This window comes from Bacillus cihuensis (assembly GCF_000504145.1).
In the GTDB taxonomy this organism is placed as follows: Bacteria; Bacillota; Bacilli; order Bacillales; family DSM-1321; genus Peribacillus; species Peribacillus huizhouensis.
Map to the genome: position 1 here is coordinate 1,785,965 of NZ_KI632495.1, position 230,686 is coordinate 2,016,650.

The window sequence follows — 230,686 nt, forward strand, 5'->3', positions numbered from 1 at the left end:
CGTGCCGGAACGGGGGTGTTACGTGCCGGAACGGGGGTGTTACGTGCCGGAACGGGGGTGTTACGTGCCGGAACGGGGGTGTTACGTGCCGGAACGGGGGTGTTACGTGCCGGAACGGGGGTGTTACGTGCCGGATTCACGATTTGCGTGCGAGATTCGCGAGTTGCGTGCCGGAGCCCAATTCAACGCTAAATTTTTTTGAAGCTTGCCTGCCTTTTCATTCGAGATCAGTCCTTTATGACGGATTTCATAGGCAATCTGTAGCTTATTTATGTGGTCGGGCTATGTTCTGTGGAAATACCAGACTTTGCGCGGACATCAGCTCCCCAGTTCAAGCATTACGTGCCAAAATTCAAATTTGCGTGCCAGAACGGGGGTGTTACGTGCCGGAACTTGTACTTTGCGAGCCGGATTCACGATTTGCGTGCGAGATTCGCGAGTTGCGTGCCGGAGCCCAATTCAACGCTAAAATTTTTGAAGCTAGCCTGCCTTTTCATTCGAGATCAGTCCTTTATGACCAGATTTCATATACACCCTGTAGCTTATTGATGTGGTCGGGCTATGTTCTGAGGAAATACCACACTTTGCGCGGACATCAGCTCCCCAGTTCAAGCATTACGTGCCAAAATTCAAATTTGCGTGCCAGAACGGGGGGGTTACGTGCCGGAACTTGTACTTTACGAGCCGGATTCACGATTTGCGTGCGAGATTTGCGATTTGCGTGCCGAAGCCACTTCAACGCTAAAATTTTTGAAGCTAGCCTGCCTTTTCATTCGAGATCAGTCCTTTATGACCAGATTTCATATACAACCTGTAGCTTATTGATGTGGTCGGGCTATGTTCTGAGGAAATACCAGACTTTGCGCGGACATCAGCTCCCCAGTTCAAGCATTACGAGCCAAAATTCAAATTTGCATGCCAGAACGGGGGGTTACGTGCCGGAACTTGTACTTTACGAGCCGGATTCACAATTTGCGTGCGAGATTTGCGATTTGCGTGCCGGAGTCCAAATCGTCACAATATTCTTGATTGCACCCCAGAACTTATCTTATCCAAAACAAAAAGGGCCAGACTCTACATCAACTATATCGTTTATTTGACACCATAAACTGGATATAGGATGTGAGGTCTGACCTTTTTATTACGAACCGGCAAATAATTTTTTTAATTTTGCCATTAAGCCTTTTGGTTCGTCTTCTATTGATGAAAGCGGCACTGATTCACCTAAAATTCTCCTGGCAATATTGCGGTAGGCGATAGATGCGCGGTTATTTGGATCCATGGCGATCGGTTCACCTTCGTTAGATGCTCTGATCACTTGTTCATCGTCGACAACAATGCCAATCAAGTCAATTGAGAGATGGGTCGTGACTTCATCAATATCCATCATTTCCCCATTCTTCAGCATATGATTGCGTATTCGATTAATGACAAGTTTTGGCGGTTCAATATTTTCTTCTTTTTCAAGCAAACCAATAATCCGATCGGCATCTCTGACTGCTGATTTTTCTGGAGTGGTTACGACAATCGCTTTATCAGCACCTGCTATTGCATTTTTAAATCCTTGTTCAATTCCAGCAGGACAGTCAATAATAATATAATCATAGTCTTGTTTTAATTCGTGAACAAGTTTATACATTTGTTCAGGAACGATCGCCGTCTTGTCGGACGTTTGAGCAGCTGGAAGAAGATAAAGCCTGTCTTCAAAGCGCTTATCTTTCACTAAAGCTTGATGTATTTTACAGCGTCCTTCAATTACATCAACCAAATCATAGATAATCCGATTTTCTAATCCCATAACAACATCTAAATTTCTAAGACCAATATCTGTATCAATCAAACATACTTTTTTGCCAAGAAGAGCTAATGATGTACCTAAATTAGCGGATGTTGTGGTCTTTCCCACCCCACCCTTTCCAGATGTAATAACTATTGCCTCTCCCACGATTAGAGTCCCCCTTCTAATCTATTAAAATTCGGTCTATGATTCTTAAAAGCTTTTATCTTTTCTACAATAATACGGCCATTTTCATTGATAAAAGCACACTCCATCATATGGCCATCTTCTATATATTTATCAGGTGCTTTCATGATCTTATCAGCAATTCTAATATGTGATGGTTTCATGACAGAAGCACTAACAAAACTTTCTTGGTTGCCGTTATGCCCTGCTTGTGCAATTCCTCTAAGCGTACCCATCACAAAAATATTCCCACCGGCTATAATCGTCCCGCCTGGATTCACATCACCGATCAACAATAAATCACCAACAACCTCTAAAATTTGCCCCGACCTAATGACTTTAGCAATGGTAGTCATTTGATGTTCGTCCTTCCATTGCTTGGCTTCTTCCTTCGTTATCACATTAGAAATGATTTCATCAATGACCAGTTTTTTTTTCTGGCTGATTAATTCTCGGATACGATTTTTCTGATCCTCAAGCAGATAACGATTTCCTGTATGTACCTTAACGGCAATGCCTGAATCATTTTCTTGGAATTGATAATTTGCAGAGAGCTTTGATTCTAGTTCTTTCAATAGCTCTGAAAAAGAACACGAATCATCCAGATGAAGTGTGAGCCCATCCTTTGTGCCTTTTATCATAACATTTTGCTGAATTCTTTTATTCATGACGCATGTTTCACCTCAATGAAAGTATAATTCGACATGACTAGAGATATTTCCTTTTTCTACGCGCATGAAAGTAGAAAAACCTGTCACCGATCCTTGACTACAAAAAGACTAGCCAAGGAGACACGCATACGACTTATGACCTAAGCATGCCAGTGTAAGGTTAAACTTCAAAACTTATTATCAAACTACTTGCCTTTATCATGTCTAAAAGCACGCGAAAGCGCTTTTCACCTTTTAGCAAACTATTTTTTACTCTCCGTCTGATTCAAGTTTCTGTTTCTCAATCATCCGCTTTAATGGATAAGAAAAAACAACAAGGAAAGCGAGATTTAACAGTAGAGTTGGTACAAGTCTACTTTTCCAAAACGTATTAAAGTCTATATGAGCAAATCCAATCAGGATATTAATTTGATAGACAATTACTTCTAAAAACGTAATAAATAAGAGCGAAGTAAGGATGGTCACTAGCAGATTAGATTGAAGGATTCTCATAATTTTCGCTATAAGGTAAGCAAAAAATGGAAGCATGAACATATATACGCCCAAGATTTCTGTATACACGACATCATACATTAGACCCAGTATGAAGCCGTATATCATACCGTTTCTTCGTGTTCCATATATAGTAATGAACGCGATTAAAATCATAATGAATCGTGGGACAATAATTTTGTCACCACCGAATATATCACCAGCAAGTAAATTTGAAAATGAACCTTCCATAATAAAGAAAAGCAGGGCAGTGAGGGGAAGTTTTAGTCGCTTCATTCTTGTGCCTCACTCTTCGCATCTTCACCAATCACTTCACGTTTAACGACCATGACATTTTTTATATCATAAAAATCTGTTGCTGGTTCTAAATATGCCGTCTGATTCAAGCCATTTTGATCAATTTTCACTTCGACAACTTTCCCAACAATTAGACGTGATGGAAAAATGCCGCCTAGTCCTGATGTCTCTACGATCGAACCAATTTTTATTTCTTTATCAAATGGTATTCGCTTCATTAGCAAATAGCCCTGCTTGTCATCATAGCCTTCGATGATTCCGTTGGCTGCATCTTCTTGTACAATGGAAGCTGAAATTTTATTATTCGGATCTGTCGAACTGACCAGCAGTACAGTTGCCGTGGTAGGTGTCGTACTCTTTACCTTGCCGATTAAGCCATCAGCTGTAATGACTGCCATATTCGCTTTTATCCCATTCATCTCACCTTTATTAATCGTAATTAACTCATTCCAACGATCTGGATTCCGACCGATTACAGTTGCTTGAATAGGCGAATACTTACTCAAATCATCTTCCTTACCAAGAATTTTCCGTAATTCGGCATTTTCCTTCTTCAATGCTTGGACTTCTGTTTTTATCTGTACATATTCACCTAAACGGGCTTTAAGCTTTGCATTTTCGTCATATGTATTTTGCAGGTCACTCAGATTTTCAAAAAGTCCGGTAACAGCAGAAACTGGTTTATCAAAGGCATTGGCAAACCATCCTGTTGTATCTTTTAAAAATTGTTCCGGCCATGACAATGTTTCGCGTTCTCTCAATGAAAACCCGATTAATGCCACAAGAACAATAATTCCTGCCAATAACAAGATTAACTTTTTGTTTAAAAACTGTGGCATGATCATCTACACCTCTATCTGGAAAAATGCCAGGCTTTTGCTAGAAAACACTGCTTTTTCTAGTCATTTGGATGATACCTGGCGCAGAACACTAATATTCCTTAAAACTTACGGTTACCTAAACGAAACAAACAGGGATTGTCCACTTAGGCTTTACGATCACAATTGGCCCAATGTGTTCAATCCCCATTATAGGCAGTTTATAAACGAGAAGAAAGAAATTTATCCTATAAAATTGAATTCTCTTCGTATTTATCTCGCATTTGAAGTTTCAATTTCTTTCACTCGATCCTCATTCCTATTATTATAAGAAGCTTTTAATTATCGTAAATCTTTTGTTTTATTTTTAAAATTATCGATATGATCCAATGCTTTACCTGTTCCAATCGCTACACAATCAAGTGGATTTTCAGCAATAAGAACTGGCATTTTCGTTTCTTCACTTATTACTTTATCCAGATTACGCAGCAAAGCTCCGCCTCCTGTTAGAACAATCCCACGATCCATAATATCTGCCGCAAGCTCAGGTGGTGTTTTCTCTAGCGTATTTTTCACGGAATCAACAATTGCATCGACCGTATCACGAAGTGCAACTGAAATTTCCTTAGCGGAGATTTCAATCGTTTTTGGCAAGCCCGTCAATAGATCACGGCCGCGAATGTCCATATTTTCAATGCCTTCTGTATCCCCTGCTGACCCGATTTCCATCTTAATGCTCTCTGAAGTACGTTCCCCGATCATTAAGTTGTAATTTTTACGGATATAGCTGACAATCGCGTCGTCCATTTCGTCACCAGCAATGCGAATCGACTTGCTTGTTACAATTCCGCCCAATGAAATGATTGCAACTTCAGTCGTACCGCCACCGATATCAACGATCATGCTGCCTGTCGGTTCCCATACAGGAAGATTTGCACCAATCGCTGCCGCAAAAGGTTCTTCAATCGGATACGCATCACGTGCACCAGCTTGTCTTGTCGCGTCAATAACTGCACGTTGCTCAACCGCAGTAATTCCTGATGGGACACAAATCATGACATATGGCTTACTTCCAAAAACACCTTTTTTCTGAGCTTCCTTCATATAATACTTCATCATCGTCGCTGTCGTTTCATAATCAGCAATTACGCCATCCTTCATCGGTCTTAATGCGACTACGTTACCAGGCGTACGCCCGATCATATTTTTTGCATCATTTCCGACTGCGACTATTTGTTTCGTATCTGTTTGCAGCGCAACAACTGACGGCTCACGGACAACAATCCCTTTGCCTTTTACATATACAAGCGTGTTTGCCGTTCCTAAATCGATTCCCAAATCTTTTGTGCCAATTCCAAACATATTGGTTTCTCCCTTTCATACACAAAATACTTTTTATAGTAAGATTTTAAATGGTCAATATTCAAAAATGCAAAGATTTATTATGTTACCCTTAAAAAATCATAAACACTATTATACCGCATCATTATCAATTTTAATAGTGTCACAAATACCCTTTTTCCTTTAAACTAACAAATTTATGTTCTCCAATAATAATATGATCCAAAAGTTCTATCCCTATTATTTTACCACACTCGACTAATCTCTTGGTAACTTCAATATCTTCTCTACTCGGTGAGGGGTCTCCAGAGGGGTGATTATGTAGACAAATAATAGAGGCTGCAGATCTTCTGAAGGCTTCTTTGTAGACCTCGCGCGGATGAACGATCGATGCATTTAAGCTGCCGATAAATATCGTTTGTTTGTGGAGTACTTGATTTTTTGTATTGAGGTAAAGTGTGATGAAATGCTCTTGTGTGAGAAAGCGCATTTCTTCCATGCAGTAGTTCGCTCCATCTTCAGGGGAACGGATTACGTATCGGTCGGGATAGTTCAACTGAGTAATTCTCTTGCCGAGTTCAACTGCGGCTAGGATTTGAATCGCCTTTGCTTCTCCAATTCCTTTAATGGCGGTGATTTCATCAATGGAGGCATCTATTAACATACGCAGCCCTTCAAACGTACTGATTAATCGATTGGCCAACTGCAGAACAGATTCTTCTTTCGTCCCTGTTCTGAGTAATATTGCTAGCAATTCCTGATTGGAGAGACTTTGAGGGCCGGTTTGGATAAAGCGTTCACGCGGCCTCTCATCTTTCGGAACATCGCGAATTAGCATTTTTTCTAACAAAATAACCACCCTCTCTTCATATAAATGAGATGGATCCCTGTCAGAATGCTGAATGGGTTACTCGTTTTCCTCTTGAAACGCCAGAAGTTCACGAGACAATCTTGAAACCGGAAGTCCCACAACTGAAAAATAATCGCCATGAATTTTTTTAACAAACAACGAACCATAGCCTTGAATTCCATAGCTTCCTGCTTTGTCAAATGGTTCTCCACTATCAAGATACCTTTCAATCTCTGCATCTGACAGGTCCCAAAACGTCACTTCTGTTTCTTCATAGAATACGCGACTCTTTTCTCCTTTTACAAGCGCGACACCTGTATAAACAAAGTGTGTGTTTCCAGCTAACAATTGCAACATTTTTTTTGCATCTGTTCGGTCAACTGGCTTTCCTAATATCTTGCCATCAAAAGCTACAACCGTATCAGAGCCAATCACACAGGATTCTGGATATTTTACAGCAACCGCTTTTGCCTTTCTGTGAGCAAGCTCTTTTACGGCAACAGATGGCTCTGTATTCGGTTCAATGCTTTCGTCAACATTCGCGTCTACTGATTGAAAAGGGATTTGAAGAACTTGTAGCAATTCCTTACGGCGTGGAGAAGCTGAGGCTAAAATCAATCGGTGCATACTAAACATCACATTCCTTACTATAAAAAATATCATTGCAGGCCAGGAGACCCACTGTAATCGTACCAAATAATGCCTCAACTAACAATCCTAAAAAGAGGCCAGACTCCATTTCGCGCAGTAATGCATGAAAGAAGCGCTGACCCATTATTTCCTGAGAAATAGTCGGATGTTGTCAGATTTAATAGGAATTCAAGAAATGTAGTAGTTTTTGTTGTGCTTGGAGCAAATGATCGGTTTCTTTCGTGCTTTGATATTGCTTTATTGAATCGAAAGCAGCATTCAAATCAGAATAGGCAGCTTTTAGTCCTGCTGGTGAATCGTCTTTCACCTGGGCTTTAAGGTCTTCAAGGTCTGTTTGCACAGGTTTCAGATCGGTGGTTGCTGTCGGATTTAATAGCTGTGCAGAAGAGGCCTTTGTTAAGGTTTGATAGGCTGTATTCATTTTCTTTATTATTGCTTCATTACTGCTTCCCACACTTTCAGACTTAAGCGTGAGCTCTTTCCAAAACACTTCCACATCGTAGCCTTTTAAAAAAACAGCAAGCTGCTTACTTTCCTCAAGGCTCGTAGCTGAACCTAAAAACAAATAATATTTCTCTCCTTGTTTCAATATTTCAGTCGGTACACCTTTAGCTGAAACTAGTTCCTGTGTTTGTTTGGCAGCATCTTCATTACTAAATACTCCACCTTGTACAAGATAAACCGATAATGGAGCGACAGCTGTAGCTGTAGGCGCTCCTTTATTACTATCACCCTTAATACTTGCACTAGGTTCCATCGGTTCGACAGGGACAGTAGCAACCTCTTTATCAGCCGTAATTGTCTTCAACACAATCAAACCTAAACCCGAACCGACAATCACAGCAAAAAGAATAGCGAAAAAGGGAATTTTAAATGAAAATCCCGATTTATTCCCTGGATTTTTTCGTTTACCGCCAAATGCAAGGATTATTGGATTTTTCTTTTTCGTAGAAGCCGGTGGTTGATAAAATATGCCCTCGTCTTTTGGAAATACCCAATCGAAGCTTTCATCCTCGGACTCGATTGCTGCTGAAGCTTGGTTTTTAGCCACTTTAACGCTATTGCTACTATCATCTTCAACTAAGGGCTTTTCCTCGCCATTAATTTTTATGGTGATTCCTTTTTTATTTTCTGGGTTGTCCATTTTTTCGCCCCCCACGCACATTTTTTTCCATCCTAACATAGGAGCAAAAAAAAATAACAAGACTTTTGTCGTCTTGTTATTAATAGCTTTCGTCAATTTTTGCCATCAACTGGAACAGGTATTTCAATCTTTGTATTCGCTTCAAGTTGTTGCAAATGATTCCAATCTTTTATCACTTTTTCACCGGATCTGCTATTATAATACAAAATAGCAAGTTGAAAGAGAGTATCCCCTGGTTTCACTTTATAGGTGTACACTTTATACGTTGTTTGATTCCGTTTTACAATCTTCCAATCGGCACCCGTTTCTTTCTCCGTTTCGACTTTCTTCTTTGGTAGTTGAAGTAGATTCGTTTCAAATAATGGGTTTATTTTATTTGCTGGTTTTGGCTCCTCATATTTGGGCAGCTGGGTTTTAAGTTCTTCTAGTTTAGGATAATAATAGGTAGAAACAGTTAAGTTAAAAGTCAGTGTTTCAGCTGTGTTCATGAACCGATTACTTTCTTTTATTCCGGTATATTGAAGACTCTCTACTTTTGTAAGGCGCTCTAAATCCTCAAGGCCTTTCACAAATGATTCCAATTCAAGATATGTTGGTGATTCAACCGTAATAACCGCTGTTAATTTCTTTACACCTTCAGGTAGCGATTTTGCATTTGATGCGTCTTCAGCTATCTCAAAATGTCCAGCTTCGAATTCATCTACCGAATCTCCTTGTTGTTTGGAATCGGCAAATACTAGATTCGTAATTAAACTACCGGATGCTACTTCAACTTCTTCAAGCATTATAATAAATTGATCGACTAGTTCACTTACCGGAAGTTTCCTTTGTAAAGCTGTCGTATTAATCGAAACACTTTTCTTCTCTTTTTGATCTAGTTTTTCTAGCTCATCTTTTTCCTTCGCAATCGATTGGGTATGAATGGAAATTTTTTCTTGTAATGGTTTATATTCAAGAAAATACGCTCCACATACAGCACTTATAAAAACAAGCAATAAAAGTGTGAGAATGAAGGACAGGACTTTTCGGGAAAGCATTATCGTCCCACCTCCCCTTGCATCTCTGTTTGAATAACTGACTTGTCCACTGTTATTTCATATTGTGCATTGTATCGAGGAAGGACAGGTTCCGTCGTATGATCGTCCTCAAGCTTCTCAGTTGAAAGAGTTAATAGTTTAGCGCCTGAAAAAAGTTTTGAGTTTATTAGACTTTTTAAAAAATAAGCAGCTTGCCTTGAAGAATCGAATTGAACCGTGAGCTGAACCATTCCATCTTCCTTATAAGTAAAATCTCCGATAAACCCCCGCTCGGGTAATAACGAAGATACAGTTCTCATGATGATAAATGTTGAACTTTGATGATCTTCAACCCACTGAATCGCCGTTTCCAAATCACGAACAGATTCGGATTCAGCACTCTGAGATTGTTCGTATTCCTTCGCCATTTTTAATTCCTTATTCAAGGCTAACTCTTTTTCTAGTTGTACCAATTGTGCCTTCTTTTCTTGATAAGTAGCCATGAAGAAGAAGCCACTAACCAATAACATGATAGCGATCAACAGAATCAATAGCCCAACAGTATGTCGATTTTTTTCTTTTTTAGGTAATAAATTAATATCTACGAGCATGTCAAACACCTACTTTAACGCTAGTCCAATACATTCAGCATATACAGGAGGGATGTTCCTGCCTTTTTTTGTTTGAAATAGCGGTTCAAGCAGCGGCTGAACAGATACTTCAATTGCAGTATGTATATCTTTATAAAAAGTTTCCATACAAGGATGATCTCCTGACAAAACGATCTTGGCTATATGATGTTTTCCTTTAGTGAGATTGAATCGGTAATAGGATAGGAAACGTTCAATTTCCATCGTAATATCCTGAGATTGACTTGTTAATTCGTCTACAACACCCATCCAAGCATAAAAATCAGAGCCGCTTCGGCTTTTAGAAAGTTCATAGTGTTCCTCATGAAATTCCAACGGATAGTGGCGCGAAAAAACAGGCTTATGTTCATAAAAAACAGATAAAACAAACGCATCTAAACCAATTTGCACGAATAAAACATGCTCATCCTGCTTGGCAAGGCCTAGATGATAATACATTCGATAAAGCGACAGCATGGAAAGATCGGCGATATCTGGTTTTAACGATGCGCCCTTTAATAATTCGGTCCATTCATTCAATACGGTTTCTCTAGAAGCAAATAACAACACGTCTCGGTTTTCAGCCGTTTGCTCTAAAGGCACTGCTTCAATTAAAGGATCTGAAAAAGGCAAATGGATGCTATGGCCCAATTCCATATATAAATAACCATTCAGTACATGATCTGGAACATCATTCGGAACATGTATAGTCCTAACGATTACTGTTGAATCAGGTACACAAAAAGAGACTTTTTTCCCTTTAAGCTTCCACTGATCAACCATTTCTTCCACAATCAGCTCAAGCGTTTCACGATCTTTTATTTGCCCTTCAACGATCACACCGTCTGGCAGACTCTTTTGCCCATAAGCTAGTAGGTTGTGCTTTTTTCCAGATTCCACAAAACGAATATACCGATCTTTAATAGATAGATGAACTCGATGCTTTCGGTTCAATATGTTCACGACAATCACCTGCTTATTCAAACATAGTAAAGTAATAGCTTAATATTTCGGCTCCATAGAAGTAGGAAAGCAAGGCACCAATCGCAATAAACGGACCAAATGGAATCGGCTGCCGTTTCTTATATTTCCCTCGAATCATGCCAGCTACCCCATACAGTGCTCCTAAAAAAGTTGCCAAAGCGAATGTCAGGATGGTCAGCCTTAAGCCGAGCACCAGCCCTAATACGAAAAATAGTTTAACATCTCCCCCGCCCATGCCACCTTTACTAATGACAGCAATGAAAAAAAGCAACCCGAAGCCAACTACCGCTCCGACAAACATATCCCACCACGGATCTAATGGTACGACTAATCGGGCAACTAAAACAATAGGTACAAAAAACAACAGCACTTTATTAGGAATAATCATATACACAATATCAGATACAAAGATAATGACTAACAACGAAATAAAAAGGAGGGCGATTACGAATTCTCCAGTCAAACCAAACTCGTAAAAAGCAAGCATAAACAATAAACCCGTTGAAAGCTCAATCAGTGGATAGAGCGGCGGTATTTTCGAATGACAGTTCCGGCATTTTCCTCTTAAAAAAACATAAGACAATACAGGCACGAGATCGGTAGCTGTCAAGGTTCTTTTGCAAGCTGGACATTGTGACCTTGGTCGGACGACTGATTGATTTTCCGGGATTCGCAGTCCAACGACATTGTAAAAAGAACCGAGAACTAAGCCTATAATACCTATATAGCTGTAAAAAAATAATGTCATGGATTTCTCCTTTATATTGGAGTTGGTTTCTCTTCTATTGGATGTAGTGTTTTTTTACGTCATGTTGTTTCTTTTATTATACAGGAAGTTGGATTGAATTGGAGATGATTATTTGGTGAAGATTAAATAGATAGGCCCTGTTAAACTTGCCTGATGATTTCCGCTTCAGGCGTTCACTTTCCGCGGGCGGTCCGGGAGTCTCCTCGGCGCTCTGCGACTGTGGGGTCTCCCTTTGACTCGCTTTTCCCGCAGGAGTCTTACGCCTCCGTTCCAATCAACAAAGTGCTAAGATCAACAATGACCTTTAACATAGCCAATAGATAAAAAAAACACTCCTGTGAAAAGGAGTGGTAAATATAGGTAACTAAACAATCAATTACTTCAGGTTGTAGTACTCGGTGTTGGAGCAACAACTGACTCTCTATTTAATTCAGATGCTTTCTTATTAGTTATACTTCTCTTTGAACCTATTAGTGTAACAGTGTATTCATATTTCCCATTCGTTTCTGTTATCTTAACTTGTGCAGTAGAATAAAGTTTCCCTTTATCATCAGGATCCGTAAGCTCAGCAAGGTAACCCGCTTTCTCTAGCTGTTCGTATGTTAAAGTTACCGGCCGGTTTTTCACAATATCATCATTCGCTGCAACCGCTAATTTCGCAGATGATATCAGTTGCTGTGCATTGGCAATATGTGCATCCTTTTTGCTGTTATCAATAATGTTGCCGATACTCGGTACTGCAATAGCAGCGATGATTCCTAAAATTACGATTACGGCCAAAAGTTCTACTAGCGTTAATCCTTTTTGGTTATTCATAAGGGCTTTTACTCGTTTCATCATGTACCTTCACTCCTCATTTGATTTTTTATGTAGTCTAGCGACGGGTGTACAACCTAAAAACCCGCCACGTTTATACTTAAATTCCAAAAATTGGATTTAAGCATAAATTAATTGGCGGGTTGCACTACTCACTCCTGATCATTTAAGTGCCCAGATAAAAATGATCCATCACAGTTTCCAATCCATTGATATATTGCTAGTATATAAGAAAAATTGACCAGCTGACAACTAGTTTTTCCACTAAATTGAACATATTTATTGGATTTTGTTAAATATAGTGAACATCGGAATGGCAATGGCTGCCACAATACCTCCAACAACGACTGCTAGAAAGATAATGAGAAATGGTTCTATTAGAGATTTCATTTGATTCGTAGCATGGTCGACTTCCATTTCGTAAAAATCAGCCACGCGATCTAGCATGACATCTAAAGTACCAGATTTTTCGCCGACTGCAATCATCTGTGTGACCATCGGAGGAAATGCCCAGTGTTTTTCCATCGGTATGGCCATGGACTCGCCTTTTTCAATGGAATGTCGCGACTGTTTCATAACCCTTATCAATACTTCATTTCCTAAAATCTTTTCCACCATTGTTAACGATTGAAGGATCGGTACAGAGCTCTTGATTAGCGAGCTTAAAGTTCTTGTCATTCTTGCAATCTCTGCTTTTTGAAGCAGCTGTCCAAAAATCGGCAAACGTAAAAGCCCATAATCCAGATAATATTTCGTGTCGTTCTTCGACTTTAGAGAACGAATAAGGATATATAAGCTAACCGCTACTAAAAGAAAAACCCACCAAAAACGTTCAAAAAATCCACTCAGATTGAGAACCAACTTTGTAAAGAAAGGCAGTTCACTGCCAAATGAAAGAAACATATTGGCGAAAGTTGGTACGACTTTCGCTAACATAAAAATGATAATAACAATACTTAAACAGCCAACCGTTACTGGGTACATCAACGCCGATTGTACTTTTTGCCTTGTTTGATACTGTTTCTCAAAATAAATCGCCATTCTTTCTAGAACCTCTTCTAGATTTCCACCAGCTTCACCCGCTCGCATCATATTTATGAAGAGTGGTGGAAACACATTCCGTTGCTTTTCAGCCCCTTCGGAATAAGGGTTCCCTTCTTCTAAACTTAATACGATATTTTCCAATGTTTTCCTCAACAATTTACTTGATGTTTGTTCCGCCAAAATCTTTGTCGATTCTACAACACTGATGCCTGCTTTAATTAACGTTGAAAACTGATGTAGATACATAATAAAATCGCGATTTTTCACTTTCTTGCTACCTAAAGAGATTTCTTTATATAATATTCCCTTTAGTTCATCTATACTTGTCACGGCGATTCCTGTTTCCCTAAGCCCTTCAACTGCTTCTTTTCGTGTGTCCGCAGTCACTTTCCCTTGTTTCTTTCTCCCTGCCCGATCTCTTCCTTGATAGTGAAAAACCGGCATTATAGGATTCCTTCTTCTAAATAAGGGAGTGCGGAAAATGCATCAATTTTCCCTTCTTCAATTAATTGTTTAATCGACATTTCAATCGTTTGCATGCCAGCCGATTTACTAGTCTGCATCACACTTGCAATTTGATGGATTTTTTCATTCCGAATTAAATTTTTGACTGCAGCATTATTCACCATGATCTCGATAGCTGCCACCCTTCCTCTTCGATCTTTTGACGGCAATAAACGCTGTGAAATAATGGCTGATAAGACAGAGGCAAGCTGAACACGAACTTGCGGTTGCTGATTGGGTGGGAACACATCTATGATCCGATCAATTGTTGCGGGTGCATCCGTTGTATGTAAGGTCCCCAGTACTAAATGGCCTGTTTCCGCTGCGGTAATCGCTGTAGAAATCGTTTCCAAATCGCGCATTTCGCCGACTAAAATAATATCAGGATCCTGTCGCAAGCAAGCGCGCAGGCCGTTTGAGAAATTCTGTGTATCAAAACCGACTTCCCGTTGATCAATAATACTCAATTGATGTTTGTGTAAATACTCGATTGGATCTTCAAGCGTAATAATATGTTTCTTCATGTTTTTATTAATATAATCAATCATCGCCGCAAGCGTCGTTGATTTCCCACTTCCAGTCGGGCCTGTCACTAATACAAGCCCTTGCGTTTTTTCAGATATCGTTTGTAAAACGAGGGGCAGCTTTAATTGTTCTAAAGTTGGCACTTCTGTTGGTACAACTCGAATCGCAAGACTAATACAAGAACGTTGATGATAAGCATTGACCCGGAATCGTGAAACCCCTGGGATTCCGTATGAAAGATCTAGCTCGCCTTTTTCTTTAAACGTCTTCCACATCGATTCAGGAATCATCACTTTCGCCATTAATTCTGTGTCCGCTGGCTTAAGGACATCTTTTCCGTACTGTTTTAAATCGCCGTGAAGTCTCATAATCGGTGGTACACCTACAGTCAAATGAATATCAGAAGTACCTAAATCAAAAGCAGCTTTTAAAATATAATCCAATTTCTCTTTCACAAGTATGGCCTCCTAATCATGTCGAGCTACCCGCAGTACTTCTTCTATCGTTGTCATTCCTTGTTTTGCTTTTAGGAGCCCATCATCAATGAGGAAAATCATTCCATTCAAAACCAAATATTGCTTGATTTCACTAAGCGGTTTATTATTCATCATCATCGTTTGAATCGTATCATCGATATTCAAGACTTCATGAATCGCAATCCTTCCATGGTAGCCACTGTTTTGACAGCTTGGACATCCTTCGCCACGATATAAAGATTGCACAGGTATGCCACGTTTTTGAAATAAATTTCTTTCCATGGCAGATGGTGTGTATTCTATTTTACAATCCGGACAAACTTTGCGAACTAGTCTTTGAGCAATGACGCCAATTAAAGAAGAAACGACCAAATACGGTTCGACATCCATATCTAATAGTCTCGGAATCGTCGAAAGTGCACTGTTTGTATGTAAAGTACTTAATACAAGATGGCCCGTTAAGGACGCTCGGACGGCTATTTCTGCTGTTTCACGATCTCGAATTTCACCAATCATGACAATGTTTGGATCTTGTCTTAAAATGGACCGCAATCCACTGGCAAACGTAAGACCAATCGATGGATTTACTTGCACCTGATTAATGCCTTTCATTTGATATTCCACAGGATCTTCCACGGTTATAATATTGACCTGTTCTGTGTTCAAATGATTCAAAGCCGCATATAAAGTGGATGTTTTCCCTGAACCAGTTGGACCCGTAATTAGTATCATCCCTGAAGGCCGTTCAATCATCTTAACAAAAGCTTGTCCATTTACTTTATTAAAACCAAGCTGTGAAAGATGAATCATAACATTAGATAAATCTAAAATTCGTATAACGATTTTTTCACCGTATATGGTGGGCAGTAAGGAAATTCGTAAATCAACAGGTGTTGCATTCACATCCAGTTTAATTCTTCCATCCTGCGGCAGCCTTGTTTCGGTAATATTCAAATTAGCCAAAATTTTAATTCTAGCAATTAACAAACTATAAATCTTCTTTGAAAGAATTCGTTCCGTTCGTAAAATCCCATCGACTCGATAGCGAATATGGATCTTTGACTCCTGAGGATCAATATGGATATCGCTCGCCTTCATCTGTACGCCCACTTCCAGAAGTTGATTGACAAGCTTAACAGCTGGTGCATCCTCACCAGCTAAATTTTCATCCGCAATCCTGTCCATGTCTAACTCTTCAAACGTCTCTGTTTTGCTAAAATATTTATAAAGTGAAGCAATGATTTCTTCCTTTTTCGCTATGACAGGTGAGATCACTAAACCAGTCGATAGCCCCATATCATCTAATGCGATATAATCCATCGGGTCATGCATCGCCACAATGAGTTGATTGCCATCTTTTCTGATTGGCATGACTAAATTTCTAAAGGCAAAATCTTTTGCAATCAAACTTATGACGGCAGTATCTATGGGATAACGAAATAAGCTGATCTGTGGTATACCTAGCTGAAACTCAAGCACTTCAATAAGTTGCTGCTCATTGATTAATCCTCGTTCCAATAAAGCATCTCCTATTTTTTGCCCTTCTTTTTTGTATGTTAATGTATCCTGTAAGTTTTCTTCGGTAATAATCCCTGCTTCAACAAGTAAATCGCCTAAACGCTTTCTATTACTTTTCATTCTATCACACCTATCTGGCAACCTTTGATCATCGTATGCTATCATTCAAAATAACATGAAATCTACCTAAATTATAGAGCGAATTAACCAATCTTTGTAGTACTATATGGATTATGATATTGAAATGTTCATTTTCTTTAGAAGAACATGCCCCTTTTATTTGTATTGATTGTGGGAAAAATAGATGAGGTACCTAACTTTGTTTTATCCGAATTTAGTTATGATTTGAAAGAGGGAGATGAAGATGAAGTTGTAGCAGTCTGCCCTTTTTGTCATAGAACCATGTAAAAATCGAGAAAGGTTCCCAAGTAAGTAAATCTACACTTGGGACGTAGGAAAGATAGCTTTAGAGATTTTGTTCTTGAATCTTTATATCAATGGTTTTTTCTCGTTCTGGATCTGCTTGAGCATACACGTTATTCAATGAAGGTATAATGGTATACGTGACCGTAAGAGTATTAACTATTCTTGTTATTTTAATATAATCTATTTTAAATCGATACGTATTATCAGATGATATAATTTCTTTATCTACTAATTTAACTCTAAATTCCTCTTCATATTTAGCAGCAATTTCAGCATTCGTAGGCATAGGAACAGTGGTTGGAAAATCATTAAGCCATCTTATGACTGCTTTTTTTGCTTCTTCATTTGCTGAGTTTATCTCCTTCTCAACATATGTTACGCCCATTCGTGATGATTGATCTAACTGTATATTTTTCTCTGATTTTTGATTCTGCATAGCACTGTTTAAAACATTGCTAATTAAAGTTACCGAAAAAATAAGGATTAATGTAATCGTTAATAATACAAGCACTAATGTGTAGCCTGCTTCATTTTTGTGTTTCATCTTTTATTCTCCTAATTGTTGAGGCTTACATCTACATATCCATATGCAATCGTTAATTCTTTATGGTCTTCTGATTCTATTCTTATCGAGATCGGAAGTAAGCCTAGTGAGCTTTCTTGTCTACTTTGTGATAAAGGTGTCACGGTTGAAAGATAGTTTTTTTGATTTAATGGAATGGACGGGCGAATATACTTATCTACTGGGATAGTTCGGCAATCGTTCGTTTTGCAATATGTTTCCAAGCTATTTGTTACCTCATAAAGTTCTTGTTCAGCTAGATTAATTGCTGTTAATTTATCTTCTGTTTTTGTAGAAAATGTCATTGCATTGGAGAAGAACGATAAAAAAATCGTTAATACAATACCTAGAATTGTGATGGAAGATAGAACTTCGATAAGAGTGAAGGCTTGATTATTTTTTAGAGTATTCACGAATTTCTACCACCTAATATCTTTTTATTCATTATATAACAAACTATAATAGGGAATGGATCAATTTTATCAAATGTGGTGAATTTTATGAAACAGGTAAACAAGGAATCTGGCATCACTTTAATAGAAGTGCTAGCCACTTTAGCAATTACAGGGATTATCGGGAGTGTTTTGTATGCTGTGTTTTTTCAAACGGTACACATTAAGGTGAAGACACAATCGCATAACGAATTGAGGCAAGAAGCAAATATTGTCATGACTCAGTTGCGCTCGATACATGAGAATGGAGATCGTATTTGGTATAGTTCTGGCATGTTATACACAGATAAAGAAAAGAAAAATCCATTAGCAACAGAAACAAATTATCTTTTTACAGAACTACTAATCAATGGAACTAAAATAGTTTCGGAGCAAAGTATACAGTTGTTGTCTACATCTACTTTCAAAGTAGCTTTTACTATGAAAGATCACGATCAAAACAAGTACGACTTGGAAACGGTGTTACCTGGGACAACGAATCAGCCTATTGCGGGTGAGATCGTGAAGCCCTCTCCTCCTAGTACAGCGCAAGATTTTTATACTTATCTAGTAAAGAATAATGTTTTTGTGTACGGTTCACAGTTTGAATTTCAAGGTAATCAAGTAAACGGACCTAATGCAGCAATTATTGTAAGAGGAAATTTGCTTGGCAGTCAATTAAACGGTGGTTCATTAAGTAATGTATCTAACATTGACATAAATGGACCCGTAAATATAGATGGAGGTAGTGCAAGTTTGGGTTCACGTATATCTCCAGGAACGATATATGTAAATGGAGATGTAACCTTATGGGGTGGAACACGTCATATATATGGAGATGTATATGTTAATGGCAATCTTAAGCTCAAAGATGCAATCATTCATGGTAATGTTTACGTTCAAGGGAATGTTGAATTGGATTGGACACCTACGATAGAAGGAAATGCAAGAATTTATTATAAAGGGACTATAAAACATCCTCCTAATTATCATCAATCTATTCTGGACAAAGTGATTCTTAAAGCTGATGTTCCAAAGTTAACTAAGAGTTATTCTGATATTCCACCATTAAAAGATTCTCAGTGGTACAGGGATCATGGATATACCCAAACGATAAAACCTGATAACATGAAATTATTTGGGAATAGTATAACTGTTCGAAGCTATAATGATAGTGGTTTAGGAAGATATGTAGATACTTTTACTAATGCAATAATTGTTAGTCAGGGAGATATTAATATCGATAGTGGGGACTTAAAAATGACAGGGGTGTTATTTGCCCCAAATGGCAAGGTAACTTTTAGTGGTAAATCATTTGAAGGTGTAGTAATTACTAGAGATGGTTTTTATGTAAAAAGTGGGGGAACTACTGTTACATTCAAGGGTATTGAACAGTATATAAGGGATCTTAAAGATTTCCCACTTAAAGACACTATGTAAGGTTTATTAACAATTACAAATGATTTCACAAAAAAGTCGGGTTTATCATTCACTAAAATAACTAGAATGGCTGCCAAAAGTATTTGGCAGCCATTTCTCAAATTTATCCCGCATTAACGGGCAGTAAGACCCCCATCTCAAGCTTATGAGGGACAAAAACTGCCCGTAAAAGCCCGATTGGTGAGATACAGTGAAACTTACCTTTGTGGTCTTCAATGGTAAAGTTTTCGCCCACAGGATGTGGGTCACACAGACGTTGCCGTAGGACGCGGCGCACTTAGTCTGTGATTCATTGAATCGGGTTCGTAGTGTCACTTTACCGTAGTGAATTGGAGGTATTAGCGACACTAGAACGGGACTAACCATCAGTGGGGAATGATGGAACCCCCCACTGATGGAAGTTTCACTTTATTCTAGAGAGTTTTCTTTTTCTCCACTAGTCTCTGGTGGTAGAACTACTTTATCTTTTCCAACCATTTGCTCCTCGTTCACTTCTTCGTCTAATTGAGCATCTTCCTCTATTTCAACTTCAGACTCAACAGGCATTTCTCTCAAAACCACTTCATTAACAGGTAAATAAAAATCTTTAGAAATCTGCACTGATTCTAGTTTTTCGTTTGTGGAATTATAGGTTTCCCGATAAACAGCTACCGAATGTCCTTGTTTCCCAGTTTGTTTAATCGTTTCACTACCATTAGGCAATAGAGCTGTATACTGTATTATTTTTCGATAATCCATCGTCTGCGAATCTTTTAATACGACCTTATATTGTCGATCTGACTCATAGCCACTAATTTCAACAGTAAGCACACTAGGTTGGGTGGCTTTGAAAACAACCGTCATGTCGAAATCATTGGGATTGGCTAATTTTAAATCCATTCCGTTCCGATTCACTTTCGCTTCATTGCCTACTGTAATCCCAACAGGCACTTCCTGACTTATATTTCTTTCAAGTATTTGCAGATTAGTTGAGAGGCTTGCTTTATATAATAGAGAAGCTACTTGAGTTAAGAAGTCATCCGTCCAATTGCCAGCATTTACGCTTAAATCGTTGATAAAAGAAAACTCGCCGAAAGCTGGTATTGTAATAGTAGGTGTACTTTGAACCCATGAAGCTAGTAATTTCACGTCCATTTGTTGCTTTTTTTCATGAGAAAGCACACTTGTAGACTGTGAATCATCAAAAAAATCCGTTAAACTTATTGCTTGCTCATTCACATCAAGCAAGCTAGCTTTACTCTGGATTTCTGCTTGCAATTTTTCAATTTTTACAGTAGCAATCACCTTTTCATCGACAATTTCTTTTAACAATCGTCTTAAATTTGTTTCCGTTATAGTGGCTAATAACGGATTGTTCATACCGCCTTTGGCATCTCGAACAGATTCATTTGGCGAAAAATGAATGAAATCCGCAGGGATCGTTGTTTTACGATCGGCAAAGGTTAATGAAAGGCGACTTTTATTTTGCCATTCATCGATAGAATGAAGAAGCTTTTCGGTTGCTTGTTTTTTCGATTCGCCACTAACCAAAACAGTGCCAATAGAAGTATTTGCAGCAAATAGCTGATCGGTCTGCGAGATTTTTTCATACGCAAAAGCGCCTAATTGTGAACAAGACATGATAAAAGCCGTTGAAAGAATCACAATGGTTAAAATCCGTAAGTAGGAAGAAGAGCGTTTCTCCATTTACTGTTCCCCCTCATGCTTTTTTTTCAAGTACATCTCTTCCAAATCATCAAATGCATGACTCAGACGTTCATTTGGTGCTACGTCTATTTCTTTATTATCATCTTGCTTAGGCTCGATGGCAGCTGCAACTTGAGCTTCAAGATTTTCAAAGATCTTCTTTCTCGCTTCTAAGACCTGCTCCTCATCACTTATACGGACTTTCCCTAATTCAGACGACGCCTCATGTAAGTCGAATATTTTCCGATTGGTAAAATCAATAAACTCCGATGAATCCACTTCAAAACCGAACGTCTGATGAACCGAGTCTGCTATTCTATCAAGTGAAGATGCTACTTCTAATCTTACATCCTCTTGAATGACCATTGGATCAGTCTCAAACAATTGGGCAGATTCTAAAGAAACACGTTCTACCGAAGAACGATAATACTCATCGACTGTTTCACTCATCTTCGCTCGTTTTTGTAACTCATCAAAAGAAAACAAAGGATTCATTTCGATTAAAACAGCGGCTTTCGTTTCGTTTTCATTCGATTGTAGCCAATTCATCATGAGATACGTCACGAGAATGGCTAATAGAAACTGCAGGCCAAATAGAACCCAAATGGAAAAACGATCATTCGCAATGATCTGTACTGATGCAATACAAACACTAGCTATAAAAATAGCTGTTCTTTTGGACCGCGATATTCGTAGAGGCATCATGTATAGAAGGAATGCTAGCAGAACGGCTGCAATCATAGTTGTATATAGGATTATCAAAATGCTTCACCTCATATTAAACATATCATAAACCTATGAATATTAATAAATAAAAAAAGAGTATGAAAACTAGTTTTAGCATATATGACTCAGGTGGTGCCTAAATTTCAAGTTCGGAACATAATTCCCGTAGCTTTATGATGCGTTCGGGAAAATATCGGCAGAAACTCTGAACTTAGTACCTGGAGATATCCCTGTTGCTTTGAAATAAAGTTTGATGAGAAACACCCTCGCAAGCCAGCTTTTTTCAGCAGATTTAAGTTTGGTTTTAATAAAAAAGTTTAATCATTTCCTACTTGTATTGCTCCACAATTGCGCCCAATTGCGGAATAAGGAAAAAATCCTGCGTTTTAATACAGGATTTTTGGTCCGACTTTTTAATAAAACAATGATCGAACTTAATTTCAAAGCCACAATTGCACTTCGTCGTTCAGTTGCTGGTTCTACCCCAAGAAGACCTCTTCTGCTGTCTGTACCTGTTTTGTCATGGTTTTCTTCCTCCTTTGATTTTGAGCATGCAAAAAGCTCATTCCTACTCATGGTTCAAGTTGGAATAAGCTTTTAAAAGTTTATCAAGTGTTTTGTCAAGTTGTTAAGTGTTTGGTTTCTTGGCTGTATTGTATGATCTTGTTGCTAGAGTTGTAAACCCGAAATATTTAATCGGCCAATCTAATAAGTTTTGGGTTTTTGTAACACCAATCAGGGTCATAGGGTAAAGATTTTAATTTTTGCATATCTTCCCAACTGTAAACCCAATCATAATCCGCAACCCAAAAATAGTCGTCAGGATTAGATTTGAGATAATGATATACAAAGCGAAATACTAACTCTTCAACACCATAAACGTCTTCGATAGTTCCTACTTGATATAGTTTATTATTGGAATCTAAACCCAAATCCTCATAATAAAAAAAATCAAGATGTGGATTATCCAATGCATCTACATAAAGTATAAACGAATCATTATTTTCTCGTACATTCTTATCGTTAATATTCAATGTCGTAGAAAGGAATTGTCCATTGCTGGCATAATTTTTACTGTTATGAAAGTTCAGCATAACATCCGCATGGAAAGCAGAAATGATGGAATCAGCTAAAAGTCGTTCTGGTGTATACTTTTTTTGGTTCATTAAGATAAAAGCAGAAGTCCCCATCCTATTATAAAACCCCCTTCAGATCCTCTAGTGAGTTAACAATCGTAACACCTTTAGATTTTATGGTTTCCAGCATGGCTTTTTGTTCGGGTCTTAAATTACTCAAAGACTTATCAATATACAAAATAACCTTTTTATTCTCTGGATTAAAGAATAAATCATGAGTTGGATCAGTAAATTTATTAAATTGATCTACTTTTACCGATCTAATAGATGTTTTGACTTCAATAATCGCATCTTTTGTAACGACGTCTAAATCACCGGCAAATTGACCGTCACTCTTCTCAACTTTTTGCGCATACGCTTTTACTTTTACCTCTGTTTTATTTCTTACAAAGTCCGCAACCTTAGCCTCAGTTGCTTTACCAACGTCTTTACTATTTAAAAATTGGTTAATAGCTATATTAATATTTTTCGGAGATTGATCAACCCAAGTAAGTTCATTTCCAGCTGGATTTGTATATTTCGTTTTATTTTTAACCTTAACCATGTTGCCAATGGTCTTATCTTGTTCCGTCCCCTCATCGGCTTTATCCTTATTCGGCGTATCGTCATCCGACTTCTTGGGATTGTCATCCGGCTTCTTGGGACCGTCATCTGGCTTCTTGGGATCGTCATCCGGCTTCTTGGGACCGTCATCTGGCTTTTTGGGATCGTCATCCGGCTTCTTGGGACCGTCATCTGGCTTCTTGGGACCGTCATCTGGCTTCTTGGGATCGTCATCCGGCTTCTTGGGACCGTCCTGATGCTTACCCGGACCGTCATTCTTCGGAGGTTTCGGATGAACCGGGACGTCGATATCCGGCTTCCGGGAACCCAGCTTATCCAGAAGCTTGCGCACATAGCGGTGTCCTTTCTTTCCCGCCCAGCTTAGCGCTTTACCGAATGGGATTCTGCTTAGTACAATGCCTATAGCGACGGAAAGCGCATTTTCGGGAGTAAACAGCTTCTTCGGATCGCGGATATAACCGGCAATCTCATGTCCGCTCCCGGCGATACTCGCCCCCGTCATCGCGATACCTAACGCCGGCCAGAATCCGACGAACAGCAGTGACAAGGCAAGGGCCCCCAGCACGATCGCGCCCTGTTCATACCACTCCAGCCGATCCCACCAGTTTTGCAGCGAATCGAACAAGCAGGCGAAACATGCCGTCTCTCCTCCACCCGTATGAGCCCCGATGTCTGCGAACAGACTGGCCACAAGCAGAATCACAGCGAGTCCAGTTAGCGCCTGGCAAAGAGTTTTTACCCGAGCCTGGACAGCCTCCTGTCTACCAGCCGCTTCTTCATTTCCATAAAGCAAATGAAATCCAAGCTCCCTGCGCTCCCGGTAAAAGCCAAGCCAATATATGAATTTTCCCCGGTCCAGACAAAAAGAGCGGGTTATATTCCACAGCTCGATAAACGGATTAAGAAGCGGCTCGTTCGGCAGCGACGGAAGGCGGTTTCGTATTTTGTTCAGCGACCAGTAATCGGCAAAAATCGATGCGACCAGCATCAGCAGGAATACCGGCTGAGTGTTATAACCGCTGCCGGTCCAATCATGAAGCCGGAACACCCAGTCCGGCAGCTTGAGCTGGCCGTTATTGGCCATATGATCCAGGATGGACCAAAGCAAAAGGATTGCTGGGAACAGAAAAACCCATTTCGTCAGTCTTTTCCGCAGCCGATAGGCAATTCCACACGCAAGCGCGACCATCGCAGTGTGCACGGGATGGCTGACGGTCATGAGCGTCGGCAGGAAGCTTGCTTCGAACCGCCCTGGGAATAGAGTCCAGAAATCCCAGTGGATCGTCTTTCCTCCAAACATCGTCGTGCTGTAATCGATCGCTCCGGGGTTCAGCCACCTGCGGCTCAGCTCCTCCATGAGCTGGAAACCGACGCCAGTCGCAGCACCGATGAGCGTGTAATCGCTTAAACTCATGGCGGAAGCTCGACGCGAGAATAACAGGAATATGCCGAGTGGAAGGAGCTTCCACAATTCTTCGAAAATTGGCGTGATCACGGCAATGGACCAAGTGTCGGAAGTTTTTCCGCCGAAAAGCACGTGGAAAGCATTGACTGTAAGCGTCGTGAACGGTACGACAAGAAAAACGCCTGCGAGAACGAACAGAACAACTTGCTTCCACGGCATCGTTTTGCTTCGGCACAGAAACCAAAATTGCAGCAGCACATAAAACGACCACAAATATTGAATCATCATGGTACGCGATTCTTTAACGAAGAACAAACTCAACACAAACGCAAGCAACGACAGCCAGGAAAAAATCGCATACGCCGTTTTAATAAACGGATATTTCGCAATCCATGATTGGCAAGTTCGATAGATGGCCTCAAGGAAATCCCGAATTCCGGTTCGAATGGACCAGATCGAATTCACTACGGTCGCCTCCTTTGTAAGCCGACCTCGTGCAAGCGGGACGTCCCCCTTTACGCTGGTCCAGCCCTAAGTAAATAAATGAATTCATGAAAACCATGGTCACCGATCGATCGGAGCGGAGGTTTAATAGAGTAATACCCGCAACATGTACCTAACCTATTTCTCGTGGGGTTACTAGTATTATTAATATTTTTATAAAATGTTGAAAAGGCGCTGGTCGCAAATCGATTTTTGCACGAAGCCTCGAAAAGGTGGATTAACAAAAAACAATCCTTGTTAAAATGTATACAAAGGTACAGTGAAAGACCGTCAAGGCCTACAGAATTTAATAATTGTAATTCGGATGAATTATGTTGTTGTTGTAGCTTTATAAAAAAAGTCTGATTAAAGATACCCAGCAAGTCTTCAGATGCTTGTTGTGATTTAAATGTATCAAAAACAATAACTTTATCACCTAGATCCACAAAGCCTGCATTTGCTGCAGCCCCGCCACCTTCTCTGGCTATTGCTTCATATAAACCTTTACTAACTTGTTCTAGCTAAAAACTTTTACTACAAAATTCACCGTTCATTTACCTCACCTCTTATTTATTTGATTAACCTATATTTTTTATATTCGATATTACTAAAATGATACCTCTAAATTGAGTAATATTAACAAACCTGTTCTTTATCTTAATAAAATGATTTAAAAGCATCTAAATTTGCACATTCAGTTATTCAACTAAATAGCCATTCGTATTATAAAGTCAGCCAGAACCGTACTCAACTATGTCGGGGTACACGTTCAGTTACTAGCATTTTAGTAGGTGGTACCTCGGTTACGTTAATATCAGATGATTACTAGTGGCAGGAATTCTCGCTATTCGCTGAAACATTAGTTATACAATAGATTATTATATACTCAGATATCTTCGGAATATCTGGTTAATCGTGACAATGGTGTAGCTTACAATTACGGAGTCTTATCTTTTAATTGCATTTAAAAGCTCCCTATCCCAACTCCCCAAGATCTTCTACATGTAAGCAAATACATCCACTACAACATTAGTAATAAGAAGATGCCAATGAATCATTAAAACGGAAGACTACGGAACTTACAAATTTTAACAATATTTATTTTCCGTAAATTTAATAAACTCCCTAGATTTAATAGAAATAAATGCTAGAATTCAATTGTTTGGAAACGCAAGATAAGACCTAATAATAAAAAACTTAATAATAAAGAATTAGCAGAATTTGAAGATGTTATTGGATATAAATTACCACAAGACTATATTGATTTTTTAATGGAATACAATGGAGGAGACCCCGAAAACAATATAATTGAACTTCCAAATGGCGAAATTCTTTCAATTTCAATATCCGATTTTTTTGGAATAGGTATAGAGAAAATTAATGATTTAAAGGCGAATTTCAAAGTTTTCAAAGAAAGAATACCAAAAGGTTACATACCTATTGCTAGAACAGAAGGCGGTAATTTGGTCTGTTTAGATGGTGACAACGGGCATTTATTCCTTTGGGACCACGAAAATGAATGTCAAAATGATTATATTGAAAATAAAAACCTCCTACCTATTGCTAATCATTTCGAGGACTTCCTTAAAATGATTAAATCCGATTCTGGCGAAGATTTGGAAGGCTACGAAGTAGAGGAAGTATGGGTTGACCCTGATTTTTTAGCCGAAATGAAAAAAATGGTTTATTGAAGTAAAGGGTGCGATTGTTCAATAAGTGGAGACGCTTTTTCGGTAACGAGTGTAAGAAGTATAGGTTGGAGGTGTGTAAAATGATTCAAGAGAATCCTTATATAACCTTTGGAGCTGATATTGGTGGTCCCAACGCAGGTAAAGTGATATCTCCCCATCTACAAGAGTTAAGGAATTTATTATATAAGTATTGTGACGATATTTACTGTGTTGAGATGGATAGTATTGATCCAGTTTTAAGAGTAGATGGTGAAATATCGTATTGGGAGTTTGAAGGCTGTGAAAAATTAAGACTTAGTAAAAAGAATCGATATATAACAATTGATGTAGGTATGCCCCGTTCAAGATGGGAAGGTGTCGATCCAGTAGATATTAGAAAATATCTTATAAATCAACTTAGGATTGCCTTAGAACTGATGTTAAAGCGATTAAAAAAAGAGAAGTACACTGTTAATGATACAGAATTATGGGCTGATTTTAGTAAAGTTGAAGAAGAATTCTTATTAAAGTAACTGGTGCTTTAGTAAAAGAAGAAAGGGTTCTACATATTAGTCATATCTAATATGTAGAACCCTTTAATTTTTCTATCTTTTTTAAAATTAGGTCTTGATAAATTACAAACATCGCATCTTTTTTACAAACATCGTGACTTTATTTCAAAGCCACAATCCCCTCTTCAATCTTTACGAGCGAGATTTACAACATTACGCGCCGGAAATCAAATTTACGCGCCAGTTTTGAGTTTAGCGGGCCGGAAGCAACACTTTGCGAGCGAGATTTACGATTTGCGCGCCGGAGACCATTTTACGCCCGAAATCCATAAAGGTGTTCATTCCGGCGCGAATATTTTCATTTCGTTCAGCTTGTTTTTCTAATATAAGGGCGTGCCAATGCCAGAAAATAGAGCGATCCTGTGACAATGACTAAATCATTGGGATTCTGTAGATTTCGTGCATAATCGATTGCTTCCTGCCAATTGATCATCGCCTTTTTCCGCTCCAGCTTACTCGTTTCTAACAATTCCTGTGCGGATGCTGCTCGCTTAAAGTCAATTTCCGTAAAGGTAACCGATGTCGCATGTTCATCTACCATTCTTAACACTTGTCGATAATCTTTATCTGTTAAGGCGGTAAAAACGAAATGATAATTGACATCTGGATATCTAGTTTGTAATGTTTCTAGCAAAACTTTCATGCCAGCAGGGTTATGAGCACCGTCTAAAATGATCTGACCAGGTAACACTTCAAATCTTCCAGCCCAATGTGCCTTTGCCAAACCAGCCCGAATACTTTTTTCAGAGATTTCTAGCTGATACTCTTCAACTAACAGCTTTACTGCAGCAATCGCTAAAGCCGCATTATTCACTTGGTGACGGCCGAGCATTTTAAGGTCGATTTGTTCAAGCGTTGTATTTCCCATTTTAAAAGAAAAACATTGACCGTCTTGAACTTGACTAGGCTCACTCAAGAGGATTTCTTTATTTAGGCAATAAAGGTTTGCGCCCTGTACTTTGGCATATTCCATTATAGCCGTAGCAGGTTCCTCTTCCGTTACACCGCTAATAACAGGCACACCGCGTTTAATAATTCCAGCCTTTTCAGATGCGATTTCAGCCAAGGTATTTCCAAGTATATTCGTATGCTCTAAAGAAATCGATGTGATAATAGATAGTAAAGGAGTGATGACATTGGTACAATCTAGCCTGCCACCTAATCCTGTTTCGATGAGTGCAATGTCCATCTCGTTCTTTTGGAAATAAAGAAAAGAAATAACCGTAATAATCTCAAAAAAAGTAGCCCGATATCCCACTTGACCTTCTTCTAAAAAAGGATAAATGGTATTCATATGTTCGATCATTTCTTCATCTGAGATCATCGTTTCATTAATCATCATTCTTTCGTTTACTTTTTCCAAATGCGGTGAAGTAAAACTACCCACTTTAAGTCCTTGGGCCATTAAGATTTCCTTCAAAGCATTCAAAGTCGAGCCTTTGCCATTTGATCCAGCAATATGGATCGATTGAAAGCTCTTTTCTGGGTTCCTAAGCTCTTTTAATAGATTCTCCATTCGCGCTAAGCCAAAGTCCATCCCAAGCTTCGATTCTCTACTATATAAATAATCCATGACTTCTTCCATTGATTGAAACAAACCGACCACTCCCTAAAACTGTTCTATTTCTCGATTTAATAAAGGATCACATTTAACCATAGCAAATTCTTAAAAAATAGACAAAAGGATTTTTTCATGCACAGCTGATCGTTTACTGATCATGTATTGGAGTTTACTAACCACATGAAGGTTTCCTCACAAAGTACTGAGGTTTTCTAACCAATTTTTGCTCAAGCCGGCAACTAATAAAAAAGGATGACCCATAAAGTCATCTGCTACCTGTTTGAGTCATCCTTTTTCGAGGAAAAGGGGCGGGGCTTCGCAAAATCAGCTCCGCAACCCCACCTTCATTAGATGATACAGTTTTTAGATCCTGAACCTTTTTCATCCTAGGGATGAGAACAGACGCTCATTGTTGTTTTTGTTTACAGCTGTTTCAATTCAATAATTCGTTGATTAACAGCGTCGCGTTTTTCAACGTAGTCTTTTTCTTTCGCTTTTTCTTCCTCAATTACTTGTGCAGGGGCTTTTTTCACGAAGCCTTCATTGCCTAGTTTCTTTTGCACACGTTCTACTTCTTTATTCAGTTTCTCTAGTTCTTTATCAAGACGCTTGATTTCGTCTTCGATATTAATTAAGCCTTGAAGTGGTAAAATAAGCTCCACACCTGTAACGACAGCTGTCATTGCTTGGCCTGGCTCATCCACTACTGTACCGATCGTTAATTCTTCTGGGTTACAGAATCGTTCAATATAGGCACGGTTATTCTGAAGTGTTGTTACAATGTTTTCATCTTTTGCTTTTAGGATCAATTTAATTTTCTTGCTTAGCGGTGTATTTACTTCACTGCGAATATTCCGTACAGAACGGATAATTTCCACAAGCAGTTTCATTTCCTCAGCGGCAATACCGTCAGAAAGCTCGGAACGTACTTCTGGCCAAGCAGCAACAGTGATTGATTCGCCACTATGCGGCAAGTTTTGCCAAATTTCTTCCGTGATAAATGGCATAAATGGATGTAATAAACGCATCGTATTGTCAAGTACATAGGCAAGAATTGAACGAGTCGTTTTCTTCGCTGCTTCATCTTCTCCGTAAAGTGGTAGCTTCGCCATTTCAATATACCAGTCACAGAAGTCATCCCAAATGAAGTTATAAAGTGCGCGGCCAACTTCACCGAATTCATATTTATCAGCTAGACGAGTAACGGTTTCAATCGTTTCATTTAGACGAGTTAAGATCCATTTATCCGCAACGGATTTTTCACCTGTCAAATCAATTTCTTCGTATTTCATTCCGTCCATATTCATCAACGCGAAACGAGATGCATTCCAAATTTTATTAGCGAAGTTCCATACAGCTTCAACTTTTTCTGTGCTGTAGCGCAGATCTTGACCTGGTGAACTTCCTGTTGATAAGAAGTAACGTAATGAATCGGCACCATATTGATCGATGACATCCATTGGATCGACTCCATTACCAAGGGATTTACTCATTTTACGACCTTGTTCATCACGTACTAGCCCATGAATTAATACATCTTTAAATGGACGTTCGCCAGTGAATTCAATCGCTTGGAAAATCATTCGAGACACCCAGAAGAAGATAATGTCATAGCCCGTAACGAGTGAACCAGTTGGATAATAGCGTTTGAAATCGGCGCTTTCACGATCCGGCCAGCCCATCGTTGAAAATGGCCATAATGCCGAGCTGAACCATGTATCAAGAACATCTGTATCTTGTTCCCAGTTTTCAATGTCACTAGGTTCTTCTTGACCTACATATACTTCGCCTGTTTCTTTATGATACCAAGCTGGAATGCGATGTCCCCACCAAAGCTGACGAGAAATACACCAATCACGAATATTCTCCATCCAACGTAAATACGTTTTCTCAAAACGATCCGGTACGAAGTGAACTTTTTCTTCGTCTGATCCTTGTTGAAGTTTAATCGCTTCATCTGCTAATGGCTGCATTTTAACGAACCACTGAGTAGAAAGATACGGTTCAACAACAGCGCCACTTCGCTCAGAATGACCGACAGAATGCATATGTTCTTCAATTTTGAAAAGAACACCTTGCTCTTGTAAGTCTTTGACAATTTGTTTACGGCATTCAAAACGATCCATACCCTTGTATGTGCCGGCATTGTCATTCATTGTCCCATCTTCGTTCATCACAAGGATGCGCTCTAAATTATGGCGATTGCCAATTTCAAAGTCATTTGGATCATGGGCTGGCGTAATCTTCACAGCACCTGAACCGAATTCCTTATCGACATAATCATCGGCAACAATTGGAATTTGACGGCCGGTAATCGGCAGGATAACATGCTTGCCAATTAAGTGCTTATAGCGGTCATCTTCTGGATGAACAGCAACTGCTGTATCCCCTAGCATCGTTTCTGGACGAGTTGTCGCAACTTCGATAGAACCTGATCCATCAGCTAATGGATAGTTCATATGATAAAACGCACCCTGAACATCCTGATGAATCACCTCGATATCAGATAGCGCCGTTTTTGTTGAAGGGTCCCAGTTAATAATGTATTCGCCGCGATAAATCAAACCTTTATTATATAGTTTAACGAATACTTCACGAACCGCTTTAGAAAGCCCTTCGTCCAATGTAAATCGCTCTCGGCTATAATCAAGACCTAAACCTAGCTTTGCCCATTGATCACGGATATGGCCTGCATACTCTTCCTTCCAGCTCCAAGTCTCTTCGACAAACTTCTCACGACCAAGGTCATAACGGCTGATTCCATCAGCACGAAGCTTTTGCTCAACCTTAGCTTGAGTTGCAATTCCAGCATGGTCCATTCCCGGAAGCCACAAAACATCATAGCCCTGCATCCGTTTCATTCTCGTAATAATATCTTGAAGCGTCGTATCCCATGCATGACCTAGATGCAATTTACCTGTAACGTTCGGTGGTGGGATCACAATCGTGTATGGCTCTTTCTTTTCATCACTTTCCGCTTTGAAATACTGCCCATCTAACCACCATTTATAGCGGCCCTTTTCAATGGACTGCGGATCATATTTTGTCGGCATCGTTAATTCTTCCATCTGAATTTCCTCCTTAAAAATGTGTTAAAGACACAAAAAAACTTCCTTCATCACAAAAGGACGAAGAAAGTTGTTCGCGGTGCCACCTTTTTTCCGAAAAAAGAGTATAATCCTTTTCTCGGCTCTTAAAGATTTGATAACGGCTTTTCGCCGGCTTCCGCTACTTTTATTGTTCACGGAAACTGCTCATGGACGACTTCTGATGGTACACACTTAGAAACCTTTCAGCATTTGGCTTCCTCTCTTAAAGCGGTCTTTCATCATACTACTTCCAATCATAGCGGTTGATATGTAATTATTCATTAACATTCATTTTACAAAAGAAATACACCTAACGTCAATCATCTTCTTATTTTTTTAAACGTTAAGAAATTATAAATTGTCAGCGAAGAAGTTGATCCGACATAGTTTCCAATTTAATACTCGCCAATAGTCGAGTTTTATGTTACACAGTATATCCGGAAATGTGAGCATTCATTCACAAAACTCCACGAGTAACCATATAATAGGGTACCTCTTAAAAAGAAAGGGTTGGGCAATTTTGAGACAACGTTATTCTCCCTATACGCTGCCGCCCTGGTTGAAAGGTATCCGTAATGTTTGTAGTCAGTTTATGTTACCGATATGTATTTTTCAGGGATTTCGCACACTTTTGTTTCCGACATTTTTAGATATTTTGATTCTATCAATCGTCGTCGTACTTTTGATTTCTTTTCGACAAAATTGGATATAAGGATAAAAATAATCCGAAGCGTAATGCCACCATTCTTTATTAGCATATGCTCCGGATTATTCTGGATTCGGTTCTTGTTGTTGTTGTTGCTGTGCTTCTACAGCCGCTTTCTTTGCTCTTTCGTTTTCCTCGATTTTCATCACCATATACTCAATATTTTTCACTAACCAATATTGCCGTTGAAAATGACGGACATATTGCAGTTCACTCCGGTTCCCCTTTTTTTCAACATATCCTTTTACTACAGCAATCGATGATTCTGGGTAAGCGAGATAGCTTTGAAATAGCAGGACTTCCTCAGGTTTTAAGGGGAAATAGCGCATATAGTTATAGAGAAGGTCGACACAGTCATCACAGGGAAACGGATACGTTCTCGCAGCCTCTACCAGATAGGGCAGCAAGTCAAAATGTGGCGGAGCTGTTCTTGAATTTTCGAAGTTGATAAAGTAGCCATAGCCTCGATCATCGTATACGTAGTGCTTCAATGAAACTTTGCCATGTGTCACAACTGTCCGGATCTTTTCATGATCCTTTGTTTTCTCATACCAGTCTTCTAGTTTTTTCGTTGAATATTCTAGAGCCTGTGATAAATCGGTATAGTACGTACAATACATCAACTCAAATGGCGACATATACCATTTCTTTTCACAGCTTTCAACAAATTCACGGAGAAATCCCAGCTGTTTCTTCCACTCTTCATTGGTCGATTGATAATGTTCTTCACGTTCCTCTGCCTCAACGGTAATCTCTCTGACAGACAAAGTGTGCATGCGGGCAAGCTCACGAAACATTTGCTTATTCCGTTCGGAACGCTCTCCAGTTTCCTGATCAGAAAGCCATGGCATCAAATAATACAAGCGATTATTGTGAAGCACCGCATAACGACCGTCCATCGTTTGATAGATGGGGACAATTCGATTATACCCACGCTGATATAGGCGTTGAATATTTCGGATAAAATCAATCCCAATATGAGGATCAATCGATTTTAGGGCAAAGACACCTTTATCACTGTACAGCTTTGTAATATTGCCAATAAATTCAATATGATACGTTTTTACCGAATAGTTAAGGAGAACCGCTTCGGTATCCTGCCTTCTTCTTTCATTATCCGCCATGGAATTCACTTCCATCAGTTAATTTCTAGATAAGGAGGCAGAACGAGGGAATGGCCCGTTCTACCTCCTTGTTTAATTTTGGCTGTTTTGTATCCTTTACTGCTTTTAATTATATTTACAATACTATCCTAGGTTGCTCATTTTCCATGAGCGCTCACTCAACTACAATCAACATCTGCTCGAATTTGCTATTTGCTAAAAACAACAATCTTTACGAAAAGAGTTTTAATTTTTAATCGCTCTCACCTTTGGAACGTATAATACTTGACCCTCATAAATATCTTGACTTGGTTCTAGTTCATTGCTGTTTAGAAGGGACTGTACACTGACTTCATAGCGTTCAGCTAAGCTGTCTAACGTTTCTCCTTGCTGAACAATGCACACTTTAATACCAATTAACTCTTCCTCTTGTTTTCGTCCTAAGAAAGACGTTAACGAAAGATGATCTTCTTTCGTTGCCTCTTTTTCTGACGTTTCTCTTTCTGAGACTTTTTCACGTTCAGACGGATCTTTCTTCGTTGATTTTTCTTCTTTCCTTCGGACAAAATCTAGTAATGGACCGTGTTCCTTCTCTATCTGAGAATGTTCGTGAACGTCCTCAGCAACCATTTCTGATGCTCGGAGTTCTTCTAAGTGTTGCTCCACTTTTGGCGGTTCAACCGCTTGTATTTCTTGTATTTCTTTTGTTTTATTGGCATAGATTGGCCGCGATTCTTCTGCATCTTCAATGTCTGGCAGTTTCCTAGCCTCTACAATAAACGGAGTAAATAACTCGTCCTCATCCTCTTTTTCCACTTCCATTTCTCGAGATAATGGAACTAGTTCGGTTTGTATTTCTTCTTGTTCATGATAAATAGAAACAGGATCTTGTTCTATTTTCTCTGGCGAATAATCGATTTCTTCAACTATATTTGCTGACTCTTCTAATTCTCGGAAAAGTGTGACTTGTTCTGATTCATTTTCCTCTAACATATCGTCCACTTCTTCCGTCTCGTTTACCATCTCTTCCTGATCCCTATAATAAGCAAGGGGCTCTTGGTCAAATGCCACATTTTCAGACTGAGAGGAAGTCTCCTCTTCAAATTCTACTTCAACCGTTTCTTCCCATGTTGAATTCGCTTCATCCCGCTCATTTTCTTCCTCTTCATATTCATCTAAAAAATCTGCTGGTTCTTCCTGTTTCCTTTCACTTCGCGAGTCTTCAATTCCACTTATGATAAGTTCTGCCTCAAGCTTCAGGCAATTTTTTTCAGGCATAAAATAATCAAAAGCATGGATATTTACATCAATATTATCCAAAGACTGTATGCGATTGTTCGGAATCGTAATATCGACTGGTATACGGTGAATAAATTCACTTAACCCGTCTGCTCTTAGATCGACGCTATGAATCGTCTTCGGATAAAAAGGCTGTGAGAATTCAAGATCAGAAGTGCCATCTTCCTCCCCTGTTTCCTTATACTCACCACTCAAATCCAAAGAACCCCTAATCACTACATATTGATCACTCTCTTGAATAGTCACATTCGGTTCAAGCGATAGGGAATAAAGCTCTTCTATCTCCTGCCCTTTCTGAAACCAGACAGATTCCTCTAAGGAAAATCGTAAAAACGATTGATTTTCGATTGACAATCAAACTCCTCCTTCCAAACTAAAAAAACAAGTAACGATGCCATTAACAATCTATGAAAAGTTCAACGATAATATGACGTCAAAATAACGCGAAGAAAACGAAGTCTACAGTTTTTCATGTTGACGTATAAAGTGATACTTCAATCAGTAGTGTTTTTCTGCCCGTGCAGGATAAAACTTGTATTTGACGCATATTTTTTATTTTTGACACATAAAATCTAGTTTTGATGCATATCTTCACAAAAAAAAGCAGATTCACCTAAAAGGCAAACCTGCTTGTTACTTACGCTTATTTTCTCAATTTAGCAAATGCTTGTTCAGCAGCTGCGATTGTTTTTTCGATGTCTTCGTCACTGTGGGCAGTTGATAGGAAAAGCCCTTCGAATTGAGATGGTGGTAAGTACACACCTTGCTCAGCCATTTCACGGTAGTACGTGCCGAAGAAATTCAAATCGGATTGTTTCGCTGTTTCGTAATTGATGACATCTTCGTTTGTAAAGAATAAGCCAATCATAGAACCAGCTCGATTAAACGTATGTGGGATATCATATTTCTTGGCAACTTGACCAATGCCCGCTTCCAACATATCCCCTTTACGGGTAAATTCTTGATACACTTCAGGTGTCAGTTGGCTCAGTGTTTCCAGCCCAGCAGTCATCGCAAGCGGATTACCTGAGAGCGTTCCTGCCTGATAAATCGTTCCACTTGGGGCAACTCGTTCTAGAATCTCTCGTTTACCGCCAAATGCACCGACTGGTAAACCACCGCCGATTACTTTTCCTAGACAAGTAATATCAGGTGTCACACCGTAATGTCCTTGGGCACAATTATAACCAACACGGAATCCTGTCATCACTTCATCAAAAATTAATAATGAGCCGTATTGTTCGGTAACAGATCGTAAGCCTTCTAGGAATCCAGGTTGAGGTGGGACAACTCCCATATTGCCGGCCACTGGTTCAACGATGATAGCAGCAATGTCTTCACCAAATTGTTCAAATGCATATTTAACGCTTGCTAAATCATTGTATGGAACTGTAATCGTATTTCTTGCGATGCCTTCGGGTACACCTGGGCTGTCCGGCAAACCAAGTGTTGCGACACCGGAACCTGCCTTAATTAATAATGAATCGCTATGACCATGGTAACAACCCTCAAATTTCAAAATTTTATCGCGACCGGTATATCCACGTGCAAGTCGTAATGCACTCAAAGTCGCTTCTGTGCCCGATGAAACCATTCGGACCATTTCAATCGAAGGTACTCTTTCAATAACTAGCTTTGCTAATTCATTTTCAAGGAGTGTAGATGCTCCAAAACTTGTCCCTGTTTCTGCGACTTTTTTTAAAGCTTCCACGACACGGTCGTTCGAATGACCTAAAATAAGCGGACCCCATGACAACACATAATCGATGTATTCATTGCCATCAATATCAAAAATTTTTGAGCCTTTTCCCCGTTCCATAAAAATCGGATCCATGTCTACTGACTTGAATGCGCGAACCGGACTATTAACGCCGCCTGGCATTAAGTTCTGTGCTTCAGCAAAAGCCTGTTTTGATTTTTCATATGAACGCATGATACTCCCCACTTTATCGTTTATTTTAGTACGTGTTCAAAAAGGAGGATAAAAAGAGCCGAAAAGTTCTGCGAGCGATCGTCTCAAACCTTTCACATATGCAGTCATACGTGCGGACCGGACTTTTTGAACATCCTCTTTTAGAAAACGTTTCTTACTTCATGTCATTAAGATAGCGCGCAGCGTCTTTCGCAAAGTATGTAATGATTAAATCCGCTCCTGCACGTTTCATGCCTGTTAGCATTTCTAAGACAATCGACTTTTCATCTACCCAGCCGTTTAATGCAGCTGCTTTGACCATCGAATATTCTCCACTTACATTATAAGCAACAACTGGTAAAGTTGTATAATTTTTCACATCTCGGATAATATCTTGATAGGAAAGCGCCGGCTTGACGATGAGGAAATCTGCTCCTTCATCTATATCCGATTCCGCTTCACGGAATGCTTCCATCCGGTTAGCAGGGTCCATTTGATAGGTTTTTCGATCGCCGAACTGCGGTGCGCCATTAGCTGCTTCTCGGAAAGGACCGTAATAGGATGATGCATATTTAACCGCATAGGACATGATTGGCACGTCTAAAAAGCCTGCTTCATCAAGTCCAGCACGGATCGCTGTAACGAAACCGTCCATCATATTGGAAGGGGCGATAATATCCGCTCCTGCTTCAGCTTGACTAATTGCGGTTTTGGTAAGTAAGTCAAGGGACGCGTCATTGAGGATTTTATCGCCTTCTACTACTCCACAATGACCATGGCTTGTATACTCACATAGACAAGTGTCAGCTACAACAATCAACTCAGGATACGTTTCCTTAATTAAACGTGTAGCGACTTGAACAAGCCCGTTATGGCTAAATGCGCCTGTACCTTCTTCATCTTTATCATACTCAAACGGCACACCGAATAAGATGACGGATTTAATTCCTAAGCTCACGACTTCATCCACTTCTGCTAACAAATGATCCATGGAAAGCTGATATATCCCTGGCATAGAAGCGATTTCGTTTTTGATATCCTCACCATCAATGACAAAGATAGGATAAATGAAGTCCTCTTTATGTAAATACGTTTCGCGAACGAGGGAACGAATGCCAGCACTTGAGCGCAGACGACGGTGTCTCGTAAATTGAATGTCTTTCATATAAATTCCTCCTTAGATTGATTTCTAATTGAATGACTTTCTAGTAGTGTTAGAAACCACTTTCAGTCTGATGTAGGACATGGGGAAGAGGCTTCAAGACTTACTCTCCTTAGTACCCAGAAATCCAGCTCCGCACCACCACCATTGTGATTAGGTGTATGTAAAGTACTACATGATTTAACTTTCATAGTAAGTGGTGGTGTTTTAACGCAATATTCAGTTTGTATATTGTCTTGTCATATAGTCTGCCAAACTATCGATCATTGCTTCTGCTGTATATACTTTTGGAGAAACAGCTACGGACAGACCATATGATTCGGCTGTCTTCAATGCGATGGGTCCGATACAAGCAAAAACAATTTTCTCCAAACTCGCTTGCAAATCATGTTTGTTTACGATTTTCATAAAGTGATGAACCGTTGACGAACTGGTGAATGTAACAATATTCAATCGCCCATTAGTGAGCAATTCTGCTAACTTAGGCTCACTTGCTTTTGGCAAAACTGTTTGATATATAATCATTTCTTGGCATTGTGCCCCTGCCTCTCGAATTTTATCGGCAATAACCGTACGCGCTAAATTCCCCTTCGCAATAAGGACACGTGAGTCCTGCTTTAGCATAGGAATAAATTCCGCTACAAAGGCTTCCGCTACAAAATGTAGGGGGACAAAATCCGTACTAAGCCCGCGACTCATAAGGTATTCTTCTGTTTTACTGCCGATTACAGCAATCCGTGGCAATTTTACCGGTGCCTGTTCTTCTAGAAGACGGAAAAAATAGTCGACTCCGTTTTGGCTCGTAAGAATTAACCAGTCATATTCATGAATATGGCGAATATAATGGTTGAGTTGGTCGATATTATCAGGCAGGATAAAATCAATAAGTGGCACGACGCAAGCGTTGCCGCCATAACTCTCCACTTTTTCTACTATGCTCGCTGCCTGACTTTTCCCTCTAGTAATAAGAACATGAGAACCTTTTAAAGGGGCAGACTTATTCATTACTGATTGAGCTCCTCTTTGACAGAATCAATTAATGCTTTTGCACCTTTTTCCGTTAAAATCCGCGCTGCTTCAACGCCAATTTCTTGAGGATTTTCTCCAGTAACCACTTCTTTAAAAATTGTTTTTCCATCAGGAGATGCTATAAGTGCTGTTAATTCAATATTTCCCGTTTCTTTTGTAATTGCATAACCTGCAATCGGCACTTGACAGCCTCCTTCCATCTTATCAAGAAAGACGCGCTCTGCTTCTACAGTTGCCTTCGTTTCTTTAGACGTCAGCTTCTCCAATTGTTCCATGAGTTCAACATCTGATTCTCTACATTCAATCGCAAGTGCTCCTTGTCCTACTGCTGGAAGGCAAAGGTCTGGCTCCAAGAATTCTGTTACGATATCTGATTTCCAACCCATTCGGGAAAGACCCGCAGCTGCAAGGATGATCGCATCATAATCCTCATTTCTTAGTTTTTCAAGACGCGTATCAATATTTCCACGAATCCACTTAATTTCAAGATCTGGACGCTCTGCCAAAATTTGAGCACTGCGACGTAAACTGCTCGTACCGACAATCGCACCAGGCTTTAAATCTGCAAGCTTAACATGGTCCTTAGAAATCAATGCATCACGGTGATCTTCTCTCGGCGGAATGCACCCAATGGTTAAACCATCTGGCAATACAGCTGGCATATCTTTCATACTATGTACAGCCATATCAATTTCTTTATCTAAAAGTGCTTGCTCAATCTCTTTAACAAACAAGCCTTTGCCGCCCACTTTAGATAAAGTCACATCAAGAATTCGATCTCCTTTTGTCACAATTTCCTTTAATTCAAATTCAAACGGGACACCGAGCTCCTTTAATTGATTAATCACCCAGTTAGTCTGCGTAACAGCTAGCTTACTTCGTCTTGAACCGACAATTATTTTTCTCATGATATCCTCCTATGTAGTCCATAAATGAAATGTGGAAAGACTTCCGAAAAGGAAAAAGTTAATAAGTACTATTAAAAATGAAATAAGGTTCAGATAGGCCAACGTTTTTCCATACATTTGCTTTCGGACTTTAAAATATAAATAGATACTGTACACAATGAGCACTAAAAATGAACCAAGAATTTTTGGATCAAACCAGGTGACTTCTGGCACTTTGATATAGGCCCACTGCAACCCTAGAATAAGCGATAGAATCAACATCGGCACACCAACGACCGCGAGCACATAAGACATATGCTCAAGCTTGGCTAAATCGCCAAGCCGTAATAGACGCTTACCCCATTTCTTTCTTTTTAATAAATCGTATTGTATTAAATACAATAACGAGAATACAAAAGACAATGAAAACGCCCCATAGGATAGGATTGCAAGGGTGATATGTATCAGCAAAAGTTCTGAAACGAGCTGCTCTGCCAGTACCTTCGACTGAATTTGAACCGGTGCAAATGTATGAATCGCCATCACGATGAACCCTAATACATTCGTAAAAAATACAGTAAAATCAACCGGTAGAAATTTATTGATCATCAACGATAACGTAATGAGCACCCATGCATAAAAATATAAGCCTTCAAAGATCGTCAGCACGGGGAATCTGCCCGTTTGCAACATATATAAAAATAGAAATATGGTTTGTAGAACCCAAACAATAGCAAGTAACCAGAAAGCTCCTTTGTTTGCCTTCTGGTTATTATGAAGAAAATCAATAAAATATAAGAGCACACTTGCTGCATAAATTAATACAGTTACTTCATGCAATCTTGTCATCATCAATTCCATATAATACTCCAACTACACTTGAACAGGGACTGGTTTGACCTGCACTACTTTTCTATTTGCCTGTTGTACAGGCACAGTAGAATCTTCCACTAAATCTTCCAATTGAAAAATCTTCACAAAACGATCCAAAGCTTCTTTCGCATTTGGCTCGACCGCTATTTCTTTCGCATAAAGAATTGGATCTTTCAGCATTTGGTTAATGATGCTCTTCGTATGCTTGCTAATTAGCTTTCGATCGCGATCGCTTAAATGAGGAAGCTTACGCTCAAGACTTACCATTGTCTCGGATTGGATCGACAGCGCCTTCTCCCTAAGTGCTGAAATAACCGGCACAACACCTAAGACGTTTACCCATTGATTAAATTCAACAATCTCGGATTCAATCATCATGTAAATACTCTCGGCAGCTTTTTTTCGTTCCTGCATGTTTGCTTCTACAATTCCTTCAAGATCGTCAATGTCATATAAGAAAACATTTTCATGTTCAGCGATTGCAGGATCTAAGTCACGTGGAACCGCAATATCAACCATCAAAATCGGTCGGCCTTTACGCATTTTGTTCACAAAGGTCATCATTTCTTTATTAATGACAAAATCCTTTGCACCAGTTGAACTAATGAGGATATCTGCTTCCACTAGCGCACATTGCAATTCTTGTAACTGTTTCGCTTTACCAGAAAAGCGATCAGCTAAAGCAACAGCTTTCTCATATGTGCGGTTAATGACTGTGATATCATCTGCGCCATTGCCGTGGAGATTTTGAATGGCCAGCTCTCCCATTTTCCCTGCACCTAGAATGAGCGTATTCTTTCCCTTTAATCCGCCAAATATTTTCTTAGCTAACTCGACAGCTGCATAGCTTACAGATACAGCATTTGTATTTATTTCTGTTTCAGAATGGGCTTTTTTTGCTAACGTTAATGATTGCTTAAAAAGATGATTGAACACAGTGCCAATTGTGGATTGTTTTTGGGCTTCCATATAGCTTGAACGAACTTGTCCAAGAATTTGTGTTTCACCAAGAACCATCGAATCTAAACCACAAGCCACTTTAAATAAATGTTCAATCGCTCCCTCGCCTTCATAGATTGTAAGATAGGAAGAAAACGCTTCTCTTTCGATATTGAACCACTCTGAAAGGAATTCTTTTATATAATATCTGCTTGTGTGCAATTGATCTGCCACCGCATAGATTTCGGTACGGTTACATGTCGAAATAATCACGTTTTCGAGAATACTTTTTTTATTTTTTAACGCTTTCATTGCTAAAGCAAGTTCAGCTTCGTTGAATGATAATTTCTCACGAATTTCGACAGGGGCAGATTTATAATTTAAGCCTACCGCTAATATATGCATCCTTCGTATTGCACCCCCAGTAAATTCAATCTTAACAAACCATATTATATCATTTATATTTTACTTAAAACGTCAAAATTATGAACAGTTCATGAAAACATATGCTAACATGGTACTGGTATGAAAAAATTACACCGTACATAGGTAGTTTTCGACAATTCATTTATATAAAATTACCATATCAAAAAACAAAACGAACTTCAAGTAAACAAATTAGGAGGGCATGATGAAAAATCAACGAATCTTTCCCGGCATTATTCTACTCGGCTTCGGGCTCTATTTCTTGCTTCAACAATATAACCTCGTCTTATTTAAAGACTTTTTCAATTGGCCCACAGTTCTATGTATCATCGGAGCTGCTTTTTTAGGTGAAGCATATGGTGGGAAACAGACTCATGCCATCCTTCCAGGTGTGATTCTGTTTGGAACCGGCCTGCACTTTCATCTAGTTGGCCATCTTACATTTTGGCCAAGTCACATCGGTGTTCTTCTTCTCATCGTTGCCATTGGCTTCCTAATGCAGGCAAGTAAAATGAAATCAAGCTCAATTCAAGGCATCTTATTGCTTATTATTGCCATTATAACGGTCTATTATGACCAACTCATTAGCAAATTTGGACTGAGCGAAACGGCACTCGCAAACTCAGCGCCTTATTGGCCATTCCTTGTCATGGGGCTTGGAATCTATATTCTTTTCCTTAAAAAGAAATAAAGAAGGGGTCGGACCTAATCATTTATATGACGTGTACATGTCAGTAAACAATGTGTAGAGTGTTAGGTCTGGCCCTTTTTGCGTTTATGCTCGAAAATCGTGCATATACTTCTTCAACATGAAAAGGGTCAGACCCCACATCTTTTTCTATCGTTTATTTGACGTGTACATGTCACTATAAACAATGTGTAGTGTGTGGTCTGACCCTATTCTTACATATACTTCTTCAACAATCCCCATGCTTCGTCTTTCCCTTGGCCCGTTTCACCAGAGAAAACGATGGTTTCGTCTTCTTTTTCCATATCCAATGTCTCACGAGTTACTTTTAAATGTTTTTGCCATTTCCCTTTTGGGATTTTGTCCGCTTTCGTTGCAACGACAATGACAGGCAAATCATAATGCTTAAAGAAATCATACATCATGATATCGTCTTTTGTCGGTGGGTGGCGCAAGTCAACGATGAGTAAAGCTGCTTTAAGCTGCTCACGGTTTGTAAAATACGTTTCAATCATTTTCCCCCACGCTGCCCGCTCCGTTTTAGACACTTTTGCGTAGCCATATCCAGGCACGTCAACAAAGTGCAACATGTCGTTAATGATATAAAAATTTAACGTTTGCGTCTTTCCTGGCTTTGAAGATGTCCGTGCAAGGTTTTTGCGATTAATCATCTTATTGATAAAGCTGGATTTGCCGACGTTTGATCTTCCTGCAAGGGCGAACTCCGGAATCGGTTCATTTGGATATTGTTCCGGCTTCACCGCACTGATGACGATATCGGCACTTGTTACTTTCATTCTGTTTCACCTACCAATGCATGTTCCAATACTTCATCAACATGAGAAACGAGAACAAATTCTAATTCTTGACGAACACTTTCCGGGATATCGTCAATGTCTTTTTCATTATTTTTTGGAATAATGATTTTCTTTAAACCTGCCCGGTGTGCGGCTAATGATTTTTCTTTTAAACCGCCAATCGGAAGCACACGGCCACGCAAGGTAATTTCCCCTGTCATCCCTACTTCTCGATGAACTGGTCGACCTGTTAAAGCAGAAATTAACGCTGTCGCAAGCGTAATCCCTGCTGAAGGTCCGTCTTTGGGAACAGCTCCTTCTGGTACGTGAATATGAATATCATGCTTTTCATGAAAATTTGCATCAATTCCAAGTTGTTCAGTTTTCGTACGAACAAAACTAAAGGCTGCCTGAGCAGATTCCTTCATGACATCACCCAGTTGTCCTGTCAGAACGAGCTTCCCTTTTCCAGGTGAAAGAGATACTTCAATTTGGAGAGTATCTCCACCTACCGTAGTATACGCAAGACCCGTTGCGACACCAACTTGATCCTCCGCTTCTGCTTGGCCGTAATGGAAAATGGTTTTGCCTAGGAAATCTTCTACGTTTTTCTCACTAACCACCACACGCTTTTTCTCACCGGAAACGATGATTTTCGCAGTTTTACGGCAAATGCTAGCTAATTGACGTTCTAGACTTCTGACACCAGCTTCTCTCGTGTAATAGCGAATGATATTGACTAATGCCTCTTCACGAACTTGAAGCTGTGTTTTTTGCAAACCGTGATTTTCCATTTGGCGAATGAGCAAATGATCTTTTGCAATATGAAGTTTCTCTATCTCGGTATACCCTGCAATTGAGATAATTTCCATCCGATCTCGTAATGGTCCTGGTATTGTCGCCAAATTATTAGCTGTTGCAATGAACATCACTTTTGAGAGGTCGTACGTTTCTTCAATATAATGATCACTGAAATGATTATTTTGTTCAGGATCCAATACTTCAAGCATAGCTGCTGAAGGATCGCCTCTAAAATCATTGGACATTTTATCGATTTCATCTAATAAAAACACTGGATTAATCGTTCCTGCTTTTTTCATGCCTTGAATGATTCGTCCTGGCATCGCACCAACATAAGTTCTTCTATGTCCACGTATTTCCGATTCGTCTCTGACACCACCAAGGGAAATCCGAACGAAATTACGATTCATCGAAGTTGCAATCGAACGTGCAAGAGAAGTTTTCCCTACTCCAGGCGGTCCGACAAGACAAAGAATTGGCCCTTTAAGCGACTGTGTTAATTGCTGAACAGCCAAATACTCAAGCACACGCTCTTTCACTTTTTCAAGACCATGATGTTCACGATTCAACACCTTTTCAGCTTTTTGAATATTTAAATCATCTTTCGTTGCCTTGGACCAAGGAAGCGTGATGAGCCATTCGATATAATTACGGATGACGGAGCTTTCCGCAGAGGAAGAAGGGACTTTCTCGTATCGATCTAATTCCTTCATGGCCGTTTCCTTTATATGCTCTGGCATCCCTACTTCATTAATTTTCTCAGTAAGGACAGCTATCTCTCCAGTTTTTCCTTCTTTATCTCCAAGTTCTTTTTGAATTGCCTTCATTTGTTCACGCAAATAATACTCTTTTTGCGTTCTTTCCATTGAACGTTTCACGCGCTGGCCAATTTTCTTTTCGAGGTTCAATACTTCTTTTTCATTATTGATGATTTCGATTATTTTGCTTAATCGTTCTTTCACATCAACCGTTTCTAAAATTTCCTGTTTTTCTTTCGGCTTTAAAGGCAAATGGGAAGCTATTACATCGGCAAGCCTACCGGGCTCCTCAATGTCTGCCGTTGCAGCAAATGTTTCAGGGGTAATTTTCTTTGACATCTTTATGTACTGTTCAAAGTATTCCAACAGAGTTCGCATCAATGCCTGATGTTCAATTCCCTTTTCATCACTGTCTTCATACACGATAACTTCTGCAGAAAATTGTGTCTCGTTATCATAGAATTCAGTAATCCGAGCCCTGTTCAGTCCCTCTACTAATACGCGAATGGTACCGTTCGGGAGTTTCAGCATTTGCTTCACTTTTGTTAAAGTTCCCATATGATAAATATCTTCTTCACCTGGTTCTTCTAGGGAAACATCTTTTTGTGTTGTTAAAAAGATTAGATGATCTTCCACCATTGCTTTTTCCAAAGCTTGAACCGATTTGTCTCGTCCAACATCTAAATGTAGCACCATAGTAGGATATACAAGTAAGCCTCTTAATGGCAGGAGGGGGACGATGAGTTTCTTATCAGCCATGCCTGACACCTCCAATAATTTATCGTATAGTTTTCAAGATTGACCAGTGTAACAATTCTAACGTATTTACATGAACGTGTCTATCTGACAAGCTTATTCCCCTTTTATTATCTCCAAAAACAAAACAATACGCACGAAAAACCTAAAATTTAACGTATAGTAAACGAATATCCGTCCCCAAAAACTAGTTATTTTTAACTATTAAAATGTCCTAACAAGCGGGAATGTACGAGATTGCTGAATAGCTTAGGTAGCTACAAAAAAAGAGCCAGATCTCGCAAAATCTTTTTTCAGCAAGAATTAAGTGCGTGTAACACCATATTCTCCTGAGTAAAGTACGAGAACTGACCCTTTTACTAGCTTTTTTCCGGTACAACTAACCATCAAGTGAAAAGTGCATTCACTGATGGATGTTTCACTTATACACTTTCACGCTTCGTTAAATCAAGCTTGTGCATGATTTGTTCGGGAATTATATCTTTTCTTAACGCTATTTCAAAGACTTCTTTCACTGTTTTTACCGGGATGATATCAATTCCATCTATTTCATTCAGCAACGGCTGCATGTTTTCGTGTGGGATAATCACTTTTTTTGCTCCCGCAAGCTTGGCTGCTTTAATTTTTGGAATGACCCCGCCAATTGGTTTTACATGGCCATGAATACTTATTTCCCCAGTCATCGCCACTGTATTTTCAGCAGGGATTTTGTAAATTGCGGAGTAAATTCCACACGCCATCGCAATTCCGGCAGAAGGCCCATCCACTGGACTGCCTCCCGGGAAGTTAACATGGATATCAAATTGGTCAGCAGGAACCCCCATCGATCGAAGGACGGTAATCACATTTTCAATGGAACCTTTCGCCATACTTTTTCTGCGAATGGATTTTCCACTACCACCGATGCTTTCTTCCTCCACAATCCCCGTTATATTAATCGTTCCCTTATCAAGTGCAGGCATGACGGTCACTTCAATTTCAAGTAATGCCCCGCTATTTGGGCCATATACTGCCAGTCCATTAATTCGGCCAACTTTAGGCTTGTCATCGATTTTACGGTCCATTCTTGGCGTCAATTGACTAGAGTGAGCCATCCACGCAATGTCTTCATCTTTAATATAGTTACGATCTTCTGTAATCGAAATACCCGCTAACGTTTGAACCATATTCACAGCTTCCCTGCCATTTCGGGCATATTCAGCGATTGTTTCAAGACCTTTATCACTAATTGTTAACTTCACCTTTTCAGATGCTTTTTTGGCAATTGAAATAATTTCTCCCGGATCGAGCTCCCTAAAGAAGACTTCAATACAGCGCGAACGGATGGCAGGAGGAATTTCATTTGGCGTTCTCGTTGTTGCACCAATCAAGCGAAAATCCGCCGGCAGACCATTTTTAAAAATATCATGGATATGTGTTGGAATATTCGTGTTTTCCTCTGAATAATACGCACTTTCTAAAAATACTTTACGATCTTCTAATACTTTAAGCAGTTTATTCATTTGAATAGGATGAAGCTCGCCAATCTCATCTATAAACAAGACACCACCATGCGCATTGCTGACAGCTCCTTGTTTTGGTTGTGGAATACCAGCTTGCCCCATAGCTCCGGCACCTTGATAAATCGGATCATGAACCGAGCCAATTAATGGATCTGCAATGCCTCGTTCATCAAATCGGGCTGTTGTTGCATCCAATTCAACAAATACGGCTGTTTTTTGAAACGGCGATTTCGCATTGCGTTTAGCTTCCTCTAAAACAAGCCTTGCAGCAGCTGTTTTTCCGACACCAGGTGGCCCATACACAATAACATGTTGTGGATTTGGACCACATAGCGCAGCCTTTAACGTCTTAATCCCATCTTCCTGACCAACAATATCAGCAAATGTAATCGGCCGTACACGTTCTGATAATGGTTCCGTTAACGAAATCGACCGCATTTTTCGCAACTGATCCATTTCTTTTCTAGAGTCACGATCAATCGATACCTTTTGTGTCCTTTGTCCCTTAAGCAAATTCAAAAAATACATACCAATCACAATACCAAAAAACAGCTGAATTAATAACGCGATTCCTGTCCAATTCATTGCCTTTCCCTCCTGCATTCACCAAGTATGTAAATGATAGTATCTCCTCTGCCTGAATGAATCATCCATCTTTTTTACGGAAGTATGTGAATTGAACATGCACAGAAACCATCTTTGGAAACCAGCAAAAAAACTACACTGGCATGAGTAATTGCAAAAGGAAACTCCAGTCACTGAGCGGGCTCCCTCTTTTTCCAGCATTGCGTGCCGGTTTTCGGATTTGCGAGCCGAGTCTGTATATTTTCGTGCCAGATTGAACGATTTGCGTGCCAAATTCGGTACTTTTCGAGCGAGATTGGGGATTTGCGCGCTGAAGTTAAATTTACGAATCCTGCTTCCTATTTTCAAACGAAATAACCTTTTTATTACGGATTTTATAAAAAAATGCAGCTGTTTAGTGGCGGGATGACGCAATCGTCTGGGCAACACCAGTCACTTCGTAGTCTCCATCTCTCCTTTTTCCAGCATGACGAGCCAGATTTTGGATTTGCGTGCCGAGTTTGTTTGTTTTCGTGCCAGTTTGGACGAATTGCGTGCCGGAATCACTGCTTTTCGTGCGCGATTAGAGATTTGCGTGCCGGAGTTAAATTGATGAACCCCGCTTCCTCTTTTCATACGAATTAACCTTTTTATTACGGGTTTTATAAAAAAATGTAGCTGTTTAGCGGCGGGGGGACGCAATCGTCTGGGCAAACTCCAGTCATAGCGTAGGCTCCATCTCTCTGTTTTCCACATTACAAGCCAGATTTCAGATTTACGTGCCGAGTTTGTACGTTTTCATGCCAGTTTGGATAAGTTGCGTGCCGGAATCACTGCTTTTCGTGCGCGATTAGAGATTTGCGTGCCGGAGTTAAATTGATGAACCCCGCTTCCTCTTTTCATACGAATTAACCTTTTTATTACGGGTTTTATAAAAAAATGTAGCTGTTTAGCGGCGGGGTGACGCAATCGTCTGGGCAAACTCCAGTCATAGCGTAGGCTCCATCTCTCTGTTTTCCACATTACAAGCCAGATTTCAGATTTACGTGCCGAGTTTGTACGTTTTCATGCCAGTTTGGATAAGTTGCGTGCCGGAATCACTGCTTTTCGTGCGCGATTAGAGATTTGCGTGCCGGAACTAAAAAATAGCGATTAAAGACAAAAAAAGGGCTGACTCCGCCCCAACATCATCCAGAAACACGTGAAGATAGCACGTATTGCTGTGTGTAGAGTACGAAATCAAACCCTTTTGAAGATTATGCAGATGTTTTATCAGCTGCGTTAATCGTTGTTCCATCTTTAAGAACGAGTTTAGGTGGCTCGTTTTCTGTGATGGCTGCCCCTGTAATGATACATTTGTCAATATCATCACGTGAAGGTAGCTCAAACATTACTTCAAGCATAATGCCCTCAATAATTGAACGTAGTCCACGAGCTCCCGTTTTTCTTTCAATTGCTTTCTTCGCAATTTCAAGTAAAGCATCATCCTCGAATTCGAGAATAACATTATCTAGCTCGAGCATTTTTTCAAATTGTTTAACTAGAGCATTTTTCGGCTTCGTTAAAATATCGATCAATGCCGCTTCATCTAATTGCTCCAATGTAGCAATGACTGGAATACGACCGATGAATTCCGGAATTAAACCGAAGCGCAATAAATCTTCTGGAAGCACTTTAGAAAGCAGTTCTTTTTCTGAAACATCATCTTTCTTCACTTCTGATCCAAAACCAATTACTTTTTGGCCTAAGCGACGTTTAATAATCGGTTCGATTCCATCAAATGCACCACCACAGATAAAGAGAATATTCGTTGTATCAATTTGAATAAACTCTTGGTGTGGATGCTTACGACCACCTTGAGGTGGGACACTCGCAACGGTACCTTCAAGTATTTTCAACAATGCTTGCTGAACACCTTCACCTGATACATCACGTGTAATGGACGGGTTTTCAGATTTACGTGCTACTTTATCGATTTCATCAATATAGATGATTCCTTTTTCTGCCTTTTCCACATCATAATCTGCTGCTTGGATTAGTTTAAGCAAAATGTTTTCAACATCTTCCCCAACATATCCAGCTTCAGTTAATGAAGTTGCGTCAGCGATTGCAAACGGCACATTCAATAGTCGTGCCAATGTCTGTGCAAGTAACGTTTTCCCACTACCAGTTGGACCGATGAGAGCAATATTACTTTTTGCAAGTTCTACATCATCGACTTTACTATTTGAATTGATTCGCTTGTAATGATTGTATACCGCAACCGCAAGAGATTTTTTAGCCTGCTCTTGTCCAATCACATATTCATCAAGAATTTCGCGAATTTCCATCGGTTTAGGAACATCTTTAAATTCAATTTCTTCTTCCGTTCCTAGTTCTTCTTCGACGATTTCTGTACAAAGCTCAATACATTCATCACAAATATATACACCTGGTCCAGCTACCAGTTTACGAACTTGCTCTTGAGTTTTTCCGCAAAAAGAACATTTTAATTGTCCTTTTTCATCATTAAATTTAAACATGGACTCACTCCTTTAAAGAATTTTCCTATATACATAGCTAAAGCGCCTTATTTTTGGACAGAAATAAACAGCTAAGCTCGGTAATAAAAATTTTGATGTAGACCGCATTGTATCATGTTCCAAGTTTTTTTGTAATAAAAATGCTTCAGACATGAAAGTTGTCCAATAAGTACAATTCTTATCGATAATATGTATGTTGCCCGTAATAGGCTTTCCCAAACCTAAAAAACATGACGTGCAAAGGAAGTTAAAACACCAACGGCAAAGGCCGTAGATTATGCACCAACCTTTTTTGAAAACGCTTACTAAGCATTTGATTGAAACATTTCTATAACTCCAAAAGGCTTCAACTATTATAGTATAGGTCGAACACAAGCAATGGCATCATAGATTTCTCACACTAAAAGGCGTAGATCGGAACAATTTCTCTGTTCATTTCTTCCTCCTTTAGAACACGTATTAGTAAGGCAAGGGTCTTTTATTATGTATGTATATGCGGTATTAAAATTAATCTACACTGAATTCATAAAAAAATCAATGCTGAAATTCCCATCAAAATAATTATTTTTTTAAATGATAATTTAAGCTTACTAAAGTCATAGCGGTTAGCGCATGCATATTGTCGAAAATAAGCCTTTTACCGTACTGCTAATGTCAAATTTTCATTTTTTATGTATGAAGGTCATGGGGACGGGGCTTCGCGATTAATTAATATAGCCATTCTACTTTGCAAGTATACTAATTTTATTATAGAAAGTCCCTAAATTCGGCTTCGCACCGCCACCATTGGGATTAGGTGAGTGTAGCGTGCTACTTGCTTAATCCTTCATGGTAGATGGTGGCGTTTTAACGCCATATTTGTTTTGTATGTTTATATTATATAAAGATATTAACTCATTACATTATGTATAAAACAAGGCACGAATGCTCGTGCCTTGCATGTTTCTAATTGTAATACAAAATATGTTGTTTGGCTAAATTTTAATACTTAGCCTCAAACACATTGGCCTTTATTATTCAGCAGCAGCGACTGTTTTGCTGTTTGCAACAAGGAAGTCGATTGCTTTGTTGATTTTAAGATCACCTTTAAGACCTTCTAGGCTACCAAGTGCTTTTTTGATGTTTTCTACATCCATTTTGTACATTTCAGCCATTTTTTCAACCTCTGCATTCACATCTTCGTCCGTTACTTCGATGTTTTCAGCTTTAACGATTGCATCAAGAGTTAGACTTACACGAACTTGGTTTTTCGCTTCTTCTAACATTTGGCCTTTAAGTGCTTCTTCATCTTGTCCTGAGAATTGGAAGTATAACTCCATGTTCAAGCCTTGAGATTGAAGACGTTGTTCGAAGTCTTTCATCATGCGATCTACTTCGTTATTTATCATAACTTCAGGGATGTCAACTTCCACGTTTGCAGTTGCTTGTTCGATAACTGCGTCACGAACTGCGTTTTCTGCTTGGTGTTTTTTGTCATGCTCAAGTTTTTTCTTTGTTTTTTCTTTCAATTCAGCAAGTGTTTCAACTTCATCGTCAACATCTTTTGCGAATTCGTCATCTAATTGAGGAAGTTCTTTTGTTTTGATTTCGTGTAATTTCACTTTGAATACAGCAGGTTTACCTGCAAGCTCAGCAGCATGGTACTCTTCAGGGAAAGATACTTCGATATCTTTTTCTGCTCCTGTTTCAAGGCCAACTAATTGCGCTTCGAAACCAGGAATGAAGCTATTAGATCCAAGCTCTAATGTATAGTTTTCAGATGCTCCACCTTCAAATGCTTCGCCATCAACGAATCCTTCAAAGTCGATCACAACTGTGTCGCCATCAGCTGCTTGTCCTTCTTCTTTTACAACTAGCTCAGCTTGACGTTCTTGAAGAGTTTTGATTTCTTTCTCAACATCTTCGTCTGATACTTCAGCGCTAACTGCTTCTACTTCAAGACCTTTATATTCACCTAATTTAACTTCAGGAGCAACTGTTACATTTGCTTTGAAAATAAGGTTTTGGCCTTTTTCCATTTGTTCAATGTCAATTTCAGGACGATCAACTGGGTTGATTCCTGCTTCTTCAACTGCATTTGCGTATGCTTCTGGAAGAATGATATCTAGTGCATCTTGGTAAAGAGATTCTACGCCGAATCTTTTTTCGAACATTTGACGAGGCATTTTTCCTTTACGGAAGCCTGGTACATTTACTTGTTTTACAACTTTTTTGAACGCAGCGTCTAAACCTTCGTTAACAGTACCAGCTTCTACTTCAATAGTTAGTACGCCTTGGTTACCTTCTAATTTTTCCCATTTAACAGACATGTGTTTCCCTCCAAAAATCTATATACTAAAATGAATAAGCAATGGATGAATCTGCTATGCTATTCCTAACAAGCATCACCATACCCTAATGAATTAGGGTCTGTTCGTTTTATAACAAAACGAGACATTACAACCCCTACATTATAACACAGGTTCCCTCGTTTCAACAGCAATACATTAAATATTCCCATAAGAAAATTCTTCAATTGTATGAATTTGGAGAATCATTTCTTGTACAGAATCCGGACCTACTCCATATTGAACAGCTCTTTCAATGACTGTATCTTCACCTGTTTGATAGCTCTCTGCTACAGCATGGTAGGCACACGCCCAAATTGGAAAGCTGCTTTTCTCAGGTGCGATTGGGTACATGATAAATTGTTGCCTTTCTATTAGAGAAGTGGCCATTGTTAGTAAGGATGGATTTTCTTGTTCTAATTGTGTTGCTACGAGGGACGTAACGGTTTTGAAAAATTCCGTATCCTTCATAGGGAGTATTTCCGTTGGTATGATATCCATCTCTTGTGAGAGCTTTGTTACCCGGACATTTTTATCATATTCCTGTTCTTGGAGAATATGGAGCAAAAGCGTCTTCAGAAAAGGATGCGCGGATTCGTCAAACAGAAATTTTTGAACAGATGGCATAAAAGCTCGAATATTCGTTTCTGATAATCGACTTATATTCCTAAAAATTTCTTCGTCGGTTTTTCCAGCAAACCACTCATCATCAATAAACTCTGCTTCCGTTCGTTTCTCTTCTTCGATTTCTACAGACATATTTTCATTCTCTTCTAAAACTCTAGTACTAAAGGCAAGCATCTTTTTAAATTGATCGATTTTGTCATGAGGTACTTGATTATCATCCAATAGCGCTTCGATTGTCGTAACCATTTCTTCATGCTCATTAAGTTGGAGTAAAACCATTAAATAGATACTTACTATTTGAAAATAGTCACCAATTCCTTTATGAAGCATCTCTTTACACAAGTCCCGCGCTTCTGTATAGAGACCTATTTCGACAAATGAAACGATTAAACCGACATTTACATCGGGGTTCTCAGGATCAATCTCTCTTGCTTGGCTATACAATTCCGCTGCACGCTTAAACTCTCTTTTTTCGATATGTTCCATACCCTTTTCCACTAGCCTACTGCCCAAATTAGGAAACGGAACAACATTTCCTTCTTGCTTTTGTTTCTTTTTACCGTCCATCGTATAACTCCGCCTGTCGATATATTTTTCTAGCAATTAGTTTAGCATTGTTTTCTTCGCAATACAAAAATTAACTAAAAATTGAGTGGCAAAATGGAGTAAATTTACGTTTCATGTGAGTTTTAGGTAAATTATTCAAGAATTAGGCCTAGCATTAGAAATTTGATTTTATCTGTTCTCACTTATACTCATTTACGTGGAACAAATCAAAACAAAAGGACCAGACTTCACTACAACTATATACCTTTCAAATAAGTGTTTGAACACATCATTTTAGGTATTTGTATGAGTCTGATCCATTTGGCCATGCTATGCAATTATTTCGTAGACATAACGTCTATTGTATTTTCATATTTAGAAATTTGCTCATCATATTGCAGTGTGATTGAAATCTCATCCCAGCCGTTTACAAGCATCTCTTTCCAATATGGGTGAATTTCAAACTCCGCAACAAAATCAGCTGGTCCGAAAACCTTTTGATTAGGTAAATCAATTGTGAATTCAACGTCCGTATTTTTGGCTTCCTTCATTAAATAAGATACGTTTTCTGCCGATAAAGCAATTGGTAGAATCCCATTTTTTAAGCAGTTATTTTTAAAAATATCTGCAAATGAAGGCGCAATGACGATTTGAAAACCATAGTCTTGTAGTGACCAAGGTGCATGCTCCCTTGAAGATCCGCAGCCGAAATTTTCACCCGCCACTAGAATGGATGCACCAGCGGCCTCAGGTTGGTTTAACTCGAAGTCTTCACGAAGTTCTCCATTTTCCTTATATCGCCAGTTATAAAATAAAAATTCGCCAAAACCTGTCCGTTCAATTCGCTTTAAAAATTGTTTCGGAATAATCTGATCTGTGTCAACATTGTTTCGGTCTAAAACTGCCGGTTTTCCTCGGTATACCGTAATTGGTTCCATATTGCACCTCCTAAATTAATGTAATTGCATTTCTGATTGGTTTGCTATGTTTCGAATATCAACAAATTTTCCATATAGCGCTGCTGCTGCTGCCATTTCCGGGCTAACTAGATGCGTTCTTGCACCTGCTCCTTGACGACCTTCGAAATTTCGATTGGACGTTGACGCACAATGCTCACCTGCCGGAACAGCATCTGGATTCATTCCTAAACACATGCTACAGCCAGAATCCCGCCATTCAAAACCTGCAGACTTAAAGATTTCATCAAGACCTTCTTCTTCTGCTTGTTTTTTAACCTTTTGTGAACCGGGAACAACCATTGCCCGAACTGCTTGATGCACTTGTTTACCAGTGATCACACCTGCTGCTTTTCGTAAATCTTCAATTCTTGAGTTCGTGCATGATCCAATGAATACATGTTGAACCGGAATATCTGTAATTTGCATACCTTCCTCTAATCCCATATATTCAAGAGCACGTTGTAGTTCTTTTTCATCGATCGTATCACTTGATCCAACTGGAATATTTCCATCTACAGCACTGGCCATACCAGGATTTGTTCCCCAGCTCACCATCGGCGAGATTTGCTGAGCATCAATTGTAATTTCTCGGTCATACACGGCATCTTCATCACTAGCAAGAAGTTTCCATTTCTCCACACATTCTTCAAACTCTTTACCTTTTGGTGCAAATTTTCTGCCTTTTAAATAAGAGAAAGTTGTTTCATCTGGGCTAACTAACCCAGCACGTGCTCCGCCTTCAATCGACATATTACATACTGTCATACGCTCTTCCATTGACATATTTCGGAACACTTCACCACAATATTCAACAATATAACCATTTCCGAAATTCACACCGTATTTAGCAATCACGTACAAAATAACATCTTTCGCCGTTACGCCAAATTGTAACTTTCCATTCACTTCTAGCTTTAACGTTTTCGGTTTTGTTTGCCACAATGTTTGTGTTGCAAAAACATGCTCTACTTCACTTGTTCCAATCCCAAACGCAATCGAACCGAATGCACCGTGAGTTGATGTATGGCTATCTCCACAAACAATCGTCATCCCAGGCTGTGTTAATCCCATTTCCGGACCAATTACATGAACAATTCCTTGATCAGGACTTTTCAAATCTGCAAGCTCAATTCCAAAATCACGGCAATTCGTTTCAAGAGCCGTCAACTGCTTCAAAGCAATCTCATCTTGGATAAAATAACGATTGATCGTCGGCACGTTATGATCCATCGTCGCAAACGTCCGATCTGGTCGCCTTACTTTCCGACCTTTCATTCGTAATCCCTCAAAAGCTTGCGGTGAAGTAACTTCATGAATGAAATGCAAATCAATATATAATAAGTCCGGTTTATTTTCCTCTTGATGGACAATATGTTGCTCCCAAATTTTTTCAATAATTGACTTTCCCATGCTTTTTCACCTCGCAAATTTATTAAGCTAGCTGTTTTCATTTATGAAGAATAAAAGGTTGAAACACTTAACTTAAACAGCTTTCTAATCCTATGGCTCTGTTATACATGTTATTGATTTTGTTTCTGGCACTTCAATCAACAAATCAGAAATCACATATTTCTTTAACAAAGCCAATCTTTTAAAAGTTAAGCTAGACAATGTGTAAAAACCTAAAATGTCACATTCGCTCAAACTTACCTAAGTGGCGCTAGTTTATGGTTTTTATACATTCTTCCTTCATAAGAAAAATCCAGGTTGTTTCTTTTTAGTTTCTGTTAAAAATAATTGTTGATTGTAATGCAGGCTTTTCGTGATCCACTTGTAAATGCAATCAACATGATTCTTAAGCATAACTTTTTTAAAATAGCTCAAAAAAGTCGCTTCCTCCATCTAAAGGACTGTAGGAAGGCTTATTTGAGCCATCTTCTTAATGAATCAAAATTATTTATTTGACGTTGTAACTTCGCTTAGAAGAGTCGCTTTAATTTCAGCAATCATTTCTTCAGTCGACAAGCTTTCTGTACTTTTCCCTGCGATATCCTTCGTTCTGAACCCTGAGTCAAGGACAGAATGAACCGCCTTTTCAATCGCTTCTGCTTCTTTTTCCAATCCGAACGATAGTCTAAGCATCGATGCAGCTGAAAGAATCGTCGCAATCGGATTCGCAATGTTTTGGCCAGCAATATCTGGTGCGGAACCATGAATCGGTTCGAACAAGCTAGGTCCTTCAACGGAAATCGATGCGGAAGATAGCATACCGAGTGAACCTGTAAGAACAGATGCTTCATCACTTAAAATATCCCCAAACATATTTTCTGTGACCACAACATCGAATTGTCTAGGATTGCGAATTAATTGCATGGCAGCATTATCGACTAGCATATGCTCTAATGTAACATCAGGATAATTCTTAGCCACTTCCTCAGCCGTTTCACGCCATAATCTACTTGATTCAAGCACATTCGCTTTATCGACAGATGTTACTTTTTTCTGTCTTTGGCTCGCAATTTCAAATGATAGCTCAATAATTCTTCTCATTTCTTCTTTTTGGTAAAATAGCGTATCAACGACCGCTTCTTTCCCTTCAAAAGTTGTCCGTTCACTTGGTTTCCCGAAGTATAAGCCCCCAGTTAATTCTCGTACAATAATAAAATCAACGTCTTCAATTATTTCTTGTTTTAATGGAGAGGCTTCTGACAAACTAGAAAAATAGCTAATTGGCCGTAGATTGGCATAAAGATTTAAATCTTTCCGGATTTTCAACAACCCGCGTTCCGGGCGTAAATGAGGGGGCTCATTATCCCATTTTGGTCCACCAACGGCACCTAGAAGAATTGCATCACTTGATTTACACAATTCAACCGTTTCATCTGGAAGTGGCGAACCTGTTGCATCAATCGCCGCCCCACCAATTTGACCATATTCAAAAGTGAATTCATGATCGAAACCTTCAGCAACAGCTTCGAGTATTGTAACTGCACCTCCCGTCACTTCTTTTCCGATACCATCTCCAGGCAATACTGCAATTTTCCTTTTCATCTTTCTCTCCTTTCTAGAGGATGTTCAAAAAAATGAGTAAAACAGCTGTTGAATTTCTTTATCTTTTAGATTGAGGCTGTCTCATAAGGAGTCAGACTCCTTATAAGACAGCCTCTTAAGCTTTTCGAATTTCTAGACTGTTAATTATCGTTTAATGAACAAAACTTCTCGCTGTTATTGTAAAACGGGCTCTTTTTCACTTAGATAAATAATGCGATTTACCGCATTTAAATACGCTCTTGCAGATGCTTCTAACACATCTTGATGTAGGCCTCGTCCGCTCGTTTCCATTCCGCGATAACGAACTTTCACATAAACTTGTGCCAATGCATCACGACCTGCTCCAACAGATTGGATACGATAATCAAGCAGATTCACTTTATTATCCAGACATCTTTCTAGTGTATTGTAAAGAGCTTCTACACTTCCAGCGCCTGTAGCCGCTTCTTGAATAAGATCTGTATTTCCATTTTTTAAGGTAACAGTTGCCGTTGGAACTTGGTTCGTTCCATACGTAATCTGTAAAGAATCTAATTCAAAGAATCGATCATCTTTTGACATTTTTTCTTCAAGAACAAGTGCAGCTAGATCTTCATCTGTCATTTCTTTTTTGCGATCTGCCAATGCTTTGAATTGGACGAATAGGCGATTCATTTCTTCATCGGTTACATATAATTTCAACTCATCCAGACGGTTCTTAAATGCATGTCGTCCAGAGTGTTTGCCAAGAACTAATGCATCTGCAGAAACTCCGACAAGTTCAGGTGAGATAATTTCATACGTTGACTTCTCTTTTAAATAGCCATCCTGATGAATACCGGATTCATGGGCGTATGCATTTCTGCCGATAATCGCTTTGTTTGGTGGAATGACCATACCTGTCAATTTACTGATCATATCGCTTGTTCGTTTAATTTCATTAAGCGTAAGCCTTGTATTTGCTTGATAATGGTCACTACGGATATGTAGCGCTACTGCGACTTCTTCAAGTGCTGCATTCCCAGCTCGTTCACCGATTCCGTTAATCGTGCCTTCTACCTGAGTGGCACCTGCTTCAATTGCAGCCAGTGAGTTTGCTGTAGCCATCCCAATATCATCATGACAGTGTGTTGATAATTGCACCTTATCAATAGAAGGAACATGGTTGCGCAGATACGTAAAAATTTCGGCATATTCCTTTGGCGTTGTATAACCAACCGTATCTGGAATATTAATAATTCTCGCTCCTGCACCAATTACCGCTTCTACAATTTCAGCTAAATAATCAAGCTCAGTCCGACTTGCGTCCTCTGCTGACCATTGGACAAGCGGAAAGCGACTAGCAGCATACGCTACTGTTTGTACTGCGCGTTCCACAACTTGTTCTTTTGATAGCTTTAATTTATATTCACGATGGATAGGAGAAGTGGCAATAAACGTATGCAATCTTGGCTCCGCACCGTCTTTTAACGCTTCCCACGCTGCATCAATATCACTTTGCACCGCTCGCGCAAGCCCGGTAACCGAGCTTGTGCGAATTTTTTTAGCGATTTCTTGAACGGATGCAAAATCACCTTTTGATGCTGCTGGGAATCCCGCTTCGATAATATCTACGCCTAATCTTTCTAATTGGAAAGCAATTTCTATTTTTTCAGAAAAGTTCAGGTTCACGCCTGCTGATTGCTCACCATCTCTAAGAGTAGTATCGAAAATATTAATTTTTCGCAACAGTCACCACCTCTTTCTTAGCTTTTTGTTGCTGTTGTACAAAAGGCATCATTTCGCGAAGCTTACGGCCTACTACTTCAATTTGGTGTTCGTTTTCACGGTTATTGATTGCTGTGAATACTGGACGATTCGCTTGGTTTTCTAGAATCCAGCCTTTAGCAAACTCGCCATCTTGGATGTCTTTTAGTACCTTTTTCATTTCTGCTTTTACATTTTCATTGACAACACGTGGTCCTGAAACGAAATCTCCCCACTGAGCTGTATCAGAAATGCTATAACGCATGTTTTCTAATCCGCCTTCGTACATTAAATCGATGATCAGTTTCAATTCATGTAAACATTCGAAGTAAGCTACTTCTGGTTGGTAACCAGCTTCTGTTAATGTTTCGAATCCAGCTTTTACTAAAGAAGTTAGCCCACCACAAAGTACAGCTTGCTCTCCGAATAAATCTGTTTCTGTTTCTTCTTTAAATGTCGTTTCTAAACCACCAGCACGTAATGAACCGATTCCTTGAGCATAAGCAAGAGCTAACTCTTGAGCTTCGCCCGTTACGTTTTGATAGATGGCAAATAATGCTGGTACACCTGCTCCTTGCTCATACGTACGTCTTACAAGGTGACCAGGACCTTTTGGAGCAACTAGTAGAACATCTACATCTGCAGGCGGTACGATTTGATTAAAGTGAATGTTAAATCCGTGAGCGAAAAGCAAAGCTTGACCTGCTTTTAGTACTGGTTGGATTTCTTCTTTGTATACCTTTGGTTGCATTTCATCCGGAAGAAGGATCATGATTACGTCTGCTTGTTCTGCTGCTTCTTTAACAGAGTAAACTTGGAAACCATCTTCTTCTGCTTTATCCCATGAATTTCCTTTTCTAAGACCAATTACTACATCAACACCGCTGTCGCGAAGGTTTTGTGAATGAGCGTGTCCTTGTGAACCATACCCGATTACCGCTACTTTTTTATTTGCTAAATACGTTTCGTTTGCGTCACCGTTATAATATACTTTTGTCATTTTAATGCATCTCCCTTTTTCTCATTAATTATTAATTTTCCCAGTTTAACTTACTATCTATTGAAAAACCCACCGATGATGGAAATTTCACTTAATTAGACAATCGTGAAGCTTTTTACAACCGATTGTTTTTGTGTTCCTCGCGGGAAGGCTGCTGTGCCAGTTCGCGCAAGTTCTTTGATTCCATAAGGCTTGAGCAATTCAATGAACGCTTCGACCTTATCGGATTCACCTGTAATTTGTATCGTCAGGCTATCTTTGCTGACATCAATAACCGAGCCGCGAAATGGCTCTATTAAGGAATAAATCTCCGTACGAGTTTGGCTTGAAGCAAGCACTTTTATTAGTGCCAACTCTCTCGCTACAATGGATTGATTGCTAATATCTGTTACTTTTAATACATCAATCTGTTTATTTAACTGTTTCGTCATCTGCTCAATGACGTTCTCATCCTCAACATGAACAACTACGGTTATTCTTGAGATATTTTCTTGTTCAGATTGACCAACAGAGATGCTTTCAATGTTATAGTTTCGCTTCGTAAACAAATTCGTAATTCGGTTTAGTACACCAGGACGATTGTTTACAGTTAGGGTTAGAATGCCTTTCTTCATAGCTTCACACCTACCATTTCATGCAGTCCTTTACCTGGCGCTACCATCGGATAGACATTTTCTTCAGCTTCTACATCAAAGTCAATAAGTACAGGCCCTTTGATCGCAAGTGCTTCATCAAGTTTCGCACTAGCATCAGCTTCATTATCCACTTTGAAAGCCGGAATACCATATGCATTTGCCAATTTAATAAAGTCTGGTTGATAATCGAATTTACTATGAGAATAACGTTCTTCATAGAAATCCGTTTGCCATTGCCTTACCATCCCTAGAGCATGATTGTTCACGATGATGATTTTGACAGGAAGGTTTAATTCAGCCATTACAGCTAATTCCTGACTCGTCATCTGGAATCCGCCATCTCCAACTACGGCAAATACTGTTGCATCAGGTTCAGCTATTTGAGCACCGACCGCTGCCGGTATACAGAATCCCATCGTTCCAAGGCCGCCAGACGTTACCCAAGCATCCGGTTTTGTAAAACCAAAATATTGGGCCGCCCACATTTGATGCTGGCCAACATCTGTGACAACAATCGCATCACCAGCTGTTTTTTCATGTAATAGTTCAATTACTCTTTGAGGCTTCAGCTTTTCCGACTCTCTGTCGTATACAAATGGGAATTCTTGCTTCCAATCTTGCAATGTTTTAATCCACTCAGTAAGCTCAGGCTTCTTGCCGTCTTGAGCGACCAACTGCTCGAGTGCTTCTTTGGCACATCCAACAACCGGGATCTTCGTCGGTACGTTTTTCCCAATTTCAGCAGGATCGATATCAATATGTGCAACCTTAGCGTTTGGCGCAAAAGCTGCCAAATTTCCAGTTAATCGGTCATCGAATCGAGCGCCGATGTTAATGAGCAAATCACATGTTGAAAGTGCCATATTTGCGGCATAAATACCGTGCATGCCGCCCATTCCGATGAATAATGGATGATCTGCAGGGAATCCGCCGAGTCCTAAAAGTGTGTGGACAACTGGAATGCCTTGTTGCTCTGCGTATTGCAATAAATGTTCAGATGCTTTTGCATGCAGGATGCCTGCTCCAGCTAAAATAACTGGTTTTTTCGAACTGCTGACAGCTTCAACTAATTTTCTAATTTGCAAATAATTGGGCTGTGTATTCGGTTGGTATCCTGGTAAATCCATTACCGGTTCACCTTCAACTTTGCCATCCAATATCGCCACATCTTTTGGAATATCGATGAGTACAGGACCTGGCCGCCCGCTTGAAGCGATATAGAACGCTTCTTTAATAATGCGCGGGAGGTCTTCCGGTTTTCTTACTTGGTAGTTATGCTTTGTAATTGGCGTTGTAATGCCAATCACATCCGCTTCCTGAAATGCATCTGAGCCAATAATGGATGTAGCAACCTGGCCAGTGAACACGACTAAAGGAATGGAATCAATCATGGCATCTGCTAGGCCAGTCACAATATTGGTTGCTCCTGGACCAGAAGTGGCAAGAACTACCCCCGGTTTTCCAGTAATTCGGGCATACCCTTCAGCAGCATGAATGGATCCTTGTTCGTGACGAGATAGGATATGATTCATGCCTGACCGATAAATTTCATCGTAAATCGGTAGAACAGCTCCACCCGGATATCCAAAAATGACTTCAACTTGTTCCTCTTTCAGGGCATCAATCAGAAAAGCGGCCCCGCTTTTTACTTGATGTTCCGCTTTGCTGGCTGTTACCACTGCTTTTTCTGTCATTTGAAAAGACCTCCTTCGCTAATTTTGTGTTTGATTGTGGTAATGCTTTTACTCAATAAAGGCGAAAAACATATAAAAAGCCTCTCACCTCATTAAGCATGCTGTTGCATTACTTAAAGGGGTGAAAAGGCTATATATCCTATCCACGGTACCACCCTAATTCGCACAAAAAATACGTACGCACTCTAAACAGATTTCACTCTGCACTGTATTTTGATAACGGGTGCTGGTTGGCACCCGTTCAGCCTTACTCGTACACTTTCGGGCTGAAACTCAGAGGTGAGTTCACCTTTTGGACATTACCGGCTTCCAGCTACCCGGCTCTCTGTAAATGTCTGCTCAAAAGACTACTTATCCTCATCAATGCTTTAACATGTTGAATTTTATTATTATATTACTCTTTAATGTTTGAGTAGTGGCCAACTTTTTAAATTCTTTTAATTTTTAGAAGAATGTAAAAGCTGTTGTATTGAAACTTATATTACGCTGATATTTAAGGCACGTCAATACCTTTTTCCTAATTATTTGACTATTCGATTTTATTAAATAAATTGAATCCGCTTACATCATTGCTGTGACTTATTTTCTATATTAATAGAATTTTTGACCTTTTAAAAAAATTATAGAAACATGAAAAAAGAGAATTTCTTTTTTGAAGAAAATTCTCTTTTTCACTTATAAAGTCATAGCTCGCACCAAATCCTTTTTTCGATAAACACTTAACACAAGACCAATAATACCTGCATTCATCAGAACCTGCATATTGCCGTAACTTATAAATGGGAGTGATACACTCATGATCGGAAATACCCCAAATGACATCCCAAGATTAAACATTACCTGAAAAGCAAAAAGACTTAATGCACCGATTACAAGTATTTTTCCATATCCATCACGGACCGTTTTAACAACGTAAAACATGCGTAAGATCAGCAACACTAATGTACCTCCTAACACGACCGCAAATGTCCAACCAAGGGTATATGATAAAGAAATAAAAACAAAGTCCGTTGTACTTTCTGGTAACAAAGATCCTGATTCGGGAAGTGACTGCCAAAACCATCCGGTTCCATCTCTAAGTTCTTTCATTTTTACATAGTGGTATCCAGATGATTCTGCATATTTTTCAGGATTTAGAAACGCCAATAAACGTACTAGTTGATATTCCTTAATTCCAGTGGTAAACCAGGCGTATAGCGGTACCACTGCCACAGTTACCAACGAGATAACATAAGACCAAATGATTTTCCTTTTCGCAAAGTGACTTCCCCACAACATGACACCAGTAATAATCGTGAACATGCCGAAAACGAAAAGATTTGGGGTTAATACAATTAAATAGCTTGTTATTAGATATAAAATTACGACCATATACATTTTCATTTTTTCATTTCGAAAAACCCCTGCCCATCCTATTAAAAAGAGTGGCAGTGTGATCGATATATCCGTTGAAACTGGTCCTAACACAAGAGTAGCACTTCCGTTTACCCTATTTCCTGAAATGAGCGCAAAAGAAATTATTCCCCAACCGATCACAAACCAGCCAATTCCTAGTTTTTGCAATTTTCGATAATCAAAAAACATGAGAATTGTGGCAAAAGCAATACCAATAAGCGTAACAATGAACTTATGAATAAAAGCCATCGCCGTGTGTTCAGATTCGAATACAAATATTGGCACCATTCCAAGAACAATGATAAACAAAAACAAGCCAATCATTTTCCAATCCACTTTCGGACGGTGCAATCGATCCATTTTTCGCCCAAGATGAATTGGATTCCCCATCATTAAAACGGCCTTTTGTTCAGCTTCCTCATCATTTAATCCCTGTTTCTTTAGAGCTTCTTTGGTTTGTTTCAAATGATTATTCAACTCTATTTCAACAAGTTTGCAAGCTTCCTTAGAACGAATGCTACGCGATACTTCGGACAAAAACTGCTCTTTTTTCATAAAATCAGCCACCCATTACGGCTTGAAAAACAAATGAGGCTGATTGTTTTTTTGTCTCTGCTTTGCTCAACAACTTCCGTCCTTTATCATTCAATTTGTATAATTTTTGCTCAGAAGTTCCCCAACACGACTGTATGTAATCTTTTTGTTCTAAATCATGTAGCAATGCGTACAGGAAACCTTCATTGTCAGCAAACTTCGCATTTCCTTTACTCGTCAAAACAGCCATGATTTCAAAGCCGCTTTTTTCATTTTTCAACATTCTAAATATGGTAAGTATGACTTCCTCTTCACCTGCTCCTTCGTTTACAATGGCTTGACGAATCTTATTCTGATGTTTTTCTGAAAATTTCACGTCGTAAAAAACCGTAGTTTGCATCGCTTTTTTCAATTGTCTTAATCGATTTTCCATGCTGTTCCCTCCAAACTGTTTTTTAAAATATGTTTAGCCCTGCGCATTCTTGTTTTAATCGTGCTCTGACTGTTCCCTGTCATTTCTGCCATTTCTTTAATCGTAAGCTCTTGGAAATAGTATAGATAAATTACTTCTCTGTATTTCACCGGGAGGTTCATGACAGCATCTGATAATACTTTATCCTCATCCTTTTGAATAATATCTTGTTCAACATGATCCACCGCTTGACAATTAGCATAATTTCCAGCATTTAATTCGACTTGGCGGTAATACCAGCTCTTCAAGTAATCTTTACAATGATTGATCGCGATTCGCCACAGCCAAGTACGAATCTTCGCCTCTCCCCTGTACCTTGGCAGTGCTTGATAGCATTTCACGAAGATTTCCTGGGTTAAATCTTCTGCCAATGGAAGGTTTTTCACATACGAATAAACAAGCTGCAATATATCTTGTCCATATGTCATCATGATTTCATCAAGTAGTGCGTCCTCCTCGCCACTTCGGAGAACTTCTGCAACTAACTCCTTCACGTATCTCACCCTTTCTCTCTATATCTTAGACGACTTTATGTAAGAATTAGTTTTATATTGTGTGAATTTTTATATGCTTGTTGTGGTCCTATAAGAATCTTTAACTCGTACTACTAATCAACGAAACCGAAAAAAGGTCTTGATGAACTTGTTTTGTTACATAATCCTTTTTCTGGGGAAAAGGGGCATGGCTTCACAAAATCACCTCCACACCGCCATCTTTATAAAATGATACAATTTTTAGAGCCTGAACCTTTTTCATCGTCTGAGTTGAGAGCAGACACTCATGGGAGTTTTATGTAAAAGCGAGCTATTTTCATTCGTCTCGCTTTTTAACTAAAATTTTACCTGTCAGTCTTTCGTTACCATCTGCCGTGAATGGCACCAAGTCCTGCTACGCCGCCAACGTGAGAAACCCCCGGAATTCCTCCTGAAAATGCTGTATGCTCACCTAATCCTCCAACTCCTGCAAATCCTCCATACGAACCTACAATCGGTGCATAAGGAGAGCTGTAATAATAGGTGTATGGATAGTATGGATGGTATGGATGGTATGGATGCCAACCATAATGATACGGACCATAGAATTGTCTATTCACCGAAAATCTCCTCTCAAGTAAGATGATATCAGTTTATGCTGACTCCCTTTAAGAGGAGTGGGCACTTTATAGTTTTTGGTAACAAAGGAAGATGGTTTATAGTGATGTATGAGCTAAATGTCCGCTAAGACAACGGCGCAAATGAACTGTAAAAAACGGAAAACCTTATATTTTTAAAGTTTCCCGCTTCCGTTATCCACTAAATAGTTCTTTTTTAATAAAGCTGTTTTCCCGTATTTTGTTGCTTTTCAATTTATGAAAAGAACTTTCAATATACTTGTCCGATTTTGATCCCCTGTAATTCGTTTAAGTTACGACAAATTCAACAACAATCGGTGTAGCTGGATCTAATACGTCTCCACCAGGAATTGTGATAGCTGTTGTAGTAACTGATGAAGTATCTGCAGTTTGAACCATCGCATTTATATAAAGAGTGTAATACGCAAATGAAGCTGGAAATGCTGTAGCAGCAGTACCAGCGTCTGTAGTCAATTCAGTTGCGTCGATTGGATAACCAGTTGCAAGATTCCCATCATCGTTTGTAAATTGATTCACTGGAATAGGTATATCCCATCTTTTCACCCCTTTTCCTTTAATTATTCAGATTATTTATAGATTGATTGGACATATGAGCGTTCTTTACCTTTCACTTAAAAGATAGTGAGACTCTAACTCCCACTCAATATACTCATTTTACGTTCTTACGCAAAAATAATGGCTTCTATTAACCAGCAGAATATATTTAGACATATAGGAACATTAGCGAAAAAAAAGCATACATAACTAACAGAGTAAAAGTTTCATTTAGGAGTTGAATGTAGTGAAGACTCCACGGTTTAACTCTAAGAAGTTGAAGGATATCCTATCCAGACATATAAGAGAGGTTAATTCTTCTAGAGTTCATAAAAATTCTAATTTCCCCTACTGCAATTATAACAATAATGATTTTACAACTAGCATGAACGATATTTTATCAACACTTATTTCTAACCGCCGGAACTCCCGAGAAGGTGATGATTGTAACGGAGGATGTCATACAGAAATTCGCAAGAATCCTTGTGAATCATCTGCATGTAAAGGTATTAAGCAGATTTCTGAAATGGAACTGGAAACTGAAATTCATGGTCAACAAAACATGAATGAACTGACAATTGACCAGCATAATTTTCAAACGGATTCTACTTTTGATATGAACGATCCTTCTGGTACCGTTGATGAAATATGTAAAGATGATGATTTGAACGAAGAATGTCATACAGAAATTCACGGGAATCCTTGTGAATCACCTGCATGTATAGATATTGAGCAGATTTCTGAAATGGAACTGGAAACTGAAATTCATGATCAACAAAACATGAATGAACCGACAATTGACCAGCATAATTTCCAATCGGATACTGCTTTTGATATGAACGATCCTTCTGGTACTGTTGATGAAATATGCAAAGATGATGATTTGAACGGAGAATGTCATACAGAAATCAACGGGAATCCTTGTGAATCATCTGCATGTATAGATATTGAGCAAATTTCTGAAATGGAACTGGAAACTGGAATTCATGATCAACAAAACATGAATGAACCGTCAAATGACCAGCATAATTTTCAAACGGATTCTGCTTTTGATACGAACGATCCTTCTGGTACTGTTGATGAAATATGCAAAGATGATTCATCCTTATCAACACTTATGTCTAACCATCGGAACCCCCTAGAAGATGATGATTTGAACGAAGAATGTCATACAGAAATCAACGGGAATCCTTGTGAATCATCTGCATATATAGATATTGAACAAATTTCTGAAATGGAACTGGAAACTGAAATTCATGATCAACAAAACATGAATGAACCGTCAAATGACCAGCATAATTTTCAAACGGATTCTGCTTTTGATACGAACGATCCTACTGGTACCATTGAAGATGGAAGCAAAGATGATTCAATTGTCTTTCCCGTACATGATTCACCCATTAATAAAACGGAGGAAAAAAATAATCAAGCTGGCGCTTCCCTTGATTTTTTAAATATTAGAGTTCCCATTGTAGTAGGGGAATACAAAATAGATATTTGTCTAGAAGAAACGCTATTGTTTGAAGAGAATTTTATGTGGATTAACGTAATTTCTAACAAAATAGTCTTATTAAATAGTCAATTCATCCCAACTGAATTTTCTAAGCCATTAGATAACGGGATGTCTAAAGCATTAAAAGGAAAGTTATTTATAGAAGGGCATCTCATTCAAAACATTGAATATACAGCCGATGATCACAATCTTGAATCAGACCCACTTTACAAAGTTGGGAAAGTTCATTCAATAACAAAAAAAAGACCGTTCTCCACTTTTGTCGAAATTGATAGTTTTCTCCATCCACCTGTTTTTCAAACAAGTACTCAAAAAACATTTGACTTTATTGATCCAAACAATAAAAAAATCCCTCAAACTAATACTCAACTAGTCAACACTGTAACTTATTATCCAGAGCAGCCGTATTGTCGGTTAATTAGTTCTGAAATTCATGAATATACATGTTTATCAGAAGCGGATCATGCTAATAATGGCAATACTCCTATTGAGTCAGTTCAAGTAAATACCATTCACAAAAAAAATGAAACGAATGAAAAACAATTAAACCAGAAAACAGTGTTAGTTACATTCGTCCATTTATTACAAGAACAACATGTCAAAGTCAGGTACGACGAGCACGAAAACCACCCCATTTTCCCAAGTTAAATAAACCTGAGAGACTCATGATTCGCTTCAAAAAAAGGCGGGAATCAAGCCCAACATTGAAGAATGTGCCTCCACACCTAATATTGACTAATCCCACAGCTAAAGCAGTGGGATTCTTTTTAGCAAACATTTCACGTACAAACTCCAAAAAGGAAGTCGCAGCGGGAAAACTTAGGTGAACAACACACGATAGAAAAACCTTTCATCAACAGAGTAATGCACGTGCCTATTACGCTTTCCGTTTTCCTTAACCACTTTTTTAAAATGATACGTGTACATATAGCACAAAAAAAATCGAAACTGAACATGTCTAAAAGCATGCCTGTTTCGACTTCACTACCACCCCTCCTCTGAAGGAGTGCTCTTTCTCGTTCGGAAATGTCTGTAAAAATACTGCACGTAAAAAAGGGTAAAGTTATCACTCCATTAACCTATACTTCAAAAAACTTTCTGAATATAGTAATTTCGTAAGGATTTTTAAAAATAAAAAATATTAAGGAGAGATTACCTTATGAGCAATAACTCGAACGATCCATCAATACAACAAGTGAACCCACCTTGTCCGGTCAATGCGACAGAACAAATTCCATTAAACGATCAAGCAACACCACTAGTTACTGTAGCTAGAACGCCAACTCTTAAAATCCCGGTTGTAGTAGCTGAAAGAACATTGCAAATTGTTGTAGAAGCAGATATTTCACTTTCACCAGCAGCAACGGAAATTAAACGAGTGCATAAGAATGCATTTCTAAATCAAGTCAAACTAGTTCCTGTTGAATTTGCCCCAATTGCCGGGACTAACTTTTTTAACGTAACAAGAGCTAAATTATTTGTTTCCGGATTCATCCGTAAAAATATTGAATATGCTTCAACAGAGTGTAATGGAACCTTGTTTGATCGAATTGCAGACGTGCCATTTTCTGGGTTCGCAGACCTTATGGCGGGAGATTTCATCTTATTCCCAATTTTAGCTGCTTCATCAGCCAACTCTGCTATGTTCCTTAATGAAACAAATCAACTAGCTCCTCGTTTGGATAAATTTTTCTTCCAAAACCTTGTGAATTACAATGAACAACCTTTTGGTGAATTAGTACGTGCCAACTTCTTTGAACTTGATTTTTCCCCAACTATGGTAGAACCTGAACAAGCGTTTAGCACATTGCGTGAAAAAATTGTTATGGACTTAACGTTAAAAGTATTACAAGTCCAACAAATCCAAGTAACTGGAAATCAAGTAATCCCTGGCTCAACGACAGGAATTACTCTTGGTTAATACGCTAGACTGTATTTCGAAAGTAACTAAATGATGTGATTGTTTATAAAGTGAAGCTTCAAGCAGTGGCAGTTGGGGGTCTTACTGCCCGTTAATGAGGGGTAAAATCATAAAAAAACTGATATTATCGGACACTCTTGATTACATTTAATCTCGAGATCCTTAAATATCAGTTTTTTACTTATTATTAACGTCCCAGGAGAGATTCGAACTCCCGACCTACTTTAATTTTATGTATTCAATCGTTATACTTTAAGGAAATTCAATATTACAGTTCTCGAACTATGACCGAGTTAAATACAATATAGTATATTTTGTACTCATTATTCAATATATTATATAAAAAAATCCCCCATGAAGCTAAAGTTAATTGCGTTAGGATTGCTTCTAGCAACATCAATTAGCTTATTAAACCAGCCAAATAAATGCAGCAATGCCCAAAATCATAGCCCAAAAACCAATGGTACTATATGTTTTAATTATTTTAGGTGGTTCTTTTCTTTGATAATCATATATGGCAACAATCATAGAACTGATAAACCATGTGACTATAAATATAGTTACCATGCCTTTTAATAATATCATTCTACACCCGTCCTTCTTATGCCTATATTCTACCATGAAAGGTTTTGAAAACGTGGTGTATATTTTGCAGACACCAGACCGACCCCTGAGACAGCCCCCTGTATATACCCTTGCCACTTTAGTGAGTTAAAGCGTGAGGCATTGTTCGTCATGTCAGTTCGTTGCCTCTCATCACAGAGATTCATTCTGTTGTCGCTTCATTGTGATTCGTTGTCTATCGCTTGCATCACGTTGTCACCTTGCCTTGTCTTGCGACTCTGTCATGCGCATTGGTGGCGGGTGTGGGGTGTCCATTATCCCTTGTCCTGTCCCTTCTTTTTATCTCCATGCTGGTGCGGTGCTGTATGGGCTGTATTTGGGAGTGTGGTGGGCTGGTGCTATAAGCATGGCTTACAGTCCTGTTCATCATGTGGTCAGGCGGTAGGTAGATACCCCTATATGTTTTATAAGGTTGTCAGAAGTGACAACCCATGACTATTATTCATTATATGAAGCATGAAACACCTTCGACCGGTCTTACGTAAATGATGGGGTAGGGGTAGTAGGGATATTGATTAAGACCTATTTATCCCAAACAAAATCGTAGATTCCATCGACAGGTTCTTAGATACACATTTGATAAAACACAAGCATCCTATTTCATATTTAAAATCCAACAAACGGATAAAATGTATAAAAACATCCGTCTGTTGGAGAATACTTAACCATAAGAAAAGACTACTAAACTTGCATGCTTAGCAGTCTTTTTTCGATTTATTTAACTTCCATTATCCATGTTGCTTTAGATTCGGTCATGAAATCTTTATAATAAATTTCATATGGAGCATTCCCTGTTACACCGAAAGCAGCTTGTCCTTTTACATGCTTACCAGGTTGTACCGATTCCGTAATATAATCGATAGGATACGTTTCCATCTTTTCACCTTTACTATCATACACTTCGAAGTCTCCACCATCGATTAATTGTTCCTCTTGTGTACCATTTTGGTATTCTACATCAAAGATTAAAACGTTATTTGGTTGAGTTTCTTCAAATTCATTTCGCTCATCCGTATAACGAGCATTTGTTAACGTAATGATATGTCCTTCGACATTTACTTTTTCCCCAACCTTAAATGTTCCAAGATTTTTAGCTGTGTTTTCAGAAGAATCAGCGCCCTCTTCATAGTCGATAGCTTTCTTATTTTCTGCTATCAGTGTACCGCTTAAATCAATAGTTCGTATTGTCGGTTCCTTTTTATCATCATATAACTCTGAATGTTTATAAAATTCCCGGACGAAAGTATCCAAAATAGCTGCTTGCATTACGTTTTCTAAACTTTCGCCGTCAGAGTTATTTACCTTTAACTCAATCGTTTTGTCATCTTTTAATTGCGCATCTTTATAAGTAATTACCCCTTCTTCATCGGGAGTAGTAAATTCTTTTAAAAGGTCCTTGAACGTTTTTTCAGATATGTAAACTTTATCCCATTCTGCCTTATCAGGATTTTCCCAATCTATTTTCTTCATTTCTTCCATTGTCGTGAATTCTTTTTGCACTTTCGCCGGTTTTTCTACTTTTTCAGCGCCATTGTCATTTGAACATGCAACAAGAAAAATAGAAGCCATAATACCTACTACTAACGTTTTTACTAATCTCATTAATACTTTCCTCCTGTGTCTTATCTCTTATGCCAGTAAGTATTATCTCTTATTCCATATACTTTTTCAATTAACAATTCATTCCAAATATCCATTAAACTAGCAACTTATCTGTGAAAACAATAGTTTTATAAAAATTGGCTCATTAATGCCTTGTAATAACATCAAGAGCATTTGAAATCAAGATTGAGTCATCTGATACAACAGATTGGTCGATGGAGGATTTTGCAACAACAGAATTAGAGACAGGTAATCCCTCTAATAACCCTCTTACGTCCACATCAATATCAAACAATCCTTTTCTTTTAGTCATACAAAAAAACCTCCCATATCGTTAGTATATAAGTCGATATACGGTGTAATTTCTTACATGACCGTTATACTGACCGTTTCACTAAACGATATAAGAGGTTGATTTGACGGGGGTTAACCGTCCATTTTTTGACGTCCCAGGAGAGATTCGAACTCCCGACCGACGCCTTAGAAGGGCGTTGCTCTATCCAGCTGAGCTACTGGGACATGATATGATATGTAATGACAAGATTTATTATAGATTGTAAACACCAAATAGTCAATACTTTTTCTTAATTTATTTCAATCTGAGAATGAAAGAGGCTGTCTCATAGTGAAAAGATTAGACCAAACAAGTATGTACATGCCATAATACGGGCTACAGCGAGTGAGGTCAGACCTTTTTGAGACAGCTTCATGATCCATAATCTCAGTTAAATGTGTAAGTATTGCTTAATTCTGTTACTATATTCCCCTCGACATCATAGAATTGGATTATTGCTTCTTTTTGCTTTAGCTCAAGGATGGCATACGTTTTTTCTTTACGGTTTCTCGGAAGTCGTATGCTTCCTGGGTTAATATATAGTCTACCGTCAATCATCTCAGAACCAGCGATGTGAGAGTGGCCAAAGCAAATGATGTCCGCTTGTTCTTCATCAGCTTTATAGGAAAGGTTCATAATAGTCATTTTCACATTATACAAATGGCCGTGGGTGACCAATAAGCGCAAGTCACCGATTGTTTCTACAACATAGTCTGGATAGGCAGCGTCATAATCACAGTTCCCTTTAACCGCTAACAACCTTTCCATAACCGCATCAGCTTTCTCTAACTCAGAATCACCACAATGGATGAATACATCGACTTCAGCTTGGTGACGTAATTTTATTTGTTCAACTTCTGAAGTTAGACCATGGCTATCGCTCATAATCCCTACTTTCATGCTTGAGTGTCTTCCTTTTCAAGAAAAGCATCTAATTTTCCTTCAAGTACATGTAGGGCATTGGCGCGGTGACTGATCTCATTTTTTTCGTTGCTCTCAAGCTCAGCCATCGTTTTCCCTTTTTCTTTTACATAAAAAACAGGGTCATAGCCAAAACCATTCGTACCCTTTGGTTCGTTGGTGATTCGTCCTTCCACAAAACCAGACACTGTAATCGTTTCTTGATTCGGGGAGGCGAGTGCTAACGCACAAAAAAATCTTGCCGTTCTCTTCTCTACTGGCACATCGTTTAATTCTTGAAGAACCTTCTCAGTATTAGCTGCATCGCTTTTTTCCTCACCAGCATAGCGTGCAGAATAGACGCCAGGTCTGCCATCAAGCGCGTCTACAATCAAGCCTGAATCGTCGGCTATTACAAACTGCCCAAGCATTTTACTAATTGTTTCTGCTTTTAAAATAGCGTTTTCTTCAAAGGTTGTCCCTGTTTCCTCGACATCTGGCGCGTTTTCGAAATCAAGAAGTGTCTGAACCTGAAACCCTCTTGAATGAAATAAACTTTCAAACTCTTTTGCTTTTCCTTTATTTTTCGTTGCAATAATGACCGTTTTCAAACATTTCACTCCTAATTTCTTGTAAAATTTATATAAGGTAGTTAGCTTTCCACTATTCCTACGATAACTAAAGTCTACCACAATTTCCTCTTTCACAAAAATGCTACTTTTTCTGATTTTTTCGTTTAAGTACAATTGATACTAATGCAATATGGAAGGGAGCACTTTTAACACATGTACTAGCATAGTTTTGCCTAAGCAATTTACAACATAACTAAGCATAATCCTGCATGTAGGCAATATTATGCTCATTTAACATGACAAGTTATGTTATATTTTGATGTTTTTTCGTTAATATTATTGGCAACATTCGACTGACCGAATACGATACTATAATCACATATCGCTTCAACATCATTTCGATCATGTGTGACCATAATACAAGTCATATTGGCTTTTTTCAATATTACCCCAAGTTCCTCCCGAATCGACCCTTTTAAATCTGCATCTAAGTTACTAAATGGTTCGTCCATTAACAACACATTCGGCTTCGGGGCAAGCGCTCTAGCAAGAGCAACCCTTTGTTGCTGACCTCCACTTAATTCATGTGGGTATCTTTTCTCAAAATTCCCCATTTGAACAAGCTCGAGCATCTCTTCTACGCGCTGCTTCCGATCCTTTCGAGGCATGCGGGATAATCCAAAAAGAATATTCTCCTTTACCGTCATATGAGGAAATAGAGCATAGTCTTGAAAAACCATTCCCACCCCTCTTTCCTCTGGATGAATAAATATACCTTCACTCACAACAGTAGTACCTGCAATTTTAATAGCACCTTTTATCGGCATTTCTAATCCTGATATCAAGCGGAGTAATGTGCTTTTTCCACTACCACTTTGACCTAAAATGCCCACAATTTCCCCTTTCTCTATTGAAAAAGAAAAATCAGAAATCACGGGATCTTCTTTACGAGAAAATGAAAAAGTGAGACCTTCAATTTCAACAATACTCATTGTTTCACCTTCTTACCAATCATTTGAAAAATAATTACAGATAACATACTAATCGCAATGATTAAAAGCGATGAAATAGAAGCCTCATATATTTGCTCATCGTTTGCATATTGATAAGTCTTTGTTGCTAGCGTTTCAAAATTAAAAGGCCTCAGCAACAAGGCTAATGGCAATTCCTTGCAAATTTCAACAAACGTTATGAGAAATCCACTAATTAGAGACCCTTTAATTAAAGGCAGATCAATTCTAAAGAATGTTTTTGTCACACCTAGTCCAAGTATTCTTGATGCTTCCATGTACTTCGTTCCCACTTTCTCAAACCCCACTTCAATTGCATTAAATCCAGTAGCCATAAAACGAATGAAATAGCCAACGATTAACATGATTAAAGATAAACTTAACATAAGAGGTGCTTCACCGAGCCCCATTAAAGAGTATATCGGTGCGAGCCATTTATCAAGTGAGATAAAAATAGCTAGTACACCAATCGCAATAATCGGACCAGGAATTGAATAACCGGAAGTTACGCATTTTGAGATAATGAAAGAAAATGAAGAATGAGATCGGCAGACGTTTGCGACAACAACAGAAAGTATAAGAATCATCAATGTAGAGATTACGGCAACATAGACGGTTTGATAAATTAATGTAAAAAATGAAGGGTCCCAAATTTTATAAAATGTCATTTTTGCCCAAGCAATTAACTGTAAAAACGGAATGAGAAATCCTAATAGAAACACGACACTGCAATACATAAAGGCAGATAGCCCAGCAAGTCCCTTCAGCTTCACAGGTACAAGCGGCCTCGATTTATTGCTCAAATGATAACGTCGTCTCTGTCTAAGCAGTCTTTCTAAAAAGAAAATTCCAACGATGATAACCATCAACCACGCAGCAAGTCTCATTGCAGAATTCACATCGTACATCCCGAACCATGTTTGAAAAATAGCTGTTGAAATGGTATGAATCCCCAAATAGCTAGTAACTCCATAGTCACCTAACACTTCATAGATTACTAAAACGATACCTCCAACAATAGCAGGCCTTGATAAAGGAAGTACTACTTTATAAAAAACAGCTAATGGTTTACGTCCTAACAGTCTGGCATTCTCTATATAAGATGTACTTTGACTTTCAAGAAATGCTCTTGTAATCATGTATACATAAGGAAATAGAAAAAGGGTGAAAATAAAAACTGCTCCACGTATTCCCGAAACTGTAAGCATTTCAGCATTAATCTGATAATCAAAATGATTCCTTAACGTTGTTTGAACCACACCCGTATAGCCTAGCATAGTTCGATACGTGTAAGCAGCAATAAAAGTCGGGATTGATAGCGGCAACATTAATCCCCAACGGAAAAACCGTTTTAGTGGAAAATCATATGCTGCAATCAACCATGCCAAGGTTACACCTAAAAAGGACGTAAAAATACCTGTCAGGACCACAAGTATGATCGTGTTTGTGACATAATTTTTTAGCAAGTATTGACGAATTTGAAACCAATTTTCATTAGGTTCTTGAAATATAGAAGAGAAAATAAAAAGGACAGGCAGTAGAATAACTACTGCCCCAACTAAACTTATGATCCACCATCCGTTAAACTCTTTTTTAATATTACGTTTAATTAAATCTGCTCTCATATTACTTCCAGTCCGTTTTATTAAAGATTTCGATCGCCTTTTTATTATGCTCACCTAGAGTATCAAAATTTAGTTCTTGCATTTTGAAGTCTCCCCAGCTCTCTAGCAATTCAGGTTTTTTCGCATTAGGATTTACTGGAAACTCATAATTATTAGCTGACATAAATTCTTGAGCCTCAACGCTTGTCATATACTCAATCAGCTTAGTCGCATTTTCTTTATTCTTGCTGTGCTTCGTCAAACCAATTCCGCTAATATTCACATGAGTACCATTTGTTTCTTGGTTCGGGAAAAAGACTCCGATACTATCAGCAACCTTTACTTCTTCTGGATCTTCAGAGTTTGCTAGTAAACCAACATAATAAGTATTCATAATGGCAATATCACCAGTACCTGCAGCAATTGCTTTAGCTTGGTCACGATCACCACCATCTGGCTGACGGGCAAAATTGTTTACTATTCCTTTTGCCCATTGTTCCGCTTTTTCTTCACCGTTTAACTCAATAAAGGAAGCAAGTAATGATTGGTTATATAAACTTGTTGAAGAACGGACTAACAATTTCCCCTTCCATTTCTCACTTGTTAAATCCTCATATGTTGACAATTCTTCAGGTGCAACCCTGTCTTTCGAATAGGCAATAATACGTGCTCTTGTTGCTAACCCTACCCATTGATTATCTACATCACGAAGATTTTCGGGTACGTTTTTATTAATAATGTCTGATGAAACTGGTTGCAGAATATCATTTTGCTTAGCATTTGCAAGGACTCCACCATCTACTGTAACAAATAAATCAGCTTCTGTGCTTGCACCTTCTCGCTTTAATCTCTCAATAAGTTCTTCCGCTTCCCCTTTTACAACATTTACTTTAATGCCTGTTTCTTCTGTGAATTTCTTGTAAATCTCTTCATCTACTTCATAATGTCTTGCCGTATAGATATTCACTTCTTGATTTTCATTTGTTTTAGGTTTTGATGCTTCATCTTCCCCTTTTGAGTCAGTTTGATTTGTACTACTACAACCAGCTAGACCAATCGTTAGTACGGTACTAACGAGGAAAGGCTTAATTAATTTTGAAAAATTCATAATTTGCGTCCACCTCTGCTATTAATTTAACAAGAATGATATTGATAATTATTATCAATTAATACATTTTTATTCTACTTACTCGTACTACTAATGTCAACAAATAATTTTATATTTAAAATAATTTTGTATTATCTAATTTTTATATTTTTATGACTTGATTTAATTCACTTGATTTCAAAATAATGCTCTATTCTTGAATCAGGGGTAGAGGTAATAACATACAAATAAAATCCACGTTTTATTAAAATTTCTGACCTTCAAACAGAGTGATCCTCTTCATTCATTTAATCGAGTTCGCGCAACGAAAAAAAGGTCTGCCATTAGCAGCCCCTCGTATTTAGAGATCCTTCTATTAATAACTGCCTGTGTTCACTTTTGCAGGACGACTTACAGGTTCAGATAATGCTTTTCCTGCATCATCTAATAAACCGCCTTTTCCTTGTACAAGCACTTCCACGCTTTCAATGTCTTTTTGTTCAGTTAACGAAAGGACAAGCGTGTCAAGAACATCTTTAGAAATCTTCTTCTCTTTGAAACTTCCTAGAATATTTTCATTGAAATTTAAAGTAACTTTCCCATCTTCATTTTTCGGCTCTTCAATTAAAGCAACATCATCCATGAAACCTGAAAGCAGGCTTGAAGCAAGTCCTGGTCCTTTTACAAGCTCATTGACCGCTGCCGTGATTGTATCTGTTTTCGTATCTTTAACCCTTTTGGTTACCGGAACATAATAGTAACTACCCTCATCACCGCCAACATAATACACAGTAAGTGGCATCGTATTGGAAACATCCATAACATCTGACAAGTCGAAGTTAATCCCTACTGAACGGTTTAGACCATCAGAAATCGGTGTTTTATTTACCGGCATTTCGTTTAACTTAGTACCATTCATTTTTAATACCACTTTATCAACTGTATCGAATTGGGTTAAAGTATAAGTGATGGCTTGAAGAATTTTTAGTTCATCCTCTTTCTGATATGTAGCAAATTCCTTGGAAAAATCAGCAGTTGCTACACCTTCCTTAATATCCACACTAACATGTGTATCTGCAGGAATCACTGCTCTGAAGCCATTTGGCAGCATCTCAGAGACTGGTCCGTTTGCGACTAAATATTCAAGCGCTTGTTGAGCAACTGCTGTATTTGAAGGAAGCTCCAGCGTTTGCGGTACGACAAACCCGCTTTTATCAATCAAATACAATTCAGTTTTAATCGTTTTTGTTGCTTTTTCTTTACTGTCAGTTTTCGCTGCTTCCTCGCCATTCACTTCTTTTAAACCCGATTCATCGTCTACTAATGTTACTCCTTCTGGCGGATCTATATTTGCTTTTTCTTTTGTACCGAACAGGCCGCAACCACCTAAAAAGAGCGAAGAAGCCAGAACAGTTGTGACAACTGATATTTTTGTTACGTGAGACATGGACATCCCTCCCAGGACAGTTTGTACTATTATTTATACGAGCCTTGGGAATTTATAGACCAATTTTTTTCAAAAAAAATAGAAGGCGCCACAAAAGGGTCTGCCTTCAAAAAAATTGATCGTATTTAAAACTGTAACCATTATGTCATAACCAACTCACTCTTAAGTCTCGAGTCGTCGATTAATCAATTTTCACCGTTTGGACAGTCCCTATTTTTTCACCAATCCAACTATAGGCAATGCTTTGGAATATTTCCTTAGATCCCGTCGTGAAAAATTGGTGTTTTGGTGTTTCATTACTTATATTCAACATATTATCATGTTGCAGGATAACGCTCGCTTCACGCGCCGTCTCTTCACCAGATGAAATGACTTTAATATTCCTTCCCATAAACCGACTAATTTCAGGTCCCAGTAATGGATAATGGGTACAACCTAGAACGAGCGTATCAATATTCGTTCTTTTTAAGGGCTGTAGCGTTTCAGCAATTACTTTTCTAACAATTGAACCATGAAATGCCCCGCTCTCCACGATTGGAACGAACTTCGGACATGCAAGGCTGTCAACTTTCACCCGATTATTAATCATGGCAAGCGCTTGATCATACGCCTTACTCGCAACTGTACCATTTGTTCCAATAATACCGATATGTAAATTCAAGGAAACCTTTAATGCTGCACGGGCACCCGGATAGATCACTCCGAGTACCGGAATCGGTAGCTCTGAACTAATTTCTTCGAGAGCTGCTGCTGTAGCCGTGTTGCATGCGATAATCAGCATTTTCATATCGTATTTCAAAAGATAACGTGTCATCTGCCAAGTGAATTTTTTCACATCTTCCATTGGACGCGGACCATACGGGCATCTCGCCGTATCCCCGATATATACAATATTCTCATTGGGCAGCTGACGCATAACCTCTTTCGCTACGGTTAAGCCACCAACTCCCGAATCCATAATGCCTATTGGTTGTTTCAAACATCTCGCCTCATTCTTATCGCATTTCTTGATGTAATTTTATTAAATTTTCTTTAAGTGTGGTGACTTCTTCACTTGAAAAATTCACTAAAACGTCTTGCAGATACACTTGCCGCTTCTTAATTACTTCATCTATAATCCTTTTTCCTTCTTCTAATAGATGAATTCTTACCACTCTGCGGTCCTTTTCATCCTTCACCCGTTGGACGAGTTCATTTTTTTCCATGCGGTCAATCAGATCCGTCGTTGTACTGAAAGCTAAATACATCTTAGCGGAGAGTTCCCCGATTGTCATATCTCCTTCTTCAAACAGCCACTGAAGAGCAATAAATTGAGGAGGCGTTATCTTATAATTCGTTAGCATTTCCCGGCCCTTTTGTTTAATTAAACCCGAAACATAACGCAGCTCTTTTTCAATTCTTGCCACATGCTCCACATGCGTTACTTCATCCATTTCTCACAACTCCCAACCACTTATACAAAACTTAGTAACTTTATTGTCTATGAAAAAAAGAGAAATTTCAAGAACCATTCTTCCCCAACAAAAATTAACAGCAATAACAAGCACCTTCATGAATTGAATCATTCATTATAGTGCTAGACATATTGCTGCTAACAGTTTGACAAAATGGTGATCTTTAAGCTTTTTTCCCGCATTAACGGGCAGTAACCCCACCTCAAGGCTTAGATGAATCGAAGAAGCATCGGTGGGGGATAACTTCCCGTAAAAGCCCGATTGGTGAGATACAGTGAAACTTACCGATGCGTGAGCAGAGGTTTAGTTGAACCAATCGGGTTCGTAGAGTCGTTTTATCGAAGCGGAGCGGAGATATTAGCGACTCTAGAACGGGACTAACAATCAGCGGGGGATGGAGAGCCCCCACAGATTGAAGTTTCACTTTATCAATCAACTCAGTATGGAATTGAGAATGCTTTAGAGCTTCAACTCTCCCATACGAAGGAGTTCAATGACTGCTTGGGAACGCCCTTTGACTCCAAGCTTTTGCATCGCATTTGAAATATGGTTTCGAACTGTTTTTTCGCTGATAAACAATTCACCTGCGATTTCTTTCGTTGTCTTATCTTGAACTAATAATTCGAATACTTCTTTTTCTCTTTTGGTGAGTAATGGCTTATGAGTGAATTCGTTCTCCTTCAAGTGTTGTAACCCTCCTTGCCTTCACCAGCATAAAAACCCGGAGTGGGTGTCTATTTAGTCATGTTATAGTATGACAAGTGAGGCAGGAAAGTGACTGTTCCGAGGCACGAATCGTGATTTTCTTTTGTATTTTTTATAAGCTCCAACTATTAGTATTTAAACTTTATAAAACCGACTTGATCACGGGTGTTTTGGTGGTCCACACATGATCTTTGGAAACACTTTTTACTAAGACTTCATTCTTCACAACTGTAATTCAAGAAATCAAAGTATTTTATTCTTCATGATGTGAATAAGTGATTGTAAATATCAAATTTGATGCGAATCGGTTTAAAATTATGTATACCTCATAACGAAAGGGTCAGACCCCGGCACTAATATACCGTTCAATTACCACTAATGAACAGTATATATTGAGCGTGATTAGACCCTTTTGAGAGACTTGAAAAATTTTCTTGTATGTTTTGGATTATTTAAACGAACCAAATATTTCTGCTTCTAATCTACGACCTGTAGGTGTTGCTGCTAACCCACCTTCTGCTGTTTCACGAAGTGCGGATGGCATGCTTTGTCCTATTCGATACATGGCATCAATCACTTCATCGCAAGGAATTCTGCTTGTGATACCAGCTAGTGCCATATCAGCTGCTGTTAGTGCATTAGATGCTCCCATCGCATTTCGTTTTACGCAAGGAACCTCGACAAGCCCTGCTACAGGATCACAAACGAGTCCGAGCATATTTTTCAAAGTGATGGCCATAGCTTCAGCAGCTTGAGTTGGCGTCCCTCCGGCTAATTCAACAATAGCAGCAGCTGCCATTCCACTTGCTGCACCGACCTCTGCTTGACAACCGCCAGCAGCTCCCGATATGGAAGCATTATTGGCCACAACGAAGCCGAATGCAGCAGACGTAAACAAAAATTCAATCATTTCCAGTCGTGTTGGGTGTAGTTTCTCCTTTACAGCGAATAACGTTCCTGGGACTACACCTGCAGAACCAGCGGTTGGTGTTGCACAAATGACTCCCATTGCTGCGTTCACTTCATTTGTTGCTACCGCTTTACTCACAGCATCAAGAAGCAAATTTCCAGAAAGCGCTTTACCCGTATGAATATATTGCTGTAATAAAACTGCGTCACCGCCCGTCAGTCCTGTAACGGATTGAACGCCTTTTAATCCTCGTTCTATCGCCTGTTCCATGACGGTTAAATTTGTATCCATCTTTTCTATTATTTTTTCCCTAGGCAGACCCGAGAAGCCCATTTCTTGTTGAATCATAATTTCAGCTATTTTAACTTGTTTACTTTCTGCTCGTGCGACAAGTTCAGCAACATTCCGAAACATCGTATCTCCCCATTTCTTATTTATCTATCATCGAAGTTGATCTAGGAGTTAAATAGGGCACTGGCCTTGATTCACTCTACCATTCGAATCACTTGAGTAATATTTGGCAAGTGTTCAAGTTCTGTTATGATTTTGTCATGAATCCTTTGGTCTACTTCAATAATCATTAAAGCCATTTTCCCTTTTTCTTTCCTGGAAACTTCCATGTGGCTAATATTAATTTCATGATCTGCCAAAACAGCTGTCACAGAGGAAATAAGTCCGAATTTATCATTGTGTACGACAAGTATAGCTGGATTCTCACCAGATAATTTAAGCTGAAATGAGTTTAACTCAGTAATTTCAATCGTTCCGCCACCGATTGAGATGCCAACAATCTCTACTTTTTTCGTTTCATCAAACAATTGTATTTTTACAGTATTAGGGTGGTCTGTAACGGTTTCTTCAACTGTGAATATGACCTCCATGCCCCATTCTTCTGCTAAGTTCAAAGATGTGGGGATTCGCTGATCATCGGTATCAAAATTTAATATTCCACCAACAACAGCAACATCTGTTCCATGGCCTTTATACGTTTTGGCGAAAGAACCATAGAATGAGATAATTGCTTTTTGCGGCTGTTTTCCTAACAGTGTACGAGCAACCCTACCAATTCGCGCAGCTCCGGCAGTGTGAGAACTAGAAGGCCCAATCATCACCGGACCAATAATATCAAAAGCAGATCTATACTTCATGGCACATAGCCCCTTCATCATTCATATAGAATCATTCAGTCGCTTCCTTCAGACTAAATGATAGCGTTTTCAAAATTCCGTTATTATATTTTTATGCCGCTTGATTTTCTTCTTTTGTTCTAATTTGAGAAACCGTTCTTATTTTGAAATTTTTAAATAGTAGAGAGCCAAGGAAACCTGCAGTTGCACCTGTAGCAGCACAAATCAGTGCGGTAATTGTAACTTTCATCGGATCATTAAACCCATACATAACAGCGAGGCCCGCAATCGGCGTTGCCGTACCCGTTGCATTGTTTACTAACCCAAACATCGATACAACAACCCCAGCAGCAGCTCCGCCGATAAAGTTCGTTATATAAACCGGAATTGGATTAGCTGAAATAATATCTGCCTGTGTTAGCGGTTCAATCGCTACAGCAATTGTCGTTCTTCTGTCCCCAAACTTCAAACGGTCGAATAAAACAAAATTCATAAAAGAAGAGCCAAATACAGCCAATGCCCCAATCGCCATCGGCAGACCGGTTAACCCAAGCATTGCAGTTAAGGCCATAGAGCTTAAAGGTGCAGTTGCTACAACCGTAATAACTCCTCCAAGAATAATCCCCATCAAGATTGGATTGCTGTTTGCTGTTTCGGTAATAATTCCACCAATATTCAATAATGTTGCATCCACTATTGGGTTCACCGTAACGGCAATGAAACGTACAAGAGGTGCTGCTATAATAATTGTTACGATCAGATCTAGACCTGCTGGTACTTTTTTCTCAATCACTAATACGAGGAAAGCGACTATATAGCCAGCGAAAAATCCCGGAAGTAATCCCAAACCAGCACAAGAAACGCCAAGTAACAAAGCATATACAGGAGAAACCCCTAATGCAAGAGCAACTAGAGCAGCCGCAGCAACACCGCCCATACTTCCAGCAGCATCTCCTACCTCCCCAAGAAAGGCAAAATTCAATAAATCGCCTCCGACATATCTCTGAAATGCCTCAACAAGAAATGCAGCCACTGCAGCATTAGCGAGCGCTCCCATCGCTTTCATACCTTTTGGAGCTTTAAAACTAAAAAATGAAAACAACCCTAGCACCAATAATAATAGTGCTGTTCCTTTAATAATTTCCATCTGCTGTTCCCCCTCGGTGTACGATTCATAGATTAATAATAGCTGTTACATACATTCTTCTCATGAATTTTTATTTTACTAACATAGTAAAATAAAAATGAAAGCCCTTTCAAAATCATGTTCATCATATCATATGAATTCATAGATTTACACTACTTTTTTGAATTCATTAAATATAACACTATTCAAAATATTATATATTCAAATAACATTATACTTGATGCAAGCGAAAGTATAAGTCCCTTTTGGGTAAGAATAAGGGGCTGACCTCGCACTCTATACACAGTTTTAAAACTACTTGTATATGTGATTGCGGGGACTGACCCTCTCGTTTAGAAATAATCTAGACTAGATCGACTTATTAAAACGTGCCCATCTTCTGTTTCATCTCCTCTGTCCATGCCACTGATTTTCCGGTTTTCTTACTGATTTGAACAATCGTACCACGACCTGTAAAGCACACTTTCCCTTCCTTCGTCCCCATATAATGAAGATCAACGGATGAATTTCCAATTCGTGTTGCTTTGACGTGAACATCTATGTCATCATCGAAAAACAATTGCTCGACAAAGTCACATTGTAGATCGGCGACAACAGGGATTTCCTTTGCCCCCTCGCCTAACCAATATTGCATAAAGCCGATCCTCTTAAAATATTCAATTCTAGCTACTTCAAAATACGTAAACGGAACCGAATTATTTACATGTCCAAACATGTCTGTCTCCGAAAAACGGACTTTAACCCGATGTTTAAATTGAAAGGATGATGCCCACTCCGTCATATTCTCAATATATCGTATTCTACTCATCCTGTTCACTCCCTTTCTCCCGCATTAACGGGCTTTATCCCCATCTACACTTCTTCCTGAAGTTTCACTTTATGAATGATTATTCATTCATATTATCTTTAAACATATTATTTTGAAAAGAATAAAGGATTCAATCCTTCTTTTCTTTTTTAATAATAACGTCACCTGTAACGATATCTTTTTCTTGTTTTTTTATGGAAAGGATTGCTGCCTGGCCGTCACTAGGTGAACCATCCGAGAAATACATCGGAAAAAGCGAAAAAAACATAATATAAAAAGAAAAATAAATAAATTGGTACCAAAAAATAGAATTATTTAATATATCTACAAATATAAGTCCATTGATAATAAATATGCTGATTAAATTGAACAGCGCTCCACCTAAATAAATCATCACACTTTTAAAAGGGTGATTGACTTGTAATTTATCAAACTCACAGTGTCCATTCCAAAAGTAATATTTTTTTATATCCATTTTCAAGATCGAAAATAATTTATTCCCGCAACCGAGTGTAAGCTTTTTCCCTTTACCACCGAATATTGCAGCACAGAATAGGTGTCCACTTAAATGAATAAACGTGACCATCGGCATGATGAGAAAAAAAGAAAAAATGAACTTGGTAACATCTGCTAAATCAAACAAACTATTACCTCCTACAGCGCAAGCCTTTCTTTTTGTTGTACTACTCTCTACCCAGTGCCAATCGTAAATAACTGGAAATTTTTCCTTGTCTGTTTTTGACGCATAAGTGGGAATTCAGAAATCTCCATAATGGGGATGCCCCCAAAAGTAAAGGGTCTAACCCCGCAACAACTAAATACAGTAAACGTGCCTAAGACACTATATACTGATTTAGAGTGCGAGGTCAGACCCTTATGAGACACCTCATTATTAGACTTGATCGCTCCCGAAGAAGTTACGGAATGATTGAAGTGTTGTATCACGGTTTAATGCAGCGATTGACGTAGTCAGTGGGATACCTTTCGGGCAAGATTGTACACAGTTTTGTGAGTTCCCACAGTTTGCTAGGCCTCCGTCTCCCATAATTGCATTCAAACGATCTGAACGGTTCATTTCTCCAGTTGGATGGGCATTGAATAGACGTACTTGTGAAAGTGCTGATGGTCCAATGAAGTCGGATGAACTGTTCACATTCGGGCAAGCTTCCAGGCATACACCACAAGTCATACATTTAGAAAGTTCGTACGCCCATTGACGTTTCTTTTCTGGCATACGAGGACCTGGTCCAAGATTATACGTTCCATCGATTGGAATCCATGCTTTTACTTTTTTCAATGAATCGAACATACGGCTACGATCCACCTGTAAGTCGCGAACTACAGGGAATGTGCGCATAGGGCTTAAGCGAATCGGTTGTTCTAATTGGTCGATAAGTGCTGTACAAGACTGTCTTGGCTTGCCATTGATCACCATTGAACAAGCTCCGCAGACTTCTTCCAAGCAGTTCATGTCCCAAGCAATCGGTGTTGTTGTTTTTCCGTCTACTGTTACCGGGTTACGGCGGATTTCCATCAGTGCAGAAATGACGTTCATATTTGGACGATACTCTAATTCAAAAGTCTCTGTATATGGAGCTGAATCTGGAGTATCTTGTCTAGATATTTCAAAACGTACTGTTTTTGTCTTAGTCTCAGCCATTGTTTTCTCCCCCTCTTTTTAATGTGTTGTCGTATAGTCGCGTTTACGAGGTGCAATTAACGAAACATCAATATCTTCGTAATAGAATTCAGGAGCTGAATTTGGTCCAGTAAACTTAGCCATTGTTGTTTTCATGAATTCTTCATCGTTACGTTCCGGGAAGTCCGGTTTATAATGAGCTCCGCGACTTTCGTTACGATTAAGAGCACCTATTGTAATGACGCGAGCTAATTGGAGCATGTTTTGTAATTGTCTCGTGAAAGAAGCTCCTTGGTTGCTCCATTTTGCTGTATCTAGGATATTAATGTTTTTATACCGTTCCATTAACTCGAGAATCTTCGCATCTGTTGCTTGTAATCGATCGTTATGACGTACTACAGTTACGTTATTTGTCATCCATTCGCCAAGCTCTTTGTGTATAACATAGGCATTTTCTGTTCCATTAAGCGACATAATGCCATCCCATTTTTCTTGTTCTTGCTTCACATAACCATCGAATAAAGAAGATGGTAGAGATTCGCTTGTTTTCTCAAGACCAGAAATATATTTAACAGCATTTGGCCCTGCTACCATTCCACCGTAAATAGCGGAAAGAAGAGAGTTAGCACCTAGACGGTTGCCACCATGCTGTGAATAATCACACTCACCTGCAGCGAATAAGCCTTTAATATTGGTCATTTGATCATAATCTACCCATAGTCCGCCCATTGAATAGTGAACAGCCGGGAAGATTTTCATTGGCACTTTACGTGGATCTTCACCCATGAATTTTTCATAGATTTCAATGATTCCACCAAGTTTAATATCCAATTCTTTCGGATCTTTATGAGAGAGATCCAGATAAACCATGTTTTCGCCATTAATACCGAGCTTCATGTTTACGCACACATCGAAAATCTCACGCGTTGCAATATCACGCGGTACAAGGTTTCCGTATGCCGGATATTTCTCTTCTAAGAAATACCACGGTTTTCCATCTTTATACGTCCAAACGCGTCCGCCTTCTCCACGAGCTGATTCTGACATTAATCGAAGTTTATCATCTCCAGGTAGTGCAGTTGGATGGATTTGAATGAATTCTCCATTCGAATAAATCGCGCCTTGTTGATAAACAATAGAAGCCGCTGATCCTGTATTGATCATTGAATTCGTTGATTTACCAAAGATGATCCCTGGTCCACCGGTTGCCATAATGACAGCATCGCCTGGGAACGCTTTTATTTCCATTGTTTTTAAGTCTTGGCCAACAATCCCGCGCGCTACTTGTTCTTCGTCTATAACAGCCCCGAGGAATTCCCAGCCTTCATATTTCGTAACAAGTCCTTCTACCTCATAGCGACGAACTTGTTCGTCTAATGCATATAGCAATTGCTGTCCGGTTGTCGCCCCAGCAAATGCTGTACGGTGATGCTGTGTTCCACCGAAGCGACGGAAATCTAGTAAACCTTCAGGTGTACGGTTGAACATAACACCCATCCGGTCGAACATATGAATAATTGATGGTGCCGCTTCACACATTGCTTTAACTGGCGGTTGGTTCGCTAAGAAATCGCCGCCGTAAACCGTATCATCAAAGTGAATCAATGGGGAGTCCCCTTCACCTTTTGTATTTACCGCTCCATTTATGCCACCTTGAGCACAAACAGAGTGCGAGCGTTTAACAGGAACTAAAGAGAATAAATCTACCTGTTGTCCATGCTCAGCCGCTTTAATCGTAGCCATTAATCCAGCTAGACCTCCACCGACGACAATAATTTTACCTTTACCCATTATTGCTCACTCCCTCATATCCGTTCAAAACTTGTTAGCTTGCACTGATTGATTCTAACCCCTTATACGAAAGCAAAAATTGCACGTAGCCCAATATAGCTAAGGACTAGGAATATTACCAACGTTATATAAGTCATGACCTTTTGCGATTTAGGTGAAACGGTTAACCCCCAGCTTACTGAGAATGACCAAAGACCATTAGCGAAATGGAAAACAGTTGAAATAAGACCTACAATATAAAAAGCAATCATGAATGGGCTTGAAAAAATCGTTGCCATCATGTCAAAGTTTACTTCAGCGCCAAGTGCCGCTTGAATTCTTGTTGTATACACATGCCAAATAAGAAAGATTAACGTTATAATTCCTGATGCCCTCTGTAAAAAGAACATCCAGTTACGGAAAAAACTAAATCTCCCTAAATTGTTTTTAGCTGTAAAGGCGATGTAAATCCCATAAACAGCATGGAAAATCAACGGTAAATAAATGACAACAAATTCTACGACAATCTTGATCGGCGTGAATTCAATTAAGTGAACCGCTGCATTGAAGGTGTCCGCTCCTTTTGTTGCCATATAGTTGACTGTTAAATGAAAGATTAAAAACAGTCCAATCGGAACTACCCCAAGAAGTGAATGAAGCCTACGATTCCCAAACTCTCGATTTTGCGCCACAAAGTGCCCCCCCTTAATTTGTGAAAACTCTCGCAAAGATAAATTCAATTCTCCCTTACCCCTGCATTTACTAAATGTATGAAACTATTTAACAATCCTCTGACATGTCCATTTTACCCCTGTCTGATAATTGCGTCAAGAAAACGGATACAAGATTTCTTTTTTTAAAATAGAATTATTTTACTAGTCTAAAGCGAATTAAATTAGTAACTAAAAATAGTATGTTACCTTATTCCCTTAAGAAAAATCCCAGAAAACGTCATTTATCCAACAATTTAATTTAGGATTTTGCTATAAAAAATTAATGCTTCAATTCTTAAAACGTATATAATAGTTGTATAGAAAGTGGGGAATACGATGGAAAAAGATGCTCAGGCTCTACAAGAAATATCTGACAATACTGAAATGAATATCCCGATTTTTGGCTATGAATTAATTAGAGAAATATTATTAAATGATATTTTAGGCAAAGATTCTCCCCATGTTCTATATTGGGCTGGAAAACAGTTGGCAAGGAAATTTCCGCTTCACAACATAGATGAAATCATTGACTTTTTCTCTAGTGCCGGCTGGGGGGACTTGACATTTGTCAAACAATCTAAAGATGAACTTGAAATGGCATTAACCGGTATAATGGTTGAAAGACGGTTTAAATTGAACACGGAGTGTCACTTTCAACTAGAGACTGGATTTCTCGCTGAACAAATCAGCCTCCAAAAAAAGTTCACAGCAGAAGGCGCTGAAGAATCGAAACGGCGTGCTGGAAGAGTGACGATATTGGTAAAATTAGATTTAAAAGACCCGATTGAGTAGATAAGAAGAAAAGAGGATCGTTAGGCCATGCTTTGCATAGGTTTAACGATCCTCTACTCATTTTTTACGCTCTAACTACTACTCTTTCATCAAGCTGAAATTTGACATGCAATGTCTCAACAGCCCGCACCATCTCTTTGTCTGGGATGACTGTAGAAACTTTGATTTCAGAAGTACTAACCATTTTCACTTGGATGCCTGCATCGGCAAGAATCGCAAACATTTCCGCCGCAACTCCTGGATTAGAAACCATTCCAGAACCGACGATACTCACTTTCGCTAAATCACTTTCCGTTTCGATTCTTTCAAACTGTAATTCTTTTTTATTGCTTTCTAAAACATTTAACACTTCACTTACGTCTTTTGTTTTAATGGAGAATGTTAAATTCGTCGTACCTGTATCTGTTATGCTTTGGATAATGATGTCTACATTTAAGTGCTGCTTTGCAAGTGTTGTGAAAATGGTAGATAATGAAGTTAACCTTCCAGTCAGTCCAAAAATGCTTACCCTTGTAATACTGTCTTCAAATGCGATCCCTCTAACAATTAAATTCTCTTCCATCGTGACTTCCTCCTCAATGATTGTTCCTTGTTCTTGTTCTATGCTTGATCGTACGACTAGTGGTATTCCATAATTTTTCGCAAATTCTACGGCTCGTGGGTGAAGGACGCCCGCCCCAAGGTTCGCTAATTCAAGCATTTCATCATAAGAGATCGATTGTAATTTCCTAGCTGATTTTACATAACGAGGATCTGTTGTGAACACACCAGTTACATCTGTATAGATATCACAGCGATCTGCTTTTAAAGCTGCAGCTAGTGCAACAGCGGTCGTATCGGAACCACCGCGACCTAATGTCATAATTTCACCGATCGCATCAATTCCTTGGAAGCCCGCTACGACTACGATTTTCCCGGCCGATAGCTGTTCTTGAACCCGGTTCGTATCAATATCCAATATTCGTGCATTCCCATGAATCGATTCAGCTTTAATCCCAGCTTGCCAGCCCGTATAAGAAATGGCATCATACCCCTGTTCAAGTAAAGCCATCGTAAGAAATGAAATCGTTACTTGTTCTCCTGTTGATAACAGCATATCCATTTCCCGTTTGCTCGGAGTACTGCTGATTTCATTCGCCATCGTTACGAGCTCATCAGTCGTTTTACCCATTGCCGACACAACGACAACAACCTCATTCCCCAAAGCTGCTTCTTCAATGACACGCGTTGCTATATGTTTGATTTTTTCAATATTTCCTACTGATGTACCGCCAAATTTCTGTACGATTAATCCCACTTTGTTACACCCTTTCCAGCTGTTTTTTCCCAACAAAAAAAGCAATGAGAATTATCTCATTGCTGTGGTAACGTATCCTAGACATACGAATATCACAGTGAGATAGCCCTCCAGAACAAAATCGCTCTGACAATCTGCCATTTATTCAATGTCAGACCAGCTAATCAAGCTATGAGACTTGATTGCTTCGGCGACTTCCCCTTTCAAGACTTTTCACAGAAGCTCATCCTTCTCCAAGTCTTTACTAATGAAACTCGCACCTCTATCAACACTTTAAATAGTTAAAGGTCATATAAAATTATCTGTAGTATAGCACACCCAATTTCGAACAGCAAGATTATTCTTGCAATTTCTTCACAAGCTCCTCAGCAACAGGTCGTGGAATACCTGCTGCTTGTACTTCTTCTACCGTTGCTTCTCGCATTTTCTTTACCGAGCCAAAATGCTTCAAAAGTTGTTTTTTTCGTTTCTCGCCGATGCCATCAATCTCATCAAGCATAGATTGAAAAGCATTTTTCCCACGCAGTTGACGGTGAAAACTGATGGCAAACCGATGCACTTCATCTTGAATCCGTTGCAACAGATAAAATTCCTGACTTCTATGGTCAAGCGGAACAATCTCAAGTGGATTGCCAATCATCAGTTCAGATGTTCGGTGCTTCTCATCTTTTACTAAACCTGAGAGCGGAATATCTAGACCGAGTTCATTTTCCAGAATATCTCTCACCGCTTCAACATGTCCTTTACCACCATCAATTATGATTAAATCTGGTAGCGGCAGTCCTTCTTTTAATACTCTTGAATAGCGGCGGCGAACTACCTCACGCATCGACTCGTAATCATCGGGGCCTTTAACCGTTTTAATCTTGTATTTACGGTATTCCTTTTTTTCAGGCTTGCCATCAATAAAAACGACAAGCGCAGAAACAGGATCCGTACCTTGAATATTTGAATTATCGAACGCTTCGATTCTGTGTGGTGTATAAACACCTAGTTTTTGACCTAGCGTCTCTACTGCTTTAATCGTGCGCTCCTCATCCCGATCAATCAAAGCGAATTTTTCCAAAAGCGCAATGCTCGCATTTTTATTAGCAAGTTTAAGCAGCTCTCTCTTTTGACCAATTTTTGGATTAATAATTTTAACTTGTAATAATTGCTCAGCTAATTGTAAGTCGACTGTTTCAGGCAGAAAAATTTCTTTTGGCTTGAAATGATTTGCCTTTGAATAAAATTGCCCTAAATAGGTTAACAATTCTTGATCGGGTTCATCATAAATCGGAAATAACGAGACATCACGTTCAATCAATTTACCTTGACGAACAAAGAATACTTGGACACACATCCAGCCTTTATCATATGCATAGCCAAACACATCACGGTCGGTATAGTCATTGGACATCATTTTTTGCTTTTCCATCGTCACTTCTATATGGGCAATTTTATCTCGATATTCTTTAGCTCGTTCAAAATCTAGTGCTTCAGCTGCCTCATGCATTTGAACAGACAACTCATTTTTAATTTCTTTATAACCGCCATTTAAAAATCGTGTAATTTCATTCATCATCGTTTTGTATTCTTCCTGTGGCACCTCTTTCACACACGGTGCGAGACATTGGCCAAGGTGATAGTATAAGCACACACGATCAGGCAATGTATTACATTTTCTAAGCGGATATATTCGGTCAAGGAGCTTTTTCGTTTCATTAGCCGCAATGACATTCGGATAAGGACCGAAATATTTACCTTGATCTTTTTTCACTTTTCTTGTGATAATTAAGCGCGGATGACGTTCATTCGTCAGTTTGATGAACGGATACGTTTTATCGTCCTTCAACATGATATTATATTTTGGGTCATGTTTTTTGATTAAGTTTAATTCCAATATAAGCGCTTCGATATCTGATGATGTGACAATATATTCGAAGTCTTCAATTTCATTGACGAGTCTTAGCGTTTTGCCGTCATGGGTGCCGGTAAAATACGATCGAACCCGATTTTTCAGCACTTTTGCTTTGCCGACATATATAATGGTTCCCTGGCGATCTTTCATCAAGTAACAGCCGGGCTGATCAGGAAGCAGGGCAAGCTTGTCCTTCATTCTCTGATTCATGTCAAACCTCCCAACCAATCAATCTGTATAAAGTGAAACTTCAATCAGTGGGGCTTTTCTTCTTCCCACTGATTGGTAGTCCCGTTCTAGTGTCGCTAATTTCTCCGTTCCACTTCGATAAAGCGGGATAAAAATATATAAAAGAAAAAACTCCAAGCCATAGACTTGAAGTTTCTTAATGATAAAAGAATTACACGTGTTTCGCAAGAAGTTCTGATAATGCTTCTTTCGGTTGGAATCCAACCACTTTGTCAACAACTTCTCCATCTTTTAACACGATCAAAGTCGGGATGCTCATTACGCCGAATTTTCCAGCAGTTTCTTGGTTTTCGTCTACATCCACTTTTACGATTTTCACTTTGTCACCCATATCGCCATCAAGTTCTTCTAGAACAGGAGCGATCATTTTACAAGGTCCGCACCATGGAGCCCAGAAATCTGCAAGCACTAAGCCCTCGTTTGTATCATTTGTAAATGTTTGATCAGTTGAATGTACAATTGCCATTATATATACCTCCTAATAAATACTATATTTCTAAAAAACAGTATACCATTGATTATAGTATGCATACTATTATTTTGCTTCATTGCTAAGATACCCCTAGCTTACGTATCTATACGCAATCAGATTCGTAATAATACTTAAAATAGCATCATCAGATTGCAAAAATCAAGACATATGCTTTTAATAGATCAGATTAGCGTAAGGGGCAGGGTTCAGACCCCACTACAACATTATTTCGTTAATAGCGCGTAAAGGTTTCTTATCAACTGTGTATAGGATGTGAGGTCTGACCCTTTGACACTATTACATTTATTTTACGTATAAAGGAATTTATAAACAATGTATAAGGTGTGAGGTCTGACATTTTTAGGAGTTAATTTTAAGTTTCTTACATTCTTCAATAAGTAATGGAACGACTTCAAATAAGTCGCCGACGATACCGTAATCCGCAACCTTGAAGATGTTTGCTTCAGGGTCTTTGTTGATTGCAACAATCACTTTCGAGTTGGACATTCCCGCTAAATGTTGGATGGCTCCAGAGATACCGCAGGCAATATATAGATCAGGTGTGACAACTTTCCCTGTTTGCCCAATTTGGAGGGAATAATCGCAGTAGTCTGCATCACATGCACCTCGCGAAGCACCGACTGCTCCGCCAAGAACTTGGGCAAGCTCCTTTAATGGCTTGAAGCCTTCTGCACTTTTCACACCACGGCCACCAGCAATGACTACTTTCGCTTCTGAAAGATCGACACCGTCTGTAGCTTTTCTTACCACGTCTTGAATAATAGCGCGAAGGTCTTTAATCTCCACATGAAGTGAAGAAACATCCCCAGTACGGCTTTCGTCCTTCGCTAGCGGCTCAATATTATTCGGTCGGATCGTTGCAAAGATGACTCCATCTATGACAATTTTCTTCTCAAATGCTTTGCCTGAATAAATCGGACGAGTGAAGACAAGATTTCCTCCAGCTTCTTCAATAGAAGTGACATCAGAAATAAGTCCAGAATTCAATTTACTAGCAATTCTTGGAGCCAGGTCTTTACCAAGAGCTGTATGACCGAAAATAATCCCTTCTGGGTTTTCCGCAGCAATGACCGCAAGAACTGCTTGCGCATAACCATCAGACGTATATTGAGCAAGTTTTGCATCTTCCACTGTCACGACACGGTCCGCACCATATTGAATGAATTCATTGCCCAATGTTTGGATGCTTTCTCCTACTAAAACGCCTACCACCTCACCACCATCTGCTGCTAATTTAGCAGCGCCGATTGCTTCAAATGATACATTTCTTAAATTGCCATCACGCGCTTCACCTAATACAAGGATTTTTCTAGCCATTAATATAAACCTCCTGTAAGCCATTTATTGTTTGAATCGGGATTGTCGGTTTGATCGAACTGGACAAAAACTAAATCACTTTCGCTTCTGAGCGCAGGAGTTGTACTAGTGCTTTAACTTGCTCGTTTAGATCACCGCTCAGTACTTTTCCTGCTTCTTTTTTAGGTGGCAGGAAGATTTCAATCGTTTTTGTTTTTGCTGCTACATCGTCTTCTACAAGTTCCAAATCATCCAATTCTAATTCTTCAAACGGCTTCTTCTTTGCTTTCATGATACCTGGAAGAGATGGATAACGTGGCTCATTCAATCCTTGCTGAGCAGTCACTAATAATGGTAAAGTCGTTTCAATGATTTCTGCGTCGCCTTCCACATCACGGGTAACGCTTACATTTTTACCATTTATTTTCAGCTGAGTTATTGTTGTAATATAAGGAATGCTCAATAGTTCTGCTACTCGTGGACCAACTTGACCAGAGCCTCCATCTATTGCAACGTTTCCAGCGATCATTAAATCAGGATCTTTATCTTTTAAATATTCACTAATAATTTTTGCAGTTGTGAATTGATCGCCATATTCTACATCTTCTTCAATATTGATTAAAACCGCTTTATCAGCGCCCATCGCAAGTGCTGTACGTAGCTGCTTCTCTGCTAATTCATTCCCTACAGAAACAACGGTTACTACCCCACCATGTGTATCACGTACTTGAATCGCTTCTTCTACTGCATACTCATCGTACGGGTTAATGATGAATTCCGCCCCGTCATCATTGATTTTTCCATTCACTAATGTAATTTTTTCTTCTGTATCAAACGTTCTTTTCAGTAATACATAAATATTCAAAGGAACCCCTCCTATTATTTTAAAAATTAAGACTATTTTAAACGTAGTTCAAAAAGGTCGAATACTTTTTTCTCCGCCTTTTTGAACAAACACAACCAGAAAAATCTGTTACTTGCCTTTAAAAACAGCCTCTCTTTTCTCAATAAAAGCGCTTATTCCTTCTTTGGCATCTTCTGAAACAAAAATCGTGCCAAAGCTTTTCGCTTCGTTTTCAATGCCTTTATAAAAACTCTCTGGCTTGGCATCATTTACAAGGTCAATCGCCGCTTTCAATGCTAGCGGGCTTTTCTTCGCCACTTTCTCTGCCAATTCTTTTGCTTTAATCAAAAGCTCTTCATCTACATAAGCATGGTTTGCTAACCCATATCGAACAGCTTCAATACCTGTAATCGGTTCACTTGTAAACAGCATTTCAAAAGCTTTTGCCCCCCCCACATAACGGGTTAGGCGCTGGGTGCCACCGAATCCAGGTACAAGTCCAAGCTGAAGCTCTGGTAAGCCAAGCTTTGCATTTTCCGTCACTAAACGGATATGACAGGCCATCGCTAGCTCCAATCCTCCGCCAAGAGCTGCGCCATGAATGGCAGCAATAACTGGTTTGGGATATCGTTCAATCTTCTCAAATACGTCTTGACCATTTCGAGAAAGTTCCGTGAAGGCTTCACCACTACTTATACTTGTAAACTCTTTAATATCAGCCCCAGCCGAGAAAAATCTTCCTTCTCCGTGGATCAGCACGCAGCGAACTGCTTCATTTGCTTCCAACTCATCAAACAGGTGGGAAATTTCCTTGATGAGACTTGATGAAAGTGCATTAGCAGGTGCTCTTTGAATGGTAACGAGAGCAACGTGATTTTCGATTGTATGGCTTAAAAATGCCATGTTCTTTCCCTCCCTAAACATATAAATAACTATGTAAAAAATTTAACATGTATCGTGTAAGATCCTCGTTAAAAACACTACCATTTACCATGAGGGATTAATCAAGTACACCGCTACACTTACCTAATCACAATGGTGGCGGTGCGGAGCCTTATTTCGGTGTGTTTTTCAATAATAAAGGTACATCTACTAAGCAGATTGGCTATATTATTAAGTCGCGAAGACCCGCCCCATGTCCTTATACGAAAGCATGCTATATTTTAGCGCCACAACCCCCAAGTAATAGCTGATGGACCGATTCTGCCAGATCTGGCAAGGAATACTTCTGATCATTCATGACCCATGATGTTGCCGTTTCATCAATCGTTCCAAAAACCATTTGCCTTGTTAGTCTGACGTCCAAATTCGACTGAAACTCACCGTTCTCTTTTCCTTCAAGAATGATCGTGTCAACGATCTGTAAGTAATCTCGTAACACATCATTAATCCTCTCTCGAAGTTCAAGATTGGACTGCCGTAATTCAAGCTGGGTGACGATAGCCAAGTTCGCATCACTTGCAAGAATTTGAAAATGTTTTCTGATCATTACAAGTAACTTCTCCGCTGCACTCATCGTTTCCTTTATTTCTTCTTCAATTTGTTCCACAAAATAGCCCATTTTTTCATGGAATAAAGAAATTAATATGTCTTCTTTATTTTTAAAATAAAGGTAAATGGTGCCATCAGCGACACCTGCTTGTTTAGCAATTTTTGAAACTTGAGCTTGGTGATAGCCATTTTGTGCAATTACAACTACAGCTGCATCTATGATTTGTTTATACTTTGGTTTATTTCGATTCACTGAACTTCTCCTTAGCTCTTAAAATATGAATGAATAACCATTCATATTTTTCATACTAGAGTGAATCTCCTCGGCTGTCAAGGAAAAATCAAAACACTGCTCCATGCTTTATGTTTGTTACGAAAAAAACAAGTTTCAAGCAAAGGATCAGACCCCGCAACAACTAAATACAGTATATGATAATATGGGACACTATACACTGATTAGAGTGCGAGGTCAGACCACTCGATTTTTCATACTTCAAAGGCTAAGCCGGAGCAATTCTTTATGCTTCCTTATGGTCATCTTCACTCCACTTCTTCTTTTCTTCTTCAATAAGGGCCCGGCGCAAAATTTTACCTACTGCCGTTTTAGGTAATTCTTTGCGAAATTCATATACGTGAGGTACTTTGTATGCTGCAAGGTATTTTCTTGCGAATTCATCTAATTCCTTTTCCGTAACTAAAGCTCCTTCTTTCAAGACAATATAAGCCTTCACGGTTTCACCACGATATGGATCAGGGACACCCGCCACGACCAATTCTTGAATATCTTCATATTCATATAATACTTCTTCGATTTCACGTGGGTAAATGTTAAAGCCGCCTGCAATAATAACATCTTTTTTCCGATCGACTACATAAAAATAGCCCTTTTCATCCATATACCCAAGGTCACCTGTAAGGAGCCAACCATTTTTGAATACCGCTTCTGTTTCTTCTGGACGATTCCAATAGCCTTTCATCACTTGAGGTCCTTTAATAGCAATTTCACCGACTTCTCCTATCGGCACAGGGTCACCTGTTTCCAATGAAAGGATGGCAGCGTCTGTATCTGGCCACGGTAGCCCAATGCTTCCTTTAACACGTGGTTCATCCCAGATTAGATTAGCGTGGGTAACAGGAGAGGTTTCTGATAAACCATATCCTTCGACTAACTTTCCACCTGTGATTTTTTCAAACTGATCTTGGATTTCTACTGGCAATGCAGCCGAACCGCTAATGCATGCATCAATTGAAGATAAATCATACTTCAAAAGATCAGGATGGTTCAACAAGCCGATATAAATAGTTGGCGCTCCTGGAAACAGCGTCGGCTTTTCTTTATGAATTGTTTTAAGCGTTTTTTCGGCATTAAAATTCGGCATTAAAATCATTTTATAGCCTTGGACAACAGATAATAGCATGACTGTAGTCATCCCATACACATGGAAAAAAGGTAAAATGCCGAGCACTTTTTCTTTTCCTCGTATTCCTTTATACATCCACGCCTTACACATTTCCGTGTTCGCTAGCAAGTTTTTGTGCGTTAACATGACTCCTTTTGGCAAACCGGTTGTGCCTCCGGTATATTGCAAAAGAGCTAGATCATTGTCAAAATCAATGTCTACGGTTGATTCTTTTGGAACTGTAGTTTTCATTATTTCCTTTAATAAATGATGATTGTCGCTATGCTCTACTTGAACAACAAGTCCGTATTGTTTTTTCTGGATATATGGATAGATTAGATTTTTCGGGAAGGGTAAATAATCTTTAATGGTGGTTACAACGATGTGTTGAAGATCTGTACTTTTTGCAACGCTCGAAACTCGTGGGAAGAGAATGTCCAATGTTAACATAAATTTCGCTCCAGAATCATTCAGCTGATATGCAAGCTCACGCTCCATATAAAGTGGATTCGTTTGTACAACGATTCCACCTGCCATCAATGTGCCAAAGAAACCAATCACACTTTGCGGGCAGTTTGGCAGCATAATCGCTACTCGGTCTCCTTTTCTTAGCCCGATATCTATAAGATAGGTGGAAAATTTCAGAGCCGATTCGTAAAGTTCCTTATATGTCATTTCTTTCCCTTCAAAGTGAATCGCGATCGTATGGGAGAATTCTTCAGCAGATTGCTTTAAAAACGCGTGCAGTGGCTTTTCTGTGTATTCAAGTGACGTAGGAATAGAAGCAGGATACATATCTTGCCATGGCTGATTGTTCATCCAGTCCCTCCTTTATTTAAAACAGAAAATTCAAATTATTATCCTTTATTATAATATACAGGACAACGGGTCACAATTCCTTCCCTTTAAAAAAATACACGAAAAGAAAGTAGATATGCGACCGATCCTTTCATGAACATACTATGAGATGGATGTGAGATGTGCATGGATGTTTCATTTACAAAACAAAATAGTAGTTGAATCATGAAGGAAGACCTAAGTTGTAAATAAAGATTGACTTCTTAAAAAGATTCCTTTAGAGTGGATGTGCCAACTAAATATCCTCGTTAGGTGAGGCTCCTGTGTTGGAGATATGCTACTGCCCAAAAATGTCGAAAGACGCCAATGGGTCAACAGAAACCATCGACATAAGGTGGTTTTTAATGTAGCTGGCTATGTCCTATGCCACACAGTGCTAAAGCTCTACGAATGGAGGAATAGATTCTCTGCTATCTATTTTATCAAGCAGACAATGTACATATATAAACTGTGTATTACACCTTCATTTGTAATGGAGGTGTTTTTCATTTTGGCTCTTTTCGTAAAGATTGTTGTTTTTGCAAGAACAAATTCGCGAGATGCTGATTATTGTTGATATGCGAGACGCCTGCTTAGAGAAGCGTTTTGAAGCGCTGAGGAGGCTCCTGAGACCACCCGCGAAAAACGTAACGCAAATCAACCCAGCATAGTAGGGTAAATATTATTTAGGCTCTTTTGTAAAGATTGTTGTTTTTAGCAAGAAACCAATTCGAACAGATGTTGATTGTAGTGGGGGGCGAGACTCCTGCGGGAAAAGCGTGTTAAGGGAGACCCCGCAAGTGCAAAGCACTGAGGAGGCTTCTGAGACCGCCCGCGGAAAGCGAGTACCTGCAACGGAAATCAACCCGGGTTATTAGTATAAAAATGATTGAAAAGCAACAAATGAGACGAAAACAGCCTTTATTTTTCAAACGAGAATGTCAGTTTTCTAATTGGGAGGTGAGCAGGGATGGATAACGATTCTGATCCTTACCAGAAGCATAAAGTTCATAGAAATACAAAGAGTAAGGAAGATGCATATCAATCATCTGCTTACTTTTATTAGATCGCCCGAGGAGAACTATTTTTTGCTCCTCAATAAAGGAGTGGCAATAACGTTGATCAAAGACATGACAGAAGACCAAATAACTCTTCAAATCATAAAAGTTTTAAAAGAAGGAAAAAATAAAGATTTTCAAGCAATTTTAGAAGAACTTCAGCCATATGATATTGCACGTATTTTCGAAGGTCTGCCAGAAAAACACCATACACGTTTCTTATTGTTTCTGACGAAGGAACAAATCGCTGAACTCATTCAGGAACTGGAAAAAGTACATCAGTTAATCATTCTTACTAAATTAGGCATTGAAAAATCCGGTCAAGTTATGGATTTAATGGAAAATGATGATTTAGCTTCTTTGTTAGAGAATCTCTCTCCCGATAAAATTGAAGAACTTCTTTCAGGTATGGAACAAGAAGAATCTAAAATCGTTCAACATATCATGAACTATCCTCCGGAAACAGCGGGACGAATCATGACAAACCGGTTCGTGTGGATCAAACAACATTATACGGTTCGCGACTCTGTTGATAAACTGAAAATATTTGCTGAGTTTTCGGAAACAATTAACTATCTATATGTCATTAATGATGATAAAAAATTAGTAGGGGTTGTCTCCTACAGAGATTTAATCTTGAGTGATGAATATGAAAAAATTCAAGATATTATGTATAGCCGGGTAATCGCCGTTTCTGCTTCGGCTGACCAAGAAGAAGTCGCTCGTGTTATTGAGCGTTATGATTTTTTAGCCGTTCCTGTTGTAGAAAATAATCATGAGTTAGTCGGGATTGTAACGGTTGATGATATTATTGATGTTGTCATTAAGGAAGCAAACGAGGATATTGAAAAACTCTCGGCATCGGGTAAATCGATTGATTTTGACACAAAGGCACATGTAGCTGCATATCGCCGACTTCCCTGGCTTATTTTACTTTTATTTATTGGTTTGGTATCTGGAACAATTATTAGTAGTTTTGAAGAAACATTATCCAAAGTAGTGGCACTGGCCTTCTTTATGCCCATGATTGCTGGGATGACAGGTAATACAGGTACACAATCTTTAGCTGTTGTTGTAAGAGGACTAGCAACTAGTGATACAGATCGAGGAGTTGTCGCCAAACTTATTTTACGAGAACTAATCGTTGGATTAATCATCGGGATTACTTGCGGCATCTTAATTTCAATTATCGCTTATATTTGGCAAGGAAATCCGGTTCTTGGATTAGTCGTTGGCAGTTCATTAATTATGACGCTCATTATTGGGACTTTAGCTGGGACGATTGTTCCGCTCATCTTATATAAATTTAACATCGACCCTGCTGTAGCTTCTGGTCCACTCATTACGACACTAAATGATATATTATCGTTACTTATTTACTTTGGCATTGCCACCATGTTTATATCAAAATTGATGTAGAATTAAATCTTAACGAAGCTCATTTATCAAGATAAGGGTCAGACCCCACACTCTATACGCTGTTTATAGTGTTATTTACACGTCATATAAACAAAATATAGTAAAAGTGGGGGCTGACCCTTTTTTGGTAAGCTATTCTTTTTGAATTAACCTGCATTCACTACCATATAAATAATTCCAATGACAAGAAAGGTGCCGCAGCAAATAATTAAAATTTTTGCGAGTCTTTCCAACATTTCAACTTCTTCCCTTCTGCCTAAGGCTTATGAAATACCTGCTCCAATAACAAAGGACAAGCCGATGGAAATAATCATCGCTAGCAATCCGACTGCGCGATTGTCACGTTCAATTTCTTCATCGATTTTAAATCCTGGGGTTAAAAACTCGAAAATGAAATAACCAAGTAATAGCAGAACAAAACCGTAAACCCCCCAGCCAATCATCGTCAGTAAGGAGTCATTATGAATAATCGAGTGACGGAAGATGTTAGCTATTCCAAAAATTTTTCCACCTGTGGCCATCGCAACAGAAATATTGCCATTTTTAATTTCTTCCCAGTTTTTGTACTTCGTTACCAACTCAAATACGGCTAAAAATAAGACAATACATAAGATGACAACGCTAAAATAAGCAGTCGTATACACGTATTCGTTACCCCAGATTTTTTCCATTCAACTTCTCCTGATTCTTCATTATCTCGGTTTAACAGGTTGTAATACCCCCCACCTCAATTTTTGCGTAAGAATCAAGGAAAAAATAGGTGAGGGAAAATCACAGATGAAAATTTCACTTTATTTGAATTCGACAACCGTAACACCTGTTCCACCTTCACCCGCTTCACCAAAACGACTGCGTTTAACTGAACGATGGTTTTTCAAATATTCCTGAACCCCTTGTCTAAGCGCACCAGTTCCTTTTCCATGAATGATAGATACACGAGGATAGCCCGCAAGCAAAGCATCGTCAATATATTTTTCAACTCTTGATAAAGCATTTTCAAATCGTTCACCACGAAGATCGAGTTCTAGGCTTACGTGATAATCCTTGCCTTTTACGGTTGATAGCGGCTTTGCCATTTTTTCTGGCTTTGGCGCACCAATCAATTGAATATCAGTTTCGTCTACTTTCATTTTCATGATGCCAATTTGCACTTGCCATTCTGTATCGGAAACTTTCTCGATTGCCTGCCCTTTTTGCCCGAAAGAGATTACTTTCACTTCATCACCTGGCTGAATCGTTCTAGGTGCTTTTTTCACGATTGGCTTAGACGTTTTCTTAATAACCGGTGTTGCTTCCTCTAAACGTTTCCGCGCCTCGATCAATTCGTGTTCTTTAATCTCTGCGCTTTTCTCAAGGCGCATCTTTCGTAAATCGGCAATGATGGCTTCCGCTTCTTTTTTCGCTTGTTCAACCAAATCGGCTGCTTTTAGTGCCGCTTTCTCCATTATTGAATCTTTTTCTTGATGATACTCTAGCGTTTCTTTTTGCAACTCATTATGCAGTTTTTCTGCTTGCTTAAGATAATCGGCTGCTTCTCTTGCATCTTCTTCAGCTTGTCTTCGGCTTTCTTCTAAGGAGGCAATCATGCTCTCCACTTTATTCGTATCAGCGCCAATATGACTGCGTGCATGATTAATCACTGCTTCATCCAATCCAAGACGTTGTGAAATTTCAAATGCATTGCTTCGTCCGGGCACGCCGATTAATAGCTTATAAGTCGGTCTTAATGAATCCACATCAAACTCCACGCTTGCATTAATGACCCCATCATGGTCATAGCCATATGCTTTTAATTCTGGATAATGGGAAGTTGCGATAACTCTTGCCCCGCGCTTATATACTTCATCAAGAATCGAGATGGCAAGTGCCGCACCTTCCTGTGGATCGGTTCCAGAACCAAGTTCATCAAATAAGACAAGACTCTCATAATCAACATGCTTTAAAATTTCCACAATATTCACCATGTGAGAAGAAAACGTACTTAAGCTTTGTTCAATTGATTGTTCATCGCCAATATCCGCAAACACATGTTTGAAAACTGCGACTTCTGAGCCATCCAAAGCCGGAATTTGCAAACCGGCTTGAGCCATTAATGTACAAAGACCAATGGTTTTAATCGTTACCGTTTTCCCACCGGTATTCGGACCTGTAATGACGATCGTTGTAAATTCATCACCTAAATAAATATCGTTTGCAACTACTTCATCTGCTGGTATGAGCGGATGTTTCGCTTTTATTAGCTTGACTTTCCCTTGGCCATTTAAAGCTGGCTTCGAACCTTTGATTGCCTTCGCATAACGAGCTTTTGCAAAAATAAAATCGATTTGCGCGAGTACCTTTACATTGACGAGCAAATCATGTGTATGCTCGCCAACCGCTTGTGATAATTCCACAAGGATTCGCTCAATTTCAAGCTGTTCTTTCAATCTCGCTTCCTGAAGTACATTATTTAGCTCAACCACTACTTGTGGTTCAATGAATAACGTTTGCCCTGAAGATGACTGGTCATGGATGATTCCGCCGTAATGACTGCGATATTCTTGTTTCACCGGTATAACAAAACGGTCATTTCGAATCGTAATAATCGCATCAGAAAGCATTTTTTGCGCATTTGAAGAACGGATCATGCTTTCTAATTTTTCACGTACTCGACTTTCGTTTGTGCGCAGTTGATTGCGTATCGTTCTTAATTTATCACTAGCTGAATCTAAAACTTCACCATTCTCTCCGATGCAATAAGAAATTTGCTGTTGCAATTCTGGCATAGAAAGCAATGATTCCATATGACCATTTAAGTTTGGCAAACTAAATTCATTTTCAAGCAGTTCTTCAAAAAAACGCTCGAGAATTCTGCCTGCACGAAGGGTGCTGGCGATTTCCATCAATTCATGAGGGCTTAGCATCCCACCGATTTGTGCCCGTTTTGCATGTGGGCGAATATCAAATATGCCGCCAAGCGGGACATTCCCCTTCCGGCGGAGAACATTTGCTGCTTCATCCGTTTCTTCTTGCCAATTTGTCACCTCGGTAAGGTCTGTAGAAGGGGCTAGTTCAGCTGCCTTTTCTTTACCAATTGCAGAAGAAGCATATTTCAATAGTTGTTCTTTTATTTTATCAAATTCCAATGTTTTCAAAACTTTCGAATGCATGGAGTTGTAGTCCTCCCTTTTTATGTGCGTCCATTAATCATTTCTTTTTAAGAAGGCAAGCAGGTCGTCTCGTTCTTTTACGTTTAAGACGGAAGAACGTTTCACCCAGCCTTTTTTCGCTGAAGAGACGCCTACTGCCATATGGTCAAGCATATCGATATTATGTGCATCCGTATTAATTACGATTGTAACGCCCGCTTCTTGGGCTTTTCTTAGATATTGAGGAGCAAGATCTAATCGATTCGGATTCGCATTCAGTTCTAATGCGGTGTTTGTTTTCGCTGCAAGTTCGATTAATTGGTCCATATCTACTTCATAGCCAGAACGTTTGCCAATCAAACGGCCTGTTGGATGGGCAATAATATCGACATGAGGATTTTCCATCGCGTTTCTCAAACGCTCCATAATTTTCTCTTTTGGTTGTGAAAAACTAGAGTGTATGGAAGCTATTACGAGATCCATTTCACTAAGCAGGTCATCGTCATAATCAAGCGATCCATCAGGTAGAATATCCATTTCGATTCCTGATAGGATGGTAAAATCGTCATATTGTTCGTTTAAAGCATGAATAATTTCTTTTTGCTCCCGTAATCGTTCCGCTGTTAATCCGTTCGCCACTTTTAAATATTGAGAATGATCGGTGATCGCCATATATGTATAACCTTTAGCTCGGCATGCTTCTACCATCTCTTCAATCGAATAGGCACCGTCACTCCAAGTCGTATGCATATGAAGATCCCCTTTAATATCAGCAAGTGAAACAAGTTCCTCTTTATCCGTGTACCGTTCCACTTCTGTTCCATCTTCACGAATTTCAGGTGGAATGAACGGCAGATTGAAATGCGCATAAAATGCTTCTTCTGAATCAAAAGTAAGAATCTCACCTGTCTCCGTATTTTCAACACCATATTCACTAATTTTCTCGCCACGATCTTTGGCTAGCTGACGCATTCTCACATTATGGTCTTTTGAACCAGTAAAATGGTGAAGCGTTGTACTAAATTCCGAATCTGTTACAATCCGAAAATCAACCGACACATCATATTGGTAATCGAGTGTAACGGACACCTTCGTATCACCCGCCGCAATGACATGTTTAATGGCAGGCATGGAAAGGAGTTGCTCCTTCACCTTCTCTGGGTTATCGGATGAAATAATGAAATCTAGATCTTTTATCGTCTCTCTCATGCGACGGATGCTTCCTGCTCTCGAGAAACGGATGATATCTGTCATATTTCCAAGCGCCGTTTCAATCTCAACGGCAATAGGCATCATAAAGCTAAGCGGAAGCCGATCAGGTCGTGAACCTGCTTCAGCGATGGAAGCAAGAATTTTTTCTTCAGTCTTCGCGCCAAACCCAGCAAGTCCGCGGACTTTTCCTTCTTCACACGCCGTCTTTAGCTCATTCACGTCCCGAATTTGAAGCTCTTTATGCAGCTTGGCAATTTTCTTACCGCCAAGTCCTGGAAGTTGCAACAAAGGCACCAGCCCTTTTGGCACTTGTTCCTGCAGCTCTTCTAAAACAGTGGATTTTCCTTCATTGATATATTCCTCAATAACAGCAGCGGTTCCTTTGCCAATTCCGCTCAATTCCGTGAAATTACTGATCGATGATAAACTTCGATCATCTGTTTCAAGGGCAGCTGCAGCTTTTCTAAACGCTGAAACTTTAAACGGATTTTCCCCTTTTAACTCCATATATATCGCTATCTTTTCTAATAGTTTAATGATGTCTTTTTTATTGATTGACATAGTCCCTCACCTTCCCAACGTGAAATCTTAAAAAAAGATGACACAAGGCCATCAAGTGAGCTTGTAGCATGATCCCAGTTTAACTTTAAACATCAGTGGGCGATGTAAAAAATTCAACTGATAGAAGTTTCACTTATGCAGCTACATATTGAAACCACAGCTCTGTTACTTTCCCCGACAGATAAGGGGTATTTTTTACTATAAGATCCGCCAAAAACGAACCATTTAACGCATCCTGAACATTAGCCATTGGCAGTAATGCAGCTATGTATAATAGAATAAACATGATAAGATATACTTCAGCAAAACCTAAAATCGCACCAGCCCATCGATTCAGCTGCTTTAAGATTGGTAAGTTCGAAATGAAATCCAACATCGATCCAAAAAGCTGCCAAACTAACTTCGTAGCGAAGAAGATGATCGCAAAGGCAATCGCACGATAATACGCTTCTTCAAGGTTAGTCTGACCGATAAACATATTCATTGTTTCTGAATCACCGCCTAAGGTAGGGAACGGAATCCATAAAGTTAGTTTCGGAGCGAGTTCATTGTAGTAAGAATATGCAGCAACAAAGGCAACAAAAAAGCCCGTCAAATGAATGAGCTGCAAAATGAACCCCCTTCGTAAGCCAACTATAAAGCCAATTAAGAGTATGGCCAAAATCGCCAAGTCTAACATCTACTCAGTCCTTTACTTTCTTTAATTCCAGTTCTAGCTGGTATATTTCGTCTTTTATTTTTAAATAATCATTCATAACATTTACAGCTGTCAGTACAGCAAGCTTGCCCGTATCCAAATAAGGATTCTTGGAGTTGATCTCCCGCATCTTATCATCCACCATCGAAGCAACTAATCGAATATGGCCGGAGCTCTCTTCACCGACGATTGTATATTGCTGTCCATATATATCAACTGTTATCCTATTTTTATTTTCACCCGACAAGCTGATGCCTCCAATCTGAAAAATCCTAATTTCTATCATATCATGAAGTTTTCTGTCATGAAAGCAAGAAAGGTGGAAGGCGCCCGATTATCGGCGACAAGCAAAAGGCAAGCAAGCTGAATGGGAACGCCCTTCTCCTCATCAGATTGATTGACTTTTGACTTCGAGCGATGGCACCTTGAGCTGGATAATAGAAATACGAAGTTACGTGGAAGAACTGGTGGGGCTAATCTAAACAAAAACACACTTTGGATACATATATGTCTGTAAGCCAAAAACTATAAAGAATTGGAGTCTTTACTTATGTCGAATGTTGTATTAATTCTTTCCACAACTCAAATGAACAAAATGAAAGGACATTATCAAACTTCTCTATCTGATAAAATGCCGCCTGGCAGTGTTTTCGTTGCCAAACCGGGACAATGTACAGTGACAGCTTATAAGTCGGGGAAGGTGCTCTTTCAAGGGGCATCAGCAGAAGTTGAAGCAAAGAAATGGTCCAGCGACGCAAAAGCTAAGGCTCCTGCTGAAAAAAAGCGAACTTCTGTCACCCAGCATCGCTATTCTCCTCCTGCTCATATCAGTACCATGTCTATAATCGGCTCAGATGAAGTTGGCACTGGCGATTACTTCGGTCCAATGACGGTCGTCGCTGTTTATGCAAAAAAAGAGCAGCTAGCCCTGTTAAAAGAATTAGGCGTCCAAGATTCGAAAAATCTGAAAGATCCACAAATCATTGACATAGCAAAGCAGATTAAAAATGTTGTGCCGTTTTCCCTGCTCGTTTGCGACAATCCTAAGTATAATGCACTTCAAGCTCGCGGTATGTCACAAGGAAAAATGAAAGCATTGCTACACAATCAAGCTATTAAGCACGTCATAGATAAAATTTCACCTGAACAGGCAGAAGCGGTTTTCATTGACCAATTCGCCCAGCCGGATGTGTTTTTTAACTATTTAAAAGGACAAGAACTGTTTCAAGCAAAACATACTTATTTGAGCACAAAAGCAGAAGGCATTCATCTTAGTGTTGCAGCAGCTTCTATTTTAGCACGCTATGCATTTGTTAAACATTTTGACAAATTAAGTGTAAAAGCTGGCTTCAAAATTCCCAAAGGCGCAGGCCCTGCAGTAGATGAAGCTGCTGCACGACTTATTCACGAAAAAGGGATCGACGCCTTGAATGAATTCACGAAGGTTCATTTTGCCAATACGGAAAAAGCGAAGGCATTGTATCGGAAGAAGTATCAATAGAGAGTTTGTCGTTGATATTAGGTTTGCCCCGGCTTTAAGAGTCGGGTTTTTTGAGATTTTACTCACCAACTCTAGAGTTATTAACCAATTCACACTGTTTTCTACGTAGCTTTTTACAGTAACCTTGAAATAAGGTTTGATTAAATTCACTCTATAAACATTGGTATATTAATATTTTCTCCACTAGGGCGTATTTAACATAAACCTTAATCTTAATTTGATTCTTCTAATCAAATAGTGTGGTTTTAAATACTTTTGTGCTTGAAAAGACTACCTTATTTTTATTTTGAAATAGTTTGTTCAATTTAATTAAGTTGCCTTTCTACTTTAAATAATTTCATTCACTAACTCATCATCCATCATATTACTCCAATAAAATAAAAATAGCGCCAACTTCTATTTTAATAGAAATCGGCACTTCGTTTATTCGCTATACGTTTAGCGTGATGCTTTTGCCGGTTGGCACGCGTCACATTTACGTTGGTTATTATTTTTAAATTTCGTAAATGTTTTTTCAAAATTGCTACCACACGCACATTTAAATAGTAACTTTTGCGAAAAACCGTGATATTCCGTCGTTAGTAACTTACTTTCCGAATTGTTCTCCACAAATTCTTTAATTTTACCGATCGTCCATCGTTTATTCATTCTCTTACACCTCCATATTTACGCTTTAGCGGAGGCTGTTCTTGGCATCCGTTCAATTATGAGCAAAAGTCGTAATTATCCTATAAGATTCTTATTATAACATGAGCTGACAGACAATTAAATAGATCGTTATTTTGAACGCGTACTAGGTCATTTCAAACTGTTGTAGCATGTTCGATCTACTTGATCTTGTTGGGAATTGAATGAACATTCAATTACCAGCTATTTGCATTTGATTGAATACTGTATCAAGTTCCTCACTTCTTTCCATGCAATCTTCAATTTCTTCTTATTTACTAATATCACCACTTTGTTCCTTTTACTAATCTACATGGGTTAATTAGTTAGGCACAACTCCTCCCTTAAAACAGCAAAGCAGCCTCCCAAACTCGGAAGGCTGCTTCATTTACCATTATCCTCGTAATTCAGCGCCAGCTTTTTCTTTCACAGCTGCTAGTACTTTTTCATGCGCTTTCGTTACATCTTCATCAGTTAGCGTACGCTCTGGATCAAAATATTTCAACGAGTACGCAAGAGATTTCTTACCTGGTTCCATGCGTTCGCCTTCATATAAATCAAAGACACTTACTTCTTTAAGAAGTTTTCCACCTGCTTCGGCGATGATTTTTTGGATATCGCCAGCAACCGTAGTTGTATCTACAACAAGGGCAATATCACGTGTAATCGATGGGAAACGTGGAATGGCGCTGTATTGGATCGGTTCAACAGCCGCTTCTGCCATCGCTTTGAAAGATAGCTCGAAAACATACGTTTCTTTCAAATCAAGTTCTTTTTGGACAGTTGGATGAACCTGACCGACGAAGCCAATTACATCGCCATTCAACAACACGTCTGCAGTACGCCCTGGATGCATCCCTTCTTTTTCAGATTGACGATAATCAATTTGCTCTGTCAATCCTAGTGTATCGAATAATGCTTCAAGCACGCCTTTTGCTACGTAAAAATCAACCGGCTTTTTCTCTCCTTGCCATTGATTCAATTCCCATAGACCTGTTATCGCGCCAGCTACATGCTCGCGTTCTTCCGGAAGTTGTTCCCCATCTTGTTTCAAGAATACAGAGCCGATTTCGTATAGTGCTAACGAATCAAGCTGACGGGCATTGTTATATTTCACAACTTCTAATAGTTGAGGGATGATGCTTAGACGAAGCTGACTGCGTTCCTCACTCATCGGCATCGCTAATGCAACAGATTCACGAGCATCTAATGCATATTGAGCCGCTTTATTCTTGCTTGTTAATGAATAAGTGATTGCTTGATAAAGGCCAGCACCTTCAAGCGTACGTCTTGCTTTACGGCGTTTTTGCTGATAATCAGTCAAATGGCCAGGTGTTACTGTTCCAGTTGGAAGTGTTGTTGGGATATTATCATAGCCATACATACGGGCTGCTTCCTCAACTAAATCGGCTTCGATCGTAATATCGCCGCGACGGGTCGGTACAGTTACGGTAAATGTCTCATTATCTACTGAAACTCCGAATTGCAAACGAGTGAAGATCGAATCGACTTCAGAAACCGTCATGCTTGTTCCGAGCAATTTATTAATTTTTTCAAGAGTAATTGAAATGACAGCTGGTTCGATTGTCAATGTATCGACTTCAACAGACCCTTCTAATACGGTTCCACCTGCATATTGACTAATCAACTGTGCAGCACGTTCTCCTGCTTCTCTTACTCGATTCGGGTCAACCCCTTTTTCGAAACGAGCACTTGATTCACTGCGCAATGCATGTTCTTTTGATGCTTTGCGGACAACCGTTCCAGCAAAATATGCAGCTTCAATGATGACAGTTGTCGTATCGTCCTGCACCTCAGAATTTGCTCCACCCATTACACCAGCAATCGCAACTGGCTCTGATCCATTTGTAATGACAAGATGATCGCTTGAAAGATCACGTTCTACATCATCCAATGTCGTGATTTTTTCAGCCGCGTGCGCTTTACGAATGACTAATTCTTTCGAACCTAGACGATCATAATCGAACGCATGAAGTGGTTGCCCGTATTCAAGTAAAATATAATTCGTAATATCGACAACATTGTTATGTGGACGAATGCCCGCTGCCATTAAGCGAGTTTGCATCCAAAGTGGTGATGGCGCAATTTTCACATTTTTTATGACTTTCGCAACGTATAATGGATTATCTTCAGATGCTTCAACTTTTACTTGAATGAAGTCAGTTGCTTTTTCAGCGCTTTCTACTTTGTTAATTTCCGGCCATTTAACTTCACGACCTAAAATGGCACCTACTTCATAAGCAACACCAAGCATGCTCAAGCAGTCTGAGCGGTTCGGTGTTAAACCTAACTCAAGCACTTCATCGTCAAGTCCTAAAGCCTCTAGAGCATCTTGACCAACTTCTACATCATTCGGGAAAACGAATATCCCTGTTGCATAATCTTTAGCAATCAATCTTGATTCGATGCCAAGTTCTTGAAGTGAACAAATCATTCCGTTCGATTCTTCACCGCGTAACTTCGCTTTCTTAATTTTGAAATTGCCAGGAAGCACGGCACCAACTGTCGCGACTGCTACTTTTTGTCCTTTATCAACATTCGGCGCACCGCAGATGATTTGAACCGGGCTTTCACCACCAACATCGACTAAACATTTATTTAGTTTATCGGCATTTGGATGTTGTTCGCGTTCTAGTACGTGACCAATGACAACCCCTTTAAGACCTTCACTTTTCTTTTCTACTCCTTCAACCTCGATGCCGCTTTTGGTAATCTTATCTGAAAGCGTTGTTGCAGTCATTCCGGAAAGATCGACATAATCCTGCAGCCATTTATATGAAACAAACATGGATAGCTCCTCCTTTAAAAAAATTATTAAGATTCGTGGCGATTAAATTGAGTTAAGAAACGGACATCATTTGTATAGAAGTGACGGATATCGTCTACACCGTATTTCAACATCGCAATACGTTCCACACCAATCCCGAACGCAAACCCAGAATATTTCTTCGAGTCAAATCCAGCCATTTCCAAAACATTTGGATGAACGATTCCACCGCCGAGGACTTCGATCCAACCTGTTCCTTTACAAACACTGCAACCTTTTCCACCGCAAATTTTACAAGAAATATCGATTTCAACCGATGGCTCTGTGAATGGGAAGAAACTTGGACGCAGACGAATTTCCCGCTCTTTGCCGAATACTTGCTTCGCAAACACTTCAAGCGTTCCTTTTAAATCGCTCATTGAGATATTTTCATCAATAACCAATCCTTCAATTTGCATGAATTGATGCGAGTGAGTCGCATCATCATTATCACGACGATATACTTTACCCGGACAGATAATTTTAACCGGCCCTTGTCCTTTATGCTTCTCCATTGTTCTTGCTTGCACTGGAGATGTATGAGTTCGCATTAATGTTTCTTCTGTAATATAGAAAGAATCTTGCATATCACGTGCTGGATGGCTCTTTGGTAAATTCAACGCTTCAAAGTTGTAGAAGTCTGTTTCAACTTCCGGACCCTCTGCAACCGTATAGCCCATTCCGATAAATAAGTCTTCCACTTCTTCAATGACACGCGTTAACGGATGATGATTCCCTTTATTAACCGGACGTCCCGGTAATGTTACATCAATTTTTTCAACAGCAAGTTTGGCATTGACAGCTGCCTCTTCAAGCACCTTTTGCTTTTCTTCAATTTTTGTAGCAATCTCTTCACGGACAACATTCACTAACGCTCCCATTTTCGGGCGTTCCTCAGCGGAAAGCTTGCCCATTCCGCGCAACACTTCCGTGATTGGTCCTTTTTTCCCTAAATATGCGACACGAATGTCATTCAATTCCTTTAATTCAGAAGCTTCGGCAACCTTCTGTAACGCTTCTTCTTGCAGTTCTTGTAAACGTTCCTGCATCATGTCTCCTCCTTTTTTATAAAAAAATTTAGTTTCTGTTACTAGTTAACAATGATTGTTATCCATAAGGTGGCGGTGCAGAGTAAAGTTTAGTCCATCTTTTAGATCAGATGATTCCTAAGTAAATTGGCCATATGCTTATGTGGCGGAGCCCAGTCCCCTTGTCCTTAAACGCAAAAAAAACCCATCCCTAGAAAGGGACGAGGTTTATGTATCGCGGTACCACCCTTATTAGCGCCAAAAGAAATAAGCACTCACTTCATTGTAGATAACGGCTTTTTGCCGGTGCAACTTTCAACAGGTCAATCTGTATCCCGATGCCGACTCAAGAGGTGAATTCACATCATCATGAACATAAAAATGCTTGCAGTCTAAGGCATTTTCTCCCTAAATGAATGATACGACGCTACTCTTCTCTGTCATAGTCTTTTACATTATGAAATTTAGCTTTAATTATAATATAAAACAAACCGAGATTCAAATTCAATTTTATTAATGAGCTTTACGAGCCAGAATTCCAATTTGCGTGCCGGATTTACATGTTTTCGTGCCGGAAACAAAGGTTTTCGTGCCGAAAATTGCACTTTACATGCGAGATTCGAGATTTACGTGCCAGAGCCTCATTTTACGCCTGAAACACCATGCAATATTTATTTCCGTAGGTGGTACATTAAAATCCCCGCTGCAATCCCGACGTTCAACGATTCACTTTTCCCGAAAATCGGAATATAGAGATTTTGCGTCGTTTTAGCTAACAGCTTTTTGTCAACACCTTGACCTTCATTACCTACAAGAAGAGCAAATGTTTCCGATTTTTCTACTTGATCATAGGGAACTGCTTTTTCCAAGGCAGTGCCATAAACCGGAATGTTCTGTTCCTTCAAAGCACCGATAACTTCTGTTAAGTTTCCTTTTAGGACAGCCATATGAAAGAGACTACCTTGAGTCGAGCGAATCACTTTAGGATTATATGCATCTGCACAGCCTTCACCAAGTATAACTGCATCGATTCCAGCTGCATCAGCTGTTCGAATCATCGTCCCAATATTGCCAGGATCTTGCACAGCATCAATGAGCAGCACTTTTTTCGGTGAAAGGTCTTCAAAACGAATCTTTTTCTGATCACAGATCGCGGCAATTCCTTGTGGCGTTTCCGTATCGGTAATCGCATTCATAACTTCACTTGTCACATAGGTAACTTCTGTTCCTTCTAATTTAAATTTCCCCGGAATGACAGCTTCAATGCTGACAATCACTTCACGAACAATATCTCCTTCTTTCAGTGCTTCTTCAACAAGATGAAACCCTTCAATTAGATATGTACCTGTTAGTTCACGCTCTTTTTTCGTTAACAATTTCTTCCATTGTTTGACTTTTTGATTTTTGACGGACTCAATATATTTCAAGGTAAACGCTCCTTCATTTTTTCACTAGTTCTTATCCCGCATTAACGGGCAGTAAGTCCCTCACCTCAAGCTTATGAGGGATATAGATGGTAGGTGGGGGACAAACTGCCCATAAAAGCCCGATTGGTTCAACTAACCATCAGTGGGGGATGAAGCCCCACTGATGGAAGTTTCACTTTATTATAACGCATTTCGCCCTTTTCTACATATTTTGATTTGATTTGTTCCATACTAAAGAAGTGGACCATGATGGTGAAGGGAGGGTTTGATATGAACTTGAATTTAAGAAATGCAATTATTCACAACGTATCAGGGAATACACAGGATCAGTTAGAGGATACGATCGTCGATGCCATTCAAAATGGCGAAGAAAAAATGTTGCCTGGACTTGGTGTGTTATTTGAAATTATTTGGCAACATGCATCAGAACAAGAAAGAACTGAAATGCTTCAAGCTTTAGAATCAGGTTTAAAAAAGCAATAGCCTAACTTAGGCTATTGCTTTTCTCTTGCTTATAAGTGGTCAGTGTTAATCCGATTCTGAAAGTATTCATCATGCATGATTGGATTATCATCCTCATCCAATTGAATGTTTTCCTCTTCTTCCTTCATTTGATCCGTTGAGTCATCCACCTTTAGCCTTCTCTTTTTATCCATTATCTTCACTCCTTCATATACACGTCGTAAGATTAGCTATTCCCGAAACGTGATCCTTTAAACAAAACTAGCTGATACAAAGACAAGGAAATAAAAAAGGTATAAAGGTGGTGTTATTGACAAACTTCCTATTATTCAATCAATTTTATAACTTCGGTCAAGCTTTTTTCCGACATTGATTGCAGTCGTAAATGGTGATTTTCAAAAGCTAACGCTTCCGTAACTGGGTTTGGCACGATTACACATTTTAACCCAGCAGCTAGAGCCGATTGAAGTCCATTTAACGAATCTTCAAATGCTACAGCTTCTTTTGGATCAACCTTTAAAACTTCGATTGCTTTTAAGTACAAGTCAGGTGCTGGTTTCACTTGATCAACATCATCGCTCGAAATAATGAAGTCAAAATAGTGTAACAGCCCAAGCTCGTTTAAATAGTTCGTTACCCATTCTTTAGTAGAGCTGGAAGCAAGGGCGATTTTGTATTTTAACTTACTTGCTTCCTCTAAATACTCCTTCACACCTTCACGCGCCAACGGTGTTTTCATCTTTTCCTTATGTATGCCTTTGGCTTTTTCCTCAATCTCTTCAATATTACAATTTTCCCCAATTTGTTCTCGGCAATATCTAAATAGTTCAGTATCATCTGAACCAATACATTTAACAAATTGTTCAAGTGGCAACTTAACCTTATATAAATCTAACGTTTCTCGATAAGCATCATACCAAACCGTCTCTGTGTCTAAAATTAAACCATCAAAGTCGAAAATAACAGCTTTGATCAAAATCATTTCCTCCTTTAACTAATTAATAAGTAAATACTCACCTAAAATAGGCAGGAATTAATAAGCAATAGTTTCATAGAAATTTCCATTACTAAACATACTGTATAATAATGAACGAACCGTTTCAATCTTCTTGTTCTCCATAAGCAAAGGGTCAGATCCCGCAACAACTACATACAGATTATAGTTAGTATTTTACTACTATATACTGTGTATAGAGTGCAAGGATTGACCCTTTTGGGACTCTCTTTATACATGGTTTTCTTCTATAAGAACGACTTCGACTTACTTGAAAGTCCTAGTTTTAGTCAAATGTAATCGCATCAACGGTTTTACGATCCAGTTTTTTAATCACTTCAACAATTAATTTAACGGCGTTTTCATAATCATCACGATGGAGCATGGCAGCATGTGAATGGATGTAGCGGGTTGCAATGGTAATCGCAAGCGCTGGAACCCCATTTGCTGTCACATGAATCGATCCCGCATCTGTTCCGCCGCCAGGCATTGATTCGTATTGATATGGAATATTCAATTCATCAGCCGTATCTGTTACGAGATCCCGAAGTCCTTTATGGGATACCATGCTTGCATCATACAGAACGATTTGTGGCCCTTTCCCCATCTTACTTTGCGCTTCTTTGTCCGTTACACCTGGCGTGTCTCCAGCAATACCAACATCCACCGCAAAACCGATGTCTGGTTGAATTTTATATGTAGACGTTTTAGCACCTCGTAGTCCGACTTCTTCTTGAACTGCTCCAATCCCGTACACAATATTTGGATGTTCACTACCTTTTAATTGTTTTAAAACATCAATCGCAATCGCACAGCCAATTCGGTTATCCCAAGCTTTGGCAAGAAGCATCTTCTCATTATTCATAACGGTAAATTCGAAATACGGCACGACCATATCTCCAGGTCTTACACCCCATTCCTCTGCTTCTTCCTTGCTTGATGCTCCAATATCAATGAACATATCTTTAATATCGACAGGTTTTTTTCTTGCTTCTGGAGTTAAAATATGTGGTGGCTTTGAACCTATCACTCCGGTCACATCGCCTTTTCTTGTCACAATTGTTACACGCTGAGCAAGCATCACCTGTGACCACCAACCACCTACTGTTTGAAAGCGCAGGAACCCTTTTGAATCGATTTGAGTAATCATAAAACCAACTTCATCTAAGTGACCGGTTACAATGATTTCTGGTCCGCCTTCTTGACCTGTTTTCTTCGCAATCAAGCTGCCTAAGTGATCTGTAGTCACTTCATCAGCAAATGGGGCAATGTATTCTTTCATAATTTGACGGACTTCCCCTTCATTGCCAGCAATTCCTCTTGCATCCGTTAAACTCTTTAACATCGTTAACGTTTCATCTAAATGCGTCATTGTTATTCCTCCTTATGTATGGACACTATTCTTTAACTCGCATTAATAGCCTTGCTTCTGCCTATCATAATTAATTTGATTTTTCTCGACATAAGCCTGTTCCACATCTTCTCCAGAAAAACCAAGCATGTTACCGAGACGAAGATAATCTGAAAACATGTTCTCATAGTTTTCCTGAGACTGTTCCATACTAAATGATTGAATGGAAGCGTATATTTTCAGAAATTGACTCGTTATATCATGTTCTTTACTAGATTGCCCTATTTTCACTTCCACACTCGTTGCTTGCAACTTACAGCCAATTCCGAGTGAAAGGATGAAGTGAACACCATCTACATATTCAGCTAAAATGGTTTGTCTTGCCGCTGGACCTTTTAAGCTCCAAAATTTGAAACATCTTGTTTCATTGGCCAGTTCACCAAGCTCAACGAATAAAGCCAGAATTTTTTTATCAATCAGCTCTGCTGCATGGAGGTTGTGCTTTTCTTGTATATGTTGATCAAGTAATTTTTGCATCTCGAACAGTTTCGTGATATTCATGATTCGTTCCTACTTTCATAAGCGATTTGTATGAAGGTCATGGGGCGAGGCTTCACGACTTATTAATATAGCCATTTTTTTAAAAATAAACCTATATTATTAGTAAAGTATACCAAAATCCGGCTCCGCACCGCCACCATTTTGATTAGGTGAGTGCGAGTGCTACATGTTGATCCTTTCATGGTAATGTGGCGTTGTAATGCCATACAGATGTTGTATGGTTTTACTATTGCATATTCCCTGAACAAGATAACTTTTATTATTATGAAACAAAATTAAAGCTATGCGAAGCGTGATGAATTATGGAGGTCTCGGCTATCCATGTACAACTTTAAGGACTATCTAGCTTGCACAAAAAAATGTATATCTATCTGTCATTATGTTGTATAGTTAATGCTTAATTACTAATAAAGTGAAACTTCTATCAGTGGGCCCCCCACTGGTGGAAAGTCCCGTTCTACTGTCGATTCAATGAATCACTAAGTACGCCGCGTCCTGCGGCAACGTCTGTGTGACCCACATCCTGTGGGCGCTAACCTACATTTGAAACCCACAAAGGTAAGTTTCACTGTATCTCACCAATCGGACCTTTACGGACAGTTGATCCCCACCTATCTTCTTTTGCATGCTCAGAATCTTGATGTGGGGTCTTAATGCCCGTTAAGTGTGGGAAATGGGCTAAACTAGACAATAACCGGTAGCTAAAAGCTACAACAATATGGAGTGATTATATGAGTAAAGCTAAAGGTGGCACAGGAAGAGGTACAGATAAGAAGGGCTGGAATCGTTGGAAAGCTGGTGCCAAAAAAGCCAAAAGTGCCAAACCATATATAAGCAAAGGTGTTAAGAAACGCGGTTCTGCACAGACTGCAAACAATAATAAAGGTGAATAACAACTGCTAATCTAGCGTATCATCTTATATTAACAAAAAAAGACCGAGTAAGGTCTTTTTTTGTTTTCAAGCATTAACGGGCAGTCTCCCCATTGATTGAAGTTTCACTTTATATAAGATGATACTGTTTTCGAATGATATCCATCACAGTAGCCAAAATCTCAATATCCTGTTGATTCTTCATTAATAGAATTCCGCCTTCAATCATGGCAACGATGGCTTGGGCACTTTTTGTACAATTTATTGTCGGATCTAATTGATTTTCCTCGACCATTTCGGTTAAGGAAGCTGCTACCTCAGAAATCCACTTGTTAAAAAATTCTTTAATTTTAACTCGGAATGTTTCATCGTGCTCGCTCATCTCAATCGCTAAATTACCCACAGCACAGCCAAGTTTACTTTTCGTTTCAGTATGAGAAGCAAGATTCCAATCAAGCATTTTGTTTAATCTTTTTTTAGCTTCTTCCTTTGACTGAAAGATCTCCTTAATCAACTGTTGATCTAGATCTTGAACTAGGTCTTCTACAACAGCTAGTCCAAGATCATATTTCGAAGTAAAATAATGATAAAATTGCCCTTTGCCGATAGAGGCTGCATTGAGAATATCAGATATCGAAGTTGCTTGGTATCCTTTAGAATGAATAATCCCTCTTGCGATTGTAATAATTTCTTGCTTTTTAGACATATATTCACACCTTTTTAGCTGTTTAATCTTAGATGATGTGCTTCACTATTTAATTCAATTATTCTCCATAGCTTTGAATTAAATTGGCGATATGAGCATACGCTCCACCTGCAAGCAAAGCAGATGTAACGAGTACTGCCTCAGATAATTCTTCTTGAGTGGCGCCAAGTTTTTCTGCATTTTTAGCATGAACATCAATACAATATGGACATTGTGTCGCATGGGCAACAGCTACAGCAATAATTTCTTTAAATTTTGCACTAAGCTTGCCTTCTTTCATTGCTGTTGCGCTAAATTTGGAGTACGCTTTAAAGCCTTCAGGAGCCCCTTTTTGCAATTGACCCAGCTTTTTAAGATTTGACCGATTATATAAAGAATCAGGAGCTTCTTTACTTAAAGCATTTTCGATATGCGTGCTATGTGTCACTGCACCTCCAGCTTCTATACCCGATACTACAAATACAGCTTCAACTAGTTCTTCCAGTGTTATACCTACGGCTTTGGCTTTTTTCGTATGAATATCGATACAATACGGGCATTCTGTTACATGGGCAATCGCAACTGCGATGATTTCCTTTTCCTTAATTGAAAGGGCCCCTTCTTGAAAGACCGTATTGTTAAATTCTGAAAAGGCCTGTAATTGTTCAGGAGCTAAATCTTTTACTTGATTTAAGTTTCTTAAATTTTCTTTTTGATAAAAATTCATGTTTAACATCCTCCCTATTTTATACCTACCATTCGGTACAAATTTAGTGTAACATGGTTAGCGATCTACGACAAACAATTTTATCCAACTAGCCGGTTTAACAGGCTGTAATATCCCCACCTCAATTTTGTTTAGAGAATCAAGGTAAGATAGTTGAGGATAAATAGCCTGTAAATCCCCATTCGGTGAGATACAGTGAAACTTACCTTTGTGGTTTTCAAAGGTTTAGTTGAGGCCCACAGGATGTGGGTCACATAGACGATGCCGCAGGACGCTGCGTACTTAGTCTGTGATTCATTGAATCGGGTTCGTAGTGTCGCTTTATCGAAGATTTAGCAACAGTAGAACGAGACTAACCATCAGCGGGGCATGGAAAATCCCCACTGATGGAAGTTTCACTTTAATTTAACGAGAAAAATTTTGTCAAAATAGCGAAACTTTTTGCTTGTCTATACGTACATATAGGAAAATGTATGAGGAGGAGTCTCCATGGTATTGTTCACTCGCCTGCTTTTGTTCGCTTTGATTATGTTTCTCATCTATACCGTGATTAAATATATCGTTAGTCCAAAGCGAAAATTGGAGCTCGCACAGGAACATAGTAAATTTTTCTTTCTCGATGATCCGAACAACATCCAAAAAAACTTTGTCGTGACGTATAAAGGAGTTCTTTTTGAAGGTGAAAAATATCTTGGGACAACTGCCCAAGCCTTTGAAGTCATTTCAATTTTCATCTGGACGAGAAATACGAGCTTATTAAAAGGAATGGAACGCAAGGATTTTCAATTTATTGAGTCAGAGGTTAAAAAACGATACCCACAGGCGATTATTGATTGGAAAAGCCCGATCAAAGAATTTCTGGAATAGAAGAGTGGTTCCCTTTATTTGAGAAGAAATGAGGAGAAAACCTTATAGATTATATGCGAGAAATTAGAATCACTATCAAAAACACATGGCATTTTACAAAAAAGCATTCATGAGAATTTACTCCCAATCCAACGGTAAAAAAGGTTCAGGTTCTATAAACTGTATCACCTTATAAAGGTGCTGGTGCGGAGCAGATTTTGCGAAGCCCCGCCCCTTTTCCGCAGAAAATCGCTATTTGTTTTTTTATTAGCAAACGTATCGCTATATCTCTATTATTATTCTAAAATGGTGTATTCAAAACTCAGCAACCTATGCTAGGCTATGTTTAACGGATTTAATGACCGTAATTTGAATAATAAATATTAGGTGAATACTTATGCCATTAACTTTTGCTCATCCAGCAGCTGTACTGCCTTTCTCAAGAAAAAGCAACTATATTCATTTTTCTGCCATGGTTTTAGGTAGTATGGCTCCTGATTTTGAATACTTTTTAAGAGGGCAGCCTTCTGGGGAAATTGGCCATACCTTTTTTGGCTTTCTTTATTTTAATCTCCCATTGGTTACCATCATTTACATGATCCACCATTTCTTTATACATCAAATCTTAGTTACTCATTTGCCCAGTTCTCTACAAGATTCGTATACGAAAAAATCTGATGCTAGTCAGCCATTGAAGTTCATCGTTTTTTGTTATTCGGCGTTGTTTGGCATGCTCACTCACGTCATATGGGATTCATTCACTCACATGAATGGATATATGGTGATGAAATTCCCGATATTTAATTACATGTTTAATGTCTATGGATTAGACATACCTTTTTATAAATTTTTACAACATGGCAGTACATTATTTGGAATCACGATGATCATTGGTTATCTATATTTCAGAGGCTCTTCTCAAAATAAGCAGAAAAATCTTTCCGTGTATCCAAAACAAAAATTCATTTTTTGGTCGTCTATCATCCTTCTCACCATATTATCTGTGATCCTATGGTTTCTTATCGACTATGTTTCGATTAGGAGTTACGGCATAATTGTTGTCAGAATAATTGATTCAGCCCTGATGAGTTTATTCCTTATTTCTTTGTTTTTTAAATATCGACAACTTAAAGCAAATCAAGTCTAAAAAGGGTCAGATCCGGTCTGTGAGGGGTTCTGACCCTTTCGCTATGAGAAAACTTAGAGAAATTGTTTAACAGCTTAAACAATTATCCAAAGTACTTCCCCTATTTCAGCTTGGCAGATTAAGTTGCCATGAAACACCAAATTTATCGACAATCCAACCAAATTTTTTACTAAATGAATAATCACCTAATGGCATTAGAACGCCACCGCCTTGAGTTAAATTCTCATAAAGTCGATCGATTTCTTCTTCTGTATCACATGTGATATATAGTGAAATAGAAGGAGTAAACGTAAATAAAATAACACTATCAATACATGAATTCTTGTTCCTTTATCGTAAAAGTAGCTTTCATGACACTGCCTTCTTTACCCGCTTCGTTTACACCATAGCGAGATATACTCGTTATTTCAGACTGCTCAAATAAAGTCGTATAATAATTCATCGCTTCTTCTGCCATACCTTCGAATATTAATAAAGGCGTAACCTTTTCCTTAATGAACGACCCCTTGCTTTATTAGTTATTAATGTCACAAAGACCCAACTTCTGAACGCAAAAAAATAAGCGTTGGGAGTCCCAAAGCTCATTTTTTCGAAGTATTATTGTACACTCAACAAAGACATCTCATAGAATCTGTCACTTTTAGTTTCCTACTTGAAAAAACTCCTGCCACTTAATCACTGTTTGTTTTTCTCTCATTAAATAGACTAATAACGTGAATGAACATAGGATAATGACAATAAGTGTCGGACTAAATGCACGGATATAATGACCGAACACCGTATAAAAAAAGGCGAGTGGGATATTGGTTGTAAAGGAGGCGGAAGTATACGCTCTCCATCCTTTTTTCAATTCCATTAAGCATAGAGATAGCATGTGATAATGGACAAAAGGGATAAGACGAAGTACAGTGATTTGTTTAACATTAAGTTTCCTGTGACCAAACAGTTTATTTTTCATTTTAAACAAGCGTGCCGTCAACTTCGGAACTTTGCGACTAACTCCATAAAAGACAAGACTAGATAACGTGAGACCAATGATCGAATAAATCGTCCCGGCAAGTGGACCGAATAATAACCCTCCCGTCATACAAATGACTGCTACTGGGATAAATAATACTTGCCTTGCCACATGAAATAAAATAAAGATTAATGGCGCAAACATCATCCCTGACTGAATAATACTCACGAGCATAACGAGTTCTTGATTCATAATGGGTGTCCCCCCTCTGCTGCTTCGCCCTGCTCTTTCAAGCATATACGTTTACCCTGCGACATATGACAATTTATCACACAGCTTTAGAAAGCTTCAAAACCAATGGCACTATCTTAAAATCCAGTAAGCAATCATCCACATTTGAATAATCATTAAAATCGGAAATCCCCGTTTAAAAGAAACATGGTTCGTTTTATGGCGGAAATGCTTCATCCCTATGTAACCTCCTGTTGCGCCGCCAAAGAAAGCTAACAACCATAACGTTCGTTCACTGATACGATACTCATGGTTTCGAGCTTTTTTCTTGTCACTCCCCATTGTTGTATATGCTGCCACATTGATTGCCAACAAATAAATGATAAGTAGTGCTATCCCCATTCCAGTTCCCTCCTCTAAAATAAAAGCCACTCTCGAAGTTCGAGAATGGCTGATTTAGATCAAATTGATCTTATTTGTTTAAATGTTGTTTTGCAGCGTCTGCAAATTGAGCAAATGCTTTTTCGTCAGCAACAGCTAGGTCAGCAAGCATTTTGCGGTTTACTTCGATACCAGCAAGCTTAAGACCGTGCATTAAACGGCTGTAAGAAAGACCGTTGATGCGAGCAGCAGCGTTGATACGTGTGATCCATAGTCTACGGAAATCACGTTTTTTGTTACGACGGTCACGGAAAGCATAGTTCCCTGATTTCATAACTTGTTGATTAGCTACTTTGAACAAAATATGTTTTGCGCCATAGTAACCTTTAGCTAATTTTATTACCTTTTTACGACGTTTGCGAGTAACAGTACCGCCTTTTACACGTGGCATGTTATTTCCCTCCTATTTAACTCGATAAATCGAACTTATTTAATGTTGTCTAGCATATGACGAATACGTTTGAAGTCACCTTTACTTACAAGGCTAGCTTTGCGTAGTTTACGTTTAGCTTTAGTAGATTTGTTAGCAAATAAATGGCTTGTGTAAGCGTGAGAACGCTTAAGTTTGCCGGATCCTGTTTTCTTAAAACGCTTTGCAGATCCGCGGTGAGTTTTCATTTTAGGCATAAGGTATTCCTCCTCATTACAGTTACTTTTCGATTTTTGGTGCTAAAACTAAGAACATGCTTCGTCCGTCCATTTTCGGATGCGATTCAATTGTAGCCACTTCTTTGCAAGCTGCAGAGAAACGATCCAATACACGTTGACCAATTTCCTTATGGGTAATTGCGCGCCCTTTAAAACGGATAGAGGCTTTTACTTTATCGCCTTTTTCAAGGAATTTAATTGCATTGCGAAGCTTTGTGTTAAAATCATGTTCATCAATCGTTGGGCTCAGACGAACCTCTTTCAAGTTGATGACTTTTTGATTTTTACGAGCTTCTTTTTCTTTCTTTTGTTGCTCGAAGCGGTGTTTTCCGTAGTCCATAATTCGGGCTACCGGAGGCTTTGCATTCGCAGCAACTAATACTAAATCAAGATTTACACGAGCGGCAATTTCCATCGCTTCGAATTTTGTTTTAATTCCAAGCTGCTCTCCGTTTTGGTCGATAAGTCGAACTTCACGGGCGCGGATGCCCTCATTTACCATCGCGTCTTTACTAATAGTTAGCCACCTCCAAGGATATTTAGCGAATACAATCGTTTGGGCTAAAAGAAAGAATGCACACGTTTTAGTCGATCCTTTCACCCCATGATTTGTACTTGCTTTATTGAACAAACAAAAAAGTGCGGATGCAAAACACCCACACTGATAGACTAAGTAGAATAAATCCAAATAATCAAATCATGACCTACCGACAGCATAATGCGTCAATCAGGTGAGAAGCGGGTGCTTCTTCTTTTACTCAAACAAGTATTCAAATTACCTTAGAAAATATAACATAAACACTGATGATTTGTCAAATGCTTAAATTGTTTTTCAACAACAAAAATTATCTTATCAAATTCCCAATAAGTTTGCAATACATTTCTTTGAAATAATTTTGGAATAAAAGTCCTCTTCCCGCTAGTGGGGTTTATTTACCTTCTCAGCTTTTTTCTTATCTATCGATTCCCACGTAAAGAAAGCAAGCCAAAATAGCATGACTGGAATAATCGCCCACTGCCGATAATCCGGAAGCAACAACAAAATTAACGTTGCAAGGAATGTAGGGCCAAAAAGGGTAGTGAATTTTTTCTTTTGATTCACAAAAAACACATCTCCTTGTAAATCTGATCGTAATCTCCATAGTAGTCCATAAATGGTGGCTACACAAATTATCTGTTTCAATCAGGCCAGAGAGCCGGTACTCATCCAAAGTGAAACTTCAATCAGTCGGGTTTTTACTGCCCGTTAATGCGGGATAAAAGGGTCTGCCCCGCATTACTGTATAGCATACGAGGTCAGACCCTTCTATTTAGCGGTTTATTTCGGCTTTAATAGCTATTACAAAATCTTCGAATGAAACCGTTTCGGATTTTTGTTCACCGTATTTGCGAACGTTTACGCTGCCTTCTTTGGCTTCGTTATCCCCAACAACGAGCATATATGGAATTTTTTGCATTTGGGCTTCACGAATTTTGTAGCCAATTTTCTCATCACGTACATCAAGATTGACGCGAATTCCTGCTGCTTTTAGCTTCGCCTGAATTTCTTTTGCATAATCAAGATGAACATCAGGAGAAACCGGGATGACTTGAGCTTGAACGGGCGCTAACCATGTTGGGAAAGCTCCTTTATATTCTTCGATCAAGAACGCAACAAAGCGTTCCATTGTAGAAACGACACCACGGTGAATAACAACTGGACGATGTTGTTTGCCATCTTCACCGACATAGTTTAAATCAAATCGTTCTGGTAATAAGAAGTCTAATTGAACAGTTGACAATGTTTCATCTTTACCTAATGCAGTACGAACTTGAACATCAAGCTTAGGACCGTAGAACGCCGCTTCGCCTTCTGCTTCGTAATAATTTAGACCAAGATCATCCATCGCTTCTTTCAACATACTTTGTGCTTTTTCCCACATCGCATCGTCATCAAAGTACTTCTCTGTATCTTGTGGATCACGATATGAAAGACGGAAGGAATAATCGTTCAGATTAAAGTCTTTGTACACTTCAAGAATTAAGTTAACGACACGTTTAAATTCATCTTTAATTTGATCAGGACGAACGAAAATATGCGCATCATTTAAAGTCATTCCCCGAACACGTTGCAATCCTGATAGAGCCCCAGACATTTCATAACGGTGCTGTGTACCAAGCTCAGCAATTCGGATCGGAAGTTCGCGATAGCTGTGTATGCTATTTTTATAAATCATCATGTGGTGCGGACAGTTCATCGGACGCAAAACAAGCTGTTCATTATCCATATCCATAACAGGGAACATGTCTTCTTGGTAGTGTTCCCAGTGTCCAGACGTTTTGTATAGATCAACACTACCCATCACCGGAGTGTATACATGATCATACCCAAGACTCGCTTCTTTATCGACAATATATCGTTCGATCACTCGACGGATCGTAGCACCTTTTGGAAGCCATAATGGTAATCCTTGTCCAACCAATTGGTTACTAGTGAAGAGACTCAACTCTTTGCCGATTTTACGGTGATCACGTTCTTTTGCTTCTTCAAGCAAACGCATGTGTTCAGCAAGGTCTTCTTTTTTGAAGAAAGCTGTTCCGTAAATACGTTGAAGCATTTTGTTGTCGCTGTTTCCTCGCCAATAAGCGCCTGCAATACTTAATAATTTGAATTCTTTAATCTTTCCTGTTGACGGTACATGAATTCCTCGGCATAAATCGAAGAAATCACCTTGCTCATAAATGGTTACTTGTTGATCAGCTGGAATAGCATCAATCAACTCCAATTTATACTCGTCACCAATTTCTTTAAAACGTGAAATAGCCTCATCACGACTTACTTCAACGCGAGTGACTTCAAGATTTTCATTAACGATTTTCTTCATTTCTTTTTCAATTAACGGCAAGTCTTCTGGTGTTAATGATTCTTCAAGATCAACATCATAGTAGAATCCACCTTCGATAACTGGACCAACACCGAATTTAGCATTTTTGTATAAACGTTTAATCGCCTGCGCCATTAAGTGAGCTGTACTGTGACGAAGAACTTCTAGCGCTTCCTCACTGTCTTGGGTAATAATCGCAATCGAACCATCTGCTTCAATTGGACGTTTCAAGTCATACATTTCACCATTATATTTGCCTGCGATTGCTTTTTTTCTTAACCCCGGGCTGATGGATGCTGCGATATCATCTGTTGTTGTACCTTTGGCAAACTCCTTCATCGCGCCGTCTGGGAAAGTAATTTTCACTAATTCTGACATACTCGTTCACTCCTTAAGTTTGTTCGTAATCTTGCGTAAAACACAAAAAGCCCGCCCCTGTATAAAAACAGGGACGAGCTTATATATTCATTAACCCGCGGTTCCACCCTTGTTTCACTTTGCTTATTCCCACAAAGTGACACTCGTAGCTTGGTAACGGCAGCTTCCCGGCAGTTAATAGTTGCGTTTACACACGTTCCTAACTGAAGTTTAGAGGTGGTAAGTGTTCTGTTCGTGCTGGGAAGCTCTCAGCTTTGCATTCCCTCTCTGATAACCGAAATATAAGAATACCCATGTCCTCATCATGACTTTTCATTATTATAAATGTAAGTATGTAGGAAATTATATCGGGTTATTCATAGAAAATCAAGGACTGCTAGAAATAAATTCAGGAAGTTTCTTAAGTTTAGCTAAGAGTACTACTGAAGGATTGCACTGGCCGAATAATGGTCCGTTCTTCAAACACACGACGAATCGTTTGAATAAGCCCATCTTCCGCATCATCGGTATAAACATATAATCGTTCTGGTGCAATCGAAATAAGCGGTGCAAGTGCTGTCGAGTCAATATAAATCGGGTACCCTCCCAATAGCCTTCGATCCATCATTCTCGTGAAGTCGTCCTTTTCCAACCTCTGATAAGATTCATCAAAAAAAGCAAAGTTTTCTTGATGCACTAAATGGACCGTTTGTAATTGAGACTGACGTTTATTAAGGAAGTCACGTAGTGTAGCAATAAAATTTTGATAATCTTGTTCAAGTTTATACTCATCAATCGCAAGACCGGCATAATGCTCCAAAGATTCAAAAAAACCCTTTAATCGAAACGTCGCAATCGATTCAAATGAAAAAGATTTCGCTTCGGTTAGTACATCCTGAATAGATTCGGCAATCGCTGCTTTTGCCTCTTTAAATCCAGCACTTGAACCGACCTTCATCTCGCCTTCAACAATCGAAGCGGCAATGTCGAGAATTGCATCCACTTCGTCCTGTTCCTCAAATAAAAACTTCTCGCGAATTGTATGCTCAAGACCATCCCTCACCTTTTCCTCTACTAAAAACGTGTAAAACACATCACTTAATAACCGGTGAACATCATCCAAATGCCGCTCTTCTACCGTAATGATGATTCCTTCTTCCGAAACAAATTGTATATATGAATGCAGTTCTGCCCCTAAAGGGTGGACAGATACGAATTGGAGCCATTTACATGCCTCTGTATCATTTTGAAAATAAATATGTACCAACGATACCCCCCCTATACGAAACGATTTGTTTCTATGTATATGGGATAAGCCCTTTTTTTAGAAGTGAACTGAAAGGAAAAACAGGGGAATTTGCATACAAAACCCGAATGGCATGAAAACACCACTATTATGTAGCACGCTACACCTGCCTCATCACAATGGTGGGCGGTGAGGAGCCGGATTTTGGAGTACTTTCTTCATAAAGTAAGTCTACCTGTAAAGTAGATTGTTTACATTAGTAAGTCAGGAATCCCCGTCTCGATGTCCTCATTCAAAAAAGAGGTCGCCCCAAAAGATGACCTAAAGTTCTATACCCGTTCTTTCCCACATTAACATGCAATAAAACCCACTGATTGAAGTTTCACTTTATCATGCATGTATACGTCAAATAAACGATAGATAGAAGATTTTAGGTCTAACTCTTTTGTATAGGACAACCTCTTACACGAAATCAATGTCTTCTGTTTTTACCTTTTAATAAAAATGGTTCTGCTAAATATTTAATTCGTTCCATGACCCTAGCTGCTTTGACTTCTTCCTTCTCACCACGTTGTGAGAACGTAAGATGTGTCTGCATCTCCACAAAGTTAAAGTTAGATGTAAAAAAGGTCGGCAAGTTCTCGAGCATTCTAAATTGCAAAATAGGACCGATTACCTCATCTCTTCCCCAGCTTGTCATGGACTCGGAGCCAATATCATCAAACATAAGGACTGGCGCTTTTTTGGCCATGTCGATCTTGTCATTAAACGTATTGTCCGTAAATGATCCTTTCAATTCTCTTAGAAAATCTGGAACATAAATAAGTAATGAAGAAATCTCCTTCTTAGCGAGTTCATTTGCAATCGCACCAAGAAGATACGTTTTTCCAACTCCGAATTCTCCGTACAAATACAAGCTTTTCTGCTTCTCCCCCGGCTTATAATCCATAATAAAAGCCATCGCTTTTTCCACTGCATCAATTCTATTCTCAGAAGCATCGCTACGATAAAAATCTTCCATTGTTGCCGCAAGAATATCTTTCGGTACATAGAAGCTTTGAATCAGCTTCTCTAGTTTCCTTTTTTTATCATCCATGACCTTACGCGGACAATCCTCATAATTCAAATCAATCATATTTCGCCGAATAACAAGCTTCGGATGGAAACCTTGCAATAAATTTACACACTCGCCTAAGCTTGGGCACTTTTGACACTGCTTACTTTGGGAGGTAAACTCATACAGTTTCATCAAGCTCTTATCTAGCATTTCCTCGGTAATCTGCGAGCTGTTTTCATTCAAAAATAGACGGATCTGCTCATCATTAAGCACTTCTTTTTTCAAGTCTTCATATTGCTTTCGAAATTTATTAGTATTGGTTACCTTGTTAAAGGCATTGTTAATCCGTTCCATGCGTACCTCACCCCCTGTCTTTCAAAATTCCTAATGACTCTTCAATCTTGCGTAGTCGTTCCGCCGATTGCTCATTCAATTTAGTGGTTGTCTTTCCTTCTTTTTCACTGTCTTTCTCTTTATTCAACCACTCAGGCACAACTTCCGTTCGAACCGCTTTTCTTGTTGCTGTTTTGCCTTCTTTTTTCGTTTTGGCCCATTCTTGGTATTGACGATGTTCATTTTTAGCAAGTTCCATCGCCGCCTTGACGGTTATCACATTTTTCCTTGTCCAATGTGAAGCAATTTTTTCCATATAGGCTTTCGTTAGCTTCATATCGGTCTTTAGCATCACATATTCAATTAAGACATTTACAACACCAGGGTTTAATTTTTGATTAAAAAGAATTCCCTCAATAATTTGCAAATCAGCCTTTGTCGGTTCTGCCCCACCAGAAAGCTGCCTGAGTCGCTCTCTTGGTGAAATCATTTCAAGATGTCTTATATATTCTTCTTCCTTTGTTTTCGGCTCACTTGATTGAGTTCGATCCCGTTCAGGCTGTATGCGGTCCATTAAAGTTGGCAATTGATTTTGCGACTCGATTTGATACCAATCACGCGCAGATTTCCGCAATGTTTCAATATCAATTTCATTGTTGATATCAGCAGCACTAATGACGAGTTTTTGCATATCTAATACATCAATCCCATATAGAAACGATAGCTTGGCAATCGTATCTTGAACATTGGGCGTGAAAGCTTTACGGGTGATTTGAGATGGTTTTACCCCAGAATACAATAAATCGAAATTAAAGTCTTCTTTAAAACCTTCAAGTTCTTTGCCATCCTGTCGACCTATAAAACGCTTCTCTTGTTCAAGATTTAATTCTTCTTCTCCTTCATCTGACACATACAGAGATGTCTGTTGATCGGACGCAAAAATATCGGTAAAGCTCTTCGTTACTTGTACATATTCATTGGTTGGTATCGCGCCATCACTAAAGAAATTTTTCAAACGATTGAAATGGACCTTGCCAATTTTTTTAAACAAATATACATTCAACATCCCATCATTGAAAAATTGCTTCGGTGTTAAAGGCGGATTCAACTCATAGATAAATTGTTTTCCTTCTTCTGTTTTTTTGCGGTATACATTCAAAAGACCGATACCTTCTAATTTATTTCTTGCCGCATAAATTTCGTTTAAATTCAAGCCCATTGTGTTCATTAAGTTGTAATGCAAGGAAGATTGGGACCAAAGTCGATTTTCTTCCAATTCACTACACAATGTCATATATAAACTAGTGCAGATCGGACCGATAAGCGGTTGATACAGCAACGTCATTACTTTACGATCATAATCGTGAAGCAACCCTGTCGATGAAACGGTATATCGATCAACAGGAAGTAATTCCTGCCAAGTGTTAGACATCTTCCTTCAGACCTTTCTTAAAAAAACCTTTATAGCATTAACAGTCCACCAATTACCATGAAGGATAAATCATGTAGCACGCTACAATCGCCTCATTACAATAGCGGCGGTACGGAACCATTTTTCGAGGGCCAATTAGTAGGTCACGAAGCCCCGTTCTCATACCCTTCATAACCCAAAAGTTAATATACTCAGTTTATACTGCGTACAATAGATATCAAATCTTATAAAAAGGCTGTTTCCACATACTTTGTTGCTTTTCAATCATTTTTACGCTAATAACCCGGGTTGATTTCCGTTGTAGAGGCGGTCTCAGAAGCCTCCTCAGTGCTTTGCACTTGCGGGGTCTCCCTCAACACGCTTTGCCCGCAGAAGTCTCGCACCTGTAACGAAGATCAACATCTGTTCGAATTGGTTTCTTGCTAAAAACAACAATCTTTACGAAAAGAGCCTATAAAAAAACGGATGTATGTTGAATGAATGTGCTCAGTTTTTGATGGAATACAGAATAGTAATGTACCATTCTGTTGCATAAATCACAATACTAGATCGTCCATACAGCACTCGCATTTCTATACCTGAAGTACCCACTACTGTTGTGAGGGTCACTTTATCCCGCATTAACGGGCAGTCCCCCCCACCTCAAAATCGAAGAAGCGTAGGTGGGGGATAACTGCCTAATCTAGTTGCGTCTTCTAGCCCTACTTAAGGTCCAAACTACGCCACGCCGTGTTCCATCATATGCTTGTGACTATCACAGGACGTATGCGATCTTAGGTGACGTTCCCACATCAGTCGCCTCGCTTTTTGACGCAAAAGCCCGATTGGTGAGATACAGTGAAACTCGCCTTTTTGGTTTTCAAAAGTATAGTTGAGGCCCACAGGCTGTGGGTACTCAGAAGAAGACATGAGCACGCGGCGTACTTAGTCTGAGTTCGTTGAATCGATTCGTACTGTCGATTGATCGAAGCAGTAGCGAAGATCATAGCGACAGTAGAAAGGGATTCAGAAGAAACCCCCTATTGATATAAGGTTCACTTTATATCGATAGTGAAAAAAGAGCCAAAGTTAATAGCCCTTTAGCTCTGATTCCGCTCTTTATCTATTAAGTCTTTTAACTCATCAATAAATACATTGATGTCTTTGAATTGGCGATACACAGAAGCAAAGCGGACATAGGCCACTTCATCAACAGTCGCAAGCTTATTCATGACCATTTCACCAACTAAATCACTTTTCACTTCAGAAGCGGCTTCATTTCTTAGTTCCTTTTCAATCGTGCTCGTAATGTCTTCTAATTCTTTGAGCGGTACAGGGCGTTTCTCACAAGCCCTAATTAAACCACGAAGAATTTTGTCAGGACTGAATTCTTCACGCGTACCGTCTTTCTTCACAACGATGAGCGGAGTTTCCTCCACTTTTTCGAATGTTGTAAACCGATAGCTACATTTCTCACATTCACGTCTGCGGCGAATCGAACGGCTTTCATCGACTGGTCGGGAGTCAAGCACTCTAGTCCCATTATATTGGCATGATGGACATTTCACAGTTAATCAGCTCCGTATTATGTAATATTCCCGATAAAGTGAAACCATTCCCACTGAGGGTCAGCCCACCATTCAGCGATTTACAGGCTGTTTATCCCCAACCTATTTTTGTTGATTCTCTCACAAGTATTACTGCTGGAAAAAATCGGGATAAAAACGTCGTTTCCCAAAATTATGTTTCATCCCACATTAGCAGGCAGCGAGACACCCAGTAATAGATGTACTCACTTTTTAATATATCCATCTTATATAAAACTCCCTACTAGCACAAGAGTATTCGTTCAAACTCATGTCCCACTATTTGGTACGAATGGAAGGAAGCTTTTGATCAAGAGTTTCATACGCAGCAAGGATTTGTTTTTTTAATAACTTATTAATTCCAATCGGAGACCATTTTTCTGTGGATACAGTAAAATCAACAGCAGTTTCTAGAGGCCTAACGGTAATAATCGTAATGATGATGTCCAAAGCCGGTGATTGTTTGGAATGGACAAAAATCTCCCCGTGCTCTTTTGAAACCGACTTGATCTCATATTGTTGCTTATTGCCAAAAATCTCTTCAATAACACGTATTGTCTGTTCAAAATTACTTTTATAATAACGAGTTTTCAGTTCTGCATCATGATGATGTTCACTTGATTCACATTGCTGACTAAATCGATTCGTAAACGTTTTCAACCAACCCATACTCTAAATCATCCTCATATCTCTTTTTACCTTATATTATACACGACTTAACAGTAAAACTCATTGAAAACTAATACCTCATCTGAACAAATACACAAACTTCTTTAATAAAACAAATTATCATATAATCAAAAAAGAGATGCATCATTTGCACCTCTTGTACTAGCCAAAATTATATAGCACTTACTTCACTTTTTTTCACTGAAACAGGACCCATACCTCGCGGAAGCTCCATGTTTTCGCGAATTTCTGCATTCAACGCGTCTGCAATATAATTAGCAGCAACATTCGGATTTAAATCTCCGCATGTATACACATCAATGCTAGCATATCCGTGTTCCGGAAAACTATGAATAGTTAAGTGTGACTCAGATATAATGACAACCCCGCTAACTCCCTGCGGTGCGAATTTATGAAACGCTACCTCACGTACCTCAGCACCTGATTTTAACGCAGCATCCACAAAAACTCTTTCAATATAATCCATATCATTTAGTTTTTCAAAGTCACAGCCCCAAAGCTCAGAAATTACATGTCTACCCATTGTTTCCATCTACTATTCCCCCTTTACATGATTAAGAATTCTGTAGAATACTATTCTACCAATAACTACCACGGGGGAAAGTTAGTCCAAAGAGGTCCTAACCCTTTAAGTAGCCATTATGGACTCTTATTCAAGAAGTTCACGATTGTTAGTATACTTTGTTTCAAAAAATTTTGCAACAGCGTTTTTTTATTTTATTTAAAAATTTAAATTACGTGAAGGCTTATATGCCATTCTTTCTAACAATATTAAACTTCAAATTTTCAAAAATAAAAAAGTGCCTTCATAATTTGAGGGCACTGAAAAGTCCGTTCAAACGAATAGCCTACTGCATTTAGCATTTTCTCTATTTCATTATTTATACTAGACTGTTTTCGTCTACTTTGTGAAAATAAATTATATTTACACTACTATCCTGGGTTGATTTCCGTTACAGATACTCGCTTTCCACGGGCGGTCTCAGGAGCCTCGTATATTAACTACAATCAACACTTGCTAAAAACTACAGTCTTTACGAAAGGAAGTTTTCACATACTTTGTTGCTTTTCAATCGTTTTTACACTAATAACCCGGGGTGATTTCCGTTGCAGGTCCTCGCTTTCCGCGGGCGGTCTCAGAAGCCTCCTCAGTGCTTTGCACTTGCGTGGTCTCCCTCAACACGCTTTTCCCGCAGGAGTCTCGCACCTGTAACGAAGATCAACATCTGTTCGAATTGGTTTCTTGCTAAAAACAACAATCTTTACGAAAAGAGCCGTAGACAAAAATCTACTTATCCTTCATTTAACTATGCACCATCACTTTTGAAAGGCTTTTCATTTTTGTACCTACTAATTTCACAAGGTCTACGACACGTTTCGAATATCCCCATTCGTTGTCATACCATGCTAGTACTTTAATTTTTCGTTGACCAATAACCATCGTTGATAAACCATCAATCGTTGCCGATTGTGGACTTGTATTAAAATCTATCGATACAAGTGGCTCCATTGAAATTTCTAAAATCCCTGCAAAAGCACCTTCTGAAGCTTTACGGAAGGCATCATTTACTTCTTCCACAGTTACATCACATCGAACGTCTACAACAAGGTCTACAAGCGACACGTTCGGCGTTGGTACCCGGAGCGCCATACCATGTATTTTCCCAGTTAATTGCGGTAACACGAGCGATAATGCCTTTGCCGCTCCAGTGCTTGTTGGAATAATACTTTGTCCACAAGCGCGAGCTCGTCTTAAATCCTTATGTGGATTATCGAGATTCTTTTGATCATTTGTGTAGGCATGGACCGTTGTCATCAACCCATTTTCAATACCGAACTGTTCATCCAAAATTTTCGCAACAGGTGCAAGACAATTGGTCGTACAAGATGCATTTGATATAACAAAATGATGATTAACATCAAGTATATCTTCATTAACACCCATGACGATCGTGACGTCTTCATTTTTCCCTGGGGCTGTTAAGACAACTTTTTTTGCACCTGCTTCAATATGAAGAGCTGCTTTCTCACGGTGATTAAATTTCCCAGTTGCCTCAATCACGATATCAACATCTAATTCTTTCCACGGAAGCAGCTTCGGATCACGATTATTGAGCAATTGAACTCGACGACCATTTACAATAATGGCATCCTGCTCTGCAAAAACATCCCCTTCGAATTTCCCATGAATTGTATCATATTTAATTAAATGTGCTAACGTTTCAGCTGGATAACTTGCATTAATTGCTGTTACAACGAGATCATTATCTACAATAGCCTGACGAAAAACCATTCTCCCTATTCTTCCAAAACCGTTAATCGCGATTCTTGTGCTCATAATTTCAAACCCCCTTGAATTAATGTTATACTTTTTATCATAATTTTAAAATTAGTATAACATATTTAAATTGAAAGCGTTAATAAAATACAAGATTCTCTAATATTTTTTTCCTCATCATCAAAAATCATATTTCACCAGCTAAGGGCTATACTATATTAGTCATCTTCTCATTCCTTATTCTGATGAATAATTACCCGCCAAAACCCAAAAATCATCTTAAAATTGGATTTTATTCAAAAAAAAGAAGCTTATTTTAAGCTTCTATAACTTCCCACTCAACCAAAACTTGCTTTACTTGTTTCTGTGCTTCTAGAAGTGATCCATTATTATTAATTACGACATCAGCCAGTTCTTTCTTTTCAGCTAACGGCATTTGCGAATCAATTCTAGCTTTAGCGTCTGCCTCGCTTAAACCATTGCGTTTCATTAAACGTTCGAGTTGGATCTGCTCATCCACATAGATTAAAATCGTTTTATCTACCATATGTGTTAAATTACTTTCAAACAAAAGAGGAATATCCATGAATATGACCTGCTCCCCTAAATCAAACGCCGTTTCTTTTTGCTTTAGCATTCTTTTTCTTACAGCTGGGTGAACAATGTTATTAAGCTGCAATCTCTTCTTTTCGTCATGAAAAATAATACCGCCAAGTTTCGCGCGATCTATTGAAGTATCTGGTAGAAGTAGCTCGTTGCCAAATACCTGGATAATTTCTTGATAAGCATCTTGCCCCGGTTCGACCACTTCTCTTGCCGCAATGTCTGCATCAATAATTGTAAAACCTAGCTCTTCCTGAATAAATTGGCTAATACTGCTTTTGCCACTTGCAATACCGCCCGTAATTCCAATTACCTGTCGCATGCCCAACCCCTATTTCTACAATATTAATTTACAAAGACCAATAATAATTAATAAGACTCCTGGTAAGTAGGATAAATGCTGCATAACTTTATTTGACGATAGTAATTTACCACTTTGCAAGCCGCTCCATAAAAATAAAGAACTCATTAATGCGATGCAAATCGAAAGAATGAATGGAGAAACGCCAAGCATTGCCGCGCCAATACCCGCCCCAAATGCATCAAGAGAGAGGGCAAAACCTAAGACTATTGCTTCTACACCTGTAATCGTACCTGATTTATCAAAATCGGCATTCATCGGTTTTTGTAAAATATTAATCGCTACTCCTAGTGATTTGATTTCAAAATTAAAAAGTATTTTCTCAGTATCAATTGTTTGCTCTTCTTCTACCCGCCTTTTTGAACGAAAATACTGAAATAAAATCCAACTTCCAAGTAGGACTAAGATGATCCCACCCGTTTTAGCTGCTGCTTCTACAGAGATAAACCTCATAATAAAATCACCAATAATCATCGCCATGCCGACGCTTAATGCTGAACAACTCGCTATAACGGCAATGGATTTAAACGGAATGCTCATTTTCCTCATACCAAAGGTCATACCAACACCAAAACCATCCATGCTTACCGCAAAGGCAAGAATTATTAATTGTAGCCACATCGAAACGTATGCCCCTTCCATTCAAGTTGCTAGGATAGTATATGGATGGGGCATATCCGATGTGTGTTTACCTAGATAAATTAATTCGAACGAAGCGGCTGGCATGTAGGACAAATATGAGTACCTCTGCCACCTACTTTATATTTTTCAAGCGTGGTATTACATCGTTTGCACGCTTTTCCTTTTCGATCGTACACGAATAAATCAAGCTGAAACATGCCGATTTGACCTTGTGAATTAATGTACGAACGAATCGTACTCCCGCCTTTATTAACAGCCTCTGATAAAGTAGCAATAATTTCGTGATGCAGACGAGCTATTTCTTCTTCTGATAATGATGAAGCAATTCGCTCCGGATGAATTCCTGCGCGGAATAATGACTCGTCCACGTATATATTGCCAATGCCAACTACAACGGTTTGATCTAGTAAAACCATTTTGATTTTACGATTCGTTTTTCGAAGCTTTTCGGTAAGTCCATCGATCGTGAATTCACGAGACAACGGTTCTGGACCTAATTGTACAAGTGGAAGTTGATTCATTTCCTCGCCTTTTGCAAACAAATGCATCGTGCCGAATTTCCGAACATCCTGATAGCGAAGTTCCGTGCCATCCGTGAAGGTAAAAAGCACATGTGTATGTTTATCATATGGCACTTCTTTCTCGTAGACACCATATTTCCCTTCCATTCTTAAATGAGATACCATCGCATAATCGTCAAGCTGAAAAATAAGAAATTTCCCACGACGATGGATCTCATGAATCGTTTGTCCTTGAAGTGCATCTGTAAATTGCTCGACTTGCTCGGGAGCCTTAATGATTTTCGGCCAAAATACCGACACCTCTCGGATCTCCTTCCCAATGACGAGTGCCTCTAATGTGCGCCTAACCGTTTCAACCTCTGGAAGTTCCGGCATCACTTCTCCCCCTTTTCAATTGTTTGGTCGCTAAACCAATTTAGCTTTTTCATAGGAAATAACGAACTTAGTTGACACGACTTATAGCAACCACTTCCGCTTTTCTTATTATTTCGCATCAAACCATGTCGGACCATAAGAGTAGTCTACTTTTAACGGAACATTCAGCTCAATCGCACGTTCCATTTCTTCTGGGACAATCTTCATTAGGATATCAATTTCTTCAGGCGGCGCTTCGAAGATTAGTTCATCGTGTACTTGTAGCAGCATGTTTGTTTTTAGATTTTCCTGTTCAATTCGTTCCGCCATATTAATCATCGCAAGCTTAATAATATCAGCAGCGCTCCCTTGAATCGGCGTATTCATTGCCGTCCGTTCTGCAAAGCTTCTTATATTAAAGTTTTTGCTCGTAATTTCTGGAATGTAGCGACGGCGGTTTAAAAGCGTATTAACATACCCTTTTTGATTCGCTTCAAATATGCTTTCATGCATATATTCCTGCACCCCTGGAAAACTCTTTAAATACTTCTCAATAAACACTCCCGCTTCTTTTCGGGTAATCCCTAGGCTTTGAGACAAACCATAGTCACTAATTCCATAAACGATACCAAAATTAACGGCTTTTGCTTGACGACGCATATTTGAAGTTACATCATCTTTTCCAACATGAAACACATCCATAGCAGTTTTCGTATGAATATCCATATCAGAACGGAACGCTTCGATCATCGCTTGATCATTGGCAATATGCGCAAGTACCCGCAATTCAATCTGCGAATAATCAGCGGCAAAAATAAGCCAGTCTTTTTTTGAAGGAATAAACGCTTGTCTAATTTTCCTACCCTCTTCTAATCGAATCGGGATATTTTGTAAATTAGGATCTGTTGAGCTTAGTCTCCCTGTTTGGGTTAATGCTTGATTGAATCTTGTATGAACTTTGTCGAGCTCTGAAAAACCGACTACCTTTAACAAACCTTCAACATAGGTTGATTGTAACTTAGCAAGCTGACGGTAATGTAAAATTTCACGAACGATTTCATGCTTGTTTTCCAGTTTTTCCAAAACATCCGCTGAAGTTGAATAACCCGTTTTCGTTTTCTTCATCACTGGCAATTGCAGCTTTTCAAATAAGATTACGCCAAGCTGTTTAGGCGAATTAATATTGAAAGCCTCACCAGCTAAACTAAAAATCTTTCCCTCAATAGCTTGTAAACGTTGTGACAACTCTTGTCCCATATCCTTTAGGCGTTTGACATCGACCTTGATCCCTTGTAATTCCATCTTGGCAAGAATGATTGAGAGCGGCAATTCTAAATCAGTTAACAAGGCATCTTGCTCGTTTTCCTCAAGGTCGGCAATCATTTCATCCTTTAATGTCAAAATTGACCTTGCTTTCCGCCCGATAAAATCAGCCAAGGCATCTTGGTTAGGGATCGAACGTTTTGCCCCTTTCCCATAAAAAACTTCATCAGACAAAAGCATGGGGCGCTTTTGAACTTTTGCAATAGCTGCAACATCTTCAACCGATTCTTGGGGGTTAAGTACATAACTTGCTAAATATAAATCAAAATCAATTCCTTTTAATTCAATCCCTCTTCTACTTAGCGAAACAATCGAGCGTTTTGCATCATGAACGAATTTCTTATACGATTCATTTTCGGCCCAGCTTTTAAAAATTTCTGAGTGGGTGACCGCATCACCATGTATATAAAAATTTCCCTTTTCATTCGCAAGACTAATACCGATAATATCTCCACGATGATAATTATCATCGAGAATTTCGATATATAGAGCTGTTTCAGCAGTCAACATTTCTTCTTTAATCTCTGTGATCAACTCTATATCCATTTCTTCTTGAACAATCTCTTCACCAGGATCTATAACATCTAATTTTTCAAGCAATGTATTAAATCCGAGCTCTTTATAAATCGTCACGATTTTTTCCTCGTTCATGCCATTGAAAATTGTATCGTTTAATTGGATTTCAATTGGGGCTTCACGAGTAATAGTAGCAAGCTCCTTACTTAAAACAGCAAGCTCTTTATGGTCTTCAATTTTTTCTTTTAGTTTCTTCCCACTAACCTCATCAATCGATTCCAGCAGATTTTCAACTGTTTGAAATTGATGAAGCAATTTTAGCGCCGTTTTTTCGCCAACACCAGGAATTCCAGGTATGTTATCAGAAGCGTCTCCCATTAACCCTTTCATATCAATAATCTGAGCAGGTGTAAGGCCATATTTTTCTTGAATATGCGCCGGCGTGTATTCTTCAATATCGGTAATGCCCTTTTTCGTAATGCCGACCGTTGTGGCTGACGAAGATAATTGAGTTAAATCTTTATCTCCAGAGATAATCTTAATTTCGTAGTTTTCTTTTTCAGCAAAAAGTGATAATGTACCGATTATATCGTCCGCTTCATAATTCGGAAGCTCATAACGTGATATTCCATATGCGTCGAGAAGCTCTCGAATAAACGGAAATTGCTCAGACAACTCGGGTGGCGTTTTCTGGCGCCCACCTTTATATTCTTTATAAGATGCGTGGCGGAAAGTCGTTTTCCCAGCATCAAATGCTACAAGTACATGCGTTGGCTTTTCTTCCTCCAAAATCTTATTTAACATCATCGTAAATCCATAGATTGCATTCGTATGGACCCCTTTATCATTATTCAGCAGCGGCAAGGCAAAAAAAGCACGATACGCAATACTGTTTCCATCAATAAGCACTAATTTATTACTCAAGCTCGTATCCTCCTTTTTTCAAAAATATTGGATTTATAAACAGTTTATCGTATATTTTCTTGTTTTTTGTATGAAGGACATGGGAAGGGGCTTCGCAAAGTTAGCTCCGTACCACCACCACCTTCATGAGGTGATATCATTTTAGTACCTGAACCTTTTTCATCCTTCGAGCTATAGAACAGTCTCTCATGGATGTTTTTTATCAAAAAAAACGTTCATTCCATCTCTATATTCTACCACGAGTAGATATAGAAAGAGAAATGAACGGGTTACTGCGGAAATTCATTATTTAGTGTTTCCCATTAACAGACTTGCGTATGGAGAATTCGCCGGTAGAATAATAACCGTTTCATCACCAATCGTTTTCTTATACGATTCAAGTGTTCGATATAAGCTGTAAAATTCAGGATCTTTAGAAAAAGCAGCATTATATACTTTCGCAGCTTCTGCTTCCCCTTCGGCGCGAATGATTTCACCTTCTGCCTTTGCAGTTGCCAAAAGTTCAGTAACCTTTCTGTCTGTCTCGGCCATAATACGATTCTTATCTGCGTCACCTTTTGAAAGATACTGTTGTGCGGTTGATTCACGTTCTGAAATCATCCGTTTGAACACAGATGCTTCGTTCTCCGCTGGCAAATCTGTTCGTTTAATCCGAACATCTGTCACTACAATGCCATAATTCGAGTCTTCAAGAAGCTCATTTACTTTGTCCGTCATCCGATCATTCAAACTTCCTCTACTGGACTTTTCATCATTGATAATCTCATCGTAATTCAATTGCCCAAGTTCGGTACGGACTACTGAATATATGAATTCTTCCATTCTCGCTTCAGCGCTTTCGATCGTTCTCGCATTCGTAATCATTTTCTTCGGATCTTCAATTCTCCAAACCGCATAATTATCGATCATAATTCGCTTTTTATCTCTTGTATTAATCTCTGCTTCCGAGACGTCATAGCCCATTTGATACTTCGGCAACGTTGTAACGCTTTGGATAAACGGGATCTTGATCTTTAAACCAGGAGTCTTATCAATGCGAACCACTTCTCCGAATTGGCGAACGACTCGATATTCCCCTTCCTTTACAATAAACACGTTACTGATTAAAATACCAAATAATAGAAGCAAAATCACGAAGAAAATCCCGACTTTCACATACCCTCTCCACGGTCCAAAGTCTTTGCGACTATTTATTTCGACTACTTTATCACTCATTCCGTTCCCTCACTTTCAGCTGGTGCTTTAGGCTGTTCTTTTTCAAGTGCACGGATCGGGAAGTATTTCATCGTATTCCCGTCATCATTCATAATATATATTTCTGCATTTGGCAGGACTTGCTCAAGTGTCTCAATCACTAAACGTTCTCTTGTAATATCTGGGCTGTTTTTATATTCTGCATATAGTTTATTAAAAACCGCTACATCCCCGCGAGCACGCTCGGTTCTGGCAGCTTTTTCTCCTTCCGCTGCAGAATTGATCGCTGCAATTTCCCCTTCTGCTTCATTCATTCTCTGGTTCTCATACTTCTTCGCTTCATTATTCTTTGTATTCATCGTTTCACGTGCATCGGTAACATCTGTAAAGGCTTTTCTGACCTCATCATTTGGAAGCTCTACATCCTGAAGTTTAACAGCAAGGACTGAAATCCCAATATCATATTTTTCAATCAAATGGGAAAGCAATTCTCTGACGTTTGCTTCAATTTCAGCTTTTCCAGACGTTAGCGCATCATCGATTCTCGAATTGCCAATAATGCTACGAAGTGCAGCAGATGTTGAATCATATAGTAGTTCGTTCGGGTTATCTACGTTATATAAATATTTTTGCGGATCGGTTATTTTCCATTGAACGACTAAATCCGCGAGCACAATGTTTTCATCACCGGTAATCATTTTCGTTTCTTTCGGTAAATCTTCCACTACACCATCTTTATCGGTATAGCCGAATTGCAGGCTGAATGTTTCCTTTGATACTTTCTCAACGGTCTGAATCGGCCAAGGCATTTTCACATGTAACCCAGGTTCAGTAATCGTTTCATCCACTTTTCCAAATGTTAAGATCACCGCTTGGTCTGATTCATCAACGGTATACCATGTAGTAATCGCCACAATTCCTAATATGATAATGATTAGAGTCAATCCAGTTGTTATGTAAATCTTTTTTAAACTGACCAACGAAACCCCTCCTTTATTCTCCCTCTTCTTATGTACGATACATATTGGAAAAGGATTCGTTATTTTCGTAATTTTATTACAAATCTCATTGTTTCAAAGCCAAAAAAGACGAGGACATGGGGTTGTCCTCGTCTCATCTGCTCCCTGGATGATGGGGTTTTCTAGTTCATTGTAAACCCCATTTATAAACGGGATGTATTAAAATTGTTAAAATCATGTAAATTCTGATTTCTCCATCAGCGAATATGTTTCTTTAAGAAAACTGTAAACGTCGTTCCTTTCCCAGGGGAGCTTTCGACTGTTATCCTCCCTTTATGAACTTCCAAAATATGTTTTACTATAGCTAAACCTAGCCCCGTTCCCCCAGAGTCCCTACTTCTAGCCTTATCAACTCTGTAAAAACGTTCAAATATTCGCGGCAATTCCTTACTTTCAATTCCGATGCCATTATCCTGAACAGCTACCCGAACATTGTCTGCGTCTTCAGATGCTTCAATCTTTACTTCGCCTTCACTTGATGTATAGTTTAATGCATTCGTAATAAGATTGATAAAAATTTGTTTAATCCGGTTTGCTTCCCCCTCAACCCATAGAGAAGGGCTCTTACTTTCAAGAATTAACGTAATATTCTTTTCTTCCGCTTTGCCACAAAGCATCGCCATCGATTCTTCAAGAATGGTACTAACATTCACAGAGTCAATTTGTAAAACAAAATCTTGCTGCTCAATTTTTGATAGATCCAACAATTCTTGTATAAGCTCTTGAAGTCGATCACTTTCACTTAAAATGATCTTTAGAAAATCATATAAGGCTTGTTCATCCTTTAAAGCACCATCTAGCAACGTCTCTGAAAACCCTTTGATGGAAGTGATAGGCGTTTTCAACTCATGAGACACATTCGCAACGAAGTCTTTCCGCATTTGTTCCAATTTTTTTAATTCGGTAATGTCATGGAAAACAATAATGATACCCTTCCACTCATCATTTTTTACGATGATTGGCGCTCCGTATACTTCAAAATGCTTTCTTTCAATTGACAGCGGAATTAACACTTGGCGTTTGATGCTTTTTTCCGTCATAAAAATTTCTTCAATAATCGCAATAATCTCTGCATATGGAATCACTTCATAATAAACTTTGTACAATAAATCAGTATCTTCCATATTAAACTGCTGCTTATACGCAAGATTTGTCATCGTAATATGCCCTTTATGATCGATTTGCAATACACCACTACCAATATTCTCAATAAGTGTTTCCAAACGATCTTGATGCAAATCTCTGGCAATTTGCATTTCTTGCAGATTTCTCGCCAAAATATTTAATGATTTGCTAAGTATGCCTATTTCATCTGAACTCCGCTCATAGGTTCTTGCACGATAATTTCCTTCCGCAAGCTCAATCGCGGTTGTCGCCGCTGCCTCAATAGGTCGGGAATATCTAGAAGCAATTTTGCTCGCAAACATCGTAATTATGCAAAGTGACGCGATAAGGCTTATTGTCAAAATCCACCATATTTGACTATTTACCTGATCGATGGCTTCTATTTCATTACTTAATACGGCAGCACCCTCAATTGCGCCACCTTTTTGTATCGTTTGATAATAGTACTGAAGGCTCTTAGGTCCTTCGACAATTCCACTCTGCTTGCCACTTTCCAAACGTTTAGCTATACTTCTCACCATGTCTTTGTGACGTTCTGGATGGCTATTACGATTTACATTATCATCATAAAGAATCAGCCCATCATTGTTAATAATTGTTAAATTATCATCATGTAAATTAGCCAAGTCTTTTGTCTTTCCTTGATGAATAAATTCTGAAACTCCCCCGTGTTCCTGAATATAGTTGGCGATAAAACTAGTTTCTCTTTCAATTCTTTCATTGAAAGTATGTACATAATAGTTTTTGAAAACTTGTCCGAGCAGTAACCCCTCTGCCAGAAGGACAATAATAATCAAGCTGATAATGGCCACTAACAGCTTTGTCTTGAATTTGGTCATTCCGGTTTTGGCTCCTCGAGCTTATATCCTAAACCACGTATTGTTTTAATATAGACTGGCTTTCTTGTATCTTCTTCTATTTTTTCTCGAAGATGGCTAATATGCACATCGACAATCCTCGTATCTCCCGCAAAATCGTAATTCCAGACTGCGCTTAGAAGCTGATCTCTCGTTAAGACTCTTCCCTTATGCTGTGCAAGATATAATAACAATTCGAATTCCTTTGGAGTCAACTCCAGTAACCTTCCCTTAAAAAAGGCTTCGTAACGATCATGGTAAATTTCTAATTCATTAAGTTGCAAAACGTCTTCGCGTTCTTCCTTTGGTTCTCCAGATTCCTGACTAATTTGTGATCTTCTGAGAATCGCTTTAATTCTTGCAACCACTTCTCTCGGACTAAATGGCTTGGTCATATAATCATCTGCACCGAGTTCCAACCCCAACACTTTATCAAACTCATCATCTTTCGCTGTCAACATTAAGATTGGCACCATTATTTTTTGCTGGCGCAGTTGCTTACAAACTTCAATCCCATCTAGTTTTGGAAGCATTAAATCAAGGATAATTAACTGTGGTTTTTCAGCAATTGCCCGGTTCAACCCTTCTTCTCCATCTAAAGCAGTAATTACTGAATAACCCGATTGCTCTAAATTGTATTGTAGTAATGTAACAATTGATTTTTCATCATCCACTACGAGAATTTTATTAGACATAGGTTCCTCCCGAAAATAAATTACCCCAAGACTCATTACAAGCCAAATCATCCATTTCCATTATAATTTAAAAACAGGAAAAGAGTAAGAAGAATATAAAGTGAAACTCCAGCAGTGGGAATTTCACTCCTGTTGATGCGGGATAAAATTGAATATAAGTTAAATTTATGAGGAGATTGTGAAGAACTTTTCTTACGCAAATTTGGCAGTACGACCTTCACCTTATATATTATCAGAGAATTTGAAGGGTCAAAGAAGAGATTTGTAAAAGATCCTATAGCCTTATCTAAGCTACAGGCACGTCCTGGTGTTTGCCGGTGTTTGCCGGTGTTTGTAGAATGTTTGATTCTTTATCATGCTTAATATGTGATATCACCGTCCAACTGGCTTATGGACGGTGAGTTGACGTATGGTGGTATTCACTTTTTTAGTCCCTCTGACTCCATTTATTAGGTGAAACAAATTTTCCTATGTAGTACCTAGTTATTTTTTTCCACTACGGCAAAATAATTTTCTTCATTATCGGCAAAATTAAATACTTTTCCTTCAGGAACATTGACAATTTCTCCGACGGTAATATATTTATCAGTAAAGTCCTTATATAGTTTATCGAGATTATCGGAGAAAAACATTAATGAAGGTGTTTCCAGATTGACTCCAGGTGACATTTTAGCAACTAATTCCTTGTTGTGAAGAACGATACTTGTTTGCGCGTCTTTTGTTGGAGCAATTTCAAACCACTTCATACCTTGGCCATTATCTTCCTCCGAAACTAAGTAAAATCCTGCTTTTTCTGTCCAAAACTTCAATGACTCATCCTGATTATTTACATACAGCATAACTTGACCCAGTATATTAATCATTTTACTTCTCTCCTGTTCTTCTAGTCATTCATTTAACTATCTACATTTTAAACAAATTACTATTATCTATTCATTCCAAGGAGAATATTCTGTGTCACCTTCCCAACACACATTCTATTCATCAATCTATTTTAAAAGTTTTTAAAAGGTATCGTCGTCCATTCCATTCAATAGGCTTGGAGGACAAACTGTAATTAATCCTTCCAACACACAAGATCCCTCTTCATTTTCTCCTACAATTTCAATTACCACTTCATTTTCTTGTTGCCTTACTTCTTTTACTACAAATAGAAACTTGATCGTTTCATAATGATAGACCGGATTTGGCAATTCAATATGATGGGACAAAATATGACTACCTGGACCTGGCAGATATTTGGAGACAGCTGATGTGACCATACCGATTAGCATGATACTCGGAACAAGCGGTTTTTTATAAGTAGTTTGTGAGGCATAATCATGTTGAATATATAAGGGGTTTGCATCATTCGTTAATCCTAAATACAACAATAAATCTTTGTCTTCCATTTTCTCAGTCAGCGTCAACTTTTCGCCTTCTTTAATTTCTTCAATTTTTCTTCCAAGTTTTCGTTTCTTAAGCATCATCATTTTAACCTCCGTCCGATTTTAAAAAAACTGTCCAAAGCGAGAGTCGGACGAAACACATCTTTTTCTCTCACTTAGACAGTCTAATTACATACATTACGGCAATTATTGGAGAATCGACATAACATTGCGAACCGAGTCAACAGATTTAGAAAGTGCTGCTTTTTCATCTTCTGTTAATTCAAGTTCAATGATTTGTTCAATTCCGCCTGCGCCAAGAACTGTAGGAACTCCAAGATAAATTCCCTCAAAGCCATATTCTCCTTCTAGGTATGCAATCGATGGAAGAACACGACGTTGATCTTTCAGAATAGCCTCGGCCATTTCTACAAGAGATGCTGCTGGTGCATAATAAGCACTACCGTTACCAAGAAGGTTTACGATTTCTCCGCCGCCTGTACGTGTACGAGCAACGATTGCATCTAAACGATCTTGTGGAATAAGCGTTTCTAACGGAATTCCGCCTGCGTATGAGTAGCGAACAAGAGGAACCATATCGTCACCATGACCACCTAGTACGAAGCCAGTCACGTCTTTAACAGACAAGTTTAACTCTTGAGCAACGAATGTACGGAAACGTGCTGTATCAAGAACTCCTGATTGACCGATCACGCGTTCTTTCGGAAAACCAGATTCTTTATATACTGTATATGTCATCGCATCAACCGGGTTTGTTAAAACAATTATTGTTGAATTCGGAGAATATTTCACGATTTCTTTCGTAACAGCTGTCATAACTTTTTGATTAGTCTGCACTAAATCATCTCGGCTCATACCTGGTTTACGAGCAATCCCAGCAGTGATGATGACAATATCAGAATCTGCAGTGTCTGCATAATCAGAAGTACCTGTTATGTTTGCATCAAAACCAAATACAGGGCTTGCTTCTAGCATATCTAATGCTTTCCCTTTTGTCGGATTTTCCATTTGCGGGATATCTACTAATACAATGTCACCCAATTCTTTTTGTGCAGCAAAAAACGCAGTTGTTGCCCCTGTAAAACCGCCACCGATTACCGAGATTTTTTTACGTTTTGACATGAAAATATCCCCTTCCTTTATGTAAAATCATAACTTCCAGTTTCTTTTCTAGGTCCAGTTACACTTAAAAACCTCTTTTAAAAGAAGCCGGTACACACCGGCTCCTCCACAAAGAAGTATTATTAGCAAATTATAGGTTTTTAATAAGTTCGTCAGCGAACTCCGAACATTTCACTTCAGTAGCACCGTCCATTAGGCGAGCAAAGTCATATGTTACAACTTTAGAAGCAATTGTTTTTTCTACTGAAGCTGTAATGCTTGCAGCTGCTTCTGACCAACCAAGATGTTCAAGTAATAGCACACCTGAAAGAAGAACAGATGAAGGGTTTACTTTATCAAGTCCTGCATATTTCGGAGCTGTACCGTGAGTCGCTTCAAAAATAGCATGCCCAGTTTCATAGTTGATGTTTGCTCCAGGAGCAATCCCGATACCGCCAACTTGAGCAGCAAGAGCATCAGAAATATAGTCTCCGTTTAGATTCATTGTAGCAACTACATCAAATTCTTTCGGACGAGTTAAGATTTGTTGCAAGAAGATATCAGCGATCGAATCTTTTACAATGATTTTGCCTTCTGCTTCAGCTTCAGCTTGTGCTTTGTTTGCTGCATCTGTTCCTTCAGCTTCTTTAATGCGATCATATTGATTCCAAGTGAATACTTTATCACCAAACTCTTGTTCAGCGATTTCATATCCCCAGTTCTTAAATGCGCCTTCTGTGAACTTCATAATATTCCCTTTATGTACTAAAGTTAATGAAGAACGACCTTCTTTAATTGCGTAATTAAGAGCCGCACGTACAAGACGTTTTGTTCCTTCTTCAGAAACTGGTTTAATACCAATACCTGACGTTTCAGGGAAACGGATTTTGTTTACACCCATTTCATTTTGAAGGAAGTCAATTAATTTTTTGACTTCATCTGATCCTTTTGCATACTCGATACCTGCATAGATGTCTTCTGTGTTCTCACGGAAAATGACCATGTCAGTATCTTCTGGACGTTTAACAGGTGAAGGAACACCTTCGAAATAACGGACAGGACGAAGACATACGAAAAGATCAAGCTCTTGTCGCAATGCAACGTTCAATGAACGAATTCCGCCGCCAATTGGAGTAGTTAGTGGTCCTTTAATCGCAATCAAATACTCGCGAATAACATTAAGCGTTTCTTCTGGAAGCCATTCTCCCGTTTGGTCAAATGCTTTTTGTCCAGCTAACACTTCTTTCCAAACAATTTTTTTCTCGCCGTTGTAAGCTTTTTCTACAGCTGCGTCTAATACACGGGATGCTGCTGCCCAAATATCAGGACCGATTCCGTCCCCTTCAATGTACGGTACAATTGGATTGTTTGGTACGTTTAGTACTCCATTTGTTACTGCGATTTTTTCACCTTGTGTCATGTCTGATTACCTCCGATTCATTATCAAAGATTAGCAAGTTCATACTGAATGCTCCTAACCTTTAATTCCTATCACTATTAATTTACTACAGATTCACATAATTATAAAAAATACTATCTTATCTTTTGTCAATTGGTACATATTTTTGCATGCCAGGTCCCGTATAGTCTGCACGAGGGCGGATTAGACGGTTATTAGAGTATTGCTCAAGAATATGAGCGAGCCAACCAGATGTACGGCTAACTGCAAAAATTGGTGTAAATAAATCATGATCAATGCCAAGACTATGATATACAGAAGCTGAATAGAAATCGACATTTGGCGGAAGATTTTTTTGACTTGTGACCAGCTCTTCAATCTTTATGGACATTTCATAGTACTCAGGTTGTCCAGTAATCTCTGTTAATTTCTTAGACATTTCGCGCAAATGCTTAGCACGAGGATCACCTTTACGATATACGCGATGACCAAAGCCCATGATCTTCTCTTTATTATTTAGCTTAGCTGAGACATATGGCACTGCTTGATCAACAGAACCAATTTCAGTAAGCATTTTCATAACTTGCTCGTTTGCACCGCCATGAAGTGGCCCTTTAAGAGCACCGATTGCAGCAGTTACGCCAGAATAGATGTCAGACAAAGTAGCTACGCAAACACGGGCAGTGAACGTAGATGCGTTCAACTCATGATCTGCATGAAGTACAAGTGCTTTATTAAATGCTTCCTCTTCAATTGCGGAAGGCTCTTTTCCACTTAACATATATAAGAAATTGGCTGCAAAGCTTAAATCGGTACGAGGTGCAACTGGTTCTAGCCCTTTGCGAACCCGAGCAAATGCAGTTACAACCGTAGGAATTTGTGCTTGAATACGGATTGCTTTACGGTAGTTTGCTTCATCGGTCATTACGTCTGATTCATCATCATATAGTCCTAACAATGAAATGGCAGTGCGTAATGCTCCCATTGGATGAACTTTATCGATTGGGTATGTTTTAAAATGATTGAGAACTTCAGTTGGGATAGCCGCGTTATCTGCCAACTGTTTTGTAAGTTCCGCTAATTGGTTTGATGTAGGGAGACTACCGTGCCAAAGCAGGTAAATTACTTCCTCGAAAGTAGCATTTTTAGCTAGATCATCGATATCGTATCCCGCATACGTCAACGTATCGTCAATGATCGAGCTAATCTTTGATGTGGTTGCTACGATACCCTCTAGACCTTTTGTTGCTGTCATACAAAACCTCTCCTTTTCTTAAATATCCCCTGTGCCCCTTTTCACTTCACTAAATATAGCGCTTTCAATAGAAAATTGAGGTTAAACAAGCCTATATATTTTAGAGAGCAATAATCTTTAGATGATAGATATCACAATATATCAACATTTTTTAACAGAAGCAATCATACAGATACTTTCAATATTCCCTAAAACAAGGCGGTAAAACTCCCAACTAAGCGCTAGTCCCGATAATTGCAAAAAAACTGATAGATACGTTAGAATACATGATCAATCTATTCTAGAAACTTTATCAGTTAGCAATTACACTTATTATTATAAACAATTTTCAGATTTTTGGGAATGGAAAGCACTGAAAATGTGAAAAAAATATTATTTTATTAGAAAAATACAAAATTCGCTAAAATCATTTCATACATGTAAAAAGACGCCCTTAAAGAAAGGGCAACGTCTTTTCCTGTTCATTTAATAAATTGGACAAGCTGCATGCACAAATAGGCAATCCCCGCTCCAATCAATGGTCCTACTGCAACACCTTTGAATAAGGCAACTGCTAGTATCGTACCAAAAACAAGGGCAACGGTAATGTGAGGATCATTTGCCAAAAGAACGACACCGTTCTTAGCAATAAGAGCCACCGCTATTCCTGATGCAAGGGCAATCCAGGCATAAGGAGATTTAAGAGCATCCAGTAGCTCTTTAAACCCGATTGACCCATTTGCTATCGGAACTAATACAGCTATTGTGATCACCGTAACGCCAAGATTTATACCTTTTGCAGAAAGATAGGGAAATATTTTCGTGTCCAATCCTGTCATTTTCAGAACTAGTAAAAATCCTGCCGCGACCATTAGTGATGAGTTTTTGGCAAGCAGGCCAATTCCTAATAAAAGCAGTAAAAATATGATAGGTCCATTCATGTTCGCCCTCCTAAAGTTGACTCACTTATTATCTCAGCATAACAAAAAACACGGTAATATTCCTATAAACACATGTAATTTCCCATCATTCTGAATTATCTAAAATTTTACCTTTCTTTTCTATCTTTCAAAATGTACAATTATAGTATATAAGATATCCAAAAGTAAGTTCGCATTTCTCATTTACCTGAAATAATAGTGTTTTGACGGAAGGTGAGGCTTTTGAATCCGATTTACTTACAACGGTTTATCCGCTTCTGTATTGTAATGGGAGCGGCAATGATTGGCGGTTTAGTTCTGTTCCACTTATCCAAATATACGTACCCTTTTATGATCGCATTAATTTTTGCCTTTTTTATGAATCCCCTTGTAAACTTCTTTGAACTAAAGGCAAGATTACCAAGAAGCATCGCAGTTTTTCTCTCTCTGTTGCTCATTCTTTCCGTCTTTGCAGGTTTAATTACATTATTAATTACTGAAATCGTTTCAGGAGCAAACTACCTGGCTAAAGTTGTACCGGGCCATTTAGAAACTGTTATCCGTTTTATCGAAGAATTTATCGCCGGTCAGCTGCTTCCCTTATACAATCAAAGCGCTACGTTATTTAATAACCTTGATGGGCAACAACAAGATACAATTTTAGCCAACATTCGTAATCTCGGTGATAATTTAGCCACATCGGTAGGAAGCTTCATTCAAAAATTCCTCTTAAACATCCCTGCTTTCATTGCCTGGTTTCCCAATGCAGCCACTGTCTTAGTTTTCTCTTTGTTGGCAACCTTTTTCATCAGTAAAGACTGGAAAAAGCTTGCTCATTTTAGCAACAAAGTACTTCCGCCTAGAATATTACTCGGGACAGGCAAGGTAATCCATGATTTGAAAGGGGCGTTAGTGGGTTTTATTAAAGCACAGTTCACTCTTATCTCATTAACGACAGTCACCGTCTTGATTGGTTTACTTATTTTGAAAGTGGAATATAGCATCACAATTGCATTAGTTTCTGGCTTAATTGATATCATTCCATACTTAGGAACAGGAACAATCTTTATTCCATGGATTGCATATGAAGTCATCATCGGAAATTATCACTTAGCAATAGGGCTAATTGTCGTATATGTCATCGTAGTGGTCCAACGACAATTAGTTGAACCGAAAGTTCTATCTTCCAGTATCGGCATTGACCCACTTGCCACACTTGTAGCTCTATTTGTAGGCTATAAATTAATCGGATTTCTCGGATTGATTCTTGGTCCTGTCGTACTTGTTATTATCAACACACTCCATCGTGCCAACGTATTTAAAGCAATTTGGCGTTTCGTCATAGGGAATAATGAAACAAAAATTCGGTGATATGGCAATTAAAAGAGGATGCCCTATAAGTAAAGTGTCAGACTCTGCTACTATTCCAGACAGTATAAATGCGTGTATAACACGATAAACTGTCTAGCGAGCGAAAGACCGGACTTTTAGGACATCCTTTTTTTAAATTCTATTTAGAATACCAATATAACCTGCATTAACGGGCAGTACCCCACTGATTGAGGTTTCAATTTTATTGTATGTGAGTTTTTATCTAATAATCGTCACTTTACCTCGGTTCATACGGTGCATCCGATTTCTAATATATCTAAAAATAACGGGTTTAATTAGCGAACGAGTAAATGGTAGCACTAACAATAAACCGATTAAATCAGATACAAGACCAGGTAGCAGTAAAAAGAGCCCACCTAGTAAAATACAGATCCCCTCAACAATTTCAGCTCCGGGAACTTCCCCATATTTCATTTGTTCCTGAGCTTTTCTTAATGTTTCGATTCCTTGTTTTTTTGCCAATAAAACACCGAGAATACCAGTGCCCAACACCAAAACAAGAGTTCCGCCAATCCCCATTACTTTCCCTGCCAATAAAAGGGTGACAATTTCAAGAACGGTAAGAGCAAGTAAACTAGATATCATGTACTTCATTTAACATTCCTCCAGCACAGTCCATTTTTGGTGTCTGTAGGTCTATTATACGGTATTTGAGATGAAATATTAACTATAACTACTCGAAACAAATAAGGATATCCTTATTGAACATCCTCGTTCATCATTTAACTAGAAATCGTTGTCGTAGATACCGGCTCACCGTCTTCTCGTACACGAAGCAACAAGATGCCTCCTATGACGAATAAGATAATCAGACTGAACACGCCGCTGCTTGTGTTGCCTGTCATTTGCGCTGTTGCACCAACTAGGACTGGTCCTAATATTGCTGCGAATTTACCGAAGATATTATAAAAACCAAAGAATTCATTCGAAGATTCTTTTGGAATCAGCTTGGCAAAATAAGATCGACTCAAGGCTTGCACGCCTCCTTGCGACGTTCCGACCAGCATTGCAAGAATCCAAAAGTCGAGTGCAGACTCTAAGAAATAGGCATAAATACAGATAAAAATATAAACTAGAATTCCGACTGCAATCATTCTTTTTTCATTAAATCGATCGGACAGTTTTCCGAAAAGCATCGAAAAAGGAGCGGCAATGATTTGAGTAACGAATAAGACAATTAAAAGCGTCGTTGCGTCGAGCCCTAAATCAGACCCATACGCTGTAGACATGGTAATAACTGTATGGACGCCATCAATGTAAAAGAAATAGGCCAATAGGAAGAGAAATAACGCACGGTACGCTTTGATGTTTTTCAAAGTGAGGAACAGTTTTTTAAAACTCGTTGCAACAGGATGTCGTACACGGTCCACATAATATTTCTGTTCTACGTTTTTTAGCATTGGTATAGTGAATAGTCCCCACCATAAAGCTGTAATAGCAAAGGCAATCTGACTAGCTACCGTCACAGAAATCGGAATTATCTCTTGTTGGGCCAAAATAATAAAAGCAATGCTGATAACGAACGGAATTGTACTGCCGATATACCCTAATGCATATCCATTAGCAGAGATCCGATGCATTCTTTCTTTGTCAGTTACGTCGACAAGAAATGCATCATAAAAGATATTCGCTCCCGCAAAACCGATAGACGTCAATACAAAGCATCCCAATAAAATCAGCCATTGATTATTTGGAACAACGGATAACATCAACGTGAAGATTACACCTAATGATGCGAAAAAAGTAAAAAATCTTTTTTTAAACCCCCTAAAGTCGGCGATCGTTCCGAGTAATGGAGCCAAAATCGAAACTAAAAGTGTCGCAAGCGAATTAGCATACCCCCAATAGGCAGTAGATGTATGTGCTGCAATACCTGCATTACTCGCGGCTGATTTAAAATATAAGGGAAAGATGGCTGTGACGACGACAATCGAATACGCCGAATTTGCCCAATCGTACAAGGCCCAGCTTCTTTCAGGTGTGGACATTTTCCCCATTCATAAATTCCTCCCTTGATATATCAGATACATTTCTAGTCATTGTTCAATACCTTACCCACTCATTTGCCTTCAACTTTTATTTAAAAGACTTTTTGTTGCGTATAACCCTTCTTGTTAAACAGGGTTTTGATGAAGGTTCATCTCCCCCTTACTATAATAGTACTATTCTGGAACATAATTATCAGACTTTTAACCATTTATTTACTAATAATTATGATTCATTTACAAACAGAAGTTTTTTGCAATTTTTCAAATATATTCATTTATCATTTCCCTAATTTTCCAACTGTGATAAGCTACAATTAGAGGTGAGATCAATGAATACGAAGCCAATCTATGTTGAAATAGATATCGATTCAGAGATGGACAAGCTATGGCAGGCAACACAAACACCAAACTTTCATGAGCAATGGGATCTTCGTTTTACTTCCATTACCTATTTACAAAGTGAAGATAATGAGCCGCAGAAGTTTTCCTATAAAACAAAGATCGTACCTGGATGGGGTATAGAAGGCTGGGGCGCGACTGTAGGATCACATTCTGGGAAAGATGGGTCAAGAACATCATCGTTGCACTTTGGGACAGATGATTCCATTTCCATCATTAAAGAAGGCAAAGGCTATTGGCAATATAAGCAGAAAAAAGATGCTATAACCTTCTTAACACAGTATACATATAACGTGAATTTTGGCCGTCTTGGTCATGAATTCGATCGTTTTCTGTTTCGGCCACTGATTGGCTGGGCAACTGCACTTAGCTTTGATGTGCTGAAAAGATGGCTGGAAAAAGGTGAAACACCAGCGACTCAATATATACGTTTTTTTAGCAGCTGGATGATCTCCTTTCTTTTCTTCTTCGTCTGGAGCTATCACGGATTCTTTCCGAAATTACTCTACACACACCCAGAGGAAATAGCGATGATCCAAAAAGGATTTCCATTCATTACACAATATGCAGAGTGGTTAGTAATCTTCATTGGAATTGCGGAAGTACTCTTCGGTTTCTTTTGGCTATTTTATAAAAACAAACGAAAGCTTTTTGGATTCCAAATCATCATTTTTCCATTACTTACTTTCGCTGCAATAATGGCTGAACTAGATTATTTAATTCATCCTTTTAATCCACTCACCTTCAATTTGAGTTTACTCACTCTTTCCATTATTGGATTTCTACTAAGCAAAGATATTCCTTCCGCAAAGAGTTGTAAACGACAGAGAGAAAGAGATTAGGAGATTAGCATGTCTATATATAAAAAAGTACTAGGAAACCAATTTAATGTACTCCATCCTATGCTGCAAAAGAGGTATGATATTTCTGCCAAAAAGCCGTTTCAAGCATATGGTGTGATGAAAACGATAAAAGGTGGACCAAAATGGCTTTATCCTTTCTTCTTACTAGGAGTTAACTGGAAGCTATTATTCCCAGAGCATGGTCACCTTATTCCTTTTTCAATCGTGAATACGGCACGAATTGGCAATAATGGCGAAGAACAGATTCATTGGGAGCGCATTTTTTATTTTGAAGGCAAGAAACGATTTTTCAATGCAGTCATGAGCTTGGATCATGAACGACTTGTTATTAAGGATTATTTAGGGGAACCTAGCTTGTTCTACTCTGATCTTTCGTTTCATGTTTCACAAACTGGTGAAGTGCAAATCGAATCAAAAGATCAACGTCTCGTTTTAGGGTTGCTTGAAATCCCTGTACCGAAATTTTTACAAGGGTTAGCAACCGTAACCGAGGCATATATAGAAGACCGGAAAGTCTTTTCGATAAAAGTAGAAGTGCGTAATCCACTAATCGGTCTGATTTTTGCCTATGAAGGAGAATTTACACCGAATGAACGTTGCTAAAATCTTACTGTCGATTATTCTATTCTTGCTTGTCGTTTTTTTCGGTAAAGGCCCGTGGCATCTATTATTGTTAACAGGAGCACAAATTGTCTATGTGCCACTTACCTTAAAGTTAATCCTGACTAAAGGTGATTGGTTTTCAAAATTTTATCCCTTTATCTCAATTCCCGCTTATCTTTCCATTGTCCTAATCCAACTCACAACAAATACTGAGTGGGACGTCTTGTTAGCAGCGGTTTATTTATTGTTTACCTTTGTTGTTGCTTTATATGGTTTAAGTCGTTTCTTTATGAGTGGTTTTACGCATATAGAGGAATTTTCGATTAATATGGCGATGATGTATTTAGGAATGGGCGGAATTTGGTTTTTTGCTTTTACCGCCAACATCGACACCGGATTTACGCCCATGCTAACGTGGCTGACAGCGATTCACTTTCATTATTCCGCCTTCTTACTGCCGATTTTTGTCGGTTTTCTCGGAAGAATCTATAAGCCGCGTTCATATAGCGTGATCACGAGTATTATTCTCATTGCTCCAATGATTGTCGCTCTTGGCATTACTTTTTCAATAGTGATTGAGCTTCTATCAGTTATCGCCTATATGATTGGGATTTATGGGCTCATTCACTTATCCTTCCAAGCACCATATTCAAGAACATTACAGAAGTGGCTCGTCTGTTTGTCATTTACATCTTTAGGTATCACGATATTATTTTCCTTATTGTATGCTTCAGGGAATCTATTCGGTACTCATTCTATTAGCATCGACTTCATGCTCCGTTTTCACGGTTTTGTTAATACTGTTGGATTTGCATTAATAGGGATTATCGGCTGGTCTATTTCGATTCCGCCAACAACTGTAATCAAATGGACGTTTCCCATAAGCAAGATAAGAGGAAAACATGTAATTGGCGAAAACATCCTTGCTGAAATCATTGAGAACAACCATTATCAGGGATTGATTGATCATATGGGTCTGTACGAACCAGAAATCAACCGGCAAACATTAGCACCCAGAATCATTGATTTTTATGAAAATACGAATGAATACAGGCTCTTTGCTAAAGTTAAATGGCAGGCATGGTTTAAGCCATTCGCCATCATCTATCGACCTATAAGTAGGTCTGTTAAACAAATCGATCTGCCTCTTTCAAATCGGCAGATCGAAATGACCGGTGAGATTTTCGCGATTAACGACGAAAAGGATGGTCGGGCTAATACTAGAGCCTGGGTAAGGAAAATCAAAGAAGAGATTGTTTTTGTTGCTCTTTACTCAACACATGAAAAGGACAGCAGAACCTATATGAATATTTCGCTTCCTCTGCCATGGTCAGCAATGATTGGCATTCTCGAACTGAACCAAATAGGTAATGAATTGCAGCTTTCAAGTAAAAAAGTACATACACTAAATGCTGATTCTGGCATCTATTTAGCCATTAAACACTGGCTAGTAAAACTGCCAATTGATGAACAATTTCATGTTAAAGAAACAGCTGACGGCACGCTTGTGGCTAATCATACTATGTGGATTTTTTCCATACCTTTTTTAAAAATAGAGTATGTTATTTATCATAATAATGACGTTCATAAGTAGATTCATTACTGGAATGCGGACATATAGTGATGATAAACATTCCTGGTGTTTACAGAAGGAAAACGAAAGGGTCAAGTCTCACAGCTACTGTACATAGTAGTGAGACCTGACCCTATTAAAGAATTCTTTTTAGTACGAATTAAAGTACGCTTGCATGGCCTTTATATACCACACCGCGGCTAGCATCAACTGTTACATGTTGACCATCCTTGAAGATCGAAGTTGCGTTATCCGCTCCAACAATCACAGGGATTCCTAAGTTCACACCTACTACTGCTGCGTGGCTAGTCAACCCGCCTTCTTCTGTAATAAGAGCTGAACATTTTTCAATAGCAGGCATCATATCTCGATCAGATCCAATTGTTACGAGTACAGATCCTTCTGTCACTTTTTCAAGTGCTTCTGCTGCTGTTCTTGCAACTACTACGTTTCCATTTGAAGTTTTGCGGCCAATCCCTTGAGCTTTCAGAAGAACCTCGCCCAAAACATGAACCTTCATCAAATTCGTAGTTCCTGCTTCACCTACTGCACCAGCAGTAATGACAACAAGATCGCCATGTTGAACTAGTCCAGAATTTAAGCTTACTTCTACAGCATTTTCAAGCATATGATCCGTTGTTTCACATTGTTTTCCGACTTGAGGGTAAACGCCCCAAACAAGTGCTAATTTACGTGATACGTGCTCATCGAATGTAACAGCAATAATCGGTGCTTTTGGACGATATTTAGCAATCATACGTGCTGTATGACCACTTTCTGTCGGTGCAATGATTGCGCCAGCATCCATATTAAGTGCAGTATGAGCGACAGATTGGCCAATAGCATCTGTAACTGTACGTTTACTGTCTTTACTTCTTTTCGATAAAATATCTTGGTAGTTAAGAGCAGATTCTGCACGTGAAGCAATATTATGCATCGTTTGCACAGCTTCAACCGGATAATTTCCTGCTGCTGTTTCACCAGAAAGCATGATTGCATCTGTACCATCAAAAATCGCATTCGCTACGTCACTTGCTTCTGCACGTGTCGGACGTGGATTACGTTGCATAGAATCCAGCATTTGCGTTGCCGTAATAACCGGTTTTCCGAACGTATTACATTTTTTAATTAACTGTTTTTGAACGAGTGGTACTTCTTCAGCAGGGATTTCAACACCTAAGTCTCCCCTTGCTACCATTAAGCCGTCCGATACTTCTAGAATTTCATCGATATTATCGACGCCTTCTTGGTTTTCAATTTTAGGAATGATTTGAATTGAACAGTCTTTATTTTTTTGTAGCAATTCACGAATTCCTAGTACGTCTGATGCACGGCGAACAAATGAAGCCGCAATGAAGTCAACATCTTGTTCAATTCCGAAAAGAATGTCATTTTCATCTTTCTCTGTCATTCCTGGAAGATTTACAGATACACCAGGTACGTTTACGCCTTTTTTATTTTTCAGCGTTCCTGTGTTCATAATTTTTGTATGTAGTTCATTATTCGTACGATCAATTTCTGTTACTTCAAGACCAATTAAACCATCATCCAATAGAATTTTTGAACCGACTTCAACGTCGTTAATTAAGCCTTCATATGAAATAGAGAACTTTTCTTCCGTACCTAAAACTTCTGTCATAGATACGATAATGTTTGAACCAGCTTTTAATTCAAGCGCGCCGTTTTCCATACTATGCGTACGAATTTCAGGTCCTTTTGTATCTAAAAGAATAGCGACTGGTTTTCCAGTGATTTTAACCGCTTCACGGATGTTCTTAATTCGAGCTCCGTGTTCCTCATGGTCACCATGAGAAAAATTCAGACGAGCCACATTCATCCCTGCTTCAATCAACTGGGTTAATTTCTCTACACTTTCACTTGCTGGACCGATCGTACATACTATTTTGGTTTTACGCATGTTGATACTACCCCTCCTGTTTTTAACTAAAAATTAAATTGATAATTCTTCTGAAAGTTTATACATTTTTTGATCAATTGTATGATTTTTCACTAACGTTTCATTGATATCATAATTGACTAATTGATTCGCAACGATTCCTACTGCCAGACCGCCTTGACCATCCATCAAAAGTTCCACAGCCAGTGCTCCTAATCGACTTGCTAACACACGGTCAATTGCTGTAGGTGAACCTCCACGTTGAACATGACCTAAAACAGTTACACGTGTATCAAATGCTGTTGTGTTTTCAATATCTCTGGCAATGTCAACAGCACTTCCTACACCTTCAGCAACAATGATGATACTATGCTTTTTACCACGTTCTGCGCCACGCTTTAATTTTGCGATAATAGCTTCGATGTCATGCTTGTTTTCTGGACATAAAATCGTTTCTGCACCGCCGGCAAGACCTGCCCATAAGGCAATATCTCCAGCGTTTCTCCCCATTACTTCAACTACATATGTTCTTTCATGGGAAGTTGCCGTATCACGAATTTTATCAATCGCATCAATGACTGTATTCAGAGCTGTATCAAAACCAATTGTGAAATCTGTACCAGGTATATCATTATCAATCGTTCCCGGAACACCAACACATGGATAGCCTCTTCTTGTCAAAGCCTGTGCACCTTGGTATGATCCATCTCCACCAATAACAACAAGCCCCTCGATACCATGCTTCTTCAATTGTTCAATCCCTTTTAACTGGCCTTCTTCTGTTTTAAATTCCAAACAACGGGCTGAACGTAGCATCGTTCCTCCACGATGGATGATATCGCCTACAGAGCCAATTTCCATCTTGCGAATATCTCCTTCTATTAACCCTTGATAGCCTCGAGAAATCCCATACACTTCAATATTATGATATATCGCTTTCCGAACAACTGCACGAATTGCTGCATTCATTCCTGGAGCGTCGCCACCACTTGTAAGTACACCAATTTTCTTCAAATTCTATCACCTCTTTAACATCTCTCATTTACCAATTTGAATAAGATTTAATCTGTTCATAATTAGTATCGCAATAATTCAAGACTACATGATATCACTTATTAACGGAAATAAAAGATACCTCAACAATCCATTTTAGAATAGTTATCTTCGTTCGTAAACTATTTTTGTGCCATTCTTCATTATTTCCTAATTAATTAAATTTAATAAGCAAATTCATAAGCAAGTTCATATTAAAACCGTGAATTTTTCTAAATATTCTAGATTTAAATAAATGGAAAATCTTCTATGAATCAACCAAAGAAAACTCGCCTTTTTTCTTCGGCGAGTTTTCCAATTGATCATTCATCAATCGAAAAAGAAAGACAAGAGGATTAGGAACTATCCCCCAGTTTAAACGCCTTGATTAATCCAAAGGCTAGCATAAGACAGCACTCTCGATAGGTCTTCTTCTTCCCCATAAAGTGAAACTATAATCAGTGTGGGATTTACAGCCCGTTAAGCGGGATATAATCAATTAGCTCTTCGCCTTTAGGAGCTAGGAACAAGGGCTACCCTAACAGCAGGCAGTCACCTCGATTATTAAAATAAACCCAGAATAGATACAGTGAATCTTACTATAAGTTAAGCAGAGGTAGAGTTTGGACCCTCAGAATATAGGGCATACAGACGAAGACATGAGAAAGTGGCATGACTAAACATCAGTGGGGAGTCCCCACTGATGGGGTTATCTCTTATACAGACTTAATCCGATCAAGATTTCGTTCTTCTTCTATTTCGTATTTCCCGATTTTTTTATATTTCGTGTATCTTTGCTCAACGATTTCACTTGTTGATAGCGGCAATAATTCATTTAATGAGTGCTTCAAGCTATCCTTAATAGCTGTTGCTTGGTCTTTTAAATCATTTTTATGAGCACCACCCTTAGCTTCAGGGATAATCTCATCAACAATGCCAAGACCTAATAAATCCTGTGCAGTAATTTTCATCGTTTCAGCCGCACGCTTTGCCTGTGAGGCATCTTTCCATAGCAATGCTGCTGCTCCTTCAGGAGAGATGACGGAATACGTTGAATTCTCAAGCATAAGAATTCTGTCCCCTACACCAAGTGCAAGTGCGCCTCCGCTTCCACCTTCACCGATGACAATACAAATAATCGGCACTTTTAAGCCAGCCATTTCGAAAATATTTTTCGCAATAGCTTCGCTTTGCCCGCGTTCTTCCGCCGCTTTTCCTGGAAATGCGCCTTTTGTATCAATAAAACAAATGACAGGACGGCCAAACTTCTCGGCCTGTTTCATAAGTCTTAATGCCTTTCTGTAACCTTCAGGATGAGGCATACCAAAATTCCTTCTGATATTCTCTTTCGTATCCTTACCACGCTGATGGCCAATGACCGTTACAGGAATTCCTTCAAACGTGGCAATACCAGCAACGATTGCTTCATCGTCTCCAAAATAACGATCTCCATGCAGCTCTAGAAAATCACTGAATACTTGTGGAATATAATCCAATGTAGTTGGTCGGTTAGGATGTCTAGCTACTTGTACTCGGTCCCACGGCTTCATATTTTTATAAATGTCATCTTGTAAATTCTCCAACCGTTTTTCCAGTTTTTGAATTTCCGCTGTTAAATCAACATCTGCCGTTTTGGTCAGCTCTTTTAATTCATCAATTTTTTTCCGAAGGTCCGTTATTGGTCGCTCAAACTCTAAATCACCTATCATACCCATTCACCACCTGGAACATGGATTTTCAATATATTCACTAGTTTTTCTTTTAATTCAGTCCGCGAGATAACAGCATCTAATTGACCATGCTTCAGCAAAAATTCTGCTGTTTGAAAATCCTCCGGTAGCTCTTCATGGATCGTTTGTTCAATAATTCGACGACCAGCAAAACCAATTAACGCTCCAGGTTCTGCCAAATTTATGTCACCTAATGAAGCAAAGCTCGCAGAAACACCACCTGTTGTTGGATGCGTCATAATTGATATAATTAGTCCGCCATTCTCACTGAACATTTTTAAAGCAGCACTGGTTTTCGCCATTTGCATGAGACTGAGAATACCTTCTTGCATACGTGCGCCTCCTGATGCTGTGAAAATAATAAAGGGAATGCGTAATTCGCCTGCTTTTTCAATTGCCCTTGTTATTTTCTCCCCAACAACCGAACCCATGCTGCCCATTCGGAAATGTGAATCCATGATGGCAACTGCCACATCATACCCTTCGATTTTCCCAGTACCTGTGACAACTGCTTCATTCATACTCGCTTTTTGTTTATCTTTCTCTAATTTCTCTAGATATTCTGGAAAGCCAAGCGGGTTAACTGATAGCATATTGCGATCAATTTCAATAAAGCTGCCAGGTTCAAATAAACTTTCAATGCGTTCATATGCAGTCATTTGATGATGATATCCGCAATGAAGACATACTTTATTATTTTTTTGAAGTTCTTTCGTGTACATGATTTTTTTACATCCGGAACATTTAGTCATTAAACCTTCCGGTACATCTTGTTGATCACGATCTGACGGAATCGTGGCATATTTCTTCTTTTTATTTTTCGTAAAAAGATCTTTAAGCAAGATGAATCCTCCCTTACCGGCAATTCTCTGCCCCTTATGCATGTCCTCTACTTTAACAGAGGTTAAATGAAAACTTTGTTAAAACTTGTCATTCATCAGGTAATTTTATTTTTTTCTAATATTTTTCAAATAATGAGATATGGCCTGGTTCATATTTCGTTCTATCATCAAATGGATTAATCGAATGTATGAGCTATAATCAAGCGCTAAGAATTCTTGATTCGCGGCTCTAGCATAGCTATTGACAATCGTCCATATTCTTTCCATTAAAAAGTTACTATTTAAGCCGACCAATTTAGTGAAAAATTCATCGTCACTAAATTCTTGTCCAGTTGCCCAGTTTAGAAATTGCTCCAAGTCTTGTTCAGGAGATGACGAAATGACAATTCGGATACAATTAGTCTCTAGATACTCTTTCGTTTCAGCTAAATCTTGTTTCACCTTTGGATCTTGCAAAAAAAAGGTGCCTAATAGTTTAATGAGATTATGGTCTTGATAATCTCTTATGAATGTACCTTCCCCTCTGCGAGTTTCAATTAACCCGAGAAGTTCCAATGCTCGTAAAGCCTCGCGGATGGAAGAACGACCTACATTGAGGCGCTCTGATAGTTCACGCTCTGAAGGAATCTTATCTCCATAAACGAGGCCATCTGTGTCAATCATTTCCCTAAGCTTTTCTACAATCTCTAAATAAAGCTTAGTTGAAGGCGTTGATTTGTTCAAATCATTCATTCTTCACTCTTTCCAATAATAGCAAGCCTTCTCGTTTTCTTCTTCACGTCTTCTGGATCTACTTTTCTTCTTGCTACACCAGTTTCCATCGCTGCCTTCGCAACAGCAGCTGCCACTTCGGGTGCTACCCTTTCATCAAAAGCAGCTGGAATCACATAATCAGGGTGAAGTTCCTCTTCTTTAATTAAACCAGCGATTGCCTCAACTGCTGCTACTTTCATTTTTTCATTGATATGTGTAGCACGGACATCTAATGCACCGCGGAATATTCCAGGAAAGGCAAGTACATTATTAACTTGGTTTGGAAAATCAGAACGGCCTGTTCCGACGACTTTTGCGCCAGCAGCTTTAGCAAGTTCGGGCATAATTTCTGGGTCAGGATTTGCCATCGCAAAAATGATCGGATCCGTATTCATCGAAGCAATCATGTCTGAGCTAAGCGCTCCTGCCACCGACACCCCAATAAACACATCGGCACCTTTGATTACCTCTTCAAGCGTTCCTTCTACTTTAGAGCGGTTTGTAACTTGTGCAACTTGATCTTTCACGTCATTCATGCCATATTTGCGTCCTTCAAAAATAGCGCCTTTGGAATCACACATAATAATGTCACGAACTCCATAATTATATAAAAGTTTAATGATCGCAATTCCAGCAGCTCCAGCACCACTTGCCACTACTTTAATTTCAGACATCGTCTTACCTACTATTCTTAGAGCATTAACAAGACCTGCCACTGTTACAATTGCTGTTCCATGTTGGTCATCATGAAAAACCGGAATATTCGTTTCTTTTTTTAATCTTTCTTCAATTACAAAACAATTGGGAGCTGCAATATCCTCTAGATTCACTCCGCCAAACGTAGGTTCAAGAAGTTTTACTGTTTCTATGATTTTTTCAACATCCGTAGTTTTCAAACAAATAGGGAATGCATCGACACCGGCGAAGCTTTTGAAAAGGAGTGCTTTTCCTTCCATAACCGGCAAAGCAGCTTCAGGTCCGATATTTCCTAAACCAAGCACGGCCGTCCCATCGGAAACAACAGCTACCATGTTTCCCTTCATTGTATAATCATATACTGTTTCTGGTTTGTCATAGATTTCTTTGCACGGCTCAGCAACACCTGGTGAATAGGCTAAACTTAAATCTTTCGCATTTTGGACGGGGACTTTCGAAACCGTTTCAAGCTTTCCCTTATGGACACGATGCATATGCAGTGCTTCTTCTCTTAATGTCAATGTATTCACTCCTTGAACTAGTTCGGATAGAATTAGGAAAATTTTTCATTTTTATAAGTGGTCTGACCACATTAGGCTTCTTTCAATATAACATATCTATCACTGATGTAAACATTTATTCTTGTTTTAGGACGACGTTTTCTTTACCGATTAATCCTGCTAATTGCTTGATTAATGCCTCGTTTGGCACGACCCAATCCAATAAGGAAAGTTGAACATAACGGTTTTCACTTTCATAATATAGCATGACTTTTGTCATCCCTTTATACTTTGCTAATACCTGTTTAATTTTTCTGAGTGTGTCATTTGTTTGTTTTTGTTTTGGAATTTTAATAAATAAGCGTGAGGTCGATTCTGCTTTCATTTCTTTCAAGACATCTAATGAGTAAACTTCATCAATAATCATCTGCGTTTTTCCATTGCGTTCCTCGATGCGCCCCTGAACCATAATGATAGCTTCATTCATTAAGTTTTCGGAACATGTTTTATACACATTTGGAAATACTACAGCTTCTAACTCATCGGCCTCATCATTAATCCCTATAAATGCCATCACTTCACCTTTTTTCGTGCGAATCGCCTTCACAGAAGAGATATAAACCCCAATGAGCACTTTATTTTCTTTTTTAACAATGGCTTCGTCAATAGATACAGCTCCAAAGTATTGAAAGAGAACTTTATATCCTATGATTGGATGCTCGGACAAGTACAAGCCAAGAGCCTTTTTCTCAAAAATAAGTTTATCTTCTAATCGAATAGGATCCACTTGAACATATTTCGGTTTGAGTGAAAATTCGCTGTTTAAAAATAAGTCAAAGTCGCCATCATTGGGATTTACTAACTCTGAATGGTCGATGGCTACGTCAAGGCTTGCAAGTAAGGTTGCTCGGTCCACCTCAAATTCGTCAAATGCGCCAGCATGGATGAGCATTTCTATAACTTTACGGTTAACAACACTTGTGGAAACACGTAAGCAAAAATCAAATATATCATAAAACGGCTTCTCTTTCCTCGCTGCAAAAATTTCCTTTAAAATCGCACCACCGACGCTTTTAATTGCAGCAAGACTATAGCGGATTCCTTCCTTCTCTGATGTAAATGAGTAAAAGCTTTTATTTATAGAAGGTGGTAGAATGACTATTTCTTTCTTCTTCGCTTCCTTAAGATATTGAGCGATTTTCTCATCATTACCGATTGCAGATGTTAGCAAGGCTGCCATAAAGTCTGTCGGATGATGAGCTTTTAAATATGCAAGCTGATAAGCAATAAAGCTGTAGGCAACCGCATGGCTTCTTGGAAATCCATAGTTCGCAAACCGGACGATCATATCGTAAATAGTATGTGCAATTTCTTCTTTATACCCAAGCTTTACTGACCCGCTCACGAAATGGGTTCGCTCTTGGTCAAGAATATCCTTATTCTTTTTAGAAACAGCTCTACGTAACAGGTCGGCCTCACCCAATGAAAACCCGGCAAGCTTTGACGCAATTTGCATGATTTGCTCTTGGTAGACGATGACACCGTATGTATCTTGCAAAATGGCTTGTAAATCTTGATGTGCATATTCAATCGGTGTCAAACCATGTTTCCGTTCTATGAAAAGAGGAATATTATCCATTGGACCTGGGCGATACAAGGCATTTACGGCGACTATATCTTCAAATCGAGACGGCTTGAGACGAACAAGCACATTCGTAATTCCTTCTGATTCAAATTGGAAGATTCCAGTCGTTTCTCCTTTACTAAGAAGTGCATACGTCTTCTCATCCTGAAGCGGAATGGTAGCCATATCAATTTTGCGCCCTGTCCTTTTTTTTATCGATTTCGTAATATTATCAATCAACGTAAGATTGCGTAGACCTAGAAAGTCCATTTTTAACAGACCGATTTCTTCAAGCACATCCATTGGAAACTGAGTCAGATGGATTCCATCATGTCCTGCTTGAATGGCAATAATCTCTGTTAACGGTTGATCACTTATTACGACACCAGCGGCATGGGTAGATGTATGTCGTGGTAGTCCTTCAAGCTTAATCGCCGTATCATACAAGCTTCGGTAAAGCTCGCTCGAGTCAATAAAGTCGCGAAATCTTTTGGACTCCGTATACGCCTGATTTAACGTAATGCCCAGTTTCGCGGGGACAGATTTTGATAATGCCTCTTGCTCTTTCGAACTCAATCCGAATACCCTTCCGGTATCACGAAGTGCAGCTTTAGCAGCAAGCGTCCCAAAGGTTATAATCTGGGCAACATGAAATTCTCCATATTTCTGAGCTACATAGGCAATCACTTCATCTCGGCGATTATCAGGAAAGTCAATATCAATATCCGGCATCGTTACCCTCTCTGGATTTAAGAAACGTTCGAACAATAGCTGGTGCTCTATCGGATCGACATTCGTTATCGATAAAACATAGGCAACCATTGAACCTGCCGAGGATCCTCTTCCCGGACCTGTCAAAATCCTTTCCTTTTTAGCAAACTTCATAAAATCCCAGACGATGAGAAAGTAATCACTAAACTTCATCGTCTTAATGACATGAAGCTCATAATGAAGTCGTTCGATATATTCACTTGGCATATCTGGTCTTTTCTGTTTCAGCCCTTCTAAACAAATTTGCTCCAGCATGTCATCTGCCGTTTGATCGTTCGGAACTGGGAATTTGGGCAATAATGAACGATTGAATGGGATTTCTACATGGCAGCTCTCTGCAATTTTCCGTGTATTTTCAAGTATGTCTGGTACATCACGAAAAAGCTCTTTCAATTGCTCTGCATTTTTTAAGTAATATTCCTGTGAAGGCAGCTTCATTCTGTCTTCATCAGTAAGCTTACTGCCGTTTTTTATGGCAAGCAGTACTTCTTGGGCTAGCGCATCGTTTTTTTCTAAATAAAAGACTGGATTCGTTGCGACAACGTCAATATTGACTTCTCTAGCAAACGTAAGGATGTGATTATTTTCTTCGTCTTGCCCCGTTGTCAACAGGCGTTGTAAAGACAGATAAAAAGAGTCGATCCCAAATAACCGTTGATACATGGCAACTGTTTCTTTTGCTTCTTCCATTTTCCCTTCTGAGAGCATTGATTCAATCTTGCCTCCACTTCCAGGAGAAATGGCAAACAAGCCAGCTGAATACGCCTTAAGCCATTTTATCGGCAATCCTAACTGTGACTTTGTTTGAATCGCTGAGCTAATTTTGAGTAGATTGGAGTAACCTCGGTTATTTTTGGCAAGTAGCAGGAGTGGAAAGGAACCCCCTTGTTCATCTAGTATATCCGCTATCAAGCCGATAATCGGCTTAATTCCTTGTTTCAGACATTCTTTATAAAAATAGGGTGCACCGTACATAACATTTCTATCGGTCAATGCTAGGCTTGAAAATCCATTCGCCTTTGCTTTTGATACAAGCTCATTTAATTTAATCGTGCTTGTTAGCAAGCTGTAAGCACTTTGTATATGAAGGTGAATACACATATTTCTCTCCCACCTTTATTAAGCATCTTTTCTATATCCCGCATTAACGGGCAGTAACCTCCCACCTACTAAGCTTAGAGGAATCGAAGAAGCGTAGGTGGGAGGTTACTGTCCGTATACGCCCGATTGGTTCAACTAACAATCAGTCGGGGATAAAGCCCCCCACTGAATGAAGTATCACTTTATAGTATAGTGCTAAACTTCAAAAAAGGAAAATACGTTCCCATTTGTACGCTAAAGGCTAATAATTTTGCGCATATGAATAACCAATGATTTGACGCATTTTCATCAAATTTACCACAATATATGAGTGTATCGATTTTTATCGAGCTATGTTCCACACATTAGTTTTCTTAACAATGCGCTTAAAAGAATTATCTTTATCATATCAAGTTTACTTGGTCCATATAAATAAGAATGAAGAATTAAATGAATAAGGGTGATGGATATGAAGGAAGCTTTTTTCCCTGCTTTTATTAACAGTTATTTTATTTCTCTTGGCGTATTATTTGGGGGAGCATTGATTGGCGGGCTGGCGGCATTTTTCACTGGACAAGCACCTTTAACAACGATAAAAAACCTTGCGGACTCATTAAGAATATGGGCGATTATCGCAGCGATCGGCGGAACTTTCGATACCGTGTATTCGTTTGAACGTGGCATTTTGGATGGAGCGACCAAAGATATTTTCAAGCAATTTCTCTTGATTTTATCTGCAATGGGCGGAGCCAAAACTGGATCTTTATTAGTTATGTGGTTTACACAAGGTGAGATTTCATCATGAGGATTCCCCCGCTTTATCGAAAGTCCAATTGGCAGCGCTTCTTTGTCGGTGTAGTAATTGGAGGGCTGCTCAGCTGGTTTGTTTTTCTATATATGCACGGTGTTCTTCAAGAAAAACAAATTAATAAAATTCATAAGCAAAATAAGATAATCCATGATATGTCGGATAAAATAGAAATATGGGAAAAAGATTATCATCAATTGAATCAACAAGCAAAGAAAAAGCTTCTGATTGAAGAGGTAAAGGTAGTGGTTTTAAACGGGAAACAATATGATCTTGATTTATTAAGTATAGCAGAAGTGGAAGATGTCATTGAAGACGATTTAACCTCTCTAATCGCCAAAGAAGTTGAAACGGTTTATAACAGTAAAACCCTATTGAAAAAATCGATTGAAAACAAAATCATTGAAATAAACAAGAAAAGCTACCGTCTTGAAGTCGTTGAAATTTTCTTATACACGACTATGAATATTGAAGTGAAGTTGCATCGTAAATAATGAAAAGGGTCTGATGCTCCTAATCGACCCTTTCCCCCATCATTGACATCCTTATTGACTCTTTTGGACCACGTCTTCTAAATCGCGAATAACATGCTCTACTTCACTCCAAGAATAAATCGATGCTCCGGCAGCCATTGGATGTCCGCCTCCATTGTATCGCTTCGCAACTCCATTTATTACAGGACCTTTAGAGCGCAACCGAACGCGAATTTCTTTTTCTTCCTCAATGAAAAATACCCATGCTTTCAGCCCTTTAACCGAACCAAGCGCACTCACAAGCAATGAAGCTTCAGCTGGCGTTGTGTCAAATTGAGTAAGAATTTCCTTCGTAATGACCATTTTGCCTACACCGCTAGTGAGCATTTCAAAATGCTGTAGCACATACCCGTTCAAGCGAACAATCTTTTCTTCTACATCGTACATTGCTGTAAACAGTTCAGGTCTGCTAAACGCATAATGAATAAGCTCACCTGCGTAGAGGAATGTTTTTTCAGACGTGCTCGGATATAAAAAGCGCCCTGTATCTCCTACCATTCCAGCAAATAGTAACCGAGCAGCAGCATCATTCATTTTCAATCCCTTGTCTTTTCCATGCAGATAAAACTCATAAATCATTTCACTTGTCGAACTTGCACTCGTATCTACCCAGCGTATATCTCCATAACTGTCATCATTCGGATGATGATCGATTTTTATTAATTTGTCACCTTGACGATAACGATCATCGCAAATTCGTTCGACATTTGCTGTATCGCATACAATCACAAGTGCACCTAGATAAACATCATCAGATATCGTATCTAATCTTCTTAAATAATTCAGCGATTCTTCTTCCTTGCCCACCGTGTAAATATTTTTCTCTGGAAAAGAGGTTTTTAAAATTTCAGCCAGCCCTCCTTGTGACCCGTATGCATCAGGGTCAGGTCGAACGTGGCGGTGGATAATAATAGTCTGGTATGATCTTATTAATTCTAAAATTTCAGCAATCATTGGATTCTCCTTCATTACTTGTAATGTATGGTTTTATCCCTCATTAACGGGCAGTAAAGCCCCCACCTCAGGGCTGTCTTCAAAGGTTTTTAGTTGAAGCCCACAGTATGTGGATCACTCAGAGGAAGACATGAGGACGCGTCGTACTTAGTCCGAGTTCGTTGACACTACATGTGACTAACAATCAGGAGAAGATGAAGCGCCCACTGATTGAAGTTTCACTTTATTTACGCTATTCCTACTAACTTTATGATTCGATCCGCTGGGCCAAAATCCCTTCATACAGTATGAAGTATAAAGGGTATAGGTGGAAATCTAGAGCTGAAAGCGTTACAATAAAGTGAAACTTCACCAGTAGACGACATCTCACTAGATGGTTAGCCCTGTTCTACAGTCGTTAATTATGAGCAAAAAGCGACACGACGAACCTGTTCAATCATAGACTTAAGTACAACTTTTAGGCCCGAGTCAACGTATGTTTAACTTACCACTGAGGATTTACGGCCTATTAAATCTAGGATTAGAAGTATGTAAACGGAGGATTAAAACGTATGTTACCACTTGTAGCGGTTATTTGTGTTTCACTTGCTTTTTATCTGTTTTATAAAATAAAATCTGCTCGAACTCGTTTGCCAATGGAAAAGAAATGGCTGAAGGGCAAATCGTCTATTGCATTAGGTGTATTTGTTGCTACTTACGGGATTAACCAACTCATACTGTTCCAAACGACAACGACCTTTATAATTGGAGCAATCTTTATCGTAATTGGCGGATTAAGCATTTGGGGTGGTTTTAAAGTATATAAACATTTTTTACCGCTTGCAATTGAAGAAGCGAAGCATAAAATGACCTCCCACTGATTGAAAGTCCCGTTCTAGAATCGCAAATATCTCTGCTCTACTACGATAAAACGACTCTACGAACCCGATTATCAAATCGGGATAAGAATTGTACAATCAAATGAAAGTAGAAGAAGGATGTCCCAATCGAAAGGATCAGACCTGAAACCTATACAACTCATTTTTTGTGTAAGTACCACAATGAAATGTATAGAGTAAGTGGTCGACCTTTTTTGGGATATCCTCTTTTAATAGAGATAAAAATAGATAACTTTTTTGTAAAAGGTTAACGATTTAAACAGCCTCTTTTATAATGCGTTATGATTTTTCAAGTAATTGACACGTCAAAATCGCTTTCCCGACCAATTTCCCTTCATTGAATACTTCTACATCCACTTTACCGAACTTGCGGCCTACCTCAAGAACACGCGGATGAATCTCTAGCACGCTATCCATTTGAACCGGTTTGATAAAGTAGATTGTCATATTTTCAACTACCAAATCACCCCGTTTATAACTTCTGAGTGCTCGGTTCGCGGAATCTGTTACAAGTGTCGTAAAAACACCTGCTGAAATTGTTCCTAAATAATTCGTCATTTGCGGCGTCATTTCATACTGATAAATTTCTTCACCTTTATTCCCATTCATCACAAGCTGACTAGTAATCGTATCGTCAATCGTTTCGCCTACCTGAGGCTGCCTCTGGCTCATTTGCAGTGCTTTTAATACGTCTTGACGAGTGACAATCCCTTGAAGCACATGATGATCATTTACTACAGGCAGTTGCTCAATGCCTTCCCAAACCATCATGTGCGCGGATGAAGCAACACTTGTTTTCATGCCGACCGTCATTGGATTCTTTGTCATGACTTTATCAATGAACACTTCTTCTTCCTGGGCTAGAACATCCTTAGAAGTGACCATACCTTGTACTTTCATATTGTTGTCTACGACGGGAAATCTACTATGCTTTGTATCACGATTAAGTTTGAGCCAATCGCTAATTTTGTCGCCCACGTTTAAGAAAGTCGTTTCATGGACCGGCATTAAGATATCTTCAACAAGTAGAATTTCTTTTTTTATTAATTGGTCATAAATAGCCCGGTTAATCATCGTTGCTACTGTAAACGTATCATAGCTTGTGGAAATAATCGGCAGCTGTAACTGGTCAGCAAGTTTCTTTGTATCATCTTCGGCATCAAATCCGCCGGTGATCAATACAGCCGCTCCCGCCGTTAACGCCTGGTCGTGTGCTTGAGATCGATTCCCGACAATTAGTAAATCACCAGGTCCTGTATATCGCATCATTGCCTCAAGCTTCATCGCACCGATCACGAATTTGTTCAACGTTTTATGAAGACCTTCGCGCCCGCCTAGAACTTGTCCGTCCACAATATTAACAACTTCCGCAAAAGTCAGCTTCTCAATATTCTCTTTCTTCTTTCGTTCAATTCGAATTGTGCCGACCCGTTCGATTGAACTGACATATCCTTGGTTCTCCGCTTCCTTAATGGCTCGGTATGCTGTCCCTTCACTTACACTTAAAGCCTTTGCAATTTGACGTACGGATATTTTTTTACCGACTGGTAGTCCATCTATATGTTTTAAAATTTGCTCATGCTTCGTTGCCAAGCTCTTCACCCTTTTCCCAATCTTCCTGCTTTCATTATAGAGTGAATGTACGAGCTATTCAAACGCAACTATTGATAATAATGAATTCTTTTCTTTTTATTCATAGATGCTTTGTGCTTTTTTACCTTTTTCGGAGAATATAAAATAGCTGTTAAATTCCCAGCGATTGCAAACAAAGCAAACAATAACCAAGCAGCAGAAAATAGCGACGTAAGTCCGCCAGCCGTCAAAGATAGTCTTGGTATTGCATAATAAAGCATAACACCACATAGTAGCAAACAAAGTAAATATCTTTGTTTTATGACAATCCCCTCCCCATAGTACCTTGCACTATATTGTATGCAAAACAAGGAGGAAAAAGAAGCAAGGGGAAAAGGCCTGACCTCACACTCTAAGAGCAAATCATTGAACAGGTCTATAAAGTGAAACTTACCTTTGTGATCTTCAAAGGTTTAGTAGAACCAATGGACCTTTATGGATAGTAAGAGTGGGATAAATGGAGGAACGCTTGTCTTAATACTTTCATATAATATACAAGGCGTGAGGAAGCACCTTGCGTCCCCTTAGATTGGCTGTAAAAAGTCAGTCTTTTTTTAAAATGGCTGTTTTCACATACTTTGTTGCTTTTCAATCATTTTTACACTAATAACCCGGGTTGATTTCCGTTGCAGGTACTCGCTTTCCGCGGGCGGTCTCAGAAGCCTCCTCAGTGCTTTGCACTTGCGGGGTCTCCCTCAACACGCTTTTCCCGCAGGAGTCTCGCACCTTCCACTACAATCAACATCTTTTCGAATTGGTTTCTTGCTAAAAACAACATTCTTTACGAAAAGAGCCTTTAAAATTAATAACCATATCAATGTTACCTTAAACACTTCACTAGAACTTAAGCTTATCGAGGAAATCAAATACTAGTGCTGTTCCCAGAATGGAGGATGACCGGTACCATCATATATTCGCACAATAGTGAAAAAATAGGCTTGCCACCTAGCTTTTCTATGTAGTGTATTTAGAACGATTTGATTTTCCTTTCAAATTGTTTGATCGTTAATTGATTTAACTCCGGAAAACCTTCTCCTTCTAGGGAAACGGTTTTTCCTTCGTGAACGGGATAGACACCTTGCCATCCCCCGACAATAGTATAATATTTTGTTCCAGGAACAGGTTTTAGAAAGGCAACATAACGCCCCTCAGACATCGGTCCTGGGAAAACTTTATTGTTAGGATCTGAAGGTTCAGGAAGTGGGTCAATTCCGGTTGATAACACAGAGATGATTTGACTGCTACTTCCCTTTAAATAGTTTTGGACGTGAAATCTTTGTACAAAATTCACGAGTTTGCCACTTTGTACAGATTGATCTAGTGGCTGTTCTTGATGAGAAGTATTGAGCCACCCATAAACAATTAGCGTTGAACCCGTTACTAATTCCTTTAAGTTTGAGTTACCTTTGATATTTACTACTTGTTTTGGAATCGTATTGTTTGCTTGAACGGGTAAATGAAACGTAAATAGTAAACATGTACAGATTAATAACTTAGACCAAAGGTTCATTCAAACACCTCATACATATATTTTGGTTTCACGATATTATTGTTTAACAATTTTTCTTTTTTATCCCGCATTAACAGGCAGTAAGTCCGATTGGTGAAATACAGTGAAACTTACCGAGAGTCTCGCATATCAACTACAATCAAAAGGATCATTCGTAAGAAAAAAAGGGGATACATAGTAGTCAAGACTACTATGTATCCCCTTTTTATGATTTTTGTCTGGATCAGTTACAAATTATTAAACTTTATAACAAATCCACCTCTGTTATATCTTCATTACTGACAAGTTTAAAGCTCGATATAATCGCCTGGTTCAAGTACTTTTCCATTGCCTGCTTTCAGCAAAGCGAGAAACTTCTGCGGATCCTGTTTGATTGGCGGAAAAGTATTATAATGAATTGGAACAACCTGCTTTGCCTGTAAGTACTCGGCCGCCAGCGCTGCATCTTCAGGCCCCATTGTAAAATTATCACCAATTGGTAAAAAGGCAAGATCAATAGGATGACGTTCACCAATCAATTTCATGTCAGAAAACACTGCGGTGTCTCCAGCGTGATAAATCGTTTTTCCTTCTGCGGTAAATAAGACGCCACTTGGCATACCAAGATATATAATCTGTCCATCATTTGTGATAAAACTATTGCTATGAAAGGCAGTTGTGAACTTAACTCTACCAAATTCAAACTCATATGCCCCGCCAATATTCATGCCATGTGTCCGTTCGACACCTTGTGCCCCAAGGTAATGAGCCATTTCTGCTGAACCAATCACAAGTGCATCGTGTTTTTTGGCTAACTCCACTGTATCACCAAGATGGTCACCATGCCCATGCGTTAAAATAATGACATCAGGATGAACATCCTCTACTTTTAAATCGGTCTGTCCGTTTCCATTAATGAATGGATCAAACAAAACCGTCGTCCCCTTCGTATTAATCATCACTACTGCATGACCGTGAAAAGATACTTTCAAAATAAGAACTCCCTTCAAACATTATTTCTCAACTATTCTACATTCGCTCTTCGTTCCCATTCTCCTTTTTATTAATCACTTTTCTTTATTAGTTGCCCTTCTTTCATGATAGTAAACCTTATTTTCCAAACGACTATTCCTATTCCAAAATAGTTTACTTTGCTTTTTATTATTGATAAGGTTGATATAGATACGGATGATTTTATTACTGGAGGCAATAAAAATGAATACAAAATTAACTGACTTAACACAATGGATACAAACAAGCGGACTGGACGCTGCTTTGATTACAGCTCCAGATAATGTGTTTTATTTAAGCGGCTTCTTGAGCGATCCTCACGAAAGACTGCTTGCATTGGTTGTTTTCCAAGAGGCTGAACCTATCCTTGTTTGCCCTAAAATGGAAACTGAAGATGCGAAGCGCTCAGGTTGGACAGGGGAAATTATCGGCTACACCGATATTGAAGACCCTTGGGAAGAAATAAAACAAGCAGTTGACCGCCGTTCTGTAAATGTAAAAAGGCTTGCCATTGAAAAAGAGCATCTAAATGTGGAACGATTAGAAAAAGTTCAAATAATCTTCTCTGTTCCTGAACTAGTAGCTGCTGAAACGAAATTACGGGAACTTCGCATGGTTAAAACAGAAGATGAAATGAAAAAAATACGAGAAGCATGCCGTCTTGCTGATTACGCGATTGAAATTGGGGTATCAGAAATAAAAGAAGGCAAAACAGAAATGGAAATCCTAGCTGCGATTGAATATGAAATGAAAAAAGCAGGCGTACAGGATATGTCATTTTCAACCATGGTACTAACGGGTGCCAATGCAGCGTCTCCACACGGAACACCAGGATCTACGAAAGTAAAACGCGGTGATTTTGTTCTGTTTGACTTAGGTGTTGTCTACGAAGGCTATTGCTCCGATATTACCCGAACTGTTGCATACGGCGACATTTCAGACAAGCAACGGGAAATTTATGAAACAGTACTTAAAGCGGAGGAAGCAGCTATTGCAGCAAGTAAACCCGGTATTTCATGTGCCGAAATCGATTTAACTGCTCGCAATATCATTCGTGACAAAGGATACGGAGATTATTTTCCTCACCGCCTTGGTCACGGCTTAGGAATCAGTGTACACGAATTTCCTTCCTTAACCGAAACAAACCCGCTTCTTTTGAAATCGGGTATGGTCTATACTATTGAACCTGGCATTTATGTGCCAAATGTTGCCGGTGTCCGAATTGAAGACGATATTTATGTAACTGAAACCGGAACAGAAGTGTTAACCAAATATCCAAAAACACTGCAAATTATTAAATAAAGTGAAACTTCAATCAGCGGGGAATGACTTTCTGTTAATGCAGGATAAAGTTTCTTTTCTACTCAATTTTTTGTGATCATTTGATCGTGAAGTTTAGGCAATGATGAAGGGAGAGTTTAATATGACAATGACGTATCAAAAAATTCTGGTGGCGGTAGATGGATCGAAAGAAGCAGAATGGGCTTTGCAAAAAGGCATTGAAATCGCACTTCGTAATGATGCGACACTATTGCTAGCCCATATTGTGGATGCAAGGAATTTCCCAGCAACAGAAGCCTTTAATAGCCCAATCGGAGACAGCGTCGAAGACTACGCATCTGAATTATTAAATAACTACCAAGAAGAAGTGAAAAAAGCCGGTGTCAAAGAAGTGGCAATAGCCATTGAATACGGCTCACCGAAAACCATCATCCCTAAAGATCTTGCTATAAAACATCATATTGACCTTATCATCTGCGGAGCTACTGGACTGAACGCAGTAGAGCGCTTTCTAATAGGAAGTGTTTCTGAAAACATCGTCCGCAATGCTAATTGTGATGTACTGATTGTTCGAACAGATAAAAAAAATTGATACGATGAAAAAAGACTGTCTCTAGAGTGCGACCCTGGATACAGCCTTTTTTATTTTTCACAGTTTAACTATCCAAACAATGAGGGACTCTACCCATCTGATGGAAGTTTCACTTATTTCACTAGCTCTCTTCCTTTTTGAATTGCTAGTTTTACTTGCTCAAATCCTGTTCCACCGGCGCTGTTACGGCGCTTTACTGCTTCATACGGGTTAAGAGCTTGATAGATATCTTCATTGAACAAATCTGACGCTTCTTTGAACTGTTCCAAAGTCAAATCTGCAAGATAGCAACTTTGATTCACACATGATAGTACCAATTTGCCGACTACTTCATGCGCCTCTCTAAACGGTATGCCTTTCGCTGCCAAATAATCCGCTAATTCAGTAGCATTCGAGAAGTCGTTTTTCGTTGCCTTCTCCATAACCTCGCTATTCACTTTCATCGTGGAAATCATGCCTTCAAAAATTTTCAAAGAGCCGATCACCGTTTTTACTGTATCAAAAATACCTTCTTTATCTTCTTGCATATCTTTATTATAAGCAAGCGGCAATCCTTTCAAAACGGTTAAAAGACCTGTAAGATTACCATACACACGCCCTGTTTTCCCACGAATCAGCTCAGCCATATCTGGATTCTTTTTCTGAGGCATAATGCTGCTTCCAGTTGAAAAAGCATCATCTAGTTCAATAAATTGAAACTCTTGACTTGACCAAAGAATGATCTCTTCGCTAAACCGAGAAAGATGCATCATTAATGTGCTGCTGTTACTAAGAAACTCAAGCACAAAATCCCGATCACTCACAGCATCCAAGCTGTTTTCATAGATAGCGTCAAACCCAAGTAACTCCGCACTGTACGCACGATCGATTGGAAAGGTTGTCCCCGCTAATGCACCAGCTCCGAGTGGAGAAACATTAATTCGTTTCAAACTTTCCGTAAATCGCTCTTTGTCACGTTGCAACATCCAGAAATAAGCCATCACATGATGGGCAAATGAAATCGGCTGAGCGCGTTGCAAATGAGTATATCCAGGAATTAATGTTTCAACATGGTCCTCTGCCTGCTCGAGTAAAGCTGTTTGCAAGGCTGAAATTAAGCTCAAAACATCCTCCGTTTGATTACGCAAATACAAATGCATATCAGTCGCCACTTGGTCATTCCGGCTTCGACCAGTATGCAACTTCCCACCTACCGGACCAATTTCAGAAATAAGCATGCTTTCTAAATTAAGATGAATGTCTTCCATCTCTACTTTGAAGGATAACTCACCTTTTTTTGCTTTTTCTTGAAGAGTTAGCAGCCCCGACGTAATCAGGTCTGCATCTTCTTCAGGTAAAATACTGCTTTTCTTCAACATTGCCACATGAGCAAGACTGCCTTGAATATCTTCGAGTACTAGTTCTTGGTCAAATGAGATGGATGCGCCAAACTCATCTACCCATTCTTCAGCAGATTTCGTAAATCTGCCTCCCCATAACTTACTCACACAGTCACCTTCTTATTTTGGTTCGTTACCATGCTTGAAACCTTCGTTGGTAGACCCCAAAGCTTTATGAAGCCAACAGCTGCATCATGATCAAATTCATCGTCCTTCGTATAAGTAGCTAATTTCTCATTATAAAGCGAGTACTCGGATTTTCTGCCTTCTACAATCGCATGGCCTTTGAATAGTTTCACACGTACTGTACCTGTAACAGTTTTCTGTGTTTCTTTTAAAAATGCCGATAATGCATTTTGAAGCGGCGAGAACCAAAGTCCTTCATAAATTAGCTCCGTTAGTTTTTTTTCAATAACTGGTTTGAAATGAGCAACTTCTTTAACTAAAGTAATATCTTCAAGTTCTTTATGTGCTGTAATTAAGGTCATCGCAGCAGGGGCTTCGTACACTTCACGTGATTTAATTCCTACTAATCTATTTTCAACATGGTCGATTCGGCCAACGCCGTGTTTACCGGCTAATAGATTCAATTCAAGAATTAAGTCTACTAGTTTATATTGTTTATCATTTAATGTAACAGGTACGCCTTGTTCGAAACCAATTTCAATGACATCCGGTGTATCTGGAGTATTTTCAAGGCTTGCCGTCAATTCATATGCACCTTCTGGTGGAGCTGCCCATGGATCTTCCAATATCCCACATTCATTGCTTCTTCCCCATAGGTTTTGGTCAATGGAGTACGGGCTGTCTAAATTAATCGGAATTGGAATATCATTTTCAATCGCATATTGGATTTCTTCTTCACGAGACCATTTCCATTCGCGCACTGGAGCAAGAACAGTAAGGTTTGGATTTAATGCCTGGATTGAAACTTCAAAGCGGACCTGGTCATTTCCTTTTCCCGTGCAACCATGTGCCACTGCGACAGCATTTTCCAACTCAGCAATCTCTACAAGTTTCTTCGAAATCAACGGGCGAGAAAGTGCAGAAACAAGTGGATATTTTCCTTCGTATAGTGTATGAGCCTGAAGAGCTGCTAAAGCGAAATCATCCGCAAACTCATCTTTCGCATCGATCACATACGATTTTATGGCACCTACTTGAATTGCTTTTTCTTTAATAAAAGCCAAGTCTTTTCCTTCCCCAACATCCAAACAGCATGCCACTACATCGTACCCTTGCCCTTGCAACCACTTTATCGCTACAGAAGTATCTAGACCTCCGGAATACGCTAACACTACTTTTTGATTTGACATGATTGTATCGTCCCCTTTTTATGTGAATAAAAATTCATAATTTATTATTTTTATACATCTCTTATTTAGTACTTTAACAGTTTTAAAAAAAGATTGCAAGCACAATTTAAAGATTAGACGGGGATTTTTCTGAAGATTTCTTTTGTTTAAGGTTCAGTTGAACTTGCCTATATATTGAAACGAAAGGGTTCGCTTTCCTCAGGCGGTCGGAAGCCTCCTCGGTGCTAAGCGCCTGTGGGGTCCCCCTTTGACTCCTGCAAGAAAAGGAGTCTGACGCTTCCCGCTCCAATCAACCACGAGCTTTAACATAGCCTTCATAAAAAAACAAATGGGTAAAACACTTTCATAACTTCCTACACATAAAAAAGAAGGATCAGACCCCGCGTCAACTAATACCAGTATTAATAAGTGTACGAGACACTACATACTGATTTAGATTGTGAGGTCAGACCCTTATGAGATATGCCAGTTTAAGTTTGCCTTTCGTTACGATACAATATCCTTCATTCATTAACTACTCTCTTTTTTTGCAAATAACGATATTGATAATATTTTTGCGCGAATTCACTCACTTGCCGTGTCATCCGATAATTAGAACTTGCTCCAATTAACATGCTAAGCAATGGAATACCTTGGATTTGTTTTTTCCGAAACACTGTAATGGCCCCCGCCTTCAACAATTGTTTTAACGGCTGCTCTAACCAAGTAATGTTCGTTAAATCATCGGTTCCCTCGTAAAAATATTCTTCACCATCCTGATGGGTTTCATTGATCAATTCCTGCCACGCAGCACCTTGAAGGCGTCTCGGCATATTGCCAATATGAAAGACCTTGAGGGCCATCATCATTTCAAACGGTGTATTTACTTCAAAACCGTACGTCATCGCTATCAGCTGAACAACCCGAACGTTAATGACCGTCATCGCTGGGATATCGCTTCCTAATAAAATTAGTCCGCCTGACCCACTTGCTCCGCCTTGGGCAAACGAATACAGTCTATGTCTCGCAATTTGCTGTGCCGCTATGTAATTCAATTGATCAATAGGTAGGCGCTTAATATCAGTAATGGTCTCGATTTCAGGATTATATACCCGCGCAGCTTCTAAAATTCTATCTCGAGCGTCCATCTGGATTTGCGAACTTTGCAATAATGCATGTAAATGAAAGAGCATCGTATCAAGTTTCGCAAAAAATTGCGTCCGAACATCTTCAGGAAGCAGGGAAAAACTTTGTTCAAGCCATCTATCATACATCACCGTAAAATCAGTCGGTTCGTATTGATAAAGCTTTTGCTCCCATTCGCCTATCTCATTCCAGACTTGAATATCTCGATTTGTCATGCCCATATCCCAACCTCCTAAAAGCCTTTTATAATGGCTGGCTCATTCTTCCTATTAGTATAACACAGAGGACTACATCGCTAGAATGCAAAAAGAGGCTGTCCATTCAAAGACTAGGTCTCACAACGACTATATCCAGTGTTAGATAAACTGTGTATAGATTGTGAGGCCTAACCATTTTAGGACAACCTTATTTTCTGCGTATTACTTATTTATTCGCAATGCGTTGTACATCACGAGCAATCATGACTTCTTCATTAGTAGGAATGACTATTACTTTAACAGGAGAGTGTGGATAGTTGAGAAATGCTTCTTCTCCATGTGTTTTGTTCAAAGCCGGATCCCAATATATACCCATAAATTCAAGACCGTGTAAGACTCTTTCACGCACCATGGCACTGTTCTCACCAATACCTGCTGTGAAGATGATTGCATCAACACCACTCATTCTTGCTGCATAAGAACCGATATATTTATGAATTCTGCCAGCAAAAACTTCAAGTGCCAATTCTGCACGATCATTGCCTTTGTCAGCTTCCACTTGGATATCACGCAAGTCACTTGAAAAGCCTGAAATAGCAAGCATTCCACTTTCTTTATTCAACACATCAAGAACTTCATCTGCTGTTTTTCCTGTTTTCTCCATGATATACGGAATAAGAGCAGGGTCAATGTTTCCAGAACGCGTACCCATAGTTACCCCTGCAAGCGGTGTGAATCCCATTGATGTATCAATTGATTTCCCACCTTTGATCGCAGCAATACTTGCACCATTTCCTAAATGGCAAGAGATTAAGCGCAGTTGTTCAACTGGACGTCCAAGCAATTCGGCTGCTCGCTCAGTCACATATTTATGTGAAGTCCCGTGGAAACCATATTTTCGAATTCCGTACTCTTTGTAATATTCATAAGGCAAACTGTATAAAAAAGAGCTTTCAGGCATTGTTTGATGAAATGCCGTATCAAAAACAGCAACAGCTGGTACATTTTGAAGCGCTTGTTGGAATGCCCGAATTCCTGTTATGTTGGCAGGATTATGAAGCGGCGCTAAATCAGAAAGAGTTTCAATTTGAGCTAGTACTTCATCTGTAATTAATACAGAATCTGTAAACACTTCTCCACCATGGACAACACGATGTCCGACACCTTCGATTTCATCGTATGAAGAAATGATTTTATAATTAATTAGTTTTTCTAATAATAATTTTACAGCCACTTCATGGTTTGGAATATCTAATGTTTCCTTGATTTTCTCACCGTTTACGGAAATTTCAAAAACTGAATCTTTTAAGCCGATTCTTTCCACAAGACCTTTTGTGATTACTTCTTCGCTAGGCATGTCAAATAATTGAAACTTCAATGAAGAACTGCCTGCATTTATTGCAATAACTTTAGACATTTTACAGCCTCTCTTCTACACGTATTTACAATGATCTCCTTAAGAGCAAATGCTTCTTTTCTCATTTAAGCATTGAATCAAGGAGCTTTCAAGGGCGAGCCACCTAGATAGCGCTTACATAAAAGAAGAAAATGTATTCAGATTTTTCCATAAAAATAAACGAGGAAATATCTGTATTTCCCCGCCCGAAAACGAAAGCAACTTTTTTGGAACTTCAACTAAACCCTACACCTATGCTAAACACTTTTTTCCTACAAGCAAATGCTCTCCACTTTAAAAATTCACTCATCGACTTTTGGGCTGGAGAACATTTGACCTAAAGGAGCTTTAGCTACATTCGTTTGTCATCTCACTCATAAAGCGGAACTACTATCAGTGGGGTTTTTACTGCCCGTTAATGCGGGATAAAGAAAACATCCGCTTATTCTTTATTTTCCTACTTGTTTTTCTTGGCGAAACCACGTGTCTATCTGGTCCATAATCGATTTTGTTCTAGCTGCGTCAGATAATTTTGGTAACTGAACTAACAGAGCTTCTTTCGGAGCTTGAAGTCCTTCTTTATGCTTCTGTAAAATCAAGATACTTTTCGCCGATTGCTCATTTTTAAACATGGAAAGTGGCAATTGCACGAGCCCTTGAATATGCGCGTGCTTTTTTAAGAACTCATTTAATTTAGGGGCTTCTTCCGATAAAAAGAGATTATTCGGAACGATAAAGAATGTGTATCCCCCATCCTTCAAATGCATAATACTTTGTTCAATAAAGAGATGATGCGCATAGGAATGTCCTTTATCAGAAGCAAGTGTGTACTCACTGGCTCGCAAATCATTTGGATAATAGCCAATCGGCAAATCACTCACCACAACATCAGCTGGGTCGATAAACAATGGCTCAAGACTATCTTGGTTAAAGAAATGAACTTCATGTTCTTGTAGATTCGCTCCTGCATAAGCAAGCCTAATTAGCGTTTCATCCACATCAACACCATAAGAAGTGATATTTTTGTCCGTGAGATAATTGAGAATCGTGTACAGTAAATTCCCTGTCCCAACAGCTGGATCTAACATCGACAATAAAGCTTGTCCATGAGTGAACTTCCCGATTAAATAACTGACAAACATCCCAACAGCATCAGGAGTCATTTGATGGTTTGGCTGGATGTTTTCTTTCATGCCCTTTAGAATGGCTAATTGATAGGCTTTCCGTATTTCTTCTTTCTGATACTTATCGAGAGTAAATTCTTGATAGTGTTTCATGAGTCTTTTTTGTGACAACTCACTAATTTCTTCCTGTAATACTTTTCCATGAAATATATTTTCTCCTGTTTCACCAAGAGCATCTAAATACGTACATGATAGCTCATCTTGTAAAATTTGAGCTGTTTCATCAAAAATATGGAATAAATCTTCAATCGGGGCAAATTTCAAAATATACTTCCTCCTGTTTCATTCTCGTGTATTATTCTAAAACTTTTGGGCTAGAGGCACAAGCTCCATGGCTTTTACCTAGCATTGTCCAACAATATTAGTTTAGGAAATGATCTTGACTCAATTACATGAGAGGGAAATTTCGCAAAAAACGAGACAAAAGTCAATATTATCATAAAACGATCCTTTTAAATAATAATGGGGTTCATGAATGGGGAATGTTATAACAATAAAAGGGTCAGACTCAACATTTACTATATATCGTTTACTAAGTGAACATGGCGCAATAAACGGTATATAGATTGTGAGGTCAGACCCTTTCTTGAAATATTATTTTGCTGCTTTAGCTGCTTCAATTGCAGCAAGGTAGTCTGGGTGTGAAGTGCCTTCACTCACATATTCAACATATGTAACTTGATTATTGCTATCAATTACGAATACAGCACGAGCAAGCAAACGAAGCTCTTTCATAACAACGCCAAATGCAGTACCAAATGAAAGGTCTCTATGGTCGGAGTATGTATGAACATTCTCAAGACCATTCGCTGCACACCAGCGTTTTTGTGCAAACGGAAGATCTACACTGATTGTTAATACTTTTACACCAGCCACTTTCGAAGCGTCTTCGTTAAAGCGTCTTGTTTGTGCATCACAAACTCCAGTATCAATGGAAGGAATTACACTGATAATACGGACAGAACCATCTAAATCACTAGCTTTTACTTCTGAAAGATCATTTGCCAATACGGTAAAGTTAGGTGATTGATCGCCTACCTTCACTTCTTCCCCTACAAGGGTGATCGGGTTGTTCTTAAATGTAACAGTTGCCATTAATAATTCCTCCCTTTACTTTATGTACTACCTGGTTAATGATAGAATGTTCCACCATATTTTGCAATTGTTTAACATTATGATGACATATATCTGTGAATGAGAGGGTCCAAATGCAAAGGGTCAGACCCCGTAACAACTAAATACAGTATAAGATACGTAATACTGATTTAGAGTACGAGGTTAGACCCTTATGAGACTCCCCTACAATTCAAACATTCTTTTACACTTGTTTAATGGCAACTAGCCATTTGTTAAATACCTAAATCATCTAAGTTTTGCGGTGTGTTCTTTTGATTATTCTGTTCATTTTTGGACAGCATCGATTGAATTTTTTCGCAAACGGCTGGAGCGAAATCCAGAACTTTTTCAAGTAAATGTGTACCTTGATCTAGGTGTAGCATTTTCACTCCATGTGAACCAACGATGAGAAAAGCGATGGGTGTAATAGACACACCGCCTCCACTTCCACCGCCAAAAGGTTGACCGCCCCCAGACTCACCCTTTTGACCGCCTTCCATCATAAACTCACTTCCACCTGTTGCAAAGCCGAAGCCAACCTTTGACACCGTTAGAATAACACTACCATCCGGCGTTTCAACTGGATCTCCGATAATTGTATTTACGTCTACCATTTCTTTAAGATTCTCCATTGCGGCTGTCATCAAGCCTTGAATCGGATGATCTGACATCTAATCTTCCTCCACTCTACATCAATTTCTAACTTGAATCTTTCGCCACTTGTTCGGAAGAAAATTTTACCTTTCCACCTTTCCAGTAGCGGAATATTTTGATACCTGCCACAATAGCATGTCCGATTCGAAACTCAACTATGCAAAAAAAAGAAGTACTTGCAGATGGTTTCGCGTAATCTGGAGTTATCGAATAAATTGGCATTTTTTTAAATCTTAAATATCTACTTAACAGCCCGATAATTGAGCCTTTAATAGCATAGGATCCACCAACGCAGATTCCTGTTAATACCGCATCCCCTGTGCCGATTAGACTATGCCATTGAAATGTTTTTACCTTCACTTTACGTAGAAATTTACGGACTAGTATATGAAATCCAAATACATGTTTTATTAATTTCTTCATGTTTTCAAGGCTAGTAAGCATTTCTTCAGCTGTGAAATCTTTTACAGCCTCTTGTCCAGCCTTTTCTGAATTGATACCTTTTTCTGCTTTATAGACAATGGATTTGGAATCTTCAGCTACTTTAATGATTGGAACCTTAATCGTATAACGGATAATCCCACCCCAAGCATGTATCTTCACGCGAAAGTGATCATCTTTCTGTATATGAGAGTATGTAATGTGGAGTTTTAATTTTGTTAGGAAAATAAGAATGAATATAAAAAGTAAGATTGCTATTACCAAGATTAACCACCTCATATGTTCACACCCTTTCAGCTTCTCATTCTGGTCGTATATGCAAAAAAATAAACCTGCAGGATCGATAAAATCCCACAGGTTTATTTGTTTAGCTTGAAAGGGCAAGAGGCGGGGCTTCGCAAAATCAGCTTCGCACCGCCCCCTTAGGTGATACAGTATTTAGAACCTGAACCTTTTCAGCGATAGGGTTGAGACAGGAGCTCGTGAATGTTTCTTATTACCTTCTATCTAATATAACTGTTGTATCGGCAAAGACGTCATGGAGCCCTTGCTTTTTTGGGAGGAATCCGACAATAATATAGCCTGCAAAAAGAAACTTCGCAATGAATCGGCCAATGAATTCTCTAAAAACCAATGTTCCCCACGAGATCTTTTCTTCTTTTAGGCTGACAACTCTCAAGCCGAATATCATTTTCCCTAAAGTTTTTCCAAAAAAGCGAGTCATTAGTACGAAATATAGATAGAAAACAATTGTCGTTCCAATTGCTTGAAAAGAGAAGAAGGAGCCGTCAAAAACATTCCCGGTAATGGCCATGGAAAGTGGGCTAATTAGAATTCGATTCAAACTACCGATGACTAATAAATCGGCCAAATACGCCCAAAATCTCATCCAAAATCCAGCATAGGTTACTTCTGGACGTTCTTTTACATTGAAATCTGCTACTTGATTTGTCGAAATCAACTCATGCTCCCGTAACGTTTCGTCTAAAGCAATTTGGCGAGAATCTGTTTCGTACTCTTTTTCAAGATTTACATCGTTATTTGTCTGTTTATCCTCGTTCATTCTTCCCGCCTCCTCATTGTGAATATAAGTACATTAGCCGCGGAGAATTGGTTCTTGAAAGCAATTCAATAAGACCTTCTTTCTCAAGGTCATTCCCCATTAGCTTTCTCGCGCCCATATTGAGCAGAGAACCAAAACCAGCTTGATCTGTATACCTTATCACCGAGGCGTTTTTCAATTTCAAATCTTTTTGCATCGCTGAAATTGTATCATCCAATGTACCAAGACCATCGATTAACTTCAGATCCAGCGCCTGGCGACCATCATATATTCGGCCGTCCGCTATTTTGCGAACTTCAGCATCTGACATATCCCTGCCCTCAGAAATAATTTTCACGAATTGATTATATGAATTATCAATTAATGATTGCAGGATGCTTCTTTCCTCGTTTGTCATCTCTCGGGTTGGACTCATAATATCTTTATATGGTCCGCTTTTAATCGTCACGAAATCAACGCCGTAATTCTCTGCCAATTTTCCGTAGTTCACACTTTGCATAATCACGCCTAGTGAACCCGTTAATGTTTCAGGACTTGCAAAAATTTTATCCGCTGGCGCTGACACATAATATCCGCCAGACGCTGCCATAGATCCCATTGAAACATATACCTTCACACCATTTTTTTGAATCTCTAAAATTTTGTCACGGATCTCGGCGCTTTCTACAACACCGCCGCCTGGTGAATTGACACGCAAAATCATTCCTTTTATTGCCGGAGTTTCATTCACCATATCCAATTTGTTCATAAAAGCTCTGTGATTGTAACCTGTTGTACCTAACAATGAGTTAGAATTCCCTGTATCTTGAATGACTCCTTCAATATCAAGCACAGCAATTTCGTCAAAGCCTGTACCTTGTTCAATCACTTCTGTCATAAATTCACCATCTGACCCAAGAAAATCATTAAAAAGCTTATCAACATCAACGAACATGGCTGTAGTCAAAAAATTGAATCCAATTGAGAAACCAAATAATACTACCGCAATCCCCAAAGCAGCCCAACGCTTACCATTCATTATCTTCATCCTCTCTCTACTCTGTACTATTAGAGGTTATTCAAAAAGTCTGGTAAAAAAGTTTGTGCATTGAACGAAAGCACCGTCTTGTGGTTCTCACGTATTTCTGTATACGCGAGAGGTTAAAGACGATCACTCGCAAAACTTCTCGGCCTTTTTATCATCTTTTTTGAACACGCACTACTAGTTTATGCGTTTGAATTTTCAAAATGTTTCATCTCATGATAAACTAAGAAAACACCCTAATATTGTAACAAACAATCTACTTTTTTGGAAAATAATTTCAATACCGTTGGAGGTTTTTACTATGGATAATCGTCGTAACTTATATTTCTTTCATACCCAATCTGAAGATATTATTGCTAAAGTACAGCCACTACGGGATTTAGCACCACGCTATGGATACAATATTGTATCTGATTTTAAACAAGCAAATATTATCGTTAGTATTGGGGACGATGGAACATTTCTTCAAGCAGTCAGAAAAACGGGTTTCCGAGAAGATTGCTTATATGCAGGGATTTCTACAACCGGGAACTTAAATATGTACTGCGACTTTCATTTGGAAGACACTAACAAAATGATCGAATCAACAGAAGCAAATCAAATAGAAGTACTGCGCTATCCAACGATTGAAATTAAATTGGATAACCAGCCATCTTTCTTTGCGCTCAATGAACTAAGCATTCGTTCTTCCATAATAAAAACATTTGTACTGGATCTCTTTATTGATTCGATCCACTTTGAAACATTCCGTGGCGATGGTATCGTGGTTGCTACACCGACGGGAAGTACGGCCTATAACAAATCAGTCAAAGGTGCAGTTGTGGATCCAACTTTGCCATGCTTCCAAGTTAGCGAGCTTGCTTCGATCAACAACAATACGTATCGAACGCTAGGATCATCTTTTATACTCGGACCTGAACGAATATTATCAGTCAAAATGCCACAGAATGAAAACGATTACCCAACAATCGGTCTCGACAACGAAGCAATCAGCATCCGAAACATTGAGAAAATTCAAGTAAAACTAAGTGGGAAATCGATTAAAACGATCAAACTAAAAGATAACTCATTTTGGGAAAAAGTAAAAAGAACATTTTTATAAAGTGAAACTTCAAGGGGTCGCTAACTGTTAATGCAATATAAACAAAACAAGGAGGTTGCCCATTAAGGGACAACCTCCTTGTTTTAATAAAGATCAAGCACCATGGCTTACCTGTTTTTTTACTTTATTGCTCCCTATTACTCTCTTTTTTGTAATCGAAAGCGTATAGATGACTAGTGCGCTCCAGATAAAGATGAACGCAAGTAAATGGACTTTCGTAAATGTCTCATGGTAGACAAATACGCTAAGCATCAATGAAAGAGTTGGGCCAATGTATTGCAATATCCCGAGCATGGATAGCGGAACCTTTTGTGCTCCTTTTGCAAAGAACAACAGTGGCAGTGCTGTGACCACTCCCCCTCCCATTAATAGGAAAGCTGTATCTGGCGCTGTAAAGAACGCTGAACCTGATGTAGACAAAATATAAATTATATATCCTAAAGCAAATGGAGTAATCATTAAAGTTTCTAATGTGAGTCCCATAGCTGAGTCGGCTTTTATCATTTTTTTTGCAAGACCATACAGTCCAAATGTAACAGCCAAAATGAGGGAAATCCATGGGATTGAGCCAAAGTAAATACCGAGAATAAGCACGCCTGCGCCTGCAAGCGCAAAGGCAAAGACCTGCTGTTTACTTAGTTTTTCTTTTAAAACAATGACACCAAGCAGTACGCTAACTAGTGGATTGATATAATAACCAAGACTAGTTTCCATAATCTTACCTGCATTCACTGCCCAGATGAAGGTTCCCCAATTGACGCTGACTAGAGCCGAAGCAATAAAAAGCGAGAACATGATTTTTCGATTTTGAGCAATTTCTTTTAGAAAACTAACAAAACTCTTCCATTTTCTCGAAATCAACAAAAGAATGGCCATAAAGATAAACGACCAAATAATCCGATGGGCAAGAATTTCTCCAGCAGACACATCTTGTATCAGCTTCCAATAAATCGGAATAACTCCCCAAATTAAATAAGATAATGCCGCAAAAAAGGCACCTTCTCTTTGACTTTCCAGTTTCATGACCTGCATGCCTTCTTTCTATTCTATTATTTCAGATTACGAAATATATTTATTATACATGCAAGTTTCTACTTCTTCTATTATTATTTTTTCACATAGACAATTTGTTCGTTTACAACAGTCATAGCTACTTTTATTTCAAGCCATTCATCAGGCTGTATCGTGTACAAATCTTTTTCAAAAACTGTGAAGTCGGCCACATACCCTGAAGCAATCTTGCCTCGTGACTCTTCTTGACCAATCGCATAAGCACTCCCTGTCGTATATAAGGAGAGTGCTTCATATAGTGACAGACATTCCTTTTCATCGTAAATCGTATGATCTGCATCAAATGGTTTTCTTCTTTTCACAGCAGCGTGAATGCCAAGCAACGGATTTACTGGTTCAATCGGCGCATCTGAGCCACCTGCGCAATGGATGCCTTTTGCCAAATAGGTTTTCCATGCATAGTTTACCGCCATATAGTCTTTTCCAACTTTATCAATAACCCATGGAAAATCAGAAGGGACAAAACCAGGTTGAATATCGAAAATCAACGGTAATTCTTTGGCACGCTCTAATAAATCGTGTCTCATAATTTGTGCATGAATAAGCCGATCTCTCAATCCAAGCTTCGGTGGATATGTACAAATCGCATCTAGTACCATTTCGAAGGCAAGATCACCAATTGCATGTACAGCGATTGGCATTTCATAATTTCTTGCTTTTTGAACAAGATCGAGCAGTTCTTTCTCTGTATAAATCGCCACACCTTGAGTATCCGGACGATCATGATACGGATGGCTTAATAATGCCGTGTTGCCGCCAAGTGATCCGTCTGCAAATATTTTCATCGCATCCAATTCAATCAACCCTCGTTTGCTGCGATATCCAAACCTAGATTCCTTCATATCATCAACCACTTTATTATGAACAAGCAGGTTGACACGGAATGGCAATCCCACTTCCTCAATAACGGAAACAAATGCTTGATAAGTTGGCAAAAAACCATTGTAATAATGTAAATCTTCCGAATGCCCGCCAGTTAAGCCAAGTCTATGGCAATCACGAATCGAATCTGTTAGGGCCCGTTTCACATATTCATCCGTTATACCCGGTAAATGATTCATGATCAGTTTCAGCGCAGGGTCTTCTTTAAACATACCGTTTAACCGATCATCCTCATACCGCCCAATAACTCCTCCAAACGGCTGCTCAATATTTTCCTCGATACCACTAATTGTGATAGCCAAGGAATTCACAACGACAGCATGGTGACAAACCCGTTTTAAGACGAGTGGATGTTCATTCGAAAGCTGATCTAAGTCATCTCGCAATATAAGCGTAGATTCCCGCCATTCATTTTCATTCCAACCTTCTGCTATAATCCATTCTCCAGCAGGCGTTTGTGCACATCTTTCATGTAAAGCCTTTAGGATTTCATCTCTGCTCTTCATCCGCGATAGGTCCAGCCTCATTAGCTTTTCACCATGTCCTATTAGGTGCAGATGACTATCCACAAGTCCTGGAATAAGCATCTGACCTTGCAAATCGATTTCGTTCGTAATCATATCTTGATAGGTATCTCTTAGTGCAGTAGCTTCTCCAACTTCAATGATTAAGCCATTTTTAGTAAAAATCGCCTCAACTTGATCATTTTCTGCTTGCATCGTATAAATGCTACCATTATGCCAAAGCGTCCCCATTTGATCGCCCCCTTCACACTTTCATGAAGGACATGGGAACGGGGCTTCGCGACTTACTAATATAGTCAACCGAGTTAAAGGTATACTTATTAGTCCCCAAAATCTGGCTCCGCCCCCACCATTGTGATTAGGTGAGTGTACCGTACTACTTGATTAATCCTTCATGATAAATGGTGGCGTTTTAACGCCATATTTGTTTTCTTATTAAGTGTATCACAATTTCCAGAATATTACACAAGAAAACAAGATTGTAAAAATAGCAGACATAGAGGGGCTCAAAACTATGACCTTTCCGTTATGAGCCCCTAGAGATTTCTATCAAAGTAGATCATTTTCATGTTGATCATCCGCATCTGGAATGGGTGAAGTGCCGAGAGTAGGTGTTTTATATAGTTCTTTTTTTGCTACAATTATTATTCTATATTTGAAAATTTAGCCAAGTCCTCTCTGTTCCCAATTACCACTAATAAATCGCCTTTTTGAATAATCTGCTCTGAGGAAGGAGATATGATAATATCCCCTTCTCTAACAATGGCAATAACACTAATACTGTATTTGGCACGAATATCAAGTTCTCGCAAACTTTTTTTAGCCATGCTAAGTGGTATGATGATTTCCTCAATATTGAATTCTTTTGATAGTTCAATGTAGTTCAACATATTGGGTGATAGGAGTTGATTTGCAACACGTTCCCCCATATCTCTTTCAGGATAGATGATCCAATCTGCCCCTATTTTCTCTAAAACCCGGCCATGGTGCTTGCCTAGAGCCTTCGCAATCACTTTTTTTACGCCAAATTCTTTTAATAGTAAAACGGTTAAAATGCTCGACTGCATGTCATTTCCAATTGCAACAATTACACAATCAAAATTGCGAATCCCAATTGAAAGAAGTGCTTTTTCGTCAGTAGTATCTGCTATAACTGCATGAGTAACGGATAATTCAGCATCTTCGACCCGCTCCTCATTACTATCAATGCCCAAGACTTCATGACCGGCATCATATAATTTTCGAGCTACACTCACTCCAAATCTCCCCAAACCAATAACTGCATATTGTCGTTTGACCATCACTTATATCCACACTCCCTATTTGCCCTACTCTTAATGGCAGTAAGACCCCCACTGACGGAAGCTTCACATTATTCATTACCCGATCATGATTTTTCCTTTTGGTTGACGAAACACATCTGGTTTTCGCCTCATAGCAATGGCAATAGCAATCGTTAAAGGACCTAATCTGCCTGCGAACATCGTACAAATAATGAGGACACGACCAATAGGTGAAAGTTCTGGGGTTAATCCCATCGATAAACCTACAGTGCCGAAAGCTGACGTTGCTTCAAATAAACACGTGATAAACTCATGGCCTTTTTCTGTGATGCTCAAAAGCATGGTAATTGTAATCACAAGAAATAATCCACTTACAGTTACAGTAAGAGCTTTAAATATCGTGTCAAAAACAATGCGTTTATGAAAGAATACAACATCTTCTTTTCCTTTAATTTGCGACAAGACGGTTCCAAGTAAAGTAGCAAAAGTCGTCGTTTTAATTCCGCCTCCTGTTGATCCTGGAGATGCTCCAATAAACATCAGGATAATGGTCAAAAACAACGTTGGTTGTGTTAAATCTGAAATGTTCAATGTATTAGCACCATCTGTCCTAGCAGTCACTGATTGAAACAATGCTGCTAATCCTTTTCCTAGATAGGATAAAGGCTCTAACGTTTTTTCATTACCATATTCAAACAAGAAGATTAGAATGCCTCCGCCTACTGTCAGAATAAGACTTGTGAGCAATACGACTTTCGTATGCACAGATAAACGGTTTGTATCATGATATTCATAAAGTTCATTCAGTACGATAAAACCAATTCCACCTAATGTGATAAGCGCACAGACGGTTAGCACGACCGTTGGATCTTCTGCGTAAGGGGTCAAACTCTGAAATCCCCCCATTAAATCAAAACCTGCATTATTAAAATTGGAGATCGAATGAAAAATGCCAAAATAGATGGCCCGACTAATCGACATGTCAAAAGAAAAACGAAAAGACAAAATGATTGCACCAACAAGCTCTATTATTCCTGTAAAAATTAACACTCTTTTTACTAACCTGACAATGCCAGCCATCGATAAATGGTTTAACGCTTCTCGAAGTAACAACCTTTCTCTCAGTGATATTCTTTTGCCTAAGAGAAAAAAGAAAAAAGTTGCAAATGTCATAAACCCTAATCCACCGATTTGAATGAGTAATAATATGACAATCTCTCCAAATCTGCTAAATGTGCTTCCTGTATCTACTACGACAAGCCCGGTTACACATGTAGCAGATGTTGCGGTAAATAAGGCATTTAAAAACGAGAGACCGGCTCCATCTTCGGTTGAAAGGGGAAGTTTCAGTAATAATGCACCTATTAAAATCACTGCCGCAAAGCCCAATACAAGAATTTTTGGCGGGTTTAGAACCGCTGTTATTTTTTCCATAATGATCTCCTACCTCATCTAAATATCATTCCATCCTAAGAGGTAACAAGTTAGCTGTTTTAGATTCCTGTTGATTGGAACGGAAGGCGTTCGCTTTCCGGGACGGTCCGGGAGCCTCCTCGGCGCTGTGCGCAGTGCGGTCTCCTGACTCACTTTTCCCGCAGGAGTCTCAAGCCTTTTGCTCCAATCAACATAGTGCCAAAATCAAGGATCTTTAACATAGCCTTTGTCAAAAAGAGAAAAGTAGATTGAACACAAAAAGACCAATGGTACTTTTCTCCTTGATGCAGTCATGCAATATCATTCAAAGCCCAGCGGTAAACCAAACGATTCACACAATGGCTTATTGAACACTTGCAAAACAACATGTTGATTGGAGAAAAAGAACTCATTGGTCTACTTAACGCCCAGCAAGTTATAAACTCCCTTTGCGTTCTGTCACCCAAGAAACCTTTTCATATTTACGCATAAAAAACATCCATGAGCTTCTGCTCTAAAGCCCGACAACGAAAAAGACCCACTTATTGTTCATTAGGCTGCTTTCTTGCTTCATTCACAACAAAAAAGCCCCCTATAATAAGGTGGTCTTATGACCTCCTTCGCTTTAGCCGACGAAGTTAGCTGACGGGTAGGATGGCGAAAGAGTATTTCATCCTTTCTGCAAAAGCAGAATTAACCCCAAAATAGTGGGTCCTCCGTTCTCAATGATTTGAGATTTGGCCGATATCAAATTGTTAATTACGAGAATTATTCTACGCCTGCTTTACAAACTTTGTAAACCCTCGATAAGTACAATATAAGTTCAAATCGACCCAAATACGGTTGAATTTAACATTTTTCTTTCAAAATACTCGATATTACGTAGTATTTCTACGGTTTTGGAGGTATTTTAAAGTTTTTTAAAAGATTATTATTTTGCATTGACAAGAACTCACATTGGACATTATGATAACTCCATAAATCTCGAAAATAACCGGAGGCATCATGTCAAATACCAAAAAGAAAATAGAGGCTGAAATTAGTTCTGCGTTTATTAAATTCCAGCGTGATTTGATCGGCAGAGGACCACAGGAAGCCAAAACGTATATTATTAATGACATGTTGATTACCCGTTTCAAAGGTGTTCTAACGGTTGAAGAAAAACATCTAGTCAATCGAGATTCTGGGAAAAAACTTGTCAAACAAATGCGAGAGCTTCTTCGCGAAATGTACAGCGAAGATTATGAAAAAATTGTCGAACAATATACTGGCTGTAAAGTCCTTTCCTCTCATAGTGATCTTAGTACGAAAACTGGGGAGAGAATCGAGGTTTTTATTATGGATAAAGACTTAGAGAACAGCCTTTAAAATCGTGTCTTTCAGTCTACAACGCTAGCAATCTTCACATTGTCGAATTTTGTAATTAATTGAATAAAAGAAATACATGTTTTTAGATTCATAGCTTGTATACTGTATATGATCACAAAACCTTTTTGTGAGTTGAAATTTCATTATGAATATGAAGGTGATTAAATATGGGTAATATTTCCAATAGATATGTAATTAACGCCGTAGGTAAAGGCGGTCAGACATACTTAACCCATTGTCAAGATAAAGAAGCGCTTAAGAAATGGATAGCCGATCACGAAGATCATCTTGTCATGAATGAGTTAAAGATTGTGGATAAGAAAAAGCATCCATTGTTAAAATTATTTTCTCTAAAAAGATAATTAATAAACATCCTAATCGATAAAAAAAGGTTGTCTAAACAAAGGGTCTTGACCTCACACTCTATCAACGTTTATTAAACGTTGATAGAAGATGTGGGGTTTTGATCCTTTTGTATGAGACAACCTCTCTTTATTTAACCAGTATGGTCCTCATCCAAATTGCGTAAATCTACTCGGCGGATTTTCCCCGATGTCGTTTTTGGCAATTCTTTAATAAATTCAATTTTCCGCGGGTATTTATATGGTGCAGTTACTTTTTTCACATGCTCTTGAAGTGTTTTCACCAACTGTGGTTCATTTTCATCAACATGTTCCTGAAGCACGATATATGCTTTGACGACATTTCCTCGTACCTCATCTGGACTTGCTACTACAGCACATTCTTTTACATAAGAATGCTTAATTAATGCATCTTCAACTTCAAACGGTCCAATCGTGTAACCAGAGCTAATGATCATATCGTCGCCGCGCCCCTCAAACCAGAAATAACCGTCTTCGTCTTTTCTTGCTTTATCCCCTGTTACATAATATTCACCGCGAAATTGCATAGCTGTTCGTTCAGGATCACGATAATAATTTTTGAATAAAGCTGGAGTTTCGATGTGCACAGCAATATCTCCGACTTGACCTACTTTACAAGGTACTCCATCTTCATCAATGATTTCAACTCGATTACCAGGTGTCGGTTTTCCCATTGAGCCAGGTTTCAGTTCCATTCCTATAGAAATTCCGACTAAAAGCGTATTTTCTGTCTGGCCGTATCCATCTCGTACTTGAATATTGAAGTACTTTTCGAATATATCAATGACTTCTCGATTCAATGGCTCACCTGCCGATACTGCACTGTGTAGTTCGGCAAGATTGTAGTCTGCCAAATTATTCACTTTTGCCATTAATCGATATTCTGTTGGTGTACAGCATAAAGCATTTACCTTGTAATCCTGAAGGAGTTGTAAGTATTTTTTTGCTTCAAACTTGCCATGATACACAAGACCGGTTGCACCTGATCCTAGTACAGCAAGGAAAGGACTCCAAATCCACTTTTGCCAGCCAGGAGCCGCTGTCGCCCACACTATATCTCCCTCACGAACACCTAGCCAGTTTGCAGCAGCTGTCTTTAAATGAGCATATGCCCAGCCATGAGTATGTACTACACCTTTAGGATTTCCGGTCGTACCTGATGTATAAGAAAGGAATGCCATGTCCGAGCTTTTCGTATCTGCTAGAGCTAGCGTATCATCAGATGATTGTATTTGTTCCTCCAAATAGAGCCATCCTTGGACCTCCTGACCAACTGAAAATCTCACAAGCTGCTCAGCATCTTTAACTGCATTTACTTGATCACAAAATTGATGATAGCAAATGATTCCCTTCACTTCAGCATGCCTTATACGATATTCAATATCCTTTGGCCTTAACATTTCAGAACATGGGATAACCACTACCCCAATCTTAAGGGCTGCTAGATATACTTCATATGCCTCAATTAATCTCGGAATGATGATAAGGGCAATATCTCCTTTTTCGAATCCTGCATGTTTAAACACATTACCGATTTTGTTAACCCGTTTCATTAAAGCATTATATGTAACTTCTTTCTTTACTCCATCCTCAGATTCCCATTTTAAGGCTAAACGGTTCTTGTCTTTTGCAAATTGTTCCATTTCACTGACAAGATTATACTTCTCTGGAGCAATCAAATCTTCTCTTCTCATCGTAATTCTCCTCCCATTCATAAAGTGAAACTTTTATCAGTATTTTTTTATCCCTTACTACTTGATGTTTCACTTTATCATTTATCTATTCAATAGCCTATATGACGGGATAAAAACAGCAGTATGTATGTAAAAACGCCATAATCTAGTATAAAGGAAGATTTCAGTAAAATCGAGAAACCAACTCCATTAGCTACACTATTCCATATTTTTCAATGTTTTTATGTAAAGGCTCTGTTAAACTTGCCTGTTAATTGAAACGAGAGGCGGTAGCATTAGCTGGCGGTTCGGGAGCATCCTCAGCGCTCCTTTGACTCGCTTTTCTAAGCAGGAGTCTCATGCCTCCCGCTCCAAATCAACAATGAGCTTTAACATAGCCTATGTAAAAATCTAACTTAGTTACATGATGACATGTTAAAAGTATGTAATTAATAAATATTTTTTATTATCTTATCAGAAAATAAGTCGAAATGGAAAACAAATGAAAGAAAGCGGGCGAAACGCCCGCTTCCTGCAGCCATGTTTATGAAATTATCGTTGGTACCCGCCTAATTGTTGTTCAGCCATTTGAACTAGACGTTTTGTGATTTCACCACCAACTGAACCGTTAGCACGTGAAGTTGTTTCACCGCCAAGTTGTACACCGAATTCAGTAGCGATTTCATATTTCATTTGATCTAGAGCTTGTTGTACACCAGGTACGACAAGTTGATTTGAGTTGTTGTTTGCCATGTGTTTTTCACCTCCTTGTGAGTATAGAATGTGTAAAAACACATGGCTTCATTCACTAATCCTTTGGTAATTATAGTCAGACTTACCAATTAGAATAGGTCTTCTGTTTGTACTTCTCCTGCAGCTTTTTCACCAAAGTGAATCTTTCGGGTTTCAGTCTGTTCCACACAAGCTTCAATCAACTTATCAAAATCAACAAAGCTTTCGTAATACTGAACCTTTTCAAGCTTAGGCTTTGTCTTCGGACTTGCTGGTGTAAATACCGTACAGCAATCTTCGTATGGTTGATTTGAAATCTCGAATGTATCATACTGCTTGGCAAGATCAATGATCTCTAATTTGTCCATCGCAATAAGCGGCCGTAATACAGGTGTAGAAATCACTTCATTTATGGCAAACATGCTATTCATCGTCTGGCTCGCCACCTGTCCAAGACTTTCACCGGTTATAATAGCCAGAGCTTCTTCTTTTTCTCTTATTGCATTAGCTATGCGGAGCATTAAACGACGTGTGCTCGTCATTGTATAGTTCTCAGGGATTTGCTTTTGAATCAGCAATTGAATTTCTGTAAACGGAACAATATGAACTTTCATGCTTCCGTTCACTAAAGCAAGCTTTTCTGCTAAATCCATGACCTTTTGTTTAGAACGTTCACTCGTGAATGGCGGGCTGTAGAAATGAATACATTCAATTTCAAGACCACGTTTCATGGAAAGGAAACCTGCAACCGGGCTGTCTATTCCACCGGAAAGCATAAGCATTGCCTTCCCGCTTGAGCCAAATGGGAGACCGCCTGCACCTTGAATATTCACTCCAGATAAATAGACCGCTTCCTTGCGTATTTCTACAAGTAAATTTAAATCTGGTTTTTTGACATCCACTTTCAGAATACCATCTTTATTCCGTAACAAATGGCCACCAAGAAGATGGTTCATTTCATTTGTATTATAAGGAAAATCTTTATCTGAGCGCTTTGTCGAAACTTTAAAGGTCTCAATTTCTCCCGATAGTTGGTCTACATAATATAAAGCAGCAGATTTAATTTCTTCAATATCACGGCCTACTTTTAAAGCCGGACTTAATGATTGGATACCATAAACACTTTTTATTTGGTCGATAATCTTCTGATGATCTTCACCATTTAACAGAATGTACATCCGCTCTCGACTCGCTTGCAGTGTGGCAGCTTTAAAATCTCTTAATGCCCAGCGAATATGATTTTTAAGTTTATCAACAAAGCTTTTTCGATTACGCTTCTTCGTTGAAATCTCGCCGTAACGAATGATAATATGATCAAATTTCATTTTATTTTACCTCATAACCTTTTGTAATTTTAAAAGTGTGTTCTTAATTTCCCTAAGGACGAGCTCCGCTTCATAGTGTTCATTTCCATATGAAGTGCTTATTCGAATAACACTCTCTGCCCTTCTCTGATCATGGAACATGGCCAACACAGTATCACTTACGGATTTTTTCTTAGACGAACAGGCACTTGTCGTTGAAAGATATATCTCTTTTTCTTCAAGCGAATGGATAAATACTTCCGATTTAATGCCCGGAATAGAAAAATTGATAATATGGGGTGCACCGTGTTTCGGACTGTTTATTTTCACACCTTGCATGTCATTCAATCCCTGAAACAACATTTCGCGAATTTCAGTTAGTTTACCGTCATCTTGGGCACTTTTTTGCAAAGTGAGACGTAATGCTTTCGCTAAGGCTACGAACCCAGCAACATTTTCCGTTCCACTCCTTAACCTCGCCTCCTGATTGCCGCCTGTGAAAAGCGGTGAAACCCTAATACCATCTCTAATGTATAATACCCCCGTACCTTTCAAGCCATGAAATTTATGACCAGAAATCGTACATAAATCAATTTTGCCAGCAGTTAAATCTAATGGAATCTTGCCAATGCCTTGCACATGATCGACATGAAAGAGCACTTGTGGCCTTTCTTTTAATAATTGACCGATTTCTGCTATCGGTTGAATAGATCCGACCTCATTATTAACAGACATGATTGACACTAAAATCGTATCTGTTCGTAAAGCGTTTTTCAATTCTTCTACAGAAACAAGACCATCGGAATCAACTTGTAAATAAGTAATTTCGTACCCCTCTTCTTCAAGAGATTTACAGGTTTCTTTTATGGATGCATGCTCCATAACGGTAGTGATAATATGCTTACCTCTTCCTGAATAAGCATGGGCTGCACCCTTTATAGCCAGGTTATTTCCTTCCGTTCCCCCAGAAGTAAAGCAAATTTCCATGCTTTTCACTTGAAGAAGTTCCGCCACTTGCCTCCTGGCCTGAGTTAATAGGTTTTCAGCTTTAGCCCCTAAACCATGTAATGAAGAGGGGTTGCCAAAATAATCTGTAGAAACCTTTATAAAAGAATCGATAACTTCTGGATACGGCTTAGTCGTAGCGCTATTATCAAAATATATCACGCATTAACCTCCTTATAGAAAAGCGCACACGCCTTTAATGAGGAAAAAACATGTGATAACGTCGTTTTACCCCACCTTGTAGACTTCAAGCTACTTATCTAGACTAAAAATTCAATTAAATTTTCATTTATCTTAATTTAACTAACCATCAGTGAGGCGGAAAAAAACCAAGGATGGGAGTTTCACTTTATATACATGCATCAGATTACTTCTTGTCCATTAATTGAAATACAACATATTATTTTACCATAAATCACGATGATTGAAAAAGATTCATTTTTCCAAAATCAGGATTCCACCTACAAACCTAGATAAAGTAAAACTTCAATGAGTGGGGGTTTTCTACATCCCCCCACTCATTGATCGTCCCGTTCCTCCGCCCGTTAATGCTGGATAAAAAAAACTTGAAGGGATTAAGTTCCCTTCAAGCTTGTACCAACCTGTCCTATTATGAATGTACTTCTTCCATATTGGCCTCAATTTTATCTAAACTGCCTGGCTCCACTTTTTCAATAGCTGTTGCTGCGACTTGTAATGCTGACTCATATTCATAATCCCGAAAATGCTTTTCAGCCGTTCTTAATGCCTCAGCAACGACTGGGTATCTACTTCGATACCGATTTCCATATTGGATTACTTTCTCTGCAAGAAGCATCTCTTCAATCAAACCTTCTGTGTTTTCGTATAAATCATTCGCAGAAGCGATGGCTTTTTCAAGAAAAATGTGAACAGAGCCCATGTCTAGAGGTTTTTCATCTAGTTTATTCTGAACATCTTCAAGGCTTTCTTTGGCTTCCGATAGCAAATTTCGATAGCTTTCAGGCAGACCAGGAATATTACTTTGCGTGATAATTCTAGTTGTGTCTGCCATTTTTTTTCTTAGTTCTTGTAATACTTCACGTGCTTGAAATTCATCTTTTCTCAGTGCATGAAGTTTCTCAGAAAATGCTTCATGTTCCACTTTCAACTCGTTTAGAACTGCTTCAATTTCCTGCATTTCATCACTTAAAACAGAGCTGATAAGCGTATCATCGGCAATTTTTAAAGAGAGCAATTGAAACCTCTTAACCAATTTATCGATTTCTTTTTCTAATTTCTTTTGTGCACTTAGTTCGCTTTCTGTAACATGATAGCTATGTCGCACCACAACTGTCTCAGCTTTCAACTTATCATGCTCATATTCAAAAGCTTCAAGGCTATCTTTTAAAATATCCTGATTTCTTATTAAGTACTGTTTGGATAGCACTTCTTTTTCAAGCAAATCATACAAGAGGTTCACACGATCAAAAATTTCATTTATTCCTTGTTCAGCATCTTCCGTCTGCGCAAGATCAAGCTGAACATTATAATATGAAAGCTCAGTTTCAAGGTTCTGAATTTCTGCCTCAAATTCAATATGTTCCAAGGTATAGCCCTGTTCTACCATCTCCTTGAAACCAACTTTTAACTCCGAGATCGATGTCGGAAGAGAAGTATGCCCATCAAGCAGCAATTGAGGAATGATTTTCATTTTTGTTTGAATCATAGCAAGCTTATTTTTTATCGATAATACAAGCTCTCGCGCATTTAAGTAATTGCCATTTTCGGTCGCTTCTTCATATTGCTTAAGTATCTCCACTATTTCATCGAGCATGTTCTCAAGTGGGTCTGCAGCTTTTGCAAATGTATGGCGGTGAGCTAACAAGTCTTTTTTAATTTTACGGTAACTTTCTTTTATCTCCTCAATCTCAACCCTGTTTTTCTCTTCACTGCCGACCAATTCATTTAACTCTATGAGAATCTTTTCGATAGTCGCTTCAATATTCGTAAGTTTAGTTGAGATCATTCGCTGGACTTCTTTCGATTTACCGAGACGGTATTTGTCGACATAATCATCTGCTTCAAACAATAATTCTTCAACATCCGGCATATAAACTGTAATAATGGCGTCCCATTCTTTGCGCCATCTTTCAAACATTTCTTCCGTTTCACCTGTCATATTTAATTGCTTTACTTTAGAAAGCTCATCCAATATCGGGCGGTTCATTATGTCCATTTTCCAAGCCTCAAGCTGGTCAATTTCTTTAAAATGCTTCTTTTTCAAAAAATATCCCCATATTATTAACACAATAACTAGTATGATTATTCCTAGTATGTATTCCATCATATTGCCCCCCAATTCTAAGCCTATCCAGTAGGAAACGATCTATATAAATGTTTACATGTTCAATTCAATGCTTTTATGATACCATGTTAGCAATAATTTTTGACTAATAAATAATTTTTTTTTACAGAAATGTGCTTGAATTTGAATTTATTGGGGGGATTTTCATGAAAAATGACAGTCATGTTCACAGTCCATACTGTCCTCATGGTTCTGACGACTCTTTTGAAGAATATATTGAGCGAGCAATCTTCTTAAAAATCGAGGAAATAACGTTTACAGAACATGCACCACTGCCAGAAGGGTTCATTGACCCTACACCAGATCGTGATAGTGGCATGGATCCTGGCCATTTACTAGACTATTTTCAAAAAATTGCTTCTCTAAAAGAGAAATATAAGGAAAAAATTACGATTAAAACAGGGCTTGAAGTAGATTATATCGAAGGTTTTGAAGCAGAAACTAAGAGATTCCTTAACCAATATGGCAATTATTTAGATGATAGTATCCTATCTGTTCATTTTATTCGATATGAAAATGAGTGGCATTGCATCGACTTTAGTGATGAAATGTTTAAGAGCATTGCCAATAGATTAGGTTCTATTGATGCGGTTTATTCATCTTATTACGATACATTAGAGAAAAGTGTTGCTGCTGATTTGGGGATCTTCAAGCCGAAGCGTATCGGACATGTTACACTTATTCATAAATTTCAGCAGCGTTTTTCACCGAAAGAAAATTATGATCAGAAGCTATATTCAATTCTAGACATCATGGGTAAACAGGGATATGAGCTAGACTATAACGGTGCAGGAGCTATTAAGCCACTTTGCCTAGAACCTTATCCGCCAGAGCGTTTTGTAAAATATGCCTTGCAGATTGGCATTCCTTTACGTTATGGCTCTGATGCTCACCAAGCCAAAGACTTAGGTCAAGGGTATGACGCATGTTTAGAAGAAGCGTTTTCAAATTGAAACATTATATAGCAACTCTTCTTGCCTATCACGTTTAACAAACAGACTTTGTTCTAAAAACAAACAGATTTCATCGCAATATTTATCAGTGTAATATTTTTCCTGCGTATACACATGCAACACTTCTCTCGCATAGTGAGCATGTATGATTGGTGCTGAGAGCAACCCTTTAATTTGTAAAGTGAAGATCGCTGGTTGAATTTTACGAAATATTCCTTCTTTTATTCCTTTTTCTAAGACATACTGAAAATAAGCGTTTTCTTTCATGTAATAGGTTGATAAAACTTCTCGATTAAGATTAGAATCAAGGGAGGATTCTCCATAAATAAAGCTTGCGGCCAAGAAGTTTTTTCGCTGAAAATTAAAGACATCTGTAAGTATCGTCAGCAAACCTTTTTGTGTGCCAATGCGATCAAGCTGGACAAGGTTTTTCTCTAATAGCTGAATATATGCTTCTAAATATGTAGTGAAACAATATTCTAGCAATCCTTGTTTGTTTTTGAAATAATAAGCAATATTAGCTGAATTGACTTTGGCTTTATGAGCAATATCCCGTATGGAGGTCGCATGATAGCCTTTCAAGTGAAATAAATATAGGGCGGATTCAAGAATTGCTTCCTTCGTTTGAGTTTGGCGGTTCATTTTTTGAATTCCTCCTCTAATTTCAAGTCTTACGTAAGTAATTCTTGGAATATTCGCAATGTCCTGTTAGAACTTCTCGACAACTTCTAGCGGATAGTTTGCAAACTTGTTGAAGGTTGTATTTTTATCCCGATTTAACGAGCAGTAAGACCCCCACCACAAGCTTATGAAGTACAAAGTACAAAGAAGGTAGGTGGGGGACAAACTGCCCGTAAAATCCCGATTGGTTCAACTAACCATCAGTGGGAAAGACCTCCCACTGACGGAAGTTTCACTTTATAATGAAGCAGGGGGAATGTTTATGTTTAATGTCGAACAATATACAGGTAGCAAGCAAGAAAATTACTTACTTGCTGAACAACAACTGATTGCGTTAGTTGATGGAGAGCCAAATCGAATTGCGAATCTAAGCAATGCTTGTGCCCTCCTCAATCAGCTTTTGGATGAAGTGAATTGGGTCGGATTCTATTTAGTAGAAAATGATGGATTAGTGCTCGGTCCTTTCCAAGGATTGCCAGCATGTATTCGCATTCCTTTTGGTAGAGGCGTTTGTGGGACCTCTGCTGCTGAACGTAAAACGTTTCGTGTAGAAGACGTTCATCAATTCCCAGGGCATATTGCGTGTGATGCCGCTTCTCGTTCAGAAATTGTCATCCCGCTTATAAAAGGGGATGAATTAATTGGGGTCCTTGATATTGATAGCCCAATCATAAATAGATTTGACGAGATTGATGAAGAAATGCTAGAAAAATTCGCGCATACATTAGTGAAATACTTGTAAAAAAAGAAGATGGCTCCTATCTTCTCTTCTAAATAAATACGTATTATCTAAACAAAAGGAGAGGAGGCTGTCCCATACCGAAAGTGTCTGACCTCGCACTATATACTGTGTATAGAGTGCGAGGTCAGACACTTTTGAGACATCCCCTCTCCTTTAACTTATTCCTGAACAAGCACTTTATTTTTCCCCGTATTCTTCGCAACGTACAGAGCATCATCTGCACGCTTGAATAGGGCTTTAACGTGATCTCTGTTTTGATTCGTCCAATAGGAAACCCCACACGATATGGTAACTTTAGGGTTGGTTTGTTCACTTACTCTTTCTTGGATTCTCTGTGCAATCCCTTGTCCAACTTGTATGGAGACATTTGGAAGATAGATTGCCAATTCCTCTCCCCCCCATCTTGCTCCAATGTCCGTTTCTCGTATACTTGATTGGATAATCATTGAAACTTGAATGAGAATCTCATCACCAATTTGGTGACCGTATGTATCATTTACTTTTTTAAAATTATCGATGTCTACCAAAATAAATGTTCCATTATGATCTTTTTTCAATGACTCCAACATCTTCTCATCTAAATAACTACGTGAATACAAGCCAGTTAAATGATCCGTAATAACCATTTTCTCCAGCTCTTCGCGAAGCATTGAATTAGCCAATGCAAGGCTCGTATGGTGAATCAATGATTGAAGAAGCTTAAATGTTTCAAAAGAAAAATAATATGAATCTTTATGTAATACTAGTGCGAAACCGTGTATTTGATCACTTTCCATCATCGGAACAACCATCATCGAACGATACTTCACGTCTTTTTCAGGTAATTTCAAATGCATATCCCCAATGAACAAGGATTCAGTAGTAGAACCAATTTTTTCTTTCAAAAAATCGACGTATAATCCCGTTTGATCAGAAGAAAAAAATTCCGAGCTACCCGGCAAGAAATTAGCCGTTCCATCAGGTAGAACAAATACGAACCCTGCCTCATCTGCATGGAAAGAATGCATAATTTGCTCTTTCATGAACTCCATCGTTTCACTTAGGCGTAGATTCAAATTCAATTTATGGGATGTTTCATTAATAAACTGTAGATCAGATATTAAACGGCGAGACTGCTGATACAGCTGTGCATTCTCAAGAGCACCACCTGCGGTATTTGCTAATAGAGTAATAAATTCGACTTCTTTTTCTGGAAACATACGAGCATTTGGAGCTATTACTTGAAGAACTCCGTACACGCCTTGTTTTCCTTTCAGTGGTGCATATAGATTTGTTTTTCTTGCAATCAACTCGTCTTCGATTTGGACAGTTCCAGTAACAAAGGCTTGCATAACGGCCACATTCTCACTATCATAGCCGAGATCTTTTATCGGAAGGTCTTCATGGTTTGTATTATCATGTGTTAGAAGAAGATAATAGGTGAAAGACGGATACACTTCTTGTAGCGTTTGGATAATTTCCCCGAGTACAGCATCCATACTCATAGATGAATGAATTTTTTCAGTTACCCGAAATAGTTTTTTGTAGCGCCTTCTTTCACTCGTAATCTCTGAAATATGTATCGCCGCATTTAAAATTTTCATCACTTCTCTTGAGAACGCCTCCCCTTCTTCTAAAGTGATTTTCTCAAACGAACCAGGAATCCCTTCTTTTAATGCAAGGAGTCCCACTAATTCATCTTCGCTTTTTAGTGGCAAATACAGTTGAAAATCCTTTAACTCTTCTATTTGAAAATCATTATAGGCATACGGTTCACAGTCATTAAATAAAGAAAAATTTGCTATGCGAATATCTTTTCGATCTTGATAATACTTGCTTGAAGCTTCAATATGTAAATGCTGTTGGCTATTGTCCACCTTAAAGTAAGTAACCTCTTCAGCTTCAAAAGCATCGCAAATGGCAAGTACAAGTTTTTTTAAAAAAGAAGTGTCTTCCATTCTTCCCTTTGAATCATCCATTTGATTAATTAATAATGTTTTTAATTCATATAGTAACTGAGTCATATTTCTCATCTTTATCTCATCCCTATATAAGTAATGCCGAAGCTCAAAACCCCCAAAAAACAACCAGTTAAAAAGAACTATTACTTTTCCGTTTTTTTCTATATTATTCATTATATACTTGTATGTAAAAAATATCTTTATTAATTTTAGAAATTTCTATTAAATAAAGTGAAACTTCAATCAGTAAGAGGGAGTTCGTCATCTCCTACCGATTGTTAGTCCAGTTCTAGTGTCCGCTAATACCTTCATTACGCTTCTTCAATTCACCTAATCCTTGAGTCGGGGTTTTACTGCCTGTTAATGCGGGATAAACGTAGATCTCATGTTTTTAGAACCAGTTCTTTATACCTACAAAAATTCATAGTGAAACCTAATTATTTTAAAGTAATTTGACCATGCTGATTTCGTTTTTACATTACTAACTAAATGGAAACACACTTGACTATTTTTCTTTAAAATTATATACTACTAGTTGTGTAAAATAGTGCAGCCTATGTGAGTGCTTTTACGGCCTCATTTTGTTCCTCATTATGAGGTGTATCACGTAACCCTCAGCTGCTAGGGCGAAGATACATGAAAACAAAATGACCATAATCGTTTATCGCAACGGTTTTTATTTTACCCAAATAAAAACATTTGAAGGAGGAGTCATCCTATGGCTCGTTATACTGGCCCAAGCTGGAAATTATCCCGTCGTCTTGGAATTTCCCTTACAGGTACTGGTAAAGAATTAGAAAAGCGTCCTTACGCTCCTGGACAACACGGTCCAAACCAACGCAAGAAACTTTCCGAATACGGATTGCAATTACAAGAAAAACAAAAACTTCGCCACATGTATGGAGTTAATGAGCGTCAATTCCGCACATTATTCGACCGCGCTGGTAAAATGCAAGGTGTACACGGTGAAAACTTCATGATTCTTCTTGAATCACGCCTTGATAACGTTGTTTACCGTCTTGGTTTAGCTCGCACTCGTCGTGGAGCTCGCCAACTTGTAAACCACGGTCACATCCTTGTTGATGGAAAACGCGTTGATATTCCATCATTCAAAGTGTTACCTGGACACACAATCTCTGTTCGTGAAAAATCACGCAACCTAAGCACAATCAAAGAATCAATCGAAGTAAACAACTTCGTTCCTGATTTCTTGACTTTCGATGCTGACAAACTAGAAGGTACTTTCTCTCGTTTACCAGATCGTTCTGAAGTTCCTGCTGAAATTAACGAAGCTCTTATCGTTGAGTTCTACTCTCGTTAATCAGTTTGAAATGAACCCTCATCCTTTGATGGGGGTTTTTTCATCCTTAATGGCCTAATAAAAAACATATCACTCAAAATTACTTACCTAGGAGGAGCTATGAATTTTCCTATTCATGCACTAGAAAGGCTATACAATGAGCACGCTTGCTCAGAATATGCACAGTGGTCTAAAAAATATATGAGAAATCAATTTGATTTTCTCGGGATTCGAACCCCCATTCGCCGAAAATTAACTAAGCAGTTTTTAAAAGAAAATGGAATACCCTCAAAAGAGGAACTACAAACGGTAATTCTTACACTATGGGAGAAGCCGGAACGAGAATACCAAAAAGCTGCCCTTGATATCTTGGAAAAAACTAAAAAAACCCTCACTCCCGCTGATATGCCGTGGCTAGTCAGTTTGCTCAAAAGTAAATCTTGGTGGGATACAATCGATGTACTATCACCACATATCTTTGGATATATGTTTTTACAATACCCCGAACTTGTTTCCTTATACCCTGACCAGTGGATTGATGATGATTATATTTGGTTACAGAGATCTGCGATTCTCTACCAGCTATATTATAAAGAGAATATGAATGAAAAGCTGCTGTATGATTATATTCTACGCCAAGCTCTCAGCGATGAATTTTTTGTACAAAAAGCAATTGGCTGGGTGTTACGTGAATACGCCAAAACGAACGCTTCTAGTGTGCAATTATTTGTCTCTCAAAACCAATTAAAACCACTGAGCAAGCGCGAGGCATTGAAACATCTGTCTTAGAACCTAGATTTTATCGGGGTCAGAATAAATGGCTTACCCAGCTCGGAATGGTACACTGTGAGACACTTTTTGGGATTTGCGAGCCGGAATCCACACTTTTCATGCCGAATTTCGGATTTGCGTGCCGGAATACACACTTTCCATGCCGGATTTCGGATTTGCGGGCCGGAATCCATACTTTTCATGACGGATTTCGGATTTGCGTGCCGGAATCCATACTTTCCATGCCAAATTTCGGATTTGCGGGCCGGTATCCACACTTTTCTTGCCAAATTTCGGATTTGCGGGCCGGAATGCATACTTTTCATGACGGATTTCGGATTTACGGGCCGGAATCCATCCTTTTCATGACGGATTTCAGATTTGTGGGCCGGTATCCACACTTTTCTTGCCAAATTTCGGATTTACGTGCCGGAATCCATACTTTTCATGCTGGATTTCGGATTTGCGTGCCGGAGCTAGATCTCTAATAAAACAAGCCCCCCTAACAAAAAGGATCAGAACCTTACATCTCTTTTAAACCGTAATGAAACGATGTATAGAGTGTGGGGTCTAATCCTTTTTAACAACTTCAGTTATTATTTAATTAGCGTGTATTTCTTTTTCCCGCGGCGAACAAGCATGAATTGACCTTCAATTTTATCTGCTTCTGTTACGACATATTCTAAGTCTGTCACTCTTTCGCCATTAATTGAAATCGCACCATTTTGGATGTCTTCTCGAGCTTGACGTTTAGATGGCGAAATCTTCGCTTCAACGATTAGTTCAACTATGTTGATGTCATCCGAATCGTCTCTGCTGAAACTTGGCACATCTTTGAATCCAACTTTAATCTCAGTAGCACTTAAGTTTTTTACATCTCCGCTAAATAAAGCCGCAGAAATTTTTATTGCTTGGTCTAGTGCTTCTTGACCGTGAATCAAACGTGTCATTTCCTCTGCCAATGCTTTTTGTGCTTTACGCAAATGTGGTTCATTTTCTACCGATTGTGCTAATCCCTCAATCACGTCTTGTGATAAGAATGTGAAGAATTTCATGTATTTAACTACATCAGCATCTGCTGTGTTAATCCAGAATTGGTAAAATTCGTAAGGTGTTGTCTTCTCCGGATCAAGCCAGATTGCCCCACCTTCTGTTTTCCCGAATTTCGTGCCATCCGCTTTTGTCACAAGTGGAATTGTCATCCCAAATGCCTTAACAGCTTCGTCATGAGATTTTCGAATCATCTCTAGACCTGTTGTAATATTGCCCCACTGATCACTTCCGCCAATTTGCAGCTTGCAATTATGATTGTCGTATAAATGATTGAAATCGATTCCTTGTAAAATCGTGTAGGTAAATTCTGTGAATGAAATCCCTGTTTCCAATCTTGAAGCAATCGTATCCTTCGCTAACATGTAATTAATGCCGATATATTTCCCGTAATCACGCAAGAAAGTAACCATATCAATCTTGCCGATCCAATCATAGTTATTCACCATGATTGCGCCATTGTCTCCATCAAAATCGAAAATCTTCGTTAATTGACCTTTTAGGCAATCTGCATTATGCAAAACCGTTTCTAATGTTTGCAGGGAACGCTCTTCTTTTTTTCCACTTGGGTCACCAATTAACCCTGTTGCTCCACCCACTAAAACAATCGGGCGATGACCATGCTGTTGAAAGCGACGCAGTGTTAAGAATGGCAATAAATGGCCAATATGCATACTATCTGCTGTCGGATCCACGCCACAATATAGCGAAATTTTTTCTTTTTCTAAAAATTCTTTCATTCCCTCTTCATCAGTTTGTTGATAAATAATCCCTCGCCATTCCAAATCTTTAAGCAATTCCATTTGATTTCCTCCTGTTTGTTATTCATAAAGTGTTTATGCCGGATAAATTGACAAATAAAAACGCCCCTTCATAAATGAAGGGACGAATATATTCGCGGTACCACCCAACTTGAGGACATACTTCATCCTCCGTCTTAAAACCGTTAACGGCGGTCTACCGTTTACTGCTACTTAAAGTTCACAGCAAATGCTCAAGGAAGTAATTCATCTAAACTATGTGTACCGATTCGCACCTTCCATCGGCTCTCTAAAAACAGGGATAGTTTGACTACTAAGTCCTCTCATCGCTTTCCTAAACAAATTCCAGTTAATGATTTTTTATCATATATTTATCACTATGTCAACTTCTTCAATTGATAGAAATACTTGAAAAAATCCCTGCTAAATACGTATCTATGCTATAATGTATCTGATTTCAGGGGGAATGATTGATGAAAAATAATGAAAATAAGCATAAGTCATTTTGGATGAAAATCACCGATTTCTTCCATAGTAAAAAAACACAAATGTACTCCAGAGTTACATATCATGTGGTTTGGAATATCGTATTATTGTTTATTATCGTGCTTGTTTTAGGCTTTTCCTTTGCAGGCGGTGTAGGAGCCGGTTATTTTGCCGCTTTAGTCAAAGACGAACCGATTCGCACGAAAGAAGAACTAAGAAAAGATATTTATAATTATGAAGAAGCATCAGACTTATATTTTGCTAATAACATTTTTCTTGGAAAGCTAAAATCAGATCTTGACCGTGAAGAAATAACTATCAATGAAATGTCACCACACATGCTCAACGCCATCATTGCAACAGAAGATGAATATTTCAATGAGCATAAGGGTGTCGTACCAAAAGCAGTTATGCGGGCAATTTTCCAAGAAATGACAAACGCATCTGTTCAATCTGGCGGAAGTACTTTAACTCAACAATTGATCAAAAATCAAATATTAACAAACGAAGTATCCTTCGACAGAAAAGCGAAAGAAATCTTACTCGCACTTCGAGTGGAAAATTTCTTAACTAAAGATGAAATTTTAGAAGCATACTTAAACGTTTCAACCTTCGGCAGGAATTCTTCCGGCCAAAATATCGCAGGTGTCCAGGCAGCGGCCAAGGGAATCTTCGGAATCGATGCCAAAGATCTTACTATTCCACAAGCGGCATTTATCGCTGGACTTCCTCAAAGTCCTTTTCGCTATACGCCATATACGCAAAAAGCTGAATTGAAAAGTCCAGAAGGTATTGAGCCCGGATTAGTTAGAATGAAAACCGTACTTAAAAGAATGCGTGACGGAAATTATCTTACTGAACAAGAATACAAAGATGCTCTCAATTATGATATTACGAAAGACTTTATCGGACCGAAAACAGCACCATCCAAAATATATCCATGGTTGGTCGTAGAGCTTGAAGAACGGGCGATCAAAATTCTTTCAGTCATTCTTGCTGAGCAATCAGGATATGAAAAAACAGATTTGGAAAAAGATAAAGATTTAAATGAACAATATACAACACTTGCAAGAAGAGAACTAAAGCAGAATAATTACAAAGTCTTTTCAACGATTAACAAAGATATGTACGATAACATGCAACAAGTTGTTAAGAACTATGAATATTATGGCAGGGATAAACCCCAACTAGTTACCGACCCAGAATCTGGTGAAACAATCACTGTTCAGGAACAAGTCGAAACAGGAGCTATTCTCATTGAAAACAAGACAGGAAAAATTCTTTCTTTCGTCGGCGGTCGCGATTTTGACAGAGAACAGACCAATCATGCGACATCAGCTAGACGACCGAACGGGTCAACAATGAAGCCATTGCTTGTTTATGCACCTGCATTTGAGCTAGGTTATATTTCACCAGGATCTGTCGGCATTAATGTGCCCATTTCAATTGGGAAATGGCAACCGAAAAACGCGGGAGAAGGCTACACTGGATTAACCAATGCCCGAGATGCACTGGCTAAATCCTACAACATTCCTGCAGTAAGCTATTATATGGGTATCATAAATCAACGCCCGGCCACCTATCTTGAAAAAATGGGCTTTACCTCGTTAATTGAAACAGACTTTTCAATCCCTTCCTTAGCATTAGGGACGCCAACAAACGGAGTAACTGTTGAAGAAAATGTTAATGCATTTACAACGTTTGCGAATGATGGACAATTTATCGATGCCTATATGATTGACAAAATTGAAGCGAAAGATGGCACTGTCATCTATCAGCACAAAACAGCTCCGGTAGAAGTGTTTTCACCACAAACAGCCTATCTGACACTAGATATTATGCGAGATGTTATCTCGAACGGGACTGCAAGATATTTAAATGGAAGGTTATCTTTCTCTTCTGATTGGGCTGGAAAAACCGGCACAACGAACAACACCCAGGATGCCTGGTTTGTTGCCACGAATCCAAACGTAACATTTGGAACATGGATTGGTTATGACACGCCAAAAAGAATAGATAATAAATACAAAGGTCTTACGTATAGCCAACGAAATATTAAACTTTGGGCAAGTTTAGTCAATTCAGCTTATCAAGTAAACGCGGATCTCATTGGACCTAAAGGTAAATTTGAAAAACCAGCAGGCGTTGTAACTCGTTCTTTCTGTTCAATATCAGGTTTACTTCCATCTGATGCTTGTTCAAATGCTGGATTAGTCAAAACGGATCTATTCAATGTAAAATATGTACCAACAAAAGTAGACCATAGCTTCATTAATGGACAATATGTCTATGCAGGAGGTGGTCGCTACTTGGCACAATCATCGACACCAAGCGAATTTACAAGTGGAGGATATATGCTAAGTCCTGAGTATCTGAATAAAATCGGTGGAAGGTATATTAATAATATCAGCGATTTACTAGCTAAATATAATAGTAACGGTAATATTGTTACTGGTTCGACACTTTCTGATAACGGTAAAGTGCCAAGTGCCCCTACTCTAGGATTAAACGGAAACAGGATTACCTGGAATTCTCATCCTGAAAGAGATGTTGTTGGATACAGAATCTATAGCAACGGTCAAAGAGTTGCTAGTATTCGCTCTAACGAAAGCCTAGCATATAGCATTCAAAGCGGAACATATTATGTGACAGCTGTTGATATTGCTGGTAAAGAATCATCTCCTTCTAACGCCGTTACTAAACAAGCTGAGCAAAAGCAAAAGCAAGAGGTTCCGAGTAAAACAATTGAGACAAACGAAGAACAAACAAAACCAGAGACGAAACCAGAAGAAAAGCCTGTAGAAAAACCTGTAGAAAAGCCTGTAGAAACTATTCCTGATGATACCACCCCTCCTACTCCTGAACCACCAGCAGAAACACCTGCTAATCCGGAAAATCAGGGAGGATAAACAAAGAACGAGGCTGCCCCATAATAAGGGGCAACCTCGTTTTTTCAGGTTTGTTGTAAATTCATTCTTAAAGAGGTTGTTTTAAAAGAGAGAAAAAAAGAATGTCGACAACACGTCGACATTCTTCTACCTTTTTTATGCCTCTACTTCAATCGATGCAGACTCATTAAAGTAAGCATCTTTATCCAGATCACCAGTTACTTTACTAGTAAGCACACCAGCAGTCATACTTCCACTTACATTAAGCGCTGTACGTCCCATGTCAATTAACGGTTCGACTGAAATAAGCACACCAGCAAGTGCAACTGGAAGGTCCATCGCCGATAAGACAATCAATGCTGCAAAAGTAGCTCCGCCACCAACTCCAGCGACTCCAAACGAACTGATGGCAACGACAAGAATAAGCGTCACAATAAACGAAGGTGATAATGGATTAATTCCAACGGTAGGCGCCACCATTACAGCTAACATTGCAGGATAAACTCCCGCACAACCGTTCTGACCAATCGATAATCCGAAGGAACCAGCAAAGTTTGCGATCCCATCAGAAACTCCTAATTGTTTCTGTGTTTTAATATTTAATGGCAACGCCCCGGCACTTGATCTAGATGTGAAGGCAAACGTAAGTACTGGAAATGCCTTTTTCAAGTATTTTACTGGACTTAAGCCACTTAAAGACAGCATCAACAGGTGAATCAAGAACATAATGATTAACGCAATATATGAAGCAATGACGAATTTACCAAGCTTGTAAATAGCATCAAGGTCACTTGTCGCAACCGTGTTAGTCATAATCGCTAAGATACCGTATGGTGTTAATCGAAGGATTAAGGTTACAACTCGCATAATTAACGAATAGAAAACATCCACAATTTTCGCAAACATTTCTGCATGCTCCGGTTGTTTTCTTTTAACTCCTAGAAATGCAAACCCTAGAAATGCAGCGAAGATAACCACCGCAATCGTTGAAGTCGAACGAGCGCCCGTTAAATCAAGGAAAGGGTTAGCAGGGAAAAATTCAAGAATTTGCTGTGGCATTGTTTTCCCTTCCAGCGAAGCTCCGAATTTTTCTTCTAATTGAACACCACGATCAATTTCTGCTTGCCCCTGCTCAATTTGTACGGCTTCTAAATTGAAAACGGTAGCGGATCCAATCCCGATTGCTGCAGAAATCGCTGTTGTACCAATAAGAATTCCTAAAATTAGCGTACTGACTTTCCCAATATTGTTAGTCAGCTTTAACTTTGTAAATGCTGAAATAATTGAAATGAAGACAAGTGGCATAACAATCATTTGCAGAAATTTCACATACCCGCTACCGATAATGCTGAACCAGCCAACTGAAGAAGTAATGACTTCAGAATCCGGGCTTGAGAAAAGCTGTAATATGAACCCAAACACAACTCCCAACCCTAATCCGGTAAACACTCTTACCGTAAATGACATATGCTTTTTCTGCATATAAAATAAAACAGCTAATAATACTAGCATAATTGCGATATTTAGTAGAACATATCCTAACATGCATAACCCTCCCAAACCATTATAGTTTCTTATTCGTATAAGATAAGTTGGTTTTATCTTTTAATAATATAATACGATTTACATTAGATTACTAGTACTTTGCTTAAATAATTTTTTTAAATATAATCCGACCCTTCCTTCAGTCCTTTTTTTCATTCCCCTCTTAGCCTTGAGGTGGGGGATCTTACTGTTATTGCGGGATAAAAAAGATCCTCTAAAGCACAGGTACAATATGCTTTAGAGGATCTTTATATTATATATGAAGGACATGGGGACGGGGCTTCGCGACTTACTAATATAGCCAATTTACTTTGCAGTATACTGACTTTATCAAGAAAGTACACTAAAATCCGGCTCCGCACCTCCGCCATTGTGATTAGGTGAGTGTAGCATTCTATATGTGGTAAATGATAGCATTATAAAGTCATATAGATTTTATTTCACTCTTCCATTGAGGACAAATCACCTGTTGGCAAATTAAGCTCCCATGCTTTAAGCACACGGCGCATAATTTTTCCACTTCGTGTTTTTGGTAATTTTTCTCGGAATTCGATTTCCCTTGGAGCAGCATGAGCTGCTAATCCTTGCTTGACAAATGTTCGAATTTCTTCAATCAACTCTTGGGTAGGCTCATATCCATCTCGAAGCGCGATAAATGCTTTTATGATCTCACCACGAACTGGATCTGGCTTACCGATAACACCTGCCTCAACAATGGCTGGATGCTCAACTAGCTTACTTTCTACTTCAAATGGTCCAACACGTTCACCTGACGTCATAATCACATCATCGATACGACCTTGGAACCAGAAATAGCCTTCTTCATCCATATACGCAGAATCTCCTGAAACATACCAGTCTCCCGGCATAAAGTAAGATTGATATTTTTGCTCATTATTCCAAATCGTTTGCATCATAGCCGGCCAACCCTTTTTAATAGCTAGATTCCCCATTCGATGAGGTGGGAGCACATTTCCCTGATCATCTACAATCGCAGCCTGGACCCCAGGTATCGGTTTGCCCATGGATCCTGGTTTAATGAGCATGCACGGATAATTACAAATTAATTGGGCGCCTGTTTCTGTCATCCACCATGTATCATGAATTCGCTTATTAAAGACCTTCATTCCCCACCGAACAACCTCTGGATTCAACGGCTCACCTACACTTAGAACATGGCGCAATGAATTTAAATCATATTGCTTCACAGCTTCATCTCCCGCACCCATGAGCATGCGGAATGCAGTTGGAGCACTATACCAAACCGATACTCCATAATCTTCAATCGTTTTATACCAGGTTTCAGGCTTAAAACGGCCCCCTACTACCACATTTGACGTTCCCGTTAGCCACGGCCCAAATATCCCATAAGAAGTCCCAGTTACCCAGCCAGGATCTGCCGTGCACCAATATACATCCTCTTCTTGCAAATCCAGTACCCATTTGGCGGTTTGATAGTGCTGTAACATGGCATTATGTACGTGAAGTACACCTTTGGGGTTCCCTGTTGAACCAGATGTATAATGAAGGATCATCCCATCATTCCGGTCCATCCATTCAATCGAGAAGTTCTTATCTGCTTCTGCGACTTTTTTCATAAAATCATACTGCGTTTCAGTTTCTTCTATATTTTCTCCAACAAGAAAAATATGTTTCAAATTAGGAAGTTCGTCTACAGGAACGCGCGATAATAGAGCTTGCGTTGTAATTAACACTTTAGCTCCGCTATCAGTCAAACGATCCCGTACAGCGCCCTCCATAAAAGCTTCAAAGAGCGGGCCGACAATCGCACCTGCTTTAATCGCTCCGAGCACGGCAAAATATAGCTCTGGTGAACGTGGCATAAAAATAAACACACGATCCCCTTTCTCAATATTCCCGTACTCCTTAATTACGTTCGCTGCTTTGTTTGACCATTCTTTCATTTCCTTAAATGTATATTTTTCAGCTCGATTCTCATCTTTGTAATAGAGGGCCACTTTATTTTTCCGGAATGAATCAGCGTGGCGATCGATTGCTTCATATGCAAGATTTACCTTTCCTGTTTTAGACCAAGTAAATTCCTTCTCGACTTCAGACCAATCGAAATGCTTGTAAGTATTCTCATAATCTTCTAAATTATAATCCCCTTTAGCTACTGGTAACGCTTCCATTTTCATAAACATTCATCCCCCTTTGCATACTTGCTAGGCTTATTATAATATAATTAACTTTTTTTCACAATTTTTTTAATATTCGGTTTAATCTATTCTAAAATATTATTAAATTCTATATATTAGATCAATTATAAAAACTTCATTTTATGTATAATGAAAGTAACAGCTGTTTAGGTGGTGAAAACTTGGAACACAACAAGACGTATAACAGAATGGAATTGAACTCGTTGAATCAGACATTAATTATCGAGGGGCCTGTAACTGCAAAAGAACTACAATCTTATGAATTCCACAAGGACTTACTTGCATTTCGTCCCACAACACAGCAGCATCAGGCTTTAATTGAAATTGCAGAGCTCGCTGAAGGACGGATTATCGTTGCCCGACTTGCGAACATGATTGTCGGATATGTGACCTATTTATACCCTGATCCACTTGAGCGATGGTCTGAGATTAAAATGCCGGATTTACTTGAGCTTGGAGCTATTGAAGTCATCCCCGATTTTCGTGGAGCTTCTGTCGGAAAAAATTTAATACGAGTATCCATGATGGACGAAAGCATGGAAAATTATATCATTATTACGACCGAATATTATTGGCATTGGGATTTAAAAGGAACAGGTTTGAATGTATGGGAATACCGAAAAGTAATGGAAAAAATGATGAACGCTGGTGGACTTGTTTATTATGCAACAGATGATCCCGAAATAAGCTCACATCCAGCCAACTGCTTAATGGCTCGAATCGGCAAGCACATTCCCCTTGAGTCCGTTCAGAAATTTGATCAACTGAGATTTATGAATCGCTTCATGTATTAAGGTTTACGTACATTTAGGAGGAATTGAAATGATTAGCAAACGAATCGTGAAAAAGACCACGTTCCCCATCACTCTTTGGCCTGACTTGTTGCTATCAACAATACATCTACCCTATTTTCAATTTGCAAAAAAAGTTCCGAACAACTTTAGTAGTATCGCTATTTTCAACAAAGCAATAAGGTTTTTCGGCCCACTGCCCAAAGGAGTTAATCATGAAAAAAGATGCCATATTCATTTATTCAGATGAGCTATTAACATACAAATTCCATGATCATCACCCTTTCAACCAAAAACGACTAGCGCTCACTCTAGATTTATTACGAGCGCATGGAGCAATAGCTGCAGAAGATATCATTCAGCCAAGAATGGCAACAGACGAAGAGCTTCAATTGATTCATGACCCTAAATATATAAACGCAGTCAAACTTGCAAGTCAAGGGAAGCTCTCTTCAGAAAAGGCTGAGAATTTTGGACTTGGCACCGAGGACACACCTATTTTCAAACATATGCATGAAGCAAGTGCATTATTGGTCGGCGGCACTCTGACAGCTGTAGATTATGTCATGACCGGACAAGCCAAGCACGCTTTAAATTTAGGCGGAGGTTTACATCACGGCTTCCAGGGGAAAGCATCAGGTTTTTGCATTTATAACGACAGCTCTGTAGCTATTAAATATTTGCAGCATCACTATCATGCACGCGTTTTGTACATCGATACTGACGCCCATCATGGTGATGGCGTACAATGGGCGTTCTATGATGACCCTGATGTCTGTACTTTATCAATTCATGAAACAGGACGTTATTTATTTCCTGGGACCGGAAATATTCATGAACGAGGTCAAGGGAATGGCTATTGTTTCACGTTCAATATTCCTGTTGATGCATTTACAGAGGATGATTCTTGGCTTGATGCATATCGAACTTCTTTTAAAGAAATTATTGAGTATTTCAAACCTGATGTAATTCTTACACAAAATGGCGCAGATTCACATTATTATGATCCATTAACACATTTATCAGCCACAATGCGTATTTTCAAAGAAATACCTAAGCTTGCTCATGAACTCGCCCATAAATATTGCGGGGGGCGATGGATTGCTGTAGGGGGTGGCGGCTACGATATTTGGCGGGTCGTACCGAGAGCTTGGTCATTTATTTGGTTGGAAATGACTGAAAACAATAATAATTTAGGACCATTGCCACAATCTTGGATTGATCGGTGGCAAACTGAAACAACTGTCACACTCCCTGCTGCTTGGGAGGATCCAGAAGGTATCTATACACCAATTCCCAGACGAGCGGAAATTACGGAGATTAATGCACAAACCGTCGCAAAGGCATTATATCCGATTCGATCAAACAACTAAAGCTTCATCTTAAAGATTCATTCATCAAATGAACATAAAAAAGAGGCTGTCTCATAAGTCCAACCTCGTAATCTACCCAGCATTTATACATGATAAAAATCCAGATGCGTATTAAGTTATCAGTCTGACACTGACTTTTGAGACAGCCTTAAAGCTTCTTATTTCGTTGATTGTCTTTCTTCAATTCGATGAGGTAGAATAACAGCTTCTTGTCCTTCTACTGTTTCTTTGTTCATCAATTTTGTCAGCAATCTCATTGAAACAGCCCCGATATCATAAAGTGGCTGCACAACAGTTGTGATATGTGGGCGCACCATTAAAGTCAGGCGTGTATTATCAAAACTGATCACTTGGAAATCTTCTGGGACATTGTAGCCTTTATCTTGCGCTCCATGAACAATTCCAAGCGCCATCTCATCTGTACCAGCAATAATCGCAGTCGGTCTAGATGGAGATTCAAGTAGTTTTTCTAATGATTCAATTCCTGAATCGTATGTGTAATCCCCTTCGACAATCAAATCTTCGTTATACGAAATATTAGCCGTTTCTAGTCCGCGCTTATAACCCTCTAGTTTCTTTTTCGTAATTGGATCTTCAAGGTTTCCGCCAACAAAAGCAATTTGAGTATGGCCTTTCCCTGTAAGAGTCGAGACTGCATCAAAAGCTGCAGCTTCATAGTCAATATTTACAGATGGGATTTGCTTCGTATCCTCAACAGTTCCTGCAAGTACGATTGGAACGGGAGACTTTTTGAACTCTGCAATATGATTTTCAGTAATGTTTGATCCCATGAATACAATTCCATCTACTTGTTTCCCAAGCATCGTATTCAATAAATGCAACTCTTTATCTTGGTTTTCATCGGAATTGCTCAAGATAATATTATACTTGTACATCGTGGCAATATCCTCAATTCCACGTGCCAATTCCGCATAGAAAATACTTGAAATATCAGGAATAATTACACCTACAGTTGTCGTCTTTTTACTTGCAAGACCTCTGGCAACAGCATTTGGACGATAACCGAGGCGATCAATAACTTCAGAAACTTTCTTTCTTGTTGCTGGCTTAACATTTGGGTTGCCGTTGACAACACGTGATACGGTTGCCATAGAAACATTTGCTTCACGTGCAACATCATAAATTGTGATATTATTCATCAAACCACTCCTTTACTACTATCATTTTTCATTTACTTGGACTAGATACTAATAATTCATTAAAAAATAATAATTTCTTCCTTTATCACTGTTTAACTATCCATCAATAGGGATGCCCCCAACTAATGAAAGTTTCACTTTATTAAAAGTATACAGGCCAAGTCAAAAGGCACTGTCCCTATCTTTTAAACATAATGAGAAGTCATGCGTACACTATAAACATTTTATAAGAAAAACATACAAATTATATCATACTTTTCGACAAAACTCTCTATTCATTCCTATAAAATAGTTTATAAGAATATTGTTTAGTAAAGATTCCTTTAATCATACGATATGTGGCGCATTACTGCAACGTATCTAGCTATTAATTGCGCACAAAACGAATATGGCGTTCAAACGTCACCATTTATCAAGAAAGATCCATCCTGTCGCAGGCAACACTCGCCTAATCACAACGGTTTGCGGAGCCAGATTATGAAGTACTTTCTTAATAAAATACGTTTATCTACAAAGTAGACTGTCTATATTTTTAAGTCGCAAAGCCCCGCACCATGTCCTTCATACAAATCCGAATGAAATGATTCTTTATCATCATCGATTCAATAAAATACCTGCATTGAAGAAAAAGCAACAAATTTCTAACTTCGCCGTTCTGCCCCACAGCGATAGTCTGACAACCACGAAAAAAAAGAGAGGTTGCCTCAGAAAACGTCTGACCTCACACTCTATATCCCGTTTACTATGTCTTTTAAACGATATATCAGAGATGTAAGGTCTAACCTTTTCAGTATGGGACAGCCTCTCTTTAATAAATCACCTTATACAGTTACGCCAGTCATCATTTTTTGAATTTCTTTATAAAACTCATCAAACTGTTTGAAGTCCATTTGCTGCGCAGAGTCAGAAAGCGCGACTGCTGGATCTGGGTGAACCTCTGCCATTACACCATCTGCACCAATTGCTATAGCTGCTTTTGCTGTTGGAAGCAATAGGTCACGGCGGCCCGTCGAATGTGTAACATCAACCATGACAGGTAAATGTGTTTCTTGTTTTAAAATTGGAACAGCTGAGATATCTAATGTATTTCTCGTTGCTCTTTCATACGTACGAATTCCACGCTCACAAAGGATGATGTTGCCATTTCCTTGTGACATGATGTATTCAGCTGCATGAATAAACTCATCAATCGTAGCTGCTAGCCCGCGTTTTAAAAGAACTGGTTTATTCACCTTTCCAGCAGCTTTCAATAGATCAAAGTTTTGCATATTTCGTGCACCGATTTGAATCACATCAACATAATCAAGCGCTGTTTCAATATCATTCGCGCTGACAATTTCACTGATAACAGCTAAGTCGTACTTATCACCGACTTGCTTTAATATTTTTAATCCTTCAAGGCCAAGACCTTGGAAATCGTATGGAGAAGTACGTGGTTTATATGCACCACCACGAAGCAATTTAAGTCCTTTTGCTTTAACTACTTCAGCTACTTGAGCTACTTGTTCGTAAGATTCAACTGCACAAGGACCAAACACGAAGCTTGGAATACCGTTTCCTACTAATTCGCCCTTTAAATCAATCACAGTATTTTCTGCTTTTTTCTGACGAGAAACGAGCAATGCTTTCTTCTGATTCTCCTCTTGTAAACCGAGACCCATTTTAAAGATTTCTTTAAAAATATGTTTAAGTGATGCAGGATCTAGTGGTCCCTGATTATGATCTTCGATAGAATCCAACATCTTTCGCTCACGAACTGGATCATAACGGTTAATCCCTTGTTTTTCTTTTACTTGACCAATTTGTTGAACAAGTTCTGCACGCTTGTTAATAAGATGTAATAACTCCAAATTCACATCATCTAGTTTCTCACGCAAAAGTTCCAAATCATTATTACTCAAAATAATCCACCCTTTCCTTTCCGGTTAACCAATTGAAAAACATAGCTGCTTCATAATTTATGAGAAGATGGCAAGTTTTTATCATTCACATCCGGAATCTGTTATGAATTGAAAAAATATGTTACTGTTTTTATATAATTTCATTTATTATAAATGAAAAGTTTTGAATTGTCACTATTTTTTTCTTTAATAATTAAACGCTTTTAAGCATTAAAGTATATTTTAGTTAAAAGAAGGTGTTCTTTGTGCACGAAAAACGATTCGCACTTGATATTGGTACTCGTTCAGTTGTAGGAATTATTTTGGAACAAACGGCAGATTCATTTGAAGTAACAGATATTGTTTCAATTGAACATCAAGAACGGGCTATGCTAGACGGACAAATTCATGATGTGATAGCTGTCTCGAATGTCATCCAAACTATTAAAGACACTTTGGAAAAGAAACACGGCTCACTTCATAATGTGTCGGTTGCTGCAGCTGGGCGTGCATTAAAAACAGAGCGTGCCTCTATTAGTATGGATATTAACGGGAAACCGATGCTAAAGCCCGATGATATTTTGCACCTTGAATTAAGTGCCGTTCAAAAAGCGCAAGCCATTGTAGCAGAAAAAAACAACTCAAGTACAAACCATCATTATTATTGTGTCGGATACTCTGTTTTATATTATCGACTTGATGATCAAGAAATTGGCAGCTTAATCGATCAAAATGGAGGAAAAGCTTCTGTCGAAATTATTGCAACATTTCTTCCCAAAGTAGTTGTTGAAAGTCTACTTGCCGCTTTAAAACGAGCAGATTTACATATGCAAGCTTTGACGCTTGAGCCAATTGCTGCCATCAATGTACTGATTCCTCAGTCCATGAGAAGATTGAATGTTGCGCTCGTAGATATCGGTGCAGGTACTTCTGACATCGCCTTAACAGATTCAGGAACGGTTATTGCCTATGGTATGGTACCGATTGCTGGCGATGAAATCACTGAAGCCATTAGCGACTCGCTTCTACTCGATTTTCCGCTAGCAGAAACCGCTAAAAGGCAGTTGACAGATTCTGAAATGATTACTGTAACCGATATCCTTGGTTTCGAGACGGAAATACCAAGTACAGAGGTAGTTCGAAGCATCATGCCTTCTATTGAAAAATTGGCAGATGCTATTTGCAAAGAAATATTGGAATTAAATAACAACAAATCACCAAAGGCAGTGATGCTAGTTGGCGGTGGCAGCTTAACCCCTCGACTTTCTAATGTTTTGGCTGACAAATTAAATCTTCCACAAAACCGTGTCGCCATCCGAGGAATTGAAGCTATTGGCAAACTTACATTTGCTGCCCACGTTCACAGTGGTCCTGAGCTCGTAACACCAATCGGGATTGCTATAGCCGCTCACAAAAGTCCGATTCAATATATGAGCGTGACTGTGAACGGTCAGACGATCCGCCTCTTTGATATGAAAGAAATGACAGTAGGGGATTGCTTGCTTACTGCTGGAGTTAAATTGAATAAATTATATGGAAGACCTGGCATGGCTATGATCATCGAGTTCAACGGCCAATTAATTACAATCCCAGGCGAGCATGGGACAAAACCGATCCTAACAATAAACGGCAAGGACGTATCATTAGACTACACCGTTCGAGATGGCGATGAAATCACTGTCCAGCAAGGGGAAGATGGCCGGTCACCTAAATTGTCTATTAAAGAACTTGTTGATGGATTACCAAGTAAACAAGTCTCAATCAATGGCGTTTCACACACGATTCATGCCGAACTACGCCGTAATGAACAGGTTGTTACAGGTGAAGAATTCCTTCATGACAATGACCGAATTACATGTACGATACCAGGAACACTAGCAGCACTTTTTACAATTACCAATGAAGAACATCTGTTGAGAAGTGTAAAGCCATTTACAGTTAATGTGAATGAAAAGATCGTTACCCTCCCTTCATTCGGTAGCAAGATTGTCAAAAACGGTATTCTAACAAATCCTGAAAGTTTATACGAAGATGGTGATGTGATTGAAATCATTAAGTCAGCCCAGCCAATTACGACTGATTTGGCTTTTGCGATGAATGCCCAGCTAACATTTTCAATCCCCGTTACATTCAACGGAAAAAAACTACAGCTCACAAAAAAGCTCGCTGAGTTTTATCGCGATGGACAAAACTTAACGAATGAAGATGTCATCAACCAAGAGGATGTTCTTAGCTTCATTCAACATAAAATGGAGCCGTTTATTTTTCAGGATGTATTCATGCATATGGACATTGACATGCCAGACCATCCAGTTGGAGGATTTCTGTTAATAAAAAACAATCAAGAAACAACCTTTAATGACACGCTTGCTCCTGGAGATGAATTAAGCATCCTTTGGCCGACATCATCTCCGACATAAAGAAAAAGTAAAAAAGGATCAGACCTTACTCTAAACGGTATTTAGAGATGGGGTTCTGACCCTTCGTTACGCTATAGCCTGTTATATCATTTTCCTACTGCCTCATCAAGTGAAGCCACAGTGATTCTCCAATGTGACTCATTCCAAGCAGGTTTGCCATCTTTAAAATAAATGGCCTGTGGTGATTGGTGTTTCACATCAAAGGTTTCTGCAATATAAGCAGAAAGCGGACGTGCTTCCTGAACAGCTAAATAAGCTGTCTTAACATCGTTGTGCTCATCAATATACCGTTGATATTCTGTAAAGGCTTCTGCACTGACTGGGCAGGTTAAACTATGCTTAAATAGAAGGAATGAATCCTCATTAACTAATTCATTAAACTGTTCTTCTGTTTCAATTTTTACTAATGCCATCTTCAT

At 38.9% G+C, this 230,686-nt stretch carries 195 protein-coding genes, 1 tRNA gene, 1 pseudogene, 4 riboswitches and 5 other annotated features; of the genes and pseudogenes, 33 read left to right on the top strand and 164 right to left on the bottom strand.

Features of this window, described 5'->3' with window-relative positions:
* Positions 1-1,141 precede the first annotated feature (1,141 nt).
* The 18 genes from minD to V179_RS0114460 form a co-directional block, all read right to left on the bottom strand.
* The gene (gene minD, locus V179_RS0114375; protein WP_028392084.1) at positions 1,142-1,945 is read right to left on the bottom strand and encodes a septum site-determining protein MinD; all 804 of its coding nucleotides are present in this window, start codon (positions 1,943-1,945) and stop codon (positions 1,142-1,144) included.
* A gap of 2 nt (positions 1,946-1,947) precedes the next feature.
* Complete coding sequence (minC, locus tag V179_RS0114380; RefSeq protein WP_028392085.1) at positions 1,948-2,631, bottom strand: septum site-determining protein MinC; 684 nt, start codon at positions 2,629-2,631, stop codon at positions 1,948-1,950.
* 252 nt (positions 2,632-2,883) lie between these two features.
* The gene (gene mreD / locus V179_RS0114385) at positions 2,884-3,402 is read right to left on the bottom strand and encodes a rod shape-determining protein MreD (protein WP_028392086.1); all 519 of its coding nucleotides are present in this window, start codon (positions 3,400-3,402) and stop codon (positions 2,884-2,886) included.
* Entirely contained in the window at positions 3,399-4,262 is an 864-nt protein-coding gene (gene mreC / locus V179_RS0114390; RefSeq protein WP_028392087.1) for a rod shape-determining protein MreC, read from the bottom strand. The genes mreD and mreC overlap by 4 nt, the downstream gene beginning before the upstream one ends.
* A gap of 321 nt (positions 4,263-4,583) precedes the next feature.
* On the bottom strand, positions 4,584-5,603 hold the full coding sequence (locus tag V179_RS0114395; RefSeq protein WP_028392088.1) for a rod shape-determining protein: 1,020 nt from the start codon (positions 5,601-5,603) through the stop codon (positions 4,584-4,586).
* A gap of 142 nt (positions 5,604-5,745) precedes the next feature.
* Positions 5,746-6,420 (bottom strand): RadC family protein, encoded by a 675-nt coding sequence (gene radC / locus V179_RS0114400; RefSeq protein ID WP_034301654.1) that lies wholly within the window; start codon positions 6,418-6,420, stop codon positions 5,746-5,748.
* A 69-nt stretch (positions 6,421-6,489) separates the two neighbouring features.
* Positions 6,490-7,059: a Maf family protein gene (locus V179_RS0114405; RefSeq protein WP_028392090.1), complete on the bottom strand. Its 570-nt coding sequence runs from the start codon at positions 7,057-7,059 to the stop codon at positions 6,490-6,492.
* Between the two features lie 181 nt (positions 7,060-7,240).
* The gene (locus V179_RS0114410; protein WP_028392091.1) at positions 7,241-8,227 is read right to left on the bottom strand and encodes an SPOR domain-containing protein; all 987 of its coding nucleotides are present in this window, start codon (positions 8,225-8,227) and stop codon (positions 7,241-7,243) included.
* A 92-nt stretch (positions 8,228-8,319) separates the two neighbouring features.
* Positions 8,320-9,264, bottom strand: coding sequence for a LysM peptidoglycan-binding domain-containing protein (locus V179_RS29165; RefSeq protein ID WP_028392092.1), 945 nt, complete (start codon positions 9,262-9,264; stop codon positions 8,320-8,322).
* Positions 9,264-9,854: a hypothetical protein gene (locus V179_RS0114420; RefSeq protein WP_028392093.1), complete on the bottom strand. Its 591-nt coding sequence runs from the start codon at positions 9,852-9,854 to the stop codon at positions 9,264-9,266. Before V179_RS0114420 ends, V179_RS29165 begins: the two co-directional genes overlap by 1 nt.
* Positions 9,855-9,863: 9 nt before the next feature.
* Positions 9,864-10,835, bottom strand: coding sequence for a type IV pilus biogenesis protein PilM (gene pilM / locus V179_RS0114425; protein ID WP_161632349.1), 972 nt, complete (start codon positions 10,833-10,835; stop codon positions 9,864-9,866).
* Positions 10,836-10,848: 13 nt separating this feature from the next.
* On the bottom strand, positions 10,849-11,604 hold the full coding sequence (locus tag V179_RS0114430) for a prepilin peptidase (protein ID WP_028392095.1): 756 nt from the start codon (positions 11,602-11,604) through the stop codon (positions 10,849-10,851).
* A 381-nt stretch (positions 11,605-11,985) separates the two neighbouring features.
* On the bottom strand, positions 11,986-12,444 hold the full coding sequence (locus tag V179_RS0114435; protein WP_028392096.1) for a type II secretion system protein: 459 nt from the start codon (positions 12,442-12,444) through the stop codon (positions 11,986-11,988).
* Positions 12,445-12,548: 104 nt separating this feature from the next.
* Positions 12,549-12,632, bottom strand: a riboswitch (cyclic di-GMP riboswitch).
* A 67-nt stretch (positions 12,633-12,699) separates the two neighbouring features.
* A complete protein-coding gene (locus V179_RS0114440) occupies positions 12,700-13,908 on the bottom strand; it encodes a type II secretion system F family protein (RefSeq protein ID WP_028392097.1) in 1,209 nt (402 codons plus the stop codon).
* Positions 13,908-14,948, bottom strand: a complete 1,041-nt coding sequence (locus V179_RS0114445; protein WP_028392098.1) for a type IV pilus twitching motility protein PilT — start codon at positions 14,946-14,948, stop codon at positions 13,908-13,910. Before V179_RS0114445 ends, V179_RS0114440 begins: the two co-directional genes overlap by 1 nt.
* 12 nt (positions 14,949-14,960) lie before the next feature.
* Positions 14,961-16,607: a GspE/PulE family protein gene (locus V179_RS0114450; protein ID WP_028392099.1), complete on the bottom strand. Its 1,647-nt coding sequence runs from the start codon at positions 16,605-16,607 to the stop codon at positions 14,961-14,963.
* 346 nt (positions 16,608-16,953) lie between these two features.
* Positions 16,954-17,457, bottom strand: coding sequence for a hypothetical protein (locus V179_RS0114455; protein WP_028392100.1), 504 nt, complete (start codon positions 17,455-17,457; stop codon positions 16,954-16,956).
* An 11-nt stretch (positions 17,458-17,468) separates the two neighbouring features.
* Positions 17,469-17,888: a type IV pilus modification PilV family protein gene (locus V179_RS0114460; RefSeq protein ID WP_028392101.1), complete on the bottom strand. Its 420-nt coding sequence runs from the start codon at positions 17,886-17,888 to the stop codon at positions 17,469-17,471.
* An 87-nt stretch (positions 17,889-17,975) separates the two neighbouring features.
* On the opposite strand from V179_RS0114460, the gene V179_RS0114465 reads away from it, so the two are divergent.
* Positions 17,976-19,346, top strand: a complete 1,371-nt coding sequence (locus tag V179_RS0114465; RefSeq protein WP_028392102.1) for a prepilin-type N-terminal cleavage/methylation domain-containing protein — start codon at positions 17,976-17,978, stop codon at positions 19,344-19,346.
* Positions 19,347-19,754: 408 nt separating this feature from the next.
* On the opposite strand, the gene V179_RS0114470 is transcribed toward V179_RS0114465, so the two are convergent.
* The 4 genes from V179_RS0114470 to V179_RS28010 form a co-directional block, all read right to left on the bottom strand.
* Positions 19,755-21,032 (bottom strand): VanW family protein, encoded by a 1,278-nt coding sequence (locus tag V179_RS0114470; RefSeq protein ID WP_028392103.1) that lies wholly within the window; start codon positions 21,030-21,032, stop codon positions 19,755-19,757.
* On the bottom strand, positions 21,033-21,794 hold the full coding sequence (locus V179_RS0114475; RefSeq protein ID WP_028392104.1) for a hypothetical protein: 762 nt from the start codon (positions 21,792-21,794) through the stop codon (positions 21,033-21,035).
* Positions 21,795-22,450: 656 nt separating this feature from the next.
* On the bottom strand, positions 22,451-22,948 hold the full coding sequence (locus V179_RS0114485; protein ID WP_028392106.1) for a hypothetical protein: 498 nt from the start codon (positions 22,946-22,948) through the stop codon (positions 22,451-22,453).
* Between the two features lie 4 nt (positions 22,949-22,952).
* On the bottom strand, positions 22,953-25,328 hold the full coding sequence (locus V179_RS28010; protein WP_235179041.1) for a PrsW family glutamic-type intramembrane protease: 2,376 nt from the start codon (positions 25,326-25,328) through the stop codon (positions 22,953-22,955).
* 1,193 nt (positions 25,329-26,521) lie between these two features.
* Here V179_RS28010 and V179_RS0114500 point away from each other — a divergent pair.
* Positions 26,522-27,037: an SMI1/KNR4 family protein gene (locus V179_RS0114500; protein WP_034301197.1), complete on the top strand. Its 516-nt coding sequence runs from the start codon at positions 26,522-26,524 to the stop codon at positions 27,035-27,037.
* An 80-nt stretch (positions 27,038-27,117) separates the two neighbouring features.
* Positions 27,118-27,549 (top strand): hypothetical protein, encoded by a 432-nt coding sequence (locus tag V179_RS0114505; protein ID WP_028392109.1) that lies wholly within the window; start codon positions 27,118-27,120, stop codon positions 27,547-27,549.
* 346 nt (positions 27,550-27,895) lie between these two features.
* Here the strand turns inward: V179_RS0114505 and V179_RS0114510 are convergent, their stop codons facing one another.
* The 10 genes from V179_RS0114510 to hemA all read right to left on the bottom strand — a co-directional run bounded on the left by V179_RS0114510 (position 27,896) and on the right by hemA (position 42,553).
* Positions 27,896-29,185, bottom strand: coding sequence for a bifunctional folylpolyglutamate synthase/dihydrofolate synthase (locus V179_RS0114510; RefSeq protein ID WP_028392110.1), 1,290 nt, complete (start codon positions 29,183-29,185; stop codon positions 27,896-27,898).
* Positions 29,186-29,571: 386 nt separating this feature from the next.
* Positions 29,572-32,217: a valine--tRNA ligase gene (locus tag V179_RS0114515; RefSeq protein ID WP_034301200.1), complete on the bottom strand. Its 2,646-nt coding sequence runs from the start codon at positions 32,215-32,217 to the stop codon at positions 29,572-29,574.
* Positions 32,218-32,270: 53 nt separating this feature from the next.
* Positions 32,271-32,505: a binding site (T-box leader), on the bottom strand.
* Positions 32,506-33,006: 501 nt separating this feature from the next.
* Positions 33,007-34,068, bottom strand: a complete 1,062-nt coding sequence (gene ysxE, locus V179_RS0114520) for a spore coat protein YsxE (protein WP_028392112.1) — start codon at positions 34,066-34,068, stop codon at positions 33,007-33,009.
* Between the two features lie 225 nt (positions 34,069-34,293).
* The gene (locus tag V179_RS0114525) at positions 34,294-35,700 is read right to left on the bottom strand and encodes a LysM peptidoglycan-binding domain-containing protein (protein WP_028392113.1); all 1,407 of its coding nucleotides are present in this window, start codon (positions 35,698-35,700) and stop codon (positions 34,294-34,296) included.
* Between the two features lie 289 nt (positions 35,701-35,989).
* Positions 35,990-37,279 carry a glutamate-1-semialdehyde 2,1-aminomutase gene (gene hemL, locus V179_RS0114530; protein ID WP_028392114.1) on the bottom strand — a complete coding sequence of 430 codons (1,290 nt, stop codon included), beginning with the start codon at positions 37,277-37,279 and terminating at the stop codon, positions 35,990-35,992.
* A 154-nt stretch (positions 37,280-37,433) separates the two neighbouring features.
* Positions 37,434-38,423, bottom strand: a complete 990-nt coding sequence (hemB, locus tag V179_RS0114535) for a porphobilinogen synthase (protein ID WP_028392115.1) — start codon at positions 38,421-38,423, stop codon at positions 37,434-37,436.
* 216 nt (positions 38,424-38,639) lie between these two features.
* Positions 38,640-39,425 carry a uroporphyrinogen-III synthase gene (locus V179_RS0114540; protein WP_028392116.1) on the bottom strand — a complete coding sequence of 262 codons (786 nt, stop codon included), beginning with the start codon at positions 39,423-39,425 and terminating at the stop codon, positions 38,640-38,642.
* Positions 39,425-40,357: a hydroxymethylbilane synthase gene (hemC, locus tag V179_RS0114545; RefSeq protein ID WP_028392117.1), complete on the bottom strand. Its 933-nt coding sequence runs from the start codon at positions 40,355-40,357 to the stop codon at positions 39,425-39,427. The genes V179_RS0114540 and hemC overlap by 1 nt, the downstream gene beginning before the upstream one ends.
* A 9-nt stretch (positions 40,358-40,366) precedes the next feature.
* Complete coding sequence (locus V179_RS0114550; RefSeq protein ID WP_028392118.1) at positions 40,367-41,197, bottom strand: cytochrome C assembly family protein; 831 nt, start codon at positions 41,195-41,197, stop codon at positions 40,367-40,369.
* A gap of 12 nt (positions 41,198-41,209) precedes the next feature.
* On the bottom strand, positions 41,210-42,553 hold the full coding sequence (gene hemA, locus V179_RS0114555) for a glutamyl-tRNA reductase (protein ID WP_028392119.1): 1,344 nt from the start codon (positions 42,551-42,553) through the stop codon (positions 41,210-41,212).
* Between the two features lie 226 nt (positions 42,554-42,779).
* Between hemA and V179_RS0114560 the strand changes: the two genes are divergently transcribed.
* Complete coding sequence (locus V179_RS0114560) at positions 42,780-43,265, top strand: LiaI-LiaF-like domain-containing protein (protein WP_028392120.1); 486 nt, start codon at positions 42,780-42,782, stop codon at positions 43,263-43,265.
* A 212-nt stretch (positions 43,266-43,477) separates the two neighbouring features.
* On the opposite strand, the gene yihA is transcribed toward V179_RS0114560, so the two are convergent.
* The 18 genes from yihA to V179_RS0114665 all read right to left on the bottom strand — a co-directional run bounded on the left by yihA (position 43,478) and on the right by V179_RS0114665 (position 67,521).
* Positions 43,478-44,059 (bottom strand): ribosome biogenesis GTP-binding protein YihA/YsxC, encoded by a 582-nt coding sequence (yihA, locus tag V179_RS0114565; RefSeq protein ID WP_028392121.1) that lies wholly within the window; start codon positions 44,057-44,059, stop codon positions 43,478-43,480.
* Positions 44,056-46,377 carry an endopeptidase La gene (gene lon, locus V179_RS0114570; protein WP_028392122.1) on the bottom strand — a complete coding sequence of 774 codons (2,322 nt, stop codon included), beginning with the start codon at positions 46,375-46,377 and terminating at the stop codon, positions 44,056-44,058. The genes yihA and lon overlap by 4 nt, the downstream gene beginning before the upstream one ends.
* A 419-nt stretch (positions 46,378-46,796) precedes the next feature.
* Positions 46,797-48,461 carry an ATP-dependent protease LonB gene (gene lonB / locus V179_RS0114575; protein ID WP_028392123.1) on the bottom strand — a complete coding sequence of 555 codons (1,665 nt, stop codon included), beginning with the start codon at positions 48,459-48,461 and terminating at the stop codon, positions 46,797-46,799.
* 1,235 nt (positions 48,462-49,696) lie between these two features.
* Positions 49,697-50,962, bottom strand: coding sequence for an ATP-dependent protease ATP-binding subunit ClpX (gene clpX / locus V179_RS0114585; protein WP_028392125.1), 1,266 nt, complete (start codon positions 50,960-50,962; stop codon positions 49,697-49,699).
* Positions 50,963-51,975: 1,013 nt separating this feature from the next.
* Positions 51,976-53,271, bottom strand: coding sequence for a trigger factor (gene tig, locus V179_RS0114590; RefSeq protein WP_028392126.1), 1,296 nt, complete (start codon positions 53,269-53,271; stop codon positions 51,976-51,978).
* Between the two features lie 177 nt (positions 53,272-53,448).
* Complete coding sequence (locus V179_RS0114595; RefSeq protein ID WP_028392127.1) at positions 53,449-54,483, bottom strand: tetratricopeptide repeat protein; 1,035 nt, start codon at positions 54,481-54,483, stop codon at positions 53,449-53,451.
* Between the two features lie 317 nt (positions 54,484-54,800).
* Complete coding sequence (leuD, locus tag V179_RS0114600; RefSeq protein ID WP_028392128.1) at positions 54,801-55,400, bottom strand: 3-isopropylmalate dehydratase small subunit; 600 nt, start codon at positions 55,398-55,400, stop codon at positions 54,801-54,803.
* A gap of 15 nt (positions 55,401-55,415) precedes the next feature.
* Positions 55,416-56,831, bottom strand: a complete 1,416-nt coding sequence (gene leuC / locus V179_RS0114605) for a 3-isopropylmalate dehydratase large subunit (RefSeq protein WP_028392129.1) — start codon at positions 56,829-56,831, stop codon at positions 55,416-55,418.
* Between the two features lie 483 nt (positions 56,832-57,314).
* Positions 57,315-58,412: a 3-isopropylmalate dehydrogenase gene (gene leuB / locus V179_RS0114615; RefSeq protein WP_028392130.1), complete on the bottom strand. Its 1,098-nt coding sequence runs from the start codon at positions 58,410-58,412 to the stop codon at positions 57,315-57,317.
* Positions 58,413-58,586: 174 nt separating this feature from the next.
* Complete coding sequence (locus tag V179_RS0114620; protein ID WP_028392131.1) at positions 58,587-60,119, bottom strand: 2-isopropylmalate synthase; 1,533 nt, start codon at positions 60,117-60,119, stop codon at positions 58,587-58,589.
* A complete protein-coding gene (gene ilvC / locus V179_RS0114625) occupies positions 60,106-61,137 on the bottom strand; it encodes a ketol-acid reductoisomerase (RefSeq protein ID WP_028392132.1) in 1,032 nt (343 codons plus the stop codon). Before ilvC ends, V179_RS0114620 begins: the two co-directional genes overlap by 14 nt.
* Positions 61,138-61,232: 95 nt before the next feature.
* Positions 61,233-61,751, bottom strand: a complete 519-nt coding sequence (gene ilvN, locus V179_RS0114630) for an acetolactate synthase small subunit (RefSeq protein ID WP_028392133.1) — start codon at positions 61,749-61,751, stop codon at positions 61,233-61,235.
* A complete protein-coding gene (gene ilvB, locus V179_RS0114635) occupies positions 61,748-63,466 on the bottom strand; it encodes an acetolactate synthase large subunit (protein WP_028392134.1) in 1,719 nt (572 codons plus the stop codon). Before ilvB ends, ilvN begins: the two co-directional genes overlap by 4 nt.
* Before the next feature lie 114 nt (positions 63,467-63,580).
* Positions 63,581-63,839, bottom strand: a binding site (T-box leader).
* Positions 63,840-64,141: 302 nt separating this feature from the next.
* Positions 64,142-65,416: an FtsW/RodA/SpoVE family cell cycle protein gene (locus V179_RS0114640; protein ID WP_028392135.1), complete on the bottom strand. Its 1,275-nt coding sequence runs from the start codon at positions 65,414-65,416 to the stop codon at positions 64,142-64,144.
* A 4-nt stretch (positions 65,417-65,420) separates the two neighbouring features.
* Complete coding sequence (locus V179_RS0114645; protein WP_028392136.1) at positions 65,421-65,828, bottom strand: PadR family transcriptional regulator; 408 nt, start codon at positions 65,826-65,828, stop codon at positions 65,421-65,423.
* Positions 65,813-66,361 (bottom strand): sigma-70 family RNA polymerase sigma factor, encoded by a 549-nt coding sequence (locus V179_RS0114650; RefSeq protein ID WP_028392137.1) that lies wholly within the window; start codon positions 66,359-66,361, stop codon positions 65,813-65,815. Before V179_RS0114650 ends, V179_RS0114645 begins: the two co-directional genes overlap by 16 nt.
* Before the next feature lie 362 nt (positions 66,362-66,723).
* Entirely contained in the window at positions 66,724-66,960 is a 237-nt protein-coding gene (locus V179_RS28015) for a hypothetical protein (RefSeq protein WP_034301205.1), read from the bottom strand.
* Positions 66,961-67,266: 306 nt separating this feature from the next.
* Positions 67,267-67,521 carry a DUF4183 domain-containing protein gene (locus tag V179_RS0114665; protein WP_407637250.1) on the bottom strand — a complete coding sequence of 85 codons (255 nt, stop codon included), beginning with the start codon at positions 67,519-67,521 and terminating at the stop codon, positions 67,267-67,269.
* Positions 67,522-67,780: 259 nt separating this feature from the next.
* Here V179_RS0114665 and V179_RS0114670 point away from each other — a divergent pair, with 259 nt between their 5' ends.
* Positions 67,781-69,694, top strand: a complete 1,914-nt coding sequence (locus V179_RS0114670) for a DUF7852 domain-containing protein (RefSeq protein ID WP_152534737.1) — start codon at positions 67,781-67,783, stop codon at positions 69,692-69,694.
* A 511-nt stretch (positions 69,695-70,205) separates the two neighbouring features.
* Entirely contained in the window at positions 70,206-70,967 is a 762-nt protein-coding gene (locus V179_RS0114675) for a CsxC family protein (RefSeq protein WP_028392140.1), read from the top strand.
* Positions 70,968-71,375: 408 nt separating this feature from the next.
* Here the strand turns inward: V179_RS0114675 and V179_RS31060 are convergent, their stop codons facing one another.
* The 21 genes from V179_RS31060 to V179_RS0114785 form a co-directional block, all read right to left on the bottom strand.
* Entirely contained in the window at positions 71,376-71,552 is a 177-nt protein-coding gene (locus tag V179_RS31060) for a hypothetical protein (protein WP_154664008.1), read from the bottom strand.
* Between the two features lie 753 nt (positions 71,553-72,305).
* The gene (locus V179_RS0114685) at positions 72,306-73,193 is read right to left on the bottom strand and encodes a DUF4352 domain-containing protein (protein WP_028392141.1); all 888 of its coding nucleotides are present in this window, start codon (positions 73,191-73,193) and stop codon (positions 72,306-72,308) included.
* Positions 73,194-73,338: 145 nt separating this feature from the next.
* A complete protein-coding gene (locus tag V179_RS31065; RefSeq protein WP_154664009.1) occupies positions 73,339-73,506 on the bottom strand; it encodes a hypothetical protein in 168 nt (55 codons plus the stop codon).
* A gap of 132 nt (positions 73,507-73,638) precedes the next feature.
* Positions 73,639-73,712: transfer RNA gene (locus V179_RS0114695), tRNA-Arg, on the bottom strand.
* Positions 73,713-73,914: 202 nt separating this feature from the next.
* Positions 73,915-74,427, bottom strand: coding sequence for a metallophosphoesterase family protein (locus V179_RS0114700; protein WP_028392142.1), 513 nt, complete (start codon positions 74,425-74,427; stop codon positions 73,915-73,917).
* The gene (locus tag V179_RS0114705) at positions 74,424-75,038 is read right to left on the bottom strand and encodes an XTP/dITP diphosphatase (protein WP_028392143.1); all 615 of its coding nucleotides are present in this window, start codon (positions 75,036-75,038) and stop codon (positions 74,424-74,426) included. Before V179_RS0114705 ends, V179_RS0114700 begins: the two co-directional genes overlap by 4 nt.
* Before the next feature lie 248 nt (positions 75,039-75,286).
* Complete coding sequence (locus V179_RS28020; protein WP_051404967.1) at positions 75,287-75,991, bottom strand: ABC transporter ATP-binding protein; 705 nt, start codon at positions 75,989-75,991, stop codon at positions 75,287-75,289.
* Complete coding sequence (locus V179_RS0114715) at positions 75,988-77,634, bottom strand: ABC transporter permease (RefSeq protein WP_028392144.1); 1,647 nt, start codon at positions 77,632-77,634, stop codon at positions 75,988-75,990. The genes V179_RS28020 and V179_RS0114715 overlap by 4 nt, the downstream gene beginning before the upstream one ends.
* A gap of 1 nt (position 77,635) precedes the next feature.
* Positions 77,636-78,721, bottom strand: coding sequence for a Fe(3+) ABC transporter substrate-binding protein (locus V179_RS0114720; protein WP_028392145.1), 1,086 nt, complete (start codon positions 78,719-78,721; stop codon positions 77,636-77,638).
* Between the two features lie 355 nt (positions 78,722-79,076).
* On the bottom strand, positions 79,077-80,147 hold the full coding sequence (locus tag V179_RS0114725; RefSeq protein ID WP_028392146.1) for a GerMN domain-containing protein: 1,071 nt from the start codon (positions 80,145-80,147) through the stop codon (positions 79,077-79,079).
* Between the two features lie 181 nt (positions 80,148-80,328).
* Positions 80,329-81,126: a glutamate racemase gene (racE, locus tag V179_RS0114730; RefSeq protein ID WP_028392147.1), complete on the bottom strand. Its 798-nt coding sequence runs from the start codon at positions 81,124-81,126 to the stop codon at positions 80,329-80,331.
* A gap of 16 nt (positions 81,127-81,142) precedes the next feature.
* Positions 81,143-81,580, bottom strand: a complete 438-nt coding sequence (locus tag V179_RS0114735; protein WP_028392148.1) for a MarR family winged helix-turn-helix transcriptional regulator — start codon at positions 81,578-81,580, stop codon at positions 81,143-81,145.
* 480 nt (positions 81,581-82,060) lie between these two features.
* Entirely contained in the window at positions 82,061-82,285 is a 225-nt protein-coding gene (locus V179_RS0114740; RefSeq protein ID WP_028392149.1) for a helix-turn-helix domain-containing protein, read from the bottom strand.
* Between the two features lie 469 nt (positions 82,286-82,754).
* Entirely contained in the window at positions 82,755-83,630 is an 876-nt protein-coding gene (sdaAA, locus tag V179_RS0114745; protein WP_028392150.1) for an L-serine ammonia-lyase, iron-sulfur-dependent, subunit alpha, read from the bottom strand.
* Between the two features lie 71 nt (positions 83,631-83,701).
* On the bottom strand, positions 83,702-84,364 hold the full coding sequence (gene sdaAB / locus V179_RS0114750) for an L-serine ammonia-lyase, iron-sulfur-dependent subunit beta (RefSeq protein WP_028392151.1): 663 nt from the start codon (positions 84,362-84,364) through the stop codon (positions 83,702-83,704).
* 91 nt (positions 84,365-84,455) lie between these two features.
* Complete coding sequence (locus V179_RS0114755) at positions 84,456-85,490, bottom strand: PTS sugar transporter subunit IIC (RefSeq protein ID WP_028392152.1); 1,035 nt, start codon at positions 85,488-85,490, stop codon at positions 84,456-84,458.
* A 361-nt stretch (positions 85,491-85,851) separates the two neighbouring features.
* Positions 85,852-86,298 (bottom strand): acyl-CoA thioesterase, encoded by a 447-nt coding sequence (locus V179_RS0114760; protein WP_028392153.1) that lies wholly within the window; start codon positions 86,296-86,298, stop codon positions 85,852-85,854.
* 130 nt (positions 86,299-86,428) lie between these two features.
* Entirely contained in the window at positions 86,429-86,941 is a 513-nt protein-coding gene (locus tag V179_RS28025; RefSeq protein WP_034301208.1) for a hypothetical protein, read from the bottom strand.
* A gap of 249 nt (positions 86,942-87,190) precedes the next feature.
* Positions 87,191-87,958, bottom strand: a complete 768-nt coding sequence (gene sdhB / locus V179_RS0114775) for a succinate dehydrogenase iron-sulfur subunit (protein WP_028392154.1) — start codon at positions 87,956-87,958, stop codon at positions 87,191-87,193.
* Positions 87,959-87,976: 18 nt separating this feature from the next.
* Positions 87,977-89,728: a succinate dehydrogenase flavoprotein subunit gene (sdhA, locus tag V179_RS0114780; RefSeq protein ID WP_028392155.1), complete on the bottom strand. Its 1,752-nt coding sequence runs from the start codon at positions 89,726-89,728 to the stop codon at positions 87,977-87,979.
* A 62-nt stretch (positions 89,729-89,790) separates the two neighbouring features.
* Positions 89,791-90,399 (bottom strand): succinate dehydrogenase cytochrome b558 subunit, encoded by a 609-nt coding sequence (locus V179_RS0114785; RefSeq protein ID WP_028392156.1) that lies wholly within the window; start codon positions 90,397-90,399, stop codon positions 89,791-89,793.
* A 357-nt stretch (positions 90,400-90,756) separates the two neighbouring features.
* Between V179_RS0114785 and V179_RS0114790 the strand changes: the two genes are divergently transcribed.
* Entirely contained in the window at positions 90,757-91,212 is a 456-nt protein-coding gene (locus V179_RS0114790; RefSeq protein WP_028392157.1) for a YslB family protein, read from the top strand.
* 64 nt (positions 91,213-91,276) lie between these two features.
* Here V179_RS0114790 and V179_RS0114795 read toward each other — a convergent pair whose 3' ends face one another.
* The 8 genes from V179_RS0114795 to V179_RS0114830 form a co-directional block, all read right to left on the bottom strand.
* Positions 91,277-92,509, bottom strand: a complete 1,233-nt coding sequence (locus V179_RS0114795) for an aspartate kinase (protein ID WP_028392158.1) — start codon at positions 92,507-92,509, stop codon at positions 91,277-91,279.
* Positions 92,510-92,604: 95 nt separating this feature from the next.
* Positions 92,605-92,782, bottom strand: a riboswitch (Lysine riboswitch).
* Positions 92,783-92,846: 64 nt separating this feature from the next.
* A complete protein-coding gene (uvrC, locus tag V179_RS0114800; protein WP_028392159.1) occupies positions 92,847-94,619 on the bottom strand; it encodes an excinuclease ABC subunit UvrC in 1,773 nt (590 codons plus the stop codon).
* A gap of 190 nt (positions 94,620-94,809) precedes the next feature.
* Entirely contained in the window at positions 94,810-95,124 is a 315-nt protein-coding gene (trxA, locus tag V179_RS0114805; protein ID WP_028392160.1) for a thioredoxin, read from the bottom strand.
* 366 nt (positions 95,125-95,490) lie between these two features.
* Positions 95,491-96,468, bottom strand: a complete 978-nt coding sequence (locus V179_RS0114810; protein WP_028392161.1) for an electron transfer flavoprotein subunit alpha/FixB family protein — start codon at positions 96,466-96,468, stop codon at positions 95,491-95,493.
* 70 nt (positions 96,469-96,538) lie between these two features.
* Positions 96,539-97,312: an electron transfer flavoprotein subunit beta/FixA family protein gene (locus V179_RS0114815; RefSeq protein ID WP_028392162.1), complete on the bottom strand. Its 774-nt coding sequence runs from the start codon at positions 97,310-97,312 to the stop codon at positions 96,539-96,541.
* A gap of 108 nt (positions 97,313-97,420) precedes the next feature.
* Positions 97,421-98,194 carry an enoyl-CoA hydratase gene (locus tag V179_RS0114820; protein WP_028392163.1) on the bottom strand — a complete coding sequence of 258 codons (774 nt, stop codon included), beginning with the start codon at positions 98,192-98,194 and terminating at the stop codon, positions 97,421-97,423.
* Positions 98,195-98,447: 253 nt separating this feature from the next.
* Positions 98,448-99,035 carry a TetR/AcrR family transcriptional regulator gene (locus V179_RS0114825; RefSeq protein ID WP_028392164.1) on the bottom strand — a complete coding sequence of 196 codons (588 nt, stop codon included), beginning with the start codon at positions 99,033-99,035 and terminating at the stop codon, positions 98,448-98,450.
* Positions 99,036-99,300: 265 nt separating this feature from the next.
* A complete protein-coding gene (locus tag V179_RS0114830; RefSeq protein ID WP_028392165.1) occupies positions 99,301-101,001 on the bottom strand; it encodes an AMP-binding protein in 1,701 nt (566 codons plus the stop codon).
* Between the two features lie 276 nt (positions 101,002-101,277).
* Positions 101,278-101,443: riboswitch (M-box (ykoK) riboswitch) on the top strand.
* Between the two features lie 694 nt (positions 101,444-102,137).
* Here V179_RS0114830 and mgtE point away from each other — a divergent pair.
* Positions 102,138-103,496 (top strand): magnesium transporter, encoded by a 1,359-nt coding sequence (gene mgtE / locus V179_RS0114840; protein ID WP_028392166.1) that lies wholly within the window; start codon positions 102,138-102,140, stop codon positions 103,494-103,496.
* Positions 103,497-103,759: 263 nt separating this feature from the next.
* Here the strand turns inward: mgtE and V179_RS0114845 are convergent, their stop codons facing one another.
* From V179_RS0114845 to zapA, 5 genes are all read right to left on the bottom strand, one after another.
* On the bottom strand, positions 103,760-104,167 hold the full coding sequence (locus tag V179_RS0114845) for a DUF350 domain-containing protein (protein ID WP_028392167.1): 408 nt from the start codon (positions 104,165-104,167) through the stop codon (positions 103,760-103,762).
* 120 nt (positions 104,168-104,287) lie between these two features.
* Positions 104,288-106,645 (bottom strand): endonuclease MutS2, encoded by a 2,358-nt coding sequence (locus tag V179_RS0114850; RefSeq protein WP_028392168.1) that lies wholly within the window; start codon positions 106,643-106,645, stop codon positions 104,288-104,290.
* Positions 106,646-106,678: 33 nt separating this feature from the next.
* Complete coding sequence (gene polX / locus V179_RS0114855) at positions 106,679-108,397, bottom strand: DNA polymerase/3'-5' exonuclease PolX (protein ID WP_028392169.1); 1,719 nt, start codon at positions 108,395-108,397, stop codon at positions 106,679-106,681.
* A 133-nt stretch (positions 108,398-108,530) separates the two neighbouring features.
* The gene (locus V179_RS0114860) at positions 108,531-109,076 is read right to left on the bottom strand and encodes a CvpA family protein (protein WP_028392170.1); all 546 of its coding nucleotides are present in this window, start codon (positions 109,074-109,076) and stop codon (positions 108,531-108,533) included.
* 4 nt (positions 109,077-109,080) lie between these two features.
* Complete coding sequence (gene zapA / locus V179_RS0114865) at positions 109,081-109,341, bottom strand: cell division protein ZapA (RefSeq protein ID WP_028392171.1); 261 nt, start codon at positions 109,339-109,341, stop codon at positions 109,081-109,083.
* A 303-nt stretch (positions 109,342-109,644) separates the two neighbouring features.
* Between zapA and rnhC the strand changes: the two genes are divergently transcribed.
* On the top strand, positions 109,645-110,595 hold the full coding sequence (gene rnhC / locus V179_RS0114870; protein ID WP_028392172.1) for a ribonuclease HIII: 951 nt from the start codon (positions 109,645-109,647) through the stop codon (positions 110,593-110,595).
* Positions 110,596-111,033: 438 nt separating this feature from the next.
* Here rnhC and V179_RS0114875 read toward each other — a convergent pair whose 3' ends face one another.
* The 4 genes from V179_RS0114875 to V179_RS0114890 form a co-directional block, all read right to left on the bottom strand.
* Positions 111,034-111,243, bottom strand: a complete 210-nt coding sequence (locus tag V179_RS0114875) for a hypothetical protein (RefSeq protein WP_028392173.1) — start codon at positions 111,241-111,243, stop codon at positions 111,034-111,036.
* Between the two features lie 412 nt (positions 111,244-111,655).
* On the bottom strand, positions 111,656-114,070 hold the full coding sequence (gene pheT, locus V179_RS0114880; protein ID WP_028392174.1) for a phenylalanine--tRNA ligase subunit beta: 2,415 nt from the start codon (positions 114,068-114,070) through the stop codon (positions 111,656-111,658).
* 26 nt (positions 114,071-114,096) lie between these two features.
* A complete protein-coding gene (gene pheS, locus V179_RS0114885; RefSeq protein WP_028392175.1) occupies positions 114,097-115,137 on the bottom strand; it encodes a phenylalanine--tRNA ligase subunit alpha in 1,041 nt (346 codons plus the stop codon).
* Positions 115,138-115,330: 193 nt separating this feature from the next.
* Positions 115,331-115,569 (bottom strand) — a binding site (T-box leader).
* 218 nt (positions 115,570-115,787) lie between these two features.
* Positions 115,788-116,543: a TrmH family RNA methyltransferase gene (locus tag V179_RS0114890; RefSeq protein WP_028392176.1), complete on the bottom strand. Its 756-nt coding sequence runs from the start codon at positions 116,541-116,543 to the stop codon at positions 115,788-115,790.
* Positions 116,544-116,813: 270 nt separating this feature from the next.
* Between V179_RS0114890 and sspI the strand changes: the two genes are divergently transcribed.
* The gene (sspI, locus tag V179_RS0114895; RefSeq protein ID WP_028392177.1) at positions 116,814-117,026 is read left to right on the top strand and encodes a small acid-soluble spore protein SspI; all 213 of its coding nucleotides are present in this window, start codon (positions 116,814-116,816) and stop codon (positions 117,024-117,026) included.
* 29 nt (positions 117,027-117,055) lie between these two features.
* Here sspI and V179_RS31070 read toward each other — a convergent pair whose 3' ends face one another.
* From V179_RS31070 to V179_RS0114915, 4 genes are all read right to left on the bottom strand, one after another.
* Complete coding sequence (locus V179_RS31070) at positions 117,056-117,199, bottom strand: hypothetical protein (protein WP_154664010.1); 144 nt, start codon at positions 117,197-117,199, stop codon at positions 117,056-117,058.
* Positions 117,200-117,330: 131 nt separating this feature from the next.
* Positions 117,331-117,987 carry an HAD family hydrolase gene (locus V179_RS0114905; RefSeq protein WP_051404968.1) on the bottom strand — a complete coding sequence of 219 codons (657 nt, stop codon included), beginning with the start codon at positions 117,985-117,987 and terminating at the stop codon, positions 117,331-117,333.
* Between the two features lie 298 nt (positions 117,988-118,285).
* Entirely contained in the window at positions 118,286-119,371 is a 1,086-nt protein-coding gene (locus V179_RS0114910; RefSeq protein ID WP_028392179.1) for a M42 family metallopeptidase, read from the bottom strand.
* Positions 119,372-119,413: 42 nt separating this feature from the next.
* On the bottom strand, positions 119,414-119,911 hold the full coding sequence (locus V179_RS0114915) for a dUTP diphosphatase (protein WP_028392180.1): 498 nt from the start codon (positions 119,909-119,911) through the stop codon (positions 119,414-119,416).
* Positions 119,912-120,642: 731 nt separating this feature from the next.
* Here V179_RS0114915 and V179_RS30130 point away from each other — a divergent pair.
* The gene (locus tag V179_RS30130; RefSeq protein WP_084552364.1) at positions 120,643-120,804 is read left to right on the top strand and encodes a DUF3934 domain-containing protein; all 162 of its coding nucleotides are present in this window, start codon (positions 120,643-120,645) and stop codon (positions 120,802-120,804) included.
* Positions 120,805-120,913: 109 nt separating this feature from the next.
* Here V179_RS30130 and V179_RS0114925 read toward each other — a convergent pair whose 3' ends face one another.
* Together V179_RS0114925 and V179_RS0114930 are read right to left on the bottom strand one after the other, a co-directional pair.
* Positions 120,914-121,489: a TetR/AcrR family transcriptional regulator gene (locus V179_RS0114925; RefSeq protein ID WP_028392181.1), complete on the bottom strand. Its 576-nt coding sequence runs from the start codon at positions 121,487-121,489 to the stop codon at positions 120,914-120,916.
* 58 nt (positions 121,490-121,547) lie between these two features.
* Positions 121,548-122,195 (bottom strand): carboxymuconolactone decarboxylase family protein, encoded by a 648-nt coding sequence (locus tag V179_RS0114930; protein WP_028392182.1) that lies wholly within the window; start codon positions 122,193-122,195, stop codon positions 121,548-121,550.
* 489 nt (positions 122,196-122,684) lie between these two features.
* Here V179_RS0114930 and V179_RS0114935 point away from each other — a divergent pair, with 489 nt between their 5' ends.
* Together V179_RS0114935 and V179_RS0114940 are read left to right on the top strand one after the other, a co-directional pair.
* Positions 122,685-123,062: a hypothetical protein gene (locus V179_RS0114935; RefSeq protein WP_028392183.1), complete on the top strand. Its 378-nt coding sequence runs from the start codon at positions 122,685-122,687 to the stop codon at positions 123,060-123,062.
* A 376-nt stretch (positions 123,063-123,438) separates the two neighbouring features.
* The gene (locus tag V179_RS0114940; RefSeq protein ID WP_028392184.1) at positions 123,439-124,188 is read left to right on the top strand and encodes a DUF4184 family protein; all 750 of its coding nucleotides are present in this window, start codon (positions 123,439-123,441) and stop codon (positions 124,186-124,188) included.
* A 105-nt stretch (positions 124,189-124,293) separates the two neighbouring features.
* On the opposite strand, the pseudogene V179_RS28030 reads toward V179_RS0114940, so the two are convergent.
* The 29 genes and pseudogenes from V179_RS28030 to V179_RS0115085 form a co-directional block, all read right to left on the bottom strand.
* A pseudogene (locus V179_RS28030) lies at positions 124,294-124,645 on the bottom strand (VOC family protein).
* 183 nt (positions 124,646-124,828) lie between these two features.
* Positions 124,829-125,398 (bottom strand): TVP38/TMEM64 family protein, encoded by a 570-nt coding sequence (locus tag V179_RS0114950; protein WP_028392185.1) that lies wholly within the window; start codon positions 125,396-125,398, stop codon positions 124,829-124,831.
* A 111-nt stretch (positions 125,399-125,509) separates the two neighbouring features.
* Positions 125,510-125,779: a DUF1294 domain-containing protein gene (locus tag V179_RS0114955; RefSeq protein WP_034301218.1), complete on the bottom strand. Its 270-nt coding sequence runs from the start codon at positions 125,777-125,779 to the stop codon at positions 125,510-125,512.
* Between the two features lie 70 nt (positions 125,780-125,849).
* Positions 125,850-126,209, bottom strand: coding sequence for a 50S ribosomal protein L20 (rplT, locus tag V179_RS0114960; protein ID WP_028392187.1), 360 nt, complete (start codon positions 126,207-126,209; stop codon positions 125,850-125,852).
* Between the two features lie 35 nt (positions 126,210-126,244).
* The gene (gene rpmI, locus V179_RS0114965; protein ID WP_028392188.1) at positions 126,245-126,445 is read right to left on the bottom strand and encodes a 50S ribosomal protein L35; all 201 of its coding nucleotides are present in this window, start codon (positions 126,443-126,445) and stop codon (positions 126,245-126,247) included.
* Between the two features lie 22 nt (positions 126,446-126,467).
* On the bottom strand, positions 126,468-126,968 hold the full coding sequence (infC, locus tag V179_RS0114970) for a translation initiation factor IF-3 (RefSeq protein ID WP_028392189.1): 501 nt from the start codon (positions 126,966-126,968) through the stop codon (positions 126,468-126,470).
* A 125-nt stretch (positions 126,969-127,093) separates the two neighbouring features.
* Positions 127,094-127,226: a sequence feature (ribosomal protein L20 leader region), on the bottom strand.
* 159 nt (positions 127,227-127,385) lie between these two features.
* Positions 127,386-127,568: a hypothetical protein gene (locus V179_RS0114975; protein ID WP_028392190.1), complete on the bottom strand. Its 183-nt coding sequence runs from the start codon at positions 127,566-127,568 to the stop codon at positions 127,386-127,388.
* A 208-nt stretch (positions 127,569-127,776) separates the two neighbouring features.
* Positions 127,777-129,708, bottom strand: a complete 1,932-nt coding sequence (gene thrS / locus V179_RS0114980; RefSeq protein WP_028392191.1) for a threonine--tRNA ligase — start codon at positions 129,706-129,708, stop codon at positions 127,777-127,779.
* 406 nt (positions 129,709-130,114) lie between these two features.
* Positions 130,115-130,954 carry a putative sporulation protein YtxC gene (gene ytxC / locus V179_RS28035; protein ID WP_051404969.1) on the bottom strand — a complete coding sequence of 280 codons (840 nt, stop codon included), beginning with the start codon at positions 130,952-130,954 and terminating at the stop codon, positions 130,115-130,117.
* Positions 130,955-131,405: 451 nt separating this feature from the next.
* On the bottom strand, positions 131,406-132,344 hold the full coding sequence (gene dnaI / locus V179_RS0114990) for a primosomal protein DnaI (protein WP_028392192.1): 939 nt from the start codon (positions 132,342-132,344) through the stop codon (positions 131,406-131,408).
* A gap of 7 nt (positions 132,345-132,351) precedes the next feature.
* Positions 132,352-133,755: a replication initiation and membrane attachment family protein gene (locus V179_RS0114995; protein WP_028392193.1), complete on the bottom strand. Its 1,404-nt coding sequence runs from the start codon at positions 133,753-133,755 to the stop codon at positions 132,352-132,354.
* A 1,079-nt stretch (positions 133,756-134,834) separates the two neighbouring features.
* Positions 134,835-135,302 carry a transcriptional regulator NrdR gene (gene nrdR / locus V179_RS0115000; protein ID WP_028392194.1) on the bottom strand — a complete coding sequence of 156 codons (468 nt, stop codon included), beginning with the start codon at positions 135,300-135,302 and terminating at the stop codon, positions 134,835-134,837.
* A 297-nt stretch (positions 135,303-135,599) separates the two neighbouring features.
* Positions 135,600-135,989: a hypothetical protein gene (locus V179_RS0115005; RefSeq protein ID WP_028392195.1), complete on the bottom strand. Its 390-nt coding sequence runs from the start codon at positions 135,987-135,989 to the stop codon at positions 135,600-135,602.
* Positions 135,990-136,161: 172 nt separating this feature from the next.
* Complete coding sequence (gene speD / locus V179_RS0115010) at positions 136,162-136,542, bottom strand: adenosylmethionine decarboxylase (protein ID WP_028392196.1); 381 nt, start codon at positions 136,540-136,542, stop codon at positions 136,162-136,164.
* 771 nt (positions 136,543-137,313) lie between these two features.
* Positions 137,314-138,348 carry a glyceraldehyde-3-phosphate dehydrogenase gene (locus tag V179_RS0115015; protein WP_028392197.1) on the bottom strand — a complete coding sequence of 345 codons (1,035 nt, stop codon included), beginning with the start codon at positions 138,346-138,348 and terminating at the stop codon, positions 137,314-137,316.
* A gap of 256 nt (positions 138,349-138,604) precedes the next feature.
* Positions 138,605-139,213: a dephospho-CoA kinase gene (gene coaE, locus V179_RS0115020; protein ID WP_028392198.1), complete on the bottom strand. Its 609-nt coding sequence runs from the start codon at positions 139,211-139,213 to the stop codon at positions 138,605-138,607.
* A gap of 15 nt (positions 139,214-139,228) precedes the next feature.
* Entirely contained in the window at positions 139,229-139,873 is a 645-nt protein-coding gene (ytaF, locus tag V179_RS0115025; RefSeq protein ID WP_034301224.1) for a sporulation membrane protein YtaF, read from the bottom strand.
* Positions 139,874-139,953: 80 nt separating this feature from the next.
* Positions 139,954-140,790, bottom strand: coding sequence for a DNA-formamidopyrimidine glycosylase (gene mutM / locus V179_RS0115030; RefSeq protein WP_028392200.1), 837 nt, complete (start codon positions 140,788-140,790; stop codon positions 139,954-139,956).
* Between the two features lie 108 nt (positions 140,791-140,898).
* Positions 140,899-143,532 carry a DNA polymerase I gene (gene polA, locus V179_RS0115035; RefSeq protein WP_028392201.1) on the bottom strand — a complete coding sequence of 878 codons (2,634 nt, stop codon included), beginning with the start codon at positions 143,530-143,532 and terminating at the stop codon, positions 140,899-140,901.
* A gap of 285 nt (positions 143,533-143,817) precedes the next feature.
* Entirely contained in the window at positions 143,818-144,747 is a 930-nt protein-coding gene (gene hflC, locus V179_RS0115040; protein WP_028392202.1) for a protease modulator HflC, read from the bottom strand.
* Positions 144,744-145,706 carry an FtsH protease activity modulator HflK gene (gene hflK / locus V179_RS0115045; RefSeq protein WP_028392203.1) on the bottom strand — a complete coding sequence of 321 codons (963 nt, stop codon included), beginning with the start codon at positions 145,704-145,706 and terminating at the stop codon, positions 144,744-144,746. The genes hflC and hflK overlap by 4 nt, the downstream gene beginning before the upstream one ends.
* 236 nt (positions 145,707-145,942) lie before the next feature.
* Positions 145,943-147,709, bottom strand: a complete 1,767-nt coding sequence (gene pnpS / locus V179_RS0115050) for a two-component system histidine kinase PnpS (RefSeq protein ID WP_028392204.1) — start codon at positions 147,707-147,709, stop codon at positions 145,943-145,945.
* Positions 147,706-148,422 (bottom strand): response regulator transcription factor, encoded by a 717-nt coding sequence (locus V179_RS0115055; RefSeq protein ID WP_028392205.1) that lies wholly within the window; start codon positions 148,420-148,422, stop codon positions 147,706-147,708. The genes pnpS and V179_RS0115055 overlap by 4 nt, the downstream gene beginning before the upstream one ends.
* A 479-nt stretch (positions 148,423-148,901) precedes the next feature.
* The gene (locus V179_RS0115060) at positions 148,902-149,285 is read right to left on the bottom strand and encodes a VOC family protein (protein ID WP_028392206.1); all 384 of its coding nucleotides are present in this window, start codon (positions 149,283-149,285) and stop codon (positions 148,902-148,904) included.
* A 141-nt stretch (positions 149,286-149,426) separates the two neighbouring features.
* Positions 149,427-149,894 carry a MaoC/PaaZ C-terminal domain-containing protein gene (locus V179_RS0115065; RefSeq protein ID WP_028392207.1) on the bottom strand — a complete coding sequence of 156 codons (468 nt, stop codon included), beginning with the start codon at positions 149,892-149,894 and terminating at the stop codon, positions 149,427-149,429.
* A gap of 102 nt (positions 149,895-149,996) precedes the next feature.
* A complete protein-coding gene (gene mdh / locus V179_RS0115070) occupies positions 149,997-150,932 on the bottom strand; it encodes a malate dehydrogenase (RefSeq protein ID WP_028392208.1) in 936 nt (311 codons plus the stop codon).
* Between the two features lie 130 nt (positions 150,933-151,062).
* Positions 151,063-152,331 carry an NADP-dependent isocitrate dehydrogenase gene (icd, locus tag V179_RS0115075; RefSeq protein ID WP_028392209.1) on the bottom strand — a complete coding sequence of 423 codons (1,269 nt, stop codon included), beginning with the start codon at positions 152,329-152,331 and terminating at the stop codon, positions 151,063-151,065.
* Between the two features lie 118 nt (positions 152,332-152,449).
* The gene (citZ, locus tag V179_RS0115080) at positions 152,450-153,565 is read right to left on the bottom strand and encodes a citrate synthase (RefSeq protein ID WP_028392210.1); all 1,116 of its coding nucleotides are present in this window, start codon (positions 153,563-153,565) and stop codon (positions 152,450-152,452) included.
* Between the two features lie 461 nt (positions 153,566-154,026).
* Positions 154,027-154,485, bottom strand: coding sequence for a DUF441 domain-containing protein (locus V179_RS0115085; protein WP_028392211.1), 459 nt, complete (start codon positions 154,483-154,485; stop codon positions 154,027-154,029).
* A gap of 222 nt (positions 154,486-154,707) precedes the next feature.
* Here V179_RS0115085 and ytvI point away from each other — a divergent pair, with 222 nt between their 5' ends.
* Positions 154,708-155,835, top strand: a complete 1,128-nt coding sequence (gene ytvI / locus V179_RS0115090) for a sporulation integral membrane protein YtvI (protein WP_028392212.1) — start codon at positions 154,708-154,710, stop codon at positions 155,833-155,835.
* Between the two features lie 219 nt (positions 155,836-156,054).
* Here the strand turns inward: ytvI and V179_RS0115095 are convergent, their stop codons facing one another.
* Both V179_RS0115095 and V179_RS0115100 read right to left on the bottom strand, forming a co-directional pair.
* Positions 156,055-156,450: an FxsA family protein gene (locus V179_RS0115095; RefSeq protein WP_028392213.1), complete on the bottom strand. Its 396-nt coding sequence runs from the start codon at positions 156,448-156,450 to the stop codon at positions 156,055-156,057.
* Between the two features lie 128 nt (positions 156,451-156,578).
* Complete coding sequence (locus V179_RS0115100; RefSeq protein ID WP_028392214.1) at positions 156,579-157,853, bottom strand: MFS transporter; 1,275 nt, start codon at positions 157,851-157,853, stop codon at positions 156,579-156,581.
* Positions 157,854-158,173: 320 nt separating this feature from the next.
* Here V179_RS0115100 and V179_RS0115105 point away from each other — a divergent pair, with 320 nt between their 5' ends.
* From V179_RS0115105 to V179_RS0115115, 3 genes are read left to right on the top strand one after another with little or no spacing between them, the layout of a single operon-like run.
* Complete coding sequence (locus V179_RS0115105; RefSeq protein WP_028392215.1) at positions 158,174-159,085, top strand: DoxX-like family protein; 912 nt, start codon at positions 158,174-158,176, stop codon at positions 159,083-159,085.
* 9 nt (positions 159,086-159,094) lie between these two features.
* Complete coding sequence (locus V179_RS0115110; RefSeq protein ID WP_028392216.1) at positions 159,095-159,709, top strand: DUF4166 domain-containing protein; 615 nt, start codon at positions 159,095-159,097, stop codon at positions 159,707-159,709.
* Positions 159,696-161,303: a YndJ family protein gene (locus V179_RS0115115; RefSeq protein WP_034301229.1), complete on the top strand. Its 1,608-nt coding sequence runs from the start codon at positions 159,696-159,698 to the stop codon at positions 161,301-161,303. Before V179_RS0115110 ends, V179_RS0115115 begins: the two co-directional genes overlap by 14 nt.
* A 139-nt stretch (positions 161,304-161,442) precedes the next feature.
* Here the strand turns inward: V179_RS0115115 and pyk are convergent, their stop codons facing one another.
* The 7 genes from pyk to dnaE form a co-directional block, all read right to left on the bottom strand.
* A complete protein-coding gene (gene pyk / locus V179_RS0115120; protein ID WP_028392218.1) occupies positions 161,443-163,200 on the bottom strand; it encodes a pyruvate kinase in 1,758 nt (585 codons plus the stop codon).
* 33 nt (positions 163,201-163,233) lie between these two features.
* A complete protein-coding gene (gene pfkA / locus V179_RS0115125; RefSeq protein ID WP_028392219.1) occupies positions 163,234-164,193 on the bottom strand; it encodes a 6-phosphofructokinase in 960 nt (319 codons plus the stop codon).
* A gap of 734 nt (positions 164,194-164,927) precedes the next feature.
* Positions 164,928-165,920 (bottom strand): acetyl-CoA carboxylase carboxyl transferase subunit alpha, encoded by a 993-nt coding sequence (gene accA / locus V179_RS0115135; protein ID WP_028392220.1) that lies wholly within the window; start codon positions 165,918-165,920, stop codon positions 164,928-164,930.
* Positions 165,917-166,783 carry an acetyl-CoA carboxylase, carboxyltransferase subunit beta gene (gene accD / locus V179_RS0115140; RefSeq protein WP_028392221.1) on the bottom strand — a complete coding sequence of 289 codons (867 nt, stop codon included), beginning with the start codon at positions 166,781-166,783 and terminating at the stop codon, positions 165,917-165,919. The genes accA and accD overlap by 4 nt, the downstream gene beginning before the upstream one ends.
* Before the next feature lie 105 nt (positions 166,784-166,888).
* Entirely contained in the window at positions 166,889-167,515 is a 627-nt protein-coding gene (locus V179_RS0115145; RefSeq protein ID WP_028392222.1) for a FadR/GntR family transcriptional regulator, read from the bottom strand.
* On the bottom strand, positions 167,512-168,753 hold the full coding sequence (locus V179_RS0115150) for an NAD(P)-dependent malic enzyme (protein ID WP_028392223.1): 1,242 nt from the start codon (positions 168,751-168,753) through the stop codon (positions 167,512-167,514). Before V179_RS0115150 ends, V179_RS0115145 begins: the two co-directional genes overlap by 4 nt.
* A 115-nt stretch (positions 168,754-168,868) precedes the next feature.
* Complete coding sequence (gene dnaE / locus V179_RS0115155; protein ID WP_028392224.1) at positions 168,869-172,228, bottom strand: DNA polymerase III subunit alpha; 3,360 nt, start codon at positions 172,226-172,228, stop codon at positions 168,869-168,871.
* Positions 172,229-172,670: 442 nt separating this feature from the next.
* On the opposite strand from dnaE, the gene V179_RS0115160 reads away from it, so the two are divergent.
* Both V179_RS0115160 and ytrI read left to right on the top strand, forming a co-directional pair.
* Entirely contained in the window at positions 172,671-173,012 is a 342-nt protein-coding gene (locus V179_RS0115160) for a YtrH family sporulation protein (protein ID WP_084552369.1), read from the top strand.
* Entirely contained in the window at positions 173,009-173,509 is a 501-nt protein-coding gene (gene ytrI / locus V179_RS0115165) for a sporulation membrane protein YtrI (protein ID WP_028392226.1), read from the top strand. Before V179_RS0115160 ends, ytrI begins: the two co-directional genes overlap by 4 nt.
* A gap of 51 nt (positions 173,510-173,560) precedes the next feature.
* On the opposite strand, the gene V179_RS0115170 is transcribed toward ytrI, so the two are convergent.
* Complete coding sequence (locus V179_RS0115170) at positions 173,561-174,502, bottom strand: DHH family phosphoesterase (protein WP_028392227.1); 942 nt, start codon at positions 174,500-174,502, stop codon at positions 173,561-173,563.
* A gap of 551 nt (positions 174,503-175,053) precedes the next feature.
* On the opposite strand from V179_RS0115170, the gene V179_RS0115175 reads away from it, so the two are divergent.
* The gene (locus V179_RS0115175; RefSeq protein ID WP_028392228.1) at positions 175,054-175,362 is read left to right on the top strand and encodes a YtpI family protein; all 309 of its coding nucleotides are present in this window, start codon (positions 175,054-175,056) and stop codon (positions 175,360-175,362) included.
* Between the two features lie 297 nt (positions 175,363-175,659).
* On the opposite strand, the gene V179_RS0115180 is transcribed toward V179_RS0115175, so the two are convergent.
* The 4 genes from V179_RS0115180 to V179_RS0115195 form a co-directional block, all read right to left on the bottom strand.
* Positions 175,660-176,973, bottom strand: coding sequence for a CBS domain-containing protein (locus tag V179_RS0115180; protein WP_028392229.1), 1,314 nt, complete (start codon positions 176,971-176,973; stop codon positions 175,660-175,662).
* Between the two features lie 68 nt (positions 176,974-177,041).
* The gene (locus V179_RS0115185) at positions 177,042-177,233 is read right to left on the bottom strand and encodes a hypothetical protein (protein WP_051405030.1); all 192 of its coding nucleotides are present in this window, start codon (positions 177,231-177,233) and stop codon (positions 177,042-177,044) included.
* 746 nt (positions 177,234-177,979) lie between these two features.
* Positions 177,980-178,522, bottom strand: coding sequence for a hypothetical protein (locus V179_RS0115190; RefSeq protein ID WP_028392231.1), 543 nt, complete (start codon positions 178,520-178,522; stop codon positions 177,980-177,982).
* A 287-nt stretch (positions 178,523-178,809) separates the two neighbouring features.
* A complete protein-coding gene (locus V179_RS0115195; protein WP_028392232.1) occupies positions 178,810-179,493 on the bottom strand; it encodes a metal-dependent hydrolase in 684 nt (227 codons plus the stop codon).
* Between the two features lie 223 nt (positions 179,494-179,716).
* Here V179_RS0115195 and V179_RS0115200 point away from each other — a divergent pair, with 223 nt between their 5' ends.
* Positions 179,717-180,814: a M24 family metallopeptidase gene (locus tag V179_RS0115200; protein ID WP_028392233.1), complete on the top strand. Its 1,098-nt coding sequence runs from the start codon at positions 179,717-179,719 to the stop codon at positions 180,812-180,814.
* Positions 180,815-180,935: 121 nt separating this feature from the next.
* Positions 180,936-181,385: a universal stress protein gene (locus V179_RS0115205; RefSeq protein ID WP_028392234.1), complete on the top strand. Its 450-nt coding sequence runs from the start codon at positions 180,936-180,938 to the stop codon at positions 181,383-181,385.
* A gap of 113 nt (positions 181,386-181,498) precedes the next feature.
* On the opposite strand, the gene argH is transcribed toward V179_RS0115205, so the two are convergent.
* The 10 genes from argH to sppA form a co-directional block, all read right to left on the bottom strand.
* Positions 181,499-182,872: an argininosuccinate lyase gene (gene argH / locus V179_RS0115210; protein ID WP_028392235.1), complete on the bottom strand. Its 1,374-nt coding sequence runs from the start codon at positions 182,870-182,872 to the stop codon at positions 181,499-181,501.
* A complete protein-coding gene (locus V179_RS0115215; RefSeq protein WP_028392236.1) occupies positions 182,869-184,080 on the bottom strand; it encodes an argininosuccinate synthase in 1,212 nt (403 codons plus the stop codon). The genes argH and V179_RS0115215 overlap by 4 nt, the downstream gene beginning before the upstream one ends.
* 503 nt (positions 184,081-184,583) lie before the next feature.
* On the bottom strand, positions 184,584-185,426 hold the full coding sequence (locus V179_RS0115220) for an EcsC family protein (RefSeq protein WP_028392237.1): 843 nt from the start codon (positions 185,424-185,426) through the stop codon (positions 184,584-184,586).
* A 202-nt stretch (positions 185,427-185,628) separates the two neighbouring features.
* A complete protein-coding gene (locus V179_RS0115225; RefSeq protein ID WP_028392238.1) occupies positions 185,629-186,819 on the bottom strand; it encodes an acetate kinase in 1,191 nt (396 codons plus the stop codon).
* Positions 186,820-187,247: 428 nt separating this feature from the next.
* On the bottom strand, positions 187,248-188,246 hold the full coding sequence (locus V179_RS0115230; protein WP_028392239.1) for a class I SAM-dependent methyltransferase: 999 nt from the start codon (positions 188,244-188,246) through the stop codon (positions 187,248-187,250).
* A 330-nt stretch (positions 188,247-188,576) separates the two neighbouring features.
* Positions 188,577-189,077 carry a thiol peroxidase gene (tpx, locus tag V179_RS0115235; protein WP_028392240.1) on the bottom strand — a complete coding sequence of 167 codons (501 nt, stop codon included), beginning with the start codon at positions 189,075-189,077 and terminating at the stop codon, positions 188,577-188,579.
* A 254-nt stretch (positions 189,078-189,331) separates the two neighbouring features.
* Positions 189,332-189,769 carry a GerW family sporulation protein gene (gene ytfJ, locus V179_RS0115240; RefSeq protein ID WP_028392241.1) on the bottom strand — a complete coding sequence of 146 codons (438 nt, stop codon included), beginning with the start codon at positions 189,767-189,769 and terminating at the stop codon, positions 189,332-189,334.
* A 28-nt stretch (positions 189,770-189,797) separates the two neighbouring features.
* A complete protein-coding gene (locus tag V179_RS0115245) occupies positions 189,798-190,457 on the bottom strand; it encodes a DUF2953 domain-containing protein (RefSeq protein ID WP_161632350.1) in 660 nt (219 codons plus the stop codon).
* Between the two features lie 232 nt (positions 190,458-190,689).
* Positions 190,690-191,256, bottom strand: a complete 567-nt coding sequence (locus V179_RS28040) for an RDD family protein (protein WP_084552372.1) — start codon at positions 191,254-191,256, stop codon at positions 190,690-190,692.
* 13 nt (positions 191,257-191,269) lie between these two features.
* On the bottom strand, positions 191,270-192,274 hold the full coding sequence (gene sppA / locus V179_RS0115255) for a signal peptide peptidase SppA (RefSeq protein WP_028392243.1): 1,005 nt from the start codon (positions 192,272-192,274) through the stop codon (positions 191,270-191,272).
* Between the two features lie 307 nt (positions 192,275-192,581).
* On the opposite strand from sppA, the gene V179_RS0115260 reads away from it, so the two are divergent.
* Entirely contained in the window at positions 192,582-193,382 is an 801-nt protein-coding gene (locus tag V179_RS0115260; protein WP_028392244.1) for an NAD kinase, read from the top strand.
* A gap of 93 nt (positions 193,383-193,475) precedes the next feature.
* On the opposite strand, the gene rarD is transcribed toward V179_RS0115260, so the two are convergent.
* From rarD to V179_RS0115280, 4 genes are all read right to left on the bottom strand, one after another.
* Positions 193,476-194,405: an EamA family transporter RarD gene (gene rarD, locus V179_RS0115265; protein WP_028392245.1), complete on the bottom strand. Its 930-nt coding sequence runs from the start codon at positions 194,403-194,405 to the stop codon at positions 193,476-193,478.
* Positions 194,406-194,488: 83 nt separating this feature from the next.
* The gene (locus V179_RS0115270; protein WP_028392246.1) at positions 194,489-196,090 is read right to left on the bottom strand and encodes an amidohydrolase; all 1,602 of its coding nucleotides are present in this window, start codon (positions 196,088-196,090) and stop codon (positions 194,489-194,491) included.
* Between the two features lie 413 nt (positions 196,091-196,503).
* On the bottom strand, positions 196,504-197,160 hold the full coding sequence (locus V179_RS0115275) for a potassium channel family protein (protein ID WP_028392247.1): 657 nt from the start codon (positions 197,158-197,160) through the stop codon (positions 196,504-196,506).
* Positions 197,161-197,238: 78 nt separating this feature from the next.
* Positions 197,239-198,576, bottom strand: coding sequence for a TrkH family potassium uptake protein (locus V179_RS0115280; protein ID WP_028392248.1), 1,338 nt, complete (start codon positions 198,574-198,576; stop codon positions 197,239-197,241).
* 591 nt (positions 198,577-199,167) lie between these two features.
* Positions 199,168-199,308: riboswitch (cyclic di-AMP (ydaO/yuaA leader) on the bottom strand.
* 252 nt (positions 199,309-199,560) lie between these two features.
* On the opposite strand from V179_RS0115280, the gene V179_RS0115285 reads away from it, so the two are divergent.
* Positions 199,561-199,923 (top strand): DUF2294 domain-containing protein, encoded by a 363-nt coding sequence (locus V179_RS0115285; protein WP_028392249.1) that lies wholly within the window; start codon positions 199,561-199,563, stop codon positions 199,921-199,923.
* A 167-nt stretch (positions 199,924-200,090) separates the two neighbouring features.
* Positions 200,091-200,285 carry a hypothetical protein gene (locus V179_RS0115290; protein WP_028392250.1) on the top strand — a complete coding sequence of 65 codons (195 nt, stop codon included), beginning with the start codon at positions 200,091-200,093 and terminating at the stop codon, positions 200,283-200,285.
* Positions 200,286-200,419: 134 nt separating this feature from the next.
* Here V179_RS0115290 and mbcS read toward each other — a convergent pair whose 3' ends face one another.
* From mbcS to ezrA, 5 genes are all read right to left on the bottom strand, one after another.
* Positions 200,420-202,000 carry an acyl-CoA synthetase MbcS gene (mbcS, locus tag V179_RS0115295; protein ID WP_028392251.1) on the bottom strand — a complete coding sequence of 527 codons (1,581 nt, stop codon included), beginning with the start codon at positions 201,998-202,000 and terminating at the stop codon, positions 200,420-200,422.
* A gap of 531 nt (positions 202,001-202,531) precedes the next feature.
* The gene (locus tag V179_RS0115300) at positions 202,532-202,732 is read right to left on the bottom strand and encodes an alpha/beta-type small acid-soluble spore protein (RefSeq protein ID WP_028392252.1); all 201 of its coding nucleotides are present in this window, start codon (positions 202,730-202,732) and stop codon (positions 202,532-202,534) included.
* Between the two features lie 89 nt (positions 202,733-202,821).
* A complete protein-coding gene (gene thiI / locus V179_RS0115305; RefSeq protein WP_028392253.1) occupies positions 202,822-204,036 on the bottom strand; it encodes a tRNA uracil 4-sulfurtransferase ThiI in 1,215 nt (404 codons plus the stop codon).
* Positions 204,037-204,042: 6 nt separating this feature from the next.
* The gene (locus V179_RS0115310; RefSeq protein WP_028392254.1) at positions 204,043-205,182 is read right to left on the bottom strand and encodes a cysteine desulfurase family protein; all 1,140 of its coding nucleotides are present in this window, start codon (positions 205,180-205,182) and stop codon (positions 204,043-204,045) included.
* 448 nt (positions 205,183-205,630) lie between these two features.
* Positions 205,631-207,325 carry a septation ring formation regulator EzrA gene (ezrA, locus tag V179_RS0115315; RefSeq protein WP_028392255.1) on the bottom strand — a complete coding sequence of 565 codons (1,695 nt, stop codon included), beginning with the start codon at positions 207,323-207,325 and terminating at the stop codon, positions 205,631-205,633.
* 167 nt (positions 207,326-207,492) lie between these two features.
* On the opposite strand from ezrA, the gene hisJ reads away from it, so the two are divergent.
* The gene (gene hisJ, locus V179_RS0115320) at positions 207,493-208,299 is read left to right on the top strand and encodes a histidinol-phosphatase HisJ (protein WP_028392256.1); all 807 of its coding nucleotides are present in this window, start codon (positions 207,493-207,495) and stop codon (positions 208,297-208,299) included.
* Here hisJ and refZ read toward each other — a convergent pair.
* Positions 208,291-208,941: a forespore capture DNA-binding protein RefZ gene (refZ, locus tag V179_RS0115325; RefSeq protein ID WP_028392257.1), complete on the bottom strand. Its 651-nt coding sequence runs from the start codon at positions 208,939-208,941 to the stop codon at positions 208,291-208,293. The two genes, hisJ and refZ, sit on opposite strands and share 9 nt — an antisense overlap.
* A 301-nt stretch (positions 208,942-209,242) precedes the next feature.
* On the opposite strand from refZ, the gene V179_RS0115330 reads away from it, so the two are divergent.
* Entirely contained in the window at positions 209,243-209,722 is a 480-nt protein-coding gene (locus V179_RS0115330; RefSeq protein WP_028392258.1) for a GAF domain-containing protein, read from the top strand.
* A 158-nt stretch (positions 209,723-209,880) separates the two neighbouring features.
* Here V179_RS0115330 and V179_RS0115335 read toward each other — a convergent pair whose 3' ends face one another.
* A complete protein-coding gene (locus tag V179_RS0115335; RefSeq protein ID WP_028392259.1) occupies positions 209,881-211,734 on the bottom strand; it encodes a sensor domain-containing diguanylate cyclase in 1,854 nt (617 codons plus the stop codon).
* A 646-nt stretch (positions 211,735-212,380) separates the two neighbouring features.
* Between V179_RS0115335 and rpsD the strand changes: the two genes are divergently transcribed.
* Complete coding sequence (gene rpsD / locus V179_RS0115340) at positions 212,381-212,983, top strand: 30S ribosomal protein S4 (RefSeq protein ID WP_028392260.1); 603 nt, start codon at positions 212,381-212,383, stop codon at positions 212,981-212,983.
* A 99-nt stretch (positions 212,984-213,082) separates the two neighbouring features.
* Positions 213,083-213,751, top strand: a complete 669-nt coding sequence (locus V179_RS0115345; RefSeq protein WP_028392261.1) for a DNA alkylation repair protein — start codon at positions 213,083-213,085, stop codon at positions 213,749-213,751.
* A 578-nt stretch (positions 213,752-214,329) separates the two neighbouring features.
* Here V179_RS0115345 and tyrS read toward each other — a convergent pair.
* Positions 214,330-215,586 carry a tyrosine--tRNA ligase gene (gene tyrS, locus V179_RS0115355; protein ID WP_028392263.1) on the bottom strand — a complete coding sequence of 419 codons (1,257 nt, stop codon included), beginning with the start codon at positions 215,584-215,586 and terminating at the stop codon, positions 214,330-214,332.
* Between the two features lie 75 nt (positions 215,587-215,661).
* Positions 215,662-215,880: a binding site (T-box leader), on the bottom strand.
* A 137-nt stretch (positions 215,881-216,017) separates the two neighbouring features.
* On the opposite strand from tyrS, the gene V179_RS28045 reads away from it, so the two are divergent.
* Positions 216,018-218,939, top strand: a complete 2,922-nt coding sequence (locus V179_RS28045; protein WP_051404970.1) for a transglycosylase domain-containing protein — start codon at positions 216,018-216,020, stop codon at positions 218,937-218,939.
* A gap of 135 nt (positions 218,940-219,074) precedes the next feature.
* Here the strand turns inward: V179_RS28045 and V179_RS0115365 are convergent, their stop codons facing one another.
* Together V179_RS0115365 and acsA are read right to left on the bottom strand one after the other, a co-directional pair.
* The gene (locus V179_RS0115365; protein ID WP_028392264.1) at positions 219,075-220,463 is read right to left on the bottom strand and encodes an L-cystine transporter; all 1,389 of its coding nucleotides are present in this window, start codon (positions 220,461-220,463) and stop codon (positions 219,075-219,077) included.
* 440 nt (positions 220,464-220,903) lie between these two features.
* Positions 220,904-222,622, bottom strand: a complete 1,719-nt coding sequence (gene acsA, locus V179_RS0115370) for an acetate--CoA ligase (RefSeq protein ID WP_028392265.1) — start codon at positions 222,620-222,622, stop codon at positions 220,904-220,906.
* Positions 222,623-222,804: 182 nt separating this feature from the next.
* On the opposite strand from acsA, the gene V179_RS0115375 reads away from it, so the two are divergent.
* The gene (locus tag V179_RS0115375) at positions 222,805-223,437 is read left to right on the top strand and encodes a GNAT family N-acetyltransferase (RefSeq protein WP_028392266.1); all 633 of its coding nucleotides are present in this window, start codon (positions 222,805-222,807) and stop codon (positions 223,435-223,437) included.
* Between the two features lie 212 nt (positions 223,438-223,649).
* The gene (locus V179_RS0115385) at positions 223,650-224,807 is read left to right on the top strand and encodes an acetoin utilization protein AcuC (RefSeq protein ID WP_028392268.1); all 1,158 of its coding nucleotides are present in this window, start codon (positions 223,650-223,652) and stop codon (positions 224,805-224,807) included.
* Positions 224,808-224,965: 158 nt separating this feature from the next.
* On the opposite strand, the gene ccpA is transcribed toward V179_RS0115385, so the two are convergent.
* Together ccpA and V179_RS0115395 are read right to left on the bottom strand one after the other, a co-directional pair.
* On the bottom strand, positions 224,966-225,967 hold the full coding sequence (ccpA, locus tag V179_RS0115390; protein ID WP_028392269.1) for a catabolite control protein A: 1,002 nt from the start codon (positions 225,965-225,967) through the stop codon (positions 224,966-224,968).
* A gap of 821 nt (positions 225,968-226,788) precedes the next feature.
* On the bottom strand, positions 226,789-227,868 hold the full coding sequence (locus tag V179_RS0115395) for a bifunctional 3-deoxy-7-phosphoheptulonate synthase/chorismate mutase (RefSeq protein WP_028392270.1): 1,080 nt from the start codon (positions 227,866-227,868) through the stop codon (positions 226,789-226,791).
* A gap of 245 nt (positions 227,869-228,113) precedes the next feature.
* Between V179_RS0115395 and V179_RS0115400 the strand changes: the two genes are divergently transcribed.
* Positions 228,114-230,267, top strand: coding sequence for a cell division protein FtsA (locus tag V179_RS0115400; RefSeq protein WP_028392271.1), 2,154 nt, complete (start codon positions 228,114-228,116; stop codon positions 230,265-230,267).
* A gap of 86 nt (positions 230,268-230,353) precedes the next feature.
* On the opposite strand, the gene ytxJ is transcribed toward V179_RS0115400, so the two are convergent.
* On the bottom strand, positions 230,354-230,680 hold the full coding sequence (gene ytxJ / locus V179_RS0115405) for a bacillithiol system redox-active protein YtxJ (RefSeq protein ID WP_028392272.1): 327 nt from the start codon (positions 230,678-230,680) through the stop codon (positions 230,354-230,356).
* Positions 230,681-230,686: the final 6 nt, after the last annotated feature.

Bases quoted from the DNA above. Each gene is read 5' to 3' on its own strand.
- minC (WP_028392085.1), bottom strand. From the start codon at position 2,631: ATGAATAAAAGAATTCAGCAAAATGTTATGATAAAAGGCACAAAGGAT.
- mreD (WP_028392086.1), bottom strand. From the start codon at position 3,402: ATGAAGCGACTAAAACTTCCCCTCACTGCCCTGCTTTTCTTTATTATG.
- mreC (WP_028392087.1), bottom strand. From the start codon at position 4,262: ATGCCACAGTTTTTAAACAAAAAGTTAATCTTGTTATTGGCAGGAATT.
- V179_RS0114395 (WP_028392088.1), bottom strand. From the start codon at position 5,603: ATGTTTGGAATTGGCACAAAAGATTTGGGAATCGATTTAGGAACGGCA.
- radC (WP_034301654.1), bottom strand. From the start codon at position 6,420: ATGCTAATTCGCGATGTTCCGAAAGATGAGAGGCCGCGTGAACGCTTT.
- V179_RS0114405 (WP_028392090.1), bottom strand. From the start codon at position 7,059: ATGCACCGATTGATTTTAGCCTCAGCTTCTCCACGCCGTAAGGAATTG.
- V179_RS0114410 (WP_028392091.1), bottom strand. From the start codon at position 8,227: ATGGACAACCCAGAAAATAAAAAAGGAATCACCATAAAAATTAATGGC.
- V179_RS29165 (WP_028392092.1), bottom strand. From the start codon at position 9,264: ATGCTTTCCCGAAAAGTCCTGTCCTTCATTCTCACACTTTTATTGCTT.
- V179_RS0114420 (WP_028392093.1), bottom strand. From the start codon at position 9,854: ATGCTCGTAGATATTAATTTATTACCTAAAAAAGAAAAAAATCGACAT.
- V179_RS0114430 (WP_028392095.1), bottom strand. From the start codon at position 11,604: ATGACATTATTTTTTTACAGCTATATAGGTATTATAGGCTTAGTTCTC.
- V179_RS0114435 (WP_028392096.1), bottom strand. From the start codon at position 12,444: ATGATGAAACGAGTAAAAGCCCTTATGAATAACCAAAAAGGATTAACG.
- V179_RS0114440 (WP_028392097.1), bottom strand. From the start codon at position 13,908: ATGCCGGTTTTTCACTATCAAGGAAGAGATCGGGCAGGGAGAAAGAAA.
- V179_RS0114450 (WP_028392099.1), bottom strand. From the start codon at position 16,607: ATGAAAAGTAATAGAAAGCGTTTAGGCGATTTACTTGTTGAAGCAGGG.
- V179_RS0114455 (WP_028392100.1), bottom strand. From the start codon at position 17,457: ATGAAACACAAAAATGAAGCAGGCTACACATTAGTGCTTGTATTATTA.
- V179_RS0114465 (WP_028392102.1), top strand. From the start codon at position 17,976: ATGAAACAGGTAAACAAGGAATCTGGCATCACTTTAATAGAAGTGCTA.
- V179_RS0114470 (WP_028392103.1), bottom strand. From the start codon at position 21,032: ATGGAGAAACGCTCTTCTTCCTACTTACGGATTTTAACCATTGTGATT.
- V179_RS0114485 (WP_028392106.1), bottom strand. From the start codon at position 22,948: ATGGGGACTTCTGCTTTTATCTTAATGAACCAAAAAAAGTATACACCA.
- V179_RS0114505 (WP_028392109.1), top strand. From the start codon at position 27,118: ATGATTCAAGAGAATCCTTATATAACCTTTGGAGCTGATATTGGTGGT.
- V179_RS0114515 (WP_034301200.1), bottom strand. From the start codon at position 32,217: ATGGAAGAATTAACGATGCCGACAAAATATGATCCGCAGTCCATTGAA.
- ysxE (WP_028392112.1), bottom strand. From the start codon at position 34,068: ATGGCGGATAATGAAAGAAGAAGGCAGGATACCGAAGCGGTTCTCCTT.
- hemL (WP_028392114.1), bottom strand. From the start codon at position 37,279: ATGCGTTCATATGAAAAATCAAAACAGGCTTTTGCTGAAGCACAGAAC.
- hemB (WP_028392115.1), bottom strand. From the start codon at position 38,423: ATGAAAGACATTCAATTTACGAGACACCGTCGTCTGCGCTCAAGTGCT.
- V179_RS0114540 (WP_028392116.1), bottom strand. From the start codon at position 39,425: ATGAATAAGTCTGCCCCTTTAAAAGGTTCTCATGTTCTTATTACTAGA.
- hemC (WP_028392117.1), bottom strand. From the start codon at position 40,357: ATGAGAAAAATAATTGTCGGTTCAAGACGAAGTAAGCTAGCTGTTACG.
- V179_RS0114550 (WP_028392118.1), bottom strand. From the start codon at position 41,197: ATGGAATTGATGATGACAAGATTGCATGAAGTAACTGTATTAATTTAT.
- hemA (WP_028392119.1), bottom strand. From the start codon at position 42,553: ATGCATATATTAGCGGTAGGCTTAAATTATAAATCTGCCCCTGTCGAA.
- V179_RS0114560 (WP_028392120.1), top strand. From the start codon at position 42,780: ATGAAAAATCAACGAATCTTTCCCGGCATTATTCTACTCGGCTTCGGG.
- yihA (WP_028392121.1), bottom strand. From the start codon at position 44,059: ATGAAAGTAACAAGTGCCGATATCGTCATCAGTGCGGTGAAGCCGGAA.
- lon (WP_028392122.1), bottom strand. From the start codon at position 46,377: ATGGCTGATAAGAAACTCATCGTCCCCCTCCTGCCATTAAGAGGCTTA.
- lonB (WP_028392123.1), bottom strand. From the start codon at position 48,461: ATGAATTGGACAGGAATCGCGTTATTAATTCAGCTGTTTTTTGGTATT.
- clpX (WP_028392125.1), bottom strand. From the start codon at position 50,962: ATGTTTAAATTTAATGATGAAAAAGGACAATTAAAATGTTCTTTTTGC.
- tig (WP_028392126.1), bottom strand. From the start codon at position 53,271: ATGTCTGTTAAATGGGAAAAATTAGAAGGTAACCAAGGCGTACTAACT.
- V179_RS0114595 (WP_028392127.1), bottom strand. From the start codon at position 54,483: ATGGACGGTAAAAAGAAACAAAAGCAAGAAGGAAATGTTGTTCCGTTT.
- leuD (WP_028392128.1), bottom strand. From the start codon at position 55,400: ATGGAACCAATTACGGTATACCGAGGAAAACCGGCAGTTTTAGACCGA.
- leuC (WP_028392129.1), bottom strand. From the start codon at position 56,831: ATGGGAAAGTCAATTATTGAAAAAATTTGGGAGCAACATATTGTCCAT.
- leuB (WP_028392130.1), bottom strand. From the start codon at position 58,412: ATGAAAAGGAAAATTGCAGTATTGCCTGGAGATGGTATCGGAAAAGAA.
- ilvC (WP_028392132.1), bottom strand. From the start codon at position 61,137: ATGACAAAAGTATATTATAACGGTGACGCAAACGAAACGTATTTAGCA.
- ilvN (WP_028392133.1), bottom strand. From the start codon at position 61,751: ATGAAGAAAGGCATTCTAACCCTAACTGTAAACAATCGTCCTGGTGTA.
- ilvB (WP_028392134.1), bottom strand. From the start codon at position 63,466: ATGACAGAAAAAGCAGTGGTAACAGCCAGCAAAGCGGAACATCAAGTA.
- V179_RS0114640 (WP_028392135.1), bottom strand. From the start codon at position 65,416: ATGAAAAAAGAGCAGTTTTTGTCCGAAGTATCGCGTAGCATTCGTTCT.
- V179_RS0114645 (WP_028392136.1), bottom strand. From the start codon at position 65,828: ATGGAAAATCGATTAAGACAATTGAAAAAAGCGATGCAAACTACGGTT.
- V179_RS0114675 (WP_028392140.1), top strand. From the start codon at position 70,206: ATGAGCAATAACTCGAACGATCCATCAATACAACAAGTGAACCCACCT.
- V179_RS31060 (WP_154664008.1), bottom strand. From the start codon at position 71,552: ATGATATTATTAAAAGGCATGGTAACTATATTTATAGTCACATGGTTT.
- V179_RS0114685 (WP_028392141.1), bottom strand. From the start codon at position 73,193: ATGAGATTAGTAAAAACGTTAGTAGTAGGTATTATGGCTTCTATTTTT.
- V179_RS31065 (WP_154664009.1), bottom strand. From the start codon at position 73,506: ATGACTAAAAGAAAAGGATTGTTTGATATTGATGTGGACGTAAGAGGG.
- V179_RS0114700 (WP_028392142.1), bottom strand. From the start codon at position 74,427: ATGAAAGTAGGGATTATGAGCGATAGCCATGGTCTAACTTCAGAAGTT.
- V179_RS28020 (WP_051404967.1), bottom strand. From the start codon at position 75,991: ATGAGTATTGTTGAAATTGAAGGTCTCACTTTTTCATTTTCTCGTAAA.
- V179_RS0114715 (WP_028392144.1), bottom strand. From the start codon at position 77,634: ATGAGAGCAGATTTAATTAAACGTAATATTAAAAAAGAGTTTAACGGA.
- V179_RS0114720 (WP_028392145.1), bottom strand. From the start codon at position 78,721: ATGAATTTTTCAAAATTAATTAAGCCTTTCCTCGTTAGTACCGTACTA.
- V179_RS0114725 (WP_028392146.1), bottom strand. From the start codon at position 80,147: ATGTCTCACGTAACAAAAATATCAGTTGTCACAACTGTTCTGGCTTCT.
- V179_RS0114735 (WP_028392148.1), bottom strand. From the start codon at position 81,580: ATGGATGAAGTAACGCATGTGGAGCATGTGGCAAGAATTGAAAAAGAG.
- sdaAA (WP_028392150.1), bottom strand. From the start codon at position 83,630: ATGTTTCGGAATGTTGCTGAACTTGTCGCACGAGCAGAAAGTAAACAA.
- sdaAB (WP_028392151.1), bottom strand. From the start codon at position 84,364: ATGAAGTATAGATCTGCTTTTGATATTATTGGTCCGGTGATGATTGGG.
- V179_RS0114755 (WP_028392152.1), bottom strand. From the start codon at position 85,490: ATGGAAATTATTAAAGGAACAGCACTATTATTATTGGTGCTAGGGTTG.
- V179_RS0114760 (WP_028392153.1), bottom strand. From the start codon at position 86,298: ATGAGTAGAATACGATATATTGAGAATATGACGGAGTGGGCATCATCC.
- sdhB (WP_028392154.1), bottom strand. From the start codon at position 87,958: ATGGCTGAGACTAAGACAAAAACAGTACGTTTTGAAATATCTAGACAA.
- sdhA (WP_028392155.1), bottom strand. From the start codon at position 89,728: ATGGGTAAAGGTAAAATTATTGTCGTCGGTGGAGGTCTAGCTGGATTA.
- V179_RS0114790 (WP_028392157.1), top strand. From the start codon at position 90,757: ATGGAAAAAGATGCTCAGGCTCTACAAGAAATATCTGACAATACTGAA.
- uvrC (WP_028392159.1), bottom strand. From the start codon at position 94,619: ATGAATCAGAGAATGAAGGACAAGCTTGCCCTGCTTCCTGATCAGCCC.
- trxA (WP_028392160.1), bottom strand. From the start codon at position 95,124: ATGGCAATTGTACATTCAACTGATCAAACATTTACAAATGATACAAAC.
- V179_RS0114810 (WP_028392161.1), bottom strand. From the start codon at position 96,468: ATGGCTAGAAAAATCCTTGTATTAGGTGAAGCGCGTGATGGCAATTTA.
- V179_RS0114820 (WP_028392163.1), bottom strand. From the start codon at position 98,194: ATGGCATTTTTAAGCCATACAATCGAAAATCACGTTGCTCTCGTTACC.
- V179_RS0114830 (WP_028392165.1), bottom strand. From the start codon at position 101,001: ATGAACAATCAGCCATGGCAAGATATGTATCCTGCTTCTATTCCTACG.
- V179_RS0114845 (WP_028392167.1), bottom strand. From the start codon at position 104,167: ATGGAAAAAATCTGGGGTAACGAATACGTGTATACGACTGCTTATTTT.
- V179_RS0114850 (WP_028392168.1), bottom strand. From the start codon at position 106,645: ATGCATTCGAAAGTTTTGAAAACATTGGAATTTGATAAAATAAAAGAA.
- polX (WP_028392169.1), bottom strand. From the start codon at position 108,397: ATGTCAATCAATAAAAAAGACATCATTAAACTATTAGAAAAGATAGCG.
- V179_RS0114860 (WP_028392170.1), bottom strand. From the start codon at position 109,076: ATGTTAGACTTGGCGATTTTGGCCATACTCTTAATTGGCTTTATAGTT.
- rnhC (WP_028392172.1), top strand. From the start codon at position 109,645: ATGTCGAATGTTGTATTAATTCTTTCCACAACTCAAATGAACAAAATG.
- V179_RS0114875 (WP_028392173.1), bottom strand. From the start codon at position 111,243: ATGAATAAACGATGGACGATCGGTAAAATTAAAGAATTTGTGGAGAAC.
- pheT (WP_028392174.1), bottom strand. From the start codon at position 114,070: ATGTTTGTTTCATATAAATGGCTGCAGGATTATGTCGATCTTTCCGGA.
- pheS (WP_028392175.1), bottom strand. From the start codon at position 115,137: ATGCAGGAACGTTTACAAGAACTGCAAGAAGAAGCGTTACAGAAGGTT.
- sspI (WP_028392177.1), top strand. From the start codon at position 116,814: ATGAACTTGAATTTAAGAAATGCAATTATTCACAACGTATCAGGGAAT.
- V179_RS31070 (WP_154664010.1), bottom strand. From the start codon at position 117,199: ATGGATAAAAAGAGAAGGCTAAAGGTGGATGACTCAACGGATCAAATG.
- V179_RS0114905 (WP_051404968.1), bottom strand. From the start codon at position 117,987: ATGATTTTGATCAAAGCTGTTATTTTCGACTTTGATGGTTTAATTTTA.
- V179_RS0114910 (WP_028392179.1), bottom strand. From the start codon at position 119,371: ATGACGCATTTAGATGAAACGTTAACGATGTTAAAGAGTTTAACGGAT.
- V179_RS0114915 (WP_028392180.1), bottom strand. From the start codon at position 119,911: ATGAATATCACGAAACTGTTCGAGATGCAAAAATTACTTGATCAACAT.
- V179_RS30130 (WP_084552364.1), top strand. From the start codon at position 120,643: ATGAGTAAAGCTAAAGGTGGCACAGGAAGAGGTACAGATAAGAAGGGC.
- V179_RS0114925 (WP_028392181.1), bottom strand. From the start codon at position 121,489: ATGTCTAAAAAGCAAGAAATTATTACAATCGCAAGAGGGATTATTCAT.
- V179_RS0114930 (WP_028392182.1), bottom strand. From the start codon at position 122,195: ATGAATTTTTATCAAAAAGAAAATTTAAGAAACTTAAATCAAGTAAAA.
- V179_RS0114935 (WP_028392183.1), top strand. From the start codon at position 122,685: ATGGTATTGTTCACTCGCCTGCTTTTGTTCGCTTTGATTATGTTTCTC.
- V179_RS0114940 (WP_028392184.1), top strand. From the start codon at position 123,439: ATGCCATTAACTTTTGCTCATCCAGCAGCTGTACTGCCTTTCTCAAGA.
- V179_RS0114950 (WP_028392185.1), bottom strand. From the start codon at position 125,398: ATGAATCAAGAACTCGTTATGCTCGTGAGTATTATTCAGTCAGGGATG.
- V179_RS0114955 (WP_034301218.1), bottom strand. From the start codon at position 125,779: ATGGGGATAGCACTACTTATCATTTATTTGTTGGCAATCAATGTGGCA.
- rplT (WP_028392187.1), bottom strand. From the start codon at position 126,209: ATGCCACGTGTAAAAGGCGGTACTGTTACTCGCAAACGTCGTAAAAAG.
- rpmI (WP_028392188.1), bottom strand. From the start codon at position 126,445: ATGCCTAAAATGAAAACTCACCGCGGATCTGCAAAGCGTTTTAAGAAA.
- infC (WP_028392189.1), bottom strand. From the start codon at position 126,968: ATGGTAAATGAGGGCATCCGCGCCCGTGAAGTTCGACTTATCGACCAA.
- thrS (WP_028392191.1), bottom strand. From the start codon at position 129,708: ATGTCAGAATTAGTGAAAATTACTTTCCCAGACGGCGCGATGAAGGAG.
- dnaI (WP_028392192.1), bottom strand. From the start codon at position 132,344: ATGGAACGGATTAACAATGCCTTTAACAAGGTAACCAATACTAATAAA.
- V179_RS0114995 (WP_028392193.1), bottom strand. From the start codon at position 133,755: ATGTCTAACACTTGGCAGGAATTACTTCCTGTTGATCGATATACCGTT.
- V179_RS0115005 (WP_028392195.1), bottom strand. From the start codon at position 135,989: ATGGGTTGGTTGAAAACGTTTACGAATCGATTTAGTCAGCAATGTGAA.
- speD (WP_028392196.1), bottom strand. From the start codon at position 136,542: ATGGAAACAATGGGTAGACATGTAATTTCTGAGCTTTGGGGCTGTGAC.
- V179_RS0115015 (WP_028392197.1), bottom strand. From the start codon at position 138,348: ATGAGCACAAGAATCGCGATTAACGGTTTTGGAAGAATAGGGAGAATG.
- coaE (WP_028392198.1), bottom strand. From the start codon at position 139,213: ATGCGACAGGTAATTGGAATTACGGGCGGTATTGCAAGTGGCAAAAGC.
- ytaF (WP_034301224.1), bottom strand. From the start codon at position 139,873: ATGTGGCTACAATTAATAATTCTTGCCTTTGCGGTAAGCATGGATGGT.
- mutM (WP_028392200.1), bottom strand. From the start codon at position 140,790: ATGCCGGAACTTCCAGAGGTTGAAACGGTTAGGCGCACATTAGAGGCA.
- hflC (WP_028392202.1), bottom strand. From the start codon at position 144,747: ATGAGTGATAAAGTAGTCGAAATAAATAGTCGCAAAGACTTTGGACCG.
- pnpS (WP_028392204.1), bottom strand. From the start codon at position 147,709: ATGACCAAATTCAAGACAAAGCTGTTAGTGGCCATTATCAGCTTGATT.
- V179_RS0115055 (WP_028392205.1), bottom strand. From the start codon at position 148,422: ATGTCTAATAAAATTCTCGTAGTGGATGATGAAAAATCAATTGTTACA.
- V179_RS0115060 (WP_028392206.1), bottom strand. From the start codon at position 149,285: ATGATTAATATACTGGGTCAAGTTATGCTGTATGTAAATAATCAGGAT.
- V179_RS0115065 (WP_028392207.1), bottom strand. From the start codon at position 149,894: ATGATGATGCTTAAGAAACGAAAACTTGGAAGAAAAATTGAAGAAATT.
- mdh (WP_028392208.1), bottom strand. From the start codon at position 150,932: ATGTCAAAACGTAAAAAAATCTCGGTAATCGGTGGCGGTTTTACAGGG.
- icd (WP_028392209.1), bottom strand. From the start codon at position 152,331: ATGACACAAGGTGAAAAAATCGCAGTAACAAATGGAGTACTAAACGTA.
- citZ (WP_028392210.1), bottom strand. From the start codon at position 153,565: ATGACAGCAACAAAAGGTCTAGAGGGTATCGTAGCAACCACATCAAAG.
- V179_RS0115085 (WP_028392211.1), bottom strand. From the start codon at position 154,485: ATGAATGGACCTATCATATTTTTACTGCTTTTATTAGGAATTGGCCTG.
- V179_RS0115095 (WP_028392213.1), bottom strand. From the start codon at position 156,450: ATGAAGTACATGATATCTAGTTTACTTGCTCTTACCGTTCTTGAAATT.
- V179_RS0115100 (WP_028392214.1), bottom strand. From the start codon at position 157,853: ATGGGGAAAATGTCCACACCTGAAAGAAGCTGGGCCTTGTACGATTGG.
- V179_RS0115105 (WP_028392215.1), top strand. From the start codon at position 158,174: ATGAATACGAAGCCAATCTATGTTGAAATAGATATCGATTCAGAGATG.
- V179_RS0115110 (WP_028392216.1), top strand. From the start codon at position 159,095: ATGTCTATATATAAAAAAGTACTAGGAAACCAATTTAATGTACTCCAT.
- V179_RS0115115 (WP_034301229.1), top strand. From the start codon at position 159,696: ATGAACGTTGCTAAAATCTTACTGTCGATTATTCTATTCTTGCTTGTC.
- pyk (WP_028392218.1), bottom strand. From the start codon at position 163,200: ATGCGTAAAACCAAAATAGTATGTACGATCGGTCCAGCAAGTGAAAGT.
- accA (WP_028392220.1), bottom strand. From the start codon at position 165,920: ATGATAGGTGATTTAGAGTTTGAGCGACCAATAACGGACCTTCGGAAA.
- V179_RS0115145 (WP_028392222.1), bottom strand. From the start codon at position 167,515: ATGAATGATTTGAACAAATCAACGCCTTCAACTAAGCTTTATTTAGAG.
- dnaE (WP_028392224.1), bottom strand. From the start codon at position 172,228: ATGTGTATTCACCTTCATATACAAAGTGCTTACAGCTTGCTAACAAGC.
- V179_RS0115160 (WP_084552369.1), top strand. From the start codon at position 172,671: ATGGATATGAAGGAAGCTTTTTTCCCTGCTTTTATTAACAGTTATTTT.
- ytrI (WP_028392226.1), top strand. From the start codon at position 173,009: ATGAGGATTCCCCCGCTTTATCGAAAGTCCAATTGGCAGCGCTTCTTT.
- V179_RS0115170 (WP_028392227.1), bottom strand. From the start codon at position 174,502: ATGATTGCTGAAATTTTAGAATTAATAAGATCATACCAGACTATTATT.
- V179_RS0115175 (WP_028392228.1), top strand. From the start codon at position 175,054: ATGTTACCACTTGTAGCGGTTATTTGTGTTTCACTTGCTTTTTATCTG.
- V179_RS0115185 (WP_051405030.1), bottom strand. From the start codon at position 177,233: ATGCTTTATTATGCAATACCAAGACTATCTTTGACGGCTGGCGGACTT.
- V179_RS0115190 (WP_028392231.1), bottom strand. From the start codon at position 178,522: ATGAACCTTTGGTCTAAGTTATTAATCTGTACATGTTTACTATTTACG.
- V179_RS0115200 (WP_028392233.1), top strand. From the start codon at position 179,717: ATGAATACAAAATTAACTGACTTAACACAATGGATACAAACAAGCGGA.
- V179_RS0115205 (WP_028392234.1), top strand. From the start codon at position 180,936: ATGACAATGACGTATCAAAAAATTCTGGTGGCGGTAGATGGATCGAAA.
- V179_RS0115215 (WP_028392236.1), bottom strand. From the start codon at position 184,080: ATGTCAAATCAAAAAGTAGTGTTAGCGTATTCCGGAGGTCTAGATACT.
- V179_RS0115220 (WP_028392237.1), bottom strand. From the start codon at position 185,426: ATGGGCATGACAAATCGAGATATTCAAGTCTGGAATGAGATAGGCGAA.
- V179_RS0115225 (WP_028392238.1), bottom strand. From the start codon at position 186,819: ATGTCTAAAGTTATTGCAATAAATGCAGGCAGTTCTTCATTGAAGTTT.
- tpx (WP_028392240.1), bottom strand. From the start codon at position 189,077: ATGGCAACTGTTACATTTAAGAACAACCCGATCACCCTTGTAGGGGAA.
- ytfJ (WP_028392241.1), bottom strand. From the start codon at position 189,769: ATGTCAGATCATCCGATTCAAGGCTTGATGACAGCCGCAATGGAGAAT.
- V179_RS28040 (WP_084552372.1), bottom strand. From the start codon at position 191,256: ATGAACGAGGATAAACAGACAAATAACGATGTAAATCTTGAAAAAGAG.
- sppA (WP_028392243.1), bottom strand. From the start codon at position 192,274: ATGAATGGTAAGCGTTGGGCTGCTTTGGGGATTGCGGTAGTATTATTT.
- V179_RS0115260 (WP_028392244.1), top strand. From the start codon at position 192,582: ATGGATAATCGTCGTAACTTATATTTCTTTCATACCCAATCTGAAGAT.
- rarD (WP_028392245.1), bottom strand. From the start codon at position 194,405: ATGAAACTGGAAAGTCAAAGAGAAGGTGCCTTTTTTGCGGCATTATCT.
- V179_RS0115270 (WP_028392246.1), bottom strand. From the start codon at position 196,090: ATGGGGACGCTTTGGCATAATGGTAGCATTTATACGATGCAAGCAGAA.
- V179_RS0115275 (WP_028392247.1), bottom strand. From the start codon at position 197,160: ATGGTCAAACGACAATATGCAGTTATTGGTTTGGGGAGATTTGGAGTG.
- V179_RS0115280 (WP_028392248.1), bottom strand. From the start codon at position 198,576: ATGGAAAAAATAACAGCGGTTCTAAACCCGCCAAAAATTCTTGTATTG.
- V179_RS0115285 (WP_028392249.1), top strand. From the start codon at position 199,561: ATGTCAAATACCAAAAAGAAAATAGAGGCTGAAATTAGTTCTGCGTTT.
- V179_RS0115290 (WP_028392250.1), top strand. From the start codon at position 200,091: ATGGGTAATATTTCCAATAGATATGTAATTAACGCCGTAGGTAAAGGC.
- mbcS (WP_028392251.1), bottom strand. From the start codon at position 202,000: ATGAGAAGAGAAGATTTGATTGCTCCAGAGAAGTATAATCTTGTCAGT.
- V179_RS0115300 (WP_028392252.1), bottom strand. From the start codon at position 202,732: ATGGCAAACAACAACTCAAATCAACTTGTCGTACCTGGTGTACAACAA.
- thiI (WP_028392253.1), bottom strand. From the start codon at position 204,036: ATGAAATTTGATCATATTATCATTCGTTACGGCGAGATTTCAACGAAG.
- ezrA (WP_028392255.1), bottom strand. From the start codon at position 207,325: ATGGAATACATACTAGGAATAATCATACTAGTTATTGTGTTAATAATA.
- hisJ (WP_028392256.1), top strand. From the start codon at position 207,493: ATGAAAAATGACAGTCATGTTCACAGTCCATACTGTCCTCATGGTTCT.
- refZ (WP_028392257.1), bottom strand. From the start codon at position 208,941: ATGAACCGCCAAACTCAAACGAAGGAAGCAATTCTTGAATCCGCCCTA.
- V179_RS0115330 (WP_028392258.1), top strand. From the start codon at position 209,243: ATGTTTAATGTCGAACAATATACAGGTAGCAAGCAAGAAAATTACTTA.
- V179_RS0115335 (WP_028392259.1), bottom strand. From the start codon at position 211,734: ATGAGAAATATGACTCAGTTACTATATGAATTAAAAACATTATTAATT.
- rpsD (WP_028392260.1), top strand. From the start codon at position 212,381: ATGGCTCGTTATACTGGCCCAAGCTGGAAATTATCCCGTCGTCTTGGA.
- V179_RS0115345 (WP_028392261.1), top strand. From the start codon at position 213,083: ATGAATTTTCCTATTCATGCACTAGAAAGGCTATACAATGAGCACGCT.
- tyrS (WP_028392263.1), bottom strand. From the start codon at position 215,586: ATGGAATTGCTTAAAGATTTGGAATGGCGAGGGATTATTTATCAACAA.
- V179_RS28045 (WP_051404970.1), top strand. From the start codon at position 216,018: ATGAAAAATAATGAAAATAAGCATAAGTCATTTTGGATGAAAATCACC.
- V179_RS0115365 (WP_028392264.1), bottom strand. From the start codon at position 220,463: ATGTTAGGATATGTTCTACTAAATATCGCAATTATGCTAGTATTATTA.
- acsA (WP_028392265.1), bottom strand. From the start codon at position 222,622: ATGAAAATGGAAGCGTTACCAGTAGCTAAAGGGGATTATAATTTAGAA.
- V179_RS0115385 (WP_028392268.1), top strand. From the start codon at position 223,650: ATGAAAAAAGATGCCATATTCATTTATTCAGATGAGCTATTAACATAC.
- ccpA (WP_028392269.1), bottom strand. From the start codon at position 225,967: ATGAATAATATCACAATTTATGATGTTGCACGTGAAGCAAATGTTTCT.
- ytxJ (WP_028392272.1), bottom strand. From the start codon at position 230,680: ATGGCATTAGTAAAAATTGAAACAGAAGAACAGTTTAATGAATTAGTT.